Source organism: Citrobacter sp. Cf088 (assembly GCF_030334295.1).
Classification (GTDB): Bacteria; Pseudomonadota; Gammaproteobacteria; order Enterobacterales; family Enterobacteriaceae; genus Citrobacter; species Citrobacter freundii.
In genome coordinates, this window is record NZ_JAOWEE010000019.1 from 1 (window position 1) to 218,975 (window position 218,975).

The following is a 218,975-nucleotide window of genomic DNA, read 5'->3' on the forward strand; positions in this document are numbered from 1 at the left end:
GGATGGGCTTTTTTGCGTGTGTGCGGGGTAAAACCGCCGGGCTGAACGTATTGTGCAGGCCTGATAAGCGCAGCGCATCACGTAATTCCGGCGGCAGATTGCTGGATTCGACCTAACCACCTTAATCGATTAACAAAAGCACACTGTCACGGATCTCTCCCTCGAACATATCTGAATCCTTTCTCTGCTAATTAAAACTGTGATCTTTCCTGCATAATAATATATAACAATTATATAACATTTAATTCACCAAAAAACACACAACCATCATTGATAAATTCATGCGATCGTTGGCAGGGGTACAATTCTAATGGCTGATAGTAGTGTAACTGAGAACGGGGCTCTGGCAGACGGCGATACCCGCCGTCGTATATGGGCGATTGTCGGAGCATCATCAGGGAATCTGGTCGAATGGTTTGATTTCTATATCTACTCTTTCTGTTCTCTTTATTTTGCTCATATCTTTTTCCCATCAGGAAATACCACCACACAACTCTTACAAACCGCCGGCGTGTTTGCCGCAGGCTTCTTGATGCGACCAATTGGAGGCTGGTTGTTTGGCCGTATTGCGGATAAGCACGGGCGTAAAAAGTCCATGTTGCTGTCCGTTTGTATGATGTGTATGGGATCGTTGGTGATCGCTTGTCTACCGGGATATGAAACTATCGGTACCTGGGCCCCTGCGTTATTACTGCTGGCCAGACTATTCCAGGGGTTATCTGTAGGTGGTGAATACGGAACCAGCGCGACCTATATGAGTGAAGTTGCCGTTGAAGGTAAGAAAGGTTTTTATGCTTCATTCCAGTACGTGACGTTAATCGGCGGACAGTTACTGGCATTGTTGGTTGTGGTCATATTACAGCACACGTTAGAAGACTCTGCGCTCAGAGCGTGGGGGTGGCGTATTCCATTTGCGTTGGGCGCCGTGCTGGCTATTGTTGCGCTATGGCTGCGTCGCCAACTGGATGAAACCTCGAAACAGGACGTTCGCGCGCTGAAAGAAGCGGGTTCCCTGAAAGGTCTGTGGCGTAATCGCAAAGCCTTTGTCATGGTGCTTGGCTTTACCGCCGCGGGTTCGTTGTGTTTTTACACGTTCACAACCTACATGCAGAAATACCTGGTCAATACAGCTGGTATGCATGCCAACGTAGCCAGCGGGATTATGACGGCGGCACTGTGTGTGTTCATGCTGGTTCAACCGCTGTTCGGCGCTTTGTCAGATAAGATTGGCCGGCGTACTTCAATGCTGTGTTTTGGCGCGTTGGCTGCGATTTTCACTGTTCCCATTCTGACAGCATTGCAAAGCGTAACATCCCCGTATATGGCGTTTGCTCTGGTGATGTGTGCCCTGTTAATCGTGAGTTTCTATACGTCAATCAGCGGTATTTTGAAGGCTGAGATGTTCCCGGCGCAGGTGCGCGCTCTGGGAGTTGGCTTATCTTATGCGGTGGCTAATGCCCTGTTTGGTGGCTCAGCTGAATATGTGGCGTTATCCCTGAAGTCTGTCGGTATGGAAACGACATTCTTCTGGTACGTCACCGCGCTGGCAATTGTCGCGTTTTTAGTATCGCTGATGCTGCATGGGAAGGGGAAAGGTCTGCGCCTCTAATAATGTGCCAGTTGCCAGACCGCATAGCCGGTAGACGCGCCTGCAACATCCCAGGCGAAGTCCTTCCAGCTCCAGCCGCTCCCTGCGGGACGGCTGTCCCACAGTTCTTTTGACGCGCCCAGGCTGACTGAGAACATCAGGCCGATAGCCGCACTGCGATCGCGGCTGTTGCCCTGATGTTGGGCATATTCATTGCCGGCTGCGGCAAGCATGGCGGAGGCGATGAAGTGTTGAGCTTTGTCTTGCCCACTCCACTGGTCGTTAGCCATGTGGCTGCAGCCAGAAATGGCCAGGATGCTGGTAAGAATGAACAGGCGCACCGTTGCCTCCATATGAAAAACCCCGTCACTGGACGGGGTCTTGATTACAGAATACGGCTAATTAATCTGTCGATACGAATACGGCGTAGTCGACGAATGAGCTTACGCACTTTGACTGGATAGTCAGCAATACTTTGCAGGTCGCGATAGTGCTTAACGACGGTAGTATGCGTACGGATAAGCTCCAGCTCTTTATCGCGCTGGGGAGTCAGCTCTTGCTTAGGATCGTGGATAAGGATTGCGTTTTCCAGATCCAGACGCCAGGCGCGAGGGTTAAGGTTGTTGCCGGTGAGCAGCATCCATTTATCATCAACCCACATACCTTTCAGATGATAGGTGTTGTCATCATCTTTCCATAGGCGTACGACCAACTGGTCGGTATTTACGTAATACTGCAATCTGCTCAGGAAACGGCGCAGATTTATTTCATACAGATAAGGCAGCGCGCCGATGATCTTGAATGGCTCATCTTCTGGAATGAAAAAGTCGTTGGCGGTTTTATCACCGACAATGATTTCAACCTTTTTCCCTTCACGCAGCAGTTGAATGATATTGCGCACCAGTATGGCGGGCAGGTTGAAATAAGGGGTACAGATTGTGAGTTTGTGCTCCGCGCAGGGCATAAGATGGAAAATGGTCTTATTTAACAGACTGGATTTCCCAAGGCCCACCAGAGGCGTAACCGAAAGCTGTTCGTTATCAGCATCACCCTGAAAATGGAATGACGCATCACGCAGTTCTTGGCGGTACAGGCGGATGTCGTTTTTAATTTCCGGGCTTTTAGGTCGGTTGATATCATCAAGGCGGTTAACGCCGCGACCCTTTATCAGGTTCTGCGTAACCCAATCGAACATGATATCGGCCATTTGCGCATTGCGAATCAACTGATAACGGTCATAGCGATATTTATCATGCTGATGCAGGTAAACATCGTTCAGACTGGCCCCGCTGTACAGGACGCTGTCATCGATAATAAAGCCTTTGAAATGCAGGACGCCAAGTGCTTCACGGGTGTTAATCGGAACGCCATAAACAGGAATATCGATACCAGGGTTTTCTTGCGCCATTCGGCAATACCAGTCAGCATTAGTATTGGATGCCGCAGCTCCAATACGACCGCGCTGAGCTCTGTGCCAGTCGACAAGCACCCGGACATCCAGTTCAGGACGCTGCCGTTTTGCCGCATAGAGAGCGTCAAGTATGCCTTTACCACCGTCATCCTGTTCCAGGTACAGCGCAATAATGCAGATCCGTCGCGTCGCGCTGGCTATTTTTTCCAGCAGAGTCTCCCTGAAATTAGCGGGAGCATAAAAGAAATCTACATCATCAACTGACTGAGAAATCTTGGGTAGTTGGGCAAGGTGTTGTTGATGTTTATTACGCTTAAATTTTGACAACATCACAGTGCATTTCTTCTCTGTTCATTGAAGGGTCCTCTGTGCTATGCAGACGACATAAGCGGGCAATGATACCACCAGTACCCATTAATGTGGTCAACATTTCCAGTACCTTACTCACGATTCCTCACATTGGGCCAGATTAAGCGTTAGCCCAACAATTCCCTCTTCGAGCTGGACGTCAACAACAAACCCGAGTTTTCGGGCCAGGGCGACCATCCCACGATTGTTTGGCATCGTAATACCATTCAAACGTATAAGTCCGTGATCTCGGGTATATGCAATTAATTTTTCCATCAATCGGCGACCCAGTCCAAGCCCTTTGAGATCGGAACGAACCAGTACGGCAAACTCAGCATCTACGTTATCAGGATCCGAGATTGCTCGCGTTACGCCGAGGATCTCTTCGTGATTATCTTTACAACGCACCGCAACAAAAGCCATTTCCCGATCGTAGTCGATCTGCGTCATATTGGCTAAATCTTCGTGGGTAAATTCATTGATCTCACTGAAATAGCGATAATAAAGATCTTCTTTTGTCACTTGAGAAATGAACTGCTGTAGATGAGGTTCATCCTCCGGTAAAATGGGGCGGAACAGACAGCGCTGGCCGTTCTTCAACTCCACCCACTCTTCAAGCTGATGGGGGTAGGGACGTACAGCCAGTCTGCTTTCGTTATCTCCCGTGAAAGGGGCAATATCCAGCGTAACGTCCAGCGCGGTAAATTCTTCGGCGGAGGCCAGCAGCGGATGGATATCCAGACGCTGAATCTCCGGGCAGTCGACGATCAGGTTGGAGACCTGCACCAGAAGTTGGCTCAACCCGGCGATATCCAGCGGACGTAGTGCGCTGCGAGCGCGGATCTTTTTATTTTTGATCCCCTGGATCACCAGATAACGCGCCAGATTCATGTTCAATGGCGGCAAGGCCACCACGGCTTGCTCTTCCGGTCGCCACTCAACACCACCTTCACCCAGCATAATCAACGGGCCAAATACCGGGTCGTGTTCAACGACGACGCGAAGCTCTTGAGCACCAGCGCGATTCGCCATACTTTGTACTAATAAACCGTGAATGCGTGCCTGCGGCCAGGCCATTTTTACCCGATCGAAAATTGCATTGGCAGCCTGCTGCACTTCTGTTGCTGTACGCAGGTAGAGCATTACCCCCTGAACTTCCGACTTATGCGGGATATCAGGAGAACGCAGCTTGAGCGCCACCGGGTAGCCGATTTGCTCCGCGATGTGTACGGCCTCTGCGCTGTCGCTGGCGATCCATGTCGGCAGTGTATGTAAGCCATAGGCCTGTAAAATAGGCTGAACTTCATGAGTATCCAGTGACGTTGCGCCTTCTGCAATCGCCTGTTGTAACAGATTATGCGCTTCGGCGGTGTTGGTGGTCAGATTGTCGGGTAGCGCTGGCGTTTCACGCAGTTGCTTCTGGTTACGCCGGTACTCCACCATATGCATAAATGCAGTGATAGTGCCTTCAGGCGTGCGGTAGGTTGGTAATCCGGCTTCGCTAAACAGTCTGCGGGCTTCCTGAGAGGAAAACTCTCCGCACCAGTTGGTCAGCAACGAGACGAATTTTCCTCGGGGATGATGCTTTACCGCTTCAATCAATGCCTGTGCGCTTTCGGTTCCGGGAGCGGCTGCGCTGGGTGAATGAATCACCATCAACGCGTCGAAATCCTGGCTGGCGAGCAAAATATCCAGCGTCTTAACGTAGTGTTCGCTGCTGGCGTCATCACGCAGATCCAGTGGGTTGGCGATATCAACATGTTCAGGCAATGCATCTCGTAATTTCTGGCAGGTGTCTTCACTCAACGTCGCCAACTTGCCATTTTTTGACCACAGTTCATCTAATGCCAGTGCGGCAGGCGCGGCCCCATTGCTGATGATCATCAGCCTGTCGCCACGTAGTGGACGCATGTGGCTCAAGGTTTCGACTGCTGAGAACAGCTCGTGAGTGTCTTGTACGCGCAGTAAACCGGCGCGCTGAATAGCTGCATCCCACGCAGGGTCCATCCCGGCGCTGGTATGCAGTAAACGCTGCGCTGCAGGGCTGCGACCGCTCTTAATCACCAGAATAGGTTTATTGCGCGAGGCGCTACGGGCGGCGGAAACAAAGCGCCGGGCATCACTTAAATGTTCGAGATACAGCAATATCGCGCTTGTTTTACTGTCGCGTGCCAGGTAATCCAGTAGCTCATCAACGTCGATATCCAGGCTATCACCCAGCGCGATAAAGTAAGAAAAGCCCATTTCTCTCTGCTGTGCCCAGTCGAGTATGGTATTGGATACGGCGGCGGATTGAGAGATGAAAGCTAACTTGCCGCGCTTAATCGGGACGGGGGAAAAGCTGGCGTTAAGTCCTTGCCAGGGGGCGAGAAGTCCCAAGCTGTTGGGACCCAGAAGACGTATGTTGTAGCGTGATGCGCAGGCCAGCAGCTCCGCGTGCTGCGCCGAGGGAGCTGAGAGAATAATGCAGGTTTTACAGCCTTTCTCGCCAAGTGCTTCGAGTAATGCCAGGTTACGGCTGGCATTGGTGCACAACACGGCGAGATCGGGGCTAAAAGGCAGGCTGTTGATATTGGGCCACGCCAGTACGCCCAACACCGCTTTCCATGCGGGCGTCACCGGTAAAACAGGTCCATTGAAACCGCCGGCAAGCAGGTTACGCATCATCAGGTAACCCGCGCGATTAGGCTTCATTGATGCCCCAATCACCGCAATGGATTTCGGTCGCAATAGTGCTTCCAGACCACGCTGACTCATATCGGCTTCCTTAATGACACCAGTGACCGAATGATTTTAAACGTTTTCTGATGAATCTGCTGTGACGCTTCCCTGATGTTGAGTTTTTCCTGCCAGGTAGCGGGTTTTAAAGCGAGTAAAATGATCGCTTAACCCTTCTGCGGCTTGCGTATCTCCCGCCAGATCCAACAAGGCGATGGCCACCTCGGCTGTGCAATATTGCCCTTCGGCGTGAACGCCACGCAGGTGGTAAGCAGAAAGGCGTGATAAATCAACAGAGATCACCGGCAGGTTATCGAGGTACGGGCTTTTGCGGAACATTTTACGCGCCTCAGGCCAGGTGCCGTCGAGCATGATAAACAATGGGGGCTTACCGGCTGGTGGCGTGAAGATCACTTCACGCTCTTCACCCGCATAGGAGGCCGGGAATACAACCATCGGCTGGTAATCCGGATTTTTTACCAGTTCCAGCAGCGCCTGCGGCGGCTCGGTACGCGACCACTGAAAAGCCGTGGTATCGGGCAGAATATCAGCAATTAAACGCCCCGTGTTGCTGGGCTTCATCGGCTCGGTATCAAACATCACCAGACAAAAGCGACTTTTTGCCTCAGAGGGCGCCAGAGTTGCGCACAAGCAGAGCCTCTGCGGCAGCAGGCAGCGTTGACAGCGGCGAACGCGATTACCTCGGGCAAGGAAAGGACGCGTGGCGCGCGCGAGGCGCTCAGCGCGTAACTGAAGAACAGCGTTATCGGTCATGGGGAAACACGTTGAAAAACGCTATTGTCGCAGAGGTGAAAACGGGGCACAAGATGCGCCCCGTAGAGATTATAATGATTCGTTAAGCCAGCTATCAAACGGGGCTTTTGGTACAGCGCCGTTAAGCATGTCGACGATTTCACCTTTTCTGAAGATCATGATGGTCGGAATGCTGCGGATACCGAAACGGGCGCTGAGTTCACGCTCGGCTTCCGTATTCACTTTAACAAAACGCACTTTGCCGCTACGCTCTTCCGCGACATCTTCAAAAATCGGGGCGAAGTTACGACATGGACCACACCAGGGGGCCCAAAAGTCAACGACAACCGGGAGATCGTCTTTTAACAGTTTATCCAGTGTCTCACCGGTCGCATTGATCACCTCCCCATCAAACAGGTCGTGACCACAGCGTCCGCATTTAGCCGCTTCCTGGACACGATCGTCAGGGATGCGGTTGATAGCCTGGCAGCTGGTACAAACGGTATTCATAACTAACCTCTGGATGAGTGGAGTGGACTTCACGGCATAAACGCCAGTATGTTTCTATTATGTTACATATTATCGGAGAGTCTGTTCTAAACAACAATGCGTTTTATTCAATGAGTACAATAGTCCTTAGCTTTTAAATGAAATAATGGCTAACGACGTGCACATCGGGTAATCTGCGCGCTTCGCGCAGAGCAGGTGGAGAAAAACATGAGCGACGAACTGAAGAACAAAAACGGCAAGGTCAAAGTGATGTACGTCCGCAGTGACGATGACTCGGATAAACGCACCCAAAATCCACGTACTGGCAAAGGCGGCGGTCGCCCCGGTACTTCCCGAGCCGAAGGCGGTCGTCGCCCTGCCCGTGATGAACGAAAGGGTCCGAACAGCGAACGTGGTCGTGAACGCGGGCGTGACCGCGATGTAGAACGCGACCGCAGACGTGAAGATTCACCGTGGCGTACCGTTTCCCGCGCACCGAATGATGACGCAGCGGATAAAGCCGATCACGGCGGTATTAGCGGTAAGAGCTTTATCGATCCTGAAGTATTACGCCGTCAGCGCGCGGAAGAAACCCGCGTTTATGGTGAGAATGCCTGTCAGGCTCTGTTCCAGAGTCGTCCGGACGCTATCGTCCGCGCCTGGTTTGTTCAGAGCGTAACCCCGCGTTTTAAAGAAGCATTACGCTGGATGGCGGCAAACCGCAAAGCCTATCACGTGGTTGACGAAGCCGAGCTGGCGAAAGCCTCTGGCACTGAACACCACGGTGGCGTCTGTTTCCTGATCAAAAAACGTAACGGTACTACCGTTAAGCAGTGGGTCGGTCAGGCAGGGGCGCAGGATTGCGTGCTGGCACTGGAAGATATCGCTAACCCGCATAACCTGGGCGGTATGATGCGTAGCTGCGCGCACTTCGGTGTGAAAGGCGTGGTGGTTCAGGATGCGGCGCTGCTGGAATCGGGGGCGGCTATCCGTACCGCTGAAGGTGGAGCAGAGCATGTTCAGCCGATTACCGGTGACAGCATTGTTGATGTGTTGGACGATTTCCGTAATGCGGGTTACACGGTAGTGATGACCTCAAGCGTGAAAGGTAAACCGCTGTTTACTACCACGCTGCCGGAAAAAATGGTGCTGGTATTAGGGCGTGAGCGTGAAGCTCTGCCAGAAGCAGCATGTTCAGCCGACGACCTGTGTGTGGCGATTGACGGTACCGGCAAGGTAGAAACGCTCAATGTTTCTGTCGCGACCGGCGTGTTGCTCGCGGAGTGGTGGCGTCAGAACAAAGCCTGATAATAAAAATGCCAGCGAATCGCTGGCATTTTTTTACTCGCTCTCTGCGGGTAATACCGGCATCCAGTCAATTGGTTTTTCACCTCGTTGTTCCAGCCATTCATTAGCCAGTACAAAGTGATTGCAACCAAAGAAACCGCGATGCGCAGAGAGCGGTGATGGGTGTGGCGCTTTCAACACATGGTGACGCTGCGCATCAATAATCGCGCCTTTCTTCTGTGCGTGAGAACCCCAGAGCAGGAAAACCACGCCTTCCCGATGTTGGTTAATCAGGCTGATGACTTTATCGGTAAAGGTTTCCCATCCAAGGCTGGCGTGAGAATGTGCCTGACCGGCGCGAACGGTGAGTACGGTGTTGAGTAACAGTACGCCCTGGCGTGCCCAGCTTTCCAGATATCCGTGCGTGGGGCGTGTGAAGCCGGGAATTGTTGCTTCCAGCTCTTTGTACATGTTCAGCAACGAAGGCGGAGTGGCAATGCCGGGGCGGACAGAGAACGCGAGACCGTGTGCCTGGCCTGGGCCGTGGTAAGGATCCTGACCCAGGATGACAACTTTCACGTCACCAAGCTCGGTAAAACGAAACGCGTTAAACACATCTTTTTGCGGCGGATAAATTGTCATTCCTGACTGACGCTCGCCGGCAACAGTATGCAGTGTGTTAACAAAATAAGGCTGCTGTTTTTCTTCAGCCAGCACATCGTGCCAGGTTAATTCGGTGGCCATCTCGCTCTCCTGCGAATTTTCAATCCCCCTAGCTTAACTGCTTCTTTCGATGTCGCAAAATTCTGTACGTTTCTCAATGGTCTACCCCTTAAAGATAGTTGAAAATTTATGTAAAAAGTTTAGCTGTGTACATGGCGTAAGTTGATGTAAAACAATAAAATCTATCTATCACCACTTTTCATGTGTGGTTTTTGTTGATTTAAATCAAAGATTCAGGGGTGTGTGAGGGGTATATATACACTCAAGCAACAATGGTTTTACCAATTGGCCGGATGACGGCCAACCGAGATCAAATAATTTTGCCGGGGAGGCATCAAATGATTACAGGTATCCAGATTACTAAAGCTGCAAACGACGACCTGCTGAACTCTTTCTGGCTGCTGGACAGCGAAAAAGGCGAAGCACGCTGCATCGTTGCGAAAGCAGGTTTCAATGCTGATGAAGTCGTTGCTGTCAGCAAACTGGGCGAAATCGAATACCGTGAAGTACCGGTAGACGTACAGCCGGAAGTCCGCGTGGAAGGTGGTCAGCACCTGAACGTGAACGTTCTGCGTCGCGAAACGCTGGAAGATGCAGTTAAGCATCCGGAAAAATATCCGCAGTTGACCATCCGTGTTTCTGGTTATGCAGTGCGTTTCAACTCTCTGACCCCAGAACAGCAGCGCGACGTTATTGCTCGTACCTTTACTGAGAGCCTGTAAGGCTCACGGGGAATAGCCCCGTTTAGCAAAGAATCAAAAAGCGGAAGATGCCAGTGTGTCTTCCGCTTTTTTGCATCCGTTAGTAAAAGATCCTTACCGCGCAATACACCAACAGCAGCGCCAGAATGATATTCAACTGCCGGCCGTAACGGCGAAAAACGCGCTGAAAAAGATGGCCCGCCAGCGCCCAGCAGGCATTTCCGAAGGTGCCGATCAGCGCCAACAGAATACTCACCCCAATCAGCCAGTGCGCGTCCTGAGTGTACGGTAATACAAACGTGGATAACGCAGTAATGCCGTACAAAATGATTTTGACGTTAACAAACTGCAAGCCAAAACTCGCCCAGAAGCTAATCGGCTCTGACAGCAAACCATCGTTTGTAGCCGGGCTGGTGGCGATCTTCAGCGCCAGCCACAGGATATAAGCTGCCCCAGCCCAACTGAGCCAATGGATAATGGCAGGATCCATAACCGCCAGTGAAAATGAAATCCCGGCGCACATCAGCATGACGATTAAAAAGCCCAAACTCATTCCGGCCAGTACGCGCGTACTCTGACGAAAACCGTGTGATGTCGCGGCACTGAGCGCAAGGATGTTGTTTGGTCCGGGGGTTAGCGCGGTAATCAATGTATAGGTCCAGAATGCACTTAAAAGGGTGGGGGTCACTTGTTATCTCCTCTGTTTTGGTAGACAGTACCCGAGACAAAACATTTAAAAAAATGAATGTTTTTGCATTCTGAATTCGATATTTTCGATGGGTTAGTGCGAATGGATTTACGTCGGTTTATTACGTTAAAAACAGTGGTGGAAGAGGGCTCATTCCTGCGGGCATCACAAAAACTGTGTTGTACGCAATCAACAGTTACCTTTCATATTCAACAGCTTGAGCAAGAACTTTCGGTGCAGTTGTTTGAAAAAATTGGACGCCGGATGTGTCTCACCAGTGAGGGAAAACGGCTGATGCCGCATATCCATGACCTGACGCGCGTGATGGCATCGATTCGACAGTCAGCACATCAGGATGCGCAGCCGAGCGGCGAGCTACGTGTCGCGACGGGCGAAACGCTGCTGGCGTATAAAATGCCGCAGGTTTTACAGCGATTTAAACAACGTGCGCCCCATGTGCGGTTGTCTTTACAGTCACTCAATTGCTATGTCATTCGCGATGCGTTGCTCAGTGATGAGGTCGATCTGGGGGTGTTTTATCGGGTGGGTAATGACGATGCCCTTGAGTTGATGCCGCTAGGCGATCAGTCACTGGCATTAGTTGCTTCACCGCTGCTCCAGCACGTTGATTTTACTCAGTCTAACCAACACATTCCCTGCAGTTTTATCATTAATGAGCCGCAATGTATTTTCAGACAGCGCTTCGAGGGGCTACTGCGTAAACGACAGATTACGCTGGAAAATACCATTGAGCTATGGAGCATTGAAAGCATTAAGCAGTGCGTATCGGCAAATCTTGGGGTCAGCTTTTTGCCGCGTTTTGCCGTTGAGAAGGAGCTACGTTCTGGGGAATTGATTGAATTACCGTACAGTGAACAACCTGAGTTAATTACGGCATTGTGTGGTTATCATGCCGGAAAAGTCGTTAGTCCGGCGATGCGGATATTTCTTGAGTGTATTGAAGAGAGTTTTGCATCACGTGAAAAAATGCCGGGCTAAACGGCCCGGCATTCGGTTTACTCTTTGTCGGACTGCTGGGTAGCAGCTCCGCTCGGCTTACGACGTTTGCCGATATTTTTTGCATCGCGGTGACGTTTTTTCACCCGCGGCTTCTCTTTCTCTTTCGCTTTTTTCTCGGCGCGCTTCGCCAGCACTTTCTTGGATGGTTTACCGTTGGATTTCTCACTTGGCGCGCGCGTGGTTGGACGCAGTTCGTCGATGACGCGTGCTTTCAGCGGTTCGTCAATATAGCGGCTCGCTTTGCCGAGAAGTAGATGGTCGTGCGCTTCAACCAAAGAGATCGCAGTACCTTTACGACCTGCGCGACCGGTACGGCCAATGCGGTGCAGATAGGCATCGCCACTGCGCGGCATGTCGAAGTTAAACACATGGCTGACGTCAGGAATATCGATCCCGCGAGCGGCAACGTCGGTGGCTACCAGCACGTTCACGCGGCCATCGGTCAGGCGTTTGATCGCTTCATTGCGTTTGTTCTGCACCATCTCGCCTTCGAGATAGCAGTTGTTAATGCCCGCCTGGCGCAGCCAGCCTGCCAGCTCGTGCACACGCTCGCGTTTACGTACGAAGACAATCGAGCGGGTCGCTTCCGGCTGTTTTAACAGATGGATCAACAGCGCAGTTTTGTGCTCGATGTCATCGGCACGGTAGTAAAACTGATGGATCTTCTTGCGTTCGCGGGTGGACGGATCCGCTGAGACTTCGACCGGATCTTCCAACAGACGCTCGGCAAAATCTTTAATCGCATCGCCTTCCAGCGTGGCGGAGAACAGCATGGTTTGCTTACGCCAGCGGGTTTCACCGGCGATATGTTCGATGTCCTGGGCAAAACCCATGTCCAGCATACGATCTGCTTCATCGAGAATTAGCGTCTCAACCGCATGGCAGTCGAAGTTTTCTTCTTTAATGTATTGCAGCAGACGACCCGTGGTGGCAACCACGATGTCCTGGTTTTCGCTAAAGACTTCCATGTGGTTCATGTAAGCCACGCCGCCGGTAATGGTCGCGATATCCAGATGCGTATTTTTCGCCAGCTCACGGGCGTGTTCAGCAACCTGCATCGCCAGTTCGCGCGTTGGCGTCAGGATTAAAATGCGCGGCGGACCAGATTTCTTGCGTGGGAAGTCGAGCAGGTGCTGCAACGCTGGCAGCAAATATGCCGCCGTTTTACCGGTGCCTGTCGGCGCAGAACCGAGTACATCACGGCCATCGAGCGCAGGCGGAATGGCGGCAGCCTGAATGGCGGTCGGGCGAGTGAAACCTTTTTCCTGGAGGGCATCCAGAAGGCTTTCATCGAGTTCAAGTTCGGAAAAAGTCGTTACAGTCATGTTCTACCTCTGAGTGGGGCGCTGATTATAGACGTTACGGCTGCAATCTTCATCTGTTTGTATGGATATACCTTCTCAGGTATTGTTTTTATCCTATGTTATCGTTTTTTTTCCAGGAAGGTTGTTCTTCATGCCCCAGTCTACATCCGTACTGAAACGTAATGGATTTACTTTTAAGCAGTTTTTTGTGGCACACGATCGCTGTGCAATGAAAGTCGGAACGGACGGTATTTTATTGGGGGCCTGGGCCCCCGTTGCGGGCGTAAAGCGGATCCTGGATATTGGTACCGGGAGCGGCCTGTTGGCGCTGATGCTGGCCCAGCGCACTGATGAAAACGTCATCATTGACGCCGTGGAGCTTGATGTCGACGCCGCGCAGCAGGCGCAGGAGAACATCGCGCAATCTCCGTGGATGCATCGCGTGAGTGTTCATACAGAAGATGCGCAACAGTGGATACCGCGTCAGACCGTGCGTTTTGATTTGATAATCAGCAATCCTCCCTATTATGAACAGGGCGTGGAATGCGCTACACCGCAGCGCGAGCAGGCCCGCTATACCACCTCGCTCGATCACCAGGCGTTGCTTACGCTGGCGGCGGACAGCATTACGGAAGACGGCTTTTTTTGTGTGGTGCTACCGGAGCAGATTGGTAACGCATTTACTCAGCAGGCGCTTAGCATGGGCTGGCATCTGCGATTGCGCACGGATGTAGCAGAAACCGAGGCCCGTCTACCGCATCGGGTATTGCTGGCATTCTCCCCGCAGGCCGGGGAGTGCTTTAGCGACAGGCTGGTGATCCGTGGGCCAGACCAACGTTACTCTGAAGGTTATACGGCGCTGACCCAGGCGTTCTATCTGTTTATGTGATGACTGAGCGGCGAGAGAATTGACGGGCCCGCCTCTGGAAGCTGTTCTGGATAATCCAGCGTGTAGTGCAGGCCCCGACTCTCTTTGCGCATCATCGCGCAGCGGACAATCAGCTCGGCAACCTGCACCAGATTGCGCAGCTCCAGTAGGTTGTTCGACACACGGAAATGGGCGTAATACTCGTCGATTTCCTGTTGCAGCATGGTGATACGGCGCAGAGCGCGTTCCAGGCGCTTGGTCGTACGGACAATACCGACGTAATCCCACATGAACAGCCGCAGTTCATGCCAGTTATGCTGGATAACAACCAACTCATCCGGATTTTCTACCCGGCTTTCATCCCAGCCCGGGAGCGTGCTGACGCCGCGTGCATAAGGCATACGCCTGTCGATATCTTCAGCCGCGGACCAGCCGTAAACAAGACACTCCAGCAATGAGTTCGATGCCATCCGGTTGGCGCCATGCAGGCCGGTGTAACTCACTTCGCCGATCGCATACAGCCCATCGACATCGGTACGGCCAAAGTCATCAACCATCACGCCGCCGCAGGTATAGTGCGCGGCAGGCACGATGGGAACAGGCTCTTTGGTTAGATCAATGCCCAGTCCCAGCAACTTTTCATAAATCATCGGGAAATGCTGACGAACAAATTTTTCCGGTTTATGACTGATATCGAGGAACATGCAATCTGCACCCAGGCGCTTCATTTCATGATCAATGGCGCGGGCGACAATATCGCGGGGAGCCAGTTCGCCACGCTCGTCAAAATCGGGCATAAAGCGTGAACCGTCCGGGCGTTTCAGGTGCGCGCCTTCGCCGCGCAGCGCTTCGGTCAGCAGAAAATTGCGCGCCTGCGGATGATACAGCGCTGTTGGGTGAAACTGGTTAAACTCCAGGTTGGCGACGCGGCATCCCGCACGCCAGGCCATTGCAATTCCGTCACCCGAGGAAATATCCGGATTGGTGGTGTATTGATACACCTTTGACGCGCCGCCGGTTGCCAGCACTACCGACTTCGCATGGCAGGTTTCGACGGCTTCTTTATTACGATTCCAGATCCAGGCTCCGACAACCCGACGCGTTCCCGGCAGACCGATTTTATCGGAGACAATCAGGTCGACAGCATTACTGCGCTCGAGAACCCGGATGTTGGGGTGATTTTGTGCCTGGCTGACGAGGGTGGTTTCGACTTCTTTGCCGGTAGCATCCGCAGCGTGCAGGATACGTCGATGGCTGTGACCGCCTTCACGGGTCAGGTGATAGCTCTCTTCACCGTTAGGCTGAACCTGCGTATCAAATAAGACGCCCTGATCGATTAGCCATTGAACGCAGGTACGGGCATTGCTGGCGACAAATTCAACCGCATGGCGATCGCACAACCCGGCCCCGGCAATCAGCGTATCTTCAACGTGGGAGTCGATACTGTCGGTTTCATCGAAAACCGCGGCAATACCGCCCTGGGCATAAAATGTCGAGCCTTCGCTGACCGGCCCTTTGCTCAGGACAATAACCTGATGTTTTTCAGCCAGGCGCAGCGCCAGTGAGAGTCCGGCAGCCCCGCTGCCAATGATCAGCACGTCACAGGATAATTCAGGAGTCGTATTCATGATTTTTGTTTAATTTACTAAACAGTGTTTGGTCACCATAGCACCACATTGCGCGATACTGCACGTTTTATTTTTAAACGTGTTGCAATGACTAAACATGAAAGAAAAACATGATGAGGGTGAAATAGGCAAAAATATTTTGTGAAGCAGGCCGTTAGCATCAGATTATGTGATGAAATAAAGTGCCCGTTGGGTTACTCTGCAAGCGGTGAAATGGGCATTTCTGTACAGATAGTGCGTTGATCGGGTTATGTAGACTTATAATGAGAGATAAGACCTGTCTACAACATGACAAACAAAAAACAATGCGTAACGGAACTTTACGAAACTTGAGCACTCTAAGCATTTGCTTGCTCATAGTGAAGCTGATGGAGTGGCGTTTCGAAGGCGCGTGGAAATTTGGTTTGGGGAGACTTTACCTCGGATGAGCGAGCAGTTAACGGACCAGGTCCTGGTAGAACGGGTCCAGAAGGGAGATCAGAAAGCCTTTAACCTACTGGTAGTGCGCTATCAGCATAAGGTGGCGAGTCTGGTTTCTCGCTATGTACCGTCGGGTGATGTACCCGATGTAGTACAAGAAGCATTTATCAAAGCCTATCGTGCGCTGGACTCGTTCCGGGGGGATAGTGCTTTTTATACCTGGCTGTATCGTATTGCGGTCAATACAGCGAAGAATTACCTGGTCGCTCAGGGGCGTCGTCCACCTTCCAGTGATATAGATGCGATTGAAGCAGAAAATTACGAAAGTGGCGGTGCGCTGAAAGAAATTTCGAACCCTGAGAACTTAATGTTGTCAGAAGAACTGAGACAGATAGTTTTCCGAACTATTGAGTCCCTCCCGGAAGATTTACGCATGGCAATAACCTTGCGGGAGCTGGATGGCCTGAGCTATGAAGAGATAGCCGCTATCATGGATTGTCCGGTGGGTACGGTGCGTTCACGTATCTTCCGAGCGAGGGAAGCTATTGATAATAAAGTTCAACCGCTTATCAGGCGTTGACGATAGCGGGATACTGGAAAAGGTATTAGGCATGCAGAAAGAAAAACTTTCCGCTTTAATGGATGGCGAAACGCTGGATACTGAGTTGCTCAAAGAGCTGGCTCACGACCCGGAAATGCAAAAAACCTGGGAGAGTTATCACCTGATTCGCGATTCCATGCGAGGTGATACTGCCGACGTTCTCCATTTCGATATTTCCGCCCGCGTAATGGCCGCCATCCAGGATGAGCCGGTACGTCAGACGGCGCCATTGATTCCTGAGGCCCAGCCAGCACCGCACCAGTGGCAGAAAATGCCGTTCTGGAAGAAAATGCGTCCGTGGGCCGCGCAGCTTACTCAAATGGGTGTGGCCGCGTGTGTATCACTTGCAGTTATTGTTGGCGTCCAGCACTATAATGGGCAATCTGAAACGTCCCAGCAGCCCGAAACGCCGGTATTTAATACATTACCGATGATGGGTAAAGCCAGTCCGGTAAGCCTGGGTGTACCTTCTGATGCGACGGCCAGCGGCGGTCAACAACAGCAGGTACAGGAGCAGCGTCGTCGTATTAATGCCATGTTGCAGGATTACGAACTGCAACGTCGACTGCACTCTGAACAGCTTCAGTTTGAGCAGGCCCAGACACAGCAAGCCGCTGTGCAGGTGCCAGGAATTCAAACTTTAGGAACGCAATCGCAGTAATGAAGCAACTTTGGTTTGCCATGTCACTTGTGGCTGGTAGCCTGTTCTTCTCTGTCAACGCCTCGGCCAATCCTGCGTCCGGGGCGTTGTTGCAGCAGATGAATCTGGCCAGCCAGTCGCTCACCTATGAGCTGTCATTTGTCAGCATCAATAAGCAGGGTGTTGAATCCCTACGTTATCGCCATGCCCGCCAGGATAACCGTCCGCTCGCGCAACTGTTGCAAATGGATGGTCCGCGCCGGGAAGTGGTGCAACGTGGCAACGAAATCAGCTATTTTGAGCCAGGTCTCGAACCGTTCACGCTGAACGGCGACTATATCGTTGACTCACTGCCCTCCCTGATTTACACCGACTTCAAACGTCTTGCTCCCTACTATGATTTTATCTCAGTAGGCCGCACCCGTATTGCCGACAGGCTCTGTGAAGTGATCCGCGTTGTGGCGCGTGACGGCACCCGTTACAGCTATATCGTTTGGATGGACACGGAGACCAAGCTGCCAATGCGTGTTGATCTTCTTGACCGTGATGGCGAAACGCTGGAACAGTTCCGCGTCATCGCGTTTACTGTTAACAACGGTGTCAGCGACAGCATGCAGACGCTGGCGAAAGCCAATCTGCCGCCGTTGCTGTCAGTTCCTGCGGGTGAGAAAACCAACTTCAACTGGAGTCCGTCGTGGTTGCCGCAAGGCTTCAGCGAGGTGTCCAGCAGTCGACGTCCGCTGCCGACGATGGATAACATGCCGATCGAATCACGGCTTTATTCCGATGGTCTGTTCAGTTTCTCCGTGAACGTAAACCGCGCGACGCAAAACAGCGCCGATCAGCTGCTGCGCACTGGACGCCGCACGGTTAGCACCAGCGTGCGAGATAATGCCGAAATCACTATTGTCGGTGAGCTTCCGCCGCAAACGGCGAAGCGTATCGCGGACAATATTAAGTTCAGGGCAGCACAATGATTAAAGAGTGGGCGACGGTCGTCTCCTGGCAAAATGGTCTGGCGACGGTCAGCTGTGATGTTAAAGCATCATGTAGCAGCTGTGCTTCCCGGGCCGGATGCGGGAGCCGCGTGCTGAACAAACTGGGACCTCAGACCACACACACCATCGTGGTGCCCTGCGACGAACCCTTGACCCCTGGTCAAAAAGTTGAACTGGGCATTGCCGAAGGTAGCCTGCTCGGTTCGGCGATGCTGGTCTACATGTCTCCGTTGGCGGGACTGTTTCTTTTCGCGGCGCTATTCCAGGTGCTGTTTGGTTCCGATCTTGCGGCATTAAGCGGAGCAGTGCTGGGGGGCGTGGGCGGATTCCTGATTGCTCGTGGATACTCTCGTAAGCTTGCTGAACGCGAAGCCTGGCAGCCGGTCATTATGAACGTTGCTCTCCCACCCGATCTTATTCGCGTCGAAACCCAGCAGTGATATCTTTGCCTGATGGCACTGCGCTTATCAGGCCTACAGCGTCCTCAGATGCAGGCGTAGGCCGGATAAGGCGTTTATGTCGCCATCCGACAAAAGTTTCATCGACTTTGCAAAGTTGTTTCCAGTTCCCGCTATCCTTGCTCTATGAACATTTCCTCGCCTCAGCGTTGTAGTGTAGAATGCGGCGTTTCACTTAAACAGACGTTAAGCTCAGAACAGCGACTTCTCAGAGCCTGCTCAGGCGGGCGTAAGGCACAATAATTACACTATATGAAGAACATACGTAACTTTTCAATCATAGCTCACATCGACCACGGTAAATCGACGCTGTCTGACCGTATTATCCAGATCTGCGGTGGCCTGTCTGACCGTGAAATGGAAGCGCAGGTTCTCGACTCGATGGATCTTGAGCGTGAGCGCGGTATTACTATCAAAGCGCAGAGCGTGACGCTCGATTTCAAAGCATCTGATGGTGAAACCTATCAGCTTAACTTTATCGACACCCCGGGCCACGTTGACTTCTCGTATGAAGTTTCCCGTTCGCTTGCCGCCTGTGAAGGTGCACTGCTGGTGGTTGATGCCGGGCAGGGCGTAGAAGCACAGACCCTGGCTAACTGCTATACCGCCATGGAAATGGATCTGGAAGTGGTGCCGGTTCTGAACAAAATCGACCTACCGGCCGCCGATCCTGAACGCGTAGCGGAAGAGATCGAAGATATCGTCGGTATCGATGCGACAGATGCCGTTCGCTGCTCGGCGAAAACCGGCGTTGGCGTCACTGACGTTCTTGAACGTCTGGTACGCGACATTCCGCCGCCCGAAGGTGATCCGGAAGGCCCATTACAGGCGCTGATCATCGACTCCTGGTTCGACAACTACCTTGGCGTGGTGTCGCTGGTGCGTATTAAAAACGGCACCATGCGTAAAGGCGACAAAATTAAAGTAATGAGCACCGGTCAGGTCTATAACGCCGACCGCCTGGGGATCTTCACGCCAAAACAGGTTGACCGTACCGAGCTGAAATGCGGCGAGGTAGGTTGGTTGGTTTGTGCGATTAAAGACATACTCGGCGCGCCGGTTGGCGATACCCTGACGCAGGCGCGTAACCCGGCAGACAAACCGCTGCCAGGCTTTAAAAAAGTGAAGCCACAGGTTTACGCCGGTCTGTTCCCGGTGAGCTCTGACGACTATGAAAACTTCCGTGACGCGCTTGGCAAGCTGAGCCTGAACGACGCCTCCCTGTTCTACGAACCGGAAAGCTCTACCGCGCTGGGCTTCGGCTTCCGTTGTGGCTTCCTTGGTCTGCTGCACATGGAGATCATCCAGGAACGTCTGGAGCGTGAATACGATCTGGATCTGATCACTACCGCGCCGACCGTAGTCTACGAAGTCGAAACCACGGCGAAAGAGACTATCTACGTCGATAGCCCGTCCAAGCTGCCGCCGCTGAACAACATCTACGAACTGCGTGAGCCGATCGCTGAGTGTCACATGCTGCTGCCGCAGGCTTACCTTGGCAACGTCATCACCCTGTGTATCGAGAAGCGTGGCGTCCAGACCAACATGGTTTACCACGGTAACCAGGTGGCGCTGACCTATGAAATCCCGATGGCGGAAGTAGTACTCGATTTCTTCGACCGTCTGAAGTCGACCTCTCGCGGCTATGCGTCGCTGGACTATAACTTCAAACGCTTCCAGGCGTCTGACATGGTGCGCGTTGATGTCCTTATCAACAACGAACGTGTCGATGCGCTGGCGCTGATTACTCACCGCGACAACTCCCAGAGCCGTGGCCGCGAACTGGTTGAGAAGATGAAAGATCTAATCCCTCGCCAGCAGTTTGATATCGCGATCCAGGCGGCCATTGGTACGCACATCATCGCGCGTTCAACCGTGAAGCAGCTGCGTAAAAACGTTCTGGCGAAATGCTACGGCGGTGATATCAGCCGTAAGAAAAAGCTGCTGCAAAAACAGAAAGAGGGTAAAAAGCGCATGAAGCAGATCGGTAACGTCGAACTGCCGCAGGAAGCGTTCCTCGCCATTCTGCATGTCGGTAAAGACAGCAAATAATCTTAAGGAGTTGGCATGGCGAACATGTTTGCCCTGATTCTGGTGATTGCCACACTGGTGACGGGCATTTTATGGTGCGTAGATAAATTCATCTTCGCACCAAAACGCCGGGAGCGTCAGGCAGCAGCGCAAGCTGCTGCAGGTGATTCACTGGATAAAGCAACGCTGAAAAAAGTATCCCCTAAGCCGGGCTGGCTGGAAACCGGGGCATCCGTTTTCCCGGTACTGGCGATTGTGCTGGTGGTACGTTCATTTATTTATGAGCCGTTCCAGATCCCGTCAGGTTCGATGATGCCGACGCTGCTTATCGGTGACTTTATCCTGGTGGAGAAATTCGCCTACGGGATTAAAGATCCGATTTACCAGAAAACGCTGATCGAAACCGGTCATCCGAAACGCGGTGATATCGTGGTGTTTAAATACCCGGAAGATCCGCGCCTGGACTACATTAAACGTGCTGTCGGTTTACCGGGAGACAAAGTAACGTACGATCCAGTGGCGAAAGAGGTGACTATTCAGCCAGGATGCCGTTCCGGTCAGGCGTGTGAAAACGCGCTGCCGGTAACGTATTCGGATGTTCAGCCAAGTGATTTCGTGCAGACCTTTGCGCGCCGTAACGGCGGGGAAGCGACCAGTGGCTTCTTTGAAGTTCCGCTGAACGAAACGAAAGAGAACGGTATTCGTCTCTCTGAGCGTAAAGAAACGCTGGGTGAGGTCACGCACCGCATTCTGACCGTGCCAATCGCGCAGGATCAGGTGGGAATGTATTACCGCCAGCCTGGTCAGCAACTGGCAACCTGGATCGTCCCGCCAGGGCACTACTTCATGATGGGTGATAACCGTGACAACAGCGCGGACAGCCGTTACTGGGGATTTGTGCCGGAAGCGAATCTGGTGGGTAAAGCGACCGCTATCTGGATGAGTTTCGATAAGCAAGAAGGTGAATGGCCGACCGGTGTGCGTTTAAGCCGTATTGGTGGCATTCACTAATCACCGATAATCGTTCACGTTGTCGTCATTACGGCGGCAGCGTGAATTATTTCTCGGATAAATTCCCGCAGACTAACGACATCCCTTGTCGTTGTGTATAGAATATTCCCCCGAAGTTTTAGGTTGGCACCGACAGGTTGCCACGGCACACGAAACAGCGTTGGTTTGTATATAAAAGCATGCAGGCGAAGCCAGATGGCTCCGCAAAGTGCGTATATCAGGTCTGTTTCGTGTGCTGAATTGTTGACGCATTCATTTATTGGTATCGCATGAACCCCATCGTAATTAATCGGCTTCAACGGAAGCTGGGCTACACTTTTAATCATCAGGAGCTGTTGCAGCAGGCATTAACTCACCGGAGCGCCAGCAGCAAACATAACGAGCGTTTAGAATTTCTGGGCGACTCTATTTTGAGCTTTGTTATCGCTAATGCGCTGTATCACCGTTTCCCACGAGTGGACGAAGGTGACATGAGCCGCATGCGCGCAACGCTGGTTCGCGGCAATACGCTGGCTGAATTAGCCCGTGAGTTTGACCTCGGTGAATGTTTACGTTTGGGGCCTGGTGAGCTGAAAAGCGGCGGCTTCCGTCGTGAATCGATCCTGGCCGATACCGTTGAAGCCTTGATCGGTGGCGTCTTCCTCGACAGCGATATTCAAACCGTTGAGCAATTAATCCTGAACTGGTATCAAACTCGTCTGGATGAAATTAGCCCAGGTGACAAACAAAAAGATCCGAAAACGCGCCTGCAGGAATATTTGCAGGGTCGCCACCTGCCTCTGCCGTCTTATTTGGTGGTACAGGTCCGTGGTGAAGCACACGATCAAGAATTTACTATCCACTGCCAGGTCAGCGGCCTGAGTGAACCGGTGGTTGGCACAGGTTCGAGCCGTCGTAAGGCTGAGCAGGCTGCCGCCGAACAGGCGTTAAAAAAACTGGAGCTGGAATGAGCGAAGAGAAAACTTACTGCGGATTTATTGCCATCGTCGGTCGCCCGAACGTCGGCAAATCCACCCTGTTGAATAATCTGCTTGGGCAGAAGATTTCTATTACCTCACGTAAGGCTCAGACAACACGTCACCGTATTGTTGGCATCCATACTGAAGGCGCGTATCAGGCGATTTATGTTGATACCCCGGGCCTGCATATGGAAGAAAAACGAGCGATCAACCGCCTGATGAACAAAGCGGCGAGCAGCTCGATCGGTGATGTTGAACTGGTTATTTTCGTTGTGGAAGGCACCCGCTGGACGCCGGACGACGAAATGGTGCTCAACAAGCTGCGTGATGGCAAAGCCCCGGTTATTCTGGCTGTGAACAAAGTAGACAACGTTCAGGAAAAAGCCGATCTGCTGCCGCACCTGCAGTTCCTGGCAAGCCAGATGAACTTCCTTGATATCGTGCCGATTTCTGCCGAAACCGGCTTGAATGTCGATACCATCGCGGGCATCGTGCGTAAGCATTTGCCGGAAGCTATTCATCACTTCCCGGAAGATTACATCACCGACCGTTCTCAGCGCTTTATGGCCTCTGAAATCATCCGTGAAAAGCTGATGCGTTTTCTGGGGGCTGAACTGCCGTACTCCGTTACCGTGGAAATTGAGCGTTTTATCTCCAATGAGCGCGGTGGTTACGATATTAACGGTCTGATCCTCGTTGAACGTGAAGGGCAGAAGAAGATGGTTATTGGCAACAAAGGGGCCAAGATCAAAACCATCGGCATCGAAGCGCGTAAAGACATGCAGGAGATGTTCGAAGCGCCGGTTCACCTCGAACTGTGGGTGAAGGTGAAATCCGGCTGGGCCGATGACGAACGCGCGCTGCGTAGCCTCGGTTACGGCGACGACGTGTAAACCCATCTTCTGAAAAACGGCGAGTATATGGAAGGATGGCAACGAGCCTTTGTCTTGCATAGTCGCCCCTGGAGCGAAACCAGTCTCGTGCTGGACGTCTTCACGGAAGAGTCGGGTCGCGTGCGCCTGGTGGCTAAAGGCGCACGTTCCAAACGTTCTAATCTCAAAGGCGCGCTCCAGCCTTTTACCCCGTTGTTGCTTCGCTTTGGTGGGCGTGGAGAGGTCAAAACCCTACGTAGTGCTGAAGCCGTTTCTCTGGCACTCCCTCTTAGCGGTATCACGCTGTACAGCGGCTTGTATATCAACGAGCTTGTCTCGCGCGTACTCGAGTACGAAACCCGCTTTTCTGAACTCTTTTTCGATTACCTGAACTGTATTCAGGCGCTGGCTGGCGCTACGGGTTCGCCAGAACCTGCATTGCGTCGCTTTGAGCTGGCCTTACTTGGACATCTGGGGTACGGCATCGATTTTTCCCACTGTGCGGGCAGCGGCGAGCCGGTAGACGACACCATGACCTATCGTTACCGGGAAGAAAAAGGGTTTATTGCCAGCGTCGTTATTGATAACAACACCTTTACCGGACGCCATCTCAAAGCACTTGAGTCGCGTGAATTTCCTGATGTCGATACGTTACGCGCCGCTAAACGCTTTACCCGCATGGCGTTAAAGCCGTATCTTGGTGGTAAGCCGTTAAAAAGCCGGGAACTGTTCCGGCAATTTATGCCAAAACGCGCAGTAAAAACAAATAATGATTAACGAGGATTGTCATGGCTGAATTACTGTTAGGCGTCAATATTGACCACATTGCCACGTTACGTAATGCACGCGGTACCGCATATCCGGACCCGGTTCAGGCAGCGTTTATCGTTGAACAGGCGGGCGCGGACGGTATTACCGTACATCTGCGTGAAGACCGTCGCCATATCACCGACCGTGACGTGCGTATTTTGCGCCAGACGCTGGATACGCGCATGAATCTGGAAATGGCAGTCACCGAAGAGATGCTGGCGATTGCCGTTGAGACTAAGCCGCATTTTTGCTGCCTGGTGCCGGAAAAACGTCAGGAAGTTACCACTGAAGGTGGTCTGGACGTCGCCGGTCAGCGTGACAAGATGCGCGATGCCTGCAAACGCCTGGCGGACGCAGGCATTCTGGTTTCGCTGTTTATCGATGCCGACGAAGAACAGATTAAGGCCGCTGCGGAAGTTGGCGCGCCGTTTATTGAAATTCACACCGGCTGTTACGCCGATGCGAAAACTGACGCAGAGCAGGCCAGCGAACTGGCGCGTATCGCCAAAGCGGCGACCTATGCTGCAAGCCTTGGCCTAAAGGTGAATGCGGGTCACGGTCTGACGTATCACAACGTTAAAGCTATCGCACGGATCCCGGAAATGCATGAGCTGAACATTGGCCATGCCATTATCGGGCGCGCGGTGATGAGCGGTCTGAAAGATGCCGTAGTCGAAATGAAGCGCCTGATGCTGGAAGCGCGTGGCTAATGGCGATTTTGGGATTAGGTACGGATATCGTGGAGATTGCCCGCATCGAAGCGGTAATTTCCCGTTCCGGCGACCGCCTGGCAAGACGTGTGCTCAGCGACAACGAATGGGCAATCTGGGAAACGCATCAGCAGCCGGTGCGTTTTCTGGCGAAGCGTTTTGCAGTCAAAGAGGCGGCAGCAAAAGCCTTTGGCACGGGTATTCGCAATGGGCTGGCGTTTAATCAGTTTGAAGTCTTTAACGACGAACTCGGTAAGCCGCGTCTGCGGTTATGGGGAGAGGCGTTAAAACTGGCGGAAAAACTGGGTGTCGCGCATATGCATGTGACGCTGGCCGATGAGCGTCACTACGCCTGCGCCACGGTGATTATCGAGAGTTAGATTCTGCACGTTGCCGGATGGCGACGCGGTTAAAGTTTATCGGCGTGGTGCATCAGCACAAACTTATCCCACAACTGCTCTTCTGTTTCGACATGTGCCGGATCTTTCAAAATAGTATTGGGGATCGGGCACACCTTCTGGCAGGTTGGCGTGTCGTAATGGCCTACGCATTCCGTACACTTGTCGCTGTTAATCTCGTAAATGCTATCACCCATCGAAATCGCCTCATTCGGGCATTCGGGCTCGCACATATCGCAATTGATACACTTTTTAGTGATTAACAGGGCCATCAGGAAACTCTCAAAACATCACAAACCGGGCGGGCATTATACGCGCATTCTTTGCTCAGACCAGTTTTTTTACCAGAGCTTCGCTGTGACGAATGCGTTCCGGAGCATGCTCCAGATCCTGCTGCACCAGCGCCATAAACAGTAAATCAGTGAGCATCATTTGCGCATGAGTGGAGGAAATCGCTGCGCTGCGGGTGGCCTGCTCCTCGGCAATCGTGTACAGACAATGACTTGCCCGTTGCTGCAGGGCGTTCGGTGTAAATCCAGTGATGGCGAGGATTTTCGCGCCGGTGCGCAACGTTTCATCTGCAGCCAGGTTGAGCTCGCGGCGCTCTCCGGTATACGAAATGGCCAGCAGCAGATCGTTGGGCGAAAGGGCTTGCACCGTCGCCAGCAGGGCGTGCATATCGCGTTCCACCACCGCGTTAAAACCAATCTTCAGCAACTTCCAGGCAAAATTCTGTGCCACCAGACCCGATGCGCCAATCCCGGTCACGATAATGCGTCGGGCTGAACGCAGCATTGTGACGCTCTCCATCAGTTTCTCTTCGCTGTTGACGTCCAGCGTCGCATGCATCGCCGCCACGTTCTCCTGAATCAACTTTTCCCCCACCAGACGCATAGGATCGTCACCGCGAATCTGATTATGTACCGGAATGGAATGGGGGTTGGGATTGCTGGCCAGCGCTTCGCTGATCGCCAGTTTGAGTGCAGGAAATCCTTTAAAACCCATCTTTTGCGCGAACTTCACCACGCTGGACTGGCTGACGCCCGCCTCCGCGGCCAACTGCTGCGAACTGAGATGACGCGCAGTATCCGGCTGGGAAAGGAGATAATCCGCCAATTTTTTATCGCTTTGCGCGAGGTCCGGGTAACGCTGACGAATGCGAATTAAACAGTTCATGCTGTCTCCTGGCGAAAACGTGATGGCGATTACAAAACAAAATTTCATTCGCCTGGATGAATATAATATTCCATTATGGCAGATTATTATGAATTAAAAATTCCTAAGGAACAAAAAATGAATCTCGGTGCATTAGTTTCAGAAACCCGCAATCCACAGACCATGGACCTGGATGCGCTCTCCACGCTGGAGTTGGTTCATCGTTTTAATCAACAGGATACGCTGGTAGCCGAAGCAGTAAAAGCAACTCTGCCTCAAGTTGCGTGTGCGGTTGATGCGGCAGCTAACGCACTAAAAGCAGGTGGTCGCATTATTTACATGGGAGCGGGGACCAGCGGGCGTCTCGGGGTACTGGATGCGTCTGAATGCCCACCGACCTTCGGCGTCCCACACGGTCTGGTGGTTGGATTGATTGCCGGGGGGCCGGGCGCGCTGCTGAAGGCGGTTGAGGGTGCGGAAGATAACCCACAGTTAGGTGAAGACGATCTGTGTGCGCTCAATCTTACCGCGCAGGATCTGGTGGTGGGGCTGGCAGCATCTGGTCGCACGCCGTATGTAATTGGTGGGCTGAAATATGCGCGTTCGGTGGGCTGTACGACAGTGGCTATTTCTTGCAATCCGGATTCCCCTATCGCGCATGAAGCGGATATTGCCATTTCTCCTGTAGTGGGGCCAGAGGCGCTGACCGGGTCAACACGACTGAAATCCGGCACCGCGCAAAAGCTGGTGCTCAATATGATCTCCACCGGAGCGATGGTGAAGTTCGGTAAGGTTTATCAGAACCTGATGGTGGACATGCAGGCAACCAACGTCAAACTGGTCGATCGGGCGTGCCGTATGGTGGTTGAAGCCACGGGAATTGCGCGTGAACAGGCGCAAGCGCTGCTAAAGCAGACTGATTTTGACGTTAAGCCAGCTATTTTAATGGCGCTCACCGGTCTTGACGCCGCTGCCGCCCGCGAAAAGCTTGCCGCTCACCAGGGTTTTTTACGCGCGGCGTTAGAACACTAAGAGGTGTATATGGATAAGACGGTGGTGCTGGCCAGCGATATTCTATTGGGCGTTGGCGGAGAGAAAAATATTCTGCGCCTGGAAAACTGTATGACCCGTGTCAGGGTTGAAGTTCAGGATGATGGACAGCTCGATATCCCTCGTCTCAGGCAACTGCCCGGTGTCAGCGGCTACGTGAAGCAGGGCGCGCAGCACCAGATTATTGTCGGCCCCGGTAAAGCGGCCAAAGTGGTGGATGCCATGCGTTCCCTGATTGCCGATGGCGGCGAGCGAGTAGGTGCCAATGATATCGAGCGCACAAAGTCAGAGGCCAAAGCAAAGTACAAAGCGCCGATGAGCGATGCGCTGCGCAAGCTGGCGAACGTCTTTATCCCTCTTATTCCGGCGTTTATCGCCTCTGGTTTGATTACCGGCATTATTAACATCCTTAAGCGCCCGGACATCGTGGGGGATTTTGCGACCCACTATCCGAATATGCTGGGGTTGATGGGCATATTTGGCAGCGCCGTGTTTGCCATTATGAATATTCTGGTCGGGGTGAATACCGCCAAAGTTTTCGGTGGCTCCCTGGCGATGGGCGGGGTGATGGCCGGTATTCTCTCCAGTCCGCAACTGGCACAAATCACGCTGTTTGGCGAAGCGTTGCAGCCGGGACGCGGCGGGGTGATCGCGGTACTGCTGGTGGTGGCGTTGATGTGTTGGATCGAACGCAAATTCCGCGAGCTGTTGCCAGAATCACTGGAGCTTATCCTTAATCCGCTGCTGACTACCATCATTACCGGCGTAATCGCGATTGTGGCGCTGCAACCGCTTGGCGGCTGGATTTCTGAGTCTATTGCTCACGGCGCATCCTGGGCTATCGATCGCGGCGGTTTTCTGGTCGGTGCCGTGCTGGCAGGAACCTTCCTGCCGTTGGTGCTCACTGGACTTCATCAGGGATTGGTGCCCATCCACGTTGAGCTGGTTCAGGCACACGGTTATAACGCGCTCTTTCCGATCCTGGCGATGGCGGGCGTTGGGCAAATAGGTGCTGCAATCGCGGTTCTGATGAAAACCCGAAATGCGCGGTTAAAAAAAGTAATCAAAGGTGCACTGCCTGTCGGACTGCTGGGTATAGGCGAGCCGCTGATTTTTGGCGTAACGCTGCCGTTGGGTAAGCCGTTTATCGGTGCATGTCTTGGTGGCGCGGTAGGTGGAGCGCTGATTAGCTACTGGAAGGTGGCGACGGTCATCACATTTGGCATCTCCGGATTACCGCTGGCACTGACGATTGTTGCCGGAAAAGTGATGTTCTATCTGTTAGGCTATCTGGTAGCAGTTATCGCCGGGTTCCTGTTTACCTGGCTATTGGGATTCACTGATCCAGAGGAATAAGGTTTGACCAATCACCAGCGCCGCGTTGTCTTTTTTGATTTGGATGGCACGTTACACCAGCAGGATATGTTCGGTAGTTTTATTCGTTATCTGCTGCGTCGCCAGCCGCTGAACGCGTTGCTGGTGCTGCCTCTGCTACCGGTGATTGCGCTGGCATTGCTAATACAAGGGCGCGCCGCCCGCTGGCCAATGAGCCTGCTGTTATGGGGATGCACTTTTGGTCGCAGCGAGGCGCGTCTGAAAGCGCATCAGGCCGACTTTGTGCGTTGGTTTCGCAGTAACGTGACAGCATTTCCGCTCGTGCAGCAGCGGCTGACAACCTACCTGTTAAGCTCTGACGCTGATATTTGGCTTATTACCGGCTCTCCACAGTCGTTGGTCGAGCAGGTTTACTTTGATACTCCGTGGCTACCGCGAGTCAATCTGATCGCCAGCAAAATGGCGCGGGGATACGGCGGCTGGGTGCTGACTCTGCGCTGTCTGGGCCATGAGAAAGTGACGCAACTGGAGCGGCAGATTGGCGCACCGTTGTCTCTCTACAGCGGCTACAGCGACAGTAAGCAGGATAATCCGTTACTCTCTTTTTGCCAGCATCGCTGGCGCGTCACGCCGCGCGGAGAGCTGCAACAACTCGAATAGAGTAAACGATAGCGTCTGTGTATAATGCGCCCGCTTTTATTGGTGGAGTAACCCCTTTGTCAGATGTTGAATTTAGCCACGAATACTGGATGCGTCATGCTTTAACGCTGGCTAAGCGCGCCTGGGATGAGCGTGAAGTCCCGGTGGGTGCGGTATTGGTACATAACAACCGAGTGATTGGCGAAGGCTGGAACCGCCCGATAGGTCATCATGATCCGACTGCCCACGCTGAGATTATGGCGCTGCGTCAGGGCGGCCTGGTACTACAAAACTACCGTCTGTTAGATGCCACGCTGTACGTCACTCTGGAGCCGTGCGTGATGTGCGCAGGCGCGATGGTCCATAGTCGTATCGGCCGAGTGGTTTTTGGCGCACGCGATGCGAAAACGGGTGCTGCCGGGTCATTAATGGATGTGCTGCATCACCCAGGGATGAATCATCGGGTTGAAGTGACAGAGGGGGTACTGCGGGATGAATGTGCCACGTTGCTCAGTGATTTCTTTCGCATGCGTCGGCAGGAAATCAAGGCCCTGAAAAAATCCGCTAATCAGTAAATACCAATCAGACTACTGGTCCTCTTTCTTCTGTGCCGAAAATAGCAGGGAAGGGGAGTGCGACAGGTAGTTTGACGACGTCTGAGTCAGAAAGGCTGAAAGCGGAAATTTATCTTTACCCAGCAGCTCAGCTGGCGACACCGCCGGGTAATCCTGAGCCAGTTGCTGCGTTTCCTGCGCCTGTTTTTCTTTCTCCTGCAGATACCCCACCAGGCTAATCTGGTACTTACGGATATTTTCCACATAGGCGTAAGCTTCGTGGCCACGCGCATAGCCATAGGTCAGCTTGTTGTAATACGGCTTTTGGCTGAGCAGCGGTAGCCGCTGTTTTACGTCGGACCAACTGTTCGGATTGCCTTTGGTTTTCACCGTTAGCGCCCGCGCATCAAGCATGTGCGCATAACCCATGTTATAGGCTGCAAGGGCAAACCAGATGCGTTCTCCTTCGGGGACGGTATCCGGTACTTTACTCATCATATCCTGCAAGTATCGCGCGCCGCCGCTGATACTCTGTTCGGCATCGGTACGGTCGGTCAGCCCGAGACTCTGAGCAGTATTTTTGGTCAGCATCATCAGTCCGCGTACGCCGGTCGGGGATGTGGCCTGCGCGTCCCAGTGCGACTCCTGATAGGATATTGCGGCGAGCAGTCGCCAGTCTATCTCCTGCGCATACTTTTCAAACAGCGGCTTAAGGTCCGGCAACACGCTGTCTACGGCGCGCAAAAAGGTGCGGGTATCGACATAGTCAAAATCATCGCCATGCCCGAGATATTTCTCTTCCAGCCGTGCCAGAGAACCGTCTTCATTCATGGTGTTAAAGAAATCCAACAAGGCGGCAGACAGCGTGTTGTCATCGTCCAGACGACTAAACCAGGTCACCGGCTGTTCGTCAGAGACGTCCAGCGCCACGGCCAGCTCAGGATGCACGCGTTGGTATAAGCTGATGGCGACAGAATCTGCAATGGTGTAATCCAGCTTTCCGGCGATTACATCATCGAGCAATTCGGTGGTGCCCTTTTTGTCATCAACTTTCCAGCTCAGATCGGGAAATTTTTTCTCTTTTAGCTGCTGGAGGTCGTTAACCACCACATGCCCCGGGGCGATAGTCAGTTGGCTTTCGTTCACGGTGGCAAGCGTGCGCGGGCGATATTGCCCAACCCGGTACACCAGCTGTTGTGAAACCGAATAATAGGTCGGGCCTGGCTGGTAATTTTTCACCCGCTCGCTGTTATAGACCAGGCCTGCGGCTAACAGGTCGGCATTGCCGTTATCCAGGTCGTCAAAAAGCTGGCTGATGTTCTGGCGTACGGTAACTTTTAACTTCACGCCTAAGTAGTCGGCAAATTCCTGGGCCAGTTCATAATCCAGGCCGAATTTTTTGCCGTTGAGGGTCGCGTAAGTTAACGGCGAGTCGATGGTACTGACGCGCAGCTCTCCCCGCGACTGAATGGCGGCGATACGATTTTCGGCTTTACCGAACCAGGGAATAGATGGCCAAAGGGCCGCTGCCAACAACAGCGTCAATATGCCGATGAACAGATAATTAATCTTTAATTTTTTCAATTAGTTAATTCTCTGAACCGTACGTTTTCTCTGCCTGCTGTGGTGCTGATTAAGAAGTGAAGTCGTCATTAATGAACGGCATTTTGCTTAAACTTGCGTCAGTTGGCAACTTATTCAGAAATCTGACCGCATTTGATGATAAGTGACGGTCGTGATTTTATTTCGACGCAAACGGTTTCGTCGGCGCGGTAGATTCTTTATAATGACGCCCGTTTCCCCACTTGGGCACACCGAAAGCTTAGAAGACGAGAGACTTATGATGGAAATTCTGCGTGGTTCACCTGCACTGTCTGCATTCCGTATTAACAAACTGCTGGCACGTTTTCAGGCTGCCAACCTCCAGGTCCACAATATTTACGCCGAGTACGTCCATTTTGCCGATCTGAATGCACCGTTAAATGAAGATGAGCACGCGCAGCTTGCACGCCTGCTGAAATATGGTCCTGCTCTGCAAAGCCACGCCCCGGAAGGAAAACTGCTGCTGGTTACGCCTCGCCCTGGCACCATCTCCCCGTGGTCTTCTAAAGCGACTGATATTGCCCACAACTGCGGTCTGCACCAGATTAGCCGCCTGGAACGTGGCATTGCCTGGTATGTAGAAGCCTCTACACTGACCGCTGAGCAATGGCAGATGGTGGCCGATGAACTGCACGACCGCATGATGGAAACGGTTTTCTCTGCGCTGAACGATGCCGAAAAACTGTTTGTCCATCACCAACCGGCGCCGGTCTCCAGCGTTGATCTACTGGGTGAGGGACGTCAGGCGCTGATCGACGCTAACCTGCGTCTGGGTCTGGCGCTGGCGGAAGACGAAATTGACTATCTGCAGGATGCGTTCACCAAACTGGGGCGCAACCCGAACGACATTGAACTGTACATGTTTGCGCAGGCCAACTCCGAGCACTGCCGCCACAAGATTTTTAACGCCGACTGGGTTATCGACGGTAAACAACAGCCTAAGTCGCTGTTCAAGATGATCAAAAATACCTTCGAAACCACGCCGGACCACGTGTTGTCTGCCTATAAAGACAACGCCGCGGTAATGGAAGGTTCTGAAGTGGGCCGCTATTTTGCCGATCACAAAACCGGCCGCTACGATTTCCATCAGGAACCAGCCCACATCCTGATGAAGGTAGAAACTCATAACCACCCGACGGCTATCTCTCCGTGGCCAGGTGCGGCAACCGGCTCCGGCGGAGAAATCCGCGATGAGGGTGCAACCGGTCGTGGTGCAAAACCGAAAGCCGGGCTGGTAGGCTTCTCCGTCTCCAACCTGCGTATTCCTGGCTTTGAACAGCCTTGGGAAGAGGACTTTGGTAAGCCGGATCGTATTGTCACCGCGCTCGACATCATGACCGAAGGCCCGCTGGGCGGCGCGGCGTTTAACAACGAATTTGGTCGCCCGGCGCTGACCGGCTACTTCCGTACCTATGAAGAAAAGGTCAACAGCCATAACGGCGAAGAGCTGCGCGGTTACCATAAACCGATCATGCTGGCAGGCGGGATCGGTAACATCCGTGCCGATCACGTGCAGAAAGGCGAGATCGTCGTTGGCGCCAAGCTGATCGTCCTCGGCGGCCCGGCGATGAACATTGGCCTTGGCGGCGGGGCAGCCTCCTCTATGGCTTCCGGTCAGTCTGATGCCGATCTTGATTTCGCTTCTGTACAGCGTGATAACCCGGAAATGGAACGTCGTTGCCAGGAAGTTATCGACCGTTGCTGGCAGATGGGTGATGCGAACCCAATTCTGTTTATCCATGACGTTGGCGCGGGGGGTCTGTCTAACGCCATGCCGGAGCTGGTAAGCGATGGCGGTCGCGGTGGTAAGTTCCAGCTGCGCGATATCCTCAGCGATGAGCCGGGTATGAGCCCGCTGGAAATCTGGTGTAACGAGTCCCAGGAGCGCTACGTGCTGGCGGTTGCTGCCGATCAATTGCCGCTGTTTGACGAACTGTGTAAGCGCGAGCGCGCGCCGTACGCGGTCATCGGTGAAGCTACCGAAGAACAGCATCTGACCTTGAGCGACAGCCACTTCGACAACCAGCCGATCGACATGCCACTCGATGTGCTGCTGGGTAAAACACCGAAAATGACCCGCGATGTGCAGACGCTGAAAGCCAAAGGCGATGCCCTGAATCGTAGTGAAATCTCGATTGCAGATGCGGTTAACCGCGTGCTGCATCTGCCGACTGTCGCGGAGAAAACGTTCCTCGTGACTATCGGTGACCGTACCGTTACCGGTATGGTGGCGCGTGACCAGATGGTTGGTCCATGGCAGATCCCCGTCGCCAACTGCGCGGTCACTACCGCAAGCCTCGATAGCTACTACGGCGAAGCGATGTCTCTCGGCGAGCGCGCGCCAGTCGCATTGCTCGACTTCTCAGCCTCTGCGCGTCTGGCTGTAGGTGAGGCGCTGACCAACATTGCGGCAACGCAGATTGGCGATATCAAACGCATTAAACTGTCGGCCAACTGGATGGCGGCTGCGGGTCACCCTGGCGAAGACGCCGGACTGTACGAAGCGGTAAAAGCCGTTGGGGAAGAATTATGTCCGGCGCTTGGCCTGACCATTCCGGTGGGCAAAGACTCTATGTCTATGAAAACCCGCTGGCAGGAAGGTAACGAGCAGCGTGAAATGACCTCGCCGCTGTCGCTGGTGATCACCGCCTTTGCCCGCGTGGAAGATGTGCGCCACACCATTACCCCGCAGCTTTCTACTGAAGACAACGCCCTGTTGCTGATTGACCTTGGTCTGGGTCACAACGCGCTTGGTGCGACGGCGCTGGCGCAGGTTTACCGTCAACTGGGGGATAAGCCTGCCGATGTGCGTAACGTAGAGCAACTGAAAGGCTTCTACGACGCCATTCAGGCGCTGGTCGCACAGCGTAAGCTGCTGGCCTACCACGATCGCTCCGACGGTGGCTTGCTGGTGACGCTGGCGGAAATGGCCTTCACTGGTCACTGCGGTATTGAAGCTGATATCCACTCTCTTGGTGAAGATCGTCTGGCGGCGCTGTTTAACGAAGAGCTGGGCGCGGTGATACAGGTTCGCGCAGGTGATCGTGAAGCGGTTGAGGCGTTGCTGGCTCAACATGGCCTTGCCGATTGCGTGCACTATCTGGGGAAAGCCGTGCAGGGCGACCGCTTCGTGGTCGAAGCCGATGGACATTCGGTGTTCAGCGAAAGTCGCACCACGATGCGTATGTGGTGGGCAGAAACCACCTGGCAGATGCAGCGTCTGCGCGATAACCCGGAATGCGCCGATCAGGAACACGACGCTAAAACCAACGATGCCGATCCGGGTCTCAACGTCAAACTGACGTTCGATATTAACGACGATGTTGCCGCGCCGTATATCGCCACCGGTGCGCGTCCGAAAGTGGCCGTGCTGCGCGAGCAGGGCGTTAACTCCCACGTCGAAATGGCGGCAGCTTTCCACCGTGCGGGCTTTGACGCCATCGATGTACACATGAGCGATCTGCTGGGGGGACGCATCGGCTTGGGTAACTTCCAGGCGCTGGTAGCCTGCGGCGGCTTCTCTTACGGCGATGTACTCGGCGCAGGGGAAGGTTGGGCGAAGTCAATTTTGTTCAACAACCGCGTGCGTGATGAGTTCGAAACCTTCTTCCATCGCCCGCAAACCTTGGCGCTCGGGGTGTGTAACGGTTGCCAGATGATGTCTAACCTGCGTGAGCTAATCCCAGGAAGCGACCTGTGGCCGCGCTTTGTGCGTAACCACTCCGACCGCTTTGAAGCCCGCTTCAGCCTGGTCGAAGTGACGCAAAGCCCGTCTTTACTGCTTGCCGATATGGTGGGGTCGATGATGCCGATTGCCGTTTCTCACGGTGAAGGTCGTGTGGAAGTGCGTGACGGTGCGCATCTGGCTCAGCTTGAGAGCAAAGGTCTGGTGGCACTGCGCTACGTCGATAACTTCGGTAAGGTGACCGAGGCTTACCCGGCTAACCCGAACGGTTCGCCGAACGGTATTACTGCTGTGACCACTGAAAATGGTCGCGTCACCATTATGATGCCGCACCCGGAACGCGTGTTCCGTACCGTGAGCAACTCCTGGCACCCGGAAAATTGGGGCGAGGACAGCCCGTGGATGCGTATCTTCCGCAACGCGCGTAAACAGCTTGGATAATTAGCCTATGATCATCAAGCCCCTCTTGTGAGGGGCTTTTTTTTGTCTGCCGCCTGATAACGCTACGCTTATCAGGCTTACGGGGAAATGCGGTTGTAGGCCGGATAAGGCGTTCACGCCGCTATCCGGCAATAAACTCAGCGCTTGCACCTAAAAGTAAAGTGTCGGGAAATGCCGACATAGGTAAGGTTACATTGTCGCCAAAAAGAGACATTTAATTATTTGATTTAAAACGAGTTTATTTTTAAGTGTTACAGGTGTTGCTGATTGGCGACGGTGTGGATGAAAAATGGACAATATCATTTCTCATATAAATAATCATATTTTCTATATTTATCATTGTGTTAATAAAGTGTTTTGAATATTGGCACAGATGCTGCATAATATTAACCAGTGGCTCATTCACCTTCTTATGTCAGCCCCTTCGGGACGTGCTACATAAACTTCGAATGACGCACAACAAGGTGCCTGCCGTCCAACATCTGATATTAGCGAAGCTCATATCAACCTCCGGGCGAAACGTCGAGTTAGGCACCGCCTTATTCCGCAACAAAGCCGGGTTAATCCCGGCTTTGTTGTATCTGGCGTTCCCCTCAGTTAGCATCAACCTATTCCTGTCCATTGAGAGTAACGCCTTGAAGCGCTGGTCAGTTTTCCCCCGATCTTTACGTCAATTGGTGATGTTGGCATTTTTGCTGATCCTGTTGCCGTTGTTAGTTTTGGCCTGGCAGGCATGGCAAAGTCTGAATGCCCTGAGCGCGCAGGCTGCGCTGACGAACCGCACCACGCTGATTGACGCCAGACGCAGTGAAGCGATGACCAATGCTGCGCTGGAGATGGAGCGCAGCTATCGGCAATACTGTGTGCTTGATGACTCAACGTTGGCCAAGGTCTACCAAAGTCAGCGTAAACGCTACAGTGATATGCTGGATGCGCATGCGGGGGTGTTGCCAGATACCAAGCTCTACCAGGCGTTGCGTCAGGATCTTAACGATCTCGCGCAGTTGCAGTGTAAAAACAGCGGCCCTGACAGTGTGTCGGCTGCACGGCTAGAAGCGTTCGCTAATGCCAATACCGAGATGGTGCAAGCGACGCGTACCGTCGTCTTTTCTCGTGGCCAGCAGTTACAGCAGGAAATAGCCGAACGCGGGCAGTTTTTTGGCTGGCAGGCACTGGTGCTGTTTCTCCTTAGCCTGGCGATGGTGCTGTTGTTTACCCGTATGATTATCGGTCCGGTGAAGGGCATCGAACGGATGATCAATCGTCTGGGAGAAGGGCGCTCGCTGGGCGATAGCGTATTATTAACTGGGCCCCGTGAGCTGCGATCCGTGGGGCAGCGTATTATCTGGTTAAGCGAACGCCTCTCCTGGCTTGAGTCGCAGCGGCATCAGTTTTTACGCCATCTTTCGCATGAGCTGAAAACACCGCTGGCGAGTATGCGTGAAGGTACTGAATTGCTGGCCGATCAGGTAGTGGGCCCGTTAACACCGGAGCAAAAAGAGGTGGTCGGCATCCTCGATGACAGCAGCCGCAACTTGCAAAAACTGATTGAGCAGCTTCTCGATTACAACCGCAAGCTGGCGGATGACGAGGCTGAGCTTGAAAGTGTGGAAATCGCGCCGCTGGTGGAAAGCGTTGTTTCTGCGCATAGCCTGCCCGCTCGCGCCAAAATGATACATACTGATGTTGCGCTTGCGGTGAACGCCTGCCTGGCAGAACCGATGCTGTTGATGAGCGTGCTGGACAATCTTTATTCCAATGCGGTGCACTACGGCGCTGAATCCGGTAACATTTGGATCCGCAGCAGTTTGCATGGATCAATGGTATACATCGATGTAATGAATACCGGCACACCGATCCCAGAAGCAGAACAGACCATGATCTTCGAGCCTTTTTTCCAGGGTAGCCATCAGCGAAAAGGGGCGGTAAAAGGAAGCGGGTTGGGGCTAAGCATTGCCAGAGATTGCATTCGCCGTATGCGGGGCAAACTGTATCTGGTTGATGACCATGCGCAAAACGTTTGTTTTCGCATAGAACTGCCGCTAGCTGCTGCGAAAAATCACTAAAATAAACCTAAGTCTGGTGAGTATGCCATACGTTGTTGCCCGAATGCTTAAACGACATTTTCTTCATCGCGTCATCCTTGCAAGCCTGCCGTGCCTGGCACTGGTTGGTTGCGTCCCGAACGCGGTGAATCATATTATCGGCGATCCTTCGCAGGAGAAAATTCCGCCTAATCAACTGGCGGACTACCTTGCAACCGACTGTACGGATATCTGGTCGCTATCTGGCCAGTCCACAGAAACCAACCCGTTGTACTGGCTGCGGGCGATGGACTGTGCCGATCGCATGATGCCGGTACAGGCGCGCAGTGAAGCCAGTGCTCAGCTCACGGATACCTGGCAGGGCGCTTTCAAACGCGGGATCCTGCTTGATAACGCCCGCATTACCCCGCCTGAACGGCGAGAGGCAGTTACGCGTCTCGACGCGTTAAGCCCACAAATTCCGAGTCAGGTTCGACCGCTTTATCAGGCCTGGTTCCGTAATCAAATGTTGCAGTTACAGCTTGCCGAAGAGCGCCTGCGCTACAGTAAGCTCCAGCAGTCGTCAGACAGCGATCTCGATACGCTGCGTCAACAGCAACAGCATTTGCAGTCCCAGCTCGATCTCACGACCCGCAAGCTGGAGAATCTGACCGATATTGAGCGCCAGCTTTCAACGCGCAAACCCGCCGGTAACTACAATCCTGATGCGCCGCACGGGAACGATAAACTCACTATGCCTGATAACGAAGAAGGCGCAGCGCCGTCTGCCGATGAGGTTACGCCATGATAAGCCGTAAGCCCGCGCATCTGCTGTTGGTGGATGACGATCCGGGCCTGTTGAAATTACTTGGAATGCGACTAACCAGCGAAGGCTACAGCGTCGTGACCGCGGAAAGTGGGCAGGAAGGGTTACGGGTACTGAACCGTGAAAAAGTGGATCTGGTTATCAGCGATCTGCGCATGGATGAAATGGACGGCATGCAGCTGTTTACTGAAATCCAGAAAGTGCAGCCGGGCATGCCGGTGATTATCCTGACCGCTCACGGCTCCATCCCGGACGCCGTTGCGGCGACCCAGCAAGGGGTGTTCAGTTTTCTCACTAAGCCAGTCGACAAGGATGCGTTATATCACGCGATTGACGGGGCGCTGGAACAGTCTGCGCCTGCTACTGATGACAGTTGGCGTGAGTCCATTGTCACCCGCAGCCCGCTGATGCTACGTCTGCTGGAACAGGCGCGAATGGTGGCGCAATCGGATGTTAGTGTCTTGATCAACGGCCAAAGCGGAACCGGGAAAGAAGTTTTCGCCCAGGCTATTCACAACGCCAGCCCGCGCAGCCACAAGCCCTTTATTGCCATTAACTGTGGCGCGTTGCCGGAACAACTGCTGGAGTCTGAACTGTTTGGTCATGCGCGCGGCGCTTTTACCGGCGCGGTGAGTAATCGTGAAGGGTTGTTTCAGGCCGCGGAAGGCGGCACGCTTTTTCTCGATGAGATTGGCGATATGCCTGCACCGTTACAGGTGAAACTGCTGCGCGTATTGCAGGAACGAAAAGTCAGACCGTTGGGCAGTAACCGCGATATCGACATTGATGTGCGGATCGTTTCTGCGACCCACCGCGATTTACCCAAAGCGATGGCTCGGGGCGAATTTCGCGAGGATTTGTACTATCGCCTCAACGTGGTGAGCCTGAAGATCCCTGCGCTGGCCGAGCGTACGGAAGATATTCCGCTGCTGGCGAACCATCTGCTACGCCAGTCTGCTGAACGGCACAAACCGTTCGTACGCGCCTTTTCAACCGATGCCATGAAGCGGTTAATGACCGCCAGCTGGCCGGGCAACGTGCGTCAACTGGTCAACGTAATTGAGCAGTGCGTGGCGTTGACCTCTTCGCCAGTGATCAGCGACGCGCTGGTGGAGCAGGCGCTGGAAGGGGAAAACACCGCGCTGCCGACATTTGTTGAGGCGCGTAACCAGTTTGAGCTCAACTATCTGCGTAAGCTGCTGCAAATCACCAAGGGCAATGTGACTCACGCGGCAAGAATGGCGGGGCGCAACCGCACCGAATTCTATAAGTTGCTTTCTCGACACGAGCTGGATGCAAACGATTTCAAAGAATAAATCTGCGGATTATGTTAGCTTTATTCGATCAAAAGACAGGCGACCTTTTCAAGGAATAGCATGAAAAAGATTGATGCGATTATTAAACCCTTCAAGCTGGACGACGTCCGCGAAGCGCTGGCAGAAGTCGGTATCACCGGGATGACGGTAACGGAAGTGAAAGGCTTTGGCCGTCAGAAAGGCCATACCGAGCTGTACCGTGGCGCGGAATATATGGTGGATTTTCTGCCGAAGGTAAAAATTGAAATTGTGGTTACCGACGACATCGTCGATACCTGCGTCGACACCATTATCCGTACTGCCCAGACCGGCAAGATCGGCGACGGTAAGATTTTTGTTTTCGACGTGGCTCGCGTTATTCGTATTCGTACCGGTGAAGAAGACGACGCGGCAATCTAAGCCGCGCCGTTAATTTGTCGGCCTGATAAGCGTAGCGCATCAGGTCGAGTGATTGCCGGATGGCGGCGTAAGCGCCTTATCCGGCCTACTCGCATAATACATTACAAGACTTTATGCGGACCGAAGCATTCGTAATGAATGTTCTCGTTTTTCACGCCCAGGCCGACCAGCTGCTTCGCGGCGAACTGCATGAAACCAACCGGACCGCACAGATAAAACTGCATCGCCGGATCGCTGATTGCGCTTTCCAGCTTGTTCAAATCCATCAGACCTACGCTATCAAACGCACCTTTCGCGCGATCGGCTTCGGTTGGCTCACGATACCAGGTGTGCGCACTAAAGCGTGGCAGCGTTTTGCCGAGTTCATTTACTTCATCAGCGAAGGCATGTACATCGCCATTTTCTGCCGCGTGGAACCAGTTAACCTGCGCCGTATGCTTCGCTTTTGCCAACGTGTCCAGCATCGCCAGCATTGGGGTTTGTCCCACGCCCGCGGAGATCAGAGATACCGGGGTGTCGGTCGCGACGTCCATAAAGAAGTCGCCCGCAGGTGCGGCCAGGTGAACAACGTCGCCAACATTCGCATGGTTGTGCAGCCAGGTGGAAACCTGACCACCGTCTTCACGCTTAACGGCAATACGATAGCCTTTGCCATCAGGCTTACGGGTCAGTGAGTACTGACGAATTTCCTGATGCGGGAAACCTTCCGGCTTCAGCCAGACGCCCAGGTATTGTCCCGGATGATATTCAGCTACTGCGCCACCATCGACAGGTTCAAACTCAAAGCTGGTGATCAGTGCACTGCGTGGGGTTTTTGCCACGATGCGGAAAGGACGGGTACCTTCCCAGCCGCCATTTTTATTGGCATTTTCGCTATAGATTTGCGCTTCACGGTTGATGAACACGTTCGCCAGTACGCCATACGCTTTACCCCACGCATCCAGAACTTCCTGGCCTGGGCTGAACATTTCGTCCAGCGTTGCCAGCAAATGACCACCCACGATGTTGTACTGCTCTGGTTTAATCTGGAAACTGGTATGCTTTTGCGCGATTTTCTCAACCGCTGGCAACAGCGCCGCCAGGTTTTCGATATTGCTGGCATACGCGGCAATCGCGTTAAACAGCGCCTCGCGCTGATCGCCATTACGCTGGTTACTCATGTTGAAAATTTCTTTCAGCTCTGGGTTATGCGTAAACATGCGATCGTAGAAATGGGCGGTCAGCTTCGGACCTGTTTCAACCAGCAGGGGAATAGTGGCTTTCACTGTAGCGATGGTTTGTGCGTCAAGCATACGGTCTTCCTTTATCTGAGACTTTAATGATGTATGTCAAATACATCTTATAAAAAATACCCCTGCATTGTAAATGGTTCTTTGTAACTTTGCGTTGTAAAGGTTACATCGTGAAAAATCTGCATCACAAACCTGAAAAGAAATCCGTTGAAATTCAGCAGACCTTTGTTCTCCAAAGCCTTGCGTGCCGTGAAGGTAATCGTTTGCGTAAAATCCTTTGTCAAGACCTGTTATCGAAGAATGATTCGGTTATACTGTTGGCCGAAGTCCTAGGGACTGCCTTTTTAGGCCGAAATTCTATTGTTAGCTGAGTCAGGAGATGCGGATGTTAAAGCGTGAAATGAACATTGCCGATTATGATGCCGAACTGTGGCAGGCTATGGAGCAGGAAAAAGTACGTCAGGAAGAGCACATCGAACTGATCGCCTCCGAAAACTACACCAGCCCGCGTGTTATGCAGGCGCAGGGTTCTCAGCTGACCAACAAATATGCTGAAGGTTATCCGGGTAAGCGCTACTACGGCGGTTGCGAGTACGTTGATATCGTTGAGCAACTGGCTATCGATCGTGCAAAAGAGCTGTTTGGCGCTGACTACGCTAACGTACAGCCGCACTCTGGTTCTCAGGCTAACTTCGCTGTTTACACCGCTCTGCTGCAACCGGGCGATACCGTTCTGGGTATGAACCTGGCACAAGGCGGCCACCTGACTCACGGCTCCCCGGTTAACTTCTCCGGCAAACTGTACAACATCATCCCTTACGGTATTGATGAGTCCGGCAAAATTGACTACGAAGACATGGCGAAGCAGGCCAAAGAGCACAAACCGAAGATGATCATCGGTGGCTTCTCTGCTTACTCCGGCGTTGTTGACTGGGCAAAAATGCGTGAAATCGCTGACAGCATCGGTGCATACCTGTTCGTCGATATGGCGCACGTTGCGGGGCTGATTGCCGCAGGCGTTTATCCGAACCCGGTTCCACATGCACACGTTGTGACCACCACCACCCACAAAACCCTGGCGGGTCCACGCGGTGGCCTGATCCTGGCGAAAGGCGGTGACGAAGAGCTGTACAAAAAACTGAACTCTGCTGTGTTCCCAAGCGCGCAGGGCGGCCCGCTGATGCACGTGATCGCAGCGAAAGCCGTGGCGCTGAAAGAAGCGATGGAGCCTGAGTTCAAGGTTTACCAGCAGCAGGTTGCTAAAAACGCCAAAGCGATGGTGGAAGTGTTCCTGAACCGTGGATACAAAGTGGTTTCTGGCGGGACTGAAAACCACCTGTTCCTGCTGGATCTGGTTGATAAAAACCTGACCGGTAAAGAAGCTGACGCCGCACTGGGCCGCGCTAACATCACCGTTAACAAAAACAGCGTACCGAACGATCCGAAGAGCCCGTTTGTGACTTCCGGTATCCGTATCGGTTCTCCGGCAATCACTCGCCGTGGCTTCAAAGAAGCGGAAGCGAAAGAGCTGGCTGGCTGGATGTGTGATGTGCTGGACAACATCAATGACGAAGCCGTAATCGAGCGCGTCAAAGGTAAAGTTCTGGATATCTGCGCACGCTTCCCGGTTTACGCGTAAGCCATACTGATTGCTGGATGGCGGTGTAAACACCTTATCCGGCCTACAGGTAACTCACATGTAGGCCGGATAAACGAAGTGCCATCCGGCAGTTATATTGACTTAAGCAAGATTGTTTCATCGACTAAAGCCGCCATTGGTGGCTTTTTCTTTGCCTGAATCCATTTTCTCAATAAACGTATTTCTCGGCCCTGATTCAACGTTACTGCGCCGACAATCACGCCATCCTGCAGGTTAAACCATATTGCTTTATGCGCATCTGAATTGCCGCGTATGAACCAGCTTTCTCCCTGCATTTCGCCAACAAATTGTAGGTTGTCATTAAATTGGTCGGTCCAGAACCAGCCAGGTGTCTTCTCCGGCAACGGCAGATTTAGCATTGCGGCGGCGGCAATTTGTGCCTGAAAATTGGCGTTTTCCCAGCTTTCCATGCGTACTAACGAACCGTCGGGCTTGCGCGTTATCGCTACGTCACCGGCGGCGAAAATGTCCGGATCGGAGGTGGTGCAGGCGCTATCAACGATAATGCCGTTCGCCGTCTCCAGCCCCGCTTCGCGGGCCAGCGCATCATTGGCCACGATACCGATGCCGTAAACCATCGCATCGGCCAGCAGCGTCTCGCCGTTTTGCAGCGTCAGCGAGAGACACTCTCCCGCTTCGGCGTGTTCAATGGCGCTGTTGAGTAACACCCGCACGCCCGCCTGCTGGTGGCGGGCAAGCAGGTAGTCGCGCACCGGAGCAGGCGCGTTACGGCCCATGACCGTTGGTGCCAGCTCCACCACTGTCACCTGACAGCCTCGTTGAGTCGCGCTGGCCGCCAGTTCCAGACCAATGGTGCCCGCACCGACAATGACAATCGACTTACCCGGCAACAAAGTGTCGCGCAGGCGCTCGGCATCAGCGGCATGACGCAGAGTAAAGCATCGATCGCCCAGCTTATCCAACAGCGGAAGGGGGCGTGCCGCAGCGCCCGTCGCAATCAGTAGCCGATCCCACGGATAACTCTGCCCATCAGCCAGCACCAACTGATGCGTTTGGCGGCCGAGCGTCTGTACAGTAACACCCAGATGCAGCTGTACGTTGTGTTCCCGCCACCAGTCAGCGGGGAGTATCGGCTGAAGTTGCGGATTGTCGTCCAGCAGCATCGCTTTGGAGAGCGGTGGACGTTCATAGGGCTGATGCTGCTCATCGGAAAACAGGTGTAATTCGCCGTCAAATCCCTGCTGGCGCAGTGCGGCGGCAGCCATAGCTGCAGCCTGGCCGCCGCCGACGATAGCGATAGTTTTTGGGTTCATAACGCCTCCTCAGAGATCCAGTCCGGCGGCAACGTGACGAATACCGCGAATACCCAGACCGGCGTCGGCATTGATCATTACGCCACTTAATGTGCGGTTGTTGCGTTTTGATGCCAGCATCACATACGGGCCGGTAAAATCCGCAGGTTCAGGGAAGAACTGTAGCGGCAAAATAGCGGCGATTTTTTCCGGTGTCAGCGACTGCATAATCGATGTATCGTTTTGTCCCAACGCCTGCGGGCCGCGTAGATCTGTCGCCATACCGCACGGACCGACACCGTTAACACGTACCTTTGGCGCCAGCTCGTAGGCCAACTGGCGAATCAGCCCGGTAGCCGCATGTTTAGAGGCGGTATACAGAGGGCCGCCGCCGCCGGGATACCATGACGCATTGGACAAGGTAAAAATGATGCTGCCTTCGCTGGCGATAAGTGCGGGGGCACAAACTTTCGCCCCCAGCAGATAACCCAGCACGTTGACGTTAAACAGCTCATGAAAGCCGCTCTTCAGTGCGTCTGCAGGCGTATTGACCAGCGAGGCGTTGTGATCCCATATGCCCGCATTACCGATAAAACAGTCCAACGTACCGTAATTCATCAGGATTTGATCCACCGCGCGCTGATAGTCGGCGTAGCAGGTGACGTTGCCTTCCACAGCCAGCACATGTTCACCAAAGCGCTGACGCAGACTGGCAACTTTAGCTGGCGACAGTTCCAGCGTGGCGACCCGCGCACCTTCTTCGATGAAACGCTCGACCAGCGCCAGGCCAAGACCGGAGCCGCCGCCAGTGATAAAGACCACGTTATCGCGTAAATCGCTCATCTGGCGTCCTCCGGAATATCAACAAACACATCGCTACCGTCCACATATACTGCGTAGGTGGTTAGCGGATCGGTGGCGGGTAAACACAACGCCTTGCCGGTTTTCAGGCAGAAGCTGGCGGCATGCAGTGGGCATTCCACCGTAGCGTCGTCTTCCAGATAGCCTTCCGACATCGAGGCGTTACCGTGGCTACAGCGATCGTTAATGGCATAGAACTCGCCGCCAACATTGAACAGCGCGATGACGGGCGAGGTTTCCAGCCGGAGCGCTTCACCCTCCGGCAAATCCCCTACAGGGCAGGCAAATACACGGCTCATCAGAACAGTACACTCAGGTTATGGGAGGTGATCACCGCTTGATCCAGCACGATCTCACGCGCCAGTAAGCGCCACTCATCGCCGGGCAAATGACGGACTTTGTCCACGCGCGTGCCGACGTAAAAGGTTTCATCGCGCTCTTTTTGCGCGCGATACAGCAGATAGTTAAGGCGCACGGCGAACACGTCGGGCACGTCGGTTTCGCTGATTTGTAAGTTGCTAATCAGATGACGGGTACGCGACGGCGGCTCTTCCGCCCAGGCCATGCCGGTTTCCAGCCGCGCGATGCGACGTTCGAGCTGGTCTTTGTTGTCGTTGAAAATCCAGGTGGTCGGCGGCTGCACGCCTTTGCGACGGTCGCGCGTCTGGGCGTTCACCGTGGTACGCATGGTGTAGCGAATGTCGTCATCCAGCTGCGCCAGCCAGTCGCGAAACTGCCAGTCGTCGAGCATACGCGCTTCTTCATACAGAAACTGGCTGATGCGATGATACAGTTCAAGAGAAACTAAAGCGCTCATTTCATCACCTCCTGCTGGTAGGCGGCGGTTTTCTTGTGCACTTCCTGCCAGCTTTCGCTGCTGAGCAAATCGGCCCAGCGTTGGTACATGCCACGCGCGGCGGTTTCCGAAAAGATGTAGTTGGTGATCCCCGGAATGCCGTCTTCACGGCGTTTCTCCTGGCCAAGCCCCATTTCCAGACACAATTTCGTGTTGCGTGCGCGATGACCTTTCAGCAGTTTTTGAATTTCACACCAGTTTTCCGAGTCGTCCTGCTCCAGGAACCCGGCGGGGCCAAAAGCCCGCGTGGCGCTGTTTTCAAACGCGGCTTTCACTTCATCAGAGGCGGCTTTATCGGTAATACAGAACGCCCACACCTCAACCTGATCCGGCCCACGCGGGTGCCAGACGCGCAGCGTGGCGGTACCGTTGAGCCAGGAAAGCGTTGGGAAAATGTTGTTGTGACCGGCCAGACGCAGGGCGCGAACTTTACCCAGACGCTGCTCGGCTTCCGCGTAGGTGTCGCGGTAGTAGCTGGAGACCTCACCGTCGACCCAGACGTTGGCATCGGGATTCTCAGTAAAGAAAAATCCGCTGCCGTGCCCATCCTGACCGAACTGTAGCGCGTCTTTGGCGGTTTCCCACACCGGGCGGGCGGTCTGACCATCGCCGAGGCGCTTATCGCTACCGTCGTCTTTCGCTCCCAGCACCTGCACTGCAGAGGCATGGCTGAACAGCGCGTGATACTGGTCGCTGGCAAATTGTTCGGCGGGGAATTTCCAGTTACAATCGATGGTCCACTTTTGTACGCCACCGACGATTTCGGTGCCGCCTTCACGACGATCGAGTACGCCGTCGAGATACCAGGCGATGTCGCCGAGATAATCGCCAAGCGCAGGCGCGGAGGTATCCCAGTTACCGAAAATCAGTCCCTTGTAGCTCTCTACGCCAGGCACTTCGTTCAGCCCCCAGTGCGATTTGCATAAACCTTGCGGATAAGCGCGCGGCTCCAGCGGGACGTCGATCAGCTCGCCGTTAATACCGTAAGACCAGCCATGATACGGGCAGGTAAAGGCGCGGGTATTGCCGCAGTCGGCGTAGCTGACGCGCATCGCACGGTGGCGACACTGGTTGAGAAACGCTTTGATGCTGCCGTCTTTCTGGCGAACCACCACCACCGCATCCTCGCCCATGTAGGTGTTAAAAAAATCACCGGGTTTAGGGATTTGGCTTTCGTGGGCGAGAAATAGCCAGCAGCGTCCGAAGATGCGTTCCAGCTCCAGTTGGTAAATTTCAGGGTCGGTATAAATTCGTGGGGTTACGCGACCGTTTTGCGTGTCGATCAGTTGGTAGATGTCTAAATTTGAGGGTGTGGTCATATTTTTTAATCCTGAAAGCTAAGATGTATTGACCTTCTTTTTTTGTACCCTAAGGATGTTGCTGGTTAGTTATCAATCTGTGAAATAGTAAATTTCTACCAGTTGAGACATTTTTTCGATAACAAGGAGAAGGGCATGGAACTGAGGCACTTACGCTATTTCGTAGCAGTGGCGCAGGCGCTGAATTTCACCCGAGCGGCAGAAAAGCTGCATACCTCTCAGCCGTCATTAAGCAGCCAGATCCGCGATCTTGAAACCTGCGTGGGCGTTCCGTTGCTGGTGCGGGATAAACGAAAAGTTGCGCTGACGGCGGCCGGTGAGTGCTTTTTACAGGATGCGCTGGCGATCCTCGAACAGGCGGAAAACGCCAAAGTTCGTGCCCGTAGAACGGTGCAGGAAGATAATCATTTCTCTATTGGCTTTGTCCCTTCCGCAGAGGTCAATCTGTTGCCGAAGGTGCTGCCTTTGTTTCGTTTAAAACAACCGGATACGCACATTGAACTGGTGAGTCTGATCACCACCGAGCAGGAAGAGAAGATCCTCAGCGGAGAGCTGGACGTTGGCTTAATGCGCCACCCGGTGTACAGCCCGGATCTCGATTATCTGGAGCTGATTCATGAGCCGTTGGTAGTTGTGTTACCGGTGAATCATCCGTTAGCTGATGAGCAGGCAATCTCCGCAGAACAACTACACGGCGTGAATTTTGTCAGCACCGATCCGGCCTATTCCGGCGCGTTAGCGATGATTGTCAAAAACTGGTTTCAGCAGCAAAAAAGCCAGCCTAACATTGTGCAAGTGGCAACCAACATTCTGGTGACCATGAACCTGGTCGGCATGGGGTTGGGGGTGACTTTGATACCCGGTTATATGAATAATTTTAATACCGGACAGGTGGTTTTTCGGCCAATTATTGGTGATGTCCCAACCATCGCGTTGCTGATGGCGTGGAAAAAAGGATCGCTCAAACCGGCACTGACCGATTTTATCGCCACGGTACATGAACGTTTGGCCGTGAGTCTGACGGTGTAATGGTTACAACTCGCTGAGCTGTGACTCGACATACAGATAGCCAATTCCCATGAGTTGCTGGGCACGATTGAGCTGGCCGAAGCTTATCTGAGTCGCTCTGGCGCGCGGGTTATCACCGTGATCAAACGGGTTAAACCCAGTTTGCTGCACCAAGGTATTGAGCCAGCTATCGCCAAAAGCACAGCTACGACCGTACAACCATATCTGATTAATATTCAGTATATTCAGAAAGTTATATAAACTAAGCCCAATGGCGCTGGCGGCATGCTCGGCCCAGGCCTGAATACGAACATCACCGTTCTGCCAGGCAGTAATAAGCTGGTCGGTGGTGAGTGTTTCCGGATCGTAAAGGGACGTCGGCTGCGATTTCATCCACACGCGGGCCTGTTTTTTCAACGCGCTCAATGATGCCACCGTTTCCAGACAGCCATAGCGACCGCAGTCACAGGCAATTCCATCGGGATGAACGATGGTGTGTCCAATCTGGCCGCTGCCATACAGACTACCGCGCCAGATATTGTCGTTAATCACAAACGATGAGCCGATACCGTAATCAACGTTAATCACGCAAAAATCACCGTTAGCCGCTGGGTTTTGCCATTTTTCGGCCAGCGCCAGCATCACACAGTCATTGTCCAGGCGGACCTGTACGCCAAGCATCTCTTCCAGCAGATATTTTATTTCCACCGGTGTTTTCCACGGGGCCTGGGGCATGGTTTTTGATGCGCCGGTGATCGGATCAACCTGGCCGTGAACGCCGAGCGCCAGATTAATCGTGACCTCGGGAAATTGTCGACGGTATTCCCGCCAGTGTGCAGCCAGGGCTGACAGCAGCGCTTTGGGGGTTTCCGGCTTAATGACTTCATGACGCCAGTCGCCGATGGCAACCAGCCGTGCGTCCGCCAGTTGGCTGGTGATACTGGTAGGGGTGACGTTGATACATAGCGTCCATGCGCCTTTTTCTGGCAAATGATAGCTGCCGCTGCTCAAACCGCGCTGGCTTAAGGTTTTTCGCGAATGACTGATCCTCCCCTCATCCATTAGCTCTTCGAGGATATTGCTGACCGCCGGGATCGACAGGCTGGTGAGCTGCGCCAGCTGTGACTTGCTGAGCTGCTTTTCCCGCCACAGGTGCGACAAAAAGATCTGCTTATTCGCCTGACGAACCCTGGCGTTGTTGAACCCCGAACGCTGCATTCACTTAACTCCCTTAACTATATTGCGTGAGCATTGCGCATTTTAGCGCCACTTAACTGCCGCAGAATAGCATCAAGTTGAATTTTTACTTTTGCTTATTGAGTGGAGAGCGGCATGTACGGTTCAGTTAAAGTCTGGCAAGAAACGATAACCCTCCCAACGTGGACGGCGGGTGAAGAAGATGCCAACCCAATGTTTCTGGAAAAGCGGGTTTACCAGGGATCTTCTGGCGCGGTGTATCCGTATGGCGTGATTGATACGCTGACCGGCAAACGTGAAATGCGCGACTATCAGGCGGTGTGGATGGAGAATGACTTCATTCGCGTCATGCTGTTGCCGGAGTTAGGCGGGCGTATTCATCGAGCGTATGACAAAGTACAGCAACGCGATTTTGTCTACTACAACGAAGTGGTGAAGCCCGCTCTGGTTGGTTTGCTTGGACCGTGGATCTCTGGTGGCATTGAATTTAACTGGCCGCAGCATCATCGCCCAACCACTTTTATGCCAGTCGATTTTACGCAGCAGCAGGGTGAGCATGGCGAATATACCGTATGGATGGGTGAGGTAGAACCTATGCGCGGTTTACAGGTGATGACCGGATTTACGCTGTATCCGGATCGCACCCTGATCGAGATAACCGGGAAGGTGTTTAACGGTAACGCTACGCCACGCCATTTTTTATGGTGGGCGAATCCAGCGGTGAAGGGCGGCGACGATCACCAGAGCGTGTTTCCGCCGGATGTGACCGCAGTATTTGACCACGGTAAGCGTGATGTTTCTGCGTTTCCTATCGCCACCGGCACATACTATAAAGTGGACTACTCGGCTGGCGTGGATATCTCGCGCTACAAAAACGTGCCGGTACCGACCTCCTACATGGCTGAAAAATCAGATTATGATTTTGTTGGCGCATGGCATCACGGTGAGCGAGGCGGGCTGCTACATGTGGCTGACCACCACGTTTCGCCAGGGAAAAAACAGTGGACCTGGGGCTATGGCGACTTTGGCGTTGCCTGGGATCGTAACCTTACCGATGACAACGGTCCTTATATTGAACTGATGACCGGGGTCTTTACCGACAACCAGCCGGATTTCACCTGGCTTGCGCCGTACGAAGAGAAAGTCTTCGTACAAAACTTCCTGCCCTACAGCGAACTGGGCATGGTGCAAAACGCCAGTACGCAGTTGGCGCTTCGTCTGGTACGTGAGAGTAACCAGCTTTCTGTGGGCGTTTATGCGATTGCGCCGCTGCACGACGTGCAGATTACGCTTTCTGCCGATGGACAACCGTTCTATGAGCATACGCTGACCCTGGAGCCCGGACAAAGCTGGCTGGCTGATGTGTCTGACGATAACCATGCGCGGGTAACGATGACTGTCACTGGCGCCGATGGCACTACGCTTTTGCAGTACGAAGAGCACATCGCGCAAGAGTTACCACTGCCATCGGCGGCCGTCGCGCCAGCGCTGCCAGAAGCGCTTTCTAATACCGATGAACTCTATTTTATTGGTCAGCATCTGGAGCAGTACAACCATGCCAGCCGCTATGCCGAAGATTATTATCGCCGCGCGCTGGACGTTGATCCGCTGGACTACCGCAATAATGTGGCCCTGGGGACGCTGGCGCTAAACCGCGCCGACTGGGCGCTGGCGGCACAATGTGCCGGCAAGGCGCTGGAGCGGGCGCATAAGCTCAATAAAAATCCGCGTGATGGCGAGGCGAGTATGCTGCTGGCCGCCGCACAGGAACGTCAGGGCGATGATGACAGCGCGTGGGATAATTATTATAAGGCCAGCTGGAGCGGCAACTGCCGGGATGCGGCTTTCTGGTCGTTAGCGCGTCTGGCGATGAAGCGTCAGGACTACGCTGGCGCATTGGAAAAGGTGGAGCAGAGCCTGCGCTTTAACGGCAGTAATAACCTGGCGATGGGGCTGAAAGCGCTGGCGCTGGCAAAGCTTGATCGCAATGCGCAAGCGCTGGACTACATTCGCCAACAGCTGGTGGATTATCCGCTGAGCTATACCCTGCATTATGCACGCTGGGCAATCTGCCAGGACGAAGCGACAGCGCTTGCGCTGATCACGATTACCGGGCGTCGCGGGACCAACGCGTGTGAACTGGCAGGCTGGCTGACTTCTTTGGGGCAAAAGGATGCTGCCCGTGGCGTGCTGGAACTGCTCGACAGCCAGGAAACGCTGCCGATGCTGTGGCGCGCCTCGCTGAGCGATAATCCACAACCCTTCATTGAACGTGCTCGTGAGTGTCTGCAAAACCGCGTGCGTTTCCCCAATACGCTGGATGAAGTGCAGATGCTGCAAACTCTTGAGCAAAGCGCTTTTGCCCGCTATTTACTCGGCTGTTTCTGGTACAGCAAACGGCGTTATGCCGAGGCGGTTTCCTGCTGGCAGTTCACGCTTGCGCAGGAAGCGGATTTCGCTCCGGCGCATCGTTTACTGGGGATTTACGCCTGGAACAAACTGCACGATGCGCAGCAGGCGAAACAGTATCTGTCGCAAGCCGTGGCGCTGGAGCCGCAAAATGCCCGCTTCCTGTTTGAACTCGACTATCTCAACAAGCTGATGGCACAACCGGCTGAACAGCGCCTGCAGCGGCTGGAAGCCAGTAAAGAGATTGTCTTCCTGCGTGATGATCTGACGGTGGAACTGCTCAGCTTGTGGAATGGGTTGGGACGCTATGACGATGCCGCCGCAGTATTACGTGAGCGGGTGTTCCATCCGTGGGAAGGCGGTGAAGGTAAAGCCACCGGGCAATATCTGCTTAATCAATTACATCGTGCGCTGGCTGCCGTGCAGTCCGGCGACCCGCAAACTGCTATTACGCAACTGCAACAGGCGCTGCACTATCCGCAAAACCTCGGGGAAGGCCGTTTGCCAGGGCAAACGGATAACGACATCTGGTATTTGCTGGGGTATTGCGCGCAGCTGCAAGGCCATTTCGAAGAATCTCAGCGCTACTTCTCCCGTGCGACGCGCGGCGGAAGCTCACTGGATGCCGGACGTTACTATAACGACCAGCCAGTGGACTATCTCTTCTGGCAGGGTATGGCGCAGAGAAAACTTGGCGATGATGCAGAGGCGGACGCTCTGTTCAATAGCTTCCTGCAATGGGTTGAGTCTCATCACGACAACGTGCCGGATGTCGATTTCTTTGCCGTATCGCTACCCGACCTGGTGGTGCTGGATACCTCAGCAGAAGCAAAACACCAGCAACACTGCCTGTTTATCAATGCGCTCGGGCATCTGGGGCTAGGAAATAGCGCCGCCTGTCAGCGTGAACTTGATGAACTCCTGCAACTCAATCCGGCACATGACAAGGCATTACTGCTGCGTCACGCCATTAACGTAAGGCTTTTCCAGTAACACTCGAAACGGGTGGGGGATAGCCTCACCCGAAACCTACTGTACCCTGCGTTTCCCTGAAAGAGGAATCATAATGAATAACGCGCAGACACATTTAAAGATTGGTTACGTCTGGACTATCTGCCTGGTTGCGGCCTGCGGAGGTTTACTGTTTGGCTATGACTGGGTGGTGATCGGCGGGGCAAAACCCTTCTATGAAGCATATTTCTCGATTACCGATCCGGCGCAATCCGGCTGGGCGATGAGTTCCGCGCTGGTTGGTTGTATCTTTGGCGCACTGATTTCCGGCTGGTGCGCCGATAAATTTGGCCGAAAAATGCCGCTGATTCTTTCAGCGATCCTCTTTAGCGCTTCTGCTTGGGGAACTGCCGTCGCCAGCAATTTCGACATGTTTATTGTCTATCGCATTGTGGGTGGCGTGGGGATTGGTCTGGCGTCTGCGCTAAGTCCGCTGTATATCGCCGAGGTCAGCCCCGCTGAAAAGCGTGGTCGCTTTGTTGCCGTTAACCAGCTCACCATCGTCATTGGCGTGCTGGCGGCGCAGCTTATCAACCTGATGATTGCCGAACCTGTTGCCACAGGCGCTACGCAGCAGGCAATTGTTGAAAGTTGGAACGGTCAGACAGGCTGGCGCTGGATGTTTGGTGCTGAATTAGTGCCTGCGGTAATTTTCCTGGTGCTGATGTTCTTTGTACCTGAATCGCCGCGCTGGCTGGTGAAAGCGGGCAAAGCCGATCGTGCGCGTGCCATGCTGCAGCGCATTGGTTCGGCGGAATATGCCGGGCAAACGCTGAAAGAGATTGAACATACGCTGCAAAAAGATAATCACAAGGTCGCGTGGTCAACGCTGTTACAACCGCAGATCAAACCGATCGTGATTATTGGCATGGTGCTGGCAGTGTTCCAGCAGTGGTGTGGGATCAACGTTATTTTCAACTATGCGCAGGAGATCTTCGCCTCTGCCGGATTCGACATCAACGGTACGTTAAAATCGATCGTGGCGACAGGGATCATCAATCTGGTCTTTACCCTTGCCGCTCTGCCGTTAGTGGACAAAATTGGCCGTCGTAAACTGATGCTGTTCGGCGCGTCAGGATTGACGGTTATCTACGTACTGATTGCCGGGGCGTACGGGTTGGGCATTATGGGCTGGCCGGTTCTGGTTCTGGTGCTGGCGGCAATCGCGATTTATGCTCTGACGCTGGCGCCGGTGACCTGGGTGCTGCTATCAGAAATTTTTCCCAACCGCGTGCGCGGGCTGGCAATGTCGCTGGGGACGCTGGCGCTGTGGATTGCTTGTTTCCTGCTGACCTATACCTTCCCGCTGCTCAATGCGAGTCTGGGCGCGTCGGGAAGCTTCCTGCTGTATGGTGTGATTTGCGCGATGGGCTTCATCTATGTTCTGCGTAATGTACCGGAAACCAAAGGCGTGACGCTGGAAGCACTGGAAGAACAGCTGGCGGCGCAGCATACGAAAGTTGGTGCATCAACCCAACCGCGAAGCGCCCGCTAATGGATGGTCTGCTGACGCTACAAAACGCACATCTGCGGATGTGCGTCGATCCGCAGGGCGGTTCTCTATTAAGCCTGGTTTCGTTACAACATCAACAGGCCATTTTACGCGAAGGTCATGGTCAGCAGCCTGGTGATTGCGGTCTGTTCCCGATGCTGCCGGTCGCGAATCGGGTGGCGGGAAATCGTTTTATGCTGCGCGGTGAAGAGGTGGTTTTACCTCAGCATAGCGCAGACGACACTTTCTTCCTGCACGGTGACGGCTGGCTGCAACGCTGGCAGATTATTACCGCTACCCAAAGCGGCTGTTTGCTGCAGTTGCGCAGTTGGCACCCCTGCGGCTACGACTATACGGCGCGGCTTTGCTATCAACTGGAAACCTCAAGCCTGCACGCCTCGTTGACGCTCACTCATTGCGGTGAACAGCCAATGATTTACGGCTGTGGGTTCCATCCGTTTTTCGCCTTTGATAAGCGCAGCACGGCGCAGTTCACCGCCGGCGGTTACTGGCCGGAGGGGGAACAGCATCTGCCGCTGGAATGGCAACGCGATATCCCTTCAGCGGCGGATTTCATGCATGCGCAATACGGTGAGGATAGCTGGCTGAATGTCGGATATTCTGGCTGGAGCGGGCGGGCCGTTATTCAGCGGGATGTGATGAGAGTCACGATTTTAGCGCAAACTCCGTGGTTGATGCTGTTCAGAATGTCGGGTGAGGAGTTCCTGTGCCTGGAGCCGCAAACGCATCCGGTGAATGCCCACAACATGCAGGGGCAGCCGGGATTGCAGGTTTTAGCGCAGGGAGAACGCTGCCATTTTGCGATGCAAATTAGCGTCGAATAGGGCAAAAATCATGTTATCTGCCTGTTAATGCTCTCTTGCGCCAGCCTGCGTTTGTCGCCAGACTATCGCCTCCAAACGGGAGGGATTCATGGCTTTGCATTCCACGCGCTGGCTGGCGCTCGGTTATTTCACCTACTTCTTTAGCTACGGTATCTTTCTGCCTTTCTGGAGCGTCTGGCTCGAAGGGTTAGGGCTGACGCCGGAAACCATCGGTTTACTGCTGGGCGCGGGGCTGATTGCCCGTTTTCTTGGTAGCTTGCTGATTGCACCGCGTGTGAGCGATCCCTCTCGGCTGATCTCAGCGTTACGTATTCTGGCCTTATTGACGTTGGTGTTTGCGCTGGCCTTCTGGGCGGGGACCAACGTGGCGTGGCTGATGGTGGTGATGGTCGGCTTTAACCTGTTTTTCTCGCCGCTGGTGCCGCTGACCGACGCACTGGCCAACACCTGGCAAAAACAGATAACCATGGATTACGGTCGGGTGCGACTGTGGGGATCCGTGGCCTTTGTGATCGGCTCTGCGTTGACCGGCAAACTGGTGAGCCTGTTCGACTATCGGGTGATCCTGGTCCTGTTATCGCTTGGCGCCGCCTCAATGTTGCTGGGCATGATGATTCGCCCGAGCGTGCAGCCAGCGGGTGAAAACCGTCAGCAGGAGAGCGCAGGATGGCCCGCCTGGCGCGCGCTAATAACCCAAAGCTGGCGTTTTCTGGCCTGCGTGAGTCTGCTGCAGGGCGCGCATGCAGCTTATTACGGTTTCAGCGCCATTTACTGGCAGTCTGCCGGGTATTCCGCTTCGGCGGTGGGCTATTTATGGTCATTAGGCGTGGTGGCAGAAGTGATTATTTTTGCGCTCAGCCACAAGCTGTTCCGCCGTTTTAGCGCTCGCGATCTTCTGCTGCTTTCCGCCGTTTGCGGCGTGGCGCGTTGGGGGCTGATGGGCTGGAGCACAGAGCTGCCATGGCTGATTGTGGTGCAAATCCTGCATTGCGGAACGTTTACCGTCTGCCACCTGGCGGCGATGCGTTACATTGCTGCGCGACAGGGCAGTGAGGTGATTCGTCTCCAGGCGGTATATTCTGCGGTGGCGATGGGCGGCAGTATCGCCATTATGACCGTTTTCGCCGGCTATCTGTACCAGAACCTGGGCAGCGGCGTATTCTGGGTGATGGCGCTGGTGGCGCTACCAGCTATTGTTCTGCGCCCGAAAGTGGTGGCGCAGCCTGCGACGTTATGATTCAAGGATTTTGCGGATTTGCTGCTGCTGGTGAGACGTAAGCGCCAGATCCGCATGAATCAGCGGGGGAGAAAACAGCGGTAGCGGCGTGGTGTACGGTGTAATAATCAGCGTTACGCCACGCGGCGCTCCCTCTTTTTGAAAGTCCTGCATCGGCATATGTTTTACGTTGAGCGGCAGCAGCGTCAGTTCGCGCAGCTGTTGCTCTATATGCGCTTCAAGTTGTTCGTTACTACCGGTCAGCAGGATAATCTGCTTTTCGTGCAAATCCTTCTCCTGCATCAGCCAGGCGCCGAAAATAACGGCGACCAGGCCGATCTCTTCTTCTGAAAACTGGACATCGTATTCCGCTTCAAAGCCGTGAATCGCCTCGCGGGTAGTTCGAACCAGCCGGGGATAAAGTCGGCTGAACTCCTCCGGTAGCGTGTTATCAATGCCGATGGCAAATACGCTGCGGTTCAGTGCCTGGGCCAGGTGGATATACAACTGGTCATTCAGCCCTTGCTCGTCGCTGAAGCGCACGTTGCCATACTCGCGAAAACGCAACACCAGCCGCGCAATAGCAAGGCGCAGGCGGCGATCCTGCTGGTGATTATCGCGGATCGGGTCGGGGATGCGGATCATTGAGAATAACAACGCCATAAACAGCGATTCGCCCAGCGGCGCACTTTGCATGACGTGGCGCTGCCAGTGGCGGCCAATTTCCTCGGCGAGCGGATACTCCGCGCAGGATTGCGCCCACCGTTGCTGGAGTGGATTAAACTCCGGGGTGATCCCTGCGTGGTGCTGTAGCAGACAATATTGTAAATACAAGCGCAGGAACTGGATGTCACGACACTCAAACGGCTTCTGTAAGCGCCGGGAGCACAGATTGATGAGCGCATGCAGATTGGTGTCGTCATACAGAGTACGTGCGATACCTTGTTGTTTAAGAGCAATTTTTAAAGTGGGCGTGAAATGCTGAGCGATAAAAGTAGGGCAAATCCGCAGGCCACGGCGCAGCCACTGCAACAGACACAGACGCTGATTTAGCGGGGTTCCTTCGATCGCATAGCCACCATTCTGCGCGGTGGCTATCGTGAGCCGGTGATAGCGCTGGATTTCGAGCCCTGCGCCAATAATATCTTCCTGAACCGTGGCATCATCGACACCATTGAGGCTGCTGAAGGTTTGTGTAGTCGCGATTTGCCCCGGCAGGAAAAGCGTCAGCAGAACCTGGCAACGGCGCTGGGGAGCGGAAAGTACAGATGGCGGAGCAAGCGTTGACATCATCTGTAGGGTCTCCCGTAAGTATGTTTGATAAGAATAGCTAAAGTTTTCTCATAGATTTGAGGAATGGAATGCTTTCCACCAGGAATGCTGGAGAGCGTCACAGAATTTTTAACGTGCGGAACAGATAGCGGGAGTGGAACGCAGCGCGTTAATCCGTTTTTTCACTGTTTTATCTTTTGTTTAAATATAAAAAAACCGCCAGAGGTGGTAATGCCGGAGGAGGGAGGTATGAACATGCTATCGCAGAGAAGTGAAAAACCTAAAGTGAACGTAGCAATACGACGGAGGCAACAGATTCATTACCTCCGTAACAGCTGTTTGGCGTTACTTCTCACGACTCAGCGTTAATCCCACATCGCCGCCCGGATGTACCGCCAGCAGCGTTTCCTTTGAGTATCCGCTCTCGCTCATCAGACAGGCACAGGCGGCGTCAAAGATAGCCAGCACCAGTAAAATAGAGGTGGTAGCCAACATGTTCAGCGGATCGGCCTCGCGCTGTACACCGGTGGAAATCACCAGCCTCGAGGCTTTAGCAATGGCCGAATCCGCGTTTTCAGTCACGCTCAGGATGGGCACATTTCTCGCAACTAGTCCGGGCAGCAGCCGGGTGAGCTCGTCCGAATTACCCCCGCGCGACAGCATAATCACCAGGTCGTCGGCGCGTAAAAAACCGAGATCGCCATGCGCTGCGTCCGTCGCGTTGAGGTAAATCGCCGGACGTTCCACGCAGGCAAGCATATGCGCGACTTTACGCGCTGCAATGCCAGAGGTACCGACGCCGGTGACGACGATTTTTCCCTGACAACCGCGCAACTCCGCCATCAGCGACAGCCAGAGCGGTTCAGTCAGGTGCTGCCCCAACCCCGCCAGAGCTTCGCTGTAGAGCTGGAATACGCCGCTGGCCTGAGGCCATGAATCATTCATGCGTCCTCCTGCATCAACTGGCGGTATTTCATATGGTCCTGATACATCTCGTGGAATACCCGATATTTGCGATCGTAGTACTGCTTAATGCGATTGGTCTGCGGGGTGACCGTTTTACCAATCCGGCTCATCGCCGACATCGCTTCCGGGAAGGTATCGAACACGCCCGCGGCGATAGTTCCCATCATGGCACCACCCAGCAGCATGGCTTCGCTCTCTTCAGGCAGCAGCATCGCACAGCCGGTGGCGTTGGCATGCTCCTGCACGAAGATCGGGTTTTTCGTCCCGCCGCCGCTGGCCATAATGGTATCGATGGTGTAGCCGCTTTGATTCATCGTTTCAATGATATGACGGGTTCCCAGCGCAATGGCCTGGATGGTCGCGAGGTACTGTAACGCCATATCTTCCGGCGTGCGCGACAGCTTCAGTCCGGTGATAGCGCCTGTGAGCGTTGGGTTGGCGCGCGGTGAACGGTTGCCGTGGAAATAGGGCAGGATGTGCATGTCACGGGTTAAAAATGCGATATCTTCCGGCTCACCGGCCATTTTACGCAGCAGCGCATTCAGCACTTCATAAATGGTCTGCCCTTGAGATTTCGCCTGGGTCAACAAGGTTTCGTAACAAGGATGCGACTGAATAACGTGGTCGATTAACGCCCCGGTTGCCGACTGCCCACCTTCGTTAAGCCAGTATTCTGGCAGCACTGCTGAGTAGTAAGGACCCCAAACGCCGCCGATAAAACGCGGCTCTTTGGAAATCGCCATGTGTCCGGTAGAGGTGCCGCCAATCAGCGCGACGCGGCGATCGAAATCCGCCACCTCGCCGGAAACACCGCTCGCGCCGAGCGTGCCGAGCGTACCGGCGTGGGCATCGATGATCGAGACGCTGACAGCGGTCCCCGGAATCAGCCCCATTTCGCTGGCGGCCCGCGCAGAAAGACCATGACCGAGCGGTTCGCCCATAGTTTTCACGTAGCGACCAATTTTGGCGGCATCATGTTCCAGCAAGTCTTCCAGCCCAATCTGGCGGAAATAGCTGGCATCCCATTTGTCTTCATGGCCCATATAGGTCCATTTACACACCGTCGAGCACAGTGAGCGTGTGTCATCGCCCGTTGCGCGCCAGGTCAGGAAATCGGGCAGGTCAAAGTAGTATCCCGCATTGGCCCAGGTGTTGGGCATATGTTGCTTCAACCACAGCAGTTTGGGCGTTTGCATTTCCGGGGAGATAATACCGCCAACGTAGTCCAGCACCCGATGATGCAGGGCGTTAATGCGCTCAGCCTGAGTAATGGCGCGGTGATCCATCCACACAATGATATTCTGTTCGCTGCGCCCGGACGGGCTAATGGTCAGCGGTTTACCTTCTTTATCCAACACCACCAGTGAACAGGTCGCGTCAAAGCCCAGACCTTTCACCTGGATAGGGTTGATATCCGACTGGTTAATCGCATCGCGAACCGCGTTACACACTGCCTGCCAGATGTTATCGGAAGACTGCTCAACAAAATCGGCCTGCGGGCGGTAAATCTCGATGGCCCGACTGGCCTGGCCGACCATTCTGCCGTTGAGATCAAACACGCCAGCACGGGCGCTTCCGGTTCCGACATCCACACCAATAAAGTAACTTGCCATAATTTTTTCTCCTGAAATCAGGCTTTACGATTCTGTAATGCGATAAAGAGGATCAGCACCGCGCCCCACAGCGCCATCGTCAGATAGCTGCTGACCCCCAGCAAGTTAAGGCCGCTTTCCAGCATTTGCAGCACAATCAGCGCCAGTACCAGGCCGATAATGCGTCCGAAGCCGCCATCCGGATTGATGCCACCGAGTACGGAGGCAAGGATGGTGACCAGCAGGTAGGACTCACCGTATCCGGCTTTTGCCGAGTTGAATTTCGCCATCATCAGAATGGCGGCGACCCAGCCGAGCAGGGCTGAAATCACGTACACGGAAATTTGTACCCGTACGGTATTCACACCACTGTAGCGGGTAGCCTGTTCATTGGAGCCGACGAGATAAAGACTGCGCCCCAGCGTGGTGTGCTCCAGCAGTACCCATAGCAGGATTGCCACCAGGAAAAAGAGCAACAGCGCCACCGGAATACCCGCAATCGTGGCGTTGCCAAGGTACTGAATGGCGGTCGGGAAACCCGAAATCACCGTCCCGTTGGAGAGCAGAATATTCAGCCCGGAGATAAGTGTCATCGTGCCGAGGGTGGCGAGAATCGGTGAGACGCCGACCCAGGCAATCAGCGCGCCGTTGAGCGTACCGATAGCCACCGCAACGGCTGCGCCTGCCAGCAGCGCCAGCACCAGAAACAGCGGGTTATCCGGATGGGTAACGATAATCGCTGCCATTACCAGCGAGCAGGCGTTCGCCCCGGCAATAATTGACAGGTTAATGCCGCCGGTCAGCATGGTCATACCCATCCCGAGGGCCAGCATGCCGAGGATCGGTAACTGTGAGCCTATCGACTGGAAGTTAGCGACGCTAAAAAAACGGCTGCCGAGCAGGGCTGAGAAAACCAGGGCGACGACCACAATAATGACGCATTGCAGACGAATGATGGCATCACCGGGTAAAAATCTGGCGATTGTTTTCATCTCAAAGCTCCCTTGCCAGTTTGCGTTTTTCGTTCCAGGCCGTGGCACTGATGCTGACCAGGATAATGGCGCCGCTGAATACGGTGTGCCAGTAAGAGGAGACGCTGAGTAGCGTCAGACCATTTTGTAAGAAGGCGAGCAAGACAACGCCGAGCAGGGTTCCGGTCAACGTACCGCGCCCGCCGCTCATGCTGGTTCCGCCGAGCACGACCGCCGCCAGCACCGTCAGCTCAAAGCCGAGCAGCGAATTGGGTGCAACTGACTGGGTGATTTGCGCCTGAACCACGGCGGCAACACCTGCCAGAATGCCCATATAGCCATAGACGTAGAAATGCAGTTTCAGCAGATTCAGCCCCAGGCGTGAGGCCGCGTCGCGGTTGCCGCCCATGGCGTAAACCTGACGGCCAAGACGGGTATAGTTCATCAGCACTGCGGTAAAGACGATCACCGCCGCCAGGCACAGCAGGGGCAGGGTCAGGCCGTAGTCGTAGCCATCTGCCGCGGTGAAGGAGAACCAGTTAATGCCGTTCATAAACCAGTCAGGGAAACCGTACAGCCAGGTGCCTTTGGTGGCGTAAACCAGAAGGCCGTAGTAGACGTTCAGCGTGGCGATGGTAATGATGATTGCCGGAACGCGCAGCCAGTAGACCAGGAAGCCATTAATGAGCCCAAGCAGCAGGCCCACCGCAATCGCAATGGTTAACGCCAGAGCGAAGTTGCCGCCGTGGCCGATCACCCAACTGGCCATCGCATACTGGGCAATCGCGGTCATCGCCGGAAATGAGATATCGATCCCACCGGAAATCAGCACCACAAACAACCCGCAGGCGAGAATGCCGAGAATCGCGTAGCTGGTGGCCACATCTGTCAGATTGCCGAGCGAGAGGAACTCATCGGTGCTGACACTTAGCCCAACCGCCAGCGCCACGACCAGCAGGCCCAGCCAGAATTCATGTTGCCCGATTAAACGGGACAGATGCATCTTATTCATTGATTACCTCGACCACTTCAGCAATCTCCTCTTCACGGCAGTGATGAGGATTAAATTCCGCCACCAGTCTGCCGCGACGCATCACCAGCACGCGGTGGCTGTTGTAATATGCTTCCGGAATTTCATCGCAAATCATCAGCACCGCCATACCTTGTTCCGCCAAATCGCGGGCTATCTGGTAAATGCCCTCTTTGTTGGCGATATCCACGCCGACGGTAGGCGAGTCGAGGATCAGGATGCGGGGATTGGTCGCCACCCATTTGGCAATGGCGATACGCTGGGCATTGCCGCCGGAAAGCGTTTTGACCGGCAGGTGCGGATCGGACACTTTGATATTCAGTTCGCGGATTAAATCGGCGACCAGCTTTTGCGCTTTACGATGATCGAGCAAGCCGCTACCGGTGTGCAGTTGATCAAACACCGTGACGATGGTGTTGTCGTAAATCGACTGCTCCATGATCAGCCCCTGCGTCAGGCGATCTTCTGAGACGTAGCCGATCCCGTGCTTAATGGCGTCGTGGTTATTATGAAGCGTGACCGGCTGACCGTTAATACGCATCTCGCCGCTTTCCGGGTGCGTCATGCCAAACAGGCTCAAACAAAGCTCGGTACGCCCGGCGCCCAACAGGCCGACAATCGAGACAATCTCGCCGCCATGCAGCGACAGATTAATGTTCTGGTATTTGCCTCTGCGGCTGAGGTTGCGGAGCTCCAGCAGGGGGTCTCGATCGTCGAATGATTTCTCCGGCAGCGGGCTGTAGTGGAAGCGTTGTCCGGTCATCAGGAAAGCCAGCTCGTGACTGTCCAGTTCGCTGGCAGGATATGTACCCACCAGTTTGCCGTCGCGCATGACGCTGATACGGTCTGCCACTTCCATTACTTCATCCAGACGATGGCTGACAAACACCACGCAAATGCCGGCCGCTTTCAGTTCGTTAACCACCTTCAGCAGGCCATTGACCTCCTGGCGGGTTAGCGAGGCGGTGGGCTCGTCCATAATCACCAGACGCGCATCTGCGGCAATTGCCCGGCAAATAGCGACCAGTTGTCGGTCGGCAATCGAGAGTTTTTCTACTTTTTTATCGGGATCGATATTCACTCCGATACGTTTCATGGCTGCCAGCGCCTGCTGTTTCATAGCACCACGACGCACCCAGATATCACCGCCCGGCAGATAGCGGTTGACCGCGATATTTTCTGCGACGCTAAAGTTGGGGAACAACGACAGGTCCTGATAAATAACTTGAATGCCATAATGGGAGGAGAGCTGCGGCGTCAGGTGATGGAACAATTTTCCGTCGAGTAAAATCTGCGCGCCTTTTTCCGGGTGATAAACCCCGGAGATCACTTTAATAATGGTACTTTTACCACAGCCGTTTTGACCCGCCAGACAGTGAACTTCGCCTTTTCTCAGCGTCAGATTCACGTTATCCAGCGCCAGCACGCCCGGGAATTGTTTGCTGATATTCTCAAGAGTGATAAATGCGGTGGTGTCTGCCATGGACAATACCCCTGCGAGCGCCCTGACGGACGCTGAGTGTTAGTTTGGTTGATAGCGCCGACCAGACGGTCGGCGTTAAGGTTCCCTGGTGTTGGCTAAAGCCTTAGAAACCAAGTGATTGTGCGTTGTCTTTGGTGACTTCGAGGATCTTGTTAAAGCGGATCACTTTCTTCTCCGTGTCGATATCGGCTTTCCCTAAACCGTCGATACTCAGATCTGCATTGACTTCTTTGCCCTGCAACAGCTGATCGGCAACCGTTACCAGCGCATAGCCCGCATCTTTTGGATCCCACAGCAGCGCTTTTTTGATATCTCCACGCATCAGGTAAGGCGCAGCCTGCGCTGGCATGGCGATCCCGACAACGGCAATTTTATCTTTGGCGCGTTTTTTCTGCACAGCCTGACCAGCACCAATTGGACCCAGTGAGCCGAAGCCGATAATGCCCTTCATCTGCGGATAGGTTTTCATCAGATCCAGCGTTGTGGCGTAGGATTTATCAATGCTTTCCGCGACCGGCAGGCGTGAAGTGACCTCGAACATTTCCGGATATTTTTCTTTCTGGTACTTAATTGCATAATCAGCCCACGCGTTATGCAGTGGGACCGTCAGCGAACCAACATAGATTGCATACCCGCCTTTGCCGCCCATATTTTTCGCTAACTCATCGACGTTGGCTTGTGCGTATTTTTCACTATCGATGGTTTCGATATCCCACTGACCGATTTGCTCGTCCGGGGATTCGTGCGTCAGGACCACAATGCCTTTATCGCGCGCTTTTTTCAGTACTGGCTCAAGAACCTTGGCATCGTTTGGTACCACGATGATCGCGTTGACGTTTTTGGCGATCAGATCCTCAATCACTTTGACCTGCTGTGCCGGGTCCGGCGTAGACGGACCGGTCTGGTAAGCGTTCACATCCAGTTTTTTTGCTGCTTCGTTAACACCGGTTTCCATGCGGTTAAACCAGGGAATACCAGTGACTTTGGCAACCACAGCAATTTCATATTTTTCCGCCGCAAAGGACGTGCCGGACAACATGCATGCAGAAACCAGGGTTGCACTGAGTAATGCGAGTTTGAATTTCATAGTTGTACCTTTCGTAGGGGGCAGGACATGTCACGGCGTGAAGTTAACAACGAATGGAAGAGGGAATGAATCATAAGTTTGGAGAATGTGATATATGCCCATTATTGTTAATTTATAGAAATAAAGTAGTTAATAATTGGTTAAATTTACATGATTTTAGATTCAGGCATTCAAATTAAGTGTTAATAAAACATTAAAATGAAACTTTTAATTAACATTTTCTTATCATTTAACTTAAGATTTGACGCCGAAAAGGTGTTTGGGTGGAATTTCCCGAAGAAGAAATTATCGAAATTGAGAACTGAATCGATACCGGAAAAGGGTGCTCAACTTTTTTTCGTTCAATGGTATCCTCGGCACACTTGCGCCAAATACGGCATCATTATTTGTGGCGGTGTTGATTTTTATCGTGGAGGACTCATGCAAGGCGTTAAACGTATCATTATGACGTTGTTTCTCGCTGTCCTGTCTTTTGGCGCAGGTGCGCATCCCCACAGCTTTATTCATCTGAAAACCGAAGTTGTGAGCGAAAATGATCGGTTCGTCGCGCTAAAAATGCGCTGGACGATGGATGAAATCACGTCGGCGGATCTGCTTTACGACGCGGGGAATGCTAAACCTGGTGATGAAATTTGGAAAAAACTGGCGGCGGAAGTGATGGCCAACGTTCTCGGGCAGCACTATTTCACCGAAGTGTGGCACGATGGGAAAAAGGTAAAGTTTAAAAACAGACCGACGGAATATGGCATGGCGCGTGAAGAACACCAGGCGGTGCTGACGTTCGTTCTGCCGCTGGCCGAAGCTCAACCACTGAGCGGTCAAAAATATACTATTTCAACCTTCGATCCGACCTACTACGTCGATATGAGCTATGACAAAGACAGCGACGCCTGGCTTTCGCAGACCATAAGCCAGCAATGCCATATTTCAGTGCATACGCCAACGCCGAATGAACACATGTTGAGCTTTGCGCAGTCGCTGGATAAAGAAGACGCACCGCCGGAGGATATGGAGTTGGGTAAACAGTTTGCACAGACGGTGACGCTGCAATGTCAGTAGTTTATCAACAACGCGCAGCCAGACGCCGTTGGCTCACGCTATGGCCGCTGGCGGTCTTTTTGTTGCTGGCGACAGGCGGGGTGCTGTGGTTGTGGCAGGCCTGGCCTCAGGTAATGATGCACAGTGTCGTCTGGCAGCGTGACGTTAACCAGCAGATGAGCGGGTTGCTGAAAGCGGTTGCCGCGAACCCCACACGTGCGGGCGGATCTCTGCTGTTGTTTAGCTTTATATATGGGGTATTGCACGCATTGGGGCCGGGGCACGGCAAAATCGTCATCACGACCTGGCTGGCGACGCATCCGTCGAAGCTCAAGTCGAGCATTGGGCTGACGCTGGCGTCTTCCCTATTGCAGGGGCTGGTGGCAATAGGACTGGTGGTTGTAGTGCTCACGGTGCTGCAAATGCCTGCCCGACAGCTGCATATGAGCAGTTTCTGGCTGGAGAAAGGAAGTTATGCGCTGGTTGGCGTGTTGGGCGTTTTATTGTGTGTCCGTGCGCTGAAGAAATTGCGCCAGCTGCTGATGCGCCCGAAATTCACCGCCTTTACGCCGCGCCATGTGCATCACGAGGGCTGCGGCTGCGGGCATCAGCATTTGCCCAAGCCGGAACAACTGCAAAGCGGCGATGACTGGCGCGCCCGGTTGATGATTATTCTCTCTATGGGCATGCGTCCCTGCTCTGGCGCAATTATGGTGCTGCTGTTCAGTAAAGTGGTTGGCGTCTTTAGCTGGGGTATGGCGTCGGCGTTGGCGATGGCGGCAGGAACCTCTTTGACGATTACGTCACTGGCTTTGCTGGTACATAGCTTTCGCTCATTGGCGGTGAAAATTAGCGGGCATAAAGCGCCGGTGCTGTGGCGACAGATTGGCTGGACGACGCTGGCGTTAGCCGGTGGTGCGGTGCTTATTGTTGCTGCGGTAGTGATGTGGATGAGCGCGGTGCCGGTAGGGCGAGGGATAAGACCATTTTAGGTTAGTGAGCGGAATGGTATGACTTGTAGGCCGGATAAGACGCGAAAGCGTCGCATCCGGCACCACAGCAGATTAACGCTTCAGCGCATCGCTCAGTTCGTCACGCATGTTAGCCAGCATGGCTTTAACAACGCGCGGGTTACCTGCAACGATGTTGCCGGTTGCCAGGTAGTTATGACCACCGGTGAAGTCGCAAACCAGTGCGCCAGCTTCACGTGCAATCAGCTCACCTGCTGCGAAATCCCATGGTTTCAGACCGATTTCGAAGTAACCGTCAACGCGCGCAGCGGCAACGTAAGCCAGATCCAGCGCAGCAGAACCTGTGCGGCGGAAGTCAGCGCACTCGGTAAACATTTTGCCAAGAATTTTCATGTAAGAAGCGGCGTGCTGCTTCGCTTTGAACGGGAAACCGGTGGCGATGATGGTGCCGTCCAGATCGCGGGCGGTGCTGCCACGCAGACGATAGCCGTTCAGCTGTGCGCCCTGGCCGCGAGTGGCGGTGAACAGTTCGTTACGCATTGGATCGTAAACAACGGCGACTTCAGTACGGCCTTTAATGCGTACTGCGATAGATACCGCGAAGTGCGGCAGACGTTTTACGAAGTTGGTAGTGCCATCCAGTGGATCGATAACCCATTGAACATCCTGATCTTCACCTGCGTGCTCACCGCTTTCTTCGGTGATGATGGTGTGCTGTGGGTAAGATTTGCGAATAGTTTCGATAATAATCGCTTCGGCGGCTTTATCGACGTTAGTCACGAAATCATTGCTGCCTTTCTGGCTGGTTTCTACAGAGTCTGGGGTTTCGTAGTGTTTGGCAATTACATTACCCGCCTTGCGCGCTGCGCGCACGGCGATGGTCAGCATCGGATGCATCGGTCTCTCTCACTGGATGTTAAAGAACGGGAAAACGGCGCAGAGTATAGCAGCGAGTTCGGAATATGTCTTCGTTTTATGATAATATGCCCGAATAATCTTTAGCCGAAGAAATACAATGCTGCAAAATATTCGAATCGTGCTGGTGGAAACCTCTCACACTGGCAACATGGGCTCTGTAGCCCGCGCAATGAAAACCATGGGTTTAACTAATCTGTGGCTGGTAAATCCACTGGTTAAACCGGACTCTCAGGCCATCGCTTTGGCGGCAGGTGCCAGCGATGTGATCGGCAGCGCGCAGATCGTCGATACTCTTGATGAAGCGTTGGCAGGTTGCAGCCTGGTAGTTGGCACCAGCGCGCGCTCCCGTACGCTACCGTGGCCGATGCTGGATCCGCGTGAATGCGGTTTAAAAAGCGTCTCTGAAGCGACGAATTCGCCGGTGGCGCTGGTGTTTGGCCGTGAACGTGTTGGCCTGACGAATGAAGAACTGCAGAAGTGCCATTACCACGTCGCTATTGCCGCGAACCCGGAATACAGCTCGCTGAACCTGGCGATGGCGGTGCAGGTCATCTCTTATGAAGTGCGCATGGCCTGGCTGGCAACGCAGGAAAGCGAGAAGACCACAGAATACGAAGAAGCTGAGTACCCGCTGGTCGATGATTTAGAGCGTTTTTACGGTCATCTGGAACAAACGCTGCTGTCGACCGGGTTTATCCGTGAAGGGCATCCGGGACAGGTGATGAATAAGCTGCGCCGTCTGTTTACGCGCGCGCGTCCTGAGAGCCAGGAGCTGAACATTTTGCGCGGAATTTTAGCTTCAATTGAGCAACAGAATAAAGGCAAGTAAACGTAACGCCTCCGGCAAGTAAAAATGGCACTGAAGGTTAAATACCTGACTAAATTAGTCAAGTAAATAGTTGACTGATTTAGTCGGGAATGTCAGACTTGCCCCTGCTATGCAATACCCCCATTTTACAATAAAAAACCCCGGGCAGGGGCGAGTTTGAGGCTAAGTAAGACATGAGACTGACATCAAAAGGGCGTTATGCCGTGACCGCAATGTTGGACGTTGCGCTCAACTCCGAAACGGGCCCGGTACCGTTGGCTGATATTTCTGAACGTCAGGGAATTTCCCTGTCATATCTGGAGCAGCTGTTTTCCCGTTTGCGTAAAAACGGTCTGGTTTCCAGCGTACGTGGACCAGGCGGCGGGTATCTGCTGGGTAAAGATGCCGGCAGCATCGCAGTAGGTGAAGTAATCAGCGCTGTGGACGAGTCTGTAGATGCGACCCGTTGCCAGGGCAAAGGCGGTTGTCAGGGCGGCGATAAATGCCTGACCCACGCGCTGTGGCGCGATCTGAGCGATCGTCTGACCGGTTTCCTCAACAACATTACGTTGGGCGAACTGGTAAATAATCAGGAAGTTCTGGATGTGTCTGGTCGCCAGCATACCCATGACGCTCCACGCACTAATCGTGCTCAAGACGCGATCGACGTTAAGTTACGCGCATAATAAAAGTATTTTAGAATCAGGCCGGGGTGTTACACACCCCGTTAACACGGTCGTACATCCAGCCGGTTGCCTGATTCCTTGCATTGAAGCGATGTACGGAGTTTATAGAGCAATGAAATTACCGATCTATCTCGACTACTCCGCAACCACGCCGGTGGACCCGCGTGTTGCCGAGAAAATGATGCAGTGTCTGACCCTGGACGGAAACTTTGGTAACCCAGCGTCTCGTTCACACCGTTTCGGCTGGCAGGCTGAAGAGGCGGTAGATATCGCCCGTAACCAGATTGCTGACCTCGTGGGCGCTGACCCGCGTGAAATCGTCTTTACTTCCGGTGCGACTGAATCCGATAACCTGGCGATTAAAGGTGCAGCCAACTTTTATCAGAAAAAAGGCAAGCACATCATCACCAGCAAAACCGAACACAAAGCCGTGCTGGACACCTGTCGTCAGCTGGAGCGCGAAGGGTTTGAAGTCACCTACCTCGCCCCGCAGCGTAACGGCATTATCGACCTGAAAGAACTTGAAGCGGCAATGCGTGACGACACTATTCTCGTGTCCATCATGCACGTGAATAACGAAATCGGCGTGGTGCAGGATATCGCGACTATCGGCGAAATGTGCCGTGCGCGCGGCATCATCTATCACGTTGATGCGACCCAGAGCGTGGGCAAGCTGCCTATCGATCTGAGCCAACTGAAAGTTGATCTGATGTCCTTCTCCGGCCACAAAATCTACGGTCCGAAAGGTATCGGTGCGCTGTACGTGCGTCGTAAACCGCGTATTCGTATTGAAGCGCAGATGCATGGCGGCGGTCACGAGCGCGGTATGCGTTCCGGTACGCTGCCTGTGCACCAGATCGTCGGCATGGGTGAAGCTTACCGTATCGCTAAAGAAGAGATGGAAACCGAGATGGCGCGCCTGCGCAGTCTGCGTAACCGTCTGTGGGACGGCGTGAAAGATATGGAAGAAGTGTATCTTAACGGCGATCTCGAGCAGGGCGCACCGAACATTCTCAACGTTAGCTTCAACTATGTTGAAGGCGAATCGCTGATTATGGCGCTGAAAGATCTGGCTGTATCCTCCGGTTCTGCATGTACTTCTGCAAGCCTGGAGCCATCCTACGTGCTGCGCGCGTTGGGGATGACCGACGAGCTGGCACATAGCTCAATTCGTTTCTCTTTAGGTCGTTTCACTACCGAAGAAGAGATTGACTACGCCATTAATCTGGTTCGCAACTCCATCGGCCGCCTGCGTGACCTTTCTCCGCTGTGGGAAATGTTCAAACAGGGCGTGGATCTGAACAGCATTGAATGGTCACATCACTAATCGGTACCGATAAGGAGAATTCAGCATGGCTTACAGCGAAAAAGTAATCGATCATTACGAGAATCCACGTAACGTGGGTTCTTTTGACAACAGCGACGAGAACGTGGGCAGCGGCATGGTGGGTGCACCAGCCTGTGGCGACGTGATGAAGTTGCAGATTAAAGTCAACAATGAAGGTATCATTGAAGACGCGCGTTTCAAGACTTATGGCTGCGGTTCCGCTATTGCTTCCAGCTCTCTGGTTACCGAATGGGTAAAAGGGAAATCTCTGGACGAAGCACAGGCGATTAAAAACACCGATATCGCCGACGAGCTTGAACTGCCACCGGTGAAAATTCACTGCTCTATTCTGGCTGAAGACGCGATTAAAGCCGCGATTGCGGATTACAAAAGCAAACGTGAAGCAAAATAATTAAGAGTTGAGGTTTTATTATGTCGATTACCTTAAGCGACAGTGCAGCAGCGCGTGTAAATACCTTCCTGGCAAACCGCGGTAAAGGGTTTGGTCTGCGTCTGGGCGTGAGAACCTCCGGCTGCTCAGGTATGGCCTATGTACTGGAATTTGTTGACGAGCCGGCGGCTGAAGATACCGTGTTTGAAGACAAAGGCGTTAAAGTTGTGGTCGACGGTAAGAGCCTGCAATTCCTCGACGGTACGCAGTTAGACTTCGTCAAAGAAGGTCTGAACGAAGGGTTTAAGTTTACTAACCCGAACGTGAAAGACGAATGTGGATGCGGCGAAAGCTTCCACGTGTAACGCGCTTACCGATAACCCCACCGTGGTCGCCTGCGCGTGGGGTTTGTTTTACCTGACTCTCTGGTTTTGCTCCCGTGAACAACAGAGAATCGATGCCCTGAGAATGTTATGGACTACTTCACCCTCTTTGGCTTACCGGCCCGTTATCAGCTCGATACTCAGGCGCTGAGCCTACGTTTTCAGGATCTACAACGTCAGTATCATCCTGATAAATTTGCCAGCAGTTCCCAGGCGGAACAACTTGCTGCGGTTTCGCAGTCCGCCACTATCAACCAGGCCTGGCAAACGCTGCGTCATCCTTTGATGCGCGCCGAATACTTATTGTCTTTACACGGCTTTGACATCCGTAGCGAGCAGCACACGGTGCGCGATACCGCGTTTCTGATGGAACAACTGGAGCTGCGGGAAGAGCTGGACGAAATTGAACAGGCAAAAGACAGTCAACGTTTAGATGCGTTTATGCAACGCGTCAGCGAAATGTATAACGTTCGTCATCAACTGATGGTGGAACAGCTGGATAGCGAGACGTGGGACGCAGCGGCAGATACCGTGCGTAAGCTGCGTTTTCTCGATAAACTGCGAAGCAGTGCAGAACAACTCGAAGAAAAACTGCTCGATTTTTAATTTCCGGAAGCGAAAATGGCCTTATTACAAATTAGTGAGCCTGGTCTGAGCGCCGCGCCGCACCAGCGTCGTCTGGCGGTAGGTATCGATTTAGGCACCACCAACTCCCTGGTTGCGACCGTACGCAGCGGCCAGGCCGAAACGTTGGCAGACCATGAAGGTCGCCACCTGTTGCCGTCAGTGGTTCACTATCAGCAGCAGGGTTATTCTGTCGGTTACGATGCCCGCGCCAATGCTGCGCTGGATACGGCAAACACCGTCAGTTCGGTAAAACGCATGATGGGCCGCTCTCTGGCGGATATCCAGGCGCGTTACCCGCATCTGCCATATACGTTCCAGGCAAGCGAAAACGGCTTGCCGATGATTGAAACCGCTGCCGGATTGCTTAATCCGGTGCGTGTCTCCGCGGATATTCTGAAAGCGCTGGCCGCGCGGGCAACCGAATCACTGTCCGGCGAACTGGACGGCGTGGTAATCACCGTTCCGGCTTACTTTGACGATGCACAGCGTCAGGGGACCAAAGACGCCGCGCGTCTGGCGGGCCTGCACGTATTACGTCTGCTGAACGAACCGACCGCAGCAGCGATAGCCTATGGCCTGGACTCCGGTCAGGAAGGCGTGATCGCGGTCTACGATCTTGGCGGCGGTACTTTTGATATTTCTATTCTGCGCCTGAGCCGCGGCGTGTTTGAAGTGCTGGCGACCGGCGGTGATTCCGCGCTCGGCGGCGACGATTTTGACCATCTGCTGGCCGATTATATTCGCGAGCAGGCTGGCGTGGCCGATCGTAGTGATAACCGCGTACAGCGTGAACTGCTGGATGCCGCGATTGCCGCGAAAATCGCGCTTAGCGACGCTGATTCTGTAACGGTTAACGTGGCGGGATGGCAGGGTGAAATCACCCGTGAAACCTTTAATGAACTCATTTCCGCACTGGTCAAGCGTACGCTGCTGGCCTGCCGTCGCGCGCTGAAAGATGCGGGCGTGGAGCCGCAGGATGTGCTGGAAGTGGTGATGGTCGGTGGTTCAACTCGCGTGCCATTGGTGCGTGAACGCGTCGGTGAATTTTTTGGCCGTACGCCGCTGACTTCTATTGACCCGGACAAAGTGGTCGCTATTGGTGCGGCAATCCAGGCAGATATTCTGGTCGGAAATAAACCGGACAGCGAAATGCTGCTGCTGGACGTTATCCCGCTGTCCCTGGGACTGGAAACCATGGGCGGTCTGGTGGAGAAAGTGATCCCACGTAACACCACGATTCCGGTGGCGCGCGCGCAGGACTTTACCACCTTTAAAGATGGCCAAACCGCGATGTCCATTCACGTAATGCAAGGCGAGCGTGAGCTGGTGCAGGACTGCCGTTCACTGGCGCGTTTTGCGCTGCGCGGCATCCCGGCATTGCCAGCTGGCGGCGCGCATATCCGCGTGACCTTCCAGGTGGATGCCGATGGCCTGCTGAGCGTCACCGCCATGGAAAAATCCACCGGCGTTGAGTCCTCAATTCAGGTCAAACCGTCCTACGGTCTGACCGACAGTGAAATCGCCTCCATGATTCAGGATTCGATGAGTTTTGCCGAGCAGGACGTTAAAGCCCGTATGCTGGCAGAACAGAAAGTCGAAGCGGCACGCGTACTGGAAAGTTTATCCGGTGCGTTGAACGCTGATGCCGCGCTGTTAAGCGCCGCAGAACGTCAGGCTATCGACACCGCCGCCGCGCATTTGAGCGAGGTTGCACAGGGTGACGATGTTGACGCGATAGAACAAGCCATTAAAAACGTAGACAAACAAACCCAGGAATTCGCCGCTCGCCGCATGGACAAGTCCGTCCGTAGCGCGCTGAAAGGCCATTCCGTGGACGAGGTTTAATATGCCAAAGATTGTTATTTTGCCTCATCAGGATCTCTGTCCCGATGGCGCAGTTCTGGAAGCTGAGACCGGCGAAACCATTCTTGACGTTGCCCTGCGTAACGGTATCGAGATTGAACACGCCTGTGAAAAATCCTGTGCCTGCACAACCTGCCACTGCATCGTACGTGAAGGTTTTGATTCTTTGCCGGAAAGCACAGAAGAAGAAGACGACATGCTGGATAAAGCCTGGGGACTGGAGCCGGAGAGCCGTTTAAGCTGTCAGGCACGTGTCACCGAGGACGATTTAGTGGTCGAAATCCCACGTTACACAATCAATCATGCACGTGAGCATTAACAGAGGGTAGTATGGGACTGAAGTGGACCGATAGCCGTGAAATCGGCGAGGCGCTGTACGACGCGTTCCCCGATCTCGACCCCAAGACCGTTCGTTTCACCGATCTGCACCAGTGGATCTGTGACCTGGAAGAGTTCGATGATGATCCACAGGCATCGAACGAAAAAATCCTTGAGGCCATTTTGCTGGTCTGGCTGGACGAAGCCGAATAAGTCAACGGGCTGCCCACGGGTGGCCCGTTTTCCTGTATGCGCGAAAATAAGGATAAATAAAATGACAGAAGCCATGAAAATTACGCTTTCCACGCAACCCGCTGATGCCCGCTGGGGTGAAAAGGCGACATACAGCATTAATAATGATGGCATTACCCTGCACCTGAACGGAAAAGATGACCTCGGCCTTATCCAGCGCGCCGCCCGTAAAATTGACGGCCTGGGTATTAAACATGTCCAACTGGATGGTGAAGGCTGGGATACTGAACGTAGCTGGGCGTTCTGGCAGGGCTACAAAGGACCAAAAGGCACCCGCAAAGTTGAGTGGGCCGCTCTGGATGAGGCGCAGCGCAAAGAGCTGGATAACCGCCTGAAAATTATTGACTGGGTGCGCGATACCATTAACGCTCCGGCAGAAGAGCTGGGCCCGGAACAGCTGGCGCAACGCGCAGTAGACCTGCTGTGCTCGGTTGCCTGCGATAACGTCTCTTACCGCATCACTAAAGGCGAAGATCTGCGCGAGCAGAACTACATGGGACTGCATACCGTAGGTCGTGGCTCCGAACGTCCTCCGGTACTGCTGGCGCTGGATTACAATCCAACTGGCGATAAAGAAGCCCCGGTTTATGCCTGCCTGGTGGGTAAGGGAATTACTTTTGACTCCGGCGGTTACAGCATCAAGCAAAGCGCATTTATGGACTCGATGAAGTCTGATATGGGCGGCGCGGCAACGGTGACCGGCGCGCTGGCGTTCGCCATCACCCGTGGTCTGAACAAGCGCGTGAAGCTGTATCTGTGCTGTGCGGATAACCTGATCAGCGGCAACGCCTTTAAACTCGGCGATATCATTCACTATCGCAACGGTAAAAAAGTTGAAGTAATGAATACCGATGCCGAAGGACGACTGGTACTGGCCGATGGCCTGATCGACGCCAGCGCGCAAAAACCAGAATTGATCATTGATGCCGCCACGCTGACCGGCGCGGCGAAAACTGCGCTGGGCAACGATTACCATGCGCTGTTTAGCTTTGACGATCAACTGGCTGCCCGTCTGCTGGCAAGCGCGGCGCAAGAAAACGAGCCGTTCTGGCGTCTGCCGTTGGCAGAGTTCCACCGTAGCCAGCTGCCGTCTAACTTTGCCGAGCTGAATAATACCGGCAGTGCGGCCTATCCGGCGGGTGCTAGCACCGCGGCGGGTTTCCTGTCCCATTTCGTGGAAAACTATCAGCAAGGCTGGCTGCACATCGACTGCTCTGCAACCTATCGCAAAGCGCCAGTTGAGCAGTGGTCTGCGGGCGCAACTGGTCTGGGTGTGCGCACGATTGCAAATCTGCTGACCGCGTAATTTATGACTGTATGGCCGGATAGCGTTTTGCGCATTCGGCCTACACGTACTCATCCAATTTGTGGTTCTTATGTCTGAAACAAAAAACGAATTAGAAACCCTGCTTGAGCAAGCGGCGACAGAGCCTGCGCATCGTCCGGCATTTTTCCGTACTTTACTGGAGTCTACCGTCTGGGTGCCGGGTACTGCCGCAGAAGGCGAGGCGGTGGTTGAAGACAGCGCCCTCGATCTTCAGCACTGGGAAAAAGAAGACGGCACCACCGTGATCCCGTTCTTCACCTCCCTGGAAGCTTTGCAGCAGGCGGTTGAAGATGAGCAGGCATTTGTCGTCATGCCGGTGCGTACATTGTTTGAAATGACGCTCGGCGAAACGCTGTTTCTCAACGCGAAACTGCCGACCGGCAAAGAATTTATGCCGCGTGAAATCAGCCTGCTGATGGGGGAAGAGGGGAATCCGCTCAGCACCCAGGAAGTACTGGAAGGCGGTGAATCGCTGATCCTCTCTGAAGTCGCTGAACCTCCGGCGCAGATGATTGACTCGCTGACTACGCTGTTTAAAACCATTAAGCCGGTAAAACGCGCGTTTCTCTGCTCGATCAAAGAAAGTCCGGATGCCCAACCCAACCTGCTGATTGGCATTGAAGCCGATGGCGATATTGAAGAGATTATTCATGCCACGGGGAGTGTTGCAACGGATACGTTACCGGGTGATGAACCGATTGACATCTGCCAGGTGAGGAAAGGTGAGAAGGGCGTGAGCCACTTTATCACTGAGCATATCGCACCGTTCTACGAACGTCGCTGGGGCGGTTTCCTGCGCGACTTTAAACAGAATCGGATTATCTGAGTGAAGGAAAGCCGCCCCGAAAGGCGGCTACCTGGCTTACTTGCTCTGGGCTCTGAACGTCACGCGTGCAGAATTACCTGAGTAACTCCGATCACCGTGAAGACACAATGCACCAGATACAACAAGCACGATACAGAAGTATCGTATCTTCATTGCGCGGTCCATGCGAAGACCGCATCACGACAGCACCACTGGCGATAATGCCGTGATAGCAAGCACTGATGTACGCTTGCATATACGGCCATGGGACATCCTTTCCTGAAACCAGTGCCCGCTTGCGAGGCGGCGAAAAGGGCCGGAAAAGATAATACCTCAAATAGTGAATAGTTTCGCCGCTAATTAACTTGACATTCACTCCCTTAAAAGGGACTATTTGCCCACTGATGTACGCTTGCATTGCTATGGTGACATAGCCTGCTGGAAAGGCCGCGAACCGGACCAGCACAAAAAAACCGCTCATTTGAGCGGTTTTTTTGTGGACGAAAAAGATGAATAAATCAGATTTTATTTAGCCTCAGATGGTTCTACCGGTAAATCGTTACGCGCTCCCCACTCGCTCCATGCGCCGTCATACAATGCGACGTTAGAAACGCCCAGCGTGGCAAGTGCCAGCACCACGACGGCAGCCGTTACGCCGGAGCCGCAACTGGCAATAATAGGACGGTCAAAGCTCACGCCGTGGCTGAAGAAAATAGCATCCAGTTCATCGGTGGTTTTCAGTTCGCCGTCACGAACCAGCTCTGTCCAGGGTACGTTAAGCGCACCCGGCACATGACCACGTTTCAGACCTGGACGCGGCTCATCAACTTCGCCATTAAAACGCGCAGCCGGACGGGCATCGACGATCTGCGCCGTTTTTTCATGACTGGCCAGCAGTACATCGGTAACGCGCACTACTGCGTCAGGCGTATAGGCCACGTTAAATTCACCTTCAGGTAAATCCTCATCGCCTTCCTTGAGCATTAGATCATCGCGCTTCCAGCCTGCCAGACCGCCCGCCAGAATGGAGACATTTTCGACGCCAAATGTCCGCAGCATCCACCATGCGCGTGGCGCGGAAAACAGATTACCGTCATCGTAGATAACCAGATGCTTATCTTGATCAACGCCCAGTTCGCGCATCGCAACGGCAAAAGCTTCCGGGCGCGGCATCATATGCGGTAGCGGTGAGGTATGATCGGAAAGCGCTTCAATATCAAAAAAGACTGCGCCAGGAATATGGCCCGCACGATACTCCTCGCCAACATCGCGATCTTCCTGTCCTGGAGGTGCCATCCGGGCATCAAGAATTTGTATTTCCGGGTCGTCAATGTGTTCGGCAAGCCAGTCGGCAGCGACAAAGAAGGCGGTGGTCATAGGCATCTCCATTTTTACCAGGTTTTGGCAAATTGTCGGATGTTTACCGTAAAGCGACAAGTAAAACAGGCTGATTTGTCAGGTGAATCCACATTAATCACTAAAATTAAGACAACGTTGTTCAGTTACTGACTTCCACCGCCGGAAATCTGACGCATAATAGTTGTTCTACGTAGCTAACGGGCCACTACGGCCAGGGATGAAAAATGAAACATTTACGCGTAGCGGCCTGCATGCTGATGCTGGCACTGGTCGGGTGCGATAATAATAACGAAAAATCACCGACGGCTGCGAAGCCTGATGCGCCTGCGCCACAGACAGCGCCAGCAAAAGATAAGGCTCAATTACAAAAACTGATGCAGCAAAGCCAGGGCAAGTCGCTAACGTTGCTGGATGCCTCAGAGGTCCAGCTCGACGGTGCGGCAACGCTCGTGTTGACATTCTCCATTCCCCTCGATCCGGAACAAGATTTTTCCCGCGTCGTGCATGTTGTTGATAAAAAAAGCGGCAAAGTGGATGGTGCCTGGGAGCTGGCGCCAAATCTGAAAGAGCTACGCTTACGCCATCTGGAACCTAACCGGGAACTGGTCGTTACCATTGAGCGTGATTTGCTGGCGCTGAATAAAGCGACGTTCGCTATTGATTATGAAAAAAACATTACCACTCGCGACGTCCAGCCAAGCGTAGGGTTTGCCAGTCGCGGCTCGCTGCTGCCGGGAAAAGTGATTGAAGGGCTGCCGGTGATGGCCCTTAACGTTAATAGCGTAGATGTGAACTTCTTTCGCGTGAAGCCTGAGTCGCTCGGTGCGTTTGTCAGCCAGTGGGAATACCGCAATTCGTTGACTAACTGGGAGTCTGACAATCTGCTGAAAATGGCGGAACTGGTGTATACCGGACGCTTTGACCTCAATCCTGCGCGCAACACCCGTGAGAAGCTGCTGTTGCCGCTGAGCGATATCAAGCCGTTGCAGCAAGCAGGTGTTTACATCGCGGTGATGAATCAGGCTGGACAATACAACTACAGTAATGCCGCTACGCTGTTCACGCTCAGCGATATTGGTGTGTCTGTACACCGTTACCATAATCAACTGGATGTCTTTACGCAGAGTCTGGAAAACGGCGCCGCGCAGCAGGGGATTGAGGTCACGTTACTCAATGAAAAAGGACAGACGTTGGCGCAGGCTACCAGCGACGCTCAGGGTCATGTCAAACTGGAGACTGATAAAGACGCGGCTTTATTGCTGGCCCGCAAAGACGGGCAAACCACGCTGCTGGATCTGAAGCTCCCGGCGTTGGATCTGGCGGAATTTGATATTGCCGGTGCGCCGGGATACAGCAAGCAGTTCTTTATGTTCGGCCCACGCGATCTCTATCGTCCTGGCGAAACGGTGATTCTCAACGGATTACTGCGTGACAGCGATGGCAAAACGTTGCCCGACCAGCCGGTGAAGCTGGAGGTCGTGAAGCCCGACGGACAAGTGTTACGCTCGGTGGTTAGCCAACCGGAAAACGGCTTGTACCGCTTTAGCTGGCCGCTGGACACCAACGCGCCAACGGGTATGTGGCATATTCGTGCTAATACGGGCGACAACCAGTCACGGATGTGGGATTTCCACGTCGAAGATTTTATGCCGGAGCGAATGGCGCTCAATCTCTCCGCCAATAAGATCCCGGTGGCACCAACTGATGACGTGAAGTTTTCGGTAGTGGGCTACTACCTGTACGGCGCGCCCGCTAACGGCAATGCTCTGCAAGGGCAGCTTTTCCTGCGCCCGCTGCGCGAAGCGGTGCAGGCATTGCCGGGGTTCCAGTTTGGTAATATTGCCGAAGAAAATCTTTCCCGCAGCCTCGATGAAGTTCAGCTCACGCTGGATGACCACGGACGCGGCGAAGTGACCACCAACAGCCAGTGGCAGGAGACGCATTCCCCGTTACAGGTGGTTTTGCAAGCCAGTCTGCTGGAGTCGGGGGGCCGTCCGGTGACGCGTCGGGTTGAGCAAGCCATCTGGCCTGCGGATACGCTGCCGGGCATTCGTCCGCAGTTTGCAGCGAAAGCCGTCTATGACTACCGCACCGATACCACCGTGAATCAGCCTATCGTTGATGAAAACAGCAACGCCGCTTTCGACATTGTGTATGCCGATGCGCAAGGCGAGAAAAAAGCGGTGTCCGGTTTGCAGGTGCGTTTGATCCGCGAGCGACGAGATTATTACTGGAACTGGTCTGAAGGCGAGGGCTGGCAATCACAGTTCGATCAAAAGGATTTGGTTGAAGGTGAGCAGACTCTGGATCTTAAGGCCGATGAAACCGGTAAAGTCAGCTTCCCGGTTGAGTGGGGCGCCTATCGTCTGGAAGTGAAAGCTCCGAATGATGCGGTGAGCAGCGTACGCTTCTGGGCCGGTTATAGCTGGCAGGATAACAGCGACGGCAGTGGGGCTGTGCGTCCCGATCGCGTGACGCTGAAACTGGACAAACCCAGCTATCGTCCCGGTGATACCATGAATCTGCACGTTGCCGCTCCCGCTGCTGGCAAAGGTTATGCGATGGTGGAATCCAGCGAAGGCCCGCTGTGGTGGCAAGAAATAGACGTACCGGCGGATGGTCTTGATATCTCCATCCCAATCGATAAAACCTGGAATCGCCACGATTTGTATCTTAGTGCGCTGGTGGTTCGTCCTGGCGACAAGTCCCGTTCGGCAACGCCAAAACGGGCGGTCGGTTTACTGCATTTGCCGTTAGGTGACGAAAACCGTCGTCTGGCGCTGGCGCTGGAAAACCCGGCGAAAATACGTCCAAACCAGCCGTTGACCGTCAAGATTAAATCCAGCGTCAAAAATGGCGACGTACCAAAACAGGTTAACGTGCTGGTCTCTGCCGTTGATAGCGGGGTGCTGAACATTACCGATTACGCCACGCCGGATCCGTGGCAGGCGTTTTTCGGGCAAAAACGCTATGGCGCGGATATTTATGATATTTACGGCCAGGTGATCGAAGGGCAAGGACGCCTGGCGGCGCTGCGCTTTGGTGGTGATGGCGATGAATTAAAACGCGGCGGTAAGCCACCGGTTAATCACGTCAATATCGTGGCGCAACAGGCGCTGCCGGTCACGCTTAACGAGCAGGGCGAAGGTACGGTGACGTTACCTATCGGTGATTTCAACGGCGAGCTGCGGGTAATGGCGCAGGCCTGGACGACGGATGACTTTGGCAGCAGCGAAAGCAAAGTGATTGTCGCCGCGCCAGTAATTGCTGAACTGAATATGCCGCGTTTTCTTGCGGGAGGCGATACCTCGCGCCTGACGCTGGACGTGACCAACCTGACTGACAAACCGCAAACGCTGAATATTAAACTCGCGGCCAATGGTTTACTGGAGCTGATGGGGCAAGATCCCGCGCCGGTAAATCTGGCGCCAGGCGTAAGGACTACGCTGTTTATTCCGGTGCGCGCGCGGGAGGGTTTTGGCGATGGCGAAATTCAGGCAGAAATTAGCGGTCTGACTTTACCGGGTGAAACGCTGCCTGTTCAGCATAAACAGTGGAAGATTGGCGTGCGTCCGGCGTTCCCGGCGCAAACCGTTAATAACGGTGTCGCACTTCAGCCGGGCGCGACCTGGCAGCTTCCGGGCGAAGAACTGACCAATTTCTCCCCTGTGACGATGCAGGGGCAACTGCTGTTCAGCGGTAAGCCGCCGCTAAACCTGGCGCGCTATATCCGCGAGCTGAAAGCGTACCCTTACGGTTGTCTGGAGCAAACGGCGAGCGGGTTGTTCCCATCCTTATACACCAACGCTGCGCAATTGAAGGCGTTAGGTATTGTGGGCGACAGCGATGAAAAACGTCGCGCGGCAGTTGATATTGGGATTTCCCGTTTAGTGCAGATGCAGCGTGATAACGGCGGTTTTGCGCTGTGGGATAAAAACGGGTCGGAAGAGTACTGGCTGACCGCGTATGTCATGGATTTCCTCGTCCGGGCAAATGAACAGGGCTACAGTGTCCCGGTAGAGGTGATTAACCGGGGCAACGAGCGGCTACTGCGCTATTTGCAGGATCCGGGCATGATGTCGATTCGCTATACCGACGACTCTTCAGCAAGCCGGTTTGCCGTACAAGCCTACGCCGCGTTGGTTCTGGCACATCAGCAAAAAGCTCCGCTTGGCGCATTGCGTGAGATCTGGGAGCGTCGTGCGCAAGCAGCCTCTGGTTTACCGCTGTTACAACTGGGGATCGCGCTGAAAAATATGGGCGATGCCAACCGCAGTGAACAGGCGTTGACGCTGGCCCTGAATACACCGCGCCGCGATACGCAACAGTGGATGGCGGATTACGGCAGTGCCTTACGGGATAACGCGTTGATGCTAGCCTTGCTCGAAGAGAACAAGATCAAACCTGACGTGCAGAATACGCTGCTGAACACGTTGTCAGAACAGGCCTTTGGACAGCGCTGGCTCTCGACTCAGGAAAATAATGCGCTGTTCCTTGCCGCGCGTACGTTACAGGATTTGCCTGGTACGTGGCAGGCGCAAACGTCACTCTCGGAACAATCATTAGCAGGGGATAAATCGCTAACCCGCAATCTGGATGCCGATGCGCTGTCTACGCTGAGCGTCACCAATACCGGTAATCTACCGCTGTGGTTGCGTCTGGATGTGAGTGGTTATCCACAAACCGCACCGACGCCTGCCAGCAACGTTCTGCATATTGAGCGGCAAATCCTGGGAATTGACGGAAATAGCAAATCGCTGGATTCGCTGCGTAGCGGCGAACTGGTGCTGGTCTGGCTGGAGGTAAAAGCCAGCCAGAACGTACCGGATGCGCTGGTGGTCGATTTACTGCCAGCAGGACTGGAACTGGAAAACCAGAATCTGGCCAACGGCAGCGCCAGCCTGCAGGATAGCGGCAGCGAAGTGGCGAATCTGCTTAATCAGATGCAGCAGGCAGATATCCAGCACGTTGAGTTCCGTGACGATCGCTTTGTCGCCGCGGTGGCGGTCAACGAAGGACAGCCAGTTACGCTGGTGTATCTGGCGCGGGCGGTAACGCCGGGGACCTACCAGGTTCCTGTCCCGCAGGTGGAATCAATGTATGTTCCGCAGTGGCGCGCGACCGGTGCGACAGAGGGACTTTTGATTGTCAGACCGTAAATGATACGCGAGTTGGGTAAACGCGGCTGCTGGCTCTGGCTGGCAGCCGTTGCACTATTGTTTGTGGCGGCGGTTTGGGCAGCAGATAAAATCTGGCCGCTGCCGCTGCACGAAGTCGATCCGGCGCGGGTCGTGGTGGCGCATGATGGTACGCCGCTGTGGCGCTTCGCCGATGCGGATGGTATCTGGCGGTATCCGGTAACGATTGATGAGGTGTCGCCCCGCTACCTTGAGGCGTTAATTAACTACGAAGACCGCTGGTTCTGGAAGCATCCCGGCGTCAATCCGTTTTCAGTACTGCGCGCGGCATGGCAAGACCTCTCCTCTGGGCGTGTGGTTTCTGGCGGCAGTACGCTCACCATGCAGGTCGCACGATTACTCGATCCCCATCCGCGAACCTTTGGCGGCAAGTTTCGCCAACTCTGGCGCGCATTGCAGCTGGAATGGCATCTCTCCAAACGCGACATCCTGACACTGTATCTCAACCGCGCGCCGTTTGGCGGTACGCTGCAGGGCGTGGGGGCGGCAAGCTGGGCTTATCTTGGTAAATCACCCGCGCAATTGAGTTACTCCGATGCCTCGCTGCTGGCTGTTTTGCCACAGGCGCCGAGCCGTCTGCGTCCGGACCGCTGGCCGGACCGTGCTGAAGCGGCGCGTAATAAAGTGCTCGAACGTATGGCGACCCAGGGCATTTGGCCTGCCAGACAGGTGCAGGAGTCGCGTGAAGAACCGGTCTGGCTGGCGCCCCGGCAAATGCCGCAGTTAGCACCGTTATTCTCGCGCATGATGCTGGGAAAAAGCCGAAGCGATAAAATCGTGACTACCCTTGATGCCGGATTGCAGCGTCAACTGGAAGAGCTGGCACAAAACTGGAAGGGGCGCTTACCTGCGCGCAGTTCGCTGGCGATGATCGTGGTCGATCACACCGATATGAGCGTGCGTGGCTGGGTGGGGTCGGTAGATATGAATGACGACTCTCGTTTTGGTCATGTGGATATGGTGAATGCGATCCGTTCGCCTGGCTCGGTGCTGAAGCCGTTTGTTTATGGCCTGGCGCTGGATGACGGACTCATTCATCCCGCTTCGTTATTGCAGGATGTCCCGCGGCGAACCGGGGACTATCGACCGGGGAATTTTGACAGCGGTTTTCATGGCCCGGTGAGCATGAGCGAAGCGCTGGTGCGCTCGCTGAATTTACCCGCCGTGCAGGTACTCGAAGCCTATGGCCCGAAGCGTTTTGCCGCATCGTTACGTAACGTCGGCTTACCGCTGTATCTGCCCGCAGGGGCTGCGCCGAATCTGTCGCTGATTTTAGGTGGCGCGGGGGCAAGGCTGGAAGATATGGCCGCAGCGTACAGCGCCTTTGCCCGCCAGGGAAAAGCGGGAAAACTGCGTCTGCAGCCGGGTGATCCACTACTGGAACGTCCGTTGATGTCGGCGGGCGCGGCGTGGATTATTCGCCGCATTATGGCTGACGAAGCGCAACCGCTGCCGGATAACGCGCTGAGCAGAGTGGTCCCTCTGGCGTGGAAAACGGGCACCAGCTATGGCTATCGCGATGCCTGGGCGATTGGCGTTAATGCGCGTTATGTGATCGGTATCTGGACCGGCAGGCCCGATGGTACGCCAGTGGTGGGTCAGTTTGGTTTCGCCAGTGCCGTGCCGTTGCTCAATCAGGTCAACAATCTTTTGCTCTCTCGCGGGACAAATCAGCCGGAAGATCCACGCCCTGAATCCGTGAGTCGTGGTGTGGTGTGCTGGCCGGGCGGGCAATCTCTTGCCCCCGGTGACAGCAACTGCCGTCGCCGTCTGGCAACCTGGTTACTGGATGGCAGTCAGCCGCCAACGTTATTATTGCCCGAGCAGGAAGGGGTTAATGGCATTCGTTTTCCTGTCTGGCTGGATGATGATGGCAAACGTGTGGCGGCGGATTGCCCGCAGGCGCACGAGCAAACGTTAATCGTTTGGCCGTTGCCGCTGGAGCCATGGCTACCGGAATCAGAACGTCGTGGGGCGAGATTACCGCCAGTTTCTGCCACATGTCCGCCGCTGGGACAAGACGCTTCGCAGCCGTTGCAGTTGACAGGCATTCGTGATGGCGCGATTGTGAAGCGTTTACCCGGTTCTGCTCAGGCCTCATTGCCGGTGCAAACCAGCGGTGGGAGCGGTGAACGCTGGTGGTTTCTTAACGGTGAAAGGCTGGATGAACGCGGACGTCGTCTTACGCTACTGCTGGCGACTAAAGGGGATTATCAACTGCTGGTGATGGATGATGCAGGCCAGGTAGCGACGGTGAGATTTTCGATGCAGTAGACCAGTTGGTGACTGTTTGTTGCTAAAATTCATCTTATTTTAAAGAAATGTTACCTTCATCAATAGTCAATTGCCGGGATGCTCTTTATAATCCGCGCCAGGTCGTACATCTATATAGACAACAACAGAACACATTACAGAGGTTATCATGGCTATTGAACGTACTTTTTCCATCATCAAACCAAACGCGGTGGCAAAAAACGTTATTGGGAGCATCTTTGCGCGCTTTGAAGCAGCAGGGTTCAAAATCGTCGGGACTAAAATGCTGCACCTGACCGTTGAGCAGGCGCGTGGTTTCTATGCTGAGCACGATGGCAAACCGTTCTTTGACGGTCTGGTTGAATTCATGACCTCCGGTCCGATCGTTGTTTCTGTTCTGGAAAGCGAAAATGCCGTACAGCGTCATCGCGATCTGCTGGGCGCAACCAACCCGGCGAATGCGCTGGCCGGTACTCTGCGTGCAGACTATGCTGACAGCTTCACCGAGAACGGTACTCACGGTTCCGACTCCGTTGAGTCAGCGGCGCGCGAAATCGCCTATTTCTTTGGTGAAGGTGAGGTTTGCCCGCGCACTCGCTAATCTCCCGCGTCTTTCACGTCGCAGATGCGTTGGCTGCATTCGTTTACCCCGGTCACATAGTTTTCTATGCTCCCGGGGATGCTTGAACTTGCCGCCTTCCTGCGACGCGAAATCCTTTGGAGATGAATTAGCGATTTACATATTATTTTCGCTAATGCTTCGTGCAAACGTGGCATCCCTGCGCCAGACTTTGTACAATGCAACGCCCCGGAAGAGCAGATCGCTTGCCGGGGCGTTTCTTTTTAACCCTCCACGGGCCACAACGTGTAACAACGAGGCCGGAAAAAATTATGTCTGAATTAGTTAACACCTCTGAAGTCGTCATTCCTGCGGTTCCAAATAAAAATGGAAAAATTAACCTGCTGGATCTGAACCGTCAGCAAATGCGCGAATTCTTCAAAGAGATGGGCGAAAAACCGTTTCGTGCCGATCAGGTCATGAAGTGGATGTACCACTATTGCAGCGACAACTTTGATGACATGACTGACATCAATAAGGTGCTGCGTAACAAGCTGAAAGAAGTGGCTGAAATTCGCGCCCCGGAAGTGGTGGAAGAGCAGCGTTCTTCTGACGGTACGATCAAATGGGCTATCGCTGTTGGCGATCAGCGCGTTGAAACGGTGTATATCCCGGAAGACGATCGTGCGACCCTGTGTGTTTCTTCACAGGTCGGTTGCGCATTAGAGTGTAAATTCTGCTCTACGGCGCAACAGGGCTTTAACCGTAACCTGCGGGTATCGGAGATCATTGGTCAGGTCTGGCGCGCGGCGAAAATCGTCGGCGCGGTCAAAGCAACGGGCGTGCGTCCTATCACCAACGTGGTGATGATGGGGATGGGTGAGCCGCTGCTCAACCTGACCAACGTAGTGCCGGCGATGGAAATCATGCTGGATGACTTCGGTTTAGGGTTGTCCAAGCGTCGCGTCACGCTCTCCACCTCGGGCGTTGTCCCTGCGCTGGATAAGCTGGGTGATATGATTGACGTCGCGCTGGCGATTTCTCTGCATGCGCCGAACGATGAAATTCGTGACGAAATTGTACCGATCAACAAAAAGTACAATATCGAAACATTCCTTGGCGCGGTTCGTCGTTATCTGGAGAAATCCAACGCTAACCAGGGCCGTGTGACCATTGAGTATGTGATGTTAGATCACATCAATGATGGCACTGAACACGCGCATCAGCTGGCAGAACTGCTGAAAGATACGCCGTGTAAGATCAACCTGATCCCGTGGAACCCGTTCCCGGGCGCGCCGTATGGCCGTAGTTCTAACAGCCGTATCGATCGTTTCTCCAAAGTGTTGATGAGCTATGGTTTCACCACCATTGTGCGTAAAACACGTGGCGATGACATCGATGCAGCCTGTGGTCAGTTGGCGGGCGACGTTATCGACCGTACCAAGCGTACTTTGCGTAAGCGTATGCAGGGCGACGCTATCGACATTAAGACCGTTTGATGTTGGCGCACTACGGTATAATTCTTGTACCGTAGTGCAACGTAAGCCATATGAGGTTTTTTGTTGTCGTCGTCAGGTCAATAATAACGGTGCGTTTTTGTCGACTTTAAGGCAGTATGTAACGGCGTAACAAGTGTTTAGCCCTCAGGTTTACGCCGTTTTGTCATTGATAGTCTGACCGTTTTATACTGTCTGACGAAGGTTAACTGACCAGATGTTTCGCGGTGTGGGTGAGCATTGTGGCTCGCCGGCATCAGAACCCAAATATTACGCAGCTGTAGCGAATGAATACTGAAGCCACGCACGACAAAAATGAAACACTATCCACCGGCATTCGTCTGCGCAATGCCCGTGAACAACTCGGATTCAGCCAGCAGGCAGTCGCGGAGCGACTTTGCCTGAAGGTCTCCACGGTACGCGATATTGAAGAAGATAAGGCGCCAGCCGATCTCGCTTCAACATTCCTGCGCGGGTATATCCGTTCTTATGCGCGTCTGGTGCATATTCCTGAAGAAGAACTGTTGCCAGGGCTGGAAAAACAGGCTCCGATTCGTCCTGCCAAAGTCGCACCGATGCAGAGCTTCTCGCTCGGTAAGCGTCGTAAGAAACGCGACGGCTGGTTAATGACCTTTACCTGGCTGGTACTGTTTGTCGTTGTCGGACTGACTGGGGCCTGGTGGTGGCAGAACCATAAAGCGCAGCAGGAAGAGATCACCACCATGGCCGATCAATCCTCCGCTGAGTTGAATGCCGGTAAAGAGGGTGCGCAGAATGTACCGTTAGATACCAGCGCTGCAGCAAGCCCGGATACCACGTCGGCTGCTGAAAATGGCGCGGTAACGGATTCAGCGCCAGTGCAACAAGATACCGCAGCGGCTCAGGCCCCGGCTGCTGATGCGCAACAAAACGCCGTCGTTGCCCCTTCTCAGGCTAACGTCGATACTGCAACCGCAGCGCCAGCTACCGCGGCACCGCTGCCGACCGATCAGGCAGGTGTGACTACACCTGCAGCCGATCCTAACGCGCTGGTGATGAACTTTACCGCCGATTGCTGGCTGGAAGTCACCGATGCGACCGGTAAAAAACTGTTCAGCGGGATGCAGCGTAAAGATGGCAATCTGAATTTGACCGGTCAGGCACCGTACAAACTGAAGATTGGTGCTCCGGCGGCAGTGCAGATTCAGTTCCAGGGTAAACCTGTCGATCTGAGTCGTTTTATCAGAACTAACCAGGTTGCGCGTCTGACCGTTAATGCCGAACAATCACCGGCTCAGTAACAGACGGCAATGCGGGAGATTTTTTAATGCATAACCAGGCTCCAATTCAACGTAGAAAATCGACACGCATTTACGTTGGGAACGTGCCGATCGGCGATGGTGCGCCCATCGCCGTACAGTCTATGACTAATACGCGTACCACGGACGTGGAAGCGACGGTTAATCAGATTAAAGCGCTGGAACGCGTAGGCGCTGACATTGTTCGTGTCTCTGTACCGACAATGGATGCTGCAGAAGCGTTCAAGCTTATCAAACAGCAGGTTAACGTCCCGCTGGTTGCCGATATACACTTCGACTATCGTATCGCACTGAAGGTGGCGGAATACGGCGTTGATTGCCTGCGTATTAACCCAGGTAATATCGGCAGTGAAGAGCGTATTCGCATGGTGGTGGATTGCGCTCGTGATAAAAATATTCCTATCCGTATCGGCGTCAACGCCGGATCGCTGGAAAAAGATCTGCAGGAAAAATACGGTGAACCGACGCCTCAAGCGCTGCTGGAATCCGCTATGCGCCACGTGGATCACCTCGATCGTCTGAACTTCGATCAATTCAAAGTTAGTGTTAAAGCGTCTGACGTTTTCCTCGCCGTAGAATCCTATCGCCTGCTGGCGAAACAGATCGATCAACCGCTGCATCTGGGGATCACCGAAGCTGGTGGCCTGCGTAGTGGTTCGGTGAAGTCCGCGATCGGCCTTGGCCTGCTGTTATCTGAAGGGATCGGCGATACGCTGCGTGTTTCTCTGGCGGCCGATCCGGTGGAAGAGATCAAAGTTGGATTCGATATCCTGAAATCGTTGCGCATTCGCGCGCGCGGGATCAACTTCATCGCTTGCCCAACCTGTTCGCGTCAGGAGTTTGACGTTATCGGTACGGTTAACGCGCTGGAGCAACGCCTGGAGGATATCATTACGCCAATGGACGTTTCGATCATCGGCTGCGTAGTAAACGGCCCTGGTGAAGCGCTGGTTTCTACGCTGGGCGTGACGGGTGGTAACAAGAAAAGCGGCCTGTATGAAGACGGCGTGCGTAAGGACAGACTCGATAACGACGACATGATTACGCAGCTTGAAGCCCGCATTCGTGCCAAAGCAAGTATTCTGGACGAAGCGCGTCGTATCGACGTGCAGCAGCTTGAAAAATAACAACGTGATGGGAAGCGGCATGCTTCCCGTGTATGATTGAACCCGCATGGCGCCCGCATTGTTCGGGTTAGCGCTGAGGGTTCATTTTTATATTCATAAAGAGAATAAACGTGGCAAAAAACATTCAAGCCATTCGCGGCATGAACGATTATCTGCCTGGCGAAACCGCCATCTGGCAGCGCATTGAAGGCACTCTTAAAAACGTGCTCGGCAGCTACGGTTACAGTGAAATCCGCTTGCCGATTGTAGAGCAGACCCCGTTATTCAAACGCGCGATCGGTGAAGTCACCGACGTGGTTGAAAAAGAGATGTATACCTTTGAGGACCGTAATGGCGACAGTCTGACGTTGCGTCCTGAAGGGACTGCGGGCTGCGTACGCGCCGGCATCGAACATGGTCTCCTGTACAATCAGGAACAGCGTCTGTGGTATATCGGGCCGATGTTCCGCCACGAACGTCCGCAGAAAGGACGCTACCGTCAATTCCATCAGTTGGGTGTCGAAGTGTTTGGCCTGCAAGGCCCTGACATCGATGCGGAACTGATTATGCTGACCGCTCGCTGGTGGCGCGCGCTGGGTATTTCTCAGCATGTCAGCCTGGAGCTGAACTCAATCGGTTCGCTTGAAGCCCGCGCTAACTACCGTGATGCGCTGGTTGCCTACCTGGAACTGCACAAAGAGAAACTGGACGAAGACTGCAAGCGCCGTATGTACACCAACCCGCTGCGCGTTCTCGACTCCAAAAACCCGGAAGTACAGGCGCTGCTCAACGACGCGCCTGCACTGGGCGACTATCTGGATGACGACTCGCGCGAGCACTTCGCGGGTTTGTGCAAACTGCTGGAGTCCGCAGGCATTGCCTACACCGTCAATCAGCGTCTGGTTCGTGGTCTTGATTACTACAACCGCACCGTATTTGAGTGGGTCACCAGCAGCCTGGGCTCTCAGGGTACCGTGTGTGCCGGTGGTCGTTACGACGGTCTGGTAGAGCAACTTGGCGGTCGTGCAACGCCTGCCGTGGGCTTTGCTATGGGTCTGGAACGACTTGTTTTGTTAGTTCAGGCAGTTAATCCGGAATTTAACGCAGATCCTGTTGTCGATATATACCTGGTCGCTTCAGGGGCGGACACGCAGTCGGCAGCAATGACGCTTGCAGAACGTCTGCGCGATGAAGTTCCTGGTGTGAAACTGATGACAAACCACGGTGGCGGCAACTTTAAGAAACAGTTTGCCCGTGCCGATAAGTGGGGCGCCCGCGTTGCACTGGTACTGGGCGAGTCCGAAGTGGCTGACGGTACTGTTGTAGTGAAGGATTTGCGCTCTGGTGAGCAAACGGCAGTAGCGCAGGATAGCGTTGCCGCGCATTTGCGCACTTTACTGGGCTAAGGAGAAGGACAGCGTGGAAATTTACGAGAACGAACACGACCAGGTTGATGCGGTAAAACGCTTCTTTGCTGAAAACGGCAAGGCGCTGGCTGTTGGGATCATTTTAGGGGTTGGCGCGCTGGTTGGTTGGCGTTACTGGACCAGCCATCAGACGGAGTCCGCACGCTCTGCTTCTCTGGCGTATCAAAATACGGTGACTGCGGTTAGCGCGGGTAAACCGGACAGCATTCCTGCCGCTGAGAAATTTGCTGCAGAGAATAAAAATACCTATGGCGCGCTGGCTTCACTGGAACTGGCGCAGCAGTTTGTTGACCAAAATGAACTTGAGAAAGCCGCAAGCCAGCTGCAACAAGGCTTGGCTGCGACCAGCGATGAAAATCTCAAAGCAGTGATAAACCTGCGTCTGGCTCGTGTTCAGGTTCAGCTTAAACAGGCTGATACCGCGCTGAAAACACTCGAAACCATTAAAGGTGAAGGGTGGGCGGCCATTGTTGCCGATCTGCGTGGTGAAGCGTTGCTGAGTAAAGGCGACAAACAAGGTGCGCGTAGCGCATGGGAAGCGGGTGTGAAAAGCGATGCCTCTCCTGCTCTGAGCGAAATGATGCAGATGAAAATCAATAATTTGTCCATCTGAGAGGGACCCGATGCAATTGCGTAAATTACTTCTGCCAGGGCTGCTTTCCGTTACCCTATTGAGCGGCTGTTCACTGTTTAGTGGCGAAGAAGATGTCGTTAAGATGTCCCCATTACCGGTGGTTGAAAACCAGTTTACTCCGTCTACGGAATGGAGCACCTCTGTAGGAAACGGTATTGGTGATTTCTATTCCAATCTTCATCCTGCGCTGGCGGATAACGTTGTCTATGCTGCCTCTCGCGCCGGTGTAGTGAAAGCGTTGAACGCAGGCGACGGCAAAGAAGTCTGGTCTGTGAATCTGGGAGAGAAAGACGGCTGGTTCTCCCGTGCATCTGCACAGCTTTCTGGCGGTGTCACCGTGTCCGGCGGTCATGTTTATATCGGCAGTGAAAAAGCACAGGTTTATGCGCTGAACACCAGTGACGGTACTACCGCATGGCAGACGAAAGTCGCTGGTGAAGCGCTGTCTCGTCCTGTTGTGAGCGATGGCGTGGTATTGATCCACACCAGCAACGGTCAGTTGCAGGCCTTAAACGAAGCCGACGGCGCCATCAAATGGACCGTTAACCTCGACATGCCTTCTCTGTCTCTGCGTGGCGAATCCGCTCCGGCAACCGCCTTTGGCGCAGCTATTGTTGGCGGTGATAACGGTCGCGTAAGCGCCGTGCTGATGCAACAGGGCCAGATGATTTGGCAGCAGCGTATCTCTCAGGCGACAGGCCCAACGGAAATCGATCGTCTGAGCGACGTTGATACCACGCCGGTTATCGTCAATGGCGTTGTTTACGCGCTGGCTTATAATGGTAACCTGACGGCGTTGGATCTGCGCAGTGGTCAGATCATGTGGAAACGCGAACTGGGCTCGGTGAATGATTTCATCGTCGACGGTAACCGTATCTACCTGGTTGACCAGAATGACCGCGTGCTGGCACTGACCACCGATGGCGGCGTGACGCTGTGGACGCAAAGCGATCTGCTGCACCGTCTGCTGACATCCCCGGTATTGTATAACGGCAATCTGGTCGTCGGTGATAGCGAAGGCTACCTGCACTGGATTAACGTTGACGATGGCCGTTTTGTTGCCCAGCAGAAAGTTGACAGCTCAGGTTTCCTGACCGAGCCGGTCTCTGCTGATGGTAAACTGCTGATCCAGGCGAAAGACGGTACGCTGTACTCTATTACGCGTTAATCGTCGCGGCCGCTCGCTTTGAAAAACGGCTCCTGGTGCAGGGGCCGTTTTACTGTTTTTAACAACGGAGCAAAAATGTGCCCGTTGTCTGATGATTTTTTAAATGAGGCTTTAAACATGGTACCTGTGGTCGCGCTTGTCGGGCGCCCTAACGTTGGCAAATCCACGTTATTTAACCGTCTAACTCGCACCCGAGATGCGCTGGTTGCGGATTTCCCGGGTCTGACTCGTGACCGTAAGTACGGTCGTGCGGAAATTGAAGGCCGCGAGTTTATCTGTATTGATACCGGCGGTATTGATGGCACCGAAGACGGTGTTGAAACCCGTATGGCGGAACAGTCGCTGTTGGCTATCGAAGAAGCGGACGTTGTACTGTTCATGGTGGACGCGCGTGCTGGCCTGATGCCAGCGGATGCAGCTATTGCGAAACATCTGCGCTCGCGCCAGAAACCGACGTTCCTGGTAGCCAACAAAACTGACGGACTCGATCCTGACCAGGCGGTTGTTGATTTCTACTCTCTGGGTCTGGGTGAAATTTATCCGATCGCGGCGTCCCATGGCCGTGGCGTTCTCAGCCTGCTGGAGCATGTTCTGCTGCCGTGGATGGATGACGTTGCTCCGCAGGAAGAAGTGGACGAAGACGCGGAATACTGGGCGCAGCTGGAAGCCAAAGAAAATGGCGAAGAAGAGCCTGAAGATGATTTCAATCCGCAGGATTTGCCGATCAAACTGGCGATCGTGGGTCGCCCGAACGTAGGTAAGTCCACACTTACTAACCGTATTCTTGGCGAAGATCGTGTGGTGGTTTACGACATGCCGGGGACCACGCGTGACAGTATTTATATTCCGATGCAGCGCGATGAGCGCGAATATGTGCTTATCGATACCGCGGGCGTGCGTAAGCGCGGCAAAATTACCGAAGCGGTAGAAAAATTCTCAGTTATCAAAACGCTGCAGGCGATTGAAGATGCCAACGTGGTGATGTTGGTGATTGACGCACGCGAAGGGATTTCCGATCAGGACCTGTCGCTGCTGGGCTTTATCCTCAACAGTGGGCGCTCACTTGTTATCGTTGTGAACAAGTGGGATGGTCTGACGCAGGAAGTAAAAGAGCAGGTCAAAGAGACGCTGGACTTCCGTCTGGGCTTTATTGATTTTGCACGCGTACACTTTATCTCTGCGCTGCACGGCAGCGGTGTGGGTAATCTGTTTGAATCGGTCCGTGAAGCGTATGACAGCTCCACCCGTCGCGTGAGCACCGCGATGCTGACGCGCATTATGACCATGGCAGTAGAAGATCATCAGCCGCCACTGGTGCGTGGTCGTCGTGTGAAGCTGAAATACGCCCACGCGGGCGGTTATAACCCGCCAATCGTGGTGATTCACGGCAACCAGGTCAAAGACCTGCCGGATTCCTACAAGCGTTATCTGATGAACTATTTCCGCAAATCTCTGGACGTAATGGGGACGCCGATCCGTATTCAGTTCAAAGAAGGGGAAAACCCGTTTGCCAACAAACGCAATACGCTGACTCCGACTCAGATGCGTAAACGTAAGCGTTTGATTAAACACATTAAAAAAAGCAAGTAATCGTTGCTGATGCAGATGAAAACCCGCGCTTGTCGCGGGTTTTTTTTCGTTATTCCAACGCCAACCTCAGCCCGTGCAATGTCAATCACTATTCGTTTTTTACCAAGTATAAATCTAAGAAAGTAGACAATTGTCGAGTTTTCATCTTAAAGTCCCCCAGTTGGTACTAGACAAAACTACTGCCAGGTTATCAAATGGTTAAATAAATCTTCGCCGCATGTAAAAAATCGACCAGCTACGTAACTGGTCGGCGTACATCGCGGTGTTTACACGCACGACGACATAACTTTCGGGAGAATTATGCAATCCTCTGTTAATCAAAAAGAAAGCCGAACTTTCTTCGGTCATCCTTATCCGCTCGGCTCATTGTTCTTTACTGAGATGTGGGAGCGTTTTTCGTTTTATGGCATTCGTCCGTTACTGATCCTGTTTATGGCGGCTACCGTTTATGACGGTGGCATGGGACTGGCGCGTGAAAATGCCTCGGCGATTGTCGGTATCTTTGCCGGTACCATGTATCTTGCTGCGCTGCCAGGTGGCTGGCTGGCGGATAACTGGCTTGGTCAACAAAAAGCGGTATGGTATGGCTCCATCCTGATAGCACTTGGTCACCTGTCGATTGCACTCTCGGCCATCATGGGTGACAACCTGTTTTTTATCGGCCTGATGTTCATTGTGCTCGGTTCTGGCCTGTTCAAAACCTGTATCTCGGTGATGGTGGGTACGCTGTATAAAAAAGGCGATGCGCGCCGTGACGGCGGTTTCTCGCTGTTCTACATGGGGATCAACCTGGGTTCCTTCATCGCGCCATTGATCTCCGGCTGGCTGATTAAAACTCACGGCTGGCACTGGGGTTTCGGTATCGGTGGTATCGGAATGTTGGTGGCGTTGCTCATCTTCCGTATCTTTGCCGTTCCGGCGATGAAACGCTACGATAGCGAAGTGGGCCTGGACTCGACCTGGAACAGCCCGGTTGTGAAACGTAATGGTGTGGGCGCGTGGCTGCTGGCGCTGGCAGTTGGTGTAGCAATTGTTGTTACCCTGATTGCGCAGGGAGTGATTGTGATTAACCCGGTCGCGGTTGCCAGCATGCTGGTGTACGTAATTGCCGCGTCAGTTGCGCTTTACTTTATCTATCTGTTCGTCTTTGCGGGGCTGAACCGTAAAGAACGCGCCAGGCTGCTGGTTTGCTTTATCCTGCTGGTGTCCGCTGCGTTCTTCTGGTCAGCCTTTGAGCAGAAACCTACCTCGTTCAACCTGTTCGCCAACGACTACACTAACCGTATGATCGGCGATTTTGAAATCCCGGCAGTATGGTTCCAGTCGATTAACGCTTTGTTCATCATTCTGCTGGCCCCGGTATTCAGCTGGGCGTGGCCAAAACTGGCGAGCATGAATATTCGCCCAAGCAGTATCACCAAGTTTGTCATCGGCATTCTCTGCGCAGCGGCGGGTTTTGGCGTGATGATGCTGGCGGCGCAAGACGTGCTGGCAAATGGCGGCGCGGGTGTTTCCCCATTCTGGCTGGTAGGCAGTATCCTGATGCTTACGCTCGGCGAGCTGTGTCTGAGCCCAATTGGTCTGGCGACTATGACGCTGTTGGCACCGGAAAGAATGCGTGGACAGATGATGGGTCTGTGGTTCTGCGCCAGTGCGCTGGGTAACCTGGCCGCGGGTCTGATTGGTGGTCATGTGAAGGCCGACCAGCTTGATATGCTGCCAGATCTCTTCGCGCGCTGCTCGATTGCGCTGCTTATCTGCGCCGCGGTACTGATCGTTCTCATTGTTCCGATTCGTCGCATGCTGGAGAATACACAGACTAAACCGGCAACTAGCGCCTGATAGCACCTCGATGATGCCGGGGCAGACGTTATGCCCCGGTAATTCAACTTTTGAGGTGAGAACATGCTGTTAGGGTTTGTTGGGCTGGGCGCAGTCGTTGAAACGGCATACTTGCCCGCATTACGTAGCCTCTTCGGTGATTCATTACGCTGTGTGGGGTTTGATGTTCAACCCACAAAACAGCCAGCAGGCGTGACGCGTTGTACGTCGCTCGAAGAGCTGCTTACTCAGCCTCTTGATACCCTGTTCATCACGACCGCATCCTTGCATCACCTTGAGGTGCTTGAACAAGCCCTGGCCTCTCCCATCGCACGTATCGTGGTTGAAAAACCTATTGTCGCCACGCTCTCCCAAATTGAAAAACTGAAAATGCTGCTGGCTCAACCAGGCGCTGCCGATCGTGTACTGGCACTCGACCACTGGATGGCGCGCATCGAAACGGTGAAACGAGGGTTGGTCAGCACTTTTGCCGAGATTGTGAAAATCGAAGGTTTTTTGCAGGAGCCAAGTGGAGTTAACGCCGCAGGGGAGCCAATAGCACTTAACTTTGCCACCGGTGAACCGGACACGCGTAAACTTCGCCACCCGGATGGCGTGATTCTGGATATCGGTACGCACGTGTTAGCAATGTTGCGGGAAACGGTACGGTATCTGGGAGGGAATAATGAGATGGTGCTGCGGTTAGTGAGTGCTAAAGACCGTCTGGGACGTGATATCCCCCAGAGTGATCTGACCACGGCAGAAGGCGAGGCGCATCTTCAGGGGCAGATTAGCGGCATTCCACTGGATATCTGGCTCAACAAATATGCGGGGCCAACTGGTGGGCAAAAAGGTCTGCGGCTTTATCTGCGTGACGGACGTATTATCAGCCATGACCGATGCGGTACAGAAGATGTACTGGAAGTGATTGACGGCGAGGCGGTACAACGGTGGAGCATTACCGGTACGATTTACGCCCATTGTCTCGCTGAGCAAATTCTGGGAGCGCAAAGTTTGTTTGAACGTTGTCCGCAGGAGGTGAGACAAACGACACAGCGCAGGCTGGAAGAAGTGGAGTGCCTGTTAACATTGCAGCAGCAGTTACGTGGGCCACATTAAGCGCATGGTGTTAAAATAAAATCAGCAATACATTTTCTGTATAAGGACACGATATGTCGATTACCTGCCCGGATTGTCATGCAGAGCTGGAGCCGCAAAATGGTGTGGCGCACTGCGAAAATTGTCACAAAGATATTCAACTGGAAGCGCGTTGTCCGGAATGCCATCTGCCACTGCAAGTATTAAAAGCCTGCGGAGCGGTGGATTATTTCTGTCAGAACGGCCATGGCCTTATTTCGAAGAAACGCGTTGAATATAATGTCATAATATAAATTACATTATGAATAACTTTTGCTGATTAATATTTATTATGAATGCTAATCAGCTTTAATCATTATTATTACAAATATTTCATCTTACTTTGATAATCTAGCTGATTTTTTAGGATTATATTTAGGTTATAAAGGCATTCATTAGGGTGAATCATAAATATAATGTTCCTGTTGTACAGCAACTTTGTTAATACAGGAACATGTTATGGCCCGAAGGGCGCGCTTTGTTATCTTGCTTGTGCTATTCGTTTCTGGCGCAGTTATTGCCGGGGACAATATTGTTGCGCCTGCAGCAACCAATAACATAAGCGAGTCTACGTTGCCCGATCTCGGCAGTGAGTCGGTACAAAAAGAACAGCATAATAACGAAGAACAATCCATTAAAGAGAAAGGTGCCGACTATTTTATTAACTCTGCGACACAAGGCTTTGAAAACCTGACGCCTGACGCGTTGAAATCGCAGGCGCAAAGCTATTTGCAAAATCAAATTACCTCCTCCACGCAATCGTATATAGAAGGGTTAATGTCACCGTACGGAAAAGTACGGACCAGTTTATCTGTTGGCGAAGGGGGCGATCTTGATGGTAGCTCTCTCGACTATTTTGTTCCCTTATACGACAACCAATATTCATTGATTTTTAGCCAAATCTCCGCGCAGCGTAAAGAGGACAGGACCATTGGAAATATCGGTTTTGGCTTGCGTCAAAATGTGGGGGATTGGTTACTCGGCGGCAACGCTTTTTATGACTACGATTTTACCCGTGGGCACCGTCGCTTAGGTTTGGGCACTGAGGCATGGACAGATTATCTGAAGCTCTCTGGCAACTATTACCATCCACTTTCTGACTGGAAAGAGTCTGAGGATTTCGAGTTTTATGAAGAGCGCCCCGCCCGGGGATGGGATATTCGGGCGGAAAGCTGGCTGTCATTTTATCCACAGATCGGTGGGAAATTAGTCTACGAGCAGTACTATGGCGATGAAGTGGCGTTATTTGGCACCGACAATTTACAAAAAAATCCCCATGCGGTAACTGTTGGTCTCAATTACATGCCTGTGCCAATGGTCACGTTGGGTGCAGATTACAAAGCCGGCACTGGAGAAAACGCCGACCTTAGCATCAACGCAACCGTCACTTATCAGTTAGGTACGCCCCTGGCGGCTCAACTTGATCCGGAAAACGTAAAAATTCAGCGCTCTTTAATGGGCAGTCGAACCGATTTTGTCGAGCGTAATAATTTTATCGTTCTTGAATACCGTGAAAAGGATCCCCTTGATGTTGCGTTATGGCTCAAAGCCGATGCGACCAATGTCCATCCTGAATGCGTAATTGAAGACACGCCTGAGTCTGCGGTGGGACTGGAGAAATGTAAGTGGACGATCAATGCGCTTTTCTCTCATCACTACAAAATCATCTCCGCCTCCTGGCAGGCAAAAAATAATGCCAATCGCACATTAGTTATGCCAGTGGTAAAAGCTGATGCCCTCACTGAAGGGAATAATAATCGCTGGAATCTGGTCCTCCCTGCGTGGGTCAATGCGGATACAGAAGCACAGCGTACAGAGTTAAATACCTGGAAAGTGCGCATGACCCTGGAAGATGAAAAGGGGAATAAGCAAAACTCGGGTGCTGTGGAAATTACCGTCCAGCAGGATCGTAAAATCGAATTGATTGTCGATAACGTCGCCGACGCCGATCGTACCGATCATAGCCATGAGGCCAGCGCTTTGGCGGATGGCGTCGATGGTGTTGTGATGGACCTGGTGCTGACCGATTCATTTGGGGATACGACCGATCGTAACGGTAAAGCGCTGGTGGATGAGGCTATGACGCCTGAACTCTATGACAGCAATGACAAAAAGGTGTCGCTTTCCTCCACCACTTGTACCGCCGAATTGCCCTGCGTCTTCATTGCCAGCCGTGACAAAAAGGCGGGAACCGTCACGCTCTCCAGTACGCTTCCTGGTACGTTTCGCTGGAAAGCGAAGGAAGACGCCTACGGCGACAGTAACTATGTTGACGTGACGTTTACCGGTGATGCGCTTGATGCGTTGAATGCGCTCATTTATCAAATGAACACATCTTCTCCCGTTAATTTGAGCGGCAAACAAGATAGGCATCCTGTCGTCAATAATACCTATCGATTTGTACTGTGGCGAGATGCCAATAAAGACGGCGTTTTCCAGATGTCAGAACAACTGACAGAAGATGAAATGGCGCTTTATGACTATCAATGGGAATTTACCGGGCAAAGCGTGACGGGAAATACCGGAGCACAAGCCAATACCCGCAATGAAGATCTGGTGTTGCCAGCAACAAATAGAGAGGCTGCGCAAAAATTCGCTGCTCATGAGCAGGATGGTATTCAGGGCTATGGCATACGCGTGGTGTATAGCCAGAAATAGTGTCAGCGTAGTGGCTGACCAGCCAGTCGCTGAATGTTGAAGAAAAAGGAGAGTCTTGATGCAATTAGTATTAAAACGGCAGCTGACGAAGGTCGCACTGGCGTTGGCTGTGGCAGGGTATTGTGCTGTGCCTGCAGTCGCGGCTAATGGGAATCTGAAAGCCGGTCAGTGGCAAAGCGCGACAGAAAGTACCGGTACTATTCAAGGGACTATCCCGTGGATTACACGGGCTGCAGATAAAACGGCGGAAACGGATAAAGCACATGTCACGGTGACGATTGACCGTGGTAGTCGAACCGTGGCAACTGAAGGTGACCGGCAGTTTCACGCGGGCGACAAAGTGACGGTCGACTGGGCTATCGGCGATACGGAAGGTGACCTGGATGCGGATAACACGGCGACCAAAGCGACTGTGCAGTGGATGAGCTATAGCGATCAGAATGGCGGCGATGCACAAGAGATAGGTACAAAAGGCAGCGACACCTATGAAATTCAGGCTGCGGATGCCGATCGCTACATCGGTATTAAAATCACGCCTACCACAACTACCGGCGATCCGAATGTTGCCACAGAATTGCTGCTAAACGATCTGTCGACCAATGCAGGCGGTGGTTCTGACGACGATGACATTCCGGAAGGTCCGGTGGTCGATGAAAATGTCCACGTTGTCATTTACGAAGCGGGTACAACAACCAATCTGTTGGGCACGAGCACCAAACTTAAAACCAACACCACCTATAAAGTGTTGCTGTGGAAAGATACGAACGCCAACGGTACTTATGATGCCGGCGAGGATGTTACCAGCAAGTATAACTACCGCTGGAAATTCACCGGTACCAGCCTGCAGCTGGGCGCTGCTGGCGGGATTGTCAACGCTACCTACAACAACAGCGATCTGGTTATTCCGCTTACCAACGCCGAAGCGAAGGCTGCCTTCGATAATGCCGATGGCGTTACCCTCGGCAACGATGGCGTCCAGGGATATGGCTTGTCTATCGACTACCAACGTAAATAAAACCGTGCAAGACCGCTTCCTTGGGGAGCGGTTTTTCCGCGCCCTTTGTTTAGCTCGGGGTTAAGCAAAGTGTGTTGAAACGCGAACACAGAATAAATGGGTAGTGACTGCTCAAGGATGGGGGATCTGGCAGGTGAATAAAGTTAATCGCTCTTTACTGGCGTTAGCTCTGTTAATGGGTGCAGTGCCGGTACTTTCTGCACTAAAAAGTGGGGCATGGCAGGAGCTGCGCACAGCTACGGATGCGATAAACGGCACCCCGCCGACGGCGGACAGCGCGTTCGTTCCGGTTTATCAGGGCAGCGTTGTGCTCTCTCCCGGTGAAGCGCACGCTGTGGCCTTCAGCGCGATGCCCCGCGACTTCAGCATTGACGATTCAGCCAGCGCACTGCAGCTGGCTAATCCGCTCGATACCGAGGGCGATCTGTTCGCCATACCCCCGCTGCGCTGGGAAAGCGAACAGGCGCCCGCTATCAGTTTAGTCTGGGCAGATGCGGCCACACCGGATGAACCGCTTAACCCGCAGCCGGTCGCCAATAAAACGTTCTGTGCGCAGAATATGGCCGGCGGGCATTACGTGGTCTGGCCGCAGCTGGAAGATAGCAGTGCGCTACCCGCGCTTTACCTCATTACGTCGACGGGAACACCGAACAGCAATACGGTTGCTTTAACCGAACAAAAAGTGGCGATTGACGTAGCTGCCGCCGTGGGCGAGCCACTGTCACTCAGCGCCGTGCCGATGGACGACACGTTAAAAGCAGCCAAGGTCAAAGCAGGGGAAAGTATCACGCTGACCGTTACCACCCGCGATTGCGCCGGTAACGTGGTGGGCAATACCGCATTTATTATTACCCGCAGCGATGCGCTTAACCGCCAGAACATCGTCAACAATAATGCACCGGTACACGTTGGTGATACGGAACTGACCACCACGGCGACGGAATACCACGGTGTTACGGGCGCTGACGGCAAAGCGACAGTAACCGTCACCCAGGCAAACGGCCCTGGCGTAAAAACTACCCTGACGGTGATGCCGGCAAACAATACGGCGCTAAAAGACAGCGTCGATGTTATTTTCACCACCCTGACCAGCCCGGACAGCGACAAAGCGGCGATGTGGGGGCATATGGAAGAAAGCGCTACGGCAAACGTCGATGGCGTCACCTATACCTTCACGCGTCCAAAACTGGCGGCAGAAACCAGTGGCACTAGTGCTACTTTTGCTGCCAACAATGAAAGCTGGGCGCAGTTTACCTGGGATAGCGCGGATAACCACTGTGCCATTTTGCCGGATGCCGAACAGCTGGTGGCGCTGCGGGCCGCCCACAGCACCGCGGCGGCCTATCCCGGTTGGCCAATTGATACCTACTGGTCGTCCACGAAAGATCAGCTCGATATTTATCACTACGCCACCAGTATGGGGAGCGGGGCGGTGATACGAGAAAGCAACAGTACGGCTTTACTGGTGAGCTGCGTGGATAAAGCGCTGCCTTTAGCGTATCCACAAATCACGCTTTCTCCCGATGCGCCATACAAGGCGGAAGTCGGCGAGACGATGGATGTGATAGCCAGCGTGGTTGACCGGAATACCAATAAACCGTTGCCTTATCGTTATCTTGAACTGTTTGTCGACCCCGCCTCTAACCGTAAAGGGGAGCATAAAGATGAGTGGGATAATCTGCGGGTCGTTGTCCGTAGTGATGATATGCGTGCATCGTCCCCGGAACACTATACCGGGGTAACGGACGCGAACGGGCAGGTGCATCTGTCATTCAGTCACGACAGCGGGATGGGGGTGGAAACACCGATCCGTATCGTGATGATGGATGACGAAGGCGCAAGCGTCACATTGCCGTTTAACGTGATTTTTACGGTGATAACCAGCCCGGACGTCGACAGCGCCAGGATGTATGGTCATATGGCGCGGGGCATCGTGGAGTCCGGTAACCTCTATAAGCGCCCGCTGCTGGCGTCAGAAACCAGTCATAAAACCGGTCAGCAAACTGAAAACAACGAAGAGTGGGCCACCTTCGACGCGTTGATCTCCGCCACCGCGCAGTGCGGAGCAGGGCAGGTACCTGATACGGGTTCTCTTGAAACGCTCTACAGTGCACATCCTGATAATAAAATCCTGACAGAACACGGCTGGCCGACGGCGTCTGATGCTTATATGGCCGATGATGCCATGCAGATGGCGTATTTCAATCTGGGCGATGGCAGTAAAGGTATCGGCGGAGTGGCCCATTATCTGACCTGTTCAGCCAATGAAATGGTTGCTCAACTGAGCGTCTACTTCAATGACGATGTCTCGTTACGCCTGCCCGTCGCCAAAGTTGGCGAGCAAATCAAAATGAACGTCCATTCACAAAATGCGTTGAACGGAGCAACGATAGCGAATGTGAAGTTTTCAGTCACCATGGGGCTCGGCAAAAATCGCAGCGGGATGACCACCGGCTTTACTGACCCAAGCCAGGGGGAATTGCTGTTTGACAGCGTTGCCTATGGCGCGGGTACATCTTCAATGACGTATGAGGGGATGACGGATGCAAACGGTGACGCGCAAATTATTCTTGAGCAGCCACGCGGCGTGGGGTTAATCACACCGCTAAGCGTAGTACCGATTGATTCACTGCTGAACTCGCCTATCTCGCGTAGCGTGAAGTTTACCGTTCCGACAAGCCCGGATACGCCAAAAGCCCATATGTGGGGGCATATGGCGGACGCCGTAACAGTGGATAATCTCACGTTTGAACGCCCGAAACTGGCGGCAGAGTCAGGGGCAACCCGAACCCAGGATGAAGCGAATGAAACCTGGGCTCGCCTCACACATGCCGATGCGCTGGGAAATACCGCAGCCGGGGGATGTGCACTTAATCGTCTGCCGCGTATCGACCAGCTTACCACTTTGTACAATGCCAACAATGGCGGAGAGATACATACGGTTGCCGGATGGCCTGTGGGGCTTGACTACTGGTCCGTCACGTACGCCAGCCAGTCCAGCTGGCAGCAGATATCGTTGTCGGGTGGTGAGGTGACGGCGGGGGACGATGTTTCGGATTACGTCAGTTGCCTGACCAGCGATAACCCGGCGGCGGCGTCCATCACCATTGAACCGGTGGATGCGTCGCAGTGGTATGACAACAACGTTAATAGCGTACATGCGGTAAGAGTGAAGAAAGGCGAGACGCTACAACTGAAGGTCACGGTGAAAGACGCCAATGGAAACCCTGTGCCGCAAGCACCTTTTGTCATGAGCCGTGGTGATGGTTTTACCCGACAGAATGTTAAACATGCCGCTGGCAGCGGTGACAGTATTGTGTCGCCGGTGGTCATTGACGGCGAATCTGTTAACGACACGGCGACGAAAATCGGCGGCCTGACGGGCGTGGACGGCAGCAAAATCGTCAATGTGACCCGCCCGGATACGCACGGCACTAAAGTGGCGATAACGGCGGCGCTGTACGGCAATGCCAGTGTGAGTGCCAGCCTCGACACCATCTTTACGGTGGTCACCAGCCCCGACTCGGACAAGGCGACGCTGTGGGGACATATGACGGACACGCTGACGGCGGCAGACGGTACGAGCTACCACCGGCCGCTGCTGTACGCGGAGCTGAGTAATACCCTCAATGTGATGAGCTATACGGAAGATAACGAGGCGTGGTCCCGTTTTTACGGCCCTGATGGCCGCAAGAACAATGCAGAGATGTGCGCGGCCGGGTATTACCCTGCCATCGACGCTCTGGACGCGCTTTATCGCCAGTACCCGGACAGAAGCATCAAGACGGCACAGGGCTGGCCGATAGACTACTCCTACTGGAGTGGCAGCTATGTGAGTAAGTTTTCTTCTGAAGCGCCCATCGATTTTTATGTCGTCGATCTGGATGATGGCAGTCATCATTCGGTGTCGGCGACGGATACCAGCGCCATGCAGTACCAGATTTGTACGAGTACGGGGGCTGCACAGGCCACGACGATCGCGCTGACCTCGACGGTGGCAATAGACGAAACCGCGCAAGCGGTGAAAGTGAAAACGGGTGAAAGAGTGCCGTTAACGGTCACCACCACGGATGCTGCCGGTAACCCGGTAGGGAACGTTGCGTTTACCCTGACGCGAGACCGAGGTTCGATACGTGGCAGCAGTGCGCTTACTTCCTGGACCATACCAACCATGGAGCTGGTGCTGACCGGACAGGCGCCGCAGACCTGGCTTTATAACGGCACCTATTATGGGGTCACCGGCCCGGACGGCACGCTGTCTCTTGATGTAGGTGAAGATACTGGGCCGGGGTTGAAAACGGTGTTGAACGCCAGCTTGTATAAAACCCCTGCGGCAACCTCGTCGCTGTCGACAGTGTTTACCGTACTCACCAGTCCAGACAGCAGTAAAGCCCAGATGTGGGGGCATATGCCGGAGACTTTCACCGCCAGCAACGGCGCGGAATTTATGCGCCCAAGGCTAAGGAATGAGCTGAATTCAACCACGGATACGGAGTCGGTCATACAAAACAATGAAATGTGGTACACGGTGAAAAATGTGAATAGCGGACGCGGGGCCTGCACGATGAGCCAAATGCCGACGGCGGCCGATTTAACGTCGCTGTATAACGATCACCCAGATGGCGCATTAACCGCTGATTACGGTCTTCCGATGATCGCCTCATATGGGTGGTGGGCGGGTGATAAGACGCTAAGCGGGCAAACGTCATTATATCAATACATTAATTTTCGTAATGGTGTCATGAAAACAACGACATCTTCGTCCCCGACCAACGTAACGCAGTTGTGTCTGACGGCAAAACGTGAGTATGTCATTACGCTTGACTCTTCCACGCCATGGAATGAGGCGTACGCAAGCTTCATGGGTAAGAAAGGCGAAACGTTACCGCTAACGGTTAGCGTAAAAAATGCTGCCGGCATCCCACAGGCCAATACCGTGGTGGTGCTGGGGCGTTCTTCATCGACCACGCGAGCCAGTACGGTGATATCAAACAACCAGGCTTACATGACCTTGACGCCCGTTACGCCTGAGGGGAGTGCGACGAGTTTCAATTCCGGTTCGTCGAAATGGTATGGAATGACGGATGCTGATGGTAAAGCGCAATTGGCGTTAGCGCAGGACAATTCGAGCGGCCTGAAAACGACGGTAACCGCCACGGTGGAGGGAGACAGTTTAGCCACGGTGAGTAAAAACGTAATCTTTTCCGTTCTCACCAGCCCGGACAGCGATAAGGCCGCCATGTGGGGCCATATGCCGGAAACGGTGACTAACAGCGCTGGCGTTACATTCCATCGCCCTTATCTTGCTGCGGAGACGTCGGGTTACGCTTCCAGCGTCAACAGCGGCAATGAACGCTGGCCGTTGAGGTTGCAATCCACCACGCTGACGGCCGGGAAGTCCGACTGTGATGAGGCGTATCAGCCTTTATTAAGCGATCTACAAACATTGTATGCAGATAATCCCAGCGGCGCATTGTTTGAACGTTATGGTTGGCCGGTGAATGAAAAATGGTTCTGGTTTGCGGTAGATCGCGCGGCGAATACCGGGAACTATCAGTCTATGCGGCTGGATGTGGGGAACGTATCGTCAAGCAGTTCTGCGAGTAATACAGGGGCGCAGGTTTGCCTGGTCGACCCGCATTCGCCGGTACCTGCGACGATTGAACTGACTTCCAGTATTGCCCTCGATACGGTAAGCGATGCGGTGAAAGTCAAAAAAGGAGAAGAGATCCCGCTCACCGTCACCATGAAAGACAGCAGCGGCAATCCGTCTGCGAATGCGGCATTTACGATTTCGCGTAGTCAAGGTCTGTCTCGCCGGGGGGAAGCGAAAACTACCGGGAACGGCGGCGTGACGGACGATCTTTTTCTGCAGGAACTGACGCCAGTGGCGACAACGGTGCTACTGGATGATCATATTGATGTCTATCACGGCGTGACGGGGGCGGGCGGTAAGGCGACGTTTAGCCTGCGTCAGGACACTGCGATGGGGCTGAAAACGGCGATTTCGGCGAAGATGGACGATTATCCTAATTTGACCTCTTCGCTTAACGTGATCTTTACCGTAATTTCCAGCCCCGATAGTGACAAGGCTCAATACTGGGGGCATATGCCGGAAACGGTGGCCAGCAGCGATGGCGTAGTCTTTAAGCGACCACTGTTGATGAATGAAGCGCCGTCGCATGATAACACCTTTGGTTCTTACAGCATTGGCAATGAAATTTGGTCATTGTTTAACCATGGTGGCGCAGGGTTGGCAAGTAAATCTGGCTGTTCCGATGATCATCAGCCGACGCTGAAAGAAATGCAAAGACTTTACAGTGATTACCCGGGCGGTCAATTAGGTGAACGTTTTGGCTGGCCGATCGATCGCTCAAATATTGCCTGGTGGGTATTCGACAGAGTGGGCCAGAACTACCAGACCATCGATCTTACCAGCGGCTATGTGAATGCAACGAAAACGGCAAACGATAATCAGGCACTGGTTTACCTGATGAATCCACACGCTCAGAGTGTCTCAACTTTACGTGATAAGCATAAGCGGCAATAAGAGAGAGTAAAAGAACGCGCGTACTAGCGGGTTTTCAGTGCGCGCGTTTTTTTCTGGGGAGTGACTGCCATCACTTCACTCTCCACCCAGCCGTCTTCGAGTCGGGTCGTTATTTGTTGACCCTTTTTCACCTGTTTTACTTTCTTCAGCACCTCTCCATTCTGTGCGGTGGAGACGCTATAGCCGCGCGCTAACGTTGCCAGCGGGCTGACGGCTTCCAGATGCGTGACCGCTTTGCCGAAACGCTCGCGCTGCTCGCTTAGCCGCGCGCGGATATTTTCCGCCAGTCGATATTCCAGTTGCTGCACCCGTGACTGCGCGCGATGAATGCGCGGCTGCGGATTCTGCTGGTTCAGCCGCTGCAGCATGCGCTGCTGACGCTGATTGGCCTGTTTAATTTTATTCTCAAGTGCGAAGTTCATTCTCTGACGCAGTCGTTCCAGCACGGTCTGCTGGCGGGCCAGACGCAGCTGCGGATGCTGCTGTTGCAAGCGGTGATTAAGCTGGGTAAATCGGCGAGTTCGGTTGGCGAGATAGTAATCCATCGCCATTTCCAGACGTTGCTGACCATGCTGAATTTGACGCAGCAGTTCGAGCTGATTGCGGCTGACAATTTCTGCGGCCGCCGACGGCGTTGGCGCGCGCAGGTCGCCGACAAAATCGGCAATGGTCACATCGGTTTCATGGCCGACGGCACTCACCACCGGAATACGGCTGGCAAATATCGCCCGTGCTACGCGCTCGTCGTTAAAGCTCCACAAATCTTCCAGCGAGCCGCCGCCGCGCCCGACGATTAATACGTCACACTCGCCGCGGGCGTTTGCCAGCTCAATAGCGCGCACAATCTGCCCCGGCGCATCGTCGCCCTGGACAGCGGTTGGATAGATAATAACGGGCAGGGAAGGGTCACGACGCTTCAGCACGTGGAGAATATCGTGTAGCGCTGCCCCGGTTTTCGAGGTGATCACCCCGACGCAGTGGGCCGGTGAGGGCAGCGTTTTTTTGAACTGCTGATCGAACAGCCCTTCAGCCTGCAGTTTGGCCTTCAGTTGCTCATACTTCTGTTGCAACAGACCTTCACCCGCAGGCTGCATGCTCTCAACAATTATCTGGTAGTCCCCACGCGGTTCATACAATGTAATGTTGGCGCGCACCAGCACCTGTTGCCCGTGCTGCGGGCGGAACGTTACCCGGCGGTTGCTGTTGCGAAACATCGCGCAGCGAACCTGAGCGGTGTCATCTTTGAGCGTGAAGTACCAATGACCCGAGGACGGCTGAGTGAAATTGGAGATTTCACCGCTGATCCACACTTGCCCCATTTCCTGCTCAAGCAGCAAACGAACCGTCTGATTCAGGCGGCTTACGGTAAAAATTGAGGTGGTCTGAGAGGATAACATGTGAGCGGGATCAAATTCTAAATCAGCAGGTTATTCAGTCGAAAGTAACATGCTCACAGAGGAGCGCAAGGTTTTTTTGCAAAAAAGTGTGGATGCAATCGGTTACGCTCTGTATAATGCCGCGGCAATATTTAATAACCTCCCAGGTGAGATATTGCCCATGCTACGTATCGCAAAAGAAGCCCTGACGTTTGACGACGTCCTCCTCGTTCCCGCTCATTCTACCGTTCTGCCGAATACTGCTGACCTCAGCACCCAGTTGACGAAAACCATTCGCCTGAACATTCCTATGCTCTCCGCAGCAATGGACACCGTGACGGAAGCGCGCCTGGCAATTGCCCTGGCCCAGGAAGGCGGCATCGGTTTTATCCACAAAAACATGTCCATCGAGCGCCAGGCTGAAGAAGTTCGCCGCGTGAAGAAACACGAATCTGGCGTGGTAACTGACCCACAGACCGTACTGCCAACCACTACTCTGCGCGAAGTGAAAGAACTGACCGAGCGTAACGGCTTTGCAGGCTACCCGGTGGTGACTGAAGATAACGAACTGGTCGGTATCATCACCGGCCGTGACGTGCGTTTTGTGACTGACCTGAACCAGCCGGTTAGCGTATATATGACGCCAAAAGAGCGTCTGGTGACCGTTCGTGAAGGCGAAGCGCGCGATGTCGTTTTTGCCAAAATGCACGAAAAACGCGTTGAGAAAGCGCTGGTTGTTGATGACAGCTTCCATCTGCTCGGTATGATCACCGTAAAAGATTTCCAGAAAGCTGAACGTAAACCTAACGCCTGTAAAGACGAGCATGGTCGTCTGCGCGTTGGTGCAGCTGTAGGCGCAGGTGCTGGTAACGAAGAGCGTGTTGACGCGCTGGTTGCCGCGGGCGTTGATGTACTGCTGATTGACTCCTCTCACGGCCACTCTGAAGGCGTACTGCAGCGTATTCGTGAAACTCGCGCTAAATATCCTGATCTGCAGATTATCGGCGGTAACGTTGCTACGGGCGCAGGTGCTCGCGCGTTGGCTGAAGCTGGCTGCAGCGCTGTTAAAGTGGGTATCGGCCCTGGCTCCATCTGTACTACCCGTATCGTGACCGGCGTCGGTGTTCCGCAGATCACCGCCGTTTCTGATGCCGTTGAAGCGTTGGAAGGCACCGGTATTCCAGTTATCGCCGATGGCGGTATTCGTTTCTCCGGCGACATCGCTAAAGCGATTGCCGCTGGTGCTGCCGCAGTGATGGTTGGTTCCATGCTGGCGGGTACTGAAGAATCCCCGGGCGAAATCGAACTGTACCAGGGCCGTTCTTACAAATCTTACCGCGGTATGGGTTCTCTGGGCGCGATGTCCAAAGGGTCTTCTGACCGTTACTTCCAGAGCGATAACGCCGCTGACAAACTGGTCCCGGAAGGTATCGAAGGCCGCGTAGCCTATAAAGGCCGCCTGAAAGAGATCATTCACCAGCAGATGGGCGGCCTGCGCTCCTGTATGGGGCTGACCGGCTGTGGTACTATCGACGCGCTGCGAACGAAAGCAGAGTTTGTACGCATCAGCGGTGCGGGTATTCAGGAAAGTCACGTTCACGATGTGACCATCACCAAAGAGTCCCCTAACTACCGCATGGGCTCCTGATAAGTTTCCGCGCCCGGCTATATGCCGGGCGAATTTGTTTCACTTGCCTCGGAATTAGCGTCAATGACAGACAATATTCATAAACATCGCATTCTCATCCTCGATTTCGGCTCGCAGTACACTCAGTTGGTTGCACGTCGCGTACGTGAACTGGGCGTCTACTGTGAACTGTGGGCATGGGATGTTACGGAAGCACAAATTCGCGAATTCAACCCAAGCGGTATTATTCTTTCCGGTGGCCCGGAAAGTACCACCGAAGAAAACAGCCCGCGTGCGCCGGAATACGTTTTCAATGCGGGCGTGCCGGTGTTCGGCGTGTGCTACGGCATGCAGACCATGGCAATGCAGCTCGGTGGTCATGTTGAAGGTTCTAACGAACGTGAATTTGGCTATGCGCAGGTTGAAGTTCAGACCGACAGCGCGCTTGTCCGCGGTATTGAAGACTCCCTGACCGCAGACGGCAAACCGTTGCTGGATGTGTGGATGAGCCACGGCGACAAAGTGACTGCCATTCCGGAAGGTTTCGTGACTGTTGCCAGCACCGACAGCTGCCCGTTTGCTATCATGGCGCACGAAGAAAAACGCTTCTACGGCGTGCAGTTCCACCCGGAAGTTACCCACACCCGTCAGGGCATGCGCATGCTGGAGCGTTTTGTGCGCGATATCTGCCAGTGTGAAGCGCTGTGGACGCCGGCAAAAATTATCGATGACGCCGTTGCCCGCATTCGTGAGCAGGTTGGCAATGACAAAGTTATCCTCGGTCTGTCCGGTGGCGTTGACTCCTCTGTGACTGCGATGCTGCTGCACCGTGCAATCGGAAAAAACCTGACCTGCGTGTTCGTCGACAACGGTCTGCTGCGCCTGAACGAAGCCCAGCAGGTAATGGATATGTTTGGTGACCATTTTGGCCTGAACATCGTTCATGTTGAAGGCGAACAGCGTTTCCTCGACGCGCTGAAAGGCGAGAACGACCCGGAAGCGAAACGTAAGATCATCGGCCGCGTATTCGTTGAAGTGTTCGACGAAGAAGCGCTGAAGCTGGAAGACGTTAAGTGGCTGGCACAGGGCACCATCTACCCTGACGTGATCGAATCTGCCGCTTCCGCCACCGGTAAAGCGCACGTCATCAAATCTCACCACAACGTGGGCGGTTTGCCGAAAGAGATGAAGATGGGTCTGGTTGAGCCGCTGCGTGAGCTGTTCAAAGACGAAGTGCGTAAGATTGGTCTGGAACTGGGCCTGCCGTACGATATGCTGTACCGTCACCCGTTCCCGGGACCGGGGCTGGGCGTACGTGTGCTTGGCGAAGTTAAGAAAGAGTACTGCGACCTGCTGCGTCGCGCGGATGCTATCTTCATTGAAGAACTGCACAAAGCTGACCTGTACAACAAAGTCAGCCAGGCGTTCACCGTGTTCCTGCCGGTACGTTCCGTTGGCGTCATGGGCGATGGCCGTAAGTACGACTGGGTTGTTTCCCTGCGTGCAGTAGAAACCATCGACTTTATGACCGCGCACTGGGCACACCTGCCGTATGATTTCTTAGGCCGTGTCTCTAACCGCATCATTAACGAAGTGAACGGCATTTCCCGCGTCGTTTATGATATCAGCGGTAAGCCACCGGCTACCATTGAGTGGGAATGATTTAACGTCTGGCAACTGCCTGCACGTAAAAGCAGTAAAACACCTCTAAGCCCGCGTAACTGCGGGCTTTTTTGTTTTTGTGTCTGGCATTTTCTGGCAGCTGTTAGCAACGGGAAGCACGGTTTTTTCAATGGAATTTTTGATGGTACTCTCTGGTTTTGAATTCAGATTTGAAAAAGTACCATGTGATAAATTTCAGTTGAGTTATGGTATTTGTTTTTTATAACTCACTTAAAAACAGATAGTTAAATGACTTTTCTGGGGTTTTTACAACATGGTATTAATTGATAAAGGGAAACAATAAACCATGTTGACTGACACCAGACTGCGTCACCTTAAGCCGAAGGAGAAACTCTATAAAGTTAATGACCGTGATGGTTTGTATGTTGCGGTCACTCCGGCTGGAGCGATCTCATTTCGTTATAACTATTCAATAAACGGAAGACAGGAGACCGTTACATTTGGCCGCTATGGTGTTGGAGGGATTACGCTTGCAGAAGCGCGTGAACGGCTCAATGAAGCTAAAAAAATGGTTGCCAGTGGAAGATCACCTGCGAGGGAAAAAGCCAGAGATAAAGCGCGTATCAAAGATGCGGAGACTTTTGGTGCGTGGGCTGAGAAATGGTTACGCGGTTATCAAATGGCTGAATCGACACGTGATATGCGGCGTTCGGTATATCAAAGGGAGTTGAAGGCAAAATTTGCCCAGCAGAAACTGATTGAGATTACACATGAAGACTTACGCGCATTAACCGATAACATTGTCGAGAGAGGGGCACCGGCGACAGCTGTACACGCCAGAGAGATTGTATTGCAAGTCTATCGCTGGGCTATTGAGCGCGGTCAGAAGGTGGAGAATCCAGCTGATCTGGTACGGCCTGCAAGCATAGCTAAATTTGAGCCTCGTGACAGGGCATTGACGCCAATTGAAATCGGTCTGATGTATCGGTATATGGAACGGGTAGGAACGACGCCATCAATTAGAGCAGCGGTCAAACTTTTGCTGTTAACGATGGTACGTAAAAGTGAGCTTACTAACGCGACCTGGAACGAGATCAATTTTAGTGAAGCCGTATGGACGATACCAAAGGAGAGGATGAAACGACGTAATCCACATTTGGTTTTTCTTCCCCGACAGGCAATGGATATTTTGATTGCACTCAAAACCTTTGCCGGTAGCTCTGATTTTATCCTTCCTTCGCGGTACGATTCCGATGTGCCAATGAGTAGCGCTACTTTAAACCGGGTTTTGACACTGACGTATCGCCTGGCACAGAAAGAAGGGCAGTCATTGCCCAAGTTTGGTCCACATGACTTACGGCGAACAGCTAGTACCTTGTTGCATGAGGCCGGGTACAATACTGACTGGATTGAGAAGTGCCTTGCGCATGAACAGAAAGGGGTTCGAGCTGTTTATAACAAGGCCGAATATCGGGAGCAGAGGGCAGAGATGCTACAAGACTGGGCGAATATGATTGATGAATGGATGGCCAAGTGACTTATAACCACAAAGTTAATCAGCCCTTGCTTCTTTCTATACTAGAATTGAGTTCTAGCACCAAAGCCAGTTTTTCCTGAACATAGGAGGCAACTTTAAACAACTCTTGCCATAGATCCGAACGTAGGAAAACACCTTTATGATCTGAGACAAGTTAGATGAATAGCCATAGCTTAATCATGAAAATAATCTTCCCTATGTCATGAAAATGAATTATACCATTATATGATGGTTCGATTATTTCTTGTAAATATCTTAAAAAGATTCCGATTGTGTAATTATATAAAAAGGGTGCTTTTATGTCATACTCACCGAGTGAAATTAAGGTTTTTTTTGAGAACAATCCTGAGATTAACTCATTGATTCCCAATCCGATTTTTATTTCTGATTCGCCATTTATTTCAGCGCTTAACCAAAAGCTAAATTTTTCCACACAGAAAACAGAAGATGATGATTTTTACCGAGTGATTTTTAAAAAGGACTCTTCTCGGGATTTGATGACAATTAATAGTGGGGAGTTAAAAGGGCTGCTTACATCTACTTGTATTGAAAAAGGAAAAATTAGTAGTGTTGCTGGTTTAAAAAAAGTTGAGTTAGATAACCAAATAGATATCATGCCTACTTTATTGGGTATTAGCCTTTTTAGCACGATAAGAAATAATTTATCATACATCTCTCAACTCTGTGTTGATATAAGAAATCATCAAATCATAGAAGAGCAGGCTCGTTTCGAAAGGATTTCAGAAACTATAGTAGATAGTTTTAAATGTATACCTGATATTTCTTTAGATAGGTCAATGCGAGACGTTTATTTGTCAAGGATAGTTAAAAATAATGATGATTGTTATGAGATGTATATAACTCAGAGATGTAACTTCAGTCAACTATTATTGTCACAGCCACAATTTAATTCAACTGGTTACAACCATTTCTTCATTGTTAATGGCTATAATTTTTACCCCAGTGATTTTTTTGAAAGTAAAGTTCTTAAGCATCCAGTCTTCGCAGTGTTTGAGCGTTTAGTGGCCGGTAGGATTTGTGAAATTGTACTTAGTGGTAATTATTCCGAGAGCAACGTTCAAAGGCATAAATCTTTTATAAGTAGAGCGTGCGATGAACTCAAAAGTATGATGGATTATCGATTAAATGCTTTCAATAATTTTACGAATGAACAAGAGCATAATATCGAGTCAGACTTAAGTTTAAACGGGTATGATCTCGAGAGATTAAAAGGGCAACTACTACAACATAACTCTTTCGTTAAAATGATAAACAAAAAAATATCTGAATTACTGGTTGAAAAGTTAATGGGGTTTAATATTTTGTCACACCTTGTGAATAGAGATGAAATACATGTCTTTATTGTTGATGGGAAGTTAATAATAAATGATATTGAGCTTTCACTTGCAAAGGATGAATGATGTTTTAACTGATTGATTTATTTACGGGCTCGATGTTAATTATAATAATTAGACCGGCCGCTATTTTTTTGTGGTTATATGGTGGCAGGTCTATTTGTTAAGGTTTTTATCCTGACTTTATTTTTATTGATAACGCCTCCGGGGGGGGGGTTCTTAAAAATTAGCGTAAGTACAAGGGGTTATTTAACTGCAGTTTCGAGTGTTCTATTTTAATATTCCATTGCAACACTGCTTGTTAAGCTTCTGATAATTCAATGTGGTTTTTTAGATTAGTGGAAAGGTTATCATGTATTCTTATTTATTTTTTTGAACGAACTATGACGAAAGAAACAATTTCTTAATATAAAATTCCTTTCTTACAGATGCTAATGCTTTAGACACAGCCTGACGTGTCATAGAGAAGTGATAATTTTCTGTTAAAATCTGTGCAACCTCAGATTGATTAAAACCTTGATTTATTAATATAAGAATTCTTTTCTTCGTGTCGGAAAGTTTAGAATCAGCCATACGTTGTGCAATATTTCTTAATTCACCTATGTCTGCAGGTGTCAAGGTTTGAGACAGAATCCAATGAAAGAAATAGTCGTCAATTAATCTATCCCCTGAGTGTGCATTGGCTTTATTGGGTTTAGCGCATTGCCGTCTCAGTCTTATTAGTTCTTTATTAAACTGTTCGTAAGAACGCTTTCCTTGTCTGTACTTGGGATTCCATTGACCGTCGGTCAGTCTGGGCCTATGGTTCGAGCAATATTGATGGCTAAGGACCAATTTTTCATGATCGGGGAACTCAATATCGTTAGCAGCATATTCTGATATTTCACTAATAAATTGAGAGTATTCAGTCTGGTTACCGCAGAACTCGCAAAAACCGAGTTTACGCTGTGAATTTATAGTTACCCCTTTTGCAGGTGAGGATTTCTTCGGCCGCTTGGATGCACACTCACTAACTAACTCAATAAGAGATTCAATCGTAGCAATAAGGCATTTATCAAGAGAAGTTTGACGATCTAAAGTCAGGATGAAATTACGCAAAAGAAGTCTTTGTGCCCGTGCTACGACATTAAAACCCATTTTTTTGATTAATTCACTAAATCCTATGTCTGCGCCAGAGATGTAGTCCTTATGGCTTAGTGGCAGGGAATTTATATACGCCGCTACTGCAGGGTCAATCACTTCCTGAACCAGACGCAGTATTGGATACCTCCGCGAAGCTATGGAATACGGAGATCCGCGTTCTACAAACATTTTTATTGCTGCTGCAACTGTAGGGTCACAGCCTTCCCAGGTAGTAATTTTCATGTCAACCATTTTAGCCAATGAATAGGTTTTAGCAAGTGGTAATGCTTGGCATTGTTTAGGCCTGATTGGAAACTGGAGGAAGGTAAATGCAAACAAAGGCAAATAGCACGCTTATCAATAGAAAAACACTTCTGAAAATGATCCCATTGTCGGCCCGGACTATTTATAACCTTGAGCAACGAGGAGAGTTTCCTCGCCGCATAGCGCTTACCAGCCGAAATGTTGCATGGCAACTGTCTGAAGTAGAACAGTGGATTGCGGATCGTAAATCAGCAATGTTTAAAGCGGCCAGACCCGGTATTGTTTTAGGTAGGTAACTGTAATGTCATTGAACATAATGGAAGCGTTTGAAGCTAAGCCACAACCAATTGATTATGTTTTGCCTAATCTTGCTGCTGGTACTGTCGGAGCGATTATTTCTCCGGGAGGTGTTGGTAAGTCAATGCTGGCATTACAACTCGCTGTGCAGATTACTTGTAGTGTAGACCTTTTAAACTTTGGTGAATATCCAACCGGGTTAGTGGCCTATCTGCCAGTGGAGGACTCGGCAACTATCATTCACCATCGTTTATATGCTTTGGGAAAATATCTAACAGCACGTCAGCAGCAGCTTGTAGCTGATAAGTTACTAGTTGAACCTTTGGTAGGTAAATGTCCAAATATTTTCTTGTCAGGTTGGAGCAACTTAATCAATGAAATTTCAAAAGGTAGACGGTTAATAATTCTGGATACTCTTCGCCGTTTCCACCAGGAAGATGAGAATAATAGCGGAGCAATGTCCAAAGTCATTGGAAAGCTAGAAGGTATTGCTGCTGATACTGGGTGTTCGATTATATTTCTACACCATTCAAACAAAGGCACTGCCACGATGGGAATTGGTGATATACAACAGGCAAGCAGGGGTAGTAGTGTCCTGGTTGATAATATACGGTGGCAATCTTATCTGGCGGGTATGACCGCATTAGAAGCGAAGACCTACGGTATTGCTGATGGCATTCGAGATCAATTTGTTAGATTTGGAATCAATAAAGCAAATTATGGTGAACGTGCCCCTGATCGTTGGTTTCAGAGGCACGAGGGGGGAGTATTAAGAATAACGGCGCTCAGCTCGAAGAATAATAAAAAGCTTACTAAAGAAAGAACATCGGCCTGGAATGGCGCTGACAATGACAACTGGTAATAAAGTGGCACCCACAAGTACAGCATGGCAAGCCAGGGTAGTTCTGTATCAGCCAAGCCAGCGTCCTCAAGAGCTAAAGGGACAGTGGATGGAGACCAGTTTCGGACGTTGTCGTGTTACCGGTCGTCTCGGACAACGTCATGCCGATATCGTGGAGGCAATATTATATGTTGCCGAGAAACGTCGTGAAATTTCTGATGGTGGAATCGAATTATTAGTGGATCCAGCGAAGGTACGCCGAACGCTATCCGATGCACAATATAGCTATGGTCGCATACAAAAATTGCTTATAGATCTCCGCGTTGCAACAGTTGAAATTATAACTCCAGAGCTGGAGAGAAGAGGCGATTGTATAATAGGAGGGCTAATCGATCATGTAGTGCCATCACCTATGACTCGGCCTGATCCCCTGACCGGGGGAAAACGTCGTTTATGGCGTGTCCGTCTGGGGGTTGCACTCGCAATGTTGTTGAAAAGGGATTTGCATTTTTATTATCCCCCTGGCCCCATCGCTCGATTACAACATGGTATTAGCCAGGCTGTTGCTCGTCACGTCTTAACTCATAAGCATAATCCTTCAGGAGGCTGGTATATGGATAAGTTGATAATGGCAGTTTGTGGTGAAGGGATGAGTAATATGACTTTGCGTAATTATCGTCGACGATTGAAAGAAGATGCCGGGCAATTGCTTGAAATTGGCATTGAGATAAAAAGTGCCAAGATAAAACGTGTCACAACGGCCCGATAGTGTGCTACAGCGGCCCGATAACGTGTTATAGCGGCCCGATAGTGTGTCACAGCGGCCCGATTTTTTAACTATTCAGCAGTATTTATAGGATCATTCAGTATCTTCAGGCTTTTAAATCGCCAGCCTGAGCAGGCGCTTTCAAATCAAGAATCGGCCAAAGGCCGATGGTTGGACGCCAGAAGAGGAGATTATCTACGCACTTGTTATATAGACACTTGAGGTAGGTTTTCATGACATATGAGGTACACCCTTAGCCTTATGCATAGAGGGAGATTTTAGCCGCTAAAATCTGCAGGTCACATGCTGAGATATGGTAATTAAACTAGTTCATGAACAATTAAAAGGCTTCTTACAATATATCGAAACATGAATGAAGTTGGTGGGCGTCAATATATAACTACTAAAAGTTATTTTCAAACGGGAGAAATATAATTTCCCTTGCGAAAAACAAAGTTGCTGCAGATTTTTATTCGAGTAATCCTGCAGTAATACAGTAAGAAAACACATCCTGTACACAGGAATACACAATACGTACACAGATATACAACGGCAACTGTGGGGCAGGACATGTGAAGTAGGCCCACCGCTTACGCGATGTTCCCCTTCACTTCCCTTTATTCGCAGCCGGGGCTGCTCAAAGGGAATCCTGCTCTGCGAGGCTGGCCGATACGGAGAGTCATATGACTGTTGTTCAGACTCTGTTTTCCATATGTCAGTGACTGTTAACAGTGAGAGTGTTCAATATGAATAATCAGTTAATATTGAGGTGGAATATGAAGTTATTGGTACAGATGTTTACATCATTGAGAGGGATTTTAGCCGCTAAAAAAATGGTGCCCATTTTCCTTTCCGTATCGTTGATAGCTCTGGCGGCTAAAGCCGGGATTCCGGTCATTGATGGTACTAACGTGGTTCAAACGACAATCAGCGCAGTCAATAACGTTCAGGCCGTAGCAAAACAAATTCAGCAGTATCAGACGCAGCTCCAGCAGTATGAAAATATGCTGCGAAATACTACTGCGCCTGCAGCATATATCTGGGATCAGGCCAATTCTACGATCAATAAATTACTGCAGGCGCAGGATACACTGAACTATTACAAGAACCAGACAGGTAGTCTTGATTCGTACCTCAAGCGCTATCAGGACATTAATTACTATCGTTCATCAGCTTGCTTCAACAGCAATATTACATGTACTGCCGATGATATAAAAGCGCTGCGGAGTGCTGATAAGGACAGTTCGGAGGCACGTAAAAAGGCTAATGATGCGGTCTTTAAAGCTCTCGACCAACAACAAGAATCATTGCAATCTGACGCTGACAGCCTTGTAGACCTGCAAAGCCAGGCGAGCGGGGCAACTGGTCAGATGAAGGCAATACAGGCCGGAAACCAACTTGCCAGTGCTCAGGCCAACCAACTGCTGCAGATACGCTCACTTCTGGTAGCCCAACAGAATGCCGCAATGACACTGGCTCAAGTACAGGCAGATAAAGAAGCTCAACAGACAGTAGCTGATGAGAAAGTATTAGCTGGGGATAATAAACCAAGCCCTAAACGAGTTTGGTGAGGAGACAGAATGAATAATAAATTCGTGATGTCATTTGTTGTAATCATCTCGTTGATTTTATGTTCTTGTGAAAGAAAAGATAAGGAGTGTTTATTGTTGCCAGAAAATAATCCTGATGGATTCAAATACGATAATTGTGCTCTTCGTGGCAATAATAGTCCAAGTCCTAAGCGAGATTGGTAATTATGAAAATCGCAAGAAAACTTACATTTTTAGGTGTGGTATTTTTCTTTTCTGTGAATGCCTACGCAGGCCAACTGGATAGCAGTGGCTTACTTGATACTTTATTGGATAAGTATCAGCAAGTTGCCAGTACATGGACGACAGTAATTGGTAATTATGCAAATTGGCTATTTTGGGGGTTGGTATTAATAAGTATGGTATGGACGTTCGGTATGATCGCTATGAAAGGGGGCGGCTTACAAGATTTACTTGCTGAAATAGTAAGGTTTTTCACCGTGAATGGTTTTTTCTATTATCTTTTAAGTAATGGTCCCGCGATATCTAAATCTATAATTGATTCTATGAGAGAGCTTGCCGCAAATGCTTTAGGAACTAGTGCGGGTATTTCACCTTCAAGTATAGTTGATATAGCCTTTGTGATACTAACGAAAATAAGTTCTGCAGCATCGATCTGGTCACCAATGATCTCCACTATTATGATCACTGTCGCGATAATTGTTTTGGTTGTAATGTCACTCATCGCGATAAATATGCTGATAATGTTGGTTTCTGCGTGGGTGTTATGTTACGCCGGAGTTATATTACTTGGTTTTGGTGGATCGAAGTGGACTTCTGATATAACAATTAATTATTTGCGTACTGTTTTATCAATCGGTGTTCAGCTGTTCACAATGACATTAATTATTGGCATTGGACAGTCATTTATAGACCAATATTTTTCTATCATTAAAGATGATGTTCCAGATCTTAATAGCCTTATTGTTTTGCTTCTGGCGTCAATTATCCTTTTAGTATTAACGAATAAGTTGCCACTGTTGTTATCAGGTGTTGTAGGAGGGGCGTCTTTACAAGGAATTGGTGGGTTTGGGGCGGGTATGATTACCGGCGCTGCCGCCACTGCCATCAGCGGTGCTGGGGCAATGGCAATGGGGGCATCAGCTCAAGTCAGCGGTGGAGCCTCTGCATTAAAAGCAGCGTTCGAGTCTGCGCAAGCTGCCATGGCCGAAGAGTCGGGTTCCGGCGGCGTAATTGGTGGTGGTGAAGATACCGGTTCTTTAGACACGTCGGGAGAGCAACCATCCGGTAAAGGTAGCTCCAGTGGGGGAAGCGAAGGTTTTGCTGCATCCTTCTCGCGAGCTGGCCGCATGGCAAGCCATATGGGAAGCAGTATGGCTAACGGTGCTGCTGAGTACCAGACAATGAAGCGAAGTGGCAATTCTTCTCGTGTCCAACAGACTATTGGAGGGGCGTTGGCGACTCAGATACGTAAACAAACAGCTACTCGTCGGGATAACCGCGAACATGATGATTTTGCGGGGGATAGCTTATCCGGCAATAATAAATCTTGAATCGCACGCGTCAGTTAACGAGGTTGCGTGAACTGACGCTTTCACTGAGCGAACTTTACTGCTGCAACTCAAAGGAAAATCCATGTCCAGGACTCCCTATTCACGGTTACGCATCGAGGGTTTTCGCAAAGCAGAGGCTTCCCTGAGACTTAAAGGAATGGACCCCAGTGGTACGTTGCTCTATGAGTCCATTAAAGCACGTATTATTTCAGGTGAGCTGACGTATGAGCAGGGACGTTCAGAGATTCTTGCTTACTACACAAAAGCAGATACCGCCGGGCCTGCGACAGTGGGGGAAATGTTGGTAGAGGAATTCCTAAAACCACTGAGCATGTCCCACGATGAACTGGCGAAATCTATGGGTATTTGCAAGCAGGATATTGAAGATATTATCTGCGGTTTGCGTCGTCTTACGGATGATGAGGCTCGCGTTCTTGCTGACATATTTGGGACTGATGAGGATTTCTGGCGCAATCTGCAGATGTTGCAAGATCGCCCAGAGCAACGGCGTAAGTAATCAACGGGGAGCAGGTCAGCCCCTCAAGTGTCATGAAATTCGACCGTTTTGTGGATGGATTTTGAGACACTGCTAGTTTCTAACGAGAACTTTACTCTGAGGAAAGGCTTACCAAAAGGGTGGTTTTCCGAACGCATTAAAAAATGACATCCGAGACTATCCGAACCCTAATTGTCGCATTGACATTCTCGTCAAGTTTTCAACGCCCCGGTTGTGTCAATGAAACAGTAAATTGGCTACGCACGGTCGACGCACCATCGCGCTGATCGTCTCGCCACCCGAAATGCTCTTGGCCACAATCGACGCCTTCACGACATTCAGGCCAGTGCCGTCGGCGCAAATATGCTCACTCGCACTCCCGCTTAATCTCTCTTATGATGTCAATTGGAGATTAATTAGGGGGTGGGATGTTAGAAGTCGACAAAAAACGTGAAGCAACAGCTTCAATTAGGGGCTATTTCTACCAGCTCGATGCATCGTTACTCGAAATCCTGAATGCGGGCCTGAACGAGAGCATTGTCATCGAGGGCATTGAAGACTTCGACCGCTACACCGATGAAGGCGTCATTTACGGCCAGGTAAAATACTACGCGGAGCAGAACCTGACAGACTCGGTACTGCGTGATCCTCTGCATAAGCTCTTTGTTCATTTCCATGGGCTCGAAGAAGCACAGCGGACAGGCCGAAAATACCTGCTGTACGGGCACTTTTCGGAAGTTAAGATCGATATTGGTGAGCTTTCCGTGGAGCGCTTTAAATCGGTGATGGAATACCGAAAGGAAGTGAAGGCCGCTGACGGTACAAAATCCTACGAAAAGAAGTCGTTGCTCGACGGCATGGCCGCGCCAGATGGGCTAATTGAGGTGTTCTGCAAGAGCTTCAGCATACAAATCTCGACGGAATTTTCTGAACATCGCAATCTCGTCATCGAGGCAATACGGAAAAACCAAAACGTCTCCAGGTTTGAGGCCGAAGGTTTTCACTATCCAATGGCCTTCGACTACATCGCCACACTCGCCACGAAAAAAGATCACAACGACCGTAAGGTCACCCGTCTTGATCTGCAGGAACTGCTCAAAGGTACTCAAGCTATACATAATCGTTGGCTTCTTCGGGAGAAGGATGCAAGTGAGTACGCGGAGCATATGAAACGCCTGTACTTCTCGCTCACGAACGGCGCAGGAATCGTCCGTGCTTTCATCATTGAATGCAATGCTGCAACCGACGGTTCGGTTGTCTACGACCAACTCAGAGCAATCGGCAACAACTGGAGTTCTGCTAAGCAGCGCCGCATCCAGAATTCCGAGCGCTACGCGCCATTCATCCTGTTACGCGGCGCGGATGAAAAACTCATCATGCAAGTGAAGAACATGCTTTTCGATACTGGAACAGTTTTCGTAGATGGTTTCCCATATCGCGGATCGCCATTCCGCATCGATCATGTTCATAGCCAGCAGACCCAAGAGCACCAAATCGAAATTCGTTTTGTTGACGACGTTGACCAGTTGCTGGAGGTCCTCGATGGGGTGGGGCGGAAGTTATGCCATATATACGATTTCTTCCTTGAACGCCCTATAACCATGGTGCTGCCTGGTCCAAAGAGTCGGATGTATTCGATTCCCATCAGTAGTATCTCCACAATCACGAAAATTATCTGAGGACGAACAATGACTGAAAAAATCGCCAATGCTGAGGTTGTCGCCGTTTACCCCAACAAAGTCAGAGTGGCTGTCGATGATCTTTTGAACTTCCAGGCGGCTGGAGAGTCTCTTCGTGTTGGGTCCTTTCTCAAGGTGTCGGACAACGACAACGTTTCTCTCATCTGCATCATCGAAAGCTTTTCAATCGAGATGAAAGAGGTGAAAGGCGACGGAAGCAGTGACTACAAGCGCGTTTATATGATTGATGCGTATCCTCTTGGGACCCTTAAAGACGGAAAGTTCAATCGCGGCGGTGACGAACTCGCCATTCCACCAAAGAAGGTCGTCCCGGCGACGAAAGCGGAAATCGCAGCCATCTATGCAGACAGCTATGCTGCTGAAGACCGCTTTTGCTTTTCGTCATTGACCAGGCAACGTGATATCGTTGTACCTGTTCATGGCGACCGGTTTTTCAACAAACATATTGCTGTTGTCGGTGCTTCGGGATCGGGAAAATCGTCGAGTGTGTCGTCGGTTCTGCAAAGGGCTATATCAGCCAAAACAGGCGAATACCAAGGCCTCAACAACTCCCATATCCTGATATTTGATCTTCATTCCGAATATGCCGCAGCGTTTCCGAAAGCAAATGTCATTACCGTCGATGATCTCGTCCTGCCGTATTGGTTGCTAAACGAAGACGAGATGGAGGACATGTTTCTGGAGTCAGGTGACAATAATAATTACAATCAGGAGGCATTGCTGCGGCAGATTGTTACTATCGCAAAAAAGATCAGTAATCCTGATGTAGAGAAGGTCAATTTTGACAGTCCACTTCCATACGAGATCAATCATGTAGCGAATGCGTTCAGAAATCTCACCAGAGAGACAAAGAACGCTGACAATTCTTTGCTGATCAAGTTCAAGGACAATACGGAAATCGATTTCCCTGACGTTGATGCTCAGATCGAACACTATTGTATGGAATTGCGCGAATTCGCGCCGACAAAACGTAGTGAGATTAATAAAGGGCCGTATGCCGACGGGACAATCGACAAGTTCGAACGACGGGTCAGATCAAAAATCGCGAACACGCGCCTAGGGTTTATTTTCGGTGAAAAGGCTAAGAAGGCTTCTTTGGAGGATGTTCTTAAACAGTTCACTGGCTATAACGTGGGCGGTGAGTCGAATGCCACCATCATTGATCTTAGCGGCATCCCTTTTGAACTACTCAGCATCACCGTTTCGCTCATCTCCCGTCTAATGTTCGATTTTTGCTACTATGCCCGGCGCGTTGAAAGCAAAACCGAACAGCCATTCCTGATGGTCTATGAGGAAGCGCACAAATATGCGCCGAAGAGCGGTCTTTCCCGCTATAAGGCTTCACTGGCTGCTATCGAACGCATAGCCAAAGAAGGCCGAAAATACGGCATCAGTCTACTGATTTCGAGCCAGCGACCGTCTGAAATTTCAGAAACTATTTTTTCGCAATGTTCCAACTTCCTGGCGATGCGTCTTACTAATCCTGATGATCAAAGCTATGTCCGCCGACTACTACCGGATACGCTTGGCAATTTGACCGAGGGAATGCCCGCGCTGGAGCAAGGGGAGGCGATTCTGATCGGGGACGCCGTCATCATGCCGTGTGTGGTGTATGTTGAGAAATGCGACCCCGAACCCTCGTCCAGTGACGTGAAATATCTAACGCTCTGGAAAGCGGAGTGGAAGACGATCGACTTCAAAAAGCGTGCCGATAACTGGCGAGGGTGACGGGTGCTGATCAAGGATCACTGGTCCAGATTGTCTATATGGATAAATGATCCGAACCGAATGAAACCAGGCAGCGCAGGGGGCTGTGAACCCCAAACCCGCCAGACCGCCGTCGGCTCCGGATGTGACGTTTCGCCCGAAGCTCGGAGAGTGGCAGCTTTCCCGCACTCATAGATCAAGACCTGCCGCTCCCCATATGATCGCGAACGGCGGGTTTGTCCCCAAGGTCGGGCCATATTTACAACTCCTGCCTTTAGTCGTGGCGAGCCGTTATTGGATGGCAATAGGGAGCGTTTCTAGGTCGTTAGCTCGAAGTATGGTATCAACCATAGCATTCTTGATTCATTTTTTTATAACATACTGATAAATATTGCTTTTATGAGGATGCAAACAATCGAGTGGGAGTGGGGATTTATATTAATCTTCTGATTTTTAAAGATAAAACCTGATTATAAGTCGATGTGTACTGTGTTGTTAATGGTCTTTGGCATGGCTCGAAACGGTTAAGCCATAAGATTTATCTCGGTACCATGCTTGGTGGAGCGTTCAAGGCAGGAGCTTGTGCTGGGATCAGTGGCCGACTGCTGCCGTTGGTATCCTGTAACTAACGGCCAGCAGTAGACATTGCTATTCAGGCACCTATCGTCCGGCAGTTTGCCGAATGATTTACGCCCACATCGTGCGATGTTAGGCGTTCGTGCAGATGCTTGCTCATCCATTGGAAATGCTGGAAGAATTGGAGTTTCGCTTGCCGGCAAACCTCATACATCCTGGAGGCTTACTCCGAGCCACGTGACAACGCATTTTTCAAGGCCACTGAGGGACATACGACGCGCAACAGCTTGCGAAATCGCGGGCGCTCCATATGAGACTGTGCAGGGCATTCGGCAACGTGTCTGAGAAGACGGCTCATGGTACTCATTCGCAGCACTTGACGGTCGAGCTCAGCGGCACGTTGAAGCAGGATTGACTGCGCTAGATCTGGACTGTACCGGATGGCAAAACAGGTCGCTTAAATTACCTCGGGGTGTCAACTTCCTTGATACTTACCGGTCACCGGGTATTGGTGCTATGATCGGCATCGCTCAGTCCGGTTGGTGGTTTGTGATGTTTGGCGATTGATTAGATCGCACAATCCGGGCTGAGTTCCCTTTTGGTGATCTACTATTTGGCGCAGCTATTTAGTCGTTATGCGTTTAGAGAGGGTATATGCAGCCTGATATATTTTTAGATGATTTTGAAGTAACAGAAAATACAGAAGAATTACATTCTATTCTTGGCCGTAGCTTGGTTATTTCTACAAGATTCGATAGCTTATGTGATCAAACATTAAAATTTTTAGATTTTAAATCATCGTTATCTGTACTTTTACCAGAAAAAGAGTTTAAAGAATACGTTGATATATTATTCTCTAAGTTTTCTACACTTAACAGTAATATTAATGGGTTGATTATCGATGATTCGTATAAATCCATCTTACATGAAGCACGTAAAGCCAGAAATGAGATTGCTCATAGTGTGGGGAAAGGTTTGACCGGTTGTTTAGATGGTAAAGTAGATGAAGAAAAATTTAAATCTTATCTGTCTAATCTGATATATAGGATTGCTGATGGTGATTTTGTAATATCAACAATATTATCAGTCATAAATCATGACCAAGTGCCTAATTATAAACAGGGTCAGTATCAGAAAAAAATAGTCAATTGGACTCTTGGTAACTAAACGTATAATAAGCCAGTAAAATTGACGTGTTAAACGCGGGTGGGTGTTGTTTAGGGATTTTTTACACACATTAGTTTAAGCGTTCTGCGCAATTGACTGGATCGTTAGATTTTAGTGAGAAATATTGAAATGAATAATCAAGTTGAAGCCTTGGTTGAGGCTAGGAAACAAGAAGTTTTCGAAGAAATACACCAAGCGATGGAAAATGTTAAGGTATATAATTTTCCTGTTTTAATTGAAAATAATAGATCTAAACCAGAGTTGATTGGTTCGTGCGTGTTTTTAATTATCGATGACCGAAAATTTTTTGTTACAGCTGGACATGTGGCAAATGAGTGTGCCAATTCTCCAATACTTGTAGGATATAATTCTAAACTTGTTGAGTTTAGCGGTGTTATTATAAAGACTGCAGGAACAAATACAGATAAAATAGATATTGCTATATTGGAGTTAAATGACGATTTTTTTGTAAAAATTAACAATTCCGACTGTGTTACGTTGGAAATGATAGCGCCGAGTGGTACTTGTGCAGAGCAAAAAATATATTCTTTTATTGGTTATCCTGCAACCAAGTCGAAAATCGATTGTAGCAGGAATAATACTGTAAAATCGAAAATGTACATGTATTTTAATACGACATGTGAAGGGTCAGTGTATGAAGATATGTCATTAACCCCTGACACTCATATATTGATTAAATTCGATGCTAAGAAATGCAAAAATGAATCAGGAGAACTAGTTACATTTCCTAAACCTAATGGCTTGAGTGGCGGTGGCGTGTGGTTGCATAAAAAGTTAACACATATCAGAGATGAAACTACTAAATATTTAGCTGGAATAGCTATCGAACATCATGCTGATAAAAAGTGTTTGCTGGGTGTAAGTATTGAAGCTGTTATTGAAGTCTTGAAGCAAGAGTTCAATGTAAGTTCTTTAAGTTGTAGAAAAACCCATTTCAGCATCGATGATTAAAATTTAACAAATTGCTTAAGTTGACTGCTAACGCGTGGCATTTTTAGTTTCAGATAGTTTACTGATTACGGCGCTATGCGGTAAGTTAGTCATTGCGTTAGCAGCAGCTTAGCAAGGCGTTATTGTTATTAGAGAATATCATGATCTGGGAATTATATTATTGGAAGAAAACTCTGACGTATATGATCCATTCATAATCAGGAATAACCGGCTTCATTCTGGCTGCATATTCTGGCAACCAGCAGATTTTTCAGCAAATTCGGAGGGAGTCATCCAGCCCAGTGCAGAATGGGGACGACTCTGGTTATAGTGTATGCGCCAGGCCTCGATTTTTCACCGTGCATCCTCCAGAGGCATGAACCAGTTCTCGTTCAGGCATTCCTGCCGCAAACTGCCGTTGAAGGGCTCGATCGTAGCGTTGTCCGTAGGTGTTCCCGGGCGTGAGAAGTCGATCCTGATCCCTCGTTCATATATCACCTGTCCAGCATTTTCCCTGCAAATTCAGAACCATTATCGGTTTTCAGCAACTTAGGTAAAGGACGTCTGAGCGCTATGCTGTTCAGCATTTCTGCCACTTCTGTTGAACGCAGATCCCCAGGCATTCGTGGGTGTAAAGGTCGATAACCGTCAGCAGGCTCAGTCGTTGCCCGTCAAACAGAGCGTCCGAGACAAAATCCATGCCCAGACGTATTCGGATACAGCTCCTGAGGCTGCGACTGCCGGCGGTGCGCGGATTTATTGCGCCAGCCTTCCCTCCTGAGCATCACGTGTACCCGGCGATATCCATAGTGAATTCGCGTTTCAGTGATCTCACGGATACGCAGGCGCAGTGGGCTGTCATCGGCAGCAAATGAACTATATCTGAACGAACTGCGGCTGAGCCTTAGCGCAAAACAGATTTGTCTTTCGCTGGCACCATATCGGGCCTGTAAATCCCTGACCCATTCACGCAGACGTGCCAGCGTCAGCTCTTTTTTGCCAGCACGTCCTGCAGCATCGCCTTGTCGAGACTCAGATCGGCAACCAGCCTCTTCAGCCGCAGATTTTCCTCTTCCAGCTGCCGCATGTGTTTGAGATCAGAAGGGTAAATTTCGCTGTATTTCTTGCGCCACGTGTAAAACGTGCCATCGGAGACACCCAGTTTGCGGCAGACATTCGGCACGGACGTACCAAGCTCGGCCTGCTTCATGGCAAAGATAATCTGCTCTTCGGTGAATAGTGACTTTTTCATCGGCACCACCTCCGTTCAGGGGAGTGTTTATCATGCCGGAATTCTGTTTCTGAATGGGGCAGGATTTAGGGGCAGGGTCACTAAAACAGTTACTTTTATCTGGTCGATGAGTTGCAATAACATATAACAATAGATGTCGGCCAGTAAGTGCTTGAATGTTATCTAATTGCTTGTAAATAAATAAGAAAATTGAAAAAGTTACGTTTTCTTGTTATAATTTATTAGTAATTTGCTGGGGGATGTTTATATGAAACTCGAAACTCGTATGCGCCAGTCGATACAACACCGTTGTGGCGTTGTACTATGTCGTTCTGATTTGGCTCCATTGGGAAGCAAGACCCAAGTTACACATGCATTGAGTGTGTTAGTGAAAAATGGTGAACTTCTTCGCCTTTCTCAAGGGATTTACGCTAAGGCCAAAAGAGCGGGGAATGATGTAAAAGCGCAGGGTAGTCTTGATGTTATCATTCGTGAAGCAGCCAACAAATTAGGCTTCCAGCTTCTCCAAAAAGACTTGTGCCTCGAGAAAGTAAATGCCTCACAAGGTGAAATTATTGTTGAAGTCGATGCACCAAGAGTTAAGCGCAAGCTTGTCATAAATGGGAAGACTATTTGCTTTCGTAGTTATAGCCGTAAGTCTGCTACTAAAAATACAGCATTCAAATTGGCAAAGACTCCTCCGACTAAGGGAGTTGCTCGTTATGTCGTAGAGCTTGCTCGCTATTACAACGTATCTTATTGCTACAACGCGATGGATCAGTGGGCTGATGCTGTAACTCGCTTAGCTGGTGATGAGATAGTACATGATACCGTCGAAGATCTTCTTGTTGCTCTAAAACGTGCGGGGAAAATCACCAAGCAAGAAGTTGCGAGGTTGTCAGTCAATTACCTGCGGGAACAAAAACAAAGTGTTTGATCCGTTTAATGATTTTGAGCAAGTCGGTTATTTACGTAACCATCATGGTGTAAAAGACCCAGAGATTGTTCGTCAACTTGAACATACAATGTTTCGTGCTGGTTTAGATGAAGCTTTAGTTTACTTAGCGGGAAGAGCGGAGTTGTGTTACGAAGATTTCTTGGAAGTTCATCGGATATTATTCGAAGAATTCTATCCGTGGGCAGGTCAAGATCGTACAATTACCGCTCCTAATTGTGCGGTATCTAAAGCTGGCACGATGTTTTGCCATCCTCATGATGCACGATTAGCGATTGAGCAGGGGCTACGTCTCGGACAGAATGCAGAGTCTATGCGTCAGCGTCCTGGTGAGGTTATGGGCTTTTTTGCATATGGGCATCCATTTCTTGATGGGAACGGACGTACTATGTTAATTGTTCATAATGAGCTTTGTCATCGAGCAGGCTTTTCGATTGATTGGCATAGAACTAATAAAATTGATTACTTAAGAGCCTTAAGCGCTGAAATTGAATCCCCATCAAAAGGGCTTTTGGATAACTACTTATTTCAGTTTATAGGCGGTACTCGAGATCGAAATCTTTGGGGGGAATCTATAAATGGTATTCGTGGTTTAGACGGTCAAGGTATAGAAAATTCCGTAGATGGTGAGTACACGGACATAGCAGTTGCTCAAAAGTATCAATCATTCGAGATGAATAGAGGTCTGTGACAAAGCGTTGGGAGGAATGATTGAGACTCGAACTGACCAGTCTATACCCCAATGAGCTCGATCAGATCCACATGGATATCAGTGAATCCTTTGCCTAGATGAAAGCTGAGCTAAAACGTCAACATGTAGTAAAAAATTTTAGCATGGTATATATAATGGTACAGAGTATGTTCTTATTTCTAACTAACTGTTATATAGACTAATTCACTTCTCGTTTATATTCGAGTGGGAATAATAGCCCTTTCTGTTAGCGGTTTCTGAACCGGTAATATGTAAAAAAACCCTCTTTTTATAGAGGGTTTTTTATTGCGCTCATACCGAAGCGCTGTGAATTAATCAACCAACTGTAGCTGGGGTTGAGATTGGGGGGCTACGTTCTCAACGCGAATATCCATCTGCGGATACGGCAGGGAGATATGGTTGGCGTCCAGGGCTTCTTTAATGTTTTCCAGCAGATCGTAATAGGTATTCCAGTATTCGATGTTGGGTACCCATACGCGGACGTAAAAATTCAATGCTGAAGCGCCCAGTTCTCCCAGACGAACGGTTACCCCACGTTGCTTATCGATGCGGGTATCTTGCTCGATAATATGGTTAATCACGCGCTTAACGTCAGCTATCCGGCTCTGATAGCCGACGCCGATCACCAGGTCGATACGGCGGAAAGGGTGGCGGGAATAGTTAATGATATTGTCAGCGATGATCTTACCGTTTGGAATGACCACTTCTTTGCTGTCGGCGGTGAGCAAGGTGGTGGAGAAAATATGCACCTTTTCCACCGTTCCGGTGACTGCCCCAATTTGTACCACTTCTCCGGCGCGGAATGGACGCAGGGAGACCAATAATACGCCAGCGGCAAAGTTGGAAAGTGATCCTTGTAGCGCGAGTCCAATGGCCAACCCGGCGGCACCAATGACGGCAATAATGGAGGATGTTTCGATACCGACGCGACCCAATGCGGCAACAACGGCAAAGGCGAGGGTAATGTAACGTACCAGCGCGGTGAAGAACTGGATAATGGTTCGGTCAACTTTACGTTTTAACAGTAATTTTTCCAGACCACTGGAGATCAGGCGAGAGACAAATTTACCGACAAACAGTAAAATTACGGCGGCAACGATATTCCAGCCGAATTGAATAACCGCATTGCTGTGTCCAGCGATCCATTCAAGACCGCTGCTTATTTTCGGAAATAATGAAAAACCACTCATGGTATTACCCTGTAGAATTTAAAATGGTAATGATTCAAATAAGCATTTAATTTCATACATAATATTAATGCTTTCACCTGTGATATTTTCTGGTGATATTAATTGACGTCTATTTGAACACAGTGTGTCTTTTTATACCCAGTAAATCGGAACGTAAAAATGAGCGCGAATGGTGCAGTGAAGTGGGATTAAAAGATTGTGAATTTGTGCGAAAAACACGGTCTATTATCGGATAAATCCGTGCGTGTGGTGGGTAAGGCAGCGTATTGTTTCATCACTCAAATCCCTTACCGGATGGTTAAATGTCAGGCGATTAGCCATCCGGTAAGGAATCTTAATGCTGAGATATTACAGGCGCGAGCGATCAGCGCACGTTGGTTTGAGCAGGAGATGCCTGTTGCGGCTGGGTGATCTGCTGAGAGTCTTTTTTGTTCTGGTGGTGGTGCCACGCACCTATAGCGGAGTAGACGAAGCGTCCGAAGAAGAAGAGAAAGCTGATAAGCAGTACGATCCGGATCATGCGACTATTAAATCGGTGTCGTTTGCGTAGGCTGGTAACCTGGCTCACAAAAGGTTCCTTGTAGTGTACCCAACTGAGGGCGATACTCACATTAAGGCATACTGTGAGGCAATGGTCAATTTTTCGTTATGTAAAATTGCTTCAGTTGTTTTATCCTCATATGTTATGAAAATTAATATTATTATTTGCATTAATAATGAATTAACGATAAGAAACGATGAAAATAGTAATAATTGATTAATGAGGGGCTTTTTTTTTGATATATATCAAACGTCACCCTTTACTGATAACTAAAATCGATGAGACATAGTAATGTATTTAACTTCATCGTTTTAGAGTCAGGTGGGATGCCTGTCTGAATACCCCCTGCAGGATGTGCGGGATTCTACTGAGCATCTATGAAACTCAATAAAAATTATATTTGTATGAGAGATAGATGGTGGGCGTTACCTCTCATCATACCATCTTTGCTGTTGCCTATATTGAGCACTGCCAATACCTATGCCCATATTAGTACTGGGACCGTAATTCTTTTCTACATGCCTTTGGCGTTGATGATTAGTCTGATGCTATTTTTTGGCTGGGCGGCATTGCCGGGAATTATCATTTCCATTATCTGCTACAAATATCCGCAGGTTGGGTTATTTGAAACGCTCTCAATAATTTCGCACTTTATTGTAACGATAGTGCTGAGTTGGGGAGGGTATAAAGTATTTGCACCCCGGCGGAACAACGTATCTCACGGTGACTCCCACCTGATGTTTCAGCGCATGTTTTGGCAGGTCTTTTGCCCGGCGACGCTGTTTCTGATCCTCTTCCAGTTTGCCGCGTTTGTGGGCGTTTATGAGAGTAAATCCGGCATGGTGGGGGTTATGCCCTTTAATACTGGCACGTTGATCAACTATCAGGCTATGCTGGTCGGGAATCTGATTGGGGTTCCTTTGTGCTACTTTATTATTCGCACGATCCGCAACCCTTTGCATGTCAGAGGCTATTTTTCTCAATTAAAGCAGCAGTTTGATACCAAAGTTACCAAAACTGAGTTTGCGGTCTGGCTGATTATATTGGCTGTACTTATGGCATTGCTGTGTATGCCGTTAAATGAACAAAGCTCAATATTCAGCACAAATTATACTCTGTCGTTGTTGCTACCTGTCATGCTCTGGGGAGCAATGCGTTACGGTTACAGATTTATTTCGCTGATATGGTCTGTCGTACTTATTACCGCAATTCATTATTACCAGCGCTATATGCCCTGGTATTCTGGCTACGATACCCAGCTTGCCATTACCTCATCGAGTTATCTTGTTTTCTCCTTCATCGTGAACTTCATTGCCGTACTGGCAACGCGCCAACGCTTTGTTACCCGGCGCAACCATCGTCTGGCATTCTTTGATCCGATGGTGCATCTGCCAAATTTGCGCGCATTGAACCGGGATTTGAAAAAAACGCCATGGTCAGTGCTCTGCTTTTTGCGTGTTCCGGGCATGGAGCTACTGGTAAAAAATTACGGCATTATGCTGCGTATCCAGTACAAGCAAAAACTCTCACAGTGGATAACGCCACTGTTGGCACAGGATGAGCATGTCTATCAGTTATCAGGTAATGACTTAGTTTTGCGTTTTAACACTGAGTCGTATCAGGAGCGCATTGAAGCCCTGGACAGGCATATCAAGCAGTTCCGTTTTATTTGGGATGGCATGCTTTTACAGCCGCAGGTGGGGATCAGTTTTTGCTGTGTCCGTTCTCCTGTTAACCATATCTATCTGTTACTGGGAGAGTTAAGCACCATTGCCGAGCTTTCTCTGGCGACCAATTCACCAGAGAACTTGCAGCGCCGAGGCGTCATGCACTTGCAACGTGACCTGAAAGATAAGGTTGCGATGATGAATCGTCTACAGCTGGCGCTGGAGCACAATCGTTTTTTCCTGATGGCGCAGCCGATTTTTGGCGTACGCGGCGACGTTTATCATGAAATCCTGCTGCGCCTTGAGGGAGATGACGGTGAAACCATCCCGCCTGATTGCTTCTTGCCGATTGCGCATGAGTTTGGCTTGTCGTCCAGCATCGATATGTGGGTGATTGAAAATACGCTGAAGTTTATGGCACAGAATCGGGAAAAAATGCCCGCCCGTCGGTTTGCCATTAACTTGTCACCCACGTCGATATGTCGCGCCCGACTTCCGCATGACATCAACCAGCTACTGGTTAAGTACAAGGTTGAAGCGTGGCAGTTGATTTTTGAAGTCACGGAAAGCAACGCCTTAACCAATGCGGAACAGGCACAGGCAACGTTACTGCAACTGCAATCACTGGGCTGTCAGATTGCGATTGATGATTTTGGTACGGGTTACGCCAGCTATGCGCGGCTGAAGAATGTGAGTGCCGATATCCTGAAAATTGATGGCAGCTTTATTCGCAGTATCGTTTCGAATAGCCTCGACTACCAAATCGTGGCCTCTATTTGCCATCTGGCTCGGATGAAAAGAATGCTGGTGGTTGCAGAGTACGTCGAAAGCGAAGAAATACGCAGTGCGGTAATTTCGCTGGGAATTGACTACATGCAGGGGTACTTGATTGGTAAACCACAGCCATTGCATGAAACGCTGGAAGAACAGGCGCCAGACGCGCTGGCACCTGTTCTGAGTTTATGCGGCGATATCGGGTGAGGTTTCTTCTTCAATTTTGAGACGCCAGCCGGTTACGCCCTCCCAGTATTGCTGCTCTTTTTCCAGATCGAGCAGCACCAGCGCATTTTGGCTAAACCAGTCATGCGGGAAACGTAAGGTCCAGTGGTTGTCGTCGGTTATCAGAGTCAGGGTTGGCGGCGTGGTGGTCGCCTGACGCTGATTATTCAGCAGCACGCCCAGGCGTAACAGTTGAATTAACGGCAGAAACTGTTTTTTCTTGAACAGTGTAAAGCGGGGCAAGTCATCCAGTTTCACCGCTTTGCGATGATAACGAACTAATGTTGCCATCATCAGTTGTTGTTCCTGATTAAACCCCGGTAAATCGCTGTTTTGTAAGATATAAGCAGAGTGGCGATGTAAGCCGCTGTGGTTGATGTTCAGCCCAACCTCATGCAGCATCGCTGCCCAGCGCAGTAATGCTTCCAGTTGAGGATTGGCCAGTTTGGGCTGTTGCGTATGCCACTGGTCGTACATTTGCATCGTTGTTTCCAGCACGCGCCGGGCCTGTTCACTGTCAATGTTGTACTGGTTCGCCAGACTACTGGCGGTACGGCTGCGAACGTCCTGGTGGCGAAAACGTCCTTCCATCTCGTACAGTACGCCTTCGCGTAGCGCGCCATCAGAAAGGCGAAGTTCGCGGATAGCCAACGCGTCAAAAACGCCGCACAGAATCGCGAGCCCAGGAACAAATACCGCTTTTCGCTCCTCTGACAGCCCCGGCAGGCTGAGCGCATCAAATGACGCATGCTTCAGCACTTCAGATGTCAGTTTGTCCAGGCGTTCGGGGGTGATAAAACCGTCTTTTTCACCCATCTCCAGCAGCACTTCGTGTGCCGCTTTAATCGTGCCTGACGCGCCCATTGCGACGTTCCAGCCCTGAATGCGAAACTGCCACGTTAAAGTTTCAAGCTTTTGCGCTGCCGCCATGCGGGCTCGCTGGAAGTTTTCCCGGCTGATAACACCGCCCGGGAAATACATCTGGGCAAAACTGACGCAGCCCATACGGCGGCTTTCAACCAGCTTGGGTTCGAAATCTTCGCCGATCACCAGTTCTGTTGAGCCACCGCCGATATCGATAACCAGCTTGCGGCCTTTTTCCGGCTGAGTGTGCTCCACGCCCATAAAAATCAGTCGGGCTTCTTCGTTACCGGAGATAATCTCAATCGGGTAGGGGATGACTTTTTCCGCTCGCTTGAGAAAGTCGGTCGCATTCAGCGCCTGACGCAAAGTATGGGTTCCCACGATGCATACGCTTGACGGGGGAAAGCCCTGCAGGCGTTCGGCGAACAGCGACAGGCAGCTTAATCCGCGTTCCATTGCCTCTTCGCTCAGCTTGTTATCTTCGCCGAGACCATCCGCCAGATGAACGCGCTGTTTCAGCCGCCCGATAATCTGCATTGCGCCATCAACCACGCGGGCAATGACCATATGGAAACTGTTTGAACCAAGGTCGACCGCAGCAAATTCCTGCGGTCGTGGAGTCTTGTCGTGTATTGGCATATCTTTAGTCAGGTTGCTCGAGTGATTTGATGTAGTCGTAAATCGCCAATTGTGACTGAACCTTACGGCGGTTTCCGCGCGGTACGTAGCGATTACTGAGTTCTTTATCGATGAAGCGAGCCTTCACCGTGTCGCTGAACAGGATATCGATAATATCCAGCACGCGCTGCTTAAGGCGCGGGTCAAGAAGCGGTGTAGCAACTTCGATACGATAATCGATGTTTCTTGTCATCCAGTCTGCGGAGGAGAGATACACCTGCTTGTCGCCCCCGTTCTCGAAGATGTAGACCCGGTCATGTTCAAGATAGCGATCAACGATGCTGATAACACGAATATTATCGCTAATGCCTTCCAGGTTTGGAATCAGTGAGCACATTCCGCGAATCAACAAATTGACCGGCACGCCTGAGCTTGAGGCCGCATAGAGACGATCAACCAGACCTTTATCGACCAGGTTGTTCAGTTTTAGCGTGATACCGGAAGGTTGGCCTTGCTGCGCATTGGCGATCTCTTTGTCGATCATCGCGTACAGCAGACGGCGTGAGTTCTGCGGGGATACCAGCAGATAATCGAACGTCACCGGACGATATGGGTTCTCGATGAAGTTAAACACCCGACGAACCTCGTTGGTGATGCGTGAATCAGCGGTAAGCAACGAGTAGTCGGTATACAGACGCGCAGTTTTTTCGTTGAAGTTCCCCGTCCCGATATGCGCATAGCGCACGACTTCATCACCTTCTTTACGCGAGATAAGGAACAGTTTGGCGTGAATTTTCAGGCCCGGTGCGGAGAAGATGACGTGAACGCCCGCTTCGGTCAGGCGCTTGGCCCAATGGATGTTGGCTTCTTCATCGAAGCGGGCCTGCAATTCCACCACAACGGTAACTTTCTTACCGTTGTGCGCGGCATGGATCATTGAATCAATAATGCGCGAATCTTTTGCCACACGGTAGATGTTGATCTTTATTGCCAGCACGCTTGGGTCGAAAGATGCCTGACGCAACAGTTCAAGAACGTGCTCAAAGGTGTGATAGGGGTAATACAGCAGCACGTCGCGTTCACGGACTGCGTCAAAGCCGTTACGAAACTTCTCGTTGTCGAACCAGATATGGCGCAGACGCGGCAGCGGTTTGTTCACCAGGTTAGCTTTGCCAACGTTGGGGAAGTTAATAAAGTCTTTGAAGTTATGGTAACGGCCGCCGGGAACAATCGAGTCGTAGCGAGAAATCGTCAGTTTTTCACGCAGTACTTCGACCAGCGCATTGGGCATGTCGCGCTGATAGACAAAGCGTACAGGTTCTGCGGTCAGACGCTGTTTCAGGCTGGAGGACATCAGCTCCATCAGGCTCGATTCCATCTCGTGCACCAAATCGTATTCGGCGTCACGGGTCATTTTCATCGAATAGGCGTTAAGTGCGTCGTAATCAAAGAACCCTTTGAAAATGTCGTCCAGGCAATAGCGTAAGATGTTGTCCAGCAGGATCATCGGTTTGCGACGACGCGGGGTTTCCGGCGGCAAATTCACAAAACGGGGAACCTTGTCGGAAGGGATTTCCAGCAGCGCGTAGCGGATTGTATCGCCGCGGATAATCTCTACCGCCAGATAGGTGTAGTCATCTTTCAAAAACTGGACTAAATCCGTCTCGCGGTTAATCAGGATCGGCGTGATGTGCTGGCGAAGATATTGCTTGAAGTAATGACGCAACCAGCTCTGCTGATTGACCGATAGCTGGCGTTCGTTGATTAAGAAAATCTGATTGCGCGCCATCTCCAGCAGCAACTCGTTGTACAGACCGTCAAATTCCTGATCGGCTTTTAATACGCGGGCCTGGATTTTGCCTAACAGATGGCGGGAGTGAGAGTTTGAACCCTGTTCTTCGCTAATAATGATTCGGCGCTTCAGTTCGGCAAAACGAACCTTATAAAACTCGTCGAGGTTATTGGAATAGATGCCTAAGAAACGCATCCGTTCGATCAACGGGTTTGACTTATCAGCAGCTTCCTGGAGTACGCGTTCGTTGAACGCTAACCAACTGAGTTCTTTCTCGATGTATAGCTTTTCCTGACCCATTACCACTTTTACTCCGTTTCATTCACGGGACACTACCGATTTATTATGGCGAGCATTGCTCTCAGATGTCCAACTGTGCCAGAAAAATATGACAATAAACCGTCTGATAGCAAAGAGAAAGGGGAGCGTAGATGAATACCGGTGGTATTAACCGGAAAAGGTAGTTATGCCTGTAAGCCGGATGGTGACATGCGGCTTACAGGTTGAATTTTATTATTCGTCGGCGGCGTAGCCTTGTGGCGGTAGGCGGATGCCATCCAGCCATGCAGCGTTATCACGCATCTTCAGGCGACCATCAATAAACCAGCTTACCACCAGTGGGTAAATGGTATGTTCCTGGGCCTGAACCCGTGCCGTGACATCATCTTCGCTGTCGCCTTCAAAGACCGGAACCTTGGCCTGGAGAATAACCGGTCCGCCGTCCAGTTCATCAGTGACGAAGTGGACGGAGGTACCATGCTCTTCATCGCCGTTTTCCAGTACCTGGCGGTGCGTATGCAGGCCGGGATACTTTGGCAATAAAGACGGGTGGATATTCAGCAATCGTTCAGAATAGTGCGCGACAAACGCCGGGCTGAGAATGCGCATATAACCGGCCAGCACCACGACATCCGGCGCCCAGGCGTCAATTTCTTGCATCAGTTGGCGGTCGAATGCTTCGCGACTGGCAAACTGGGCGGCTTCCAGCGAGTACGCTGGAATGTTCGCTTCGCGTGCGCGCTCAAGGCCGAACGCATCGGCCTTGTTACTGAATACTGCACGTATGGTGCCATTGATTTTTTTCTGTTCGCAGGCGTCTATTATCGCCTGCAAATTGCTTCCGTTACCGGAAATGAGCACCACAATGTTTTTCATTCAATGACCACACGCTGTTCGGAATCAGAAGCTTTGATGATACCGATTTTCCATGCGTTTTCACCTTTCTCATTGAGCAAAGCCAGGGCTTTGTCCACTTCCGAAGCTGGCAGGGCGATAACCATACCTACGCCGCAGTTAAAGGTGCGATACATCTCATGCTGGCTGACGTTACCCGCCGTTTGCAGCCAGTTGAAGACGGCTGGCCACTGCCAGGAAGACTCGTCGATCACGACCTGCGTGTTGTCTGGCAGAACGCGTGGAATATTTTCCCAGAAGCCGCCGCCGGTCAGGTGGGCAATGGCGTGCACATCAACCTTCTCGATCAGTTCCAGAATGGATTTTACGTAAATGCGGGTCGGAGCCAGCAAGTGGTCGGCCAGCGACTTGCCTTCAAGCTCGGTGGTTTCCGGGTCACAACCGCTGACTTCAACGATTTTACGCACCAGAGAGTAACCGTTAGAGTGTGGACCGCTGGAGCCGAGCGCAATCAGTACGTCGCCGTCAGCCACTTTAGAACCGTCGATAATCTCTGATTTCTCGACGACGCCAACACAGAAACCTGCCACGTCGTAATCTTCGCCGTGGTACATCCCCGGCATTTCAGCTGTTTCCCCACCGACCAGCGCACAGCCAGACTGCAGGCAGCCTTCGGCAATCCCGTTAATGACGCTGGCTGCGGTGTCCACATCCAGTTTGCCGGTTGCATAGTAGTCGAGGAAGAACAGCGGCTCAGCGCCCTGAACCACGAGGTCGTTGACGCACATTGCGACGAGGTCAATGCCGATAGTGTCGTGGCGTTTCAGATCCATCGCCAGACGCAGTTTTGTACCAACGCCATCAGTGCCGGAAACCAGTACCGGTTCACGATATTTTTGCGGCAATGCGCACAGCGCACCGAAGCCACCCAGACCACCCATAACTTCCGGACGACGCGTTTTCTTTACTACGCCTTTGATTCGATCAACCAGAGCATTACCTGCATCAATATCAACACCGGCATCTTTGTAGCTAAGAGAGGTTTTATCGGTCACTGCCTGCTTCCCCACATGTTTACTTGCAGTAAAAGTTAAATTCGGCGCAATTCTAACAGGGAAAGCAAACGTTTGCGAGCCTGCTCTGCATCAAGTTTTATCTGCTGGTTTTTTCAGCATTTTACAATCATTTATCTATTTGTTTGAACTGCGCCACGAAAATGAAACCGGGTGCAGTCTTGTGCTTGAAACCTGCCAGCCGAATGCACAGTATCGTACTGAAACCGGTTTCTGTTTTCTGTTGCGGGCCTCATTTGGAGCGTTTTGCGCAGAGTCATCACGATAGGGGAAGGGGATGTCAGGATTTAAAGCAGATTTCATGTGGGGTGGCGCTGTCGCCGCTCATCAACTGGAAGGTGGCTGGCAGGAGGGCGGTAAAGGAATTAGCGTTGCCGATGTCATGACGGCGGGAGCGCATGGCGTGGCGCGTGAAATTACTGACGGTGTGATTGCCGGTAAAAACTACCCTAACCACGATGCCATCGATTTTTATCATCGCTATAAAGACGACATCAGGCTGTTTGCCGAAATGGGGTTTAAATGTTTTCGCACTTCTATTGCCTGGACGCGGATTTTCCCTTTAGGTGACGAAGCGCAACCCAATGAAGCTGGCCTGCAGTTCTATGATGATCTGTTCGACGAATGTCTGAGATATGGCATTGAACCGGTGATTACGTTGTCGCACTTCGAGATGCCCTACCATCTGGTGACGGAGTACGGCGGCTGGCGCAACCGTAAGCTTATCGACTTTTTTGTCCGTTTTGCCCGGGTGGTTTTCACTCGTTACCAGCACAAAGTGAAGTACTGGATGACGTTTAATGAGATTAACAATCAGGCAAATTATCACGAAGACTTCGCGCCCTTTACTAACTCTGGCCTGAAATATCTGCCTGGTGAAGACCGCGAGCCGGTCATGTACCAGGCGGCGCACTACGAGCTGGTGGCAAGCGCGCTGGCGGTGAAGCTCGCGCGTGAAATTAACCCGGCGCTGCAAATTGGCTGCATGATTGCGATGTGCCCAATTTATCCGCTGACCTGTGCGCCGAACGACATGATGATGGCGATGAACGCTATGCACCGGCGTTACTGGTTTACTGACGTCCATGTGCGCGGCAAATACCCGCAGCATCTTCTCAATTACTTTACCCGTCGTGGCTTTGAACTGGATATCACCGAGGAAGACCGTCAGGCGCTGACCGAGGGCTGCGTTGATTACATCGGCTTTAGCTATTATATGTCTTTCGCGACCCAGGCAACGGCGGACAACCCACAACTGGATTACGACGAGTCGAAAAGCCTGGTTTCCAACCCGTATGTGCAGAAATCGGACTGGGGCTGGCAGATTGATCCGGTTGGCCTGCGTTATTCACTGAACTGGTTCTGGGATCATTATCAGCTGCCGTTGTTTATTGTAGAAAACGGCTTTGGTGCGATTGACGTGCAGCAGGCCGATGGCTCGGTGGATGATTCCTATCGTATTGACTATATGGCCGCGCATATCCGCGAAATGAAAAAAGCAGTGGTGGAAGATGGCGTGGATCTGATGGGCTATACCCCGTGGGGCTGTATTGATTTAGTCTCGGCCGGGACGGGGGAGATGAAAAAACGCTACGGCTTTATCTATGTTGATAAAAATAATGACGGGAGTGGGACATTAGCACGCTCGCCGAAGAAATCTTTTTCATGGTATCAAAACGTCATCCAGAGTAATGCTGAAAATTTATAAAATTCATAGCATTGATAGCAACCCCCGCACTTATTGTGGGGGTTGTTTTATACTCATCATCCAGACGCAAACGATTTTGGTTGATCCATATCAAGCGTATGCAGTGTTGCGCCAGAGACGAAAAGCGGTATAATCCGGCGATTTTTTTTGTGGTTGCCACTCGTCTGAGGAAAGGAGAAGAGTATGAAGATCGTGGAAGTCAAACACCCACTCGTCAAACACAAGCTGGGACTGATGCGTGAAAACGACATCAGCACTAAACGCTTTCGTGAACTCGCCTCGGAAGTTGGCAGCCTGCTGACTTATGAAGCAACCGCTGGTCTGGAAACCGAAAAGGTGACCATCGAAGGCTGGAACGGCCCGGTTGAAGTTGACCAAATCAAAGGTAAAAAAATTACCGTTGTGCCAATCCTGCGTGCGGGCCTGGGCATGATGGAAGGCGTACTGGAAAACGTTCCGAGCGCGCGTATCAGCGTGGTCGGTATGTACCGTAATGAAGAGACGCTGGAGCCGGTTCCGTACTTCCAGAAGCTGGTTTCTAACATTGATGAGCGTATGGCGCTGATCGTTGACCCGATGCTGGCAACCGGCGGTTCCGTTATCGCTACCATCGACCTGCTGAAAAAAGCAGGCTGCAGCAGCATTAAAGTCCTGGTGCTGGTTGCAGCGCCGGAAGGTATCGCGGCGCTGGAAAAAGCGCACCCGGATGTTGAGCTGTATACTGCCTCCATCGATCAGGGACTGAACGAGCACGGATACATTATTCCGGGGCTCGGCGATGCCGGCGATAAGATTTTTGGTACCAAGTAAACGAATAAGTGAAAAGAAGCCGACTTTAAGAGTCGGCTTTTTTTTGAATAAAACAACCCAATCGCTAATAACAAACAACACTCAGAGGAAAACACTATGACGCGCCGTGCTATCGGGGTGAGTGAAAGACCGCCGCTTTTACAGACAATCCCGCTTAGTTTACAGCACCTGTTCGCCATGTTTGGCGCAACGGTACTGGTGCCAGTCCTGTTTCATATCAACCCAGCTACCGTTCTGCTGTTTAACGGTATTGGTACTTTACTGTATCTCTTTATTTGTAAAGGTAAAATTCCGGCTTACCTCGGTTCAAGCTTTGCGTTCATTTCCCCAGTTCTGCTACTGCTGCCGCTAGGGTATGAAGTGGCGCTGGGCGGTTTCATTATGTGTGGCATCCTGTTCTGCCTGGTTTCGTTCATCGTTAAGAAAGCCGGTACTGGCTGGCTGGATGTAATGTTCCCGCCTGCGGCGATGGGCGCAATCGTTGCCGTTATCGGTCTGGAGCTGGCGGGTGTCGCTGCGGGTATGGCGGGATTGCTGCCTGCGGAAGGACAAGCGCCAGACTCAACAACCATCATCATCTCAATGGTGACGCTGGCGGTGACGGTATTTGGTTCCGTGCTGTTCCGTGGCTTTATGGCGATTATCCCGATTTTGATTGGGGTGCTGGCCGGGTACGCGCTCTCCTTCGTGATGGGGGTCGTGGACACCACGCCGATAGCGCAGGCTCACTGGTTTGCTCTGCCGACGTTCTACACGCCGCGCTTTGAATGGGTCGCTATTCTGACCATTCTGCCTGCGGCGCTGGTGGTTATTGCTGAACACGTCGGCCACCTGGTGGTAACGGCGAATATCGTGAAAAAAGATTTGATTCGCGATCCTGGCCTGCATCGTTCTATGTTTGCTAACGGCCTGTCGACGGTGATCTCCGGCTTCTTCGGTTCTACGCCGAACACCACGTACGGCGAAAACATCGGCGTCATGGCGATTACCCGCGTTTACAGTACCTGGGTTATTGGCGGTGCGGCGATTTTCGCCATTCTGCTCTCCTGCGTGGGTAAACTGGCTGCGGCGATCCAAATCATTCCACTGCCGGTCATGGGCGGTGTATCTCTGCTGTTGTACGGCGTGATTGGCGCTTCCGGTATTCGCGTGCTGATCGAGTCAAAAGTTGACTACAACAAAGCACAGAACCTGATCCTGACCTCGGTCATTTTGATCATTGGCGTCAGCGGCGCGAAAGTTCACATCGGTGCTGCTGAGCTGAAAGGCATGGCGCTGGCGACCATTGTGGGTGTCTGTCTGAGCCTGATTTTCAAAGTTATCAGCCTGCTGCGTCCAGAAGAAGTGGTGCTCGACGCCAAAGATGCCGACACTGAGCAACAGTAAACCTTTGACCGGGCGGCGATGCTGCCCGGTTCTATCGCGACGCATTTCTGTGTTAAACTCAACGCGATTTTATGAAATCCTGGGTTGAGGTATCTCTGAACACACCGGCACAGCTCTCTTTGCCACTTTATCTTCCTGACGACGAAACTTTCGCAAGTTTCTGGCCGGGGGATAACTCCTCTTTACTGGCTGCACTGCAAAACGTGCTGCGTCAGGAACATAGCGGGTATATTTATCTTTGGTCGCGTGAAGGCGCTGGCCGTAGTCATTTGCTGCATGCAGCCTGTGCGGAACTGTCCGCGCGCGGCGATGCGGTAGGCTACGTGCCGCTCGACAAACGTACCTGGTTCGTCCCCGAGGTGCTCGACGGGATGGAGCATTTATCGCTGGTATGCATCGATAACATCGAATGTGTGGCCGGTGATTCGCTGTGGGAAATGGCGATCTTTGATCTCTACAACCGTATCCTGGAGTCGGGGAAAACACGCCTGCTGATCACCGGCGATCGTCCACCAAGACAGTTGAATCTGGGATTGCCAGATCTCGCTTCGCGTCTGGACTGGGGGCAAATCTACAAGCTGCAACCACTTTCCGATGAAGATAAGCTGCAGGCGTTGCAATTACGCGCCAGACTTCGCGGATTTGAACTGCCGGAAGATGTGGGCCGCTTTCTGCTTAAGCGTCTGGATCGGGAAATGCGTACGCTGTTTATGACGTTGGATCAGCTTGATCACGCATCGATCACCGCCCAGCGTAAGCTGACCATTCCGTTCGTAAAAGAAATTCTGAAGCTGTAAGCGCCGCAGCCAAATGACTGCGGCAGGTTTCGGTTAACCGACGATTTCCAGTACCTGCTCCGGCGGGCGTCCAATTCGAGCCTGGCCCTTGGCAACTACGATCGGGCGCTCCATCAGTTTTGGGTTTTCCACCATTGCCTGAATCAGCGCATCTTCACTCAGATTTTTGTCCGCCAGGTTAAGCGATTTATAGAGATCCTCTTTCTGGCGCATCAGCTCACGCGCGCTGGACATACCCAGCATCTGCAGAAGTTCACGCAGGGTCGCGGCATCAGCCGGGGTTTCCAGATACAGCACCACTTCCGGGTCCACGCCATTGGACTTCAGTAATTCCAGCGTTTCACGGCTCTTGGAGCAGCGTGGGTTATGGTAGATTTTAATCGCGTCTGACATTTTTCTTTCCTGTTACATCTTGGTGTACGGTTTAAAGCGCTCTTGCAGCTGGCGTAGCTGGTCGATACGAGCATCGTATCTGGCCTGCTGCTGGCTACCCAGTTTCACCTGAGAGCTTGCGCTGCTGAGCATCGAAATCGCCTGATCCAGACGTCCAGCGAGGGCATACCCCTCCGCCCGCGCCGCCAGTTCTTGATCGCGGTTATTCAGGTTGGCTTCCGTTTGCGCTAACAGATCCCAGCCGTTAGGGTCGTCCTTATGGTTAAACGTATAGCGATTCAGGATGGTTGCCGCCTCTTTGGCTTGCCCGCCCTGTAGATACGCATTCGCCAGGTTAAGCTGCAGTACCGGATTGTTACGCAGGTCACGGGCGTTTTTCAGGCGGTTAATGGCATCACTGGTTTTCTTCTGGCCGAGATCGATATCCGTTGCCAGGTCGAGATACCAGGCATTGTTTGCGTCTGCTGCCAGCAGCGGTTGCAGCGCTTTACGCGCCTCGTCATATTTGCTGGCTTCCATCGCCTGCAATGCCCGACCATATTGCGCCGCACGTTGCTCACGTACGTTGCCTTTCGACCAGTTACTCAGCAGGTCATCGGTCAACTGGTTACGACCAGAGTTGTACATGCCCAAGGTTCGTGCCTTAGCCAGATAAAAATCTTCTGACGACTGGACGACCACCGGACGCATCTGGTTGGCGCGGTTACGGGCATCCGACAGGCGGCTTTCAGGCAGGGGGTGAGTCAGCAAAATTTCCGGCGGACGCGAAGAGTAACGGGCCTGATCGAGCAGTTTTTCAAGGAACGTCGGCATGGCCTGGGGATCGAATCCCGAGCGTTGCAGCACCTGAATACCGATGCGATCTGCTTCCTGTTCGTTTTGTTGCGTAAAGCTAATCATCCCCTGACGTGTTCCCGCCAGCGTACCGGTCAGCGCCGCCATACCCGCCTGCGGGCTAGCCATCGCTAATAAAATTGAACCTAACGCACCTACCCACGTTAGCGGCGCACTGCGTTTCTGATCTTCCATTGCACGCGCCAGGTGGCGCTGAGTGACGTGGGAGATTTCGTGCGCCATGACCGATGCTAACTGGCTTTCGTTGTCGGAATAGCGGAACAATGCGGAGTGCAAGACAACGTTGCCGCCAAAGAAAGCAAAGGCGTTGATTTCATCGTTGTTGATCAAAAAGAATGTGAAGGGTGTTTTTACCGAGTCGGCGTGCGAGACCAGACGCATCCCCAGCGCATTAATGTATTGGGTGAGCAATGGATCATTAATTAATGGCGCACTGCCGCGCAGTTGGCGTACGTAATAATCGCCCATCTGCATTTCCTGTCCTATGGAAAGCGTACTGCCTGCCGACGTTCCCATATCAGGAAGGGTGTCCGCAGTATCAGCAAATGCGGGCGCAACCTGACCGATAGTCAGTGCGGCAATGAGGGTAGCAACCAGGTTTTTTTTCAACTGCCTGAACATAACCTCTGTCCTGTATTCTTTTTTGAGATAGCCATTTGACCAATGCTGTGAAGTATCGTTCACACTCCGCAAGCTTACGGAGTGTAACTGCGAAACCTGACGATGAACACCCAGGAAAAATGTCTTTTCACTTTGCGTAATCAGCCATAAAAAGCGAAGTCTTTTTTGTGACATTTCGATACAATTCGGGATCGCAATCCCGCTATTGGGTTCATGGAAGGGTTTTATGCTCGAAATGTTGATGCAATGGTATCGTCGCCGCTTTAGCGACCCCGAAGCCATCGCCCTGCTGATTATTCTGGTTGCCGGTTTTGGCATCCTGTTCTTTTTTAGTGGTCTTCTGGCGCCGCTACTGGTCGCCATAGTGCTGGCGTACCTGCTTGAATGGCCGACTGTGCGGCTGGAACATATTGGGTGTTCACGGCGTTGGGCGACATCGATTGTGCTGGTGGTGTTTGTCGGTATTTTGCTGCTGATGGCGTTTGTTGTGATGCCCGTTGCATGGCAGCAGGGCATCTACCTGATCCGCGATATGCCCGGCATGCTCAATAAACTGTCTGATTTTGCCGCCACCTTGCCGCGGCGTTATCCGGCGCTGATGGATGCGGGCATCATTGATGCGATGGCGGAAAATATGCGCTCGCGAATGCTCACTATGGGTGATTCGGTGGTGAAATATTCGTTAGCTTCACTGGTTGGATTGCTGACCCTGGCGGTCTATCTGGTTCTCGTCCCATTGATGGTGTTCTTCCTGATCAAAGATAAAGGACAGATGCTGAACGCCGTGCGCCGGGTGCTGCCGCGTAATCGTGGGCTGGCGGGACAGGTGTGGAAAGAGATGAACCAGCAAATCACCAACTATATCCGCGGAAAGGTGCTGGAAATGGTGGTGGTCGGCGTGGCGACCTGGCTCGGCTTCCTGCTGTTTGGTCTCAACTATTCGCTGCTGCTGGCGGTGCTGGTAGGGTTCTCTGTGCTGATCCCGTATATCGGCGCTTTTGTGGTGACGATTCCGGTAGTTGGCGTGGCGCTGTTTCAGTTCGGGCTTGGCACCGAGTTCTGGAGCTGTTTTGCCGTGTACCTGATTATCCAGGCGCTGGACGGCAATCTGTTGGTTCCCGTGCTGTTCTCCGAGGCGGTCAATCTGCATCCACTGGTGATTATTCTCTCCGTGGTGATTTTCGGCGGTCTGTGGGGATTCTGGGGCGTATTCTTTGCGATCCCTCTGGCGACGTTAATCAAAGCGGTAATGCACGCCTGGCCGGATGGTCAGGTCGTTGACGAACCCTAATCTGCAAGATCCGGCGATATCATGTCGCCGGATCCGAACTTGTCTGACCTCTATCCACACTTTCTGAATAATCTCTTCTGCTGTCGTTTTTCTCCGCATTTGTCTTTAACTTGACCTGCGTGATGTCTTTCTGTCACGCAAGGAATAAGACCAACAGGAGAACAAAATGGGTCACAACACACACACGCAGCAAAAGGTGGGATGGGGCGGTTATCTCGCTTTTTTTATTACGATTATTCTTTTTTCCGGCATGTTTGCGAAAAGTACCGAATGGTGGCGGGTCTTTGACTTCACCGTCCTCAACGGCGCCTTTGGGCAGATTAATGCCGCAGGCGATACGACGGTCTCTTTTCGCGGCTCTGGAGGGATGGGAGCCAAAGACGGCTTCTTATTCGCGCTTGAGCTGGCACCTTCCGTCATTCTTTCACTCGGGATTATTTCCGTCACCGAAGGATTGGGGGGGTTACGTGCGGCACAACAGCTGATGACGCCGGTCCTGCGCCCGTTACTCGGTATTCCGGGAGTTTGTTCGCTGGCGCTGATTGCGAATTTGCAAAATACCGATGCCGCGGCCGGGATGACCAAAGAGATGGCGGAAGAGGGCATTATTACTGAACAGGAGCGTGCCATTTTTGCCTGCTGGCAAACCAGCGGCAGCGCGTGTATTACCAACTATTTTTCCTCTGGCGCTGCGCTGTTTACGGTGGTTACCGTTCCGGTGATTACGCCGCTGGCGGTGATCCTTGTCTTCAAATTTGTGGGAGCGAACCTGCTGCGTTTGTGGATTGCGCAGCTGGAAAATCGCCGTCTGCAGCAGGAGGTCTGAGATGACAACGCAGGTACGTAAAAACGTCATGGATATGTTTATCGATGGCGCGCGGCGCGGGTTTACAATTGCTACAACCAGCCTGTTACCTAACGTGGTGATGGCGTTTGTGATTATTCAGGCGCTGAAGGTGACGGGATTGCTCGAGATTGTCGGGCGGGTGTGCGAACCGGTGATGGCGTTGTGGGGGCTACCGGGGGAATCTGCCACCGTGCTGCTGGCGGCGGTGATGAGTATGGGAGGCGGCGTCGGCGTTTGTGCCAGTCTGGTTGTTGCTGGTACGCTTTCGGGACATGATGCGACTGTATTGCTACCGGCAATCTACCTGATGGGCAATCCGGTGCAAAATGTGGGACGCTGCCTGGGAACTGCGGGGGTCCATCCCCGTTACTACCCGCTGATTATTGCGGTATGCGTCATTAATGCGCTGCTCTCTATTTGGGTTATGCAGGTAATTGCCTGACAAGGAAGGTTATGAACTGTTCAATTCTTAATTTGACGTTGTTCCAGCAGGGACACGTGTACGCACCGGAAGATTTAGGGCGACAGGATATACTGGTCTCCGGCAGTAAAATTGTTGCCATCGCCCCGTCAATTTCTCCTGGAGACTTTCCCGGTTGCGAGTGTATCAATCTTGACGGCGCGATTGTGTGCCCAGGATTTATCGATCAACACGTCCATCTGATTGGCGGAGGCGGGGAAGCAGGACCGCATACCCGCACGCCGGAAGTACGCTTGTCACGCCTGGTTGAAGCTGGTGTAACTTCGGTGGTGGGTTTGCTGGGTACCGATGGCATTACCCGTCACCCGGAATCGCTGCTGGCAAAAACCCGCGCGCTGGAGTTTGAAGGCATCAGTGCATGGATGCTTACTGGGGCGTATTCTCTGCCTTCCCCGACCATCACCGGCAGCATCGATCGCGACGTGGCGCTGATCGATAAAATCATTGGCGTAAAATGTGCGATTTCGGACCATCGTTCCTCAGCCCCAGATACCTCGGTGCTGGCAAACATGGCAGCGCTGTCGCGCGTCGGTGGATTGTTAGGACGCAAATCGGGGATCAGTGTATTCCATATGGGCGATAGCCCGCGCATGCTGGAACCGTTGTACCAGATCCTCAACTGCTGCGATGTGCCGATTACTAAACTGTTGCCGACACACGTTAACCGTGCGGAACCGTTGTTCCAGGCGGCGCTGGAGTATGCTCGTAAAGGCGGTTATATCGACATTACCAGCAGCATTGATGAGCCCGTCGACCCCGCCACGGCTATCGCCACGGCGCTGCGGCAGAACGTGCCACTGTCGCGCATTACCCTTAGCTCGGATGGCAACGGCAGCCAGCCGGAATTTGATGAGTTAGGTAATCTCATCGGTATCGGTGTCGCGGGGTTTGAATCACTGGCTGAAACGGTGCGCCAGTTGGTGAAAGTTCATGCCATACCGCTGGAACAGGCGCTCTGTCCGCTGACGCGTACGGTCGCAGAATTTTTGGGGCTCGAACATAAGGGGCGCCTGGCGGTGGGATGCGATGCGGACATTCTGGTGCTTAACGATGCGTTGGAGGTTAATCACCTTTGGGCGAAGGGAAAAGCCGTGGTCAGAGAGAAGAAAGCCTGCGTAAAAGGGACGTTTGAATAAACGTTTATGCGGATGTCAGCCTGAAAAAGTACAGATTCACGTTTATGCCGGGTGGCGGCTACGCCTCACCCGGCCTACAAGTTTCGCAATATTAATAAGCTGTGTAGGCCTGATAAGCGAAGCGCCATCAGGCTTTTTCCAGCAAAACGTAAATCAGGCGTTCTCTTTCAGCCAGTTCAGTACCACGTCGTGGTGATTGCTGGTTTTGAAGTCATCGAACACGTGCTCAATTTTGCCTTCGGCATCAATCAGGAAGCTGATGCGGTGGATGCCATCGTAGGTTTTGCCCATAAATGACTTCTCACCCCAGACGCCGAACTGCTCGCAAACCTGATGATCTTCATCGGACAGGAGCGTGAAATTCAGGACTTCTTTCTCCGCGAATCGGGAAAGCTTCTCTGGTTTGTCGGTGCTGATCCCCAGCACTTCAACACCAGCTTTTTTTAACTCATCCATGTTATCGCGCAAGCCGCAGGCCTGTACGGTACAGCCGGGTGTCATGGCTTTCGGGTAAAAATAAACCAGAACACGCTGTCCCTGGAAGTCGGTTAAATTTACTTGTTCTCCGTCTTGATCCGGCAAGCTAAATTTCGGTGCGATATCACCGGCTTTCAGTGGGTTCATTACTTAACTCCATCCTGTTCATCATGCTGTGAGTAATTGACGACGTTAATACTGCCTTGCGCATTGAGTTCTGTACAGAGTGCTTTAAACGCATCTTCAATATTTGCCGAATCATGTGACGCAGGACTATGTGCGGTAATTTGAATAAACAACTGCGCCGCCTTTCCATTCTCAGCCGGTTGCGTGCGTGAAACCAGTTCCGCAATATTCATTTGGTGGCTGTCAAACAGTGCGGTGAAGCGTTCAATCAAATGGGGAGAATCAGGGACATCGACCTGCACCCATACCGTAGCAGGCATCGCCGGACGAGGGCGCGCGGTCGTGCGCTTCATCACAATGAGTAAATCAAGCTCTGCGCCTTTTAATGGCAGGGTTGATTCAATCAGGGTGATGGCATTCCAGGTGCCCGACAGCAACATGATAAACGTGAACTCATCACCCAGCATGGCCAGTCGGCTGTCTTCGATATTACAGCCGCAACTGCTGACATGACGTGTGATGGTGTTCACAATTCCTGGGCGGTCGGCACCCAGCGCAGTAATGACCAGATAGTGTTGCGATGACGATGTCAAACCTGTTCTTCCTTTGAGCGGTGAGGTAATCATAAGGAAAGCATAAAAAAAACATGCATACAACAATCAGAACGGCTCTGGTCGCTTGCTTTTATTGTCGTACCAAACGTACCATTGAGACACTTGTTTGCACAGAGGATGGCCCATGTTCACGGGAAGTATTGTCGCGCTTGTTACGCCGATGGATGAGAAAGGTAAAGTCTGCCGGTCGAGCCTGAAAAAACTGATTGATTATCATGTCGCCAGCGGCACCTCGGCGATCGTTTCTGTTGGCACCACCGGTGAGTCCGCCACCCTGAGTCATGATGAACATGGCGATGTGGTGATGATGACGCTGGAGCTGGCTGACGGGCGTATTCCGGTTATTGCCGGAACCGGCGCCAATGCGACCGCGGAAGCCATTAGTCTGACGCAGCGTTTCAACGACAGCGGTGTTGTTGGCTGCCTGACGGTGACGCCTTACTACAACCGCCCAACCCAGGAAGGTTTGTTCCAGCATTTCAAAGCCATCGCTGAGCATACTGACCTGCCGCAAATTCTGTATAATGTGCCGTCCCGTACTGGCTGCGATATGCTGCCGGAAACCGTTGGTCGTCTGGCGAAAGTTAAAAATATTATCGCTATTAAAGAGGCCACGGGGAACTTAAGTCGCGTTCACCAGATCAAAGAGCTGGTTTCGGACGACTTTATTCTGCTCAGCGGTGATGACGCGACCGGACTGGATTTTATGCAGCTCGGTGGTCATGGCGTGATTTCCGTAACGTCTAACGTTGCGGCACGTGATATGGCTGAAATGTGCAAACTGGCGGCAGCCGGGCAATTTGCCGAGGCGCGGGTGATTAACCAGCGTCTGATGCCGTTACACAACAAACTATTTGTCGAACCCAATCCTATTCCCGTGAAATGGGCGTGTAAGGAGTTGGGACTTGTGGCGACCGATACGCTACGTCTGCCGATGACGCCAATCACGGACAATGCTCGTGAAATCGTCAAAGCGGCGCTTAAGCATGCCGGTTTGCTGTAAAGTTTAGGGAGATTTGATGGCTTACTCAGTACAAAAGTCGCGCCTGGCCAAGGTTGCGGGTGTTTCGCTTGTTATGTTGCTCGCGGCCTGTAGCTCTGACTCGCGCTATAAGCGCCAGGTGAGCGGTGATGAATCCTATCTGGAGGCCGCACCGCTTGCTGAGCTTCATGCTCCAGCTGGGATGATTTTGCCGGTTATGTCGGGCGACTATAATATCCCGGTAACCAACGGCAGTGGTGCCGTGGGTAAAGCGCTGGATATTCGTCCACCGGCTCAGCCGTTAGCGTTAGTCACTGGCGCTCGCACGCAAATCGCAGGCGATACCTCAACGTTGCTGGTGGAAAATGGTCGTGGTAACACGCTGTGGCCGCAGGTCGTGAGCGTCATTCAGTCTAAAAACTACACGATCACCAAACGTGATGATGCCAGCCAGACGCTGACCACCGACTGGGTTGACTGGAACCGTCTGGATGAAGACGAGCAGTACCGTGGACGTTATCAAATCTCGGTTAAACCGCAGGGCTATCAGCAAGCGGTAACGGTGAAATTGATTAACCTCGAGCAGGCGGGTAAACCCGTAGCCGATGCGGCATCAATGCAGCGTTACAGCGCTGAGATGATGAACGTTATCTCTGCTGGTCTGGATAAGAACGCCACCGACGCCGCGAATGCCGCGCAGAACCGCTCTGCAGCCACCATGGATGTTCAGAGCGCAGCCGATGACACCGGTTTACCAATGCTGGTGGTACGCGGACCGTTCAACGTGGTGTGGCAGCGTCTGCCAGCAGCGCTTGAGAAAGTGGGGATGAAGGTAACCGACAGCACCCGTTCTCAGGGTAGCATCGCGGTGACCTACAAACCTCTGTCTGATAGCAGCTGGCAGGAGCTGGGCGCAAGTGACCCAGGTCTGGTATCCGGCGACTATAAACTGCAGGTCGGTGATTTAGACAACCGCAGTAGCTTGCAGTTTATCGATCCGAAGGGGCATACCCTGACGCAAAGCCAGAACGACGCGCTGGTCGCCGTCTTCCAGGCAGCGTTCAGTAAGTAAAAATAAAGGGCTGGATAACTCCAGCCCTTTTTTTCTGATATGATACGCAAACGTGTGCGTCGGCAGAAAAACGCAATATTTATCGTTAATTCACACCCAGGAGTAATAAAGATGCAAAAGCAAGCTGAGTTGTATCGTGGTAAAGCGAAGACCGTATACAGCACGGAAAACCCGGACCTGTTGGTGCTCGAATTCCGCAATGATACGTCAGCAGGGGATGGCGCGCGCATTGAACAGTTTGACCGTAAAGGCATGGTGAACAACAAATTCAACCATTTCATTATGACTAAACTGCAAGAAGCGGGTATTCCTACCCAGATGGAGCGACTGCTTTCTGATACCGAATGTCTGGTGAAAAAGCTGGATATGGTACCGGTTGAATGTGTGGTACGTAACCGCGCGGCAGGCTCTCTGGTTAAGCGTTTAGGCGTTGAGGAAGGTATTGAACTGAATCCGCCGCTGTTTGATCTGTTCCTGAAAAACGATGCTATGCACGATCCAATGATTAACGATTCCTATTGCGAAACTTTTGGTTGGGTGAGCAAAGAGAATCTGGCACGTATGAAAGAGCTGACCTACAAAGCTAACGACGTGCTGAAAAAGATGTTTGATGATGCTGGTCTGATTCTGGTCGACTTCAAACTTGAGTTTGGTTTGTATAAAGGTGAAGTCGTCCTGGGTGATGAATTCTCACCGGACGGTAGCCGCCTGTGGGACAAAGAAACGCTGGATAAAATGGACAAAGATCGCTTCCGCCAGAGTCTGGGCGGCCTGATCGAAGCCTATGAAGCCGTCGCGCATCGCCTGGGTGTGAAGTTAGACTAATCTTCCCCTGAGCCGGCGATCGCTCTCCGGCTCATTAACCCCACCTGATTTGATTACTATTTCTTATGGTAATCCTGTTCCGAACCGCCTACGATCATCATCATAATGAATAAAAAGTTGAGGTGATTATGCGCTGGCAAGGGCGTCGTGAAAGTGACAACGTGGAAGACAGACGAAACAGCTCTGGCGGCGGCCCCTCTATGGGTGGGCCTGGTTTTCGTCTGCCCAGTGGTAAAGGCGGTATCATCCTGCTGATTGTGGTGCTGGTGGCGGGTTATTATGGCGTGGATCTCACCGGATTAATGACCGGCCAGCCGGTCTCCCAACAACAATCATCACGCTCCATCAGCCCAAACGATGATGAAGCGGCAAAATTTACCTCGGTGATTCTGGCTACAACAGAAGATACCTGGGGACAGCAGTTTGAAAAAATGGGCCGCACCTACCAACAGCCGAAGCTGGTGATGTACCGGGGCGCGACGCGCACCGGCTGCGGCGCGGGCCAGTCCGTGATGGGACCGTTTTATTGTCCGGCAGATGGTACGGTATATATCGACCTTTCATTCTATGATGACATGAAAAACAAGCTGGGCGCTGATGGTGATTTTGCGCAGGGCTATGTTATCGCCCATGAAGTGGGTCACCACGTGCAGAAACTGCTGGGTATTGAACCGAAGGTTCGCCAGATGCAGCAGAACGCCTCACAAGCTGAGGTGAACCGTCTTTCCGTTCGTATGGAACTGCAGGCGGACTGCTTTGCCGGTGTCTGGGGCCACAGCATGCAGCAGCAGGGCGTGCTGGAGTCTGGTGACCTGGAAGAGGCACTAAACGCCGCACAGGCCATTGGTGACGATCGCCTGCAACAGCAGGGACAAGGACGCGTCGTACCGGACAGCTTTACTCACGGAACCTCTGAACAGCGTTTTACCTGGTTCAAACGCGGTTTTGATAGCGGCGATCCGGGACAATGTAATACCTTTGGTAAAGGTATTTAAGATACAGAGGCAGGGATGTCCGATAACACTGCGCTGAGGGCGTTAACCGAACAGATGGCTCGTGAGGGGATCCGTCGTTTGCTAATTATCAGCGGCGAGGAGAACTGGTGTCAGGGGCAGGCGTTAGCGCTACGCGACATATTACCCGGCGACTGGTTGTGGGTAGGGGCGAATGCCCCTGCTGAACCGAACTGTACGCCACAGGCGCTGCAAACGTTACTGGGGCGCGAGTTTCGTCATGCAGTCTTCGACGCCGGGCAGGGATTTGACGCTGCGGCGTTTGCCGCCTTAAGCGGTACACTGCTTGCCGGCAGTTGGCTGGTTTTGCTGACCCCACCCTGGCATTCCTGGCACACGCATCCAGACGTGGATTCACTACGCTGGAGCGATTGTGCTGAGCCCATTCCCACACCGCACTTTGTTGAGCACGTCAAACGGGTGATTTCCCGCGATAGACAGGCTCTGCACTGGCAGCAGCATCAGCCGGTTTCCTGTCCGCACTTTCCTGCTCGCGCAGCCTGGCTCGCGGCAACCGGCGAACCCCAACCAGAACAGGCGATGATATTAAATCATTTGCTGGCTATGCCTCCCGGTGTGGTTGCGGTGACGGCCGCACGGGGTCGGGGCAAATCCGCTCTGGCAGGGCAACTCATAGCGCGGATTAACGGCACTGCGATTGTGACCGCACCTGCCAAAGCTGCAACGGATGTGCTGGCACAATTTGCCGCAGAGCGTTACCGCTTTATGGCGCCGGATGCACTATTAAGCAGTTCTGAAACCGCAGACTGGCTGATTGTGGATGAAGCCGCCGCGATCCCCGCGCCGCTGCTACACCAACTGGTGGCGCGTTTTCCTCGTACGCTGTTAACCACTACAGTACAAGGCTACGAGGGAACGGGTAGAGGCTTCTTGCTGAAATTCTGCGCCCGCTTCCCCAATCTTCGACGCTATGAGTTGCAACAACCCGTACGCTGGGCGCAGGGATGTCCGCTGGAGCAAATTGTCAGCGATGCGCTGGTGTTTGATGATGAAACGTTCACGCATGCCCCATTGGGGGAGCTTCACTTCTCGGCATTTGAGCAACAGTCCTGGGATGCTAGCCCGGAGCTGCCGTTAGCGGTATACCAGTTGCTCTCCGGAGCGCATTATCGCACCTCGCCATTAGACCTGCGGCGAATGATGGACGCGCCTGGTCAGCATTTTCTTCAGGCATCAACCGCTGACTCAGTGGCGGGTGCTGTCTGGCTGGTCGATGAAGGGGGACTATCCGCAGAATTAAGCCAGGCCGTCTGGGCCGGATATCGTCGACCGAGGGGGAATCTGGTTGCGCAGTCGCTGGCGGCGCACGGTGGTGACCCGTTGGCGGCGACGCTCGTCGGGAGGCGAGTCAGTCGAATTGCGGTTCATCCTGCGCGCCAAAGAGAAGGTATTGGGCAACAGCTGATTGTGCTGGCCCACCACTATTCCACATCGTGTGACTATCTGTCGGTCAGTTTTGGGTATACGGCTGAACTATGGCGTTTCTGGCAGCGCTGCGGTTTTGTGCTGGTGCGAATGGGAAATCACCGGGAAGCCAGCAGCGGCTGTTATACCGCCATGGCGTTGCTGCCGATCAGCGAAGCGGGAAAGCGCCTTGCCGAGCGGGAGCACCAGCATTTGCGGCGTGACGCGGAAATCCTTGCGCGATGGAATGGTGAGAGCATTCCGCTGGTCCCGCTGAAAGAGACTACGCTTAATGAGGATGACTGGGCTGAGCTGGCTGGGTTTGCCTTCGCGCATCGGCCATTATTGACGTCGCTAGGCTGTCTGAGTCGTCTGCTTGAGCACAGTGAATTACCTCTTCCGGCATTGCGCGGACGTATACAGGCTAAACGCAGCGACGCCGAATTGTGCCAACAGCTGAAGATCTCAGGTCGTAAAGCGCTTCTGGTCGTTCAGCGCGCCGAAGCGGCACAAGCGTTAAATCAGCTGGATGCTGAACGTGAACAGCGGCTACATAATCGCATTATGCAATGGCAATTTTTTCACTAACATCTTCAATTTCCTGGCATGGTCATTGCGGTTAAGCGGCGTAGAATGATTCTCATCAGTTAAGGAGATCGCCATGAAACATGACCATTTTGTTGTTCAAAGTCCCGATAAACCCGCTCAACAGCTACTGCTGCTGTTTCATGGCGTCGGCGATAACCCGGTTGCCATGGGTGAAATTGGCTCCTGGTTTGCGCCGCTGTTTCCGGATGCGTTAATCGTCAGCATTGGCGGGGCAGAGCCTTACGGTACGACTTCCGGACGTCAGTGGTTTTCGGTACAGGGCGTAACGGAAGAGAACCGCCAGGCGCGTATCGACGCGATTATGCCGGTGTTTATCGAAACCGTGCGCTACTGGCAGAAACAAAGCGGCGTTTCACCGCAGGCAACCGCGCTGATTGGTTTTTCTCAGGGTTCGATTATGTCGCTTGAGAGCATCAAAGCCGAGCCGGGGCTGGCGTCGCGGGTCATTGCCTTCAATGGTCGCTATGCCACCTTACCGGAGGTTGCAACTACCGCAACGACGGTGCATTTGATTCACGGTGGTGAAGACCGGGTGATAGAGCTCTCCCATGCCGTTGCCGCGCAGGAGGCATTAATTGCTGCGGGTGGGGATGTGACGCTGGATATCGTCGAAAACCTGGGACACGCCATTGATGAACGCAGCATGCAGTTTGCGCTCGATCATCTGCGTTTTACCGTACCGAAGCACTATTTTGATGAAGCGCTGAGCGGCGGTAAGCCTCACGATGATGATGTGATTGAGATGATCTGATTGATAACCGTAGGCCGGATAAAACGCGAAGCGTTGCCATCCGGCACTTAACGCCCGGTGGCGCTAACGCTTACCGGGCCTACGTGACTTATTGGCCTGGAAATTATTTCTTCGGTTGATCCTTGTTCGGCCAATCGTCGTCGTCATCCCATTTATCGTTAAAGTCGCGATGCGGGGGAAGCTCCGGCTTGTTGGCCAGATATTTCTTTGGATCGACGCGCTTGAGATCTTTGATAACGTTAAGCAGCACGCCTACCAGAAACACCAACACCAGAATCCACCAATATTTTGCTAGCCAGTCCATGTATTTTTCCTCTTGCAGGAGTACTCATCAGGCGACGAGTTGCTCCATGATACGTTGATACATACGGGCAAGCAGCTGCAGGTCGGCGGCATTAACACATTCATTTATTTTATGAATAGTGGCGTTGACCGGCCCAAGTTCGACTACCTGTGCCCCCATGCGGGCAATAAAGCGCCCGTCGGACGTCCCGCCTGTAGTCAGTAACTGCGGTTTAATTTCATTATAGTGCTCAATGGCGTTCACTACTGCATCCACCAGTTTACCGCGTTCAGTCAGGAACGGCTGACCGGAAAGCCACCAGTCGACGGTATAGCGCAACTGATGTTTCTCCAGCAGCGCGTGAACCCGTGCTTTAATCATCTCATCGGTCAGCTCAGTGCTGAAACGGAAGTTGAACTGGATAAACAGTTCTCCGGGGATAACGTTGTTGCTGCCGGTACCTGCCTGAATATTGGCAATCTGCATGCTGGTCGCCGGGAAGAACTCGTTACCCTGGTCCCACTCAATCGCCACCAGTTCGTTGAGCATTGGCGCCGCGCGGTGTACCGGATTATCGGCCAGATGCGGATAGGCTACGTGCCCCTGCACGCCATGAATGGTCAGGTTGCAGGTCAGTGAACCACGACGTCCATTCTTGACCACGTCGCCAACGATTTCCGTGCTGGACGGTTCGCCAACCAGACAATAATCCAGTCGCTCATTACGCGCCATCAGTGCTTCAACCACCTTTACGGTGCCGTTTTTGGCGCTGGCTTCTTCGTCGGACGTTATCAAAAATGCCAGACGACCCTGATGGTTTGGATGCTGGGCGACAAAACGTTCTGCGGCCACGACCATCGCTGCCAGTGAGCCTTTCATATCGGCAGCGCCACGCCCGAACAGCATGCCATCGCGAATGGTCGGTTCGAACGGTGGATTGATCCAACGATCGACATCGCCGGCGGGCACTACGTCGGTGTGACCGGCAAATGCCAGGGTCTCACCTTTACCGCGCCATGCCCAAAAATTCTGTGTGTCACCAAAATCCATACGCTCAACGGTAAAACCTACCGCGCGCAGGCGTTCAATCATTAACGCCTGGCACCCGGCATCATCCGGGCTCAGGGAAGGACGGCGAATAAGCTGCTGTGTCAGCTCAATAACCGGGCACGACATAGACTACACCTCATTAAAAAACAGAGTATAACTGGATTCACTGAAACCAAGCAGCATAGGCTTACCCGGCGCGCAGAGCAATGGGCGTTTGATAATTGCTGGCATTTCAATCATCAATGCGGCGGCGGAAGCCGCATCGGTGATTTGACTGCGCGTGGATTCATCGAGTTTACGCCAGGTGGTTCCACGTGTATTGAGCAGCGCTTCCCAACCTAATTCGCTGATAAAGGACTGTAATAGCGTATTGTCAAGACCGTCGACGCGATAATCATGAAAGCGATAGTCAATACCTTGTGCATCCAACCAGCGTCTGGCTTTTTTAATCGTGTCGCAATTCTTAATGCCGTAGAGGGTGATCATTTGAATCCTTATTGACGTAATTTGAATATTTATTCTTTTATTATGTGGCAATGAATAATACATATTGTCATTCAATCGTTATAGAAAAATATAACATTGTTGAACAACAGTGAATAATGATTCCTGAAAGCTCCAAAAATACCGTATAACTAAAAATCAGAATCTGCCTGTTTGCATCAGCCTGTTTTTCCATCAGAATTGCAAAAGTAGTAGATGATGTATGAATATTTCAAAATATTGCAGTAAGTCACATAAAATTTATGGGTATGGCGCATAGTGATCACATAAACCCCAAACACGGGAGGATGTAATCACAACCATCGGTTAAATGTTCTTCTTTTGATGATGATGATTTTGTAGAATGCTCATAATAATAAGAGAGGTTGTTATGATTGAACGTGAACTGGGGAACTGGAAAGACTTTATCGAAGTGATGCTTCGTAAATAATTTTCTGGAAGAAATTCATATCCTGTAAAGGATAAAAAAAGGCGACTCAACGTAAGTCGCCTTTTTTGTGCCCGATTATTCCGGGCGCGGTTTCAACGGGAAGCGTCTGCGTACCAGCACAAAGAACAGGGGCACGAAGTAAATCGCCAGGATAGTGGCTGAAATCATTCCACCCATTACGCCCGTCCCCACCGCATGTTGACCGCCAGAACCTGCGCCACTGCTGATGGTCATCGGCAGAACCCCAAAGATAAACGCCAGCGAGGTCATCAGAATCGGACGCAAGCGCTGGCGACAGGCGTGGAGCGTGGCATCGAGCAGATCGTGTCCTTTCTCGTTCATCTCATTGGCGAATTCAACAATCAATATTGCGTTCTTCGCCGATAGCCCGATAACGGTAAGTAACCCGACCTGGAAGTACACGTCGTTTTCCAGACCGCGCATCCAGGTCGCCAGCAGAGCACCAATGACCCCCAGCGGCACAACCAGCATGACGGAGAAGGGAACTGACCAGCTTTCATACAGGGCCGCCAGACACAGGAATACCACCAGCAGAGAAATGGCGTACAGGGCGGGGGCCTGAGAACCCGACAACCGTTCCTGATAAGACATCGCAGTCCATTCGAGGCCGAATCCGGTCGGCAACTGGCGCACCAGCGATTCCATTATGTCCATCGCTGTACCGGTACTGACGCCGGGCGCGGCTTCTCCGACAATCTCGACCGCGGAGTAGCCGTTGTAGCGTTCCAGACGCGGTGAACCGGTTTCCCAGCGCGACGTGGCAAAGGCCGAGAAAGGCACCATGCCGCCGTTGTTATTACGGACGTACCACAAATTGATGTCGTCAGGGAGCATGCGATATTTTGCTGCCGCCTGCACGTAAACCTTCTTCACGCGACCGCGGTCCATAAAGTCATTGACGTAGCTGGAACCCCAGGCCGTTTGCAATGTATCGTTGATGTCGTCGATGGAAACGCCCAGTGCCTGGGCTTTGCGCTGATCGATATCAATTTGCAACTGCGGGCTGTCGTCCAGACCGTTATGACGAACGCGGGTCAGGGAAGAATCCTTCCCGGCCAGCTCAATCAGCTTGTCCCGCGCGGCCATTAACGCGTCATGCCCCGCACCAGCGTGATCCTGCAGTTCCATATCGAAACCGGCAGAGCTTCCGAGGCCACTGATAGCCGGAGGGCTACTGGCGAAGACGCGGGCTTCTTTAATCTTATTAAAGGCTTTGGTCGCACGTTCAATGATGGCGAAAGAGGTTCCGGTAGTGGTGTCGCGCTCATCCCAGTCTTTTAAACGGACAAACATACGCGCCACGTTTTGACCGTTCCCGCCAGGGCCTGAACCGACCGTGGAAAAGACCGACATAATGTTGTCTTTCTCATGGGTGAAGTAATACTTCTCTACTTCCTCAACCACTTTCAATGTTTGCTGCTGTGTGGAGCCGCTGGGCAGCTGTACCGAGGTGGTAAACATGCCGCGGTCTTCCAGCGGCAGGAAGGAGGTTGGCAGGCGCAGGAACAGGAAAACCATTCCGCCGAGCAGCAGGCCGTAGATCAGTATCCAGCGCAGGCTGCGGTGCAGGATCCTGGCAACGCCTTTTTCGTAGCGCTCGGCGTTGCGATTAAACATTCGGTTAAACCAGCCGAAGAAACCGGTTTGTCCGTGATGCTCGCCCTTATGCAGCGGTTTGAGCAGGGTGGCGCACAGAGCAGGAGTGAGGATCATCGCCACCAGAACAGACAGCACCATTGCGGAGACGATAGTAATCGAGAACTGGCGGTAAATAGCCCCGGTAGTGCCGCCGAAGAAGGCCATCGGGATAAACACCGCCGACAGCACCATGGCAATACCAACCAGCGCGCCCTGGATTTGCCCCATCGATTTCCGTGTCGCTTCCCGCGGTGTGAGCCCTTCCTCACTCATAATACGCTCGACGTTTTCCACTACCACAATGGCGTCATCGACCAGCAGGCCGATCGCCAGCACCATCGCAAACATCGTCAAGGTGTTAACGCTATAGCCAAAGGCGTAAAGCACGGAGAAGGTACCCATCAGGACGACGGGAACGGCGATGGTGGGAATCAGCGTGGCGCGGAAGTTTTGCAGGAACAGGTACATCACGAGGAATACCAGCGCGATCGCTTCCAGCAGGGTTTTTACCACGTCGATGATTGAGGCTTTGACAAAGGAGGTAGTTTCATATGCCACCTTATATTCCAGCCCATGCGGAAAATATTGCGACAGCTCGTTCAGACGGTTAATGACCAGTTCCGCCGTCGCCATTTCATTGGCGCCTGAAGCCAGCTTCACGCCCAGACCGGAGGCAGGATTTCCATTAAAGCGGCTGAGGTAATCATACTTTTCAGCACCCATTTCGACCGTCGCCACATCGCCCAGTTTAACTTCTGAGCCATCCTGGTTGACACGTAGAGTAATGGCGCGGAATTCATCCGGAGTCTGCAGTAGCGACTGGGCGTTGATCGTCGCGTTCAGCGCCTGCTTGTCCACCGAAGGCGTACCGCCAAGTTGTCCGACCGCAATCTGCGCATTCTGTGACTCGATAGCGTCGGTCACATCTTTAGCGGTCATCTGGAAACTGTTCAGTTTGGCCGGGTCAAGCCAGATACGCATGGAGTACTGTGAGCCGTAAGCGTCAATATCCCCCACGCCGTTAATACGGCTGAGCGGATCCTGAATGTTACTGGCGACATAGTCGGCGATGTCCTGCTTATCCATTGAGCCATCGGTGGAGACAAAGGCGATTGTCAGAATATTGGTGTCCCCGGTCTTACGCACCGTGACCCCCTGATCCTGTACCGCCTGCGGCAGTTTACGCATTGCCGATTGCAGCTGGTTTTGCACCTGCTGGACGGCCTCATCAGGATCGGTTCCGGCGACAAAGCTCAGTGTAACTGATGCCTGGCCTGTCCCGCTGCTCTGCGACGACATGTACATCAGGTTATCGAGACCAGTCATGTTCTGCTCGATCACCTGGGTGACGGTGTTTTCCAGAGTCTGAGCCGAGGCGCCAGGATAGTTGGCGGTGACCCGTACGTTTGGCGGCGCCAGATCGGGATATTGCTCAACGGGCAGTGAAAAAATAGCCAGGGCTCCTGTCAGGCACAACAGGATAGCTAACACCCAGGCAAAAATGGGGCGATCGATGAAAAAATTCGCCATTAAAAGAGGACCTCGTGTTTCTGCGTATCGTTATGGGTATGGCTTGCTTCACTTTAGCGGCAAGGTACGGGTCAAACGTGGAGAAAAAAAGAAGATAATGTAAATTATCATGCCCGTTTACAGCATACCTTTCGTGCCAACGCCGTCAGGCCTGGATCCAGACCCGACGGCGCTTTGCGGTTCTTTACGTTAGATCACTGTCTGATTCAGCCGAACGGAAACTGATGCTTACCAACGTTCCTCCTCCGGAAGGTTGAGAGAAGGTCAACGTGCCGCTTAGTCTTTCCGCCCGCTCACGCATAATATTTAGTCCATAGTGCCCTGTAGGCTCATGCGGCTCGCCAATGCCGATGCCGTTATCGCGGATATAAACCGTGTGGTTGCCGTCCGGAGCCGTTACGCAACTGACGGCAATTTCGCTCGCACTGGCATGCTTAATGGCGTTCAGCACCGCTTCGCGGATGATCTGCAACAGGTGCACTTGCATTTGCGCATCCAACGCCAGCGTGGGTAACCGACAGTCGAGTGTGAGTTTAGCTGAGGTTTGATTTTGCAGCGTTTCCAGCATTTCATGCAGGGCGGAGGGTAAGTCTGCCTGTTGTAAGGTCAGACGGAAGGTGGTGAGCAGTTCGCGTAGCTGACGGTAGGCATCGTTCAGCGCCTGGGAGAAATCCTCCATGATGCTTTGCGCTGGGGCGTTATCTTCCGGAATTGAACGCTTCAGCAGCGTCAACTGAATGCGTAAATAAGAGAGCACCTGTGCCAGCGAGTCGTGCAGTTCGCGTGCAATCGTTGCTCGCTCCTCCATTAACAACAGTTGCTGAAAATGTTTTTGTGCCTGGTTGAAGTACAACCCGCGTCCCAGCATTGAGGAAACGCTGTTAAGCAGCGGAGTAGAAGCATTGACGTTTGGACTTTGCCAGTGCAGTTCGCCGTAGACGGTTTCCTGCATAGTGACCGGCAGGATCTGCATCGGCAGCTCCAGGCTTTTAGTCCCTTCGCTAATCCGCCAGTTATCACCGACGGTGAGCTCAAGGAAATACGCGGCGTCATGTTCGCGGACGATCTGTAAAATATGGCGGAAGCAGTGCACGTCAATCTGGCTGGTATTTAACGCCTGGGAGCACTGATACAACACCTCCAGACGGCGATTGGCTTCATGGAGATCGTGAGTTTTCTCGGCAACAGACGCTTCCAGCGAGCGATACAGCTTGTGTAATTCACTCGACATCTGGCTAAACGTTTTGCCCAGCAACCCCAGTTCATTGGGCAAACCGGTATCCAGCGGTGGGATATTAAACTGACCGTGTTCAATTTGCTGACTGGCCATCACCAGTTTATTCAGCGGACGCACCACCTGCTGGCGAATTCGCCGCAGGGTAAAGAAGACGAGGGTGAATATGCCGATCCCGCCTGCCAGCGAGATGCCAAATACCAGCATGACTTTACGCTCGGCATAATGTTGCAACGCCAGCACGAAGAGATCGATTTGATCGACGTAGTTGTTGATATTGGCCTGGTACCATTTTAAATCGCCGTCGATCAGGCGGGCATTCATTTCCAGCCAGTTAGCATGCAGACGTCCATAGCGGCTTTTTACCGCTTGTGGCACATACCACGCATTCAGATTCTGTAATGCCGGTGCGTTTAGCGCCTGCTGGAAAAGCTGGCGGTGGGCGTTAAGCTGCGGGCTCTGGCTTTGCAGATCGTAACCCAGACGGTAGCTTTGCATGCGCAATGAGCCAGCAACGTTGATGGCTTCGGCATCTCGCAAGCTGCTGGTCAGCGTGAGCAGCGCAATACCTGTTGAGAGAATTGACAGCAGCACTATGTAGAAAAAAGCTTTAGCCAGACTGGCCGAGACCGGACGCTTTACCGTCACTTGTGCATCCTCACACAATACACGTCGCGCCTGAAATCAGCGTGAACGATGCGGTGTATTTGATAAAGGTTAATAAAACGCCATGAAACTGGATGGTAACTGAAACACAATTTCATATGCGATGAAATAAATTGATCTGCCACAGGTTCTGCATAAATAGTTGTGCTTCCTGGGCAAATGAACATTGCCGCTTCCTTCCGTGTCGGTTAATAACACTCTTATAAAGAATAAGGTTTTTGCAACCAAAAAAGAAGGAAGCCATGAATCGTTTTATTATGGTCAATAGCCAGCAGTGCCTGGGATGCCATGCCTGTGAGGTCGCCTGCGTCATGGCTCACAATGGCGAACAGCATGTCCTGAGCCAACGGCATTTTCAGCCCCGAATTACCGTCATTAAACATCAGCAGCAGCGCAGCGCGGTGACCTGTCACCACTGCGAAGATGCACCCTGCGCCAGAAGTTGCCCAAATGGGGCAATTAGCCATGATAACGACAGCGTTCAGGTGAACCCGCAAAAGTGCATTGGCTGTAAATCGTGCGTCGTTGCCTGTCCTTTCGGCACGATGCAGATCGTACTCACTCCCGTCGCCAAAGGGAAGGTGAAAGCCACCGCGCACAAATGCGATCTGTGCCAGGGGCGTGAACAGGGGCCCGCCTGCGTAGAGAACTGCCCGGCGCAGGCGTTACAGTTGGTGACGGAAAATTCGCTTACCGGTCTGTCAAAAGCGCGTAGGCTGCGTACCGCAAGTCTGGAAAGCCAGCCATGGCACGCCAGCACTACCGATTTTGTTCCACATGTCATCACCAAACGTGAGCAAATGCAGGCGACGCCTGCGCGTGGTGAGCCGGATAAACTGGCGATTGATGCCCGGAAAACCAGCTTTGAAGAGATCTATCTGCCGTTTCGTACGGCGCAGGCGGAGCGGGAAGCCTCTCGCTGCCTGAAATGCGGCGACCACAGTATTTGCGAATGGACCTGTCCGTTGCATAACCACATTCCGCAGTGGATTGAGCTGGTCAAAGCCGGAAAGATCGATGCCGCGGTTGAGCTTTCACATCAAACCAACTGCTTGCCGGAGGTGACCGGGCGTGTATGCCCGCAGGATCGACTCTGCGAAGGGGCATGCACGGTGCGTAATGAGCATGGCGCAGTCACCATCGGTAATATTGAGCGTTACATCTCCGATCGGGCGCTGAGTAAAGGGTGGCGGCCGGACTTAAGCCATGTGCAGAAAGTGGACAAGCGTGTTGCCATTATCGGCGCGGGTCCGGCGGGTCTGGCCTGCGCGGATGTGCTGGCGCGTAGCGGTATCAGTGCCACCGTTTACGATCGCCATCCTGAAATTGGCGGTTTGCTGACGTTCGGTATTCCGGCCTTCAAACTGGATAAATCGCTGCTGACGCGTCGCCGTGAAATCTTCAGCGCTATGGGGATTCATTTCGAACTTAACTGTGAAGTGGGTAAGGACGTCGCACTTGAAAAGTTGCTGGAGGATTACGATGCCGTGTTCGTGGGGGTGGGAACCTATCGTTCCATGAAGGCGGACCTGCCAAATGAAGACGCGCCAGGCGTATATGATGCGCTGCCGTTCCTGATTGCCAACACCAAGCAGGTGATGGGGCTGGATGAGTTGCCTGAAGAACCGTTTATCGATACCGCCGGACTGAAAGTGGTGGTTCTGGGCGGAGGCGATACGGCCATGGACTGTGTACGTACCGCGCTGCGCCACGGTGCAAGCCAGGTGACCTGCGCCTATCGTCGTGATGAAGCCAACATGCCGGGTTCGAAAAAAGAGGTGAAGAACGCCCGGGAAGAGGGGGCAAACTTCGAGTTTAACGTCCAGCCGGTTGAGCTGGTGTTGCATGCCGATGGGCGAGTCAGCGGCGTGCGTTTCTTACGTACCCAACTTGGCGAACCTGATGCGCAGGGGCGTCGTCGCCCGGTTCCCATCGCCGGGAGTGAGTTTGTGATGCCCGCAGATGCGGTGATCATGGCGTTTGGTTTTCACCCACACGGCATGCCGTGGCTGGAGTCGCATGGCGTTAAGGTCGATAACTGGGGGCGCATTGCCGCCGATGTTGAAAGCGCATACCGTTACCAAACCAGTAACCCGAAAATCTTTGCCGGTGGCGACGCGGTACGCGGTGCGGATCTGGTGGTGACGGCCATGGCGGAGGGGCGGCACGCCGCCCAGGGGATCGTCGACTGGCTGGGCGTAAAATCAGTCAAATCTCACTAATCGGCGTCCAGGCTGGATAAAACGCGTTAGCGTTGTCATCCGGCAATGTGCCGCATGAATGCCTGATGGCGCTTTGCTTATCAGGCCTACATTGTTCCAAGACAAACCCGGTTTCACGGCGTAGTATTATTTCTCACTTCTTGCTGTGGAGCCGGTATGTCGCAAAAAATTACCCTCATCAAAGATAAAGTCCTCTCCGATAACTACTTCATCCTGCGCAATATCACCTATGACCTGACCCGTAGCACTGGGGAGGTGATTCGTCATAAACGCGAGGTTTACGATCGCGGTAACGGTGCCACAATCCTGCTGTATAACCCGGAGAAGAAAACGGTGGTCTTAATTCGCCAGTTCCGCGTCGCCACCTGGGTCAACGGTAATGAAGATGGTCAACTGATTGAAACCTGCGCTGGGCTGTTGGATAACGACGAACCGGAAGCGTGCATTCGCAAAGAGGCCATTGAAGAGACCGGCTTTGAAGTGGGCGAAGTGCGCAAACTGTTTGAGTTATACATGTCGCCGGGCGGCGTGACGGAAATAATCCACTTCTTCATTGCACAATACAGTGACAGCCAGCGAGCAAACGCTGGTGGCGGTGTGGAAGATGAAGATATTGAAGTTCTGGAACTGCCGTTCACCCAGGCGCTGGAAATGATCAAAACGGGTGAGATCCGTGACGGTAAAACGGTGCTATTGTTGAACTATTTGCAGTCGTCGCATCTCATGGACTAATGCGCGGGATTTATATTTCTTTACAAATTTACGGCCAATCCGACAATTCTTATTGAGCCACATCAGTCGCGCAAGGAAGATACCGCTTAGGCTGTGTGTTTTGACTTCGGGGTTGTACCGTCCATGCGCTATCGCGTTATTCTCCTTTTCCTGCTCGGGTTGCTACCAGCCCGATTGCTCTGGGCTGCGCCCGCGCAACAGGCGTTTTCTGACTGGCAGGTGACGTGTAATAACCAAAATTTTTGCGTGGCGCGCAATACCGGAGAGCACCACGGCCTGGTCATGACCTTGAGCCGCAGCGCCGGGGCACATACTGACGCCGTGTTGCGTATAGAGCTGGGCGGGCTGGAATCGTCCAACGTCAAAGAGAGAGATATTGCGCCGCGTCTGTTGTTGGATGGTGCGCCGCTCTCGCTGAGCGGCGAGCACTGGCGTATTACCCCATGGCAACTGATGACCGATGATCCCGCCACCATTAGCGCATTTTTACAAACCGTACAGGACGCGAAGGCGATTACCCTGCAAAAAGGTGCGCAAAATCTTTCGCTGCTCGGGCTAAAAGCCGCATTGTTGTTTATCGATGCCCAGCAAAAACGGGTTGGCAGCGAAACCGCATGGATCGAAAAAGGTGACGAGCCTCCGCTCAGTGTACCACCTGCTCCCGCGCTGAAAGGCGTAGCGGTCATTAACCCAACACCAACGCCTCTCACACAGCAAGAGCGCAGTGAACTGCTGGACTATGGTAACTGGCGAATCAACGGTATTCGTTGCTCTATCGATCCGCTGCGTCGCGAGATGCGCGTCACGGCCCTAACGGATGATAAAGCGCTGCTGATGATTGGCTGTGAGGCTGGAGCGTATAACACTATCGATCTGGCGTGGGTGGTTTCACGTACAACCCCGCTGACTTCACGCGCGGTACGGTTAAGCCTGCCTTTTAAAACGGATGCGGAAAGTCGCGATATGGAGCTGACCAACGCTGCGTTTGACGAAAAGTCGCGGGAGCTGGTTACCCTCGCTAAAGGACGAGGGTTGGCAGATTGCGGTATCCAGACCCGCTGGCGCTACGATGGTCAGCGTTTTCGCCTGGTGCGCTATGCCCAGGAGCCAAGTTGTGATAACTGGCATGGGCCAGATGCCTGGCCCACACTGTGGATCACACGTTAAGCACCTTGTGTGCTTTGTCGACGATGTTATCTACCGTAAAGCCGAAGAACGGGAACAGCTTGTCCGCCGGAGCCGACTCCCCATAGCCCGTCATCCCAACAATCGCCCCTTTCAGCCCAACATACTTGTACCAGTAGTCGGCAATACCGGCTTCTACCGCCACGCGCGCGCTGACGTTTGCCGGCAGGACCGACTCCCGGTACGTCTCATCCTGGGCGTCGAAGATATCGGTTGAAGGCAGAGAAACTACCCGCACGTTACGGCCTTCGCCGGTCAGTTTTTCCGCCGCCAGCAGCGTGATTTCCATTTCTGAACCGGTAGCAATCAGGATAACATCCGGCTTACCGCCGCCGTCCTTCAGCACATAGCCGCCGCGGGCAATTTGCTGCACTTGCTCAGGCGTGCGCTCAACCTGCGCCAGATTCTGCCGCGAGAGGATCAGCGCCGTTGGCCCGTCATGGCGTTCGACCGCCAGCTTCCAGCCTACTGCCGCCTCAACCTGATCGCATGGTCGCCAGGTACTGAAATTAGGCGTCAGGCGTAGACTGGCGAGTTGTTCGACGGCCTGGTGCGTGGGACCATCTTCCCCCAGGCCAATCGAGTCGTGGGTATAAACCATGATTTGTCGGGCTTTCATCAGCGCCGCCATGCGCGCGGCATTACGGGCATATTCAACAAACATCAGGAACGTTGCGGTGTACGGTACGAAGCCTCCGTGGTGCGCGATACCATTGGCAATTGCGGTCATGCCAAATTCCCGCACGCCGTAGTGGATGTAGTTTCCTGCATGATCCTCTTTAAGAGAGGAGGAGCCTTTCCAGATGGTTAGGTTGCTGGGTGCCAGATCAGCCGAGCCGCCGAGCAGTTCTGGCAGTATCGGCCCATAGGCGTTCAGGGTATTTTGCGAAGCTTTACGGGTGGCTATTTTGGCTGGGTTGGCTTGCAGGTCGGTAATATATTTCTGGGTTGTTGCTTCCCACTCCTTAGGCAGTCCGCCGCTCATCCGGCGAGTAAACTCTGCCGCCAGTTCCGGGTAGGCTTGTTCGTAAGCTGCGAATTTCTCCTTCCAGCTCTGTTGCGCTTTTTCGCCTTTCTCGCGTGCGTCCCACGCCCGGTAAATCTCTTTGGGGATTTCAAAAGCAGGATGATGCCACCCCAGTTTCTGCCGGGTCAGCGCCACCTCTTCTTCGCCCAACGCAGCGCCGTGCGCTTCCTCTTTCCCGGCTTTATTCGGTGAGCCAAAACCAATCACCGTGCGGCAGATAATCAGCGACGGTTTATCGGTAACAGCCTGCGCTTCCTGAATGGCTTTTTTCACCGCCTCAGGGTCATGACCGTCAATATCGTGCACTACATGCCAGTGGTAAGCCTCAAAGCGTTTTGCAGTATCGTCGGTAAACCAGCCGTCGGTTTCGCCATCAATTGAGATGCCGTTGTGATCGTAGAAGCCGATGAGTTTGCCAAGCCCTAGCGTGCCCGCCAGCGAACAAGCCTCGTGTGAAATACCCTCCATCAGACAGCCGTCGCCCATAAAGACCCAGGTAAAGTGGTTAACAATCTCATGGTCCGGCTGGTTAAACTGCGCTGCCAGCGTGCGTTCGGCAATGGCCATGCCGACAGCGTTGGCTAAACCCTGGCCCAGCGGTCCGGTGGTGGTTTCCACGCCCGGCGTGTAGCCAATTTCCGGGTGACCTGGCGTCTTCGAATGGAGCTGACGGAAGTTCTTTAATTCTTCGATCGGCAGGTCGTAACCGGAAAGATGCAATAGGCTGTAAAGCAGCATTGAGGCGTGGCCGTTGGACAGAATAAACCGGTCACGATCGTACCAGGTGGGATCGGTCGGGTTATGGCGTAGAAAATCGTTCCACAGCACTTCGGCGATATCGGCCATCCCCATTGGTGCTCCTGGGTGGCCGGAGTTAGCTTTTTGGACGGCATCCATACTCAGCGCACGAATGGCATTGGCAAGCTCTTTACGGGTCATAGGAAATACTCCTTGAAAAGTAAAGTGTTAGATGCGTGTTGTGATTCACACTTTTGGGGAAATTGCGGGCGTTGTCAGCAAAAAGCATAGCAGACAAGCATGGTATTGCTGGATTAAGCAGGTAACATGGCTGTTATAAATTGATAACAAATTCTTTCTTTGAATGGTGAGAGTTTGGGGACCTTCAAAGTTTGTGCCGTTGACTGAGGTGATAATGTGCGGCTCAGTAGAATGGTTACCCGCGCCACTTTTTTGATAGATACGTGAAAGGAACAACAAGATGGATGACCAGTTAAAACAAAGCGCCCTCGATTTCCACGAATTTCCGGTACCCGGTAAAATCCAGGTTTCTCCGACCAAGCCTCTGGCAACGCAGCGCGACCTGGCGCTGGCCTACTCGCCGGGCGTGGCTGCACCGTGTCTTGAAATTGAAAAGGACCCGCTGGCAGCCTACAAATACACCGCGCGCGGCAACCTGGTTGCGGTTATTTCCAACGGTACGGCGGTGCTGGGCTTGGGCAATATTGGCGCACTGGCCGGCAAACCGGTGATGGAAGGTAAAGGCGTTCTGTTTAAGAAATTCGCCGGGATCGACGTGTTCGACATTGAAGTCGATGAACTCGATCCGGATAAATTTATCAATGTGGTTGCGGCCCTGGAACCCACGTTTGGCGGTATCAACCTCGAAGATATCAAAGCGCCGGAGTGTTTCTACATTGAGCAAAAGCTGCGCGAACGCATGAATATTCCGGTCTTCCACGATGACCAGCACGGTACGGCAATCATCAGTACTGCCGCAATTCTGAACGGTCTGCGGGTGGTTGAGAAAAATATCTCCGACGTGCGCATGGTGGTGTCTGGCGCAGGCGCAGCGGCGATTGCCTGTATGAACCTGCTGGTAGCGCTGGGTATGCAGAAACACAATATTGTGGTCTGTGACTCCAAAGGCGTGATTTACAAAGACCGCGAACCGAACATGGCGGAAACCAAAGCGGCTTATGCGGTGGTGGATGACGGTAAGCGTACGCTGGATGATGTCATTGACGGCGCAGATATTTTCCTCGGTTGCTCCGGTCCGAAAGTGCTGACGCAGGAAATGGTTAAGAAGATGGCGCGTGCGCCAATGATTCTGGCACTCGCTAACCCGGAACCGGAAATCCTGCCGCCGTTGGCAAAAGAGGTGCGTTCCGACGCAATCATTTGTACTGGCCGTTCAGACTACCCGAACCAGGTTAACAACGTCCTGTGCTTCCCGTTCATCTTCCGCGGTGCGCTGGATGTCGGTGCAACGGCCATCAACGAAGAGATGAAACTGGCGGCGGTGCACGCCATTGCTGAGCTGGCGCATGCCGAGCAGAGTGAAGTGGTGGCCTCTGCTTATGGCGATCAGGACCTGAGCTTCGGCCCGGAATACATCATTCCGAAACCGTTCGACCCGCGTCTGATCGTCAAAATCGCCCCTGCTGTGGCGAAAGCAGCGATGGACTCTGGTGTGGCCACGCGTCCGATTGCCGACTTTGACGCTTACATCGATAAGCTGACTGAATTCGTCTACAAAACCAACCTGTTCATGAAGCCAATTTTCTCCCTGGCACGCAAAGCGCCGAAGCGTGTGGTGCTGACGGAAGGGGAAGAAGCGCGCGTACTGCATGCTACTCAGGAGCTGATTACTTTAGGACTGGCAAAACCAATCCTGATCGGTCGTCCGAGCGTTATTGAAATGCGTATCCAGAAACTGGGGCTGCAGATTAAAGCGGGCGTCGATTTTGAGATCGTCAACAACGAATCCGATCCACGCTTTAAAGAGTACTGGAGCGAGTACTACCAGATTATGAAGCGCCGTGGGATCACCCAGGAGCAGGCGCAGCGTGCGGTGATTGCCAACACTACGGTGATCGGTGCAATCATGGTGCAGCGTGGCGAAGCGGATGCGATGATCTGCGGTACGATTGGTGACTACCATGAGCACTTCAGCGTGGTGAAAGAGGTGTTTGGTCATCGTGACGGCGTGCATACTGCTGGGGCGATGAACGCCTTGCTGCTGCCAAGTGGTAACACTTTTATCGCCGATACTTACGTCAACGACGATCCTACGCCTGAGCAACTGGCGGAAATCGCTGTGATGGCGGCAGAGACTGTGCGTCGCTTTGGTATTGAACCGAAGGTGGCGTTGCTGTCGCACTCCAACTTTGGTTCCTCTGACTGCCCGTCGGCCAGCAAAATGCGCGAAGCGCTGGAGCTGATTAAGGCGCGCGCGCCAGAGTTGATGATTGACGGCGAAATGCACGGCGACGCCGCGCTGGTGGAAAGTATCCGTAATGACCGCATGCCGGACAGTCCGCTGAAAGGCTCAGCGAATATTCTGGTGATGCCGAATATGGAAGCGGCCCGTATTAGTTACAACTTACTACGCGTTTCCAGTTCTGAAGGCGTAACGGTTGGCCCGGTGCTGATGGGAGTTGCGAAACCTGTTCATGTATTAACGCCGATCGCCTCTGTTCGTCGTATCGTTAATATGGTGGCGCTGGCGGTTGTAGAAGCCCAAACGCAGCCGCTGTAATTTCACTTTAATTAATTTCCGGCGCGGGTTTCTCTCGCGCCTTTTTATTTTCCTTTTCTTAGTGATCTACTTCACCTTTTAAACCTGGTTGCCGAATTTTGTTATTTACTCTGACAAAAAATTGCCACGATAAGGGCAGTTTTAGCGGAGGCGGTGAGCAATGGAAAAAGAACGCATTATTCAGGAATTTGTGCCGGGGAAACAGGTCACGCTGGCGCATCTCATTGCGCACCCCGGCGAGGAATTAGCGAAAAAGATCGGCGTTCCCGAAGCGGGCGCTATCGGCATCATGACGCTGACGCCAGGCGAAACCGCGATGATTGCCGGTGACTTAGCCATGAAGGCGGCGGATGTACATATCGGTTTTCTCGATAGATTCAGCGGCGCACTGGTGATCTACGGCTCGGTAGGCGCAGTAGAAGAAGCGTTATTACAGACGGTAAGCGGTCTGGGTCGATTATTAAATTTCACTTTGTGCAACCTGACAAAAAGTTAATCAGAGGCGGCGATGAAACGTATTGCGTTTGTCGGTACGGTGGGGGCGGGGAAAACAACGCTCTTTAATGCGCTACAGGGGAATTATTCCCTCGCCAGAAAAACACAGGCCGTGGAGTTTAATGAAAATGGCGATATCGATACGCCAGGGGAATATTTTAGCCATCCGCGCTGGTATCACGCCTTAATTACCACGCTGCAGGATGTTGATACGTTGATTTATATACACGCGGCAAATGATAAAGAAAGTCGCTTACCTGCCGGGCTGTTGGATATCGGTGCCAGTAAACGACAAATCGCCGTTATCAGTAAAACGGACATGCCGGATGCCGACGTCGCCGCAACGCGACAACTACTTCGCGGGATGGGGTTTCAGGAGCCGATTTTTGAGCTCAATAGCCATGACCCGCGCAGTGTGCAGCACCTGGTGGATTATCTGACTGAGCTCAGCCAAAAGGAGGAAAGGGCAGGTGAAAAAACTCATCACAGCTAACGATATTCGTGCGGCCCACGCACGCGGCGAACAGGAAATGTCGGTTGTTCTGCGCGCCAGCATCATCACCCCGGAGGCGCGCGAAGTTGCGGAGCTGCTGGGCGTTACCATCAGTGAATGCGATGAATCCGCGCCAGGCGCCGTCGCTGCTGCTCCGGCTGCGGTGATTGATGGCAAAACGGAAAGCCAGCGTATTCGCGAAACCATCATTGCGCAGTTACCGGAAGGGCAGTTTACCGAAAGCCTGGTCGCGCAGCTGATGGACAAAGTCATGAAGGAAAAGCAGTCGCTGGAGCAGGGCGGAATGCAGCCGAGCTTTAACTCGGTGACCGGCAAAGGCGGTGTGAAAGTCATCGACGGCAGCAGCGTGAAGTTTGGTCGTTTTGACGGCGCGCAGCCGCACTGCGTGGGCTTAACCGATCTGGTGACCGACCAGGACGGTAGCAGCATGGCCGCCGGGTTTATGCAGTGGGATAACGCCTTTTTCCCATGGACGCTGAACTACGACGAAATCGACATGATTCTGGAAGGAGAGCTGCATGTTCGCCACGAAGGCGAAACCATGATTGCAAAAGCCGGGGACGTGATGTTTATCCCGAAAGGCTCCAGCATCGAATTTGGTACGCCATCGACGGTGAAGTTTCTGTATGTGGCCTGGCCTGCGAACTGGCAGTCCTGCTAAGGCGGATGTATGAAGGATTTCATTACCGAAGCATGGCTCAGAGCGAATCATACGCTCAGCGAAGGGGCTGAAATTCATCTCCCCGCTGACGCTCGCCTGACGCCGTCTGCCCGGGAATTACTGGAAAGCCGACATCTGCGCATTAAGTTTATTGACGAGCAGGGCAGCCTGTTTATTGATGACGAAGAACAGCAGCCGCAGCCGGTTCATGGATTAACCAGCAGTGATACGCATCCACAGGCCAGCTGCGAACTGTGCCATCAACCGGTGGCGAAGAAACCGGACACCCTGACGCATCTGACGGCGGACAAGATGGTCGCCAAAAGTGACCCTCGGCTGGGATTTCGCGCCGCGCTGGACAGCACCATCGCCCTGGCCGTGTGGTTGCAGATTGAGATGGCAGAACCATGGCAGCCGTGGCTGGCGGATATCCGCTCGCGCCTGGGCAATATTATGCGCGCAGACGCCATGGATGAGCCGCTGGCAGCACAAGCTGTCGTGGGTTTAAGTGACGAAGATTTACACCGTCTTTCGCATCAACCGCTGCGCTATCTGGACCACGACCATCTGGTGCCTGAAGCCAGCCATGGACGTGATTGCGCGTTACTTAATCTGCTGCGTACCAAAGTCCGTGAAACGGAGACGGTGGCGGCCCAGGTATTCATCACTCGCAGTTTTGAGGTTATGCGACCGGACATTATGCAGGCGCTCAACCGCCTTTCCAGTACGGTCTACGTGATGATGATTCTGAGTGTTGCAAAGCATCCGCTGACGGTTAGTCAAATTCAACAGAGACTGGGGGAGAAGCAATGATCATTGAACGTGCTCGTCAACTCGCCCAACGCTCACCTGCACGAGTAGTGTTCCCGGATGCGCTGGATGTCCGGGTGCTGAAGGCGGCCAATTACCTGCATCAGCACGGTCTGGCACGCCCCATTCTCGTCGCCAGCCCGTTTGCGCTACGCCAGTTTGCGCTCAGCCATCGCGTAGCCATGGACGGTATTCAGGTTATTGATCCACAAAGCAATGTACAGATGCGTGAAGAGTTTGCCCTGCGCTGGCGGGCAACGGCGGGCGAAAAAACGCCGCCGGATGCGCGGGAGAAGCTCAACGATCCGCTGATGTTCGCCGCCGCGATGGTCAGTGCCGGTACAGCCGATGTGTGTATTGCGGGCAACCTGTCATCAACGGCAAACGTGCTGCGTGCAGGGTTGCGCATTATTGGATTACAGCCTGGTTGCAAAACGCTGTCGTCAATTTTCCTGATGCTGCCGCAGTATCTCGGGCCGTCATTAGGATTTGCAGACTGTAGCGTTGTGCCGCAGCCCACCGCTGCACAGCTGGCGGATATCGCCATCGCCAGCGCTGAAACCTGGAAGGCGATCACAGGTGAAGAGCCGCGCGTGGCCATGCTGTCGTTTTCAAGTAATGGCAGTGCTCGCCATCCTAACGTCGCTAACGTGCAGCAGGCGACCGAGATCGTTCGTGAGCGTGCCCCGCAGCTTACAGTGGACGGTGAACTGCAATTTGATGCCGCCTTTGTTCCGGATGTCGCTGCGCAAAAAGCGCCCGCCAGTCCGTTAAAGGGCAATGCCAATGTGATGGTCTTCCCATCGCTGGAGGCAGGCAATATTGGCTACAAAATCGCTCAGCGTCTGGGAGGGTATCGCGCAGTAGGGCCATTGATTCAGGGGCTTGCCGCACCGCTTCATGATCTCTCTCGTGGCTGTAGCGTACAGGAAATTATCGAACTGGCGTTGGTGGCAGCAGTGCCGCGCCAGACTGACATGAGTCGTGAAAACGCCTCGCACACACTGGTTGTATAAGGTCCCGTTCAGGACCCCTTAATGAGAGGAAAACACAATGGAAGCATTAGGAATGATTGAAACCCGGGGCCTGGTTGCACTGATTGAGGCTTCTGACGCAATGGTTAAAGCGGCACGCGTGAAACTGGTTGGCGTGAAGCAGATCGGTGGCGGTCTGGTCACTGCCATGGTCCGTGGCGACGTAGCGGCATGTAAAGCTGCAACGGACGCAGGTGCTGCGGCAGCACAGCGTATTGGCGAGCTGGTTTCAGTGCACGTGATCCCGCGTCCGCACGGCGATCTGGAAGAAGTGTTCCCGATCAGCTTTAAAGGCGACAGCAACGACATGTAAGTCGTCCATGTGACGCCACAGACTTCATTGCTGGCGTCACCCTCTCTCCTTTTCACATTACCTTCTGCGGAGGGTAGGGGGAGGTTTTACCTGAAATATGCCACGGAGGCGCGTATGAAACTGGCAATCGTTACAGGACAAATTGTTTGTACCGTACGCCATCAGGGGCTCGCGCACGACAAGTTGCTGATGGTGGAAATGATTGACGCCCAGGGAAATCCCGACGGGCAATGTGCTGTTGCTATCGACAGCATCGGGGCGGGAACCGGAGAGTGGGTGCTGCTGGTCAGCGGAAGCTCCGCCCGTCAGGCGCACCGGAATGAATCATCGCCTGTCGATCTGTGCGTGATTGGCATTGTCGATGAAGTGGTGGCAGGTGGTCAGGTGATCTTCCATAAATAAGGCAGAAAATCATGAATCAACAGGATATTGAACAGGTCGTGAAAGCGGTACTGCTGAAAATGAAAGACAGCAGCCAACCCGTCAGTGCCGTTCAAGAAATGGGCGTTTTTGCCTCCCTGGATGACGCAGTGGCGGCAGCAAAACTGGCCCAGCAGGGGCTGAAAAGCGTCGCCATGCGCCAACTGGCTATCACGGCGCTACGTGAGGCGGGCGAAAAGCACGCCAGAGAATTAGCGGAACTTGCCGTCACTGAAACCGGCATGGGACGCGTCGAAGATAAATTTGCCAAAAACGTGGCGCAGGCGCGCGGCACGCCGGGTGTGGAATGCCTGTCTCCACAGGTTCTGACCGGCGATAACGGTCTGACGCTGATTGAAAACGCGCCGTGGGGCGTGGTGGCCTCGGTAACCCCATCTACCAACCCGGCCGCGACCGTCATTAACAACGCCATCAGCCTGATTGCCGCTGGAAACAGCGTGGTTTTCGCACCGCATCCGGCGGCGAAAAAAGTCTCTCAGCGCGCTATCACTCTGCTTAACCAGGCGGTAGTTGCCGCAGGTGGTCCGGCAAACCTGTTGGTGACGGTTGCCAACCCAGATATCGAGACTGCCCAACGTCTGTTCAAGTACCCAGGTATCGGCCTGCTGGTGGTGACCGGTGGTGAAGCCGTAGTAGATGCCGCGCGTAAGCACACCAACAAACGTTTGATTGCCGCTGGCGCAGGTAATCCGCCGGTGGTGGTTGATGAAACGGCTGACCTGGCACGCGCGGCGCAGTCGGTAGTTAAAGGTGCATCGTTTGACAACAACATCATCTGCGCTGACGAAAAAGTGCTGATCGTGGTCGATAGCGTTGCTGATGAACTGATGCGTCTGATGGAAAGCCAGCATGCGGTGAAACTCACCACGGCCCAGGCCGAACAGCTGCAGCCGGTGCTGCTGAAAAATATCGATGAGCGCGGTAAAGGCACGGTCAGTCGTGACTGGGTAGGTCGTGACGCAGGCAAAATCGCTGCGGCGATTGGTCTGAACGTACCGGAGCAAACCCGTCTGTTATTCGTCGAAACCTCCGCGACGCATCCGTTTGCCGTCACCGAACTGATGATGCCGGTTCTACCGGTCGTGCGGGTCGCTAACGTCGATGAAGCCATTGAACTGGCGGTCAAGCTTGAAGGCGGTTGCCACCATACGGCGGCGATGCACTCGCGCAATATCGACAACATGAACCGTATGGCAAACGCCATTGATACCAGCATCTTCGTTAAGAACGGACCGTGCATTGCCGGTCTTGGACTGGGCGGTGAAGGCTGGACCACGATGACCATTACCACACCAACCGGGGAAGGGGTGACCAGTGCGCGTACGTTTGTGCGTCTGCGTCGCTGTGTGTTGGTAGACGCCTTCAGAATTGTATAAGGAGTAAATGAGATGGCGCACGACGAACAACGTTGGTTGACACCCAGACTGCTAAAAGCGGCAACGCTATGTAACCAGACGCCCACTAAGAGCGATTCACCGCTGTGGTTGGGCATTGATTTGGGAACGTGTGATGTGGTGTCGATGGTTGTGGACAGTGACGGACAGCCGGTCGCGGTTTGCCTGGACTGGGCCGATGTCGTGCGCGATGGCATCGTCTGGGATTTCTTTGGTGCGGTGACCATCGTTCGTCGCCATCTCGATACGCTCGAACAACAGTTGGGTTGCCGCTTTACCCATGCGGCAACCTCATTTCCACCGGGAACTGACCCTCGCATCTCTATTAACGTGCTGGAGTCTGCCGGGCTTGAAGTGAGCCATGTGCTCGACGAACCGACAGCGGTGGCGGATCTGTTGCAGCTCGATAACGCCGGCGTGGTGGATATTGGTGGTGGCACTACCGGGATTGCGATCGTTAAACAAGGCAAGGTGACCTACTCCGCTGATGAAGCAACCGGTGGGCATCATATCTCTCTGACGCTGGCCGGGAACCGTCGTATCCAGTTAGAAGAAGCCGAGCAGTACAAGCGTAGCAACGGCAAAGAAATCTGGCCGGTGGTGAAGCCTGTCTACGAAAAAATGGCGGAAATCGTGGCTCATCATATTGCGGGTCAGGGCGTTACCGATTTATGGCTGGCCGGTGGTTCCTGCATGCAGCCGGGCGTTGATGAGCTGTTCCGTAAGCGTTTCCCGGAACTGCAGGTGCATTTACCCCAGCACAGCCTGTTTATGACCCCGCTGGCGATTGCCAACAGCGGAAAAGAAAAAGCGGAAGGAATCTATGCAAGCTGAATTGCAGACCGCGCTCTTTCAGGCATTCGATACCCTGAATCTGCAACGCGTAAAAACGTTTAGCGTTCCACCGGTCACCCTTTGTGGGCTGGGAGCGCTCAGTACCTGCGGACAGGAAGCACAAACGCGCGGATTGACGCATATGTTCGTCATGGTGGACAGCTTCCTGCATCAGGCGGGGATGACCGCCGCACTGGAGCGCAGTCTGGCGATGAAAGGCGTGGCGATGACGCTGTGGCCATGTCCGGTGGGCGAACCGTGCATTACGGACGTCTGCGCGGCGGTCGCGCAATTGCGTGAATCGAAGTGCGATGGCGTTGTGGCCTTCGGCGGTGGCTCCGTACTCGATGCCGCCAAGGCAGTGGCGTTGCTGGTGACCAACCCCACTCAGACGCTGGCAGACATGGACGAGCGCAGCGCGTTACGCCCACGTCTGCCGCTGATTGCCGTACCGACTACCGCCGGAACGGGCTCAGAAACCACCAACGTCACGGTAATAATCGACGCCGCGACTGGACTCAAAAAAGTGCTGGCCCACGCAACCCTGATGCCGGATGTGGCGATCCTGGACGCTGCATTGACGGAAGGCGTGCCTGCACATGTAACGGCGATGACCGGGATTGATGCACTGACGCACGCCGTTGAAGCGTATAGCGCGCTGAACGCGACGCCGTTTACCGACAGTCTGGCGATTGGCGCGATTGCGATGATAGGTAAATCGCTGCCGAAGGCCGTCGGCTACGGTCAGGATCTGGCGGCGCGCGAAAGCATGCTGCTGGCTTCCTGTATGGCCGGGATGGCGTTTTCCAGCGCAGGGCTGGGCCTGTGCCATGCGATGGCGCACCAGCCGGGAGCGACGTTGCATATCCCACACGGACAGGCTAACGCCATGCTGCTTCCTACGGTAATGGGGTTCAACCGCATGGTGTGTCGTGAGCGCTTCAGCCATATCGGACGCGCGTTAACCAACAAGAAATCGGACGATCGTGATGCTATCAACGCGGTCAGCGAGTTGATTAGCGAAGTGGGCCAGACCAAACGACTCTCAGACGTTGGAGCAAAACCCGAGCATTACAGCGCATGGGCACACGCCGCGCTGGAGGATATTTGTATTCGCAGTAACCCACGCATCGCCACGCAGGAACAGATTATCGACCTGTACGCGGCTGCCGGGTAATGCCTGTAGGCCGGATAAGGTGCTCGCACCGCCATCCGGCAATAACACGGCGTTAATGCCGGAGGCGACGTAAACGCCTTATCCGGCCTACAAATCACAAATGACAGGGAGTAGGGGCTATGGGAATTAACGAAATCATCATGTACATCATGATGTTCTTTATGCTGATTGCCGCCGTGGACAGGATCCTGTCGCAGTTCGGCGGTTCGGCGCGCTTCCTCGGTAAGTTCGGTAAGAGTATTGAGGGATCGGGCGGTCAGTTTGAAGAAGGCTTTATGGCAATGGGCGCGCTGGGTCTGGCGATGGTCGGTATGACCGCGCTGGCGCCAGTACTGGCGCATGTGCTCGGGCCGGTAATTATTCCGCTGTATGAAATGCTGGGCGCGAACCCGTCGATGTTTGCCGGAACGCTGCTGGCGTGCGATATGGGCGGCTTCTTCCTGGCGAAAGAACTGGCGGGCGGCGACGTGGCGGCGTGGTTGTACTCTGGGCTGATTCTCGGCGCGATGATGGGACCGACGCTGGTGTTCTCCATTCCGGTTGCGCTGGGAATTATTGAACCGTCTGACCGTCGTTATCTGGCGCTGGGCGTGCTGGCCGGTATTGTCACCATTCCGATTGGCTGTATTGCGGGTGGTCTGGTCGCGATGTACTCCGGCGTGGAAATCAACGGTCAGCCGGTGGAGTTCACCTTTGCGTTGATCCTGATGAACATGATCCCGGTGCTGATCGTAGCCGTGCTGGTGGCGCTGGGACTGAAATTCATCCCGGAAAAAATGATCAACGGCTTCCAGATCTTCGCCAAGTTCCTGGTAGCGCTGATCACCCTCGGTCTGGCTGCGGCAGTCATCAAGTTCCTGCTCGGCTGGGAGCTGATCCCAGGTCTTGATCCTATTTTCATGGCGCCAGGCGACAAGCCGGGTGAAGTGATGCGCGCCATCGAAGTTATCGGTTCTATCTCCTGTGTGCTGCTGGGTGCCTACCCGATGGTGCTGCTGCTGACCCGCTGGTTTGAAAAACCGCTGATGAGCGTCGGCAACCTGTTAAAAGTCAATAACATTGCGGCTGCGGGTATGGTGGCAACGCTTGCCAACAACATCCCAATGTTCGGCATGATGAAAAACATGGATACCCGCGGCAAAGTGATCAACTGCGCCTTTGCGGTTTCCGCGGCCTTCGCTCTGGGTGACCACTTAGGTTTCGCCGCTGCCAACATGAACGCCATGATCTTCCCGATGATTGTCGGCAAGCTGATCGGCGGCGTGACGGCGATTGGCGTGGCTATGCTGTTAGTACCGAAAGACGAAGATGTTCCGGCACCAGCAGAAACCAATCCGGAGGCGCAATCGTGAATACTCGCCAGCTACTCAGCGTCGGTATCGATATCGGCACCACCACCACTCAGGTGATCTTCTCGCGCCTTGAGCTGGTTAACCGTGCGGCAGTGTCGCAGGTGCCGCGCTACGAATTCATCAAACGCGAAATTAGCTGGCAAAGCCCGGTGTTCTTTACCCCCGTTGATAAGCAGGGCGGGTTGAAAGAGGCCGAACTGAAAGCACTGATCCTCGCCCAGTATCAGGCGGCGGGGATTGCGCCAGAGACCGTCGATTCCGGCGCGATCATCATTACCGGGGAAAGTGCCAAAACGCGCAACGCGCGCCCGGCGGTGATGGCGCTCTCCCAGTCGCTGGGGGATTTCGTGGTTGCCAGCGCCGGTCCGCATCTGGAATCGGTGATTGCCGGTCACGGTGCGGGGGCGCAAACCCTGTCCGAACGGAAATTGTGCCGCGTACTGAATATCGACATCGGCGGCGGTACGTCGAACTACGTTCTGTTCGATGCCGGAAAAGTCAGCGGATCGGCTTGTCTGAACGTCGGCGGACGGCTACTGGAAACGGACGGTCAGGGGCGCGTGGTGCATGCGCATCAGCCGGGACAAATGATTGTGGATGACGTATTTGGTCCAGGCACTGATGCCCGAACCCTCAATGCGGCGCAGCTTGTTCAGGTGGCCCGACGGATGGCGGCGCTGATTGTGGAGGTGATTGACGGCACGTTATCACCGCTGGCACAGGCGCTGATGCAAACCGCTCTGTTACCGGCGGGCGTGAAGCCGGAAGTGATTACGTTGTCCGGCGGGGTGGGCGAGTGCTACCGCAACCAACCTGCCGATCCGTTCTGTTTTTCCGACATTGGGCCGCTGTTAGCGACGGCGCTGCATGAACATCCGCGCCTGCGTGAGATGAACGTGCAGTTCCCGGCGCAAACCGTGCGCGCCACAGTGATTGGCGCCGGTGCGCATACGCTGTCGCTTTCGGGTAGCACTATCTGGCTGGAAGGTGTGGCGCTTCCGCTGCGCAATCTGCCGGTGGCGATTCCGGTTGATGAGGCTGATCTGGTGGCCGCCTGGCAACAGGCACTAATGCAGCTCGATCTGGACCCGCAAACGGACGCCTACGTGTTGGCGCTGCCCGCTTCTCTGCCGGTGCGCTACGCCGCGCTGTTAACGGTGATTGATGCGCTGCTGGCCTTTGTCGCGCGCTATCCGAATCCGCATCCCCTGCTGGTGGTAGCCGAGCAGGATTTTGGTAAAGCCCTGGGCATGCTGTTACGCCCACAGTTACAGCAACACCCGCTGGCGGTCATCGATGAGGTGGTTGTCCGGGCGGGGGACTATATCGACATTGGTACGCCTCTTTTTGGCGGATCGGTTGTGCCGGTGACGGTGAAATCACTCGCATTTCCTTCCTGAGGGAACGACTTATGAAACTAAAGACCACATTGTTCGGCAATGTTTATCAGTTTAAGGATGTTAAAGAGGTGCTGGCAAAAGCCAACGAACTGCGTTCGGGGGATGTGCTGGCAGGTGTCGCTGCAACCAGTTCGCAAGAGCGCGTGGCGGCTAAGCAGGTATTGTCGGAAATGACGGTAGCGGATATCCGTAATAACCCGGTGATTTCCTATGAAGAGGACTGCGTGACGCGTCTTATTCAGGATGACGTCAACGAAACGGCCTATAACCGCATCAAAAACTGGAGTATCAGCGAGCTGCGCGAGTACGTGCTGAGCGATGAAACCTCTGTTGATGACATTGCGTTTACGCGTAAAGGGTTAACGTCGGAAGTGGTCGCTGCGGTAGCAAAAATCTGCTCTAACGCGGACCTGATCTACGGCGGTAAGAAAATGCCGGTGATCAAAAAGGCTAACACCACCATCGGTCTACCGGGCACCTTTAGCTGCCGTTTGCAGCCGAACGATACCCGTGACGATGTACAGAGTATTGCGGCGCAAATCTATGAAGGACTGTCTTTCGGTGCGGGCGATGCGGTGATCGGTGTCAACCCGGTCACGGATGACGTGGAAAACTTAAGCCGTGTGCTCGATACCGTGTATGGCGTTATCGACAAGTTCAATATTCCGACCCAGGGCTGCGTACTGGCGCACGTCACCACCCAGATTGAAGCGATTCGTCGCGGTGCGCCGGGCGGGCTGATTTTCCAGAGTATCTGCGGTAGCGAAAAAGGCTTAAAAGAGTTTGGCGTTGAGCTGGCCATGCTGGATGAAGCGCGTGCAGTGGGTGCTGAATTCAACCGTATCGCCGGGGAAAACTGCCTGTACTTTGAAACCGGGCAAGGGTCTGCGCTCTCCGCTGGCGCTAACTTTGGTGCCGATCAGGTGACGATGGAAGCGCGTAACTACGGGCTGGCGCGTCACTACGATCCGTTCCTGGTGAACACCGTAGTGGGCTTTATCGGGCCGGAATATCTATACAACGACCGTCAGATTATTCGCGCGGGCTTAGAAGATCACTTCATGGGCAAGCTGAGCGGCATCTCAATGGGCTGCGACTGCTGTTACACCAACCATGCTGATGCTGACCAGAACCTCAATGAAAACCTGATGATTCTGCTCGCCACCGCTGGCTGCAACTACATCATGGGCATGCCGCTCGGTGACGACATCATGCTCAACTACCAGACCACCGCCTTCCACGACACCGCGACCGTGCGCCAGTTGCTGAACCTGCGCCCGTCGCCGGAGTTTGAACGCTGGCTGGAAACCATGGGCATTATGGCAAACGGTCGCCTGACCAAACGGGCGGGCGATCCGTCACTGTTCTTCTGATGACGCGGGGATGACACACGATGGATCAAAAACAGATTGAAGAAATTGTACGCAGCGTAATGGCGTCAATGGGAGAGCCGCAGGTTCAAGCGCCATCAGCGGAAGTGAAATGCAGCACTACGCAGTGCGCCGCGCCGACCGGTGAAAGCTGTGCGATGGACTTAGGTTCAGCTGAAGCGAAAGCGTGGATTGGCGTTGAGAATCCGCATCGCGCAGAGGTATTGACCGAACTGCGCCGTAGCACCGCTGCGCGTGTATGTACCGGCCGTGCCGGTCCACGTCCGCGTACCCAGGCGCTGCTGCGCTTCCTGGCTGACCACTCGCGTTCGAAAGATACGGTATTGAAAGAAGTGCCGGAAGAGTGGGTAAAAGCTCAGGGACTACTGGAAGTGCGCTCGGAAATCAGCGACAAAAACTTGTATCTGACGCGCCCGGACATGGGACGTCGTCTGAGTGCGGAAGCCATTGAAGCACTGAAATCACAGTGTGTAATGAATCCGGATGTGCAGGTGATTATTTCTGATGGTCTGTCTACTGACGCCATCACCGCCAACTACGAAGAGATCCTGCCGCCGTTGTTGTCGGGCTTAAAACAGGCCGGATTGAAGGTCGGGACGCCGTTCTTTGTTCGCTATGGGCGCGTGAAAATTGAAGATCAGATCGGCGAACTGCTGGGTGCAAAAGCGGTGATCCTGCTGGTTGGTGAGCGTCCGGGCCTCGGCCAGTCGGAAAGTCTTTCTTGCTACGCCGTCTATTCGCCGCGTGTGGCTACCACCGTTGAGGCTGACCGTACCTGCATCTCGAACATTCACCAGGGCGGTACGCCACCGGTTGAAGCGGCGGCGGTGATTGTGGATTTGGCCAAGCGCATGCTGGAGCAAAAAGCATCCGGCATTAATATGACCCGTTAAGGAGGCATCATGCCAGCATTAGATTTGATTAGACCTTCAGTCACCGCGATGCGTGTGATTGCCTCGGTAAATGACGGTTTTGCCCGCGAACTTAAATTACCGCCACATATACGTAGCCTCGGACTCATCACAGCAGACTCTGATGACGTGGCGTATATTGCCGCAGATGAAGCGACAAAACAGGCGATGGTGGAAGTGGTTTATGGCCGCTCGCTGTATGCCGGTGCGGCGCACAGTCCCTCTCCAACCTCGGGCGAAGTGCTGATTATGCTCGGTGGACCAAACCCGGCCGAAGTTCGCGCGGGTCTGGACGCGATGGTGGCCAATATTGAAAGCGGTGCGGCATTCCAGTGGGCGAATGACGCAGAAGATACCGCCTTCCTGGCGCATGTGGTTTCGCGTACCGGTTCGTATCTTTCCGCGACCGCGGGATGCCGACTGGGCGATCCGATGGCGTATCTGGTAGCACCGCCGCTGGAAGCGACATTTGGTATTGATGCCGCGCTGAAATCTGCCGATGTACAACTGGTAACCTATGTACCACCGCCGTCAGAAACCAACTATTCAGCAGCGTTTTTGACCGGTAGCCAGGCCGCTTGTAAAGCCGCATGTAACGCCTTTGCCGATGCCGTTCTGGATATTGCCCGTAATCCAATCCAGCGCGCGTAAGAGAGGTAGTGATGATCAATGCACTGGGATTACTGGAAGTGGATGGCATGGTGGCTGCCGTGGACGCGGCCGATGCCATGCTGAAAGCCGCGAATGTGCGCCTGCTTAGCCACGAAGTGCTCGATCCTGGTCGGCTGACGCTGGTGGTGGAAGGCGATCTGGCGGCATGCCGAGCAGCGCTGGATGCTGGCAGTGCAGCTGCAGCGCGTACAGGCCGTGTTATCAGCCGTAAGGAAATAGGCCGGCCGGACGATGACACCCAGTGGCTGATCGGCGGTTTTAAACGCCAGCCGAAGAAACCAGAACCGAAGAAACCAGAGCAGAAGCCTGAAGTGAAGTCAGATGTGGCCCCAGAGAAGACGCAGGAAGCACCTGTGTCATCTGAATCCTCTGATGAATTGCTGGCGCTGTTAACATCGGTCCGTCAAGGAATGACGGCAGGGGAAGTGGCTGCCCACTTTGGCTGGTCACTTGATGAAGCCAGAAATGCGCTGGAACAGCTCTTTTCTGACGGAGCGTTGCGTAAACGCAGTAGTCGCTATCGCTTAAAAAATTAACCTGTCGGAGGGCCGGGGGCTTCGTTGAAGCTTCCGGCTTAAAAGATCATGAAAAAGAACCGTACTGCAAACTTGCACCATCTTTATCATGAAGTATTACCCGAAGACGTTAAATTGACGCCGAAAGTGGAAGTGGACAACGTTCATCAACGGCGAACAACGGATGTGTATGAGCACGCGCTGACGATTACAGCCTGGCAGCAGATCTACGACCAGCTGCATCCGGGAAAATTTCATGGCGAGTTCACGGAAATCCTGCTCGATGATATTCAGGTGTTCCGTGAATACACCGGACTGGCGCTGCGTCAGTCATGCCTTGTCTGGCCAAACTCATTTTGGTTTGGCATTCCGGCCACGCGCGGCGAGCAGGGATTTATTGGTACCCAGTGTTTGGGTAACGCTGAAATTGCCACCCGCCCAGGCGGGACGGAGTTTGAACTAAGTACGCCGGATGACTACACCATTTTGGGGGTCGTCATTTCTGAAGAGGCCATTGCCCGTCAGGCCAACTTCCTGCATAACCCGGAAAGGGTGTTGCATATGCTGCGCAACCAGTCGGCGCTGGAAGTGAAAGAACAACACAAAGCCGCGCTATGGGGCTTTGTGCAGCAGGCGCTGGCGACGTTTAGCGAAAACCCGGAAAACCTTCGCCAACCTGCGGTACGCAAAGTGTTGGGCGATAACCTGCTGCTGGCGATGGGGACTATGCTGGAAGAAGCGCAGCCGATTATGACTGCGGAGAGCATCAGCCATCAGAGCTATCGTCGCTTGCTGTCGCGTGCGCGCGAATATGTGCTGGAAAATATGTCAGAGCCGCTGACCGTGCTCGACTTATGCAATCAACTGCACGTTAGCCGCCGGACGTTGCAAAACGCCTTTCACGCCATCCTCGGTATTGGCCCGAATGCCTGGTTGAAACGTATTCGCCTGAACGCCGTGCGCCGTGAGTTGATAAGCCCGTGGTCGCAGAGTGCGACGGTGAAAGACGCCGCCATGCAGTGGGGATTCTGGCATTTAGGGCAGTTTGCTACCGACTACCAGCAACTGTTTGCGGAGAAACCGTCGTTGACGCTGCATCAGCGTATGCGCCAGTGGGCGTGATGGTATAGCTTGAGTAGGCCTGATAAGGCGTTAGCCGCCATCAGGCAATTGTGCTTGCTGCGCTGCCGGATGGCGACGCCTTGCGTCTTATCCGGCCTACGAATTGTGTCGCTATCAGGCCATTACACCCAGTCGCGGACCTGAATAAACTCGCTAAGGGCGGCTTCCGGGCTGTTCGCTTCTGGCTGCCAGTCATACTCCCAGCGTACCAGCGGCGGCATCGACATCAGAATCGATTCCGTGCGCCCGCCGGTTTGCAAACCGAATAATGTGCCGCGATCCCATACCAGGTTAAATTCCACATAGCGTCCGCGACGATAAAGCTGAAAATTGCGTTCACGCTCGCCCCAGCTCATTGCTTTGCGGCGCTCAACGATGGGCAAATACGCCTCGGTATAACCCTTTCCAACAGCCTGCATAAAGGCGAAGCAGTGCTCGAAATCTGGCGTATTCAAATCATCGAAGAACAGCCCGCCAATGCCGCGCTGCTCGTTGCGGTGCTTGAGGAAGAAGTAGTCATCGCACCACTTTTTGTAACGGGGATAAACATCTTCGCCGAACGGCTGGCATAGATCCCGCGCCGTGCGGTGCCAGTGAACTGCATCCTCATCAAAGCCGTAGTAGGGCGTTAAGTCAAAGCCGCCGCCAAACCACCACACCGGGTCGGCGCCCGGTTTCTCCGCGATAAAAAAACGTACGTTGGCATGGCTGGTCGGAATGTAAGGATTCTGCGGATGTACCACCAACGAGACGCCCATCGCTTCAAAGCTACGCCCGGCAAGCTCCGGGCGATGTGCAGTAGCCGAGGCCGGCATTGCATCGCCATGGACATGAGAGAAGTTGACGCCTGCTTGCTCGAAAATACCGCCGTTACGCAACACTCGACTGCGCCCGCCGCCGCCCGCTTCGCGTTGCCAGTTATCCTCAACAAATTCGGTGCCGTCTATGGTGGATAACTGCTGACAAATCTCATCCTGCAGGTTGAGCAGGAACTGTTTTACGCGTTGTACATCGGGCTTCATGGTTAACGTTTCTTCGAGTGTGCTTTCTGGTTATCAAACCAGTGGAAATAGCTGATGATGCCATTGGCGATAGCGGTGGCGATTTTCTGACGAAACGCAGCCGTCCCCAGTAATCGTTCTTCTTCCGGGTTGGTGATGAACGAGGTTTCGACCAGGACCGACGGAATCGAAGGTGATTTTAGCACCACGAAGGCGGCTTGTTCCGTGCTACGACTGTGCAGACGGTGTACCGGCTTGATCTTCTTAAGAATATGCGAGCCTAACGTCAGGCTGTTTTTAATGGTGTCAGTTTGCACCAGATCGAACAGCACCTGCTGCAACAAATGATCTTTGTCGGTGGCCTTCTTCCCGGCGACTTCATCGGCCCGGTTTTCACGATCGGACAGATATTTCGCCATGGCGCTACTGGCACCGCGATTGGATAAGGCAAAGACCGAAGCACCCGCAGCGCTCGGATTGGTAAAACCGTCGGCGTGGATCGACATGAAAAGATCTGCGCCATGTTTGTGGGCGATCTCGACGCGATCGTAGAGCGGAATAAACGTATCGCCGGAGCGGGTCAGGCGTGCATCAATCCCCTGGTTGCGTAGGATTGAGCGCACGTTTTTGGCAATCGCCAGCACCACGTGCTTTTCTTTCGATCCGTTGCGACCAATTGCGCCGGTATCAATCCCGCCGTGCCCCGGATCAAGAACAACAACACGCTTAGCGCCTGATTTTTTCGCTTTCGGTTTGCTGTGTCCATTACTGGTCTTTAGCGCTTCTTCTTTAGCGATGGCTTGCGACATGCCTGACAGCGTCAGGGCGGCCAGCCCGGCTTTCAGCACCTGGCGGCGCGATGTGAGTGTTTTTAGTGGTTTAAAAGTGCTCATACGGCCTGAGTTGTAAAAAAAAGGTTCTAAACGTTATATCGTATCGCGTAGTCCGTTGCGACGGATCGAGATAAGAATTGTTTTACTTTTCATTTCAATACGTGACAATTCCGTATTATGCCATTTTTTCCGCCGCTTCGCGTCAGATATTGGCTAAATCAGCCGTTCGCGCCATAATCGCTTTTTAACGTCCTGAAAAGGTAACCAATACCATGGAAATACGCGTTTTTCGCCAGGAAGATTTCGAAGAGGTGATCACCCTCTGGGAGCGTTGTGATTTGCTGCGTCCATGGAACGACCCTGAAATGGACATCGAACGTAAAGTCAATCATGACGTCAGCTTGTTCCTCGTCGCTGAAGTGAACGGTGAGGTGGTCGGTACGGTGATGGGCGGATACGACGGGCATCGCGGTTCCGCCTATTACCTGGGCGTGCATCCTGAGTTTCGCGGTCGCGGTATCGCTAATGCGCTACTAAACCGGTTGGAGAAAAAGCTCATTGCCCGCGGTTGCCCGAAGATTCAAATCATGGTGCGTGACGATAACGATGTCGTACAGGGCATGTATGAACGTCTGGGCTATGAACATGCGGATGTACTCAATCTGGGCAAGCGTTTGATTGAAGATGAAGAGTACTGAGTTTCATCCGGCCGACTATGACGGTCATGGGCGTCTGCGCCTGCCTTTTCTCTTCTGGTGCGTGCTGTTGTTACAGGCACGCACCTGGGTTTTGTTTGTGATTGCCGGTTCTTCCCGTGAGCAGGGCAACACGTTGCTGAATCTGTTTTATCCCGATCATGACGCATTCTGGCTGGGTTTGCTCCCCGGCGTTCCCGCCGTGTTGGCGTTTTTACTCAGCGGGCGACGCTTTGCGTTTCCGGGAATCTGGCGCTGGCTGCGCGGATTATTGATTCTCGCTCAACTGGTGCTGCTGTGCTGGCAGCCGGTGATGTGGCTGGCAGGCGATCCGCTCAACGGTGTCGGGTTGGCGCTGCTGGTGGCGGATATCGTCGCACTGATCTGGCTGTTAACCAATCAACGTCTGCGCGCCTGTTTTTCCCTTGAGAAAGAATAACGGCACTTTTTGGGGAAACCGGACTCCAAGCAACGTTGATAAATAAGGAAGGAAGTGAAATGAAATCACTGCGTTTGACTTTATGCGCGATGCCGCTGCTACTGGCCGGGTGTTCAACGTTGTCCTCGGTGAACTGGTCTGCCGCCAATCCGTGGAACTGGTTTGGTTCTTCAACGCAGGTCACAGAGCAGGGCGTCGGAGCGTTAACGAGCGCGACACCGCTGGATGAAAAAGCCATTGCTGATGCGCTGGACGGTGATTACCGCCTGCGTAGCGGGATGAAGACTGATAACGGAAATGTGGTGCGCTTCTATGAAGCGATGAAAGACGACAAGCTGGCGATAGTCATCAATGGCAGCCAGGGAACCATTAGTCGTATTGATGTGTTAGACCACGATATTTCGTCAGTCGCGGGTGTCGAAATCGGTACACCGTTTAGCGACCTTTACACTAAAGCTTTCGGTAATTGCCAAAAGGCAACCGGCGATGACAGCGCAGGCGTTGAGTGTAAAGCTGAAGGAAGTCAACATATTAGCTATATTTTTTCCGGTGAATGGAGCGGGCCTGAAGATATAATGCCATCTGACGACACGCTGAAAGCATGGAAAGTAAGCAAAATTATCTGGCGGCGTTAATTTGCGTCTGAACAAATCGGCTTGTTAAAAAAACAGGTAGAATAGCGCCCATCAATGCCACGATGTCGTGGCATCTTTTTTTCAGGAGGAACAATGTCTCAGGTTCAGAGTGGCATTTTGCCAGAACATTGCCGTGCGGCGATTTGGATTGAAGCCAATGTTAAAGGCGACGTTGAGGCCCTGCGTGCGGCCAGCAAAACCTTCGCCGATAAGCTGGCGACCTTTGAAGCTAAGTTCCCGGATGCGCATCTGGGCGCGGTTGTCGCTTTTGGCAACAACACCTGGCGTGCATTGAGCGGCGGCGTCGGTGCTGAAGAGTTAAAAGACTTTATCCCTTACGGTAAAGGTCTGGCACCTGCAACCCAATATGACGTGTTGATCCATATTCTCTCTTTGCGTCATGACGTGAATTTCTCCGTTGCGCAGGCGGCAATGGAAGCATTTGGCGACTGTATTGAAGTCAAAGAAGAAATCCACGGTTTCCGTTGGGTCGAAGAGCGCGATCTCAGCGGCTTTGTTGACGGTACGGAAAACCCGGCAGGCGAAGAAACGCGCCGTGAAGTCGCCGTTATCAAAGATGGTGTGGATGCCGGTGGCAGCTATGTGTTTGTGCAGCGTTGGGAACATAACCTGAAGCAGCTTAATCGCATGAGCATCCATGACCAGGAAATGATGATTGGCCGCACCAAGGAAGCCAACGAAGAGATCGACGGTGATGACCGTCCGGTCACCTCTCACCTGAGCCGTGTTGACCTCAAAGAAGACGGTAAAGGGCTGAAAATTGTACGCCAGAGCCTGCCATACGGCACTGCCAGCGGCACGCATGGTCTCTATTTCTGCGCCTACTGCGCCCGTCTGCACAACATTGAACAACAGTTGCTGAGCATGTTTGGTGACACCGACGGTAAGCGTGATGCAATGCTGCGCTTCACCAAACCGGTAACCGGCGGCTATTACTTTGCACCGTCGCTGGACCGTTTAATGGCGCTGTAATGGCGATCTGATCCTGTTATCGGCCACGAAATAGACATCCCCGCATCGTCGGGGATTTTTTTTACCTGAGATTAACCTGATTTAGTGAGCTATTCCTCAGCACTAATTTGTTATTGCTGTATCTTCTGCGTGAATGAAGCGAAGGCTTCATATTCAAAAGGAGAATATTGAAATGGGAAAACTCACGGGCAAAACAGCATTGATTACGGGCGCATCTCAGGGTATTGGCGAGGGTATCGCCAGAACGTTTGCCCGCCATGGTGCGAACTTAATTCTGCTGGATATCTCCGATGAGATTGAAAAACTGGCGGATGAGTTGGCTGGGCGAGGGCACCGTTGCACAGCCGTTCACGCTGACGTCAGAGATTTTGCGTCGGTCAAGGAAGCGGTGATGCGCGCGAAGCAGATTGAAGGCAAAATCGATATTCTGGTGAACAATGCCGGCGTATGCCGCCTCGGCAACTTCCTTGATATGAGCGATGAAGATCGCGATTTCCACATTGATATCAACATTAAAGGCGTCTGGAATGTGACGAAAGCCGTTCTGCCGGAGATGATTGCGCGCAAAGACGGGCGCATCGTGATGATGTCATCGGTGACCGGCGATATGGTTGCCGACCCGGGCGAAACGGCCTACGCACTGTCGAAAGCCGCAATCATCGGTTTGACCAAATCCCTGGCGGTAGAATATGCGCAGTCAGGCATTCGCGTTAATGCCATTTGCCCAGGCTACGTTCGTACGCCGATGGCGGAAAGCATTGCGCGTCAATCTAACCCGGAAGATCCTGAATCCGTTTTAGTCGAAATGGCGAAAGCGATCCCGATGCGTCGTCTGGCCTGTCCGCTTGAGGTCGGTGAACTGGCGGCGTTCCTGGCCTCGGATGAGTCCAGTTACTTAACTGGCACGCAAAACGTGATTGATGGCGGTAGCACCCTGCCTGAAAGCGTTAGCGTCGGCGTCTGATTGATGCCGGTCTCCTCCTCACTCGGTGTGGGGAGGGATTCTCTTATTCTCTTTTCAACTTTCAAATCATCAAACGGTATATAAAACCGTTACTCCTTTAGCACTGGTTATAAATATGATGACCATAAGAAAGTCATTAAATTTATAAGGGTGCGCAATGGCCGTTAACTTACTGAAAAAAAGAACACTGACGCTGGCAGCCATGCTGTTGCTGGTGGGGCAGGCGCAGGCAACGGAACTGCTGAACAGTTCATACGATGTTTCCCGTGAGCTTTTTGCCGCCCTTAATCCACCGTTTGAACAGCAATGGGCGAAGGATAACGGCGGTGACAAACTGACGATTAAACAATCTCATGCCGGGTCATCAAAACAGGCTCTGGCGATTCTGCAGGGGCTGAAAGCCGATGTGGTGACCTATAACCAGGTCACCGACGTGCAGATCCTGCATGACAAAGGCAAACTGATCCCCGCCGACTGGCAAAGCCGCCTGCCGAATAACAGCTCGCCGTTCTATTCCACCATGGGTTTCCTGGTGCGTAAGGGGAACCCGAAAAACATTCATGACTGGAATGACCTTGTGCGTTCTGATGTGAAACTGATTTTCCCGAACCCAAAAACCTCCGGTAACGCGCGCTATACCTATCTGGCGGCGTGGGGTGCTGCGGATAAAGCTGACGGTGGTGATAAAACCAAAACCGAACAGTTCATGACCCAGTTTCTGAAAAACGTCGAAGTGTTTGATACCGGCGGTCGCGGTGCTACCACCACCTTTGCAGAGCGCGGTCTGGGCGATGTGCTGATCAGCTTCGAATCAGAAGTGAACAACATTCGTAAACAGTATGAAGCGCAGGGTTTTGAAGTGGTTATCCCGAAAACCAATATCCTCGCCGAATTCCCGGTGGCCTGGGTAGATAAAAATGTGCAAGCCAACGGTACTGAAAAAGCAGCTAAAGCGTACCTGACCTGGCTGTACAGCCCGCAGGCGCAAACCATTATTACCGATTTCTACTACCGCGTGAATAACCCGCAGGTGATGGACAAACAGCAAGATAAATTCCCGCAGACCGAATTGTTCCGTGTGGAAGATAAGTTTGGTTCGTGGCCTGAAGTGATGAAAACACACTTTGTCAGCGGTGGAGAGCTGGACAAACTGCTGGCGGCGGGGCGTAAGTAAATGTTTGCTGTTTCTTCCCGACGCGTGCTGCCCGGCTTCACTTTGAGCCTGGGTACAAGCTTACTGTTTGTCTGCCTGATATTGCTGCTGCCGCTGAGCGCGCTGGTGATGCAACTGGCGCAAATGAGCTGGGCGCAATACTGGGATGTGATTACCAATCCGCAGGTGGTAGCGGCTTATAAAGTGACGCTGCTGTCGGCGTTTGTGGCGTCGATTTTTAACGGCGTGTTCGGTTTGCTGATGGCATGGATCTTAACCCGCTATCGCTTTCCGGGCCGTACGCTGTTGGATGCACTGATGGATCTGCCGTTTGCGCTGCCTACAGCGGTGGCGGGTCTGACGCTGGCGTCGCTGTTTTCGGTTAATGGCTTCTACGGCGAGTGGCTGGCGAAGCTGGATATCAAGGTGACCTACACCTGGCTTGGTATCGCGGTGGCGATGGCGTTTACCAGCATTCCGTTTGTGGTGCGTACCGTCCAGCCGGTGCTGGAAGAATTAGGTCCCGAATATGAAGAAGCGGCGGAAACGCTCGGTGCTACGCGCTGGCAGAGTTTCCGTAAAGTGGTGCTGCCGGAGCTGTCCCCCGCGCTGGTGGCGGGCGTTGCGCTTTCTTTTACCCGCAGCCTCGGTGAGTTTGGCGCGGTTATCTTTATCGCTGGGAACATCGCATGGAAAACGGAAGTGACCTCACTGATGATTTTTGTTCGCTTGCAGGAGTTTGACTACCCGGCCGCCAGCGCGATTGCTTCTGTGATCCTCGGGGCTTCGTTGTTGCTGCTGTTTTCAATTAACACCCTGCAAAGTCGCTTTGGTCGACGTGTGGTAGGTCACTGATGGCAGACATTACCCAATTAAAACGCTATGGCGCGCCCCGCATCAACTGGGGGAAATGGTTTCTGATCGGCACGGGCATGCTGGTCTCCGCGTTTATTTTGCTGGTGCCGATGATTTACATCTTCGTGCAGGCGTTCAGCAAGGGATTAATGCCGGTATTACAGAACCTGGCGGATCCGGACATGCTGCATGCCATCTGGCTGACGGTGCTGATTGCGCTGATTGCGGTGCCGGTGAACCTGGTGTTTGGTGTGTTGCTTGCCTGGCTGGTGACCCGTTTTAACTTCCCAGGACGCCAACTTCTGCTGACGTTACTGGATATTCCGTTTGCCGTCTCGCCGGTGGTTGCCGGCCTGGTGTATCTGCTGTTTTACGGCTCTAACGGTCCGCTGGGTGGATGGCTGGATGAGCATAACCTGCAAATTATGTTTGCCTGGCCGGGGATGGTGCTGGTGACGGTATTCGTGACCTGTCCGTTTGTGGTGCGAGAGTTGGTGCCGGTGATGTTAAGCCAGGGCAGCAATGAAGATGAAGCGGCTGTGTTGCTGGGCGCGTCCGGCTGGCAGATGTTCCGCCGCGTTACGCTGCCGAATATTCGTTGGGCGCTGCTGTACGGCGTGGTGTTGACCAACGCCCGTGCGATTGGCGAGTTTGGCGCGGTGTCGGTGGTTTCCGGCTCGATTCGCGGCGAAACCCTATCGCTACCGCTACAAATTGAATTACTGGAGCAGGACTACAACACGGTCGGCTCTTTTACCGCCGCGGCGCTATTAACGCTGATGGCGATTATTACCCTGTTTTTGAAGAGCATGTTGCAATGGCGTCTGGAGAACCAGGAGAAACGCGCGCAGCAGGAGGAAAATCATGAGCATTGAGATTGCCAATATTAAGAAGTCTTTTGGTCGCACCCAGGTGCTGAACGATATCTCGCTGGATATTCCTTCAGGTCAGATGGTCGCGCTGTTGGGGCCATCCGGCTCGGGCAAAACCACGCTGCTGCGCATTATTGCCGGGCTGGAGCATCAGTCCAGCGGGCATATCCGTTTTCACGGCACCGACGTCAGTCGTTTGCATGCTCGCGACCGTAAAGTGGGATTCGTATTCCAGCACTATGCGCTGTTTCGTCATATGACCGTTTTCGACAATATCGCGTTTGGTCTGACGGTCCTGCCACGGCGTGAGCGCCCGAATGCGGCGGCCATCAAAGCAAAAGTCACCAAACTGCTGGAGATGGTTCAATTGGCTCATCTGGCGGACCGCTTCCCGGCGCAGCTTTCTGGTGGGCAAAAGCAGCGTGTGGCGTTGGCGCGTGCGCTGGCGGTAGAGCCGCAGATCCTGCTGCTCGACGAGCCGTTTGGCGCGCTCGATGCGCAGGTACGTAAAGAACTGCGTCGTTGGCTGCGTCAGCTGCATGAAGAGCTGAAGTTCACCAGCGTGTTTGTTACCCACGACCAGGAAGAAGCGACGGAAGTTGCCGATCGCGTGGTAGTGATGAGTCAGGGTCATATCGAGCAGGCTGATGCGCCGGATCAAGTCTGGCGCGAACCGGCTACCCGTTTTGTGCTGGAGTTTATGGGGGAGGTTAACCGCCTGCAGGGGACGATTCGCGGCGGCCAATTCCATGTCGGCGCACACCGCTGGCCGCTGGGTTATACGCCTGGTTATCAGGGACCGGTGGATCTGTTTCTGCGTCCGTGGGAAGTGGACGTCAGCCGTCGTACCAGCCTGGATTCGCCGTTGCCGGTACAGGTACTGGAAGCCAGCCCGAAAGGACACTACACCCAATTAGTTGTCCAACCGCTGGGGTGGTATAACGAACCGCTGACGGTCATCATGCAGGGCGATGATTCCCCAAGCCGCGGCGAGCGGCTGTTTGTCGGGCTGCAAAATGCGCGTCTGTATAACGGCGACCAGCGCATTGAAACGCGTGAAGAGGAACTTGCTCTGGCGCAAAGTGCCTGATAGGTTAAAAAGTATGTTTATCGCCCGGTAAGCGCTGCGCCCCCGGGCTTTTTTACGAGCTCAAAACGTGAACACATTAGAACAAACAATTGGCAATACGCCTCTGGTGAAACTACAACGTCTGGCGCCGGATAACGGCAGTGAAATTTGGGTCAAGCTGGAAGGCAATAATCCCGCGGGTTCGGTGAAAGACCGGGCTGCGCTGTCGATGATTGTCGAAGCGGAAAAACGTGGAGAAATTAAGCCTGGTAATGTGCTGATCGAGGCTACCAGCGGTAATACCGGAATTGCTCTGGCAATGATCGCCGCGCTGAAGGGCTACCGCATGAAGCTGCTGATGCCAGACAACATGAGCCAGGAGCGCCGAGCGGCGATGCGTGCTTACGGGGCTGAACTGGTTCTGGTGACCAAAGAGCAGGGGATGGAAGGCGCGCGTGACTTAGCTCTTGAAATGGCGCAGCGCGGAGAAGGTAAACTTCTCGACCAATTTAATAATCCGGATAACCCGTACGCGCATTACACCACCACCGGACCGGAAATCTGGCAGCAGACGTCAGGTCGTATTACCCACTTTGTCTCCAGTATGGGAACAACAGGCACTATTACCGGTGTGTCGCGTTTTCTGCGTGAGCAAGAAAAAGCGGTTACTATCGTTGGCCTGCAGCCGGAAGAGGGCAGTAGTATTCCGGGAATTCGCCGCTGGCCTGCGGAATATATGCCGGGCATTTTTAACGCCTCGCTGGTGGATGAGGTATTGGATATTCATCAGAACGATGCGGAAAACACCATGCGCGCGCTGGCGGTGAAAGAGGGTGTATTCTGCGGCGTTAGTTCCGGCGGCGCGGTAGCCGGAGCGATTCGCGTGGCCGAACAAAATCCGGGAGCGGTGGTGGTGGCGATCATCTGCGATCGCGGCGATCGCTACCTTTCAACCGGCGTGTTTGGCGAAGAGCACTTTAACCAGGGTTCAGGGATTTAGTTTGTAGGCCTGATAAGCATAGCGCCATCAGGCAAACGTACGGCACGATCGCCGGATGACGACGTAAAGCGTCTTATCCGGCCTGCCATAATCAATCGTTACGTTTTTCCACAAGCTTATCAAGGAATTGCCACAGCTTCTCATTCATCTGCTGATAATCCCATGCGCGCATCTCTTCAACGGAGCGGATGAAGCGCTTGCCTTTAGCTTCCGCCAGTTCTTGTTCGGAGTGTTGAATAAGCCCTTCTATAGCATCAGCCGTAAATTCCATATGGCACTGAAAACCATAGACGAAATTACCGTATTGTACGATTTGTCGCGGGCAGCCCTCGCTTGTGGCGAGAATTGTCGCCTGGTCGGTTAATCCAGGCATATCGTTGTGCCAGTGACCGACGGTAAGCGGTGAACCAAAATGGCTGAACAACGGATGCTGTTGGCCTGCTTCGGTCAGGGTGATCGGGTAGTGACCAATCTCTTTTTCCGGACTCTGGCACACCTTCGCACCCAGCGCTTCGCCGATTAACTGTGAACCCAGGCAGATCCCCACCACAATTTTACGTGCCGCAATCGCCTGATTGATCAGATGCTGCTCGGCCTGAGAATCAAAGTACGGGCACTCTGCCAGCGTGGTCCGGGGGGACTGCGGACCGCCAAACACCACCAACATATCGAAGCCATCCGCGTTCGCAGGGACCGTTTCCCCGGCGTAAACGTGCGACCAGGTGATGGTATAGCCGCGTGATTCAGCCCACGGCAGATACGCGCCAGCAGATTCAAAAGACTCATGAATAACAAAATGAACTCGCACTTTTTCTCTCCTGTTAGCGCTTTAGCGCCTGATGGATATCAGTCGCCAGCTTATCAATGTCGCTGTCTGATAATGTTGACAGCGTAATGCGCAGGCCGTGGGCAGGCGTATTGACGCCAAACACTTCGCCTTCGCGTACCAGCCAGCCGGACTTTGCCAGCGCAAAAGCGATCGCCTGGCTGTTATCTTCCAGCGGTAGCCACATATTCAGACCGTCACCAACGGGCAACTCAATGCCATGTCGCCGCAGAGCTGCCGTCAACTTTTGCTGCTGGGCAGCGTAAAATTGCTGAGTTTGCGCCAGCGTGTGTTGGTAAGTCTCGTCATTCAGGCAGGCGCAGGCCAAATCCTGCAGCAGATGGCTGACCCACTGACTGCCGGAGTTAAGCCTTAAACGTAGCTTCCCTGAAGTGAGCGGATCGCTGGCCACAATGGCCAGGCGTAAATCTGGTCCTAACGTTTTTGACATCGAGCGGACAACCGCCCAGTGCGTGGTTTCCTTCGCAATCACCGGATACCAGTGGCAAGCAGATAGCAGCGCAAAGTGGTCGTCGACAATCACCAGCGTCTGCGGATAGCGGGCCAGAATTTCCTGCAATTGCGCCGCGCGTGAGGCGCTCAGGCTGCATCCTGTCGGGTTATGCGCGCGCGGTGTCAGAATTACTGCCCGCGCGCCTTTCTGTAGCGCGAGTTCCAGCTGGCCCGGCAGCATGCCTTCGCGGTCAACGCTGGCCGGGTTTGCTGAGAATCCGGCATAGCGCAGCATGTTGATGCTGCTTAAAAAGCATGGATCTTCTACGACAACGCTATCACCAGGCAGCAAATGGGCGCACAGTAGCCGTTCGATAGCATCAATGGCACCGCTGGTAATATCAATTTCCCCTTTGCCGGGGATTGCATTTTGCATCCATTGTGATGCCCACACCTTAAGTCCAGGTGACACAGCGGCATCGCCGTACAAGCGCGGACTCTTATTTATCTTCGCAAAATAATTACTCAGCTCAGGAAGTCGCGAGGGCGCTGGATTACCGCCGGAAAGATCGATAAGCGGGGTATCCGGATTACCACCTTCCAGTGCTACGGGGGCAGTAATCCCCTTAATCACCGTACCGTTGCGTCCCAGGCTCTGTGCCAACCCGGAGGAGACCAGGCGTTTGTAAGCCGCCGCGACAGTATTGCGGTTCACGTTTAATTCCGTTGCCAGTTCCCGCACTGGCGGTAACGTTTCTCCCACTGCCAGCGTGCCTGTAGTGACATGTTGACGGATACTGTCAAAAATTTCGTTAGCGGTTTTTCCGTCGATCATTATTGACCTATGACAAAATGAATTTTAGCATATGACGATAATAGTGAGGCGTAGACCCGCTGTCCAGCGAGAGGAGAAATTTATGGAGCAGGAGAGTGATATCCAGTCAGTGCTCTTCGACGACACGCATCGGGCGTTACAGACCGATATCGTCGCCGTTCAGTCACAGGTGGTTTATGGCAGCGTAGGTAACAGCATCGCCGTCCCGGCCATTAAAGCGCAGGGGTTACGCGTGACGGCAGTACCTACGGTGCTGTTCAGTAATACCCCGCATTATGAAACCTTCTACGGCGGCGTTATTCCAGCAGACTGGTTTAGCGGTTATCTCCGCGCCTTAAACGAGCGTGATGCCTTGCGCGAGCTAAAGGCGGTGACGACAGGGTACATGGGCAGCGCGGAACAAATCGCCTTGCTGGCACAGTGGCTGAAAACCGTTCTGACTACGCATCCGGACCTGTGCATTTTGGTCGACCCCGTGATTGGCGATACGGATAGCGGTATGTATGTTAAAGCCGAAATTCCGGAGGCTTATCGTCAGCACCTGCTACCGCTGGCTCAGGGGCTGACTCCAAATGTGTTCGAGCTGCAAATGCTGAGCGGAAAGCCGTGTCGTACGCTTGATGAAGCCATTACGGCGGCACAATCACTGCTCACCGACACCCTGAAATGGGTGGTGATCACCAGTGCGCCGGCGGATACGGAAGAGATTATTCATGTTGCGGTGGTGACGGCTGAAACGGTTGAGGTGTTAGCTCATCCGCGAGTGAAAACGGATCTGAAGGGGACTGGCGATCTGTTCTGTGCCGAGCTGGTGAGCGGCCTTGTGATGGGGAAAGCGCTGACGACCGCGACGCACGATGCTGCACAGCGGGTGCTGGACGTGATGACGTGGACGCACCAGTGCGGCTGTGATGAATTAATTCTGCCACCGGCAGGGGAGGCGCGATGAAGAGTTACCGGCTGGTAGTTCGCCAGAATGGGCGTATGGTTGGACACTTTGATACCTGCGGGACAGCGGCACTGGAAGATATCTGCGTGGCGCGGGCTATGTTCGGCATTGCGGGTGGTTACGACTGTGAGTTGTTAGTGGCGGATTCGGAACGACGGATGCTGGAGAGCGGGCCGGAGGGCATGAAAATCCTGATGCGCGAGGCGTGTTATCGCCCGGTGACTGCACACATTTAATGGCGGATGAAGTGTATAAAAAAATGGCGCCAATCGGCGCCATTTTTCTCTGCGGCAAGAATTACTTCTTGATGCGGATAACCGGGGTTTCACCCACGGTCACGCTACCGGACAGTTTGATCAGTTCTTTGATTTCGTCCATGTTGGAGATAACAACCGGAGTCAGGGTAGACTTGGCTTTTTCTTCCAGCAGCGGCAGATCGAATTCAATAACCGGGTCGCCCACTTTCACGCGCTGACCTTCTTCAGCGATGCGTTTGAAGCCTTCGCCTTTCAGTTCAACGGTATCAATACCGAAGTGAACAAACAGCTCAATGCCGCTGTCGGATTCGATAGAGAAAGCGTGGTTGGTTTCAAAGATTTTGCCGATGGTGCCGTCAACAGGAGCAACCATTTTGTTACCGGTTGGTTTGATAGCGATGCCATCACCAACGATTTTTTCAGCAAAAACTACATCCGGCACGTCTTCGATGTTGACGATCTCGCCAGAGAGCGGAGCAACAATCTCAATAGTTCCGGTGTCTTTCTTATCATCAGAAACCAGAGATTTCAGTTTATCGAACAAACCCATGATCTTCTCCTAAGCAGTAAATTGGGCCGCATCTCGTGGATTAGCAGATTGTTTTTTCTTCAATGAACTTGTTAACCAGCGTCATTAACTCGTCCGTTGTCGGTTGAGCAAGAGCCTGCTCTGCTAACACCTTCGCATCTTCGAAGTTCGTGTTACGGATAATCTTCTTAATGCGCGGGATAGAAATGGCGCTCATAGAGAATTCGTCCAGACCCATCCCCAGCAACAGAAGTGTAGCACGTTCGTCGCCTGCAAGCTCACCACACATGCCAGTCCATTTGCCTTCAGCATGAGAAGCATCAATAACTTGCTTGATCAGCGTCAGCACAGATGGCGACATCGGTTGGTAAAGGTGTGAAATCATATCATTACCACGGTCAACTGCCAGGGTGTACTGCGTTAAATCATTGGTGCCGATACTAAAGAAATCAACTTCTTTGGCTAAATGACGCGCAATTGTTGCCGCAGCCGGTGTTTCCACCATCACGCCAATCTCAATGCTCTCGTCAAATGCTTTACCTTCGTCGCGCAGTTCCTGTTTGTAGATTTCAATCTCTTTGCGCAGTGCACGCACTTCTTCAACAGAGATGATCATTGGGAACATAATGCGCAGTTTACCGAAAGCAGAGGCGCGCAGAATCGCGCGAACCTGGTCACGCAGGATCTCTTTACGATCCATGGCGATACGCACGGCACGCCAGCCCAGGAACGGGTTCTCTTCTTTCGGGAAATTCATGTACGGCAGTTCTTTATCGCCGCCGATGTCCATGGTGCGAACGATGACCGCCTGAGAGCCACAGGCTTCAGCAACGGCTTTATACGCAGCAAACTGTTCTTCTTCAGTTGGCAGCGATTCACGGTCCATGAACAGGAATTCGGTGCGGTACAGACCCACACCTTCAGCGCCGTTACGTTCAGCGCCTTCAACGTCACGAACGGTACCGATATTAGCGCAAACTTCAACCTGATGTCCGTCCAGCGTGATAGCCGGCAGATCTTTCAGCTTAGCGAGTTCCGCTTTCTCGGTTGCAACCTGCTCCTGAACGGCACGCAGTTGCTCGATAACGTCGTTGGTCGGATTGACGTAAACCTGATTGTTTACGGCATCCAGAATCAGATAGTCGTCGTTTTTAACCTGAGAGGTGACGCTACCCGTACCGACGATGGCAGGCAGTTCCAGAGAACGCGCCATGATAGAGGTATGGGAAGTACGTCCGCCCGCGTCAGTAATGAAACCCAGCACCTTGTTCAGGTTCAGCTGTGCGGTTTCTGACGGGGTCAGGTCTGCGGCTACCAGGATAACTTCTTCCTGAATAGCGCTCAGGTCGATAATTGCCAGACCCAGGATGTTACGCAGCAGGCGTTTACCGATGTCACGTACGTCAGCCGCACGTTCTTTCAGGTATTCATCATCCAGCTCTTCCAGGGCTGTGGCCTGACCTTCGATAACTTCATGCGCGGCTGCATCAGCCGTCATGTGCTTATCTTTAATCAGGGCTATGATTTCCTGCTCCAGCTCCTCATCTTCGAGCAGCATGATATGCCCTTCAAAGATGGCTTCTTTTTCTTCACCGAACGTTTCACCAGCTTTGGTTTTGATCGCTTCCAGTTGCGCAGATGCCTTGGCACGACCGCTCAGAAAACGTTCAACTTCCTGATCAACCTTGTCGGCAGAAATTTTTTTCCGGTCAATGACGATTTCGTCTTCTTTCAGTAGCAATGCTTTACCGAAAGCGATACCCGGGGATGCTAAAATGCCTGAAATCATAACCCTACCTTACTTGTGACTGATATTTAAAAGAACTCGTTGAACTTACTCGAGTTCAGCCATCAGTTTAACCAGATGCTCAACTGCTTTCTGCTCGTCTTCACCTTCTGCGGACAGGGTAACAACGGTACCCTGAGTCAGGCCCAGAGTCTGCAGTTTAAACAGGCTTTTGGCGCTAGCGCTTTTGCCGTTGGAAGTCACAGTAATATCAGAAGTAAAGCCTTTTGCTTCTTTAACAAACTGAGCAGCAGGGCGAGTATGCAGACCGTTCGGAGCGGTAATGGTAACTTCTTGCTGGAACATTATATTTCCCCAACTTATAGGTTTAGTGTTGTGGAACTAAAGTCTAGCCTGGCGGTTCAACTTTAGCCTGTATTGTTAGCATCGGCGTAAACTGGACGCGACACAAAAGGAGTTCGGTGCAATCCGTTGCTGGCAACTTCTTGCCGCTGACGTTTCGTTCGTCATTAAACATTATGCCGCGAAAGGAAGAGTTGAACCAAATCATAAAATCGATTCAGCTAGCGCTTTTCCTGTAACGATTAATTTCGCGCATCAAAATAATTAGCTTGGTTAAATACCAGTTCTGGTGGGTTGAATCAATGCCAGGCGAGTTGAAACTTTGAAGCAGGCCACAAAAAAGCACCCAAATGGGTGCTTTTTTACGCGTTTTTAACATGCTGGCATTACTGTTGCAGTTCTTTCTCTGTGAAGAGATCGGCAAACAGTGCAGTGCTCAGATAACGCTCACCCGATGACGGTAGAATAACCACTATATTCTTATTGGTAAAGGTTTCATCTTCCTGCAGCTTAAGCGCGGCAGCAACAGCAGCGCCGGAAGAAATGCCCGCCAGAATACCTTCTTCTTCCATCAGGCGACGCGCAGTAGAGATTGCTTCATCATTGGTGATGGCGACGACTTTATCGATAAGTTTCAGATCAAGGTTGCCTGGAATGAAACCCGCGCCAATCCCCTGAATTTTATGTGGGCCCGGTTTAAGTTCTTCACCCGCCAGCGCCTGGGCGATAACCGGGGAGTCGGTAGGTTCAACCGCGACGGTGATCAGATCGGTTTTGCCTTTAGTGCCTTTGATATAACGGGTCACACCAGTCAATGTACCGCCGGTACCTACGCCGGAAATAAAGACATCAACCTGGCCATCGGTATCTTCCCAGATTTCCGGGCCGGTGGTTTTTTCGTGAATTTCCGGGTTCGCCGGGTTGCTGAACTGCTGCAGCAGCAGGAACTTCTCCGGATCGCTGGCGACAATTTCTTCCGCTTTCTGGATTGCACCCTTCATCCCTTTTGCGCCTTCGGTCAGCACCAGGTTCGCACCCAGAGCTTTCAACAGCTTGCGGCGCTCAATGCTCATCGTTTCCGGCATGGTCAGAGTCAGTTTGTAACCGCGGGCTGCGGCAACGTAGGCTAGCGCAATCCCCGTGTTGCCGCTGGTCGGTTCTACCAGCTCAACACCCGGTTTCAGTACACCACGTTTTTCGGCATCCCAAATCATATTGGCACCGATACGGCATTTGACGCTAAAGCTCGGGTTACGAGATTCCACCTTCGCCAGAATGCGTCCGTTACCGATACGGTTCAGTCGAACCAGCGGCGTATGACCGATAGTCAGCGAGTTGTCTTCAAAAATCTTACTCATGGCCTGTCCTTAACTGTATGAAATTGGGATACCGCTTCAGCATACCTGTTGAGAAAGTATGGGGAAGTAAGGAAATCGCATATCTATATGCTGATGGGAAATAATGCCTTGCAGTATGGAATAAGAGCGGGCATAAGCCAGCCCGCTTTTACACATTTTTGCATTACTTCCATAACGCGTGCTTAGCACGATAGCAGTCTACCCACATCGCCGTAGCACCACAAACCGCGACCGGCATGATGAACAGATTGAGCACCGGAATCATGGTGAACAAACTGGTTAATGCGCCAAATTGCATATTGGTGACCTTGCGTGTGCGCAGCGCGACGCGCATCTCCTTAAAAGGCACCTTATGGTTATCAAACGGATAATCGCAGTACTGAATGGCCAGCATCCATGCGCTGAACAGGAACCACAGCACCGGGGCGACGGTCTGCCCAATACCCGGAATGAAATAGAGGATCAGCAACACGATGGCGCGCGGGAGATACCACGCCAGCTTTTGCCATTCACGTTTCATAATACGGGGAACATCTTTCATGATGCCGAGAACGCCGGTGTCAGGCGGTGTTGCGCCCGTTAAGCGCGCTTCCAGTTGTTCAGCCAGCAGACCGTTAAACGGCGCGGCAATCCAGTTGGCTATGGTGGAAAACAGGTAGCCGAACACCAGTAGTACGGAGATAGTGACAATCGGCCACAGCAAGTAGCTGAGCCACTGAAGCCAGTCAGGGACGTGACTCATCAGCGAGGGGATCCAGCTATCGAGTTGTGTGAATAGCCACCAGAATGCGCCGCCCATCAGCAGGATATTCACCAGCAAAGGCAGGATGACAAAGCGACGAATGCCCGGTTGGGTGATGAGCTTCCATCCCTGTGAAAAGTAATAAAGGCCGCTGCGAGGTACGACTGCAGATGATGAAACCATGGTCAGGACATACTCCTTGTTATATAAGCTCTGGTAAACTTTGCGTATCTTACCGGGTTGTTGAGCGTTAAGCTGTTCAGAAATGTTCGAAAAAACAGCAAAAAGCACAATTTTGTTCATCTTTATGCCGTGAAAGCCAAGAGTGCACTTGCACTTGGCGTAATCGACAAATACTCTTAGTGAGTAAATGTTTGCCGTGGTGGCAAGGTGTTAGAACAACAGAGAATATAATGATGCAGGATTTGCGTCTGATATTAATCATTGTTGGCGCGATCGCCATAATCGCTTTACTGGTACATGGTTTTTGGACTAGCCGTAAAGAGCGGTCTTCTATATTCCGCGATCGCCCACTGAAACGCATGAAGTCTAAACGTGAAGACGAGGATTCGTTCGACGACAACGTCGAGGAAGACGAAGGCGTGGGCGAAGTTCGCGTTCATCGTGTGAATCATGCTCCCGGTAACGCGCAGGAACATGGTGTTCCTCCTCAGTCGCCGCAACACCAGTACCAGCCGCCTTATGCGTCGGCTCAGCCGCGTCAACCCGCGCAGCAGCCTGCACAAGCGCCGGTACCGCCGCCGCATGCTCAGCCGCAGTCTGTACAACCGCAGCAGCCGGTGCAACATCAGCCTGTTCAGCAACAACCTGTACAGCAGCCGATGCAGCATCAGCCCGTTGCTCCGCAGGTTCAGCAGCCCGTGCAGCAAGCTCCGCAACCTGCGCCGCAGACTTTCCAGCCCGCAGAGCCTGCCGTTGAACATCAACCGCAGCCTGAGCCGGTAGTTGAAGAAGCGCCAGCTGCTGAAAAACCGCAGCGTAAAGAAGCGGTCATTATTATGAACGTTGCGGCGCATCACGGTAGCGAGCTCAACGGTGAAGTGCTGCTCAATAGCATTCAGCAAGCCGGCTTTAAATTTGGCGATATGAATATTTTCCATCGTCATTTGAGCCCGGATGGCAGCGGTCCGTCGCTGTTCAGCCTTGCCAATATGGTTAACCCAGGAACGTTTGACCCCGAAATGACGGGTGATTTCAGCACCCCTGGCGTAACTATTTTTATGCAGGTTCCGTCCTATGGGGACGAGCTGCAAAACTTTAAGCTGATGCTGCAGTCCGCACAGCACATCGCCGATGAAGTGGGTGGTGTGGTGCTTGACGATCAACGTCGCATGATGACGCCGCAGAAACTGCGCGAGTATCAGGACCGCATCCGCGAAGTTAAAGAATCTCGCGCCTGATTCTCCTTTGGCGTGACATCTCCTTGCTAAACCCCCGCCTGTCGGGGGTTTTTTATCATTGATGGTGCGATATGGAATCAATCGAACAACAACTGACAGAACTGCGAACCACGCTTCGCCATCATGAGTATCTCTACCATGTGATGGACGCGCCGGAAATTCCCGATGCGGAATACGATCGTCTGCTGCGCGAACTCCGCGAGCTGGAAGCGCAGCATCCGGACCTTATTACCCCTGACTCGCCAACCCAACGCGTTGGCGCCGCCCCGTTAACGGCGTTCAGTCAGATTCGCCATGAAGTGCCGATGCTGTCGCTGGATAACGTGTTTGATGAAGAGAGTTTTCTCGCCTTTAACAAGCGCGTACAGGACCGGCTGAAGAGTACGGACAAACTAACCTGGTGCTGTGAGCTGAAGCTTGACGGGCTGGCGGTGAGTATTCTCTATGAAAACGGCGTGCTGGTTAGCGCCGCAACGCGCGGCGATGGCACCACCGGGGAAGACATTACCTCGAACGTGCGCACCATTCGTGCGATCCCGTTAAAACTGCGCGGCGATAACATTCCGACGCGTCTGGAAGTGCGCGGCGAGGTGTTCCTGCCGCAGGCCGGGTTTGAAAAAATCAACGAAGAGGCCCGCCGTACTGGCAACAAAGTGTTTGCTAACCCGCGTAATGCGGCGGCTGGGTCATTACGCCAGCTCGATCCGCGTATCACTGCGAAGCGACCGCTTACTTTCTTCTGCTATGGCGTTGGTGTGCTGGAAGGTGGTGTGTTGCCCGATACCCATCTGGGCCGTCTGCTGCAATTTAAAGAGTGGGGATTGCCGGTGAGCGACAGAGTGGCGCTTTGCGACTCTCCGGAGGAAGTACTTGCTTACTATCATAAGGTTGAAGAAGACCGACCGACGCTGGGATTCGATATCGATGGTGTGGTGATCAAAGTCAACTCTATGGCCTTGCAGGAACAACTGGGTTTTGTTGCCCGCGCGCCGCGTTGGGCGGTGGCCTTTAAGTTCCCGGCGCAGGAGCAGATGACCTTTGTCCGCGATGTTGAGTTTCAGGTTGGACGTACAGGGGCGATTACGCCTGTCGCCCGCCTTGAGCCAGTTCAGGTTGCCGGGGTGTTGGTCAGTAACGCCACCTTGCACAATGCGGATGAAATTGAGCGTCTTGGTTTGCGTATTGGCGATAAAGTCGTCATTCGCCGTGCGGGCGATGTCATCCCGCAGGTAGTGAACGTCGTGCTTTCCGAGCGCCCGGACAATACCCGCGAAATCGAGTTTCCCACCCACTGTCCGGTATGCAACTCTGACGTTGAGCGTGTGGAAGGCGAAGCGGTCACTCGTTGTACCGGAGGTTTAATCTGCGGGGCACAGCGGAAGGAATCATTGAAACACTTCGTTTCCCGCCGTGCGCTGGACGTCGACGGCATGGGCGACAAAATTATCGATCAACTGGTCGAGAAAGAGTATGTCCATACGCCAGCGGATCTCTTCACGCTGACCGCAGGTAAGCTGACCGGTCTTGATCGCATGGGGCCGAAGTCGGCGCAAAACGTAGTAAATGCGCTGGAAAAAGCGAAAGAGACCACGTTTGCCCGTTTCCTCTATGCGCTGGGTATTCGTGAAGTCGGCGAAGCGACGGCTGCAGGTCTGGCGGCATATTTCGGCACGCTCGAGGCGCTGGAAGCCGCCTCTGTTGAAGAGCTGCAAAAAGTGCCGGATGTCGGCATCGTGGTGGCGACCCACGTGTTTAATTTCTTTGCCGAAGAGAGTAACCGCGAGGTGATCGTCCAGCTTTTGGAGCAGGGGATTCACTGGCCAGCGCCGGTGGTTATCAACGCTGAAGAAATCGACAGCCCCTTCGCGGGTAAGACGGTGGTGCTGACCGGGAGCCTGAGCCTGATGTCGCGTGATGATGCCAAAGCACGACTGACCGAGCTGGGGGCAAAAGTGGCCGGTAGCGTGTCGAAGAAAACCGATCTAGTGATTGCGGGGGAAGCGGCGGGCTCTAAACTGGCAAAAGCGCAGGAGTTGGGCATTGAAGTGATCGACGAAGCTGAAATGATCCGCTTACTGGGTGCCTGAGATGGAAAAAGAGCAGCTGGTTGAAATCGCCAATACCGTGATGCCCTTTGGCAAATATAAAGGGCGTCGGCTGATTGATGTACCGGAAGAGTATCTGCTGTGGTTTGCCCGTAAGGATGAATTCCCGCCGGGCAAGCTCGGCGAACTGATGCAAATCACGCTGCTGATTAAAACTGAAGGGCTGACGCAACTGGTGCAGCCCCTGAAACGCCCGCTTTAAGCCTTTGCGGCGCGGCTTTTCTGCTGCGCCTGCAATGCGTCCGTCTGTTGCTTGTAGCGACGTGCCAGCACCGCACAAACCATCAGTTGAATTTGATGGAAGATCATCAGCGGCAGCACCATCATTCCTATCACTGACGTCGGGAACAGAATATTTGCCATTGGGATCCCATTCGCCAGGCTCTTTTTCGATCCGCAAAAGACAATGGTGATCTCATCGGCTTTGTTGAAGCCGCATTTACGCGCAACAAAGACGTTGATGCCAATCACAATTGCCAGCAATACGATGCTGACCACTACGATAAACAGCAGTGAGCCAATCCCCACTTTGTGCCAGATCCCATTAACCACGGCTTCACTGAAGGCGGAGTAAACCACCAGTAAAATGGATGATTGATCCGTTTTTGCAATCCATTTTTTATGTCGGGACACCCAGTTACCAATCCACGGACGCGAAAGATGTCCCAGTACGAACGGCAGCAGCAGCTGCAGCATGATTTTCCCCACCTGCTCCAGGCTGCCTTCTGCGCCATGCATATTCATTACCAGGCCAACCAGCAACGGTGAGAGAAAAATACCCAGCAGGCTGGAGGCCGAAGCGGAACACACGGCGGCGGCAACATTACCCCCCGCCAGCGACGTAAAGGCGATTGCCGACTGCACCGTGGCTGGCAAAATACACAGGTACAGAAAACCGGTGTACAGCATCGGATCAACATTAACTGGTGCCCACCAGGCGAACAGAACGCCCAGCACCGGGAAAACAACAAACGTGCTGCACATCACCCACAGATGCAAACGCCAGTGACTACCGCCGGCAATAATTGCCTCACGAGAGAGCTTGGCCCCGTGCATAAAAAACAGCAGGGCAATGGCAGCGGTAGTTAAGCCTTCAAAGAAAGGCACAAAGCCACCTTCGGCTGGGAAAAAGGACGCCAGTAATACGACCGTAATCAACGTAATCGTGAACGGATCAAGGATACGAAAAAGTTTCATAAAAGCTCCTGAAATTCAGTAGCAACATTTTGCGTTTTTCCATTTGAGAAATAAAATTGATTTATTGCATCCATATATGAATCGAATAGATGAATTACTCTCTGCGTCAGTTGCGTATCTTTGTTACCGTCGCCCAGGCTAAAAGTTTTAGCCGGGCGGGGGATATCATTGGCTTAAGCCAGTCTGCGGTCAGCCACAGCGTTAAAGAGCTTGAAGGGCAGACGGGTGTGCGGTTGTTAGATAGAACAACGCGGGAAGTGGTGCTGACGGAAGCGGGGCACCAGTTGGCGGCGCGCCTGGAACGTATTCTGGATGAACTGCACAGCACGCTGCGTGAAGCAGGCCAGGTGGGGACACAGTTAACCGGAACGGTGCGTGTTGCCGCCAGCCAGACAATCTCTGCTCACCTTATTCCACAGTGTATTGCCCAGAGTAATGAGCTTTATCCTGCGATCGATTTTGTGCTGCACGACAGGCCCCAGCAGTGGGTGCTGGAAAGTATTCGCCAGGGAGAAGTCGATTTTGGCATTGTGATAGATCCTGGTGCCGTGACCGATCTGCAGTGTGAAGCCGTACTGTCCGAACCGTTCCTGCTGCTGTGTCGCCAGGATCATCCGTTAGCCCAACGTGAGTGGGTGAACTGGCAGGATTTGTATCACGAACGTTTGGTGTTACAGGATTACGCTTCCGGTAGTCGACCGCTGATCGATGCGGCGTTGGCCCATTTTTCCATTGATGCCAACATCGTTCAGGAGATTGGTCATCCCGCCACGCTGTTCCCGATGGTGGAGGCGGGGATTGGCATCAGCGTGCTGCCCGCACTGGCGCTTCCCTTACCGCAGGGCAGTCACTTGCAGGTTAAGCGCCTGACGCCGGTAGTTGAACGGCAACTGATGCTGGCTCGACGTAAAAACCGCTCTTTATCAACCGCGGCTCAGGCGCTGTGGGACGTGGTGCGTATGCAGGCCAGTGAATTAACCGCTGGTCGTGCCCGTGATCCGTTGTATCAGATATAAATATCGACCTGATGTTGGTCGGAAGCCGTGTTGATGCCCTCAGCTTTTCTCTGATCGGCGCTTTGCTTTTGCTGTGACTCCTCGGCCTGCCGTCGCAACAGTTGAGCCAGCTGTGCTTGTAACATCTTGATTTGTGTCTGAATAAGCTCCTGCTGTTCGCGCTTCTGCTCAACACTGCCACTACTATTGGGAATATCTTTGAGCTGCTGAGTTAGCTTGGTTATCTTTTGGGTGACTTGTGCAATCTGAGCGGAGATGTCATTCCCGGCTGGGGCTTTTCCACCACCACTACTGCTTTGAACAGTTGGGGTGGAAACGTTAATCGTTGTCATACGGATTCCTCACGCCATAAAACATGGGTATCGGCATTAGTGAACAGAACTTCAGTTACAATATGGCGGAGCGGAGTTTAATAATAAAAGTTCCAAATCTTCATGTATCTCTATTCCTGTGCCATTTCTGGCCCGAAAAAAATGTGATTTCAGGCTGGTTTAGGGCGACTCATCGATACCGATTTACTATCGGTTGTCGGGATAAACGGTATTGGTAATCGATTGCGTAGTCTCGCTATAACAGTGCGGTACGCGACATTATTTTCGACTACTCAGTATTAAGGATATCTCATGAGTCACTCTCTTTTCTCGCAAAATCCCTGGTATAGCGCCGACATCATTCGTAGTTACAAACCCGATTTCACCCCGCGCGTAGCCTTTATTCTTGGCTCTGGCCTCGGTGCTCTGGCGGATCAAATCGAGGATGCAGTGGCCATCTCTTACGAAAAATTGCCGGGATTCCCTGTCAGTACTGTACATGGTCATGCCGGTGAGCTGGTGCTGGGAAATCTGGCGGGTATTCCGGTGGCTTGTATGAAAGGACGTGGGCATTTTTATGAAGGTCGCGGCATGACGGTGATGACCGACGCCATTCGCACCCTGAAGCTGCTGGGCTGCGAACTGTTATTTTGTACTAATGCCGCAGGTTCTTTGCGCCCCGAAGTCGGACCAGGTAGTCTCGTTGCGCTTAGCGATCACATTAATACGATGCCAGGTACACCAATGGTCGGACTAAACGATGAGCGTTTTGGTGAGCGATTCTTTTCGCTGGCGAATGCCTATGATGCTGACTATCGTGCGATCCTGCAAACCGTCGCCGCAGAAGAAGGGTTTCCGCTGAGCGAAGGGGTGTTTGTTTCTTATCCGGGACCGAACTTTGAAACGGCGGCAGAAATCCGCATGATGCAAATTATTGGCGGCGACGTGGTGGGGATGTCGGTAGTGCCTGAAGTTATCTCCGCGCGCCACTGCGGTCTGAAAGTGGTTGCGGTGGCTGCCATCACCAACCTGGCTGAAGGTTTGGGGGATGTGAAGTTATCTCACGCACAGACGTTGGCTGCAGCGGAACTCTCCCGGCAGAACTTCATCAATCTGATCTGCGGCTTCTTGCGCAAACTGGCCTGAATAATTAAAACATGACCCCGCTTGCGGGGTCTTACTTTATGGCAAGGAACGGAAAAATGGGTATCGCATCTCGCTTAAAGCTCATGTCGTTTTTGCAATATTTCATCTGGGGAAGCTGGCTGGTAACCCTGGGTTCTTACATGATTAACACCCTGGATTTTACCGGCGCGAATGTGGGTATGGTCTACAGCTCGAAAGGGCTGGCAGCGATTATTATGCCGGGCATTATGGGGATCATCGCCGATAAGTGGCTGCGTGCCGAGCGCGCTTATATGCTGTGCCATCTGGTGTGTGCTGGCGTGTTGCTGTACGCCACAACCGTTACCGATCCACAGACTATGTTCTGGGTAATGTTGGTTAACGCGATGGCGTATATGCCGACGATTGCGTTATCGAACAGCGTCTCATATTCATGCCTTGCACAATCGGGTCAGGATCCGGCCACCGCGTTCCCGCCAATTCGTGTATTTGGCACGATAGGTTTTATTGTGGCGATGTGGACGGTCAGCTTAATGGGACTGGAACTGAGCAGCGCACAGCTTTATATCGCTTCAGGCGCATCGCTGCTGCTGGCTCTGTATGCGCTGACGTTACCAAAAATACCGGTTGCGGAGAAAAAAGAGTCCGCCACGATGGCCAGTAAACTGGGGCTGGATGCGTTTGTTTTGTTTAAAAATCCGCGTATGGCAATTTTCTTTTTGTTTGCCATGATGCTGGGGGCGGTGCTGCAAATCACCAACGTCTTTGGCAATCCGTTCCTGCATGATTTTGCCCGTAACCCTGAGTTTGCCAACAGCTTTGTGGTGAAATATCCCTCCATTTTGCTGTCAGTTTCGCAGATGGCGGAAGTGGGTTTTATCCTCACTATTCCATTCTTCCTTAAACGCTTTGGCATTAAAACAGTGATGCTGATGAGTATGCTGGCGTGGACGCTGCGCTTTGGCTTCTTTGCCTTTGGCGATCCGTCTCCGTTTGGCTTTGTGCTACTGCTGATGTCGATGATCGTTTACGGCTGCGCGTTTGATTTCTTCAACATCTCCGGATCGGTATTTGTCGAGCAGGAAGTTGACTCAAGCATTCGCGCCAGCGCCCAAGGGTTGTTTATGACGATGGTAAATGGCATTGGCGCGTGGGTGGGTTCAATCCTGAGCGGGATGGCGGTGGACTATTTTTCTGTCGATGGCGTCAAGGATTGGCAAACTATCTGGCTGGTGTTTGCCGCTTACGCGCTGGTCCTGGCGGTTATCTTTGCATTGTTCTTTAAATATAAGCATGAGCCTGAACGACTGGCGCAGAAATCACTGGCACATTAATGCTCCTTTAGCGGCGGGTTCTGATACCCGCCGTTTCATTTTCTGCGATGCAATGTGGTAACTTTGCGCATTAATCTTCACTCAGGAGCGCATTATCCATGGAACGCACGCACCGCATCGATCTGAAGTTACTGCGTTATTTTCTTGCCGTCGCAGAAGAACTGCATTTTGGACGCGCTGCTGCTCGCCTGAATATGTCGCAACCGCCCCTCAGTACGCATATTAAAGAGCTGGAACAACAGCTCGGCACGTTGCTATTTATCCGTCATTCCCGCAGCGTGGCGTTAACCCACGCCGGAAAAATTTTGATGGAAGAATCGCGCAGACTGTTATCCAGTGCTAATCAGGCGCTGGCACGAGTGGAACAGATTGGTCGCGGTGAGGCAGGGCGAATTGAGCTAGGCGTCATTGGTACCGCAATGTGGGGAAAAATGCGTCCGGTGATGCGGCGTTTTCTGAAGGAAAATCCCAACGTCGAGGTGCAGTTTCGCGAGAACATGCCCGCAATGCAGATGACGATGCTGGAAAGACGTGAACTGGATGCGGGGATTTGGCGCATGGCTACTGAACCCTCTCCCGGATTTACCAGCCTGCGCTTACATGAGTCCTCATTTTTAGTGGCCATACCAGAAGAACATGCTCTTACCGCCTGTGAATCCGTACCGCTGGAAGCGTTGAGAAATGAATATTTTGTCACGATGCCCTCCATTCATACCGACTGGGCATTTTTGCAGCGAGTTTGCCTGAGCGCTGGATTTTCCCCGATGATTATCCGTGAGGTGAGGGAGCCGCAAACGGTGCTGGCGATGATCAGCATGGGGATTGGTATTACGTTAATTGCTGACAGTTATGCGCAGATGAGTTGGCCAGGCGTGGTATTCCGACCGTTAGAGGAACGTATTCCGGCGGATTTATATATTGTGTATGACCAGCAGCAGGCGACACCCGCGCTGGAGAAACTGGTAGCGGCATTGACGATGTGATATCTGTGCCGGATGGCGACTAACGTCTTATCAGGCCTACGAGGGGAGTATTGTCGGTAGGCCTGATAAGCGTAGCGCATCAGGCAGTTGTATAAATCGCAGATAGCAAAAAGGCGCCTTTAGGGCGCCTTTTTACATTGGTGGGTCGTGCAGGATGACTCGCTTCGCTCGCC

Annotated in this window: 192 protein-coding genes and 1 pseudogene; 134 read left to right on the forward strand and 59 right to left on the reverse strand. The window is 52.7% G+C overall.

Going from position 1 to position 218,975, the window contains the following annotated elements; translation table 11 throughout:
• Positions 1-310 precede the first annotated feature (310 nt).
• Positions 311-1,609 (forward strand): MFS transporter, encoded by a 1,299-nt coding sequence (locus OGV71_RS00565; RefSeq protein ID WP_204583350.1) that lies wholly within the window; start codon positions 311-313, stop codon positions 1,607-1,609.
• Here OGV71_RS00565 and OGV71_RS00570 read toward each other — a convergent pair.
• The 5 genes from OGV71_RS00570 to trxC all read right to left on the reverse strand — a co-directional run bounded on the left by OGV71_RS00570 (position 1,606) and on the right by trxC (position 7,328).
• The gene (locus OGV71_RS00570) at positions 1,606-1,941 is read right to left on the reverse strand and encodes a YfiM family lipoprotein (protein WP_153687927.1); all 336 of its coding nucleotides are present in this window, start codon (positions 1,939-1,941) and stop codon (positions 1,606-1,608) included. The genes OGV71_RS00565 and OGV71_RS00570 overlap by 4 nt on opposite strands.
• Before the next feature lie 32 nt (positions 1,942-1,973).
• Positions 1,974-3,329 carry a CDP-diacylglycerol--serine O-phosphatidyltransferase gene (gene pssA, locus OGV71_RS00575; protein WP_008319601.1) on the reverse strand — a complete coding sequence of 452 codons (1,356 nt, stop codon included), beginning with the start codon at positions 3,327-3,329 and terminating at the stop codon, positions 1,974-1,976.
• 114 nt (positions 3,330-3,443) lie between these two features.
• Positions 3,444-6,104, reverse strand: coding sequence for a bifunctional acetate--CoA ligase family protein/GNAT family N-acetyltransferase (locus OGV71_RS00585; protein WP_204583351.1), 2,661 nt, complete (start codon positions 6,102-6,104; stop codon positions 3,444-3,446).
• 36 nt (positions 6,105-6,140) lie between these two features.
• Positions 6,141-6,839: a tRNA-uridine aminocarboxypropyltransferase gene (tapT, locus tag OGV71_RS00590; RefSeq protein ID WP_192465360.1), complete on the reverse strand. Its 699-nt coding sequence runs from the start codon at positions 6,837-6,839 to the stop codon at positions 6,141-6,143.
• A 69-nt stretch (positions 6,840-6,908) separates the two neighbouring features.
• Positions 6,909-7,328, reverse strand: coding sequence for a thioredoxin TrxC (gene trxC, locus OGV71_RS00595; protein WP_003037559.1), 420 nt, complete (start codon positions 7,326-7,328; stop codon positions 6,909-6,911).
• 207 nt (positions 7,329-7,535) lie between these two features.
• On the opposite strand from trxC, the gene OGV71_RS00600 reads away from it, so the two are divergent.
• Positions 7,536-8,615, forward strand: a complete 1,080-nt coding sequence (locus OGV71_RS00600) for a tRNA/rRNA methyltransferase (protein WP_003037560.1) — start codon at positions 7,536-7,538, stop codon at positions 8,613-8,615.
• 33 nt (positions 8,616-8,648) lie between these two features.
• Here the strand turns inward: OGV71_RS00600 and ung are convergent, their stop codons facing one another.
• Positions 8,649-9,338 (reverse strand): uracil-DNA glycosylase, encoded by a 690-nt coding sequence (gene ung / locus OGV71_RS00605; protein ID WP_003037561.1) that lies wholly within the window; start codon positions 9,336-9,338, stop codon positions 8,649-8,651.
• Between the two features lie 317 nt (positions 9,339-9,655).
• Here ung and grcA point away from each other — a divergent pair, with 317 nt between their 5' ends.
• Positions 9,656-10,039, forward strand: coding sequence for an autonomous glycyl radical cofactor GrcA (gene grcA / locus OGV71_RS00610; RefSeq protein WP_003037563.1), 384 nt, complete (start codon positions 9,656-9,658; stop codon positions 10,037-10,039).
• Between the two features lie 79 nt (positions 10,040-10,118).
• On the opposite strand, the gene eamB is transcribed toward grcA, so the two are convergent.
• The gene (gene eamB / locus OGV71_RS00615) at positions 10,119-10,706 is read right to left on the reverse strand and encodes a cysteine/O-acetylserine transporter (RefSeq protein WP_032949823.1); all 588 of its coding nucleotides are present in this window, start codon (positions 10,704-10,706) and stop codon (positions 10,119-10,121) included.
• A 102-nt stretch (positions 10,707-10,808) separates the two neighbouring features.
• On the opposite strand from eamB, the gene OGV71_RS00620 reads away from it, so the two are divergent.
• Positions 10,809-11,705 carry a LysR family transcriptional regulator gene (locus tag OGV71_RS00620; RefSeq protein ID WP_110249043.1) on the forward strand — a complete coding sequence of 299 codons (897 nt, stop codon included), beginning with the start codon at positions 10,809-10,811 and terminating at the stop codon, positions 11,703-11,705.
• 17 nt (positions 11,706-11,722) lie between these two features.
• Here the strand turns inward: OGV71_RS00620 and srmB are convergent, their stop codons facing one another.
• Entirely contained in the window at positions 11,723-13,051 is a 1,329-nt protein-coding gene (gene srmB / locus OGV71_RS00625) for an ATP-dependent RNA helicase SrmB (protein WP_003037569.1), read from the reverse strand.
• Positions 13,052-13,181: 130 nt separating this feature from the next.
• On the opposite strand from srmB, the gene trmN reads away from it, so the two are divergent.
• Positions 13,182-13,919: a tRNA(1)(Val) (adenine(37)-N(6))-methyltransferase TrmN gene (gene trmN / locus OGV71_RS00630; protein WP_044714660.1), complete on the forward strand. Its 738-nt coding sequence runs from the start codon at positions 13,182-13,184 to the stop codon at positions 13,917-13,919.
• On the opposite strand, the gene nadB is transcribed toward trmN, so the two are convergent.
• The gene (gene nadB, locus OGV71_RS00635) at positions 13,904-15,526 is read right to left on the reverse strand and encodes an L-aspartate oxidase (RefSeq protein ID WP_204583352.1); all 1,623 of its coding nucleotides are present in this window, start codon (positions 15,524-15,526) and stop codon (positions 13,904-13,906) included. The genes trmN and nadB overlap by 16 nt on opposite strands.
• A gap of 305 nt (positions 15,527-15,831) precedes the next feature.
• On the opposite strand from nadB, the gene rseD reads away from it, so the two are divergent.
• The 12 genes from rseD (at position 15,832) to acpS (ending at position 25,416) form a co-directional block, all read left to right on the forward strand.
• The gene (gene rseD / locus OGV71_RS00640) at positions 15,832-15,954 is read left to right on the forward strand and encodes a rpoE leader peptide RseD (protein ID WP_223306697.1); all 123 of its coding nucleotides are present in this window, start codon (positions 15,832-15,834) and stop codon (positions 15,952-15,954) included.
• Positions 15,951-16,526 carry an RNA polymerase sigma factor RpoE gene (rpoE, locus tag OGV71_RS00645; protein ID WP_003037573.1) on the forward strand — a complete coding sequence of 192 codons (576 nt, stop codon included), beginning with the start codon at positions 15,951-15,953 and terminating at the stop codon, positions 16,524-16,526. Before rseD ends, rpoE begins: the two co-directional genes overlap by 4 nt.
• A 31-nt stretch (positions 16,527-16,557) precedes the next feature.
• Positions 16,558-17,208: an anti-sigma-E factor RseA gene (gene rseA, locus OGV71_RS00650; RefSeq protein WP_003037574.1), complete on the forward strand. Its 651-nt coding sequence runs from the start codon at positions 16,558-16,560 to the stop codon at positions 17,206-17,208.
• Positions 17,208-18,164, forward strand: coding sequence for a sigma-E factor regulatory protein RseB (rseB, locus tag OGV71_RS00655; protein WP_003037575.1), 957 nt, complete (start codon positions 17,208-17,210; stop codon positions 18,162-18,164). Before rseA ends, rseB begins: the two co-directional genes overlap by 1 nt.
• Entirely contained in the window at positions 18,161-18,625 is a 465-nt protein-coding gene (gene rseC, locus OGV71_RS00660) for a SoxR-reducing system protein RseC (RefSeq protein ID WP_204583353.1), read from the forward strand. The genes rseB and rseC overlap by 4 nt, the downstream gene beginning before the upstream one ends.
• A gap of 270 nt (positions 18,626-18,895) precedes the next feature.
• Positions 18,896-20,695, forward strand: a complete 1,800-nt coding sequence (gene lepA, locus OGV71_RS00665; RefSeq protein ID WP_003037577.1) for a translation elongation factor 4 — start codon at positions 18,896-18,898, stop codon at positions 20,693-20,695.
• A gap of 15 nt (positions 20,696-20,710) precedes the next feature.
• Complete coding sequence (lepB, locus tag OGV71_RS00670; RefSeq protein WP_003037578.1) at positions 20,711-21,685, forward strand: signal peptidase I; 975 nt, start codon at positions 20,711-20,713, stop codon at positions 21,683-21,685.
• A gap of 269 nt (positions 21,686-21,954) precedes the next feature.
• On the forward strand, positions 21,955-22,635 hold the full coding sequence (gene rnc / locus OGV71_RS00675) for a ribonuclease III (protein ID WP_003037579.1): 681 nt from the start codon (positions 21,955-21,957) through the stop codon (positions 22,633-22,635).
• Positions 22,632-23,537: a GTPase Era gene (gene era / locus OGV71_RS00680; protein ID WP_198903294.1), complete on the forward strand. Its 906-nt coding sequence runs from the start codon at positions 22,632-22,634 to the stop codon at positions 23,535-23,537. The genes rnc and era overlap by 4 nt, the downstream gene beginning before the upstream one ends.
• 27 nt (positions 23,538-23,564) lie before the next feature.
• The gene (recO, locus tag OGV71_RS00685; RefSeq protein ID WP_071697626.1) at positions 23,565-24,293 is read left to right on the forward strand and encodes a DNA repair protein RecO; all 729 of its coding nucleotides are present in this window, start codon (positions 23,565-23,567) and stop codon (positions 24,291-24,293) included.
• Positions 24,294-24,304: 11 nt separating this feature from the next.
• A complete protein-coding gene (gene pdxJ / locus OGV71_RS00690) occupies positions 24,305-25,036 on the forward strand; it encodes a pyridoxine 5'-phosphate synthase (RefSeq protein ID WP_016150781.1) in 732 nt (243 codons plus the stop codon).
• Complete coding sequence (gene acpS, locus OGV71_RS00695; RefSeq protein WP_003037588.1) at positions 25,036-25,416, forward strand: holo-ACP synthase; 381 nt, start codon at positions 25,036-25,038, stop codon at positions 25,414-25,416. The genes pdxJ and acpS overlap by 1 nt, the downstream gene beginning before the upstream one ends.
• 29 nt (positions 25,417-25,445) lie before the next feature.
• Here the strand turns inward: acpS and OGV71_RS00700 are convergent, their stop codons facing one another.
• Together OGV71_RS00700 and OGV71_RS00705 are read right to left on the reverse strand one after the other, a co-directional pair.
• Positions 25,446-25,706 carry a YfhL family 4Fe-4S dicluster ferredoxin gene (locus tag OGV71_RS00700; RefSeq protein WP_003037590.1) on the reverse strand — a complete coding sequence of 87 codons (261 nt, stop codon included), beginning with the start codon at positions 25,704-25,706 and terminating at the stop codon, positions 25,446-25,448.
• Positions 25,707-25,761: 55 nt separating this feature from the next.
• Positions 25,762-26,610, reverse strand: a complete 849-nt coding sequence (locus OGV71_RS00705; RefSeq protein ID WP_003037593.1) for a MurR/RpiR family transcriptional regulator — start codon at positions 26,608-26,610, stop codon at positions 25,762-25,764.
• 117 nt (positions 26,611-26,727) lie between these two features.
• Between OGV71_RS00705 and murQ the strand changes: the two genes are divergently transcribed.
• From murQ to tadA, 4 genes are read left to right on the forward strand one after another with little or no spacing between them, the layout of a single operon-like run.
• Positions 26,728-27,621 carry an N-acetylmuramic acid 6-phosphate etherase gene (gene murQ, locus OGV71_RS00710; protein ID WP_003037596.1) on the forward strand — a complete coding sequence of 298 codons (894 nt, stop codon included), beginning with the start codon at positions 26,728-26,730 and terminating at the stop codon, positions 27,619-27,621.
• A gap of 9 nt (positions 27,622-27,630) precedes the next feature.
• On the forward strand, positions 27,631-28,995 hold the full coding sequence (locus OGV71_RS00715) for a PTS transporter subunit EIIC (RefSeq protein WP_204583354.1): 1,365 nt from the start codon (positions 27,631-27,633) through the stop codon (positions 28,993-28,995).
• Positions 28,996-28,998: 3 nt separating this feature from the next.
• The gene (gene yfhb / locus OGV71_RS00720) at positions 28,999-29,634 is read left to right on the forward strand and encodes a phosphatidylglycerophosphatase C (RefSeq protein ID WP_003037603.1); all 636 of its coding nucleotides are present in this window, start codon (positions 28,999-29,001) and stop codon (positions 29,632-29,634) included.
• Positions 29,635-29,651: 17 nt separating this feature from the next.
• Positions 29,652-30,188 (forward strand): tRNA adenosine(34) deaminase TadA, encoded by a 537-nt coding sequence (gene tadA / locus OGV71_RS00725; RefSeq protein WP_071524296.1) that lies wholly within the window; start codon positions 29,652-29,654, stop codon positions 30,186-30,188.
• A 12-nt stretch (positions 30,189-30,200) separates the two neighbouring features.
• Here tadA and mltF read toward each other — a convergent pair whose 3' ends face one another.
• On the reverse strand, positions 30,201-31,751 hold the full coding sequence (mltF, locus tag OGV71_RS00730; protein WP_003838390.1) for a membrane-bound lytic murein transglycosylase MltF: 1,551 nt from the start codon (positions 31,749-31,751) through the stop codon (positions 30,201-30,203).
• 256 nt (positions 31,752-32,007) lie between these two features.
• Between mltF and purL the strand changes: the two genes are divergently transcribed.
• The 5 genes from purL to glnB all read left to right on the forward strand — a co-directional run bounded on the left by purL (position 32,008) and on the right by glnB (position 40,460).
• The gene (gene purL / locus OGV71_RS00735; RefSeq protein ID WP_016150778.1) at positions 32,008-35,895 is read left to right on the forward strand and encodes a phosphoribosylformylglycinamidine synthase; all 3,888 of its coding nucleotides are present in this window, start codon (positions 32,008-32,010) and stop codon (positions 35,893-35,895) included.
• 635 nt (positions 35,896-36,530) lie between these two features.
• Positions 36,531-37,961, forward strand: a complete 1,431-nt coding sequence (gene qseE, locus OGV71_RS00740; protein ID WP_003037614.1) for a two component system sensor histidine kinase QseE/GlrK — start codon at positions 36,531-36,533, stop codon at positions 37,959-37,961.
• Between the two features lie 22 nt (positions 37,962-37,983).
• Positions 37,984-38,727, forward strand: coding sequence for a two-component system QseEF-associated lipoprotein QseG (qseG, locus tag OGV71_RS00745; protein WP_003037617.1), 744 nt, complete (start codon positions 37,984-37,986; stop codon positions 38,725-38,727).
• Positions 38,727-40,061, forward strand: a complete 1,335-nt coding sequence (glrR, locus tag OGV71_RS00750; RefSeq protein ID WP_304502307.1) for a two-component system response regulator GlrR — start codon at positions 38,727-38,729, stop codon at positions 40,059-40,061. The genes qseG and glrR overlap by 1 nt, the downstream gene beginning before the upstream one ends.
• A gap of 60 nt (positions 40,062-40,121) precedes the next feature.
• Positions 40,122-40,460, forward strand: coding sequence for a nitrogen regulatory protein P-II (gene glnB, locus OGV71_RS00755; protein ID WP_002914032.1), 339 nt, complete (start codon positions 40,122-40,124; stop codon positions 40,458-40,460).
• A 101-nt stretch (positions 40,461-40,561) separates the two neighbouring features.
• Here the strand turns inward: glnB and hmpA are convergent, their stop codons facing one another.
• Positions 40,562-41,752, reverse strand: a complete 1,191-nt coding sequence (hmpA, locus tag OGV71_RS00760) for an NO-inducible flavohemoprotein (protein WP_003037624.1) — start codon at positions 41,750-41,752, stop codon at positions 40,562-40,564.
• A 325-nt stretch (positions 41,753-42,077) separates the two neighbouring features.
• Between hmpA and glyA the strand changes: the two genes are divergently transcribed.
• Positions 42,078-43,331, forward strand: a complete 1,254-nt coding sequence (glyA, locus tag OGV71_RS00765; protein WP_003037627.1) for a serine hydroxymethyltransferase — start codon at positions 42,078-42,080, stop codon at positions 43,329-43,331.
• Positions 43,332-43,423: 92 nt separating this feature from the next.
• Here the strand turns inward: glyA and hcaD are convergent, their stop codons facing one another.
• Genes hcaD through hcaE form a run of 5 tightly spaced genes read right to left on the reverse strand, consistent with a single transcriptional unit; the run spans position 43,424 to position 47,641 of the window.
• Positions 43,424-44,626 carry a phenylpropionate dioxygenase ferredoxin reductase subunit gene (gene hcaD / locus OGV71_RS00770; protein ID WP_204583355.1) on the reverse strand — a complete coding sequence of 401 codons (1,203 nt, stop codon included), beginning with the start codon at positions 44,624-44,626 and terminating at the stop codon, positions 43,424-43,426.
• 9 nt (positions 44,627-44,635) lie between these two features.
• Positions 44,636-45,448 (reverse strand): 3-phenylpropionate-dihydrodiol/cinnamic acid-dihydrodiol dehydrogenase, encoded by an 813-nt coding sequence (gene hcaB, locus OGV71_RS00775; protein ID WP_286532368.1) that lies wholly within the window; start codon positions 45,446-45,448, stop codon positions 44,636-44,638.
• The gene (gene hcaC, locus OGV71_RS00780; RefSeq protein ID WP_005130299.1) at positions 45,445-45,765 is read right to left on the reverse strand and encodes a 3-phenylpropionate/cinnamic acid dioxygenase ferredoxin subunit; all 321 of its coding nucleotides are present in this window, start codon (positions 45,763-45,765) and stop codon (positions 45,445-45,447) included. Before hcaC ends, hcaB begins: the two co-directional genes overlap by 4 nt.
• A complete protein-coding gene (gene hcaF / locus OGV71_RS00785) occupies positions 45,765-46,283 on the reverse strand; it encodes a 3-phenylpropionate/cinnamic acid dioxygenase subunit beta (protein ID WP_204583357.1) in 519 nt (172 codons plus the stop codon). Before hcaF ends, hcaC begins: the two co-directional genes overlap by 1 nt.
• The gene (gene hcaE / locus OGV71_RS00790) at positions 46,280-47,641 is read right to left on the reverse strand and encodes a 3-phenylpropionate/cinnamic acid dioxygenase subunit alpha (RefSeq protein WP_003037637.1); all 1,362 of its coding nucleotides are present in this window, start codon (positions 47,639-47,641) and stop codon (positions 46,280-46,282) included. Before hcaE ends, hcaF begins: the two co-directional genes overlap by 4 nt.
• A 135-nt stretch (positions 47,642-47,776) precedes the next feature.
• Here hcaE and hcaR point away from each other — a divergent pair, with 135 nt between their 5' ends.
• The gene (gene hcaR, locus OGV71_RS00795; RefSeq protein ID WP_003037638.1) at positions 47,777-48,670 is read left to right on the forward strand and encodes a DNA-binding transcriptional regulator HcaR; all 894 of its coding nucleotides are present in this window, start codon (positions 47,777-47,779) and stop codon (positions 48,668-48,670) included.
• 3 nt (positions 48,671-48,673) lie between these two features.
• On the opposite strand, the gene OGV71_RS00800 is transcribed toward hcaR, so the two are convergent.
• The gene (locus OGV71_RS00800) at positions 48,674-49,867 is read right to left on the reverse strand and encodes an ROK family transcriptional regulator (protein ID WP_003037640.1); all 1,194 of its coding nucleotides are present in this window, start codon (positions 49,865-49,867) and stop codon (positions 48,674-48,676) included.
• Positions 49,868-49,981: 114 nt separating this feature from the next.
• Here OGV71_RS00800 and OGV71_RS00805 point away from each other — a divergent pair, with 114 nt between their 5' ends.
• The 4 genes from OGV71_RS00805 to OGV71_RS00820 all read left to right on the forward strand — a co-directional run bounded on the left by OGV71_RS00805 (position 49,982) and on the right by OGV71_RS00820 (position 56,840).
• On the forward strand, positions 49,982-53,248 hold the full coding sequence (locus OGV71_RS00805; RefSeq protein ID WP_204583358.1) for a DUF5107 domain-containing protein: 3,267 nt from the start codon (positions 49,982-49,984) through the stop codon (positions 53,246-53,248).
• Positions 53,249-53,321: 73 nt separating this feature from the next.
• On the forward strand, positions 53,322-54,761 hold the full coding sequence (locus tag OGV71_RS00810) for a sugar porter family MFS transporter (protein WP_003838420.1): 1,440 nt from the start codon (positions 53,322-53,324) through the stop codon (positions 54,759-54,761).
• Positions 54,761-55,603 carry an aldose 1-epimerase gene (locus OGV71_RS00815; protein ID WP_204583359.1) on the forward strand — a complete coding sequence of 281 codons (843 nt, stop codon included), beginning with the start codon at positions 54,761-54,763 and terminating at the stop codon, positions 55,601-55,603. The genes OGV71_RS00810 and OGV71_RS00815 overlap by 1 nt, the downstream gene beginning before the upstream one ends.
• Before the next feature lie 88 nt (positions 55,604-55,691).
• Entirely contained in the window at positions 55,692-56,840 is a 1,149-nt protein-coding gene (locus OGV71_RS00820) for a 3-phenylpropionate MFS transporter (RefSeq protein WP_003037650.1), read from the forward strand.
• On the opposite strand, the gene csiE is transcribed toward OGV71_RS00820, so the two are convergent.
• The 7 genes from csiE to OGV71_RS00855 form a co-directional block, all read right to left on the reverse strand.
• Positions 56,835-58,112 (reverse strand): stationary phase inducible protein CsiE, encoded by a 1,278-nt coding sequence (gene csiE, locus OGV71_RS00825; protein WP_003037652.1) that lies wholly within the window; start codon positions 58,110-58,112, stop codon positions 56,835-56,837. The two genes, OGV71_RS00820 and csiE, sit on opposite strands and share 6 nt — an antisense overlap.
• A 324-nt stretch (positions 58,113-58,436) precedes the next feature.
• Positions 58,437-59,036: a KpsF/GutQ family sugar-phosphate isomerase gene (locus OGV71_RS00830; protein WP_204583360.1), complete on the reverse strand. Its 600-nt coding sequence runs from the start codon at positions 59,034-59,036 to the stop codon at positions 58,437-58,439.
• Positions 59,033-60,670: an FGGY-family carbohydrate kinase gene (locus tag OGV71_RS00835; protein WP_003847100.1), complete on the reverse strand. Its 1,638-nt coding sequence runs from the start codon at positions 60,668-60,670 to the stop codon at positions 59,033-59,035. Before OGV71_RS00835 ends, OGV71_RS00830 begins: the two co-directional genes overlap by 4 nt.
• A gap of 17 nt (positions 60,671-60,687) precedes the next feature.
• Positions 60,688-61,641, reverse strand: a complete 954-nt coding sequence (locus OGV71_RS00840; RefSeq protein ID WP_003037658.1) for an ABC transporter permease — start codon at positions 61,639-61,641, stop codon at positions 60,688-60,690.
• Between the two features lies 1 nt (position 61,642).
• Positions 61,643-62,632 carry an ABC transporter permease gene (locus OGV71_RS00845; RefSeq protein WP_003037661.1) on the reverse strand — a complete coding sequence of 330 codons (990 nt, stop codon included), beginning with the start codon at positions 62,630-62,632 and terminating at the stop codon, positions 61,643-61,645.
• Positions 62,625-64,133 (reverse strand): sugar ABC transporter ATP-binding protein, encoded by a 1,509-nt coding sequence (locus OGV71_RS00850; RefSeq protein WP_204583361.1) that lies wholly within the window; start codon positions 64,131-64,133, stop codon positions 62,625-62,627. Before OGV71_RS00850 ends, OGV71_RS00845 begins: the two co-directional genes overlap by 8 nt.
• 103 nt (positions 64,134-64,236) lie before the next feature.
• Positions 64,237-65,220, reverse strand: a complete 984-nt coding sequence (locus tag OGV71_RS00855; RefSeq protein WP_003037665.1) for an autoinducer 2 ABC transporter substrate-binding protein — start codon at positions 65,218-65,220, stop codon at positions 64,237-64,239.
• A gap of 420 nt (positions 65,221-65,640) precedes the next feature.
• Between OGV71_RS00855 and OGV71_RS00860 the strand changes: the two genes are divergently transcribed.
• On the forward strand, positions 65,641-66,279 hold the full coding sequence (locus OGV71_RS00860; protein ID WP_204584394.1) for a DUF1007 family protein: 639 nt from the start codon (positions 65,641-65,643) through the stop codon (positions 66,277-66,279).
• Entirely contained in the window at positions 66,270-67,250 is a 981-nt protein-coding gene (locus OGV71_RS00865) for a nickel/cobalt transporter (RefSeq protein ID WP_204583362.1), read from the forward strand. The genes OGV71_RS00860 and OGV71_RS00865 overlap by 10 nt, the downstream gene beginning before the upstream one ends.
• A gap of 72 nt (positions 67,251-67,322) precedes the next feature.
• Here OGV71_RS00865 and suhB read toward each other — a convergent pair whose 3' ends face one another.
• A complete protein-coding gene (gene suhB, locus OGV71_RS00870; protein ID WP_003037670.1) occupies positions 67,323-68,126 on the reverse strand; it encodes an inositol-1-monophosphatase in 804 nt (267 codons plus the stop codon).
• A gap of 118 nt (positions 68,127-68,244) precedes the next feature.
• Here suhB and trmJ point away from each other — a divergent pair, with 118 nt between their 5' ends.
• From trmJ to sseB, 11 genes are all read left to right on the forward strand, one after another.
• The gene (trmJ, locus tag OGV71_RS00875; RefSeq protein WP_048218399.1) at positions 68,245-68,976 is read left to right on the forward strand and encodes a tRNA (cytosine(32)/uridine(32)-2'-O)-methyltransferase TrmJ; all 732 of its coding nucleotides are present in this window, start codon (positions 68,245-68,247) and stop codon (positions 68,974-68,976) included.
• Between the two features lie 173 nt (positions 68,977-69,149).
• Positions 69,150-69,641 carry a Fe-S cluster assembly transcriptional regulator IscR gene (iscR, locus tag OGV71_RS00880; protein ID WP_003037674.1) on the forward strand — a complete coding sequence of 164 codons (492 nt, stop codon included), beginning with the start codon at positions 69,150-69,152 and terminating at the stop codon, positions 69,639-69,641.
• 112 nt (positions 69,642-69,753) lie between these two features.
• Positions 69,754-70,968 (forward strand): cysteine desulfurase, encoded by a 1,215-nt coding sequence (gene iscS / locus OGV71_RS00885; RefSeq protein ID WP_003037677.1) that lies wholly within the window; start codon positions 69,754-69,756, stop codon positions 70,966-70,968.
• Between the two features lie 25 nt (positions 70,969-70,993).
• On the forward strand, positions 70,994-71,380 hold the full coding sequence (iscU, locus tag OGV71_RS00890; protein WP_002913991.1) for a Fe-S cluster assembly scaffold IscU: 387 nt from the start codon (positions 70,994-70,996) through the stop codon (positions 71,378-71,380).
• Positions 71,381-71,400: 20 nt separating this feature from the next.
• On the forward strand, positions 71,401-71,724 hold the full coding sequence (gene iscA, locus OGV71_RS00895) for an iron-sulfur cluster assembly protein IscA (RefSeq protein WP_003037681.1): 324 nt from the start codon (positions 71,401-71,403) through the stop codon (positions 71,722-71,724).
• Between the two features lie 108 nt (positions 71,725-71,832).
• Positions 71,833-72,348, forward strand: coding sequence for a co-chaperone HscB (hscB, locus tag OGV71_RS00900; RefSeq protein ID WP_003037683.1), 516 nt, complete (start codon positions 71,833-71,835; stop codon positions 72,346-72,348).
• Between the two features lie 15 nt (positions 72,349-72,363).
• A complete protein-coding gene (gene hscA / locus OGV71_RS00905; RefSeq protein WP_003838439.1) occupies positions 72,364-74,214 on the forward strand; it encodes a Fe-S protein assembly chaperone HscA in 1,851 nt (616 codons plus the stop codon).
• Position 74,215: 1 nt separating this feature from the next.
• Positions 74,216-74,551, forward strand: a complete 336-nt coding sequence (gene fdx / locus OGV71_RS00910; RefSeq protein ID WP_003037690.1) for an ISC system 2Fe-2S type ferredoxin — start codon at positions 74,216-74,218, stop codon at positions 74,549-74,551.
• Between the two features lie 11 nt (positions 74,552-74,562).
• Positions 74,563-74,763: a Fe-S cluster assembly protein IscX gene (iscX, locus tag OGV71_RS00915; protein WP_003037694.1), complete on the forward strand. Its 201-nt coding sequence runs from the start codon at positions 74,563-74,565 to the stop codon at positions 74,761-74,763.
• Between the two features lie 61 nt (positions 74,764-74,824).
• A complete protein-coding gene (pepB, locus tag OGV71_RS00920) occupies positions 74,825-76,108 on the forward strand; it encodes an aminopeptidase PepB (RefSeq protein WP_005120412.1) in 1,284 nt (427 codons plus the stop codon).
• Between the two features lie 70 nt (positions 76,109-76,178).
• Positions 76,179-76,955, forward strand: coding sequence for an enhanced serine sensitivity protein SseB (gene sseB, locus OGV71_RS00925; protein ID WP_032937889.1), 777 nt, complete (start codon positions 76,179-76,181; stop codon positions 76,953-76,955).
• Between the two features lie 36 nt (positions 76,956-76,991).
• On the opposite strand, the gene timP is transcribed toward sseB, so the two are convergent.
• Both timP and sseA read right to left on the reverse strand, forming a co-directional pair.
• Entirely contained in the window at positions 76,992-77,120 is a 129-nt protein-coding gene (timP, locus tag OGV71_RS00930; RefSeq protein ID WP_353622287.1) for a small toxic inner membrane protein TimP, read from the reverse strand.
• A 339-nt stretch (positions 77,121-77,459) separates the two neighbouring features.
• Positions 77,460-78,311, reverse strand: a complete 852-nt coding sequence (gene sseA / locus OGV71_RS00935; protein ID WP_071697608.1) for a 3-mercaptopyruvate sulfurtransferase — start codon at positions 78,309-78,311, stop codon at positions 77,460-77,462.
• 206 nt (positions 78,312-78,517) lie between these two features.
• Between sseA and OGV71_RS00940 the strand changes: the two genes are divergently transcribed.
• The 16 genes from OGV71_RS00940 (at position 78,518) to OGV71_RS01015 (ending at position 108,203) form a co-directional block, all read left to right on the forward strand.
• Complete coding sequence (locus tag OGV71_RS00940) at positions 78,518-83,452, forward strand: alpha-2-macroglobulin family protein (protein WP_204583365.1); 4,935 nt, start codon at positions 78,518-78,520, stop codon at positions 83,450-83,452.
• Positions 83,453-85,765: a peptidoglycan glycosyltransferase PbpC gene (pbpC, locus tag OGV71_RS00945; protein WP_204583366.1), complete on the forward strand. Its 2,313-nt coding sequence runs from the start codon at positions 83,453-83,455 to the stop codon at positions 85,763-85,765. It begins immediately after the preceding gene.
• A gap of 148 nt (positions 85,766-85,913) precedes the next feature.
• The gene (ndk, locus tag OGV71_RS00950; protein ID WP_003037710.1) at positions 85,914-86,345 is read left to right on the forward strand and encodes a nucleoside-diphosphate kinase; all 432 of its coding nucleotides are present in this window, start codon (positions 85,914-85,916) and stop codon (positions 86,343-86,345) included.
• Positions 86,346-86,635: 290 nt separating this feature from the next.
• The gene (gene rlmN, locus OGV71_RS00955; RefSeq protein ID WP_204583367.1) at positions 86,636-87,802 is read left to right on the forward strand and encodes a dual-specificity RNA methyltransferase RlmN; all 1,167 of its coding nucleotides are present in this window, start codon (positions 86,636-86,638) and stop codon (positions 87,800-87,802) included.
• 284 nt (positions 87,803-88,086) lie between these two features.
• On the forward strand, positions 88,087-89,079 hold the full coding sequence (gene rodZ / locus OGV71_RS00960) for a cytoskeleton protein RodZ (protein WP_032937882.1): 993 nt from the start codon (positions 88,087-88,089) through the stop codon (positions 89,077-89,079).
• A gap of 26 nt (positions 89,080-89,105) precedes the next feature.
• On the forward strand, positions 89,106-90,224 hold the full coding sequence (gene ispG, locus OGV71_RS00965) for a flavodoxin-dependent (E)-4-hydroxy-3-methylbut-2-enyl-diphosphate synthase (RefSeq protein ID WP_003037720.1): 1,119 nt from the start codon (positions 89,106-89,108) through the stop codon (positions 90,222-90,224).
• A 110-nt stretch (positions 90,225-90,334) separates the two neighbouring features.
• On the forward strand, positions 90,335-91,609 hold the full coding sequence (gene hisS / locus OGV71_RS00970) for a histidine--tRNA ligase (RefSeq protein WP_003835173.1): 1,275 nt from the start codon (positions 90,335-90,337) through the stop codon (positions 91,607-91,609).
• A gap of 13 nt (positions 91,610-91,622) precedes the next feature.
• Positions 91,623-92,243: a YfgM family protein gene (locus OGV71_RS00975; RefSeq protein ID WP_003037727.1), complete on the forward strand. Its 621-nt coding sequence runs from the start codon at positions 91,623-91,625 to the stop codon at positions 92,241-92,243.
• Between the two features lie 10 nt (positions 92,244-92,253).
• Positions 92,254-93,432, forward strand: a complete 1,179-nt coding sequence (gene bamB, locus OGV71_RS00980) for an outer membrane protein assembly factor BamB (protein WP_003037730.1) — start codon at positions 92,254-92,256, stop codon at positions 93,430-93,432.
• 117 nt (positions 93,433-93,549) lie between these two features.
• Positions 93,550-95,022, forward strand: coding sequence for a ribosome biogenesis GTPase Der (der, locus tag OGV71_RS00985; protein WP_003037733.1), 1,473 nt, complete (start codon positions 93,550-93,552; stop codon positions 95,020-95,022).
• A 300-nt stretch (positions 95,023-95,322) separates the two neighbouring features.
• The gene (locus tag OGV71_RS00990; protein ID WP_003037736.1) at positions 95,323-96,864 is read left to right on the forward strand and encodes a peptide MFS transporter; all 1,542 of its coding nucleotides are present in this window, start codon (positions 95,323-95,325) and stop codon (positions 96,862-96,864) included.
• 63 nt (positions 96,865-96,927) lie between these two features.
• The gene (locus tag OGV71_RS00995; RefSeq protein WP_204583368.1) at positions 96,928-97,962 is read left to right on the forward strand and encodes a Gfo/Idh/MocA family oxidoreductase; all 1,035 of its coding nucleotides are present in this window, start codon (positions 96,928-96,930) and stop codon (positions 97,960-97,962) included.
• A gap of 53 nt (positions 97,963-98,015) precedes the next feature.
• Positions 98,016-98,234, forward strand: a complete 219-nt coding sequence (locus tag OGV71_RS01000) for a zinc ribbon domain-containing protein (RefSeq protein WP_071697602.1) — start codon at positions 98,016-98,018, stop codon at positions 98,232-98,234.
• Positions 98,235-98,439: 205 nt separating this feature from the next.
• On the forward strand, positions 98,440-100,638 hold the full coding sequence (gene sinH / locus OGV71_RS01005; protein WP_204583369.1) for an intimin-like inverse autotransporter SinH: 2,199 nt from the start codon (positions 98,440-98,442) through the stop codon (positions 100,636-100,638).
• Positions 100,639-100,696: 58 nt separating this feature from the next.
• The gene (locus OGV71_RS01010; protein WP_204583370.1) at positions 100,697-101,653 is read left to right on the forward strand and encodes a SinI family autotransporter-associated protein; all 957 of its coding nucleotides are present in this window, start codon (positions 100,697-100,699) and stop codon (positions 101,651-101,653) included.
• A gap of 133 nt (positions 101,654-101,786) precedes the next feature.
• Positions 101,787-108,203 (forward strand): adhesion domain-containing protein, encoded by a 6,417-nt coding sequence (locus OGV71_RS01015; protein WP_502873627.1) that lies wholly within the window; start codon positions 101,787-101,789, stop codon positions 108,201-108,203.
• 23 nt (positions 108,204-108,226) lie between these two features.
• Here the strand turns inward: OGV71_RS01015 and xseA are convergent, their stop codons facing one another.
• Entirely contained in the window at positions 108,227-109,600 is a 1,374-nt protein-coding gene (xseA, locus tag OGV71_RS01020) for an exodeoxyribonuclease VII large subunit (protein ID WP_286532398.1), read from the reverse strand.
• A gap of 160 nt (positions 109,601-109,760) precedes the next feature.
• Here xseA and guaB point away from each other — a divergent pair, with 160 nt between their 5' ends.
• The 4 genes from guaB to OGV71_RS01040 all read left to right on the forward strand — a co-directional run bounded on the left by guaB (position 109,761) and on the right by OGV71_RS01040 (position 115,787).
• Positions 109,761-111,227, forward strand: a complete 1,467-nt coding sequence (gene guaB, locus OGV71_RS01025) for an IMP dehydrogenase (protein WP_003037756.1) — start codon at positions 109,761-109,763, stop codon at positions 111,225-111,227.
• A gap of 63 nt (positions 111,228-111,290) precedes the next feature.
• The gene (gene guaA / locus OGV71_RS01030) at positions 111,291-112,868 is read left to right on the forward strand and encodes a glutamine-hydrolyzing GMP synthase (protein WP_003037760.1); all 1,578 of its coding nucleotides are present in this window, start codon (positions 111,291-111,293) and stop codon (positions 112,866-112,868) included.
• Between the two features lie 307 nt (positions 112,869-113,175).
• Entirely contained in the window at positions 113,176-114,366 is a 1,191-nt protein-coding gene (locus OGV71_RS01035; protein WP_286532401.1) for a tyrosine-type recombinase/integrase, read from the forward strand.
• A gap of 299 nt (positions 114,367-114,665) precedes the next feature.
• Positions 114,666-115,787, forward strand: a complete 1,122-nt coding sequence (locus OGV71_RS01040; RefSeq protein ID WP_286532404.1) for a hypothetical protein — start codon at positions 114,666-114,668, stop codon at positions 115,785-115,787.
• A gap of 315 nt (positions 115,788-116,102) precedes the next feature.
• Here the strand turns inward: OGV71_RS01040 and OGV71_RS01045 are convergent, their stop codons facing one another.
• Positions 116,103-117,086, reverse strand: coding sequence for a LuxR family transcriptional regulator (locus OGV71_RS01045; RefSeq protein WP_286532407.1), 984 nt, complete (start codon positions 117,084-117,086; stop codon positions 116,103-116,105).
• An 86-nt stretch (positions 117,087-117,172) separates the two neighbouring features.
• On the opposite strand from OGV71_RS01045, the gene OGV71_RS01050 reads away from it, so the two are divergent.
• The 11 genes from OGV71_RS01050 (at position 117,173) to OGV71_RS01100 (ending at position 128,732) form a co-directional block, all read left to right on the forward strand.
• Positions 117,173-117,403, forward strand: a complete 231-nt coding sequence (locus tag OGV71_RS01050) for a helix-turn-helix transcriptional regulator (protein ID WP_050927029.1) — start codon at positions 117,173-117,175, stop codon at positions 117,401-117,403.
• A gap of 5 nt (positions 117,404-117,408) precedes the next feature.
• A complete protein-coding gene (locus OGV71_RS01055) occupies positions 117,409-118,266 on the forward strand; it encodes a helicase RepA family protein (protein ID WP_286532417.1) in 858 nt (285 codons plus the stop codon).
• On the forward strand, positions 118,253-119,014 hold the full coding sequence (locus tag OGV71_RS01060; protein WP_286532419.1) for an ABC transporter ATPase: 762 nt from the start codon (positions 118,253-118,255) through the stop codon (positions 119,012-119,014). Before OGV71_RS01055 ends, OGV71_RS01060 begins: the two co-directional genes overlap by 14 nt.
• Positions 119,015-119,787: 773 nt before the next feature.
• Positions 119,788-120,582 (forward strand): P-type conjugative transfer protein TrbJ, encoded by a 795-nt coding sequence (trbJ, locus tag OGV71_RS01065; RefSeq protein WP_286532423.1) that lies wholly within the window; start codon positions 119,788-119,790, stop codon positions 120,580-120,582.
• 9 nt (positions 120,583-120,591) lie between these two features.
• On the forward strand, positions 120,592-120,765 hold the full coding sequence (locus OGV71_RS01070; RefSeq protein ID WP_249643099.1) for a hypothetical protein: 174 nt from the start codon (positions 120,592-120,594) through the stop codon (positions 120,763-120,765).
• A 2-nt stretch (positions 120,766-120,767) separates the two neighbouring features.
• Complete coding sequence (gene trbL / locus OGV71_RS01075) at positions 120,768-122,114, forward strand: P-type conjugative transfer protein TrbL (RefSeq protein ID WP_286532425.1); 1,347 nt, start codon at positions 120,768-120,770, stop codon at positions 122,112-122,114.
• An 82-nt stretch (positions 122,115-122,196) separates the two neighbouring features.
• Positions 122,197-122,631 (forward strand): HigA family addiction module antitoxin, encoded by a 435-nt coding sequence (locus OGV71_RS01080; RefSeq protein ID WP_286532427.1) that lies wholly within the window; start codon positions 122,197-122,199, stop codon positions 122,629-122,631.
• Between the two features lie 407 nt (positions 122,632-123,038).
• Positions 123,039-124,289 carry a DUF4297 family anti-phage-associated protein gene (locus tag OGV71_RS01085; protein ID WP_249643102.1) on the forward strand — a complete coding sequence of 417 codons (1,251 nt, stop codon included), beginning with the start codon at positions 123,039-123,041 and terminating at the stop codon, positions 124,287-124,289.
• Between the two features lie 9 nt (positions 124,290-124,298).
• Positions 124,299-126,038, forward strand: a complete 1,740-nt coding sequence (herA, locus tag OGV71_RS01090; RefSeq protein ID WP_286532429.1) for an anti-phage-associated helicase HerA — start codon at positions 124,299-124,301, stop codon at positions 126,036-126,038.
• 1,209 nt (positions 126,039-127,247) lie between these two features.
• Complete coding sequence (locus tag OGV71_RS01095; RefSeq protein ID WP_286532431.1) at positions 127,248-127,760, forward strand: hypothetical protein; 513 nt, start codon at positions 127,248-127,250, stop codon at positions 127,758-127,760.
• A 129-nt stretch (positions 127,761-127,889) separates the two neighbouring features.
• Complete coding sequence (locus OGV71_RS01100; RefSeq protein WP_286532433.1) at positions 127,890-128,732, forward strand: hypothetical protein; 843 nt, start codon at positions 127,890-127,892, stop codon at positions 128,730-128,732.
• Positions 128,733-128,945: 213 nt separating this feature from the next.
• Here the strand turns inward: OGV71_RS01100 and OGV71_RS01105 are convergent.
• A pseudogene (locus OGV71_RS01105) lies at positions 128,946-129,963 on the reverse strand (integrase core domain-containing protein).
• A 247-nt stretch (positions 129,964-130,210) separates the two neighbouring features.
• On the opposite strand from OGV71_RS01105, the gene OGV71_RS01110 reads away from it, so the two are divergent.
• Together OGV71_RS01110 and OGV71_RS01115 are read left to right on the forward strand one after the other, a co-directional pair.
• Complete coding sequence (locus OGV71_RS01110; RefSeq protein ID WP_286532435.1) at positions 130,211-130,879, forward strand: hypothetical protein; 669 nt, start codon at positions 130,211-130,213, stop codon at positions 130,877-130,879.
• Complete coding sequence (locus OGV71_RS01115) at positions 130,872-131,588, forward strand: Fic/DOC family protein (protein WP_286532437.1); 717 nt, start codon at positions 130,872-130,874, stop codon at positions 131,586-131,588. Before OGV71_RS01110 ends, OGV71_RS01115 begins: the two co-directional genes overlap by 8 nt.
• Before the next feature lie 332 nt (positions 131,589-131,920).
• Here OGV71_RS01115 and mscS read toward each other — a convergent pair whose 3' ends face one another.
• On the reverse strand, positions 131,921-132,799 hold the full coding sequence (gene mscS / locus OGV71_RS01120; RefSeq protein WP_204583372.1) for a small-conductance mechanosensitive channel MscS: 879 nt from the start codon (positions 132,797-132,799) through the stop codon (positions 131,921-131,923).
• A gap of 364 nt (positions 132,800-133,163) precedes the next feature.
• Positions 133,164-133,367 carry a YfgG family protein gene (locus tag OGV71_RS01125; protein ID WP_204583373.1) on the reverse strand — a complete coding sequence of 68 codons (204 nt, stop codon included), beginning with the start codon at positions 133,365-133,367 and terminating at the stop codon, positions 133,164-133,166.
• Positions 133,368-133,717: 350 nt separating this feature from the next.
• Between OGV71_RS01125 and OGV71_RS01130 the strand changes: the two genes are divergently transcribed.
• On the forward strand, positions 133,718-135,988 hold the full coding sequence (locus OGV71_RS01130) for a bifunctional diguanylate cyclase/phosphodiesterase (RefSeq protein ID WP_071697599.1): 2,271 nt from the start codon (positions 133,718-133,720) through the stop codon (positions 135,986-135,988).
• Here the strand turns inward: OGV71_RS01130 and ppx are convergent.
• From ppx to purM, 4 genes are all read right to left on the reverse strand, one after another.
• Complete coding sequence (ppx, locus tag OGV71_RS01135) at positions 135,968-137,509, reverse strand: exopolyphosphatase (RefSeq protein WP_003037914.1); 1,542 nt, start codon at positions 137,507-137,509, stop codon at positions 135,968-135,970. The genes OGV71_RS01130 and ppx overlap by 21 nt on opposite strands.
• Before the next feature lie 4 nt (positions 137,510-137,513).
• Positions 137,514-139,580, reverse strand: a complete 2,067-nt coding sequence (gene ppk1, locus OGV71_RS01140; RefSeq protein WP_003835119.1) for a polyphosphate kinase 1 — start codon at positions 139,578-139,580, stop codon at positions 137,514-137,516.
• A 213-nt stretch (positions 139,581-139,793) separates the two neighbouring features.
• Complete coding sequence (gene purN, locus OGV71_RS01145) at positions 139,794-140,435, reverse strand: phosphoribosylglycinamide formyltransferase (protein ID WP_071697597.1); 642 nt, start codon at positions 140,433-140,435, stop codon at positions 139,794-139,796.
• Positions 140,432-141,469, reverse strand: coding sequence for a phosphoribosylformylglycinamidine cyclo-ligase (purM, locus tag OGV71_RS01150; protein WP_204583374.1), 1,038 nt, complete (start codon positions 141,467-141,469; stop codon positions 140,432-140,434). Before purM ends, purN begins: the two co-directional genes overlap by 4 nt.
• 295 nt (positions 141,470-141,764) lie before the next feature.
• Between purM and OGV71_RS01155 the strand changes: the two genes are divergently transcribed.
• The 4 genes from OGV71_RS01155 to OGV71_RS01170 all read left to right on the forward strand — a co-directional run bounded on the left by OGV71_RS01155 (position 141,765) and on the right by OGV71_RS01170 (position 146,188).
• Positions 141,765-143,195 (forward strand): 6-phospho-beta-glucosidase, encoded by a 1,431-nt coding sequence (locus tag OGV71_RS01155; RefSeq protein WP_130714454.1) that lies wholly within the window; start codon positions 141,765-141,767, stop codon positions 143,193-143,195.
• A gap of 183 nt (positions 143,196-143,378) precedes the next feature.
• Positions 143,379-144,005 (forward strand): uracil phosphoribosyltransferase, encoded by a 627-nt coding sequence (upp, locus tag OGV71_RS01160; protein ID WP_003037929.1) that lies wholly within the window; start codon positions 143,379-143,381, stop codon positions 144,003-144,005.
• Between the two features lie 96 nt (positions 144,006-144,101).
• Entirely contained in the window at positions 144,102-145,391 is a 1,290-nt protein-coding gene (gene uraA / locus OGV71_RS01165; RefSeq protein ID WP_003037932.1) for a uracil permease, read from the forward strand.
• Between the two features lie 95 nt (positions 145,392-145,486).
• On the forward strand, positions 145,487-146,188 hold the full coding sequence (locus OGV71_RS01170; protein ID WP_211924219.1) for a DnaA inactivator Hda: 702 nt from the start codon (positions 145,487-145,489) through the stop codon (positions 146,186-146,188).
• A 33-nt stretch (positions 146,189-146,221) separates the two neighbouring features.
• Here the strand turns inward: OGV71_RS01170 and arsC are convergent, their stop codons facing one another.
• Both arsC and bepA read right to left on the reverse strand, forming a co-directional pair.
• Entirely contained in the window at positions 146,222-146,581 is a 360-nt protein-coding gene (arsC, locus tag OGV71_RS01175; RefSeq protein ID WP_003037937.1) for an arsenate reductase (glutaredoxin), read from the reverse strand.
• 12 nt (positions 146,582-146,593) lie between these two features.
• Positions 146,594-148,057, reverse strand: coding sequence for a beta-barrel assembly-enhancing protease (gene bepA / locus OGV71_RS01180; protein ID WP_003838490.1), 1,464 nt, complete (start codon positions 148,055-148,057; stop codon positions 146,594-146,596).
• A 226-nt stretch (positions 148,058-148,283) separates the two neighbouring features.
• Between bepA and OGV71_RS01185 the strand changes: the two genes are divergently transcribed.
• The 4 genes from OGV71_RS01185 (at position 148,284) to iadA (ending at position 151,812) form a co-directional block, all read left to right on the forward strand.
• Positions 148,284-149,348, forward strand: coding sequence for an AI-2E family transporter (locus OGV71_RS01185; RefSeq protein ID WP_003037941.1), 1,065 nt, complete (start codon positions 148,284-148,286; stop codon positions 149,346-149,348).
• A 166-nt stretch (positions 149,349-149,514) separates the two neighbouring features.
• On the forward strand, positions 149,515-150,174 hold the full coding sequence (locus OGV71_RS01190; RefSeq protein WP_204583375.1) for a nucleoside recognition domain-containing protein: 660 nt from the start codon (positions 149,515-149,517) through the stop codon (positions 150,172-150,174).
• A 1-nt stretch (position 150,175) separates the two neighbouring features.
• Positions 150,176-150,637, forward strand: a complete 462-nt coding sequence (locus tag OGV71_RS01195) for a YjiG family protein (protein ID WP_003037948.1) — start codon at positions 150,176-150,178, stop codon at positions 150,635-150,637.
• Between the two features lie 11 nt (positions 150,638-150,648).
• The gene (gene iadA / locus OGV71_RS01200) at positions 150,649-151,812 is read left to right on the forward strand and encodes a beta-aspartyl-peptidase (RefSeq protein WP_204583376.1); all 1,164 of its coding nucleotides are present in this window, start codon (positions 150,649-150,651) and stop codon (positions 151,810-151,812) included.
• A 153-nt stretch (positions 151,813-151,965) separates the two neighbouring features.
• Here the strand turns inward: iadA and bcp are convergent, their stop codons facing one another.
• Both bcp and OGV71_RS01210 read right to left on the reverse strand, forming a co-directional pair.
• Complete coding sequence (bcp, locus tag OGV71_RS01205; protein ID WP_003037951.1) at positions 151,966-152,436, reverse strand: thioredoxin-dependent thiol peroxidase; 471 nt, start codon at positions 152,434-152,436, stop codon at positions 151,966-151,968.
• Positions 152,436-153,008, reverse strand: a complete 573-nt coding sequence (locus OGV71_RS01210; protein WP_003037954.1) for a glycine cleavage system transcriptional repressor — start codon at positions 153,006-153,008, stop codon at positions 152,436-152,438. The genes bcp and OGV71_RS01210 overlap by 1 nt, the downstream gene beginning before the upstream one ends.
• A gap of 145 nt (positions 153,009-153,153) precedes the next feature.
• On the opposite strand from OGV71_RS01210, the gene dapA reads away from it, so the two are divergent.
• The 6 genes from dapA (at position 153,154) to ypfH (ending at position 159,706) form a co-directional block, all read left to right on the forward strand.
• Positions 153,154-154,032 (forward strand): 4-hydroxy-tetrahydrodipicolinate synthase, encoded by an 879-nt coding sequence (dapA, locus tag OGV71_RS01215; protein WP_003037957.1) that lies wholly within the window; start codon positions 153,154-153,156, stop codon positions 154,030-154,032.
• A gap of 16 nt (positions 154,033-154,048) precedes the next feature.
• Positions 154,049-155,083, forward strand: a complete 1,035-nt coding sequence (bamC, locus tag OGV71_RS01220) for an outer membrane protein assembly factor BamC (RefSeq protein ID WP_003037961.1) — start codon at positions 154,049-154,051, stop codon at positions 155,081-155,083.
• Between the two features lie 111 nt (positions 155,084-155,194).
• Positions 155,195-155,908, forward strand: a complete 714-nt coding sequence (gene purC / locus OGV71_RS01225) for a phosphoribosylaminoimidazolesuccinocarboxamide synthase (RefSeq protein WP_003037964.1) — start codon at positions 155,195-155,197, stop codon at positions 155,906-155,908.
• Positions 155,909-156,036: 128 nt separating this feature from the next.
• Positions 156,037-156,903, forward strand: a complete 867-nt coding sequence (gene ypfJ, locus OGV71_RS01230; protein ID WP_003037967.1) for a KPN_02809 family neutral zinc metallopeptidase — start codon at positions 156,037-156,039, stop codon at positions 156,901-156,903.
• Between the two features lie 15 nt (positions 156,904-156,918).
• Entirely contained in the window at positions 156,919-158,934 is a 2,016-nt protein-coding gene (locus OGV71_RS01235; protein ID WP_286532449.1) for a tRNA(Met) cytidine acetyltransferase TmcA, read from the forward strand.
• 73 nt (positions 158,935-159,007) lie between these two features.
• The gene (gene ypfH / locus OGV71_RS01240) at positions 159,008-159,706 is read left to right on the forward strand and encodes an esterase (RefSeq protein ID WP_003037972.1); all 699 of its coding nucleotides are present in this window, start codon (positions 159,008-159,010) and stop codon (positions 159,704-159,706) included.
• A 103-nt stretch (positions 159,707-159,809) separates the two neighbouring features.
• Here the strand turns inward: ypfH and OGV71_RS01245 are convergent, their stop codons facing one another.
• The 3 genes from OGV71_RS01245 to OGV71_RS01255 are packed head-to-tail and all read right to left on the reverse strand — an operon-like array spanning position 159,810 to position 161,525.
• Positions 159,810-160,010: a membrane protein gene (locus OGV71_RS01245; RefSeq protein WP_003037974.1), complete on the reverse strand. Its 201-nt coding sequence runs from the start codon at positions 160,008-160,010 to the stop codon at positions 159,810-159,812.
• A gap of 27 nt (positions 160,011-160,037) precedes the next feature.
• Positions 160,038-161,165, reverse strand: a complete 1,128-nt coding sequence (dapE, locus tag OGV71_RS01250; protein ID WP_003037976.1) for a succinyl-diaminopimelate desuccinylase — start codon at positions 161,163-161,165, stop codon at positions 160,038-160,040.
• A gap of 3 nt (positions 161,166-161,168) precedes the next feature.
• Positions 161,169-161,525 carry an ArsC family reductase gene (locus OGV71_RS01255; RefSeq protein WP_204583377.1) on the reverse strand — a complete coding sequence of 119 codons (357 nt, stop codon included), beginning with the start codon at positions 161,523-161,525 and terminating at the stop codon, positions 161,169-161,171.
• Between the two features lie 388 nt (positions 161,526-161,913).
• On the opposite strand from OGV71_RS01255, the gene ypfM reads away from it, so the two are divergent.
• On the forward strand, positions 161,914-161,973 hold the full coding sequence (gene ypfM / locus OGV71_RS01260) for a protein YpfM (RefSeq protein WP_001386977.1): 60 nt from the start codon (positions 161,914-161,916) through the stop codon (positions 161,971-161,973).
• A gap of 75 nt (positions 161,974-162,048) precedes the next feature.
• Here ypfM and acrD read toward each other — a convergent pair whose 3' ends face one another.
• Both acrD and narQ read right to left on the reverse strand, forming a co-directional pair.
• On the reverse strand, positions 162,049-165,162 hold the full coding sequence (gene acrD / locus OGV71_RS01265) for a multidrug efflux RND transporter permease AcrD (RefSeq protein WP_003847241.1): 3,114 nt from the start codon (positions 165,160-165,162) through the stop codon (positions 162,049-162,051).
• A gap of 184 nt (positions 165,163-165,346) precedes the next feature.
• A complete protein-coding gene (gene narQ, locus OGV71_RS01270; RefSeq protein ID WP_204583378.1) occupies positions 165,347-167,044 on the reverse strand; it encodes a nitrate/nitrite two-component system sensor histidine kinase NarQ in 1,698 nt (565 codons plus the stop codon).
• A 260-nt stretch (positions 167,045-167,304) separates the two neighbouring features.
• On the opposite strand from narQ, the gene aegA reads away from it, so the two are divergent.
• The 3 genes from aegA to OGV71_RS01285 all read left to right on the forward strand — a co-directional run bounded on the left by aegA (position 167,305) and on the right by OGV71_RS01285 (position 171,183).
• Positions 167,305-169,284, forward strand: a complete 1,980-nt coding sequence (gene aegA, locus OGV71_RS01275; protein WP_204583379.1) for a formate-dependent uric acid utilization protein AegA — start codon at positions 167,305-167,307, stop codon at positions 169,282-169,284.
• 156 nt (positions 169,285-169,440) lie between these two features.
• Complete coding sequence (nudK, locus tag OGV71_RS01280) at positions 169,441-170,016, forward strand: GDP-mannose pyrophosphatase NudK (RefSeq protein ID WP_003838513.1); 576 nt, start codon at positions 169,441-169,443, stop codon at positions 170,014-170,016.
• 123 nt (positions 170,017-170,139) lie between these two features.
• The gene (locus tag OGV71_RS01285; RefSeq protein WP_204583380.1) at positions 170,140-171,183 is read left to right on the forward strand and encodes a DUF1176 domain-containing protein; all 1,044 of its coding nucleotides are present in this window, start codon (positions 170,140-170,142) and stop codon (positions 171,181-171,183) included.
• Here the strand turns inward: OGV71_RS01285 and tkt are convergent.
• The gene (tkt, locus tag OGV71_RS01290) at positions 171,173-173,167 is read right to left on the reverse strand and encodes a transketolase (RefSeq protein ID WP_192468516.1); all 1,995 of its coding nucleotides are present in this window, start codon (positions 173,165-173,167) and stop codon (positions 171,173-171,175) included. The genes OGV71_RS01285 and tkt overlap by 11 nt on opposite strands.
• A 280-nt stretch (positions 173,168-173,447) precedes the next feature.
• Here tkt and maeB point away from each other — a divergent pair, with 280 nt between their 5' ends.
• The 18 genes from maeB (at position 173,448) to eutR (ending at position 190,763) form a co-directional block, all read left to right on the forward strand.
• Positions 173,448-175,727 (forward strand): NADP-dependent oxaloacetate-decarboxylating malate dehydrogenase, encoded by a 2,280-nt coding sequence (gene maeB / locus OGV71_RS01295; RefSeq protein WP_003838520.1) that lies wholly within the window; start codon positions 173,448-173,450, stop codon positions 175,725-175,727.
• 160 nt (positions 175,728-175,887) lie between these two features.
• Positions 175,888-176,223 (forward strand): ethanolamine utilization microcompartment protein EutS, encoded by a 336-nt coding sequence (gene eutS / locus OGV71_RS01300; protein ID WP_003037995.1) that lies wholly within the window; start codon positions 175,888-175,890, stop codon positions 176,221-176,223.
• Positions 176,224-176,235: 12 nt separating this feature from the next.
• Positions 176,236-176,715 (forward strand): ethanolamine utilization acetate kinase EutP, encoded by a 480-nt coding sequence (eutP, locus tag OGV71_RS01305; protein ID WP_003037998.1) that lies wholly within the window; start codon positions 176,236-176,238, stop codon positions 176,713-176,715.
• Complete coding sequence (eutQ, locus tag OGV71_RS01310) at positions 176,693-177,397, forward strand: ethanolamine utilization acetate kinase EutQ (RefSeq protein WP_003038001.1); 705 nt, start codon at positions 176,693-176,695, stop codon at positions 177,395-177,397. The genes eutP and eutQ overlap by 23 nt, the downstream gene beginning before the upstream one ends.
• A 9-nt stretch (positions 177,398-177,406) precedes the next feature.
• The gene (eutT, locus tag OGV71_RS01315) at positions 177,407-178,210 is read left to right on the forward strand and encodes an ethanolamine utilization cob(I)yrinic acid a,c-diamide adenosyltransferase EutT (protein WP_003038004.1); all 804 of its coding nucleotides are present in this window, start codon (positions 177,407-177,409) and stop codon (positions 178,208-178,210) included.
• On the forward strand, positions 178,207-179,223 hold the full coding sequence (gene pta, locus OGV71_RS01320; RefSeq protein ID WP_048218375.1) for a phosphate acetyltransferase: 1,017 nt from the start codon (positions 178,207-178,209) through the stop codon (positions 179,221-179,223). The genes eutT and pta overlap by 4 nt, the downstream gene beginning before the upstream one ends.
• A gap of 37 nt (positions 179,224-179,260) precedes the next feature.
• Positions 179,261-179,554 (forward strand): ethanolamine utilization microcompartment protein EutM, encoded by a 294-nt coding sequence (eutM, locus tag OGV71_RS01325; RefSeq protein ID WP_003835054.1) that lies wholly within the window; start codon positions 179,261-179,263, stop codon positions 179,552-179,554.
• A gap of 114 nt (positions 179,555-179,668) precedes the next feature.
• Complete coding sequence (gene eutN, locus OGV71_RS01330; protein WP_003038011.1) at positions 179,669-179,956, forward strand: ethanolamine utilization microcompartment protein EutN; 288 nt, start codon at positions 179,669-179,671, stop codon at positions 179,954-179,956.
• An 11-nt stretch (positions 179,957-179,967) separates the two neighbouring features.
• Positions 179,968-181,371 (forward strand): aldehyde dehydrogenase family protein, encoded by a 1,404-nt coding sequence (locus OGV71_RS01335; RefSeq protein WP_003038014.1) that lies wholly within the window; start codon positions 179,968-179,970, stop codon positions 181,369-181,371.
• Positions 181,372-181,383: 12 nt separating this feature from the next.
• On the forward strand, positions 181,384-182,223 hold the full coding sequence (gene eutJ / locus OGV71_RS01340; RefSeq protein WP_003838530.1) for an ethanolamine utilization protein EutJ: 840 nt from the start codon (positions 181,384-181,386) through the stop codon (positions 182,221-182,223).
• Positions 182,213-183,400, forward strand: a complete 1,188-nt coding sequence (gene eutG / locus OGV71_RS01345; protein WP_032937832.1) for an ethanolamine utilization ethanol dehydrogenase EutG — start codon at positions 182,213-182,215, stop codon at positions 183,398-183,400. Before eutJ ends, eutG begins: the two co-directional genes overlap by 11 nt.
• 119 nt (positions 183,401-183,519) lie before the next feature.
• Positions 183,520-184,752, forward strand: a complete 1,233-nt coding sequence (gene eutH / locus OGV71_RS01350; protein ID WP_003038023.1) for an ethanolamine utilization protein EutH — start codon at positions 183,520-183,522, stop codon at positions 184,750-184,752.
• On the forward strand, positions 184,749-186,152 hold the full coding sequence (gene eutA / locus OGV71_RS01355; RefSeq protein ID WP_204583381.1) for an ethanolamine ammonia-lyase reactivating factor EutA: 1,404 nt from the start codon (positions 184,749-184,751) through the stop codon (positions 186,150-186,152). Before eutH ends, eutA begins: the two co-directional genes overlap by 4 nt.
• An 11-nt stretch (positions 186,153-186,163) precedes the next feature.
• Complete coding sequence (gene eutB / locus OGV71_RS01360; protein WP_003038029.1) at positions 186,164-187,525, forward strand: ethanolamine ammonia-lyase subunit alpha; 1,362 nt, start codon at positions 186,164-186,166, stop codon at positions 187,523-187,525.
• A gap of 20 nt (positions 187,526-187,545) precedes the next feature.
• Positions 187,546-188,436, forward strand: coding sequence for an ethanolamine ammonia-lyase subunit EutC (gene eutC / locus OGV71_RS01365; protein WP_003038033.1), 891 nt, complete (start codon positions 187,546-187,548; stop codon positions 188,434-188,436).
• A 9-nt stretch (positions 188,437-188,445) separates the two neighbouring features.
• The gene (gene eutL / locus OGV71_RS01370) at positions 188,446-189,105 is read left to right on the forward strand and encodes an ethanolamine utilization microcompartment protein EutL (protein ID WP_003838537.1); all 660 of its coding nucleotides are present in this window, start codon (positions 188,446-188,448) and stop codon (positions 189,103-189,105) included.
• A gap of 11 nt (positions 189,106-189,116) precedes the next feature.
• Entirely contained in the window at positions 189,117-189,662 is a 546-nt protein-coding gene (locus tag OGV71_RS01375; RefSeq protein WP_003838538.1) for an ethanolamine utilization microcompartment protein EutK, read from the forward strand.
• A 48-nt stretch (positions 189,663-189,710) separates the two neighbouring features.
• Complete coding sequence (gene eutR, locus OGV71_RS01380; RefSeq protein WP_003038041.1) at positions 189,711-190,763, forward strand: HTH-type transcriptional regulator EutR; 1,053 nt, start codon at positions 189,711-189,713, stop codon at positions 190,761-190,763.
• A 122-nt stretch (positions 190,764-190,885) separates the two neighbouring features.
• On the opposite strand, the gene hemF is transcribed toward eutR, so the two are convergent.
• Positions 190,886-191,785 (reverse strand): oxygen-dependent coproporphyrinogen oxidase, encoded by a 900-nt coding sequence (gene hemF / locus OGV71_RS01385; protein ID WP_016150736.1) that lies wholly within the window; start codon positions 191,783-191,785, stop codon positions 190,886-190,888.
• Positions 191,786-191,787: 2 nt separating this feature from the next.
• A complete protein-coding gene (amiA, locus tag OGV71_RS01390; RefSeq protein WP_003038046.1) occupies positions 191,788-192,657 on the reverse strand; it encodes an N-acetylmuramoyl-L-alanine amidase AmiA in 870 nt (289 codons plus the stop codon).
• Between the two features lie 212 nt (positions 192,658-192,869).
• Between amiA and OGV71_RS01395 the strand changes: the two genes are divergently transcribed.
• From OGV71_RS01395 to cysM, 10 genes are all read left to right on the forward strand, one after another.
• A complete protein-coding gene (locus OGV71_RS01395; RefSeq protein WP_003038048.1) occupies positions 192,870-193,295 on the forward strand; it encodes a GNAT family acetyltransferase in 426 nt (141 codons plus the stop codon).
• Positions 193,282-193,731, forward strand: a complete 450-nt coding sequence (locus OGV71_RS01400) for a DUF2919 domain-containing protein (RefSeq protein WP_003847269.1) — start codon at positions 193,282-193,284, stop codon at positions 193,729-193,731. Before OGV71_RS01395 ends, OGV71_RS01400 begins: the two co-directional genes overlap by 14 nt.
• Positions 193,732-193,790: 59 nt before the next feature.
• The gene (locus OGV71_RS01405; RefSeq protein WP_049000854.1) at positions 193,791-194,366 is read left to right on the forward strand and encodes an RpoE-regulated lipoprotein; all 576 of its coding nucleotides are present in this window, start codon (positions 193,791-193,793) and stop codon (positions 194,364-194,366) included.
• Between the two features lie 93 nt (positions 194,367-194,459).
• A complete protein-coding gene (yfeX, locus tag OGV71_RS01410; protein WP_003838547.1) occupies positions 194,460-195,359 on the forward strand; it encodes a porphyrinogen peroxidase in 900 nt (299 codons plus the stop codon).
• Positions 195,360-195,531: 172 nt separating this feature from the next.
• The gene (gene ucpA, locus OGV71_RS01415; RefSeq protein WP_003038057.1) at positions 195,532-196,323 is read left to right on the forward strand and encodes an SDR family oxidoreductase UcpA; all 792 of its coding nucleotides are present in this window, start codon (positions 195,532-195,534) and stop codon (positions 196,321-196,323) included.
• Positions 196,324-196,480: 157 nt separating this feature from the next.
• The gene (cysP, locus tag OGV71_RS01420) at positions 196,481-197,497 is read left to right on the forward strand and encodes a thiosulfate/sulfate ABC transporter substrate-binding protein CysP (RefSeq protein ID WP_003038059.1); all 1,017 of its coding nucleotides are present in this window, start codon (positions 196,481-196,483) and stop codon (positions 197,495-197,497) included.
• Positions 197,498-198,331, forward strand: coding sequence for a sulfate/thiosulfate ABC transporter permease CysT (gene cysT, locus OGV71_RS01425; RefSeq protein ID WP_003038061.1), 834 nt, complete (start codon positions 197,498-197,500; stop codon positions 198,329-198,331).
• Complete coding sequence (gene cysW, locus OGV71_RS01430) at positions 198,331-199,206, forward strand: sulfate/thiosulfate ABC transporter permease CysW (RefSeq protein WP_003038064.1); 876 nt, start codon at positions 198,331-198,333, stop codon at positions 199,204-199,206. The genes cysT and cysW overlap by 1 nt, the downstream gene beginning before the upstream one ends.
• The gene (gene cysA, locus OGV71_RS01435) at positions 199,196-200,293 is read left to right on the forward strand and encodes a sulfate/thiosulfate ABC transporter ATP-binding protein CysA (protein ID WP_003038066.1); all 1,098 of its coding nucleotides are present in this window, start codon (positions 199,196-199,198) and stop codon (positions 200,291-200,293) included. The genes cysW and cysA overlap by 11 nt, the downstream gene beginning before the upstream one ends.
• 67 nt (positions 200,294-200,360) lie before the next feature.
• Positions 200,361-201,272 carry a cysteine synthase CysM gene (gene cysM, locus OGV71_RS01440; RefSeq protein WP_171278920.1) on the forward strand — a complete coding sequence of 304 codons (912 nt, stop codon included), beginning with the start codon at positions 200,361-200,363 and terminating at the stop codon, positions 201,270-201,272.
• 91 nt (positions 201,273-201,363) lie between these two features.
• On the opposite strand, the gene OGV71_RS01445 is transcribed toward cysM, so the two are convergent.
• Together OGV71_RS01445 and ptsJ are read right to left on the reverse strand one after the other, a co-directional pair.
• Positions 201,364-202,080: a type 1 glutamine amidotransferase gene (locus OGV71_RS01445; protein WP_032937821.1), complete on the reverse strand. Its 717-nt coding sequence runs from the start codon at positions 202,078-202,080 to the stop codon at positions 201,364-201,366.
• Between the two features lie 13 nt (positions 202,081-202,093).
• Entirely contained in the window at positions 202,094-203,386 is a 1,293-nt protein-coding gene (ptsJ, locus tag OGV71_RS01450; RefSeq protein ID WP_071697589.1) for a MocR-like B6 salvage transcription factor PtsJ, read from the reverse strand.
• 82 nt (positions 203,387-203,468) lie between these two features.
• On the opposite strand from ptsJ, the gene pdxK reads away from it, so the two are divergent.
• Together pdxK and OGV71_RS01460 are read left to right on the forward strand one after the other, a co-directional pair.
• Entirely contained in the window at positions 203,469-204,335 is an 867-nt protein-coding gene (gene pdxK, locus OGV71_RS01455; RefSeq protein ID WP_071697588.1) for a pyridoxine/pyridoxal/pyridoxamine kinase, read from the forward strand.
• Positions 204,332-204,571, forward strand: a complete 240-nt coding sequence (locus tag OGV71_RS01460; RefSeq protein WP_003038077.1) for a hypothetical protein — start codon at positions 204,332-204,334, stop codon at positions 204,569-204,571. The genes pdxK and OGV71_RS01460 overlap by 4 nt, the downstream gene beginning before the upstream one ends.
• A 61-nt stretch (positions 204,572-204,632) precedes the next feature.
• Here the strand turns inward: OGV71_RS01460 and crr are convergent, their stop codons facing one another.
• From crr to cysZ, 5 genes are all read right to left on the reverse strand, one after another.
• Positions 204,633-205,142: a PTS glucose transporter subunit IIA gene (gene crr, locus OGV71_RS01465; RefSeq protein WP_000522253.1), complete on the reverse strand. Its 510-nt coding sequence runs from the start codon at positions 205,140-205,142 to the stop codon at positions 204,633-204,635.
• 40 nt (positions 205,143-205,182) lie between these two features.
• Positions 205,183-206,910, reverse strand: a complete 1,728-nt coding sequence (gene ptsI, locus OGV71_RS01470) for a phosphoenolpyruvate-protein phosphotransferase PtsI (RefSeq protein ID WP_003038080.1) — start codon at positions 206,908-206,910, stop codon at positions 205,183-205,185.
• A 45-nt stretch (positions 206,911-206,955) separates the two neighbouring features.
• A complete protein-coding gene (ptsH, locus tag OGV71_RS01475; RefSeq protein ID WP_003038086.1) occupies positions 206,956-207,213 on the reverse strand; it encodes a phosphocarrier protein Hpr in 258 nt (85 codons plus the stop codon).
• A gap of 383 nt (positions 207,214-207,596) precedes the next feature.
• Positions 207,597-208,568, reverse strand: coding sequence for a cysteine synthase A (gene cysK / locus OGV71_RS01480; RefSeq protein ID WP_003038091.1), 972 nt, complete (start codon positions 208,566-208,568; stop codon positions 207,597-207,599).
• Between the two features lie 163 nt (positions 208,569-208,731).
• Positions 208,732-209,493 (reverse strand): sulfate transporter CysZ, encoded by a 762-nt coding sequence (cysZ, locus tag OGV71_RS01485; protein WP_003038094.1) that lies wholly within the window; start codon positions 209,491-209,493, stop codon positions 208,732-208,734.
• 230 nt (positions 209,494-209,723) lie between these two features.
• On the opposite strand from cysZ, the gene zipA reads away from it, so the two are divergent.
• From zipA to OGV71_RS01500, 3 genes are all read left to right on the forward strand, one after another.
• Positions 209,724-210,731, forward strand: a complete 1,008-nt coding sequence (zipA, locus tag OGV71_RS01490; protein ID WP_204583382.1) for a cell division protein ZipA — start codon at positions 209,724-209,726, stop codon at positions 210,729-210,731.
• Positions 210,732-210,802: 71 nt separating this feature from the next.
• The gene (gene ligA, locus OGV71_RS01495; RefSeq protein WP_003038099.1) at positions 210,803-212,818 is read left to right on the forward strand and encodes an NAD-dependent DNA ligase LigA; all 2,016 of its coding nucleotides are present in this window, start codon (positions 210,803-210,805) and stop codon (positions 212,816-212,818) included.
• Position 212,819: 1 nt separating this feature from the next.
• A complete protein-coding gene (locus OGV71_RS01500; protein ID WP_003038102.1) occupies positions 212,820-213,038 on the forward strand; it encodes a DUF3820 family protein in 219 nt (72 codons plus the stop codon).
• Here the strand turns inward: OGV71_RS01500 and OGV71_RS01505 are convergent.
• Positions 213,035-214,033 (reverse strand): bile acid:sodium symporter family protein, encoded by a 999-nt coding sequence (locus OGV71_RS01505; protein WP_003038103.1) that lies wholly within the window; start codon positions 214,031-214,033, stop codon positions 213,035-213,037. The two genes, OGV71_RS01500 and OGV71_RS01505, sit on opposite strands and share 4 nt — an antisense overlap.
• Before the next feature lie 89 nt (positions 214,034-214,122).
• Here OGV71_RS01505 and OGV71_RS01510 point away from each other — a divergent pair, with 89 nt between their 5' ends.
• Positions 214,123-215,049, forward strand: a complete 927-nt coding sequence (locus tag OGV71_RS01510) for a LysR family transcriptional regulator (protein WP_003038106.1) — start codon at positions 214,123-214,125, stop codon at positions 215,047-215,049.
• On the opposite strand, the gene OGV71_RS01515 is transcribed toward OGV71_RS01510, so the two are convergent.
• Positions 215,040-215,381: a FlxA-like family protein gene (locus OGV71_RS01515; protein ID WP_003038109.1), complete on the reverse strand. Its 342-nt coding sequence runs from the start codon at positions 215,379-215,381 to the stop codon at positions 215,040-215,042. The genes OGV71_RS01510 and OGV71_RS01515 overlap by 10 nt on opposite strands.
• A 291-nt stretch (positions 215,382-215,672) precedes the next feature.
• Here OGV71_RS01515 and xapA point away from each other — a divergent pair, with 291 nt between their 5' ends.
• From xapA to OGV71_RS01530, 3 genes are all read left to right on the forward strand, one after another.
• Positions 215,673-216,506 carry a xanthosine phosphorylase gene (gene xapA / locus OGV71_RS01520; protein WP_003838576.1) on the forward strand — a complete coding sequence of 278 codons (834 nt, stop codon included), beginning with the start codon at positions 215,673-215,675 and terminating at the stop codon, positions 216,504-216,506.
• Positions 216,507-216,562: 56 nt separating this feature from the next.
• A complete protein-coding gene (locus OGV71_RS01525; protein ID WP_204583383.1) occupies positions 216,563-217,819 on the forward strand; it encodes a nucleoside permease in 1,257 nt (418 codons plus the stop codon).
• Between the two features lie 98 nt (positions 217,820-217,917).
• On the forward strand, positions 217,918-218,802 hold the full coding sequence (locus OGV71_RS01530; RefSeq protein ID WP_003838579.1) for a LysR family transcriptional regulator: 885 nt from the start codon (positions 217,918-217,920) through the stop codon (positions 218,800-218,802).
• Positions 218,803-218,975: the final 173 nt, after the last annotated feature.

Excerpts from the sequence above, each read along its gene's own strand:
- ypfJ (WP_003037967.1), top strand. The coding sequence starts at position 156,037 with ATGCGCTGGCAAGGGCGTCGTGAAAGTGACAACGTGGAAGACAGACGA.
- trmN (WP_044714660.1), top strand. The coding sequence starts at position 13,182 with ATGCCCCAGTCTACATCCGTACTGAAACGTAATGGATTTACTTTTAAG.
- timP (WP_353622287.1), bottom strand. The coding sequence starts at position 77,120 with ATGGACCGCGCAATGAAGATACGATACTTCTGTATCGTGCTTGTTGTA.
- trbJ (WP_286532423.1), top strand. The coding sequence starts at position 119,788 with ATGAAGTTATTGGTACAGATGTTTACATCATTGAGAGGGATTTTAGCC.
- ndk (WP_003037710.1), top strand. The coding sequence starts at position 85,914 with ATGGCTATTGAACGTACTTTTTCCATCATCAAACCAAACGCGGTGGCA.
- nadB (WP_204583352.1), bottom strand. The coding sequence starts at position 15,526 with ATGAATACGACTCCTGAATTATCCTGTGACGTGCTGATCATTGGCAGC.
- OGV71_RS00715 (WP_204583354.1), top strand. The coding sequence starts at position 27,631 with ATGGATAAGACGGTGGTGCTGGCCAGCGATATTCTATTGGGCGTTGGC.
- eutG (WP_032937832.1), top strand. The coding sequence starts at position 182,213 with ATGCAAGCTGAATTGCAGACCGCGCTCTTTCAGGCATTCGATACCCTG.
- bepA (WP_003838490.1), bottom strand. The coding sequence starts at position 148,057 with ATGTTCAGGCAGTTGAAAAAAAACCTGGTTGCTACCCTCATTGCCGCA.
- ptsH (WP_003038086.1), bottom strand. The coding sequence starts at position 207,213 with ATGTTCCAGCAAGAAGTTACCATTACCGCTCCGAACGGTCTGCATACT.
- OGV71_RS01375 (WP_003838538.1), top strand. The coding sequence starts at position 189,117 with ATGATCAATGCACTGGGATTACTGGAAGTGGATGGCATGGTGGCTGCC.
- OGV71_RS01395 (WP_003038048.1), top strand. The coding sequence starts at position 192,870 with ATGGAAATACGCGTTTTTCGCCAGGAAGATTTCGAAGAGGTGATCACC.
- srmB (WP_003037569.1), bottom strand. The coding sequence starts at position 13,051 with ATGACTGTAACGACTTTTTCCGAACTTGAACTCGATGAAAGCCTTCTG.
- ptsJ (WP_071697589.1), bottom strand. The coding sequence starts at position 203,386 with ATGATCGACGGAAAAACCGCTAACGAAATTTTTGACAGTATCCGTCAA.
- OGV71_RS00860 (WP_204584394.1), top strand. The coding sequence starts at position 65,641 with ATGCAAGGCGTTAAACGTATCATTATGACGTTGTTTCTCGCTGTCCTG.
- hcaD (WP_204583355.1), bottom strand. The coding sequence starts at position 44,626 with ATGAACCCAAAAACTATCGCTATCGTCGGCGGCGGCCAGGCTGCAGCT.
- OGV71_RS01405 (WP_049000854.1), top strand. The coding sequence starts at position 193,791 with ATGAAATCACTGCGTTTGACTTTATGCGCGATGCCGCTGCTACTGGCC.
- lepA (WP_003037577.1), top strand. The coding sequence starts at position 18,896 with ATGAAGAACATACGTAACTTTTCAATCATAGCTCACATCGACCACGGT.
- yfeX (WP_003838547.1), top strand. The coding sequence starts at position 194,460 with ATGTCTCAGGTTCAGAGTGGCATTTTGCCAGAACATTGCCGTGCGGCG.
- ispG (WP_003037720.1), top strand. The coding sequence starts at position 89,106 with ATGCATAACCAGGCTCCAATTCAACGTAGAAAATCGACACGCATTTAC.
- OGV71_RS01460 (WP_003038077.1), top strand. The coding sequence starts at position 204,332 with ATGAAGAGTTACCGGCTGGTAGTTCGCCAGAATGGGCGTATGGTTGGA.
- cysT (WP_003038061.1), top strand. The coding sequence starts at position 197,498 with ATGTTTGCTGTTTCTTCCCGACGCGTGCTGCCCGGCTTCACTTTGAGC.
- pta (WP_048218375.1), top strand. The coding sequence starts at position 178,207 with ATGATCATTGAACGTGCTCGTCAACTCGCCCAACGCTCACCTGCACGA.
- OGV71_RS01040 (WP_286532404.1), top strand. The coding sequence starts at position 114,666 with ATGTCATACTCACCGAGTGAAATTAAGGTTTTTTTTGAGAACAATCCT.
- ligA (WP_003038099.1), top strand. The coding sequence starts at position 210,803 with ATGGAATCAATCGAACAACAACTGACAGAACTGCGAACCACGCTTCGC.
- murQ (WP_003037596.1), top strand. The coding sequence starts at position 26,728 with ATGAATCTCGGTGCATTAGTTTCAGAAACCCGCAATCCACAGACCATG.
- iscA (WP_003037681.1), top strand. The coding sequence starts at position 71,401 with ATGTCGATTACCTTAAGCGACAGTGCAGCAGCGCGTGTAAATACCTTC.
- suhB (WP_003037670.1), bottom strand. The coding sequence starts at position 68,126 with ATGCATCCGATGCTGACCATCGCCGTGCGCGCAGCGCGCAAGGCGGGT.
- xseA (WP_286532398.1), bottom strand. The coding sequence starts at position 109,600 with ATGTTATCCTCTCAGACCACCTCAATTTTTACCGTAAGCCGCCTGAAT.
- hcaC (WP_005130299.1), bottom strand. The coding sequence starts at position 45,765 with ATGAGCCGTGTATTTGCCTGCCCTGTAGGGGATTTGCCGGAGGGTGAA.
- ptsI (WP_003038080.1), bottom strand. The coding sequence starts at position 206,910 with ATGATTTCAGGCATTTTAGCATCCCCGGGTATCGCTTTCGGTAAAGCA.
- OGV71_RS01500 (WP_003038102.1), top strand. The coding sequence starts at position 212,820 with ATGGAAAAAGAGCAGCTGGTTGAAATCGCCAATACCGTGATGCCCTTT.
- OGV71_RS01530 (WP_003838579.1), top strand. The coding sequence starts at position 217,918 with ATGGAACGCACGCACCGCATCGATCTGAAGTTACTGCGTTATTTTCTT.
- iscU (WP_002913991.1), top strand. The coding sequence starts at position 70,994 with ATGGCTTACAGCGAAAAAGTAATCGATCATTACGAGAATCCACGTAAC.
- OGV71_RS00800 (WP_003037640.1), bottom strand. The coding sequence starts at position 49,867 with ATGCAGCGTTCGGGGTTCAACAACGCCAGGGTTCGTCAGGCGAATAAG.
- sseA (WP_071697608.1), bottom strand. The coding sequence starts at position 78,311 with ATGACCACCGCCTTCTTTGTCGCTGCCGACTGGCTTGCCGAACACATT.
- OGV71_RS01255 (WP_204583377.1), bottom strand. The coding sequence starts at position 161,525 with ATGATCACCCTCTACGGCATTAAGAATTGCGACACGATTAAAAAAGCC.
- OGV71_RS00585 (WP_204583351.1), bottom strand. The coding sequence starts at position 6,104 with ATGAGTCAGCGTGGTCTGGAAGCACTATTGCGACCGAAATCCATTGCG.
- maeB (WP_003838520.1), top strand. The coding sequence starts at position 173,448 with ATGGATGACCAGTTAAAACAAAGCGCCCTCGATTTCCACGAATTTCCG.
- OGV71_RS01055 (WP_286532417.1), top strand. The coding sequence starts at position 117,409 with ATGTCATTGAACATAATGGAAGCGTTTGAAGCTAAGCCACAACCAATT.
- glyA (WP_003037627.1), top strand. The coding sequence starts at position 42,078 with ATGTTAAAGCGTGAAATGAACATTGCCGATTATGATGCCGAACTGTGG.
- purL (WP_016150778.1), top strand. The coding sequence starts at position 32,008 with ATGATGGAAATTCTGCGTGGTTCACCTGCACTGTCTGCATTCCGTATT.
- uraA (WP_003037932.1), top strand. The coding sequence starts at position 144,102 with ATGACGCGCCGTGCTATCGGGGTGAGTGAAAGACCGCCGCTTTTACAG.
- OGV71_RS00995 (WP_204583368.1), top strand. The coding sequence starts at position 96,928 with ATGCTGTTAGGGTTTGTTGGGCTGGGCGCAGTCGTTGAAACGGCATAC.
- cysK (WP_003038091.1), bottom strand. The coding sequence starts at position 208,568 with ATGAGTAAGATTTTTGAAGACAACTCGCTGACTATCGGTCATACGCCG.
- eutR (WP_003038041.1), top strand. The coding sequence starts at position 189,711 with ATGAAAAAGAACCGTACTGCAAACTTGCACCATCTTTATCATGAAGTA.
- eutL (WP_003838537.1), top strand. The coding sequence starts at position 188,446 with ATGCCAGCATTAGATTTGATTAGACCTTCAGTCACCGCGATGCGTGTG.
- OGV71_RS01070 (WP_249643099.1), top strand. The coding sequence starts at position 120,592 with ATGAATAATAAATTCGTGATGTCATTTGTTGTAATCATCTCGTTGATT.
- pdxJ (WP_016150781.1), top strand. The coding sequence starts at position 24,305 with ATGGCTGAATTACTGTTAGGCGTCAATATTGACCACATTGCCACGTTA.
- OGV71_RS01060 (WP_286532419.1), top strand. The coding sequence starts at position 118,253 with ATGACAACTGGTAATAAAGTGGCACCCACAAGTACAGCATGGCAAGCC.
- pssA (WP_008319601.1), bottom strand. The coding sequence starts at position 3,329 with ATGTTGTCAAAATTTAAGCGTAATAAACATCAACAACACCTTGCCCAA.
- OGV71_RS01110 (WP_286532435.1), top strand. The coding sequence starts at position 130,211 with ATGAAACTCGAAACTCGTATGCGCCAGTCGATACAACACCGTTGTGGC.
- OGV71_RS01515 (WP_003038109.1), bottom strand. The coding sequence starts at position 215,381 with ATGACAACGATTAACGTTTCCACCCCAACTGTTCAAAGCAGTAGTGGT.
- eutS (WP_003037995.1), top strand. The coding sequence starts at position 175,888 with ATGGAAAAAGAACGCATTATTCAGGAATTTGTGCCGGGGAAACAGGTC.
- crr (WP_000522253.1), bottom strand. The coding sequence starts at position 205,142 with ATGGGTTTGTTCGATAAACTGAAATCTCTGGTTTCTGATGATAAGAAA.
- OGV71_RS01400 (WP_003847269.1), top strand. The coding sequence starts at position 193,282 with ATGAAGAGTACTGAGTTTCATCCGGCCGACTATGACGGTCATGGGCGT.
- purN (WP_071697597.1), bottom strand. The coding sequence starts at position 140,435 with ATGAAAAACATTGTGGTGCTCATTTCCGGTAACGGAAGCAATTTGCAG.
- OGV71_RS01235 (WP_286532449.1), top strand. The coding sequence starts at position 156,919 with ATGTCCGATAACACTGCGCTGAGGGCGTTAACCGAACAGATGGCTCGT.
- OGV71_RS00620 (WP_110249043.1), top strand. The coding sequence starts at position 10,809 with ATGGATTTACGTCGGTTTATTACGTTAAAAACAGTGGTGGAAGAGGGC.
- OGV71_RS00990 (WP_003037736.1), top strand. The coding sequence starts at position 95,323 with ATGCAATCCTCTGTTAATCAAAAAGAAAGCCGAACTTTCTTCGGTCAT.
- tapT (WP_192465360.1), bottom strand. The coding sequence starts at position 6,839 with ATGACCGATAACGCTGTTCTTCAGTTACGCGCTGAGCGCCTCGCGCGC.
- OGV71_RS01510 (WP_003038106.1), top strand. The coding sequence starts at position 214,123 with ATGAATTACTCTCTGCGTCAGTTGCGTATCTTTGTTACCGTCGCCCAG.
- OGV71_RS00565 (WP_204583350.1), top strand. The coding sequence starts at position 311 with ATGGCTGATAGTAGTGTAACTGAGAACGGGGCTCTGGCAGACGGCGAT.
- OGV71_RS01080 (WP_286532427.1), top strand. The coding sequence starts at position 122,197 with ATGTCCAGGACTCCCTATTCACGGTTACGCATCGAGGGTTTTCGCAAA.
- lepB (WP_003037578.1), top strand. The coding sequence starts at position 20,711 with ATGGCGAACATGTTTGCCCTGATTCTGGTGATTGCCACACTGGTGACG.
- OGV71_RS01505 (WP_003038103.1), bottom strand. The coding sequence starts at position 214,033 with ATGAAACTTTTTCGTATCCTTGATCCGTTCACGATTACGTTGATTACG.
- ypfH (WP_003037972.1), top strand. The coding sequence starts at position 159,008 with ATGAAACATGACCATTTTGTTGTTCAAAGTCCCGATAAACCCGCTCAA.
- mscS (WP_204583372.1), bottom strand. The coding sequence starts at position 132,799 with ATGAGTGGTTTTTCATTATTTCCGAAAATAAGCAGCGGTCTTGAATGG.
- guaA (WP_003037760.1), top strand. The coding sequence starts at position 111,291 with ATGACAGACAATATTCATAAACATCGCATTCTCATCCTCGATTTCGGC.
- OGV71_RS00705 (WP_003037593.1), bottom strand. The coding sequence starts at position 26,610 with ATGAACTGTTTAATTCGCATTCGTCAGCGTTACCCGGACCTCGCGCAA.
- dapA (WP_003037957.1), top strand. The coding sequence starts at position 153,154 with ATGTTCACGGGAAGTATTGTCGCGCTTGTTACGCCGATGGATGAGAAA.
- bamB (WP_003037730.1), top strand. The coding sequence starts at position 92,254 with ATGCAATTGCGTAAATTACTTCTGCCAGGGCTGCTTTCCGTTACCCTA.
- trxC (WP_003037559.1), bottom strand. The coding sequence starts at position 7,328 with ATGAATACCGTTTGTACCAGCTGCCAGGCTATCAACCGCATCCCTGAC.
- tkt (WP_192468516.1), bottom strand. The coding sequence starts at position 173,167 with ATGACCCGTAAAGAGCTTGCCAATGCCATTCGTGCGCTGAGTATGGAT.
- OGV71_RS01010 (WP_204583370.1), top strand. The coding sequence starts at position 100,697 with ATGCAATTAGTATTAAAACGGCAGCTGACGAAGGTCGCACTGGCGTTG.
- sinH (WP_204583369.1), top strand. The coding sequence starts at position 98,440 with ATGGCCCGAAGGGCGCGCTTTGTTATCTTGCTTGTGCTATTCGTTTCT.
- upp (WP_003037929.1), top strand. The coding sequence starts at position 143,379 with ATGAAGATCGTGGAAGTCAAACACCCACTCGTCAAACACAAGCTGGGA.
- eutM (WP_003835054.1), top strand. The coding sequence starts at position 179,261 with ATGGAAGCATTAGGAATGATTGAAACCCGGGGCCTGGTTGCACTGATT.
- hscB (WP_003037683.1), top strand. The coding sequence starts at position 71,833 with ATGGACTACTTCACCCTCTTTGGCTTACCGGCCCGTTATCAGCTCGAT.
- OGV71_RS00855 (WP_003037665.1), bottom strand. The coding sequence starts at position 65,220 with ATGAAATTCAAACTCGCATTACTCAGTGCAACCCTGGTTTCTGCATGC.
- iscS (WP_003037677.1), top strand. The coding sequence starts at position 69,754 with ATGAAATTACCGATCTATCTCGACTACTCCGCAACCACGCCGGTGGAC.
- OGV71_RS01285 (WP_204583380.1), top strand. The coding sequence starts at position 170,140 with ATGCGCTATCGCGTTATTCTCCTTTTCCTGCTCGGGTTGCTACCAGCC.
- eutH (WP_003038023.1), top strand. The coding sequence starts at position 183,520 with ATGGGAATTAACGAAATCATCATGTACATCATGATGTTCTTTATGCTG.
- hmpA (WP_003037624.1), bottom strand. The coding sequence starts at position 41,752 with ATGCTTGACGCACAAACCATCGCTACAGTGAAAGCCACTATTCCCCTG.
- OGV71_RS00700 (WP_003037590.1), bottom strand. The coding sequence starts at position 25,706 with ATGGCCCTGTTAATCACTAAAAAGTGTATCAATTGCGATATGTGCGAG.
- eutB (WP_003038029.1), top strand. The coding sequence starts at position 186,164 with ATGAAACTAAAGACCACATTGTTCGGCAATGTTTATCAGTTTAAGGAT.
- dapE (WP_003037976.1), bottom strand. The coding sequence starts at position 161,165 with ATGTCGTGCCCGGTTATTGAGCTGACACAGCAGCTTATTCGCCGTCCT.
- OGV71_RS00865 (WP_204583362.1), top strand. The coding sequence starts at position 66,270 with ATGTCAGTAGTTTATCAACAACGCGCAGCCAGACGCCGTTGGCTCACG.
- OGV71_RS01525 (WP_204583383.1), top strand. The coding sequence starts at position 216,563 with ATGGGTATCGCATCTCGCTTAAAGCTCATGTCGTTTTTGCAATATTTC.
- eutN (WP_003038011.1), top strand. The coding sequence starts at position 179,669 with ATGAAACTGGCAATCGTTACAGGACAAATTGTTTGTACCGTACGCCAT.
- rpoE (WP_003037573.1), top strand. The coding sequence starts at position 15,951 with ATGAGCGAGCAGTTAACGGACCAGGTCCTGGTAGAACGGGTCCAGAAG.
- eutT (WP_003038004.1), top strand. The coding sequence starts at position 177,407 with ATGAAGGATTTCATTACCGAAGCATGGCTCAGAGCGAATCATACGCTC.
- bamC (WP_003037961.1), top strand. The coding sequence starts at position 154,049 with ATGGCTTACTCAGTACAAAAGTCGCGCCTGGCCAAGGTTGCGGGTGTT.
- cysP (WP_003038059.1), top strand. The coding sequence starts at position 196,481 with ATGGCCGTTAACTTACTGAAAAAAAGAACACTGACGCTGGCAGCCATG.
- ppk1 (WP_003835119.1), bottom strand. The coding sequence starts at position 139,580 with ATGGGTCAGGAAAAGCTATACATCGAGAAAGAACTCAGTTGGTTAGCG.
- cysZ (WP_003038094.1), bottom strand. The coding sequence starts at position 209,493 with ATGGTTTCATCATCTGCAGTCGTACCTCGCAGCGGCCTTTATTACTTT.
- grcA (WP_003037563.1), top strand. The coding sequence starts at position 9,656 with ATGATTACAGGTATCCAGATTACTAAAGCTGCAAACGACGACCTGCTG.
- OGV71_RS01190 (WP_204583375.1), top strand. The coding sequence starts at position 149,515 with ATGGGTCACAACACACACACGCAGCAAAAGGTGGGATGGGGCGGTTAT.
- OGV71_RS01245 (WP_003037974.1), bottom strand. The coding sequence starts at position 160,010 with ATGGACTGGCTAGCAAAATATTGGTGGATTCTGGTGTTGGTGTTTCTG.
- OGV71_RS00940 (WP_204583365.1), top strand. The coding sequence starts at position 78,518 with ATGAAACATTTACGCGTAGCGGCCTGCATGCTGATGCTGGCACTGGTC.
- rseD (WP_223306697.1), top strand. The coding sequence starts at position 15,832 with ATGCGTAACGGAACTTTACGAAACTTGAGCACTCTAAGCATTTGCTTG.
- hcaB (WP_286532368.1), bottom strand. The coding sequence starts at position 45,448 with ATGAGCGATTTACGCGATAACGTGGTCTTTATCACTGGCGGCGGCTCC.
- OGV71_RS01050 (WP_050927029.1), top strand. The coding sequence starts at position 117,173 with ATGCAAACAAAGGCAAATAGCACGCTTATCAATAGAAAAACACTTCTG.
- arsC (WP_003037937.1), bottom strand. The coding sequence starts at position 146,581 with ATGTCAGACGCGATTAAAATCTACCATAACCCACGCTGCTCCAAGAGC.
- OGV71_RS00830 (WP_204583360.1), bottom strand. The coding sequence starts at position 59,036 with ATGAATGATTCATGGCCTCAGGCCAGCGGCGTATTCCAGCTCTACAGC.
- rseA (WP_003037574.1), top strand. The coding sequence starts at position 16,558 with ATGCAGAAAGAAAAACTTTCCGCTTTAATGGATGGCGAAACGCTGGAT.
- bcp (WP_003037951.1), bottom strand. The coding sequence starts at position 152,436 with ATGAACCCACTGAAAGCCGGTGATATCGCACCGAAATTTAGCTTGCCG.
- hscA (WP_003838439.1), top strand. The coding sequence starts at position 72,364 with ATGGCCTTATTACAAATTAGTGAGCCTGGTCTGAGCGCCGCGCCGCAC.
- eutJ (WP_003838530.1), top strand. The coding sequence starts at position 181,384 with ATGGCGCACGACGAACAACGTTGGTTGACACCCAGACTGCTAAAAGCG.
- OGV71_RS00845 (WP_003037661.1), bottom strand. The coding sequence starts at position 62,632 with ATGAATAAGATGCATCTGTCCCGTTTAATCGGGCAACATGAATTCTGG.
- purC (WP_003037964.1), top strand. The coding sequence starts at position 155,195 with ATGCAAAAGCAAGCTGAGTTGTATCGTGGTAAAGCGAAGACCGTATAC.
- OGV71_RS00840 (WP_003037658.1), bottom strand. The coding sequence starts at position 61,641 with ATGAAAACAATCGCCAGATTTTTACCCGGTGATGCCATCATTCGTCTG.
- OGV71_RS01100 (WP_286532433.1), top strand. The coding sequence starts at position 127,890 with ATGAATAATCAAGTTGAAGCCTTGGTTGAGGCTAGGAAACAAGAAGTT.
- trmJ (WP_048218399.1), top strand. The coding sequence starts at position 68,245 with ATGCTGCAAAATATTCGAATCGTGCTGGTGGAAACCTCTCACACTGGC.
- OGV71_RS00570 (WP_153687927.1), bottom strand. The coding sequence starts at position 1,941 with ATGGAGGCAACGGTGCGCCTGTTCATTCTTACCAGCATCCTGGCCATT.
- OGV71_RS00835 (WP_003847100.1), bottom strand. The coding sequence starts at position 60,670 with ATGGCAAGTTACTTTATTGGTGTGGATGTCGGAACCGGAAGCGCCCGT.
- rlmN (WP_204583367.1), top strand. The coding sequence starts at position 86,636 with ATGTCTGAATTAGTTAACACCTCTGAAGTCGTCATTCCTGCGGTTCCA.
- OGV71_RS01335 (WP_003038014.1), top strand. The coding sequence starts at position 179,968 with ATGAATCAACAGGATATTGAACAGGTCGTGAAAGCGGTACTGCTGAAA.
- trbL (WP_286532425.1), top strand. The coding sequence starts at position 120,768 with ATGAAAATCGCAAGAAAACTTACATTTTTAGGTGTGGTATTTTTCTTT.
- OGV71_RS00810 (WP_003838420.1), top strand. The coding sequence starts at position 53,322 with ATGAATAACGCGCAGACACATTTAAAGATTGGTTACGTCTGGACTATC.
- der (WP_003037733.1), top strand. The coding sequence starts at position 93,550 with ATGGTACCTGTGGTCGCGCTTGTCGGGCGCCCTAACGTTGGCAAATCC.
- nudK (WP_003838513.1), top strand. The coding sequence starts at position 169,441 with ATGTCGCAAAAAATTACCCTCATCAAAGATAAAGTCCTCTCCGATAAC.
- OGV71_RS00815 (WP_204583359.1), top strand. The coding sequence starts at position 54,761 with ATGGATGGTCTGCTGACGCTACAAAACGCACATCTGCGGATGTGCGTC.
- cysW (WP_003038064.1), top strand. The coding sequence starts at position 198,331 with ATGGCAGACATTACCCAATTAAAACGCTATGGCGCGCCCCGCATCAAC.
- fdx (WP_003037690.1), top strand. The coding sequence starts at position 74,216 with ATGCCAAAGATTGTTATTTTGCCTCATCAGGATCTCTGTCCCGATGGC.
- rseB (WP_003037575.1), top strand. The coding sequence starts at position 17,208 with ATGAAGCAACTTTGGTTTGCCATGTCACTTGTGGCTGGTAGCCTGTTC.
- OGV71_RS00600 (WP_003037560.1), top strand. The coding sequence starts at position 7,536 with ATGAGCGACGAACTGAAGAACAAAAACGGCAAGGTCAAAGTGATGTAC.
- iadA (WP_204583376.1), top strand. The coding sequence starts at position 150,649 with ATGAACTGTTCAATTCTTAATTTGACGTTGTTCCAGCAGGGACACGTG.
- acpS (WP_003037588.1), top strand. The coding sequence starts at position 25,036 with ATGGCGATTTTGGGATTAGGTACGGATATCGTGGAGATTGCCCGCATC.
- herA (WP_286532429.1), top strand. The coding sequence starts at position 124,299 with ATGACTGAAAAAATCGCCAATGCTGAGGTTGTCGCCGTTTACCCCAAC.
- sseB (WP_032937889.1), top strand. The coding sequence starts at position 76,179 with ATGTCTGAAACAAAAAACGAATTAGAAACCCTGCTTGAGCAAGCGGCG.
- iscR (WP_003037674.1), top strand. The coding sequence starts at position 69,150 with ATGAGACTGACATCAAAAGGGCGTTATGCCGTGACCGCAATGTTGGAC.
- OGV71_RS01095 (WP_286532431.1), top strand. The coding sequence starts at position 127,248 with ATGCAGCCTGATATATTTTTAGATGATTTTGAAGTAACAGAAAATACA.
- eutP (WP_003037998.1), top strand. The coding sequence starts at position 176,236 with ATGAAACGTATTGCGTTTGTCGGTACGGTGGGGGCGGGGAAAACAACG.
- xapA (WP_003838576.1), top strand. The coding sequence starts at position 215,673 with ATGAGTCACTCTCTTTTCTCGCAAAATCCCTGGTATAGCGCCGACATC.
- OGV71_RS01155 (WP_130714454.1), top strand. The coding sequence starts at position 141,765 with ATGTCAGGATTTAAAGCAGATTTCATGTGGGGTGGCGCTGTCGCCGCT.
- OGV71_RS00805 (WP_204583358.1), top strand. The coding sequence starts at position 49,982 with ATGTACGGTTCAGTTAAAGTCTGGCAAGAAACGATAACCCTCCCAACG.
- OGV71_RS00850 (WP_204583361.1), bottom strand. The coding sequence starts at position 64,133 with ATGGCAGACACCACCGCATTTATCACTCTTGAGAATATCAGCAAACAA.
- guaB (WP_003037756.1), top strand. The coding sequence starts at position 109,761 with ATGCTACGTATCGCAAAAGAAGCCCTGACGTTTGACGACGTCCTCCTC.
- pbpC (WP_204583366.1), top strand. The coding sequence starts at position 83,453 with ATGATACGCGAGTTGGGTAAACGCGGCTGCTGGCTCTGGCTGGCAGCC.
- OGV71_RS01085 (WP_249643102.1), top strand. The coding sequence starts at position 123,039 with ATGTTAGAAGTCGACAAAAAACGTGAAGCAACAGCTTCAATTAGGGGC.
- recO (WP_071697626.1), top strand. The coding sequence starts at position 23,565 with ATGGAAGGATGGCAACGAGCCTTTGTCTTGCATAGTCGCCCCTGGAGC.
- hcaF (WP_204583357.1), bottom strand. The coding sequence starts at position 46,283 with ATGAGCGCTTTAGTTTCTCTTGAACTGTATCATCGCATCAGCCAGTTT.
- OGV71_RS01045 (WP_286532407.1), bottom strand. The coding sequence starts at position 117,086 with ATGAAAATTACTACCTGGGAAGGCTGTGACCCTACAGTTGCAGCAGCA.
- pdxK (WP_071697588.1), top strand. The coding sequence starts at position 203,469 with ATGGAGCAGGAGAGTGATATCCAGTCAGTGCTCTTCGACGACACGCAT.
- eutC (WP_003038033.1), top strand. The coding sequence starts at position 187,546 with ATGGATCAAAAACAGATTGAAGAAATTGTACGCAGCGTAATGGCGTCA.
- rseC (WP_204583353.1), top strand. The coding sequence starts at position 18,161 with ATGATTAAAGAGTGGGCGACGGTCGTCTCCTGGCAAAATGGTCTGGCG.
- amiA (WP_003038046.1), bottom strand. The coding sequence starts at position 192,657 with ATGAGCACTTTTAAACCACTAAAAACACTCACATCGCGCCGCCAGGTG.
- iscX (WP_003037694.1), top strand. The coding sequence starts at position 74,563 with ATGGGACTGAAGTGGACCGATAGCCGTGAAATCGGCGAGGCGCTGTAC.
- OGV71_RS01000 (WP_071697602.1), top strand. The coding sequence starts at position 98,016 with ATGTCGATTACCTGCCCGGATTGTCATGCAGAGCTGGAGCCGCAAAAT.
- aegA (WP_204583379.1), top strand. The coding sequence starts at position 167,305 with ATGAATCGTTTTATTATGGTCAATAGCCAGCAGTGCCTGGGATGCCAT.
- qseG (WP_003037617.1), top strand. The coding sequence starts at position 37,984 with ATGCCATACGTTGTTGCCCGAATGCTTAAACGACATTTTCTTCATCGC.
- era (WP_198903294.1), top strand. The coding sequence starts at position 22,632 with ATGAGCGAAGAGAAAACTTACTGCGGATTTATTGCCATCGTCGGTCGC.
- OGV71_RS01035 (WP_286532401.1), top strand. The coding sequence starts at position 113,176 with ATGTTGACTGACACCAGACTGCGTCACCTTAAGCCGAAGGAGAAACTC.
- OGV71_RS01130 (WP_071697599.1), top strand. The coding sequence starts at position 133,718 with ATGAAACTCAATAAAAATTATATTTGTATGAGAGATAGATGGTGGGCG.
- glnB (WP_002914032.1), top strand. The coding sequence starts at position 40,122 with ATGAAAAAGATTGATGCGATTATTAAACCCTTCAAGCTGGACGACGTC.
- hcaE (WP_003037637.1), bottom strand. The coding sequence starts at position 47,641 with ATGACCACACCCTCAAATTTAGACATCTACCAACTGATCGACACGCAA.
- zipA (WP_204583382.1), top strand. The coding sequence starts at position 209,724 with ATGATGCAGGATTTGCGTCTGATATTAATCATTGTTGGCGCGATCGCC.
- cysA (WP_003038066.1), top strand. The coding sequence starts at position 199,196 with ATGAGCATTGAGATTGCCAATATTAAGAAGTCTTTTGGTCGCACCCAG.
- pepB (WP_005120412.1), top strand. The coding sequence starts at position 74,825 with ATGACAGAAGCCATGAAAATTACGCTTTCCACGCAACCCGCTGATGCC.
- acrD (WP_003847241.1), bottom strand. The coding sequence starts at position 165,162 with ATGGCGAATTTTTTCATCGATCGCCCCATTTTTGCCTGGGTGTTAGCT.
- OGV71_RS01185 (WP_003037941.1), top strand. The coding sequence starts at position 148,284 with ATGCTCGAAATGTTGATGCAATGGTATCGTCGCCGCTTTAGCGACCCC.
- rodZ (WP_032937882.1), top strand. The coding sequence starts at position 88,087 with ATGAATACTGAAGCCACGCACGACAAAAATGAAACACTATCCACCGGC.
- OGV71_RS01195 (WP_003037948.1), top strand. The coding sequence starts at position 150,176 with ATGACAACGCAGGTACGTAAAAACGTCATGGATATGTTTATCGATGGC.
- ung (WP_003037561.1), bottom strand. The coding sequence starts at position 9,338 with ATGGCCACCGAATTAACCTGGCACGATGTGCTGGCTGAAGAAAAACAG.
- ucpA (WP_003038057.1), top strand. The coding sequence starts at position 195,532 with ATGGGAAAACTCACGGGCAAAACAGCATTGATTACGGGCGCATCTCAG.
- csiE (WP_003037652.1), bottom strand. The coding sequence starts at position 58,112 with ATGATGTCAACGCTTGCTCCGCCATCTGTACTTTCCGCTCCCCAGCGC.
- hcaR (WP_003037638.1), top strand. The coding sequence starts at position 47,777 with ATGGAACTGAGGCACTTACGCTATTTCGTAGCAGTGGCGCAGGCGCTG.
- ppx (WP_003037914.1), bottom strand. The coding sequence starts at position 137,509 with ATGCCAATACACGACAAGACTCCACGACCGCAGGAATTTGCTGCGGTC.
- hemF (WP_016150736.1), bottom strand. The coding sequence starts at position 191,785 with ATGAAGCCCGATGTACAACGCGTAAAACAGTTCCTGCTCAACCTGCAG.
- rnc (WP_003037579.1), top strand. The coding sequence starts at position 21,955 with ATGAACCCCATCGTAATTAATCGGCTTCAACGGAAGCTGGGCTACACT.
- OGV71_RS00820 (WP_003037650.1), top strand. The coding sequence starts at position 55,692 with ATGGCTTTGCATTCCACGCGCTGGCTGGCGCTCGGTTATTTCACCTAC.